This is a genomic window from Paraflavitalea sp. CAU 1676, from assembly GCF_029223285.1.
In the GTDB taxonomy this organism is placed as follows: Bacteria; Bacteroidota; Bacteroidia; order Chitinophagales; family Chitinophagaceae; genus Paraflavitalea.
The window spans coordinates 403,701-634,386 of record NZ_JARHUJ010000004.1; the positions used below are offsets into that span (position 1 = coordinate 403,701).

A 230,686-nucleotide genomic window follows, 5' to 3' on the forward strand; every position below is an offset into this window, starting at 1 on the left:
CGGCTGAAAGGCTATTTAAGAATGGATTGTGTCTACCCTCCGGCTCCAACCTTACACACGAAGACCTCAACCGGGTGGTATCCCGCATCTATGAAACCGTTGCCATGCGGCAAACCTTCGAGGATCATACCTCCAAACTCATTTTTGAATAGCTAAGCTACATAGCTTATCCAGCATCCTGAATAACCAACTTCCGCAGCTGATACATTCACTAAAAGTTACTAACGATTATGAAGAAGTTGTTTTTTATTGCAAAATCAGTACCCAGGTGGGTAGTGTTGCTGGTCGACCTTGCTATCAACGGCGCCTCTTTTTCGCTCTCTTATTTTATCGTAAAACAGTTTGAGTTTCACGAAATACTCAGGGGGCATTTTTTCATCTATACCGGGGTGTATGGGATTATCGCGTTGCTCATTTTTTACTGTATGCGTATTCACACCGGCATTATCCGTTATTCGAATATCCATGATATGTTACGGATATTTATGGCGGTGGCACTTGTTAGTTTGCTGTACCCGGTGGCGATCGAATTCCTGGTGGCGCGGCGCTACCATATCCGCTCTCTGAATATGGCGGGTGTACTGATCGTTAATTTCTTTATTGCGTCTTCGCTGCTTGTATTGATGCGCACTGTGGTAAGAGGATTTTATTATTATGTGAAGAGGACCACTACCGGTAGCAAAGAGAATGTGTTGATATATGGCGCCGATACCGAAGCCATCCTGATCAAACAAGCCATCGAGTCGAGCCCCACCAATCAGTTTGTGATTGCAGGTTTCATTGAAACCGACGCCAGTAAAGTGAATTCTTACATACAGCAGGTAAAGATTTTCCATATCCGGGCACTCGGGTTGTTGAAGATGAAGAAGAATATAGACAAGCTGATCCTGATGAATAACCAGCTCACCGGACCCGACAAGAAGACGGTGATCGAAAAATGCCTCCAGGTAGGTATCAAGGTATTAACAGTGCCTCCATCTGATCAATGGGTATACGGAAAGCTGAGCATCCGTCAGATCCAGGAATTGCGCATTGAAGATCTGTTGCAAAGGGAGCCCATTGTGATCAACGATCAGAACATCAGTAACGAGTTGTCGGGCAAAAAGGTACTGATCACAGGAGCTGCCGGTTCCATCGGTGCAGAGGTGGTTCGTCAGGTATTGTCGTACCATCCCGAAACCGTGATCCTCTGTGACCAGGCCGAGTCAGACCTGCATGAAATGCAGCTGGAAGTTGAAGAAAAATACCCCGACATAAACATCCACATTTTTATAGCAAGTATTCGGGATCGCAACCGTATGGAAATTCCTTTCCGGCAGTACAGACCCGATATCGTATTCCATGCCGCAGCGTATAAGCATGTACCCATGATGGAGAAGCATCCGGCAGAGGCCATACTTACCAACGTGATGGGCACCAAGATCGTGGCCGATCTCGCCGTATTCTTCAACGTACACAAGTTCGTCATGATCTCGACCGATAAGGCGGTAAACCCATCCAACGTCATGGGTACATCCAAGCGGATCGCAGAAATGTATGTGCAGTCGTTGAGCAACATCGTACAGAACAAGTCGGCCGAAGACATCGTGCACATCAATAATTCCTGGAGCCGGCAGTTCATCTTCAATGCGATGCATTCCAAAACGAAGTTCATCACTACCCGCTTTGGTAATGTTCTGGGTTCCAATGGATCGGTGATACCGAGGTTCAGGGCGCAGATAGAAGCGGGTGGACCGGTTACAGTAACTCATCCATTGATTACCCGGTTCTTTATGACCATTCCCGAAGCGGTGCAATTGGTGCTGGAAGCGGCTACGATGGGCAGAGGTTCCGAGATCTTTGTGTTCGACATGGGCCGGCCCGTCAAGATCACTGACCTGGCTACCAAGATGATCAGGTTGGCAGGCTTGATACCTGAGGAGGATATTAAGATTGTATACACTGGCCTGCGGCCGGGCGAAAAACTCTATGAAGAATTGTTGAACCGGGAAGAGAAAACCTTGCCTACGCACCACAGTAAGATCAAGATTGCGCGCGTGGTGCCTTGTTGCGACCAGTCGGTGATGGAGATCAACGAGCTGATCGGCATCAGCCGGCACGGCGACGATTATGAACTGGTGAAGAAAATGAAAGAACTGGTTCCTGAGTTCAAGAGCAATAATTCCGAATTTGAGGAACTGGATCATATAGAGATCAAGCCCGCATTGTTGCAACCGGAAGTGACCTATTAACAGCCTGCATTTCCTGCCCGCGCAAACTTCAACATTCGGCATATGTAAAGACAACCACGAATATCATATCATGAAAGCATGCCTGCTTTTAGGCGTCCTGATCGGGTGCTTTGCAGGAACCGCCCGGTCGCAGCAGGAGATCAACAATTGGTTTTTTGGGTATAATGGAGGAGTGAACTTCAGCGCTGGCGCGCCTGCGGTGATCCCGGGCAGCCTGCGCAGTTGGGAAGGATGTTCATCGATCAGTGACAGGAACGGTAACCTGCTCTTTTATTCTGATGGCATTACGGTCTGGGACCGTAATCACCAGGTGATGGCCAATGGCGTCAACCTGAATGGAGATACATTGTCTACCCAATCCGTATTGATCACAGCGCATCCGGGCGATCCCAACTTGTATTACGTGTTTACGGTAGCCAAAGAAGCTGAGCCAGAAGGCCTGCAGTATTCGATCGTAGATATGACATTGAATGGCGGTCTTGGTGATGTAGTGGCCGCACAAAAGAATATACCGTTGCTTACGCCGGTATGTGAAAAGATCACTGCCGTCAAGCACAGCAACGCAAACGATATATGGGTGATCACCCATAAATTCGGATCGGATGAGTTTTATGTGTATGCGATCAATTGTGCGGGTCTTAATACTACCCCCATTGTTACACCAACAGGACGTATTGCCGATAAGATCACCAACAGCATTGGCTACCTCAAAGCATCGCCCGATGGATCCACGCTTGCCATGGCCGGTTTTACATCGGTAGTAGAAGTATTCAATTTTGATGCAACATCGGGAGTGGTGAGCTATCCGCGCGAGATTACCGGTAATCCTAACATGATCACCGGACCTTATGGTGTGGAGTTTTCGCCCAATTCAAAATTGTTGTATGTTTCTGAATCGTACAACAACAACGGGTCCGGCGACTTCTTTGTTTACCAGTATAAAATTGAAACCCCCAATATTGTAGACTCCCGCGTGAAGATCGATTCGGGTTATGGTAATGCCGCAGGCGCCTTGCAGCTGGGGCCCGACGATCGCATATACATCGCTTATGATCACCAGCCTTTCCTCGGGGTTGTTTCCAATCCCGATGTAGAAGGCAAGGCATGTGGCCACGTGCGGCAATATGTGCCCTTGCCCGGCGTGGTGATCAGTGGAGTAGGGCTGCCTGCAGCAGTGGCAGGTTACAAAAGAACTTTATTGCCCGGTGATACTACGTTGTGTGAAGGAGAAAAGGTAGTTGCGCGGGTGAAGCTGCCCGGCACTACCTTTCTTTGGCAGGATGGTACCGTGCTCGACTCGATGGTGATGAATGCCCCAGGACTGTATTGGGTAGAGATCACTCACAATAATTGTAAATACAGAGACTCGATCACCGTGATCTGGAAACCCAGGCCAGTAGTATACCTGGGTAAGGACTCATCCCTTTGTTCCGATAAGTTTCCTTTGTTATTGCAAACGGCAATACCGGGTGCCACGTATGCCTGGCAGGATGGCTCAATCGCCAATAGCTATAGTGTAACTGGCCAGGGCCTGTATTGGCTGGAAGCTACACTGAATGGTTGTAACGCAAGAGATAGCTTACTCGTAACATCGCGGGCAGTCACCACCTTCAGTCTTGGTAGGGATACGGCAATCTGCGAGGGAGCGCAACTGGTGAGCCTGATCCAGACCAAATTCCCTACTTATAACTGGAATAACGGCAACCACACCAATACCATTACAATAAAAGATAGCGGTCTCTATTGGTGCGAGGCCATCAATCTCGAAGGCTGTGCCTGGCGCGACAGTATTCATGTCGCTGTGAACGCGCTGCCGGTATTCAGTTTAGGCAAAGACTCCATTCTTTGCGAAGGCAATACCTGGCTGCTCGATGTTGCGCAGGTTGGCGATCAGTTCCTCTGGCAGGACGGATCAAGCCAGCCACGATACCAGGTGCGGAAAACAGGGCAATATCATGTAGCGATAACCAGGCAGGGCTGCAAATGGGCTGATACCGTATCAGCAATCTATCGCATTAACCCACGCCTTGACCTGGGGCCAGATCAATATTTATGTTCCGGACGGCCATTGGTGCTGGATCCGGATATTTCCATGCCCTATAAATGGCAAAACGGGAGCACCCAGCCATCCTATACAGTTACCGAACCCGGAACCTACTCTATATCGATCACCACCGAATGCGGAACCTTTTCAGATGAAATCAAAGTGCTCAAGGGATCCTGCAAAGTAGCGATACCCAATGCGTTTACACCCGGAAAATCGCAGAACAGCAGTTTCCGGGTTTTAAATGCGGGCGGGCTAAAAGGGTTTAGTTTACGCATTTTCAATCGCTGGGGACAGCAGTTATATTACTCCTCCGACCCGCTGATGGGCTGGAACGGGTGCCTCGGAGGCGCTCAGCAGCCTGCTGGAACCTATGTGTATATGGTCGGTTATGTTGATGATGATTCAGGAAAGCCCGTATCCCAAAGAGGCGTGTTGACACTAATTCGATGAAAGTATAATCAACCCATTGTTATGCAAGTTAACAGGCGTCATTTTCTGCGCAATGCATTCGTTACGGCGGCATGTTTATTCCTGATCCCAGGGGTTGGGGCCCGGAAAAGGGACAGGCGCTTCGGAGCCGTTGGTTGTTCACCAGGACCCGAAGCGGATAATGACTCCCTGCGCGGAGTCACAGCTACAGTACACAGTGCACAGTCGGGCAGGTGGTCCGACGCAGCCACCTGGGGAGGCAAACAACCCGGCGCTACCGACACGCCACGCATAGAAGCCGGACATATTATTATATATGATGTCGCCAGCACTACCGTGGCCGGCCTCAACATATCGGAAGGCGGGACCCTCATCTTTGAGGCATCTAAATCGGTTTTGTTGCAGAGTACCGGCAATGTAGTGGTGGAGGGAATGTTGAACATGGAGCCGGCGTCGGCCAATATATATCACACTCTCCGGTTTACCGGCATCGATGAAACCCGCTTTGTGGGTGGTGGCATGAACGTGCAACCAAACGATGTCGGCATATGGGTGATGGGCACCGGTCAGGTGAACCTCGTGGGGACAGCAAAAACAGCCTGGACAAAGGCCACCGGTTCCATAGCGGCCGGCGCAACGGCCATCTCCCTGGAGAAAAATACAGCCTGGAAGCCGGGCGATCTGATCTGTATCACCCCCACCGAATCCCCGGCGGTGGGAACTCCTTTTACCACCGGTTTCGATGAAAGGACCATCAAAAGCGTCAACGGTAATACCATCACCCTTGAAACAGGCACAGCAAGGCCCCATCCGATGGTCAATAACCAATGGACGGCCGAGGTGATCAACCTCAGCCGCAATGTAGCGATAGGCGGAACTGAAAAGGGCAGGGCTCACTTATTCATCCGTTCAGCCAAACCCCAAACCATAAAATACATTACCCTGCAGCATGTTGGCCCTCGCAGAGACCGCAAAGGCACGCCGGCAGAGGAATTGGTGGCCGGACGCTATGGTATGCATTTCCATTTTTCAGGCGATGGTAGCCGCGGTTCCATGATCGAAGGCAATGTGATCATGGATGCCGGCAATCACAGCTACGTACCGCACGTATCTCACGGTATTACCTTCGTTGATAATATCGCTTACCGTATCCTGGAAACTGCTTTCTGGTGGGATCCCGGCGATCCTACACACGATTGCATCTACGACCACAACATCGTGGCGAATTGCCAGTTCGTGCAGGGGGCGCTCAACATGAACGGGGAAGATGCCCCTAGCTTCTCATCCAGTGGCTTTGCCCTCAATACCGGCGATAGTAATATCTGTCGCAATAATGTCGTAGTAGGCGGCGGCCAGGGCGATTTTGCCGATGGAGGCGCTTTTAATTGGGAGGCCAATCTGAATGAAGGGATCTGGGAGTTCCATGATAACCTCGCCCACAACAATGATAATGGCCTGCGGGTGTGGCAAAACTCTACCCGCAACCACATCATCCGCGATTTTACGGCTTATCACAATGGCGTCGGCATCTTCCATGGCGCTTATGCCAATAGCTATACCTATACAGGAGGCATCCTGTATGGAAGTCCTATGATCATTAAGGCTGCATCTTCCAACTCCAACCGCGTGCGTGTGGAGAATATCACCATCGATGGGGCCGGTATCATCAACAATGGAGTAGAAGTGATCCATAGCCCGCTCAAAGGAACCGTGCCGGTGTTCCTGCGCAACGTGACGATCCGGAACTGTAAGCAGGCCGCACTCCTCGACTCGGCAGCTCCCGAAGTACATTCAACCGATCTGGTGCAGTGCACCATCGACGGAGCGATCCTGTTGCATCCGGAAGCGGCTGATGGTGAAACCATCCGTGTTCAACCGGCATCGGGCCAGCCTTACCAGATCACTAAAGCCGGGAAAACTAACATAGCGGCCTTTTCGGCTACCACCTGGGGCACCGGCCAGGGATTGAAGGCCGAATACTTTAATCAGAACGATCTGTCGAAGCCGGCGCTTACACGCATCGACTCCAATGTGAGTTTCTCGGAATGGAGCGCAGGCGTGCATTTTAAGATTACAGGGAAAGCGTATTCGGTGCGCTGGACCGGTCAGATACAGGCCCAGTTCAGTGAAGAGCATGTATTCCATCTTGGCTCCGGCGGCGGTCATCGCCTTTGGGTCGATGACAGGCTGATACTCGACGGATGGCAGGAGCACTATCCAGATGTGTACAGGTCATCGTCCATCGCGCTGAAAGCCGGACAACGATACAATATCAGGTTGGAGTTTTTCAATACCGACGATAATACAGGCATGGGATTGTTTTGGAGTTGCCCGGGATTGCCCATTGAATATGTGCCCCAAACGCAATTGTATGCAGAGGCGGTAACGCCGCCCCCACAACCGCCAACAGTATCGGAGCCGGTAGTGGTAGCGCAGGTGATACGCAATTACATTGAAGTACATAGCCCTGATAATTCAAACTATCATTTATACGATGCAATGGGGCGACTGTTGAAGCATGGAAGCCTCACACCGGGCACCAATTTCATCTACGTCACCGCCATTAGCAGTGGTTCATTATTCCTTAAACTGAGCCGCATCAGCAAAGCTTATAAGCTGATCAAGATATAAACGTTCAACACTTCTTCCTATTGCTGCAACAATAACAAGAATGGCACGGGGCCCTGCGCTCCGTGCCATTCTTGTTTTAGCACCTGCCTCATAGCGGCCACGCACGTACATTTCAGCCCTCTCTATTGATTTAATTTTCTTTCAATTGTAACTGATTCTTAGTGTTTCAATTGAAGCAAACGCAGTGCTGTATTGACATTCGTCAAATCAGCCAGGCATTGCTTTGCATGTCAAACAAAGTCTTTTACAGATAGTGATTGTTGATTAATAAGGCATTTCAGGCATTATAGTTGTTTAAACATCGCGACTGATTTCTTAAGAGAAACCACAAAAATACCTTTATGAAAAACACCAGAAGACGCTTTCTGCAAAGCGTATCTTTGACTGCTACCGGTATGGCCCTGCTGCCCTCTCCGGTTGGTGCCAATAAAAAAATAGCCCGACGAACTTCAGACATCTCCTGCGCTCCGCAACAAGAATTTTCCCTTACAGGAACTGTGAGTAGTGTTAAGACAGGCAAATGGTCCGACCCCACAACATGGGGTGGTAAAGTGCCAGCTGCCGGCGACACTCCATTGATCGCTGCCGGTCACACAGTAACATTCGACGTTGCACAGGCAACAGTTGCGGGTTTGAATGTAAACAGTGGCGGCGTCCTCGCATTTGATGCCAATCAATCCACTACATTACTGACCACCGCCAACGTCGTTATCCAGGGGCGCCTTCAGATGCGCCCATCTTCGGTTAGTGTAATACAAGCTATACGCTTTACAGCTATTGATGAAACTAGATTTGTAGGTGGCGGCATGGATGTGCTCGCTACCGACATCGGCATCTGGGTAATGGGAGCGGGCGTCCTCGAATTGATCGGTACACCCAAAACATCCTGGACCAGGTCTACAGGGGCCATCGCTTCAGGTTCTACCACGGTTACCGTGGAAGGTGCCGGCGGCTGGCAGGTAGGCGATGAGATCAGCATCACGCCTACAGAAGCTCCTACAGTAGGGGCAGCCTTCTCTTCGGGCTTCGAAGAGCGTACCATCAAAGCTATATCGGGCAATACAATTACACTTAGCAGTGGCGCTACCCGTCCGCACCCCATGGTGAATGGTATGTGGGCAGCCGAGGTTGTCAACCTTACCCGCAACGTGATCATCGAAGGCACTGCCAACGGTAAAGGTCATATCTTCATCCGCTCTACCCAGCCCCAGACACTCAAACACATTACGATTCGTAATTTCGGAGCCCGTAGAGATCGTGGCGGTTCATCGGCCAAGGAACTCGTAGCCGGCCGGTATAGCCTGCACTTCCATCACTGTATGGACGGGGCCCGCGGCTCACTCGTGGAAGGTTGTGTAGTACGCGACGGCGGTAACCACAGCTATGTACCCCACGTATCCCATGGTATCAAATTCATCGACAACGTTGCATATAATGTACTGGAAACCGCCTTCTGGTGGGATCCGGGCGATCCAACCCACGATGTGATCTACGATCATAATATCGTAGCACTCGCCCGCTGGGTATCGGGTTCACTGAACATGAACGCCGAAGATGCACCAACCTTCTCATCATCGGGCTTTGGCCTCAATACCGGCGACGGCAACGTTTGTAAGAACAACGTAGTAGTGGCCGGCGGACAGGGCGACCATGCCGATGGCGGCGCTTACAACTGGGAAGCCGTGATCAATGAAGGAGTTTGGATATTCACCGGCAACATGGCTCACAACAGTGATTGCGGATTACGGGTTTGGCAAAACTCCACCCGTAACCACGTAGTAGAAGATTTTATCTGCTACCACAACCAATGGGGTATGTTCCATGGCGCCTACGCCAATAGCTATACGTATACCGGTGGATACTTCTACGGCAACGGTATCGAAGTAAAAGCAGCATCCGTAAACACTAACCGCGTACGACTCGAGAATATCACTATCGATGGTGCTGGTATAGTAGATTACGGTGTTCAGGTAATCCATAGCCCCCTGCCCGGCGATAAGCCCGTATTCATGCGCAACCTGACCATCCGCAACTGTAAGGTAGCGGCTGTGTTCGATTCTGCAGCCCCCGAAGTACACTCTACAGATCTGGTACAATGTACCATCAGTGGCGCCCTCACGGTCGCGTCTGGTGCAGCAGATGGTGAAACCATCCGCGTGCAGCCTAAATCGGGACAATCTTACCAGATCACGAAAAGCGGTACATCGAATATTGCTCCATTTGCACCGTCCGTATGGGGAACAGGAAAGGGCTTGAAAGGTGAATACTTCAACAGTAACAACTTCACCAATCCTGCCATGACGCGTATCGACTCCAACGTGAGCTTTACCGAATGGAGCGCAGGCGTACACTATGCCATTACCGGCAGCACTTACTCGGCTCGCTGGACAGGCAAGATCATGCCTCAATACTCAGAAGCATTCACCTTTTATCTCGGTTCGGGTGGCGGACATCGCCTCTGGATCGATAACAAAATAATCATCGACAGTTGGGTTGAACATTACCCTGATCAGTTTAAGTCAGTACCTGTTACATTGGTAGCAGGCCAGTTGTACGATCTCAAACTCGAGTACTTCAACAATGATGGCGGCACCGGCATGGGATTGCTGTGGAGTAGCCCAAGTCTGCCCATTGAATATGTACCGCAAAGCCAGTTATTTGCTGAGGCAATTATTGTACAGCCCAATAAGGGGCCGGTAGCCAATGCAGGAGCCGATATCGTGCTCAACCTGCCTACGAGCAGTACGAATCTGAATGGCTCGGCATCCTACGATCCTGATGGAACCATATCGGCTTATCAGTGGACCAAACTTTCAGGTCCCGCGCAGTTCACCATTGCCAGCCCCAAAACAGCTACTTCAGCGTTGACGGGCCTGGCCGCCGGCACCTACGTGTTCCGCCTGCAGGTAACTGACAATAAAGGAGCCACCAATGAAGACGATGTTACGGTAACAGTCAATGCAGCCGCCAATACGGCGCCTGTGGCGAATGCAGGAACAGATATCGTGCTCATGCTTCCTACCAACAGCACTACGTTGAATGGTACGGCATCGAAAGACACAGACGGCAGCATAGCTACTTATCTGTGGACAAAAGTGAGCGGTCCCACACAGTTTACCATCACCAACCCTTCATCGGCAACTACGGCATTGACCAGCCTGGCTGCGGGTTCATATGTGTTCCGCCTCAAGGTAACCGACGATAAAGGTGCCTCTCATGAGGATGATGTAACCGTAACGGTAAACGCAGCCGGCAACCAATCGCCGGTAGCCAACGCGGGAACCGATATCGTGATCACCCTGCCCACCAGCAGCACCACGCTGAATGGTTCGGCTTCCAAAGATCCTGATGGTAACCTGGTAGCTTACGCATGGACCAAAATATCGGGCCCCACACAGTTCACCATTGCTAGCCCTGCTGCTGTAACCACAGCCCTCAATAACCTGGTAGCCGGTGTGTATGTGTTCCGCCTCAAAGTAACCGACGACAAAGGAGGTATCCACGAGGATGATGTAACCGTAACGGTAAATGCTGCCGGCAACCAAACGCCGTTGGCCAACGCAGGCGCCGATATCGTGATCACCCTGCCCACCAGCAGCACCACGTTGAATGGTACGCTATCCAAAGATCCCGACGGTAGCCTGGTAACATACGCCTGGAGCAAAATATCGGGCCCCACACAGTTTACCATTGCCAGTCCTGCTGCGGTAACCACGGCACTCACCAACCTGGTAGCCGGTGTATATGTGTTCCGTCTTAAGGTAACCGACAATAAGGGTGCTACACACGAAGATGATGTAACTGTAACGGTAAATGCAGCCGGTAACCAATCGCCGGTGGCCAACGCAGGACCCGATGTAGTGATCATGCTGCCAGCCAACAGCACTACGCTCAATGGTTCGGCTTCTAAAGATCCCGATGGCTCCATCACGGCCTACGCCTGGACCAAAATATCAGGTCCTTCACAGTTTACCATTGCCAGCCCGTCTGCCGCAACAACAGCGCTCAATAACCTGGTAGCAGGTACCTATGTGTTCCGCCTTAAAGTAACCGACAACAAGGGCGCTACACACGAAGATGATGTGACTGTAACGGTAAACGCGGCCGGTAACCAGCCTCCTGTAGCCAATGCAGGATCTGATATTGTGATCAGCCTGCCCGTGAACGTAACGGTACTGAACGGATCGGCATCTAAAGATCCCGACGGCAGCATCGTATCCTATACCTGGACCAAGGTAAGCGGCCCATCAGCCTTCGCGATCAACAATCCGAACGCAGTATCACCAGTTATCTCCAGCCTGGCGGTAGGGGTCTATGTACTCCGCCTGCAGGTGAAAGACAACGCAGGAGCCACTGCCGAAGATGATGTAACGGTAACGGTGAAGGCGCAGCCTACCGAAGGAGGCACCAGCCTCGTGGTCAAGGTAGCACCCAATCCATCTACCACCACCTTTACTATACAGATCACTACCAATGTCAATTATCCGATCACCGTTGGCTTCTACAACGCTTCCGGCGTATTGGTCGACAAAGTGGTAAGGACTGGACTCAGCACTACCATCAGTATCGGTACCAGCTGGCCAAAGGGTACTTATTATGTAGTGGTTGAACAGGGAAGTGTGAGAAGGTTGGTAACACTGCTGAAAATGTAAGGCAGTCTAAATATTCGTTCGATCTTCCTGCTATAGTTTAAAGCTCCGCAAATGCGGAGCTTTTTTTGTGCGCACAATAACGGCAACAGGAACTACCATCGTCATTAAGTAGCTGCTCTCTTTTCCTACCCTTGCCATAGCACTTTTTAATTACCAATAAATCAACCTAACGATGCACAAGCCACTGCTAAAGAGAAGGCACAGCCTTATCCTGTTAAGATTCAGTATCATAGCGGCCGTACTGGCCGGTTGCAACAAACCGCAACTCAAAGAAGAGGAAGCGCCCGCAGCCTCCGATCAGGAAACGCAAACGCTCGCTACGATCGCCAACCCCCTGGCCGATCAATCTTTCTCAGCGCTGAATAACGCGTTCCTGTATACATCCGGTAACACACAGTATTATAAAGAAGCGCTTAATAACGCGCAGGACGATTATTTCTGGCGGCAGGCGCTCGAAATACAAATGGTGGAAGATGTATACCTACGCACCAAGAATCCTGCCCATAGAACGTTAATCACGAACCTGTTGAATACATTTTTGCAAAATGAACAAGGCTCCGGCGGCTTGTACGACTGGAACTGGAACGAGTACAACGACGACCTGCTCTGGGCAGGTATAGCCTTTGCCCGCGGGTATCACATAACAGGCAATACAACATTTTTAAACCAGGCAAAATATGCCTTCAATCGGGTGTATGACCGTGGTTGGGACAATGCCCTCGGCGGTGGCATCTGGTGGGATATTCGGAAGAACGAAAAGTCTGGCCTCAGTAATAACCCTGCGGTTGTGCTGGCGCTTTATATATATGAAGCGAGCGGCGAAACGGTATACATGACGAAAGCGACTGCGATATACGATTGGATATGGGCCACCCTCTACAATCAAAGCACGGGAGCTGTGTATGAACATATCAAGGCAAATGGCACCAAGGCCATGGATGCCAATGCTTATAATGTAGGAGCATTTGTCAGCGCCGCTACTGCCCTGCATCGCCTCACCGGCCGTTCATCGGTCTATGATGATGCAAAACGGTCGGTCGATTACATCGTGCTTACCCAAACCAACAACGGCATCATGACCAACGGACAACGCGATGGAACCTGGCAGTCGGAATTCGCAAGGGGTATCGGCGAATTTGTAAGAGATAACAATATGTGGGGCACCTACTGGGACTGGATGCGGAGGAATGCTAATGCAGCCTGGAGCAGGCGCCGTACCGACCTCAATATATCCTGGAACAATTGGACAAACAATATGCCGGTCGACAATGTAGCCCGCAGCCTCGAATGTATTGGCACTGTGGTGATGCTCAATGTAACGCCTGTAGCGCTGCCAGGTTTTTCCAGCGGTGCAACTTTCCGTATAACACCAAAGATCAATGAAGCCAGCGCCCTCGATGTGGTCGCTGCAGGAACAGCCAATCTTACCAAAACGGATATCTGGGGGTATTACAACGCTGCACACCAAAGATGGACGCTTACATCACAAGGCCGCGGTTATTACCGTATTACGCCAACACATGCCACAGGCATGGCGCTTGATGTAAATGGCGCCAGTACGGCCAACAACGCAGATGCCCAGATCTATACCTGGAACAATGGAGGCACCTCGCAATTGTGGAAGCTGGTGTATGATTACGATGGATACTATAAGCTGAAACCCAAGTGCGCGCCCTTGAATAGTCTCAATGTTGCGGGAAATAATCCTGCTAATGGCACCCGTTGCTTAATGTGGAAGGAAAGCAATGGCGACAATGAACGATGGTTGTTGCAATAATTAAAGCGTCATACACTGCCGGGCGATCTCCAGTTCTTCATTCGTGGGTATCACCAGGATCTTCACGGGCCTGCTGCCGCTATGAATGGCACGCAGGCCCGTGTTGGGCAGTGCATTCAGTACAGGATCGATCTCGATACCGAGGGCTGTGAGACCGCTGCAAACCAGCGACCGCATATTGTTGTCATGTTCTCCCACACCGGCCGTGAAGATCAGCGCATCCACTCCATTAAGAGCCGCCACATAGGCGCCAATGTATTTTTTAATGCGATAAGCATACAAGTTGCGTGCTAGTTGCGCATCCGCATGGCCGGATTCGGCAGCCTTTTCCACATCCCGCATATCGCTATGGCCCGATAGGCCCAGCAGTCCTGATTGTTTATTCAGCAGGTTGTCGACATACTCCACGCTGAAGCCATGGTGCATCATGAGGTGTAGGATCGTTGCCGGATCGATATCTCCGCTGCGTGTACCCATTACCAGTCCGCTCACCGGACTAAACCCCATGCTGGTATCTACGGGCCGGTTCCCGTCAACCGCTGCCGCACTGCAGCCATTGCCAAGGTGTAAGCTGATCAGTTTAGCCTCCGGTTGCTGCAAATGTTTTACGGCCTCTTCAGTTACATATTTGTGGCTGATACCATGAAACCCGTACACCCTTATTTTGTCCTGTTTAAAGTACGAGTGGGGAATGGCATAATGAGCGGCCTCAGGGGGCATCGTATGATAAAAGGCAGTATCAAATACAGCTACTTGCTTCGCGTCAGGAAAGAAAGCACTGGCCACTTCAATACAGCGGTAACTGGCCGGGTTGTGTAAGGGGGCAAAAGGAAACAACAGTTTGATCTGTTCTTTAACGGCGGGGGTGATGTGAACAGGTGCATCGAAGTGATCGCCGCCATGCACCACGCGGTGGCCTACCATTTCTATTTCGGCGGGATTGGCGATCATACCGTGAGCGGCATTGTTGACCAGCAAAATGATCTCGCGCATCGCGGAAGCATGGTCGCCCATAGCCACAGGGTGTTCGATCTTTTTTTCCTGCTCATCATTAAAGATGTTGCAGTGGACAAAAGAACCATCCTCGCCGATCCTTTCGGCATTGCCGGCACACAATAGTTGTTCTGCTGGCATAAGGTAAAGCCGGAATTTAAGCGAACTGCTGCCGGCATTGACGACCAAAACTTTCATGGCGTTGGTATTCCAGGTTAAAATTTCCAGGTCCAATCCCTGATCTCGGGCATGTCTATCCCGTTCTCATTGATATAGTTCCTGTGTTCGATCAGTTTGTCCTGCATGGCCTGTTTCAGGTGCGAAGCATGGCTTCCCAGCGAGGGCAGCCTGTCGATCACATCCTGCACCAGGTGAAAACGGTCGAGGTCGTTCAATACCGTCATGTCGAAGGGAGTCGTGATGGTGCCTTCTTCTTTATAGCCCCGAACATGGATATTGTCATGGTTGGTACGTTTGTAGGTGAGCCGGTGAATGAGCCAGGGGTAGCCATGGAAAGCAAAGATCACTGGTTTGTCTTTGGTAAAGAGCGTGTCGAAATCAGCATCAGTTAAACCATGCGGATGTTCCGAAACGGGTTGCAGCTTCATAAGATCAACAACGTTTACTACCCTGATTGTAAGTTGAGGTAGCGCGTCGCGTAAAATACTAACAGCAGCGAGCGTTTCAAGTGTTGGTACATCGCCGGCGCAAACCATCACCACATCGGGATCTATCCCTTCGTCATTGCTCGCCCAGGTCCAGATGCCGATCCCCTTCGTGCAGTGTACTACGGCTTCACACATCGTAAGCCATTGCGGCGAAGGATGTTTGCCGGCCACCACCACATTTACGTAGTGACGGCTTTGCAGACAATGATCCATAACCGACAACAGGCAATTAGCATCCGGAGGCAGGTATATACGTACAACGGAAGCTTTTTTATTCACCACATGATCGATGAACCCGGGATCCTGGTGAGTGAAACCATTATGATCCTGCCGCCACACATGCGAGGCCAGCAGAATGTTCAGAGAAGGTATCTTCCTTCGCCAGTTGAGATCGGCTGTCATTTTCAGCCATTTTGCGTGCTGGTTGAACATGGAGTCCACTATATGGATGAACGCTTCGTAACAGTTGAATAAGCCATGGCGGCCGGTAAGTAGATAGCCTTCCAGCCATCCTTCGCATTGGTGTTCGCTTAGCATTTCGATCACACGGCCATCTTTGCGAAGAAACTCATCGGTATCCATCACCGTTGCCGTCCATTGGCGATTGGACGCTTCAAAAACACTATTGAGCCGGTTAGAGAGCGTTTCATCGGGCCCGAATATCCTGAAGTTGCGATGGTGATGGTTAAGGTGGATGATATCCCGGAGGAAAGCACCTAATATGCGCGTATCGCCGGGCCCCGTTTCGCTGCGCTTCTTTACAGGCAAAGCATATTCCGTAAAGATCGGCATGCGGAGGTCCTGCAGTTTACCGCCATGGGCATACACGTTTGCCCCCATGCGCTTCTCTCCATGTGGTGCAAGCGCCGCGAGTTCGGGAAGAAGTTGACCAGTTTCATCGAACAATTCTTCGGGCCGGTAACTCTTCAGCCAGCTTTCGAGTTGCTGCAGGTGGGCGGGGTTTTTATGCGGTTCGTTAAGCGGCACTTGGTGCGCGCGAAACGTGTTTTCAACAGGTAGCCCGTCCACCATTTTGGGGCCTGTCCATCCCTTCGGGGTTTTAAGTATGATCATAGGCCAGCAGGGGCGGGGAGAATCCGGATCACCGGATGCTTTCTCTTTGATGGCCTTGATCTCAGCGATCACTGTATCGAGCACTTGTACCATTTTTTCATGCATGGTTAGTGGATCATCACCTTCAAGAAAATGGGGTTTCCACCCATAGCCTTTGAACAGGTTGAGTAATTCCTCCGGCGGTATGCGGGCAAAGATGGTAGGGTTGGCGATCTTGTACCCATTAAGATGAAGGATGGGCAATACGACACCGTCGGTAACCGCGTTGAGGAATTTATTGCTGTGCCAGGCGGTAGCGAGCGGTCCGGTCTCAGCTTCGCCGTCACCGACCACGCAGGCAACTACCAGTTCAGGATTGTCGAAAACAGCACCAAACGCATGGCTGAGTGAATAACCGAGTTCACCACCTTCATGCATGGAGCCCGGGCATTCGGGCGATACGTGGCTCGGGATGCCCCCGGGAAAGGAGAATTGTTTGAACAGTTTCTTCATGCCCGCTGCATCGCGGGTGATATCCGGGTATATCTCGGTGTAAGTGCCTTCGAGGTAGGTGTTGGCCACCATAGCCGGACCACCATGTCCGGGCCCGGATATATACAACATATCGAGATGATACTGATTGATCACGCGGTTGAGGTGAGCATAAATGAAGTTCTGTCCGGGGGTGGTGCCCCAATGCCCCAGCAGCATCTGTTTTATATGCTCAACCTTGAGCGGTTCCGTCAGAAGTGGGTTGTCCCGCAGGTAAATTTGCCCTGCCGACAGGTAATTCGCGGCACGCCAGTAGGCGTCGATCTTGTGTAATAGGTCATGCGAGATTCCGGAAGCCGTGCTGGCGGGTAGTGTTTGTTCCATCTTGATCTCATTTTTCGAATGCTGAATCGTGTTGGAAAGCCGGGCAGCTCAGGGCATAGTACTGTGGGGTATATAAATATACTTAACCCGGAGCAAAAAAACAGGCCCGCATTAGCCCAATGTTATAAAGCCATTTGCCTTGGGAGCGAAGAGAATACGTTTAACACGTAGATTTGATGGCCATGAATGCAAAGAACCGATCCTTGTTGAAATTATTCCTCGCACTGCTTACCTGGTCCAGCTCCTATGCCATCACCAGGTCGGTGGTAACGGAAATGCCGCCCGTTTTGTTTGCTTTCTTCCGATTCGGCCTCGCATGGGGCATATTGGTGATCATTTATTATAGCAAAAAGGAAAGACCCAAAGAATCGATCCGGCGCCAATGGAGCGCAGTGCTTACCCTTGCACTCACAGGCGTAACGCTTTATTATCTCTTCTTTAATTTTTCATTGCAGCGTACCTCCGCTGGGGCAGGGGCTTTGATACAGGGCTTTATTCCGGTATCTACGGCTATCCTGGCCGCGATCTTCCTCAAGGAACACTTGAAACCCCGTCAGGTATTGGCGATACTGGTCGCCGTGGGGGGCGTGGTATTGATTGGATTTTCGAATGCAGCCGGTGCATCCACTGAAAATAGTTTTATTGGTAATGCCCTCATGGTGGCAGCCGTATTGTGCTGGGCAGTCTATACGGTCGTATCGAAGAAATATGAAGCGGTCGATCCTTTATGGCTCATTACCTGGATGGCTGGAATCGGCACCCTGTTGCTGATACCTGCCGTGGTGTATGAACAGTGGCGGCAGCCATTCCCGGCAATAACATGGTCACAGTGGGCTGCCATTGGTTACATGGCTTTGTTTCCGTCTGCGCTGGGATACCTGTGGTACAACAGCGCACTGAAATATATTCCTGCCTCCCAGGCAGGCGTGTGGATCAATCTCGACCCTGTGTTGGGAGCGGTGATCGCAGTTGTATTCCTGGGCGAGCAGGTGCATCCCTGGCAGATCGTGGGAGCCTTGCTCACGCTGGCAGGCGTATGGCTGTATATGTACAAAAACCGCTAATATCGGTAAAGGGCAGGGAGGGTATAAGTGATAATTTTAAGGCGGAAAATTCTTTCTGCTATGCAAAAAAATGGAGCACTCCTGCTATTCTTACTTTTTATCGGTAACGCCCTTGTTGCACAAACGATTACCCGGTTTCAGCCGGGCCACGCCGAACTCGTGCAGCGTTATCTCCGGGCTGCGCGCATCGATAGCGCCACAAAAAATGCGGTGTTCAAAACAACAGTGTCTCTTAATTGGTTTGCTGGCGAAAAACTGGCCTGGTATTGTAATGTGCTGCAGGATAGCATACAGGAATACATATTGGTCGATGCCACCAAAGGAAAGAAGCAACCGCTGTTCAATAGAAGCAGATTAGCCGCGGGCTTACAACAAATAGGCATCGTCATTGATTCATTGCGCCCGGGTCTCTCACCTTACGAGATACAGCCAGCCAGGTCAATGCTAAAGTTTAAATGCCAGGGACAATACATCGAGTGCAATCTGAACAGCTACGTGTGTATCTCCACGCAGCAGTCTGCACCGTCTGCTAAAACAGCCGACACCCGTCGCTTCCAGGGTAGGGGAGCATTCCCGCAGGGCAGCACGTCGCCCGATAAAAAATGGGAGGCTTATCTCGAAAAGGGCAACCTGTTCGTAAAGCCTGCACCCGGGGGAGCCGGTATACAACTCACAACCGATGGAACGCCTGATAAACCCTACGGGTCAATATACTGGAGCCCCGACAGCAAATACCTCGCAGGTTACCATATCAACATGGTGCGCGACTCTTCAGTGTTCTATGTACTCACTTCGCTGCCCAATACGTTTCGGGGCACCTTGCGTTCTCAATCCTATAAGCAACCGGGTGACCCCTGGACAATATACACGCCCTTTGTGTTTTATCCCGCCGAACAAAAAGTAATGAAGGTAAAAGCCGATGCCATAGATTTCCTGAATGCACCCGAACCGCATTGGCGCGGTAACGATGCACGGTATTTTACCTATGAAAAGATGGATCGTGGCCACCAGCGCTTTCGCATTATGGAAGTGGATGCAGCCGACGCATCTGCCCGCACGGTCGTAGATGAACAAACCAATACCTTTATTTATAACAGTAGGAACTTCACTTACTACCTGCCCCGCGCTAACCAGCTCATCCGCACATCAGAAAAAGCAGGGTGGAATCATCTCTACCTCGTGGATATCATTTCCGGACAAGAACGGCCGATCACTACCGGCCAGTGGGTGGTACGGGGAGTCGACAGTATTGATGAGGCAAAGAAAGTAGTCTGGTTCCGTGCCAGTGGCATGACGGCCGGGGAAGATCCTTACAATATCCATTACTACCGCATCGGTTTCGATGGTAAGAACCTGCAAGCGCTTACACCCGCCGCAGGGAATCATACCCTGGTGCTTTCACCCGATAAGACCTGGTTCACCGATACCTGGTCGCTCGTGAATGTGGCTCCCCGTACCATCCTGGCCCGCACCACCGACGCAAAAGAGATCATGTTGCTGGAAGAAGCCGACCTCACAGTGTACCGCAAGGCAGGAGTGAGCCCTCCCGAGGTCTTTGTGGCCAAAGCCCGCGATGGCGTCACCGACATCTGGGGTATTGTGAGCAAACCATCCGATTACGATCCCTCCAAAAAATACCCGGTGCTCGAAAATATTTACGCCGGGCCGCACGATGCTTTTGTGCCCAAGAACTTTACACCCTACAGCGAAATGCAGAGCCTGGCAGAGTTGGGATTTATTGTAGTGATGATCGATGGCATGGGAACCGCCAACCGGTCGAAGGCATTCCATGACGTATGCTGGAAGAACCTGGCTGATGCCGGCCTGCCCGACCGGATAGGTTGGATCAAAGCCCTCGCCCAAAAATATGCCTGGGTCGACGCCGAAAGGGTAGGCATTTATGGTACTTCGGCCGGTGGACAGAGCTCTACCGGCGCCCTCCTTTTTCACCCCGAATTCTACAAAGCAGCCGTATCGGCCTGCGGCTGCCACGACAACCGGGTCGATAAACAATGGTGGAATGAGCAGTGGATGGGCTACCCGGTCGGTATGCACTATGAACAGCAGTCCAACGTAACCAATGCGTCCAAACTGCAGGGAAATTTGTTGCTCATCGTGGGAGAAGCCGATACCAATGTACCCCCCGAATCGACCTATCGGGTCGCGGATGCGCTGATCAAAGCCGGCAAAAATTTCGATCTGCTGTCCATCCCCGGCATGGGGCATAGTGACGGGGGCGTGTATGGACGGATGCGCAAGCGCGATTTTTTCGTGAAGCACCTCATGGGGGTAGAGCCGCCCGCCCGCAATGCAGGAGAAATACCGGCATTGGCCGAAGTTGGTCGGGAACGATGGAGTTTTCAATAAGCTGCCTGAAATGCTTCGCGTTGTTGAAACCCGGAAGCCCAAAAGTGTCATTAAGACGGTTATGCCCCGTAAACTTCCGCAGGTAGGGGTACGACGTAGAAATGATGTAGTAGGATCGCTGTTCAGGAGGGTATTAAGTACCTTTATGTAGTAGGAGTGATGTAGTCCATTTCTTTCTCGACAACCGGCGGCAGGGTATTTTTACCGCCAGGAACCGGTAAGCGTTCCTTGTTTGCTATACAAGAAAAGTGAGAAAGAAAACCCTACAAAAAAACTACGTACGATGAAAAGAGCGATGGGCATTTGGGCAGGCTGCAGCCTGGCCTTAACCACACTGGGGCAACCGGCACCACAAACGATTACTGCCGTAAAGACCGAATTACGCAAAACGACAGCAGGTTACCAATTGCTCCGCGGAGGGCAGCTGTATTTTGTAAAAGGGGCCGGCGGAAGCGCCTATCCGGCCCGTATCTCGGCATATGGCGGAAATTCCATCCGTACCTGGGGCACCCGCGGGGCGCAGCAGGTACTCGATACGGCAGCCAAATATGGCCTTACCGTATTGCTGGGGCTCGATGTAGCCCGTGAACGGCATGGGTTCAACTACGATGATACCGCTGCAGTTAAAAAGCAGCTCGACCGCCTGCGCGAAGAAGTACTTAAATACAAAGATCACCCCGCACTCCTGGCCTGGGGCATCGGCAATGAGCTCAATCTTCAATATAAGAATACAAAAGTGTGGGATGCCGTCAACGACATTTCGAAAATGATCCATTCCCTGGATCCTAATCACCCCACCACAACCGTGCTGGCGGGCGTCAACAAAGAAGTGGTAGACCTCCTCAAGGCAAAGACAACGGATATCGACCTGTTGTCGGTCAATACCTATGGCGGATTGGCCGGCCTGCCCCGAACCCTCCGTCAATCAGGGTGGGAGGGAGCCTACCTGGTAACAGAGTGGGGGCCAACAGGACATTGGGAAGGACTACAAACACCCTGGAAATCCTCCATCGAAGAAACGAGCAGTGAAAAAGCAGCAGTGTATAAAAGCCGATATGAATACTCGGTCGAGCAGGACCGCGACAAATGCCTTGGCTCTTATGTATTTCTCTGGGGCCAAAAGCAGGAACGTACCCCTACCTGGTATGGCTTATTTACCGATAAGGGCGAGGAGTCCGAAGTAGTGGACGTGATGCAATACCTGTGGTCGGGCAAGTGGCCCGATAACAAGGCCCCTCACTTGTATTCAATGCAGCTGGACGGCAAAAAGGCCTTAGATAACATTTACCTCAAGCCCGGTAATAGTTATGCCGCACTGGCTGTCTCGGCCGATCCGGATAAGGACAAGCTCAACTGGCGCTGGGAAGTGGTGCCCGAGCCTACACAGCTCAGCGAAGGAGGCGATTTTGAAGCGCGGCCCAAGCCGGTAGAAGGATTGATAAAAACAACCGGCGAAGGTAAAGTGATACTCAGCACGCCCGCGAAGGAAGGCGCCTATCGCTTATTCGTGTACATTACTGATGGCCATAACAATGTAGCCACGGCCAATATTCCGTTTTATGTGAAGCCATAAGTGCAGATTGCTTACTTTTAAGCAGGGCCGGTGGCCCTGCTTAAAGCATCCATATGAAGGCTTACTACTTCAATCGCGCAATCCCCCTGCTTGTATTATCATTGGGTTATATTACTTGCGTAGCGCAGGCTTCTTCATCGAACAATACCACCCTAAAATATAAGAAACATACCGTCAGCAGCGTCTTCGTATCGGAGGGCGCTGCTGTTGGCGATGTTAACCGCGATGGGAAGATCGATATACTCGCCGGTCATTTGTGGTACGAAGCACCACAGTGGAAAGCACACCCAATACATGCCGATACATTAAACCCTGTTAAAGGGTACAGCACCACTTTCCTCAACTTTTGCAGCGATATCAATGGCGACGGTTGGCCCGATCTCATCCGTTTCGATGTGCCGGGTGGTCAGTGTGTTTGGTATGAGAATCCCGGAAAGCACGCCTCGCTGTGGAGACGGCACCTGGTCCTGGAGTCTGCCGGTATCGAAACCCCGCTGTTTGTAGATGTAGACAACGATGGTCATAAGGATATCATCTGTAACGATGCAGAAAAGAAAGAGGTCATCTGGTTGCAATCTCCATCGCGTAAGGGCGACACCATTTGGCAAAGGCATGCGATCAGCACAGATCCGGCACTGGGCACGCACCGCTATACCCATGGAGTGGGTTGGGGCGATGTCAATGGCGACGGAAGAAAGGATGTGATCATCCGAAGCGGTTGGTGGGAGTCGCCAGGGATGTACGCCAGCACAACTGGACCTTTCATCCGGCCGAACTCGGGCCAGAGTGCGCTAATATGTTCGTGCTGGACGTTGATCAGGATGGAGATGCAGATATTATGAGTTCTTCGGCCCACGACTATGGCATCTGGTGGTATGAGCAACTGGGTGACCCTGCTAAATCAGGCGGGTGGCGAATGCATGAGATCAGTAAGCTGTTTTCCCAATCGCATGCCATGGCCATGGAAGACATCAATGGCGATGGTATACCCGACCTCGTTACCGGGAAAAGGTATTTCGCACACAATGAAAAGGATCCCGGCGCCTTTGAACCGGCCGTGTTGTATTGGTTCGAATGCAGGCCGGGCAAAATACCGCAATGGATACCCCACGAAATAGACAACAACTCCGGCATTGGCAATAGCTTTGTGGTGCAGGACATCAACAAAGACGGAAAGCCCGATATTATCACCTCCAATAAGAAGGGTGTATATTATTTTGAAAATGTACGGTGAGCTGCACCTGCAAAAGGATAATTTGATGCGTGAAACAGCACTTATGGGTGCTAAATCAAGATAAGTTTCATAGGTAATCTTATCAAATTCTAATCGTTTACAATTGTCCGTCTGTTCAATTTAAATTATCATGTGGACAATTCATTCCTCAGGTAGTGTGTTGATAACACATTATAGATTGATTAATGGGGTTTCTTGCTAAACCGTTACTGGACTACGTTTCACGCGATTTAATTTTACCCGGAAACCAGTAGTTTTAAAAAAATGTAACCTGCTAAGCATCCAATCCACTACATTTGCTGTCTCTTTTTTACGTGTATAATTATATTTCTTAACAAACAAAACTGTCATGAGAAAATTCTTGGTGATAGCCATGGCTATGCTATTGTTTACCGGGCAATTGCTGGCACAAAACAAAACTGTCTCCGGTAAGGTTACTGATCCCACCGGAAGCCCCATCCCCGGAGCTTCTGTAATTGTCAAAGGAAGTAAAGGTGGTACATCCACCGGCCCCGATGGTAGCTTCACCATCACAGTTCCCGAAAACGCAAAAATATTAAGTGTAAGTGCAGTAGGATTTGCTGCGCAGGAAATTGCCATTGGCAAAAATGGCCAGCTTGAAGTTCAATTGGCTAAAGAAGACCAGGGCCTGCAGGAAGTGGTAGTAGTGGCGTATGGTACACAAAACAAACGCTCACTTACAGGTGCTGCCACAACGATCAGCCCCGAAAAGCTGGCAAGAGCCCCTCGTGCAAGTATCCAGGAAAGCTTTCAGGGTAACGTAGCCGGTGTACAGGCAGTAAACGGATCAGGTCAACCTGGTAGCGTACCCAACATTCGTATCCGTGGCGTGGGTTCTATCAACGCATCCAGCGCACCTCTTTATGTGGTAGACGGAATTCCCGTGGTATCTGGCGATATCACTGGTTACAACACCAATACCATAGCCGGTTTGAGCAGCACGGATATTGAAAGCGTAACGGTATTGAAAGATGCCGCCGCTGCATCACTGTACGGTTCAAGAGCTGCGAACGGTGTGGTCTTGATCACCACCAAAAGCGGTAAGGGCGGTAAAACTAAATTCAACGCTTCAGCACAATACGGAACCAATAAAATAACACTGAGAGACAGCGATCTTCCTTTGAGCACAAAGGAAATGGTGGAATTGCTTCGTGAAGGTTGGGTGAACCGGGGTCTCAATGTGGCTGATTTTCCGGCAGAGGTAAAACTGCGTGGAGTTGATACCACTATTAATACCGATTGGGTAGATGAACTTACGCGCCAGGGTACATTCCAGCAGTATGATCTTTCTGCTTCTGGAGGAACTGAAAAAACTACCTTTTATCTCTCAGGTGGCATCTACAAATCTCAGGCAGCCGTGATCGGTACAGATTATTCCAGAACTACTGCAAAGTTGGCGATGACCAACAAAACGACCGACAAACTTTCTTTTAATGGGTCTATCTCTCTTGGTTTTCAAAAGTCAAATACATCAACCGATGCAGGTGCTTTTGCTAACCCTGTTCGTTCTTTCTATCGTCTGCAGCCTTGGCTGAGGGTTTATAATCCCGATGGAACATACGACAATTCTTACAACAATACATTCAATCCGGTTCAGCTGGCTGAAAAGAACAAGCGTGAAGCTAAATCATATTCTGCTTTGGGTACAATTGGTGCTCAATACAAGATATATAAGGGCTTGACTTTCGAAACCAAAGCGGGTTTGGATGTTAACTATGGTGTAACCAATTTGTTCTGGTCTCCTGGTTTCGGCGATGGTCGTAACTACGGTGGTTATGGATCTGCATCTGATATCCTTTATTTGAACTGGATCAGCACCAACTTGTTGAAATACAAAACGACATTCGGCGATGATCATGAGTTCGACGCCCTCGTAGGTTATGAGGCACAAAAAACTACAATTAGTGGTAGCGGCAATGCAGCTTCTAACTTCCTGCCCAACACGAATACGTTGGCGAATGCCTCCAAGCCAGAATCATCCACTTCTTCTCTTTCCGAGAACAGCATTGCTTCGGTACTTTCCAGCATTGGCTATAACTATAAGAGAAAATACTATCTGACAGCTGCTTTACGTCGTGATGGTTCATCCCGTTTTGGTGCCAACAAACGTTATGGAAACTTCTGGTCAGTAGGTGCATCATGGGATGTAACTGCAGAAGAATTCTTCTCAGGAATTGATTTCCTGTCTCAGTTGAAAGTACGTGCAAGTTATGGTGTGAACGGAAACCAGGAGATCGATAACTTTGCTTCACGTGGTCTGTACAGCGGTAATACCGTATATGATGGTTCTCCTGCTTATTCATTTACTCAGTATGAAAACAAGAACCTGACCTGGGAAACCAACAAGCCATTCAACATTGGCCTCGATTTCGGCATCCTGAAGGATCGCATTTCCGGTAGTGTTGAATACTATGAGCGCACAACCTCCAATCTGTTGCTCACAGTGCCGATTTCATCGGCCAATGGTCTTACCGGCTATAGCGATAACGTAGGTGCGATGAAGAATAAAGGTATTGAGGTTAGTATCTTCTCTCGCAACATCGTAAGCCGTGACCCCGAAGGATTCACCTGGACTACCGATTTCAACTTCACCACGCTGAAGAACAAGATCACACAACTGAACAGCCCAAGCCGCGGTACTTTCAACCGTGAAGTTGGATTGGATTTCTATCAGTATTACCTCGTATCTTATGCTGGTGTTAATCCCGCAAATGGAGAAGCACTCTGGTATACCGATAGCTCAAGGAAGAATACCTCCAATGCTTATAATAGCGGCCTTCGTCTCAATCAGGGGTCTGCACTGCCCGATTTCTTCGGCGGTCTTACCAACACCTTTAGCATGAAAGGATTTACCCTCAGCTTCCAGTTGTATTACAACTTCGGTAATAAGATCTATGATGGTTGGGGTTCGTTCATCAATTCTGATGGAGCTTCTGGATTCAGCGCTACCGGAAAGATCAATCGTTACACATACGAGAACCGTTGGAAAAAAGCGGGTGATGTTACCGACGTACCCAAGGTTACTTACCTCGGTACACAAACTGGTAGCTCAGCTCAAAACTCTTCCCGCTTCCTCTATGATGGCGATTATGTTCGCTTAAGAGATATCACTTTGTCTTACAACCTGCCCAAATCGGTAACCAACCGTCTGAAAATTGCCAACGCAAGGTTCTATGTTCGTGCGAACAACCTGTTCACATGGGTAAAAGACAAACGTCTGTCATATGATCCTGAAGTGCCGGTAACTGGCGATTTGGATCAACGTCCTCCTGTCTTCAAGACACTGGTTGGCGGAATTGATATTTCTTTATAACTAATTAAGTGATAATTATGAAACGCATAAAATATTCATTATATATTCTTGCGGCTGCAGTGCTTACAGGAACTGCCTGCAAAAAGAGCTTTCTGGAAGTAGATCCTCAGCAAAACACCGACACCAATCAAACGATGCTGGATGTGGCGGGCGTACGGGCTGCCGTTAATGGAGTGTACGCATTGCTGCAGAGCGCCAACTCTTATGGTCGCACTGCTTCCTTGATTCCTGACCTGATGTCGGATAACATGCAGATCAGTGTGGTGAATGCGAACCGTTACCAGCCACAGGATCAATACACCATGGCATCCACGGACGGCATGGTTGGCAATCTTTGGAATAACCTGTATGCTGTAGTGGCAAATACCAACTTGATCATCCAGAAAGCAGAGGCGCTTACAGTTCCTATAGCTGATACAGCCGAAAAGAGAAAATTGATCGGCCAGGCTTATGCATTGCGTTCACTGGGTTATTTCAACCTGGTGCGTTTCTTCGCCCAGCCTTACAATTTTACCGGCGATGCGTCTCATTTGGGCGTTCCCATTACTTTAACAACTGCCACAGAGAAGTCTGGTGTAGTTGCATTACCACGTAACACCGTAAAGGAGAACTACGATCAGATCATTAAAGACCTGGACAGTGCCCTGAGCAAATTGAGTTTTGATACCAGCGTCGCATCCAAAACACGCATCAATCTCTATGGCGCACAATCTTTGCTTTCACGCGTTTACCTGTACAAGCAGGACTATGCTAAAGTGATCGACCTGTCGACCAAAATCATTGATAAGAAGAAGTATTCTTTGCTGCCACGAGTCAGTCTGAATGCTGATTTCAGAAAGCAAAGCAATGCGGAGTCGATATTTGAGATAGCTTTTACGCCTACAGACAATAATAGTACCGATGCCCTTGGCTACTTCTTTGCACAGGGTGGCTATGGCGATGCAATCGCAACCGACACCATGTACAAGATTTATAAGGCTACTGATATACGCCGTGATTTTGTAACCAGAAGTCGTCGTACCGGCACAGGTGGTGAAAATCCAGCCAACATTATAAACAAGTACAACAACATCACTACGTACGATGAGAACCTGAAAGTGATCCGCCTGGCGGAGATCTACATGAACCGTGCTGAGGCTTATGCCAATACCAACCAGGAAGATCTGGCTCGTACCGACCTCAATGTCGTTATTGCCCGTGCAGATACGGATGCTGCTTCTCAGGTGGGTGCTGGGGTAACAGGCGACGATCTTAAAAAAGCGATCCTGAATGAAAGAAGAAGGGAGTTTGCTTTTGAAGGACACCGCTTGTTCGATCTTACTAGGTTGAAACAAACCTTTACCAAAACCAGGAGAGGTACCATTACCTTCATTGTAAACGCTCCGGAAAACAGGACCATCCTGCCGATTCCACAGCGTGAAATGGACGCCAACCCCAAGTTGGCAGGTCAGCAGAATCCTGGCTACCAATAGCAGATTTCAATTGATCGCATAAAACGGCTGTCTTCGAAGGAAGACAGCCGTTTTTCTTTTAATGTGGTATTGCTTTCCTCTCCACCCTCCAATACTCCCTTAAATCGGCCGAGCTCTTCTTAGTCAGGCCGGTCATTATCCTGCTAATGCCCCCCGCCTTTAAAAATTAATTAACAAGGTACAATTATTTATTGTTAGGAATCCTAACTATATTTGTGTGGTCAATTGATTCATCACACAAATCAGTCAACCATGAAAAAGGTACTTATGCTGTTGACACTGGCCATAGCGACCGGTCTGTCAACCTTCGCAGAAAACTATTGCGACTCCTGTCAGAAATCCAAAGCGGGAAAATCTACCATCAACGAAGCTGATTATAAGATAACCGCAGCTTCCGTAAAGCACAATAAGAAATGGGGCCAGCTCGAGTTTGAGATCCAGGTACAGGGCCTGGCAGGCCGCAGCACCTCTAAAGCGGCAGGCCAGTTGAACGGCGCTCCGGTAGATGGCTATGTATTTCCTACAACACTGAATGCAGAAGATGTGGGTTTCAGCAAAACAGCCGGCATCGTAGCGCTGGCACTCACAGCACACCCCGATTTCGATGACACGCCCCTCTGGGACGAAAATGGTGACGGTGATTATGCCAATGATAAGATCGTATGGCACCCGCACTGGGTAGTATTAGTAGAAGATAAGCGGGTGCCTGGCGGACTCGCCGTAAAAGAATTTGATCCGGCCGATAAATCGGTAGTGCTGCCCAAAACCAATCCCGGCATGCCAATGTATATGGACTCACCCGGCTTTCAGGTAGTAACAGAAGGTAATGCCATTAGAGTAGTAGTGCCCGACTACCGCGTTCGGTTCAAAACGAGTTTCAAATTTGATGCCGTTGGGGCTTACATGAAAGTAGTGACCGGCGAAGGAGGTGAACATGCTGCAGGTGGCAAACTGCCCATGCTGGGCGTATACAAAGTATACAGCGTATTGTCGAAGAACTTAACCCTCCCTTACGAAGTAAAATAAAACTCAAGCATATGAAAGTATCAGTTTTTGACACCTATGTCACAAAGAAGAACGGTAGCATCATGCATTTCGATATCCTGGTTCCTGCCCGGCTGAACGACGAAGAGAAAGTATATGAGTTTGGCCGCGCTTACCTGGGCACCAAAAACCAGGCAGGGCAACCGCTTTCAACAAAAGAATGCCAGTTTTGCCACATTGAGGAAGCCAGTCAGGAAGTGTTGAGTGATATCGCAAAGCAAGGCTATTCCATCATCGAGATGCAGGGATGTAACAATTGAACGGCTTAACTTTATAGAATGAACAACGATACGAGAGAAACATTACCGTCCCAGGGTAGCTTCTACGACCTGGTAATGACACTCTTTCAGCAAAAACAAAAGGCCGCCCTCTTATATGACGATAATGGCGTAACGCGCGGCAATGGCTTTATAACAGCGGTGTTTGAAAAGGATGACAGGCACTGGATCCGGCTCAATGACGAAGTTGAAATTGCGGTGGATAAGATACTTGCGATCAACGGCTTGTTTTCATCCGATTATTCTGAATGTTGAGCCGGCTTGGCTAAATTGCAACCATGAGCAGCGAGGAAATGATACCATTCGAACTCGAAAAGCAAAATTCATCTGCCGATGCATTGATCGTGGCCGCCCTCGAACGGATCGGCGAATCGATCCGGGTGATGTTGTGGGAGCAGGCAAAAGAGCATGGATTAAGCCCCATACAGGTACAGTCGCTCATATTCCTGTATACGCACGATGAAGGAAAGGCGAATGTTACTTACCTGTCAAAGGAGTTCAATGTAACGAAGGCGACGATGAGTGAAGTGATAAAGGTGTTGTCCGAAAAGAAGTTGCTCATGAAGAAAGATAATCCGGCAGATACCCGCGCTCAGTTGCTGAAGCTCACCGCGCAGGGAAAAAGGATAGCGGCCACCACCGGTGGATTTGCCAATGCACTGCTAAAGCATATAGGAGGCCTTACCGACAGGCAAAAGACGGGATTGAAGACCATTCTGCTCGATCTCATTTATAACCTGTACCAGGAAAAAGTGATCACCATGCAGCGTATGTGCTTCACCTGCACACATTATGATATGGTCAACAATAAGCCTTACTGTAATTTGCTGAACATCACACTAACGCCCGACCACCTCAGGCTCGATTGCCCCGAGCATGAACAGAAGTAAACGTTGCTGAAATTTAAGGACTACAGTATACTGATAGCTTACGGCTTCAGCAGGTATTGTATTGCTATAAAATTCAGCCATCACCTAAAAGCGTCAACCATGAATACTGAACCTTATGTCCAGGATATCCTGGCCAACCTGTCAATCATTCGCCATCGCATACAAGTGGCCAGCGCAAAGGCAGGCAGACCGGCAAACGACGTAGACCTGTTGCTGGCTACAAAAACGGTTCCGGCCGAAAAGATACAGGTAACCATAGATGCTGGTGTACACCTCATCGGCGAAAACAAAGTGCAGGAGTTGAAGGAGAAAGATTATTTGCTGGGAACCCTCCCGGTAGAACGCCATTTTATAGGCCACCTGCAAACCAATAAGATCAAAGACGTACTGAAGTATGTATCCTGCATTCAATCGGTCGACCGGATAGAGCTGGCAGAAAAACTGGATAGCCGCCTGCGCTTCGAAGGCAGAACGATCGATGTATTGGTGCAGGTCAATACCTCATTCGAAGAAAGCAAGTTCGGGGCACATCCAAACGAGGCCATCGCACTCATCGAAAAGGTAAAGAGATTTGACACCCTCCGGGTAAAAGGGTTGATGACGATCGGGTTGTTCGATGCTGATCCCGAAAAAGTAAGGCCCTCCTTCCGGCTCTTGCGGCAGATCAGGGACGAAGCCTTGGAAAAAGGATGGCTAACACCCGGCCAGGCCGCCCTCAGTATGGGAATGAGCGGCGATCTCGAAACGGCCATCGAAGAAGGCGCCACCATGGTTCGGGTAGGCACGGCCCTCTTCGGCAAAAGGCAATATCCCGACAGCTATTATTGGAACGAAAACAAACAAGTAACATGAGAATACACTATATACAACACGTACCCTTTGAAGGTTTGGGATACATTGAACAATGGTTGACGGAGCATAAACATACCGTCACAGGTACAAGGATGTGGATGCAGGAGAAGCTGCCGGAATTGGATGCCTTTGACGTGCTGATCGTTCTTGGCGGACCCATGGGCGTATACGACGACCACCTGCTGCCCTGGCTCAGCGATGAAAAGAACTTTATCTATGCCGCCATCCGGGAAGATAAGAAGGTGATCGGCATCTGTCTCGGCGCACAACTGATGGCCTGCGTACTGGGGGCGACGGTATTTACCAACAAATACAAAGAGATAGGATGGTATCCGGTTAAAATAGATTGCTCCCTGGGCGATTGGCTGGGCAGGCAAGTGCCGGAAGAACTGAAAGTATTTCATTGGCACGGAGATAAGTTCGACATACCCTATGGAGGAGTCATCCACGCCGGCTCAGCTGCCTGCAATCACCAGGTATTTACCTATGGCAATTCGATAATCGGATTGCAGTTTCACCTCGAAGCAACCCCACAAACTATACAGGCAATGTTGGAGCATGGTGCGCAAGAAATTACAGAGGCACCTTATATCCAGACAGCAAAAGAGATGGTGGCACAGCAGGCATTTGACGAGCCCAACCGGTTAATGGGCTGGATACTGGAGAAGATGTGTAACCAGTAAAGCCGGACCGTAACCTAACGCGGAAACCCGGATAGCCAGGGGAGGCTGTCCGGGCAACTGCGTGCTGGTTGGGGATGCTATTGATTAGCGCCGCCATTTACCAGCAAGTGTTGACCGTTCACGAAAGAAGAAAGGTCGCTCGCGAAGAATTCAGCGATGTTGGCTACATCTTCCACTTCGGCCAGGCGCCCCATGGGGCAACTGTCGATAAGGGATTTTCGTAAAGCGGGATAGCTGTCAGGTTCAGCAAAAATACCCGAGTGGTCTACGGCAAAAGGAATGATAGAGTTGACGGTCACACCGCGATGGCCGATCTCTTTCGAAAGAACGTCTACCAGGTAGCGGGGCGTGGATTTGCTGCCGCCATAAACGGCCATGCCGGCAACAGGGAAAGCGGTGGTGCTGGAGGCGACATAGAGAATGCGTCCTTTGTCTTCCACTTGCAGTGCCGCCTGTTGCATAGTGAAATAAGCTCCCTTGGTATTGATGGAGAAAAGTCTGTCGAATTGTTCTTCTGTAAACTGCGTAACCGGTGTTTCCACCATCTCGATGCCGGCATTGGCTACCACTATATCAATTTTCCCGAAGGCCTGCTTAGCTTCTTCAAATAACCTTTTGATATCGGCTACCTTACTTACATCGGCCTGAACGGCAATAACGTTAGCGCCCATGGCTTTGATATTGCTGACAACTATTTCTGCAGAAGCTTTATCGCGTGAGTAGTTGATGACAATGTTGGCGCCAAGCGCTGCATAACGTTCTGCGATGGCTTTGCCCAAGCCCCTGGCCGATCCGGTGATCAGGGCTACCTTGTTCTTTAAAGAGTTCATGATAGAAAGTTTATTGTATGAGTTGAATGAAAGAGGAGAGATTCAATTACGATCGGTTAAGCCATGGCGCCATTGACACCGATAGTTTGGCCGCTGATCCATTTGGCATCGTCACTGGCGAGAAACGCAACAACTTTAGCGGTATCGTCTGGTTCACCGATGCGGTTGAAAGCGGTGAGTGAAGCCAGGCGGTCGATCACTTCCTGCGGTTTCCCTTTTGTAAACAGTTCGGTATTGGTGGGGCCGGGCAAAACGGCGTTCACATTGATACCGCGGGCGCCGATCTCTTTGGCGAAAACGCGGGTTAATTGTTCAACGGCACCCTTGGTGGCAACATAGGTGCTGTAGGTGGGCATCATCACGCGGGTGGTGGTGGAAGAGAAGTTGATGATGCTGCCGCCATTGGCGAGTTTAGTGGCCGCTTCACGAAGGGTATTGAAGGTGCCGCGTACATTGATATCGAACTGGCGCGTAAAATCTTCGTCGGTGGTGTCTTTCAGGAGTTTGGTGATCATGATGCCGGCATTGTTGACGAGCACGTCGATGCGGCCGTAATGGGCGATGGCAGCATCGAAGAGAGCGGCTACCTGGTCGGCCTTGCTAACATCGGCCTGGAGGGCAATGGCATCGCCACCATTGGCTTTGATTGATTGAACGGTTTGGTCGGCTTCAACCTGCGAGCCGGCATAGTTGATGATCACTTTAGCGCCTTCGCTGGCAATTTTCCGGGCTACTGCAGCTCCGATACCCCTGGAAGCGCCGGTTATGAGTACTACTTTGTTGATTAACGTGTTCATGATACTTTGTTTTATCGTTTAATTGATAACACAAAGTTGGCCCTCAAAAGGCGCTCAACACGTATAAGGATTACACCAAGACATGCAAATTTCTAAGGTGAGCCCCGAAGTAGGTACCATAAAAACTCCATTTGCGCACCGCAACCTCTTGGTCCAGTTAACCTTATCAGCCGTGCAAATGCTATAATGGACATCCTGCCACCAGAGTCACGGCGTCCCTACGACAAAAATGTTATTCTCCGTCTCCATCCAACTTTTAAGAGGAAGTGATTGCTCATTACCTGCGATTTGCGCGCTCAAGGTGTCTGCTTTGGGTACTCGGCTGAGCTTTGCCAGCTAGGCTTTCTAGAATAGGAGCTGATGGAGTGCTGCTTAATGCGCCAGTTTCCGGTATTCGGCCGGACTTTGTGAACTATGCTTTTTAAAATAGTTGCTGAAATGCGGCGCTTCTAGAAAGCCCAGCTTACTGGCAATTTCTTTAATGGAGAGGTTATTGTCCTGCAGAAGAGCTTTCGCTTCAGCAATTGTTTTGTCCTGGATCCAGTGGCTGATCGACTTGCCCGTTTTACTGCTGATGACGCTGGAAAGGTAATTGACGTGCAGGTTTTGTTTGTCGGCATAATCCTGTACGCGCAGCGCGCTGCTGGTTTTGCCGGCAACAAGATCCCTGAAATGCTGTTCAAGTTGTTGCTTGAAGGTTTTTACGATCTGCGAACTGCGGTTGCCTTCATAAATAGGGTTGTAATCCTGGAAGAAATATTCTTTGATCTTCAGCAGTAGGGTAACGAGCAGGCTGCCAATGATCTTATCCTTATAGGGAGATAGGCTATGGTGTTCGCTGTAAATGATACGAAGCAACTGTTCAATGCCGTTGAACTGGTCTGCTTTGAGGGTGCGGGGTTCTACTGTTTCTGTAAGCAAAAATGAAAATTCCCGGTATATGTCCGCATGCACCTGTTCTTTCAGGTAGGCTTCGTCAAATACGATCAGGCAGGCATCGGCGATTGTATGCCACTCGAATTTCCGGAAGTTGCCGGGGTTGGTGAAATAAACGGTGCCGGGCGCTACGGTAAACTGGAGGTCGTCGATGGAGTACTTGCCGTAGGCGTCTTTGACGAAGAGAAAGCTGAAGAAATTGGGTCGGTAAGGAAGCGATTCAACGGGTAACACTTTGAACACGTCCTGCAGGTAAACAATGGTAAAACCGGACGAGGAATCGATCGGGCGGTCGGGCAGCCCCATCAGATCATACAATTCTTCGAGCGTTTTCACGACGAGTGTTTTGTTTCCCATAGTTGGCTAAGGTAAGTAATAATGAACGGTGGTGGCGCCGGGCGCCCGTTCGGCAGATCAGTTTTCGGAAAGAGAAAACCCTTCAATAATTTTACAGGCGAAAAACAGCAAAGTAAATGGACGGACAATACAGGAAAGACATCTATCCGGGTCAGGAAGTGGCCATTATCCTGAAGAAGGACCAGCGAAGCGGCAAACTAACCTACGGCATCGTGAAAGACCTGCTTACCTCGGCGGCTTATCACTCCCGCGGCATAAAAGTACGCCTCACAGACGGGCAGGTGGGCCGGGTAGCAGAAACCGATGTGGTAGACCCAGATGGGGAATAGGGGAGGAAGCAGGCGATCGATTCTTTAAGAATGTAGGGAGTAGAATTTCAACCCACATTCATTAAAGACATGTCGCTTGGACTTGATCGAAAGAACGCGATTTCGTATATTGTAGAGATGAAATTGTTGTCAGAACAAGAGTTGATTTGGTCGGATGTGGTGGCCAACAACCGCATGAACCGAAAGCGAAAAGCCAGTGGAGTTAATAGTTATGAGAAAGAGCTGGGTTTTAAGCCGGAAACTTTCCTGAATGCTTGTTTAGAGATTCAGGACAAGGTTAAATGGCTGGATCTGTGTTGCGGTGAAGGTGGAGCATTGTTGCAATACGCAGAAGTGGTGGCAACCCAAAACCGTCAGAGTCGTGCATTGCTTAAAGGAATTGATCTGGTTGATCAGTTCCTGCCAATACCTGGTAATATTACCTGTTTGGAGTACGAAGTCAGATCATTAGTGGGCTGGGCGGTAGATGATCAATATGATCTGGTTACCTGTGTTCATGGCTTGCACTATATCGGAGATAAGTTGAAAGTGCTGCAGAAGGCATGTAAAGCAATAGCTAATTCCGGATTGCTGATTGTTAACCTCGATTTGAAGAGTATTAAAGTGGAAGGCGATCCTGCGCATCGGTATTTAAGGGATCTGTTTAAGAGGGTCGGCATTCATTATGATTTCCGAAGAAAGATAGTGCGTTGTGAGGGGCGCCGGGAATTGGATATCGAATTAATCTATCAGGGCGCCAACGACATGGCCGGACCCAATTATACCGGACAGGATGCAGTCGACTCCTATTATGCTGTGAAAAGCTAACAGCATCAATTGCGCGACTACAGATATCTGTATATTTAGCGTAAAGCCTTACCAATGCAGCACTATTACGACGCGCTATTCAGCTATATCACTCAGATAATTGAGATTCCTGAGCATGACAGGGCGCAGTGCCGGCAAACCTTTAAGCCATTACGCGTGGCGAAGGATACCCTGCTCGATGAAGCAGGGAAAATCCCAACCTATCATAATTTCATTGTTTCGGGCTATATGCGGAAGTATTATGTGAATGATAAGGGTGAGGAAGTAACCGTTGACCTCAATAACGGACCCCGTTTTTTTACCTCCTATTATTCATTCGTGAAGCAGACCATTGCCGAAGAATACATACAGTGCATCACTGATTGCGAGATACTCAGGATTACCAAGGCCGATGCGGATAGCTCGGCCAAAACAAGCTACACGCAAAAAGATTTCACGATAAAGCTGTTTCAGCAGATACAGGAAGAAGATAGAGAGCGGATGAATGATCTGGCAACACTAACGGCCGAACAGCGGTATGTAAAACTCGTAAAGGAATGTCCCAATATCATCCAGAATGTTCCTCTTAAGTATATAGCCTCCTACCTTGGCATAAAGCCTGAGAGCCTGAGCCGTATCAGGCGGGAGATGATTTCTTAACAATTGTTAAGTGGGGTTGGCGGTTGCCGAAGTTATCTTTAAAGATCACTTCATTGCCATGAAACAAACCCCTTCAATGCTTTCTGTTCGCATCTTCAGAAATGTTACCCGTTTTTGGTTCATCACTACATGGTTGGGCCAGTTGGCATTTGTGTACTATATCCTGATGATGTATTACCGTTCCTTGCTGCAAAGCAATCCTGAAAGGTGGAATACGGTAAACTCCCACTTCTATATCAAAGGAGATATTACAGGCAACCTGGTCTTTGGGTTGCATGTGGTGCTGGCGGCAATAGTGACGATCCTTGGACCGCTGCAATTGGTAGGCTGGGTGCGCAAAAAAGTACCGCGGTTACACCGTGTTAGCGGCAGGATCTACCTAATAACGGCGGTGCTGATCAGTGCGGCCGGATTGTACCTCACCTGGGTGCGAGGTGCCGTCGGTGGACCGTTCAGTTCTGTGGCCATAACGATAAATGGATTGCTTATATTGGTCTGCGCCACTTTTACAATTAAGTACGCTGTTCAACGAAATATTAAGGTACACAATCAATGGGCGGTTCATCTGTTTGTGGCGATGAGTGGAGTTTGGTTTTTTCGGGTATTCTTTATGTTATGGATGGTCATTCACCGGGCGCCGGTAGGTTTCGAGCCGAAGACCTTTACCGGTCCGTTCCTCAATTTCCTCGGTGTGTTTGTTTATATATTCCCCCAGATCATCGTCGCCTGGTATTTCAAGTCCAGATTTTCAGATTCAGCAACGAATAAATGGTTGTTCTCCTTTGTTCTTTTATTGCTCACGCTCGGCACAGCCATCGGTACTTTCGGAGCGGTTATGGGTATGTGGTTGCCGAGGATATGATAAAGCGTTACATATTGACGGAGAAAATTGTACATTAGATTTATGACACAGCAGGAGTTTTTTGAAAACTATTAGATATGAATTACCAGGAAATGAACTTGAACATTAGGTTTGATGCGCCGGAAGAAATTTGGGAGAAGGTACCGTTGATTTATGAACAACTGGACGGTTGGTTAGGATTTAGTACCGGTACCGCGGGAAGCCAGGCGGGAATTCCTTATTGGTTTGCCTTTTGTGAGAATGAAAAACATGTATCAGCCTCCGCTGAACCCAGCGGACTTCAGTTTAGTGCACTTATGGAAGATAGCGAATGGTTAGTTTGGGTTATCAGAATTAAGGAAATTGCCTCAAGGATGTTGGGCTATAAAGTAGGAGAAATCGAATTGGGGGAAGTTGATTATTGATTGACAAACCTAGCGGTGCACTAATGTATGCGACAATAAAGCAATCATATCTGATAAGCCCACCTGGAGTATAAAAGTTTCTTACATTTTTTATGAATGAACTATCCCTCATTTCAGAAAGCCTGGCGAGTTTACAAATCTTGGCAAGGAAAGAGGTTATTTTTCTGGAAGATCTACCTAAGCAATTCAGGCGCGACATGCAAAGTTATATTGTTGGGGAAACATTATCCTTGCGGGATGGAAAGATGGCAATTGGCCGAAATCTTTATATGAGGTGGCTTCTGAAAATAAATACAAAAGGATTTGACTATGAAATAGACTGGAAGGAATGAAAGTTGTAGAAAATTTTTCAAAGGTCAACTCGCTTGGAAAAACCGTTTCGAAACAGAACCCATTCAAAATCTTTGCATCAGGTCAAATGCAGGCTGATCTTTTTGACATTCTTTGAATTAAGTTTTTGCCGAAAGCTGTTTTTAGCTATTTTTGCAGCCCGTTTGACGCACTTGGGTGATAAAACGGAACCTTGGGACACCAACTTCCAAGGATTTGTGACCCTGAGGTGATGGGTTCAATTCCCATCCTCTGTAAAAAAATGGCGAGGTAGCTCAGTTGGTTAGAGCGCAGGATTCATAACCCTGAGGTGATGGGTTCAATTCCCATCCTCGCTACAAAAAAAGCCTTCACGAGAGTGAGGGCTTTTTGCATGTATGGATCTCATTTTCCGGACGATCTGTCGCGTAGATGTAAACTCTTGGCGTGTCCCCAGCTTCAAAATGCCCAATTCTGGAACAGATCCATAAGATAACTGCCCTAAGGTTTTGGTGCACCAAATGGGCCGGGGGAAAGCTCCCAAATTCGCCTCATTCAGCCCCCAAACAGATACTAGCTACCTGCTCCCTGTTAGCTGTATAGATACTCCGAGGATGGTGTATGTCTGCCGTAAACCTAAAGTAAACCTAGAGTAAACCGCAAGTAAAGCGAGAGTAAACCGCAACAGGGAATTTTCCACCCTGAAGAGGTCCAAAACCCTGTTCCTGGCCCAAAATCACCGCCACGTGGCAGGCGATTCGCCAGGATTTCTGGAGAAAAGTAGTTTGATATAGATGATTGATAATCACTGCTTCTAAGTTACGACATCCTGCGGCCATTACCGCCAGCAAGCCCCACCCAAATCTTTGCAACAAGGTGGAGTATTGGATTGTGGAAAGCCATGTCCCCAATGCCCCCTGCCACCTTAGCGACATCCATGGGCAGTAGCCACCCCCAAGGCCCCATCCATGCTCAATCGCCCCGCACGCCCTTTAAATCACCCCCATAAGCCACCCCACACCTCCCCACAAAAAATCCCGGACGGCCTTTCAGCCATCCGGGACCAGTATTTACAGCCATTAACGACAATAATTGAGCTTATTTCTTCCTGCCAGGATATACTTTCAACGCTGCCTCCAGACAATCCATCGCTTTATTGAGGTCATCCACATTCAACACATAAGCCAGTCGCACTTCGTCGAGACCGAGTCCTTTGGTACCATAGAATCCGGTAGCAGGCGCCAGCATCACCGTTTGCTGCTCATGGTTGAACGACTCCAGCAACCACTGACAAAATACATCCGCATTATCGATCGGCAGCCTCGCAATGGCATAAAAAGCGCCACCGGGATTCGGACAAAATACACCCTCCATCGCATTCAGCCTCGCCACCATCGTATCCCGGCGTTTCTTGTACTCTGCTTTCGTGGCATCGAAATAATCTTCGGGCAGATCAACAGCCGCCTCACCCAGAATCTGAGCAAAAGAGGGAGGGCTCAATCTTGCCTGCGCAAATTTCATCGCCGTATCCAGTACCTGCTTATTGCGGGTGATCAACGCACCAATACGGCCGCCACAGGCGCTGTAACGCTTGGAGATCGTATCCATCAATACCACATTCTCTTCAGCACCCTGCAAATGCATGGCACTGATGTGCTCGCCCTCATAACAGAACTCACGGTATGCCTCATCGGCAAACAGGTATAAATTATGTTTGATGATGATCTGCTTCAGCGTTTCCATCTCTTCCTTGCTGTACAAATAACCGGTAGGGTTATTGGGATTGCACAACACGATGGCCTTGGTCTTCGGACCGATCGCCTTTTCAAATTCGCTGATAGGAGGGAGGGCAAAACCACTTTCGATGCTCGAAGTGATGGGTTTTACTACTACATCGGCTGCTACGGCAAATCCATTGTAGTTGGCATAGAATGGTTCGGGAATGATTACTTCATCACCGGAATCCAGGCAGGCCATAAAGCCAAACAGGATGGCCTCAGAACCACCGGTAGTAACGATGATCTGCGTATGATCGATCTCGATACCCCTTTTCTTATAATACTCCACCAGCTTACGGCGATAACTTTCGTTACCCGCACTGTGACTATACTCCAGTACTTTGAAATCGGCATGACGCACCGCATCCAGCGCCGCCTTCGGCGTTTCGATATCTGGCTGTCCGATATTTAAATGGTATACTTTGACACCTTTCTTTTTAGCTGCTTCGGCATAGGGAACCAGCTTACGGATGGGGGATGGCGGCATAGCCTGCCCACGATGACTTATTGTTAACATGGCGCAAAAGTAAGGAGGTTTCCCTATTCAACATTTCTGATACGGGTTAAGCGGCCGCTAATACCGCCCCAACGAGCATACTCCGCCCCTCACCCGGTCGCTCAAATAAACCCCTTGCAGTTCTTTGCACCGCACTGGCAGGGCAGCTTGCCGTCATGGTGGGTTTCGCCATAATTGCAGGTAAGCTCTTCGTTTACCTTAATAGGCCGAAGGGCATAAAACTCCACCCGCCGGTGAGTAAGGCGCATATACGTGTTGGGATCGCAGGAATGATTGATATAACGCAGTTCATTACTATTTACAGAAGCATTCAGCGCCTCGCCGTTGTCAAACTCGACCATGGCCACCCGCTTGGTTTGGGCGGTGATACGCCGGGCCTCCCGGATGGTAATGATCACGCCACCCAGGTCGCCGATCTTTTTACGGGCCGGGATCCGCTGCTGGGCATAGGCGCCCTGTCCGTCGATTTGACTCTTGGCTACTTTTATGGGATAAAATACCCGGTATTCGGGCGTCGAAAGCTCTTTTTTCTTCCTTCCGGAACTCATGGGCTGGTAATTAAGGTGTTAACCCAAAGCTACGATAATCAATTTGTTAGAAGGCCCTTGAATCCATCACCATCCTCCGCCATTGCCCAAAAAAAATCCCCATAGCTTAGCTATGGGGATCATTATCAATAACTTAGTGAAGGTTATTTGCTCTTCCGGGAACCTTTCTCTTTTTCGTATTTAGCGAAGTCTACCTCGTTCAATACTTCACCGGTGATCCTGATCTCCATAGGAGTATCGATACCAGCTACCTTGATGGTGATGCTTTTAGTGAAAACACCCAACACCTGGGCATTGAAACCGGCAGTGATCTTGTCTTGCTTGCCTTTGCCTACCGGAGCTTCAGGCTTTACGGGCGTCGTGCAACCGCAGGAAGCAATGGCCGACTCGATCACAACAGGTTTGCCACCTGCATTGCTGAAAACGAAGTCGTAGGTTACAGGAACATTTTGCTTGATCTTACCGAAATCGTGTGTTATTTCTTTGAATTTCAACACGTCGGCAGCTTTCTGACCAGATGTGGCAGGTGCCTGTGCAAACATGGTTACGGACAACAGAAGGGCGCTGGCTGCCAAAAGGAAACTTTTCATATTCAATTGTTTTTTTAATGTTTTAGTAATGTCAGAGACGCATTTTCCGGTGCAGAAGTTGTCGGTGCTTTATAAACTGTGCCGGAAATCACGATGGTTTTCGTTTGATTATTGTTATACACAATAGTCACTGTTTTGTTGAACTGGCCTTCCAAGGCCGCATTGTAACCCACCTTGATGGTGGTAGTGGCACCTGGTTGTATCGGCTCACGGCTCCACTCGGGAGTAGTACAGCCACAGGATGCCTGCACATTATCGAGCCGCATAACTTCTTTGCCTGTATTCTTCACTTCAAATACATGGGTCACCGGACGTGCCTGGGGGATTTTCCCGAAATCATAACTGGATTGCTTCAGGCTCAGCACATCGGCTGCGGGGGAGCTGTTATCTGGCGCCGTTTGTGCCTTTGCTGCAGTCGCTAATCCAGCGATCAGGATGAATGTTAACCATTTTTTCATACTAGTAGGATTTGGTTAGATACCCTTCAAAATTACATTTTTAACGTACTTAGAGGTAATTATTTTTACCCCTAATGACATTTTTTTAACATCTGCGCAAACCCCCGCTTTTTGGGGGCATTTAATCTATACTTTTACATCATGGAAAACACGATTCACAACCCATTGCTGACCAGCGAGAAGCTCTCTTTCGACAAATTCCGGGAAGAAGTGCTTCGCGATTACCGGTTGGCCTGTGAAAGCCGGGAAGTCAGTCTGTTAGGTCGCAAAGAAGTACTCACCGGGAAAGCCAAATTCGGCATATTCGGCGATGGTAAGGAAGTTGCGCAGATAGCCGTAGCCAAGTTCTTTAAACCGGGTGATTTTCTGTCTGGCTACTACCGCGACCAAACCCTCGCTTTTGCCACGGGTCAGGCAACCCTCGAAGAGTTTTTCTCGCAGTTGTATGCCGACCCCGATGCGGCCAACGATCCCCACAGCGCCGGCAGGCAAATGAACTCGCATTTTGCCACCCCCAATGTGGATAGCAACGGCAACTGGCTCGATCTTGTGAATCGTAAAAACATAGCAGCCGGCATGGCCCCCACAGCCGGTCAAATGCCCCGCTCCCTGGGTTTCGCCCTGGCATCAACCCTCTTCCGTCATTCCGAAGCGCTGCAGGATATGCATGAGCTGAGCGATAATGGCAACGAAGTTTGTTTCTGCACCATCGGCGATGCCTCGACCTCCGAAGGGCATTTCTGGGAAACCGTCAACGCCGCCGGCGTATTACAGGTGCCCCTCGCCGTATTCGTTTGGGATGATGGATACGGGATCTCCGTACCCCGTAAATACCAAACCACGAAAGGCTCCATCTCCGAAGCCCTCAAAGGCATGCAGAAGAAAGACCATACCAATGGATTCGATATCTATAAACTAAAGGCCTGGGATTATGCCGGCATGTGCGAAGTGCTGGAATCGGCCATACAAAAGATCCGCAATACGCATATCCCCGCCCTCTTCCATGTAGAAGAAGTAACCCAGCCGCAAGGCCACTCCACCTCCGGCAGCCACGAGCGCTACAAAAGCCCCGAGCAGCTGGAATGGGAGCGAGAGTGGGATGGCAACAAGAAGTTCCGTGAGTGGGTACTCGAAAACGAACTGGCCAGCGAAGACGAACTCCATGAGATCGAAATAGCGGCCAAAGAACTGGTGCGCGACAGCAGGAACCATGCTTGGGAAAGGTATATGACCCCCATCCGGCAGCGGGTAGCGCAATGCGTAGAACTCATAGACTCGCTGATCGCACAGGGTGCCGATGTACATGGTGAAATTGAAAAAGCCAGGGCCGAACTGGCCTCCAACCGCGAGCCGCATCGCAAAGACATTCTGCAAACACTGCACAAAGTGATCTCGGCCGCCGGTGATTCCCTGATGATTGCAGAGGTGAAGGCAATGTATGCCACGCTTAAAAAGGAAGGATACCAGTCTTACAATACCTATCTCTACGACGAGAGCCCGAAAAGCCCCTTGAACGTCAAGGCAGTAGAACCCGAATATGCACACGATGCACCGATAGCAAACGGGTACGAGATACTGAATAAATATTTTGACGGACTCTTCGGCAGCAACCCCAAAGTGCTGGCCTTCGGCGAAGACGTAGGTAAGATCGGCGACGTGAACCAGGGCTTTGCCGGCCTGCAGGCAAAATATGGCGAACACCGCATTTTCGATACCGCCATCCGTGAGCTCACCATCATGGGCCAGGGCATCGGCCTCGCCATGCGCGGCTTGCGCCCCATTGCCGAAATACAATACCTCGATTACCTATTATACGGATTGCAACCCTTGAGTGATGACGCCGCCAGCCTGCACTGGCGAACCAAAGGCCGCCAAAGCTGCCCCATCATCGTGCGCACCCGCGGCCATCGCCTCGAAGGGATCTGGCACAGCGGATCGCCCATGGGCATGATGCTGCATTCGCTCCGTGGTTTACATATCTGCGTACCGCGCAACATGGTACAGGCCACCGGCATGTACAATACCCTGCTGGAAGGAAATGACCCGGCCATCGTCGTTGAATCGCTGAATGGTTACCGGCTCAAAGAAAAAATGCCTTCCAACCTGCTCGAACACCGCGTGCCACTGGGCGTGCCCGAGATCGTGAAAGAAGGCACCGATATCACCGTGGTATCTTATGGTTCCACCCTGCGTATTGCGCAGGAAGCAGCGGTAGTATTGGAGAAGGAAGGCATCAGTTGCGAAGTGGTAGACGTGCAAACGCTGCTGCCATTCGATATACACCACATGATCCTCGACTCGCTGAAGAAAACAAACCGCATCTTGTTCGTCGACGAAGACGTACCGGGCGGTGCCTGCGGTTACATGTACAATGAAGTCATGGAAAAGCAGGGTGGTTATCGCTGGCTCGATGTAGCACCACGTACCATCACGGCACAGGCGCATCGCCCCAGCTATGGCACCGATGGCGACTATTTCAGCAAACCCAATCTCGAAGAGATCATCGACACGATACGCGAAATGATGGCCGAATAAGCCGTCCCCGGTTATTGGAACTTATGGTGCAGAGTCTGGTTGGTAGCTGATATAATGCCGTGTATACATGGAGTATAATTTCCTGAACATCATTGATATCCTCGGTACCATTGCATTTGCCGCATCTGGCGCCTTTTCGGCAATGGAGCGCAAGCTGGATCCGTTCGGAGTGGTAATACTGTCCTTTGTAACCGCCATAGGTGGCGGTACCCTGCGCGATATGCTGATCGGCAATACCCCCGTAGCCTGGTTGCGCAACGAGGTAACCGCTCTCGTCATCCTGGCCACCGCATTCATCACCTTGTTCTTCGGCCAGTATGTAAAACAGTTTCACAAAACCCTTTTCCTGTTCGACGCCATGGGCCTGGGAGTATTCACCCTCATTGGGGTAGAGAAAGGATTGCAGATGCACCTCAGTCCCGGCATCTGTATAGCACTGGGTACCATCACGGCCTGCTTTGGCGGGGTGATACGCGATGTATTGCTCAATAACGTGCCATTGATCTTTCAGCGCGAGATCTATGCATCGGCCTGCATCATCGGTGGCAGCCTTTACCTGTTGCTGCAACAAACGCCGCTGAACGACGATATCAATGCCATACTGGCCATCATCATGATCGTGGTAATCCGCATCGTTGCCATCCGTTACAAGCTGATGTTGCCGAGGGTCTATGAGAATAGAATGTAATTGAACCAATCAAACCTTACTGTATGAATCTTACACTGTACCAGGTGGATGCTTTTACCGACAAACTATTCGGCGGCAATCCCGCAGCCGTGATCCCCCTTCAACAATGGATCGCCGATGAAGAGATGCAGCAGCTGGCATTGGAAAACAACCTCAGCGAAACGGTATTTTTTGTACCTGCACCAGCCGGCACTACCGGTTACGACTACCATATCCGTTGGTTTACCCCCGCTACCGAGATCAACCTGTGCGGGCATGCAACCCTGGCATCGGCCTGGGTACTCTATAATCTCCTGGGGTTTGATAAACCGACGTTGTGTTTTCATTGTCTCAGCGGTCTCCTCACCATCACCCGCGAGGGAGATCTTATTACGATGGACTTCCCCGCCTGGGAACCTCAACTTTTAAAAGACTTTCCCGCCGATCTCGCCGTGGCCCTCAACTTTGTTCCCATCAAAGAAGTGCACAAACACCGCGACTTCCTGGTTGAGTTGGAGAATGAAGAAGCTGTACTTAAATGCCAGCCCGATTTTGTGCGCCTCAAACGCATGGGTGAAAAAGTGATCATCACAGCGCCCGGCAGCAATGGGGTGGATTTTGTATCCCGCTTCTTTGCCCCGGTCGTAGGCGTGGATGAAGATCCTGTAACCGGATCGGCGCATGCTCAATTGATCCCGTATTGGGCCGGAAAGCTGGGAAAGACTAACTTGCGGGCGAAACAGCTGTCCAAACGCGGAGGAGACCTCTGGTGTACCTTTGCAGGAGAGCGAGTTACCATTGCAGGTAAATGTGTATTCTTTATGAAAGGTGAGATCACGACTTAAAGATGCAACCTGTAAACCCTAAAGATCAAAATTAGTTTCCGTGTTATCAGCCAAAGAAAAGCGATTCATCAAATCATGGGAAGAGCAGCGTACAGGCGGCCGTGCTTCGTACTTCGCGCTGTATATCCCAGTACTTACCATAGTTAGCGCCATCATCACCGCCTTTCTCTTCTCGATGTTCGCCATCGTGAGTTCCAATCTACTTATATCGATCGCCGTCATTAGCCTGGTGGCTGGCATCTCATTGTCAATCCTTTCCTGGTTCAGGAATGAAAAGAAGTGGAAGACCATCATCCGCCGCGAGATAAAGCAAGGCCAGCAACAGGACCACGGTGCGGCCGATGCATCAAAAAACTGATATTTTCTACTACATCCCTGAAAAGAATATCCGGCTGAAATGAAAATGGCCGACCAGCACGGTCAGCCATTTCTTATAAGGTCTACAAGGAAAGCCTTGCAGCATGATTAAGCGAGGTTGTGGAATACCTTCTGAACGTCTTCGTCCTGCTCCAGTTTGTCAACCAGTTTCAGCAGGTCCTGCGCTTGCTCTTCGCCCAGCTCTACCGGAGTACCGGGAATCCATTCCAGTTCGGCGCTGATGGGCGTGATGCCTTTTTCTTCGAGCGCTTTCTGCATATTACCGAAATCGGTAAAGCCTACGCGGATCACCAGAACGGCTTCGCCATTTTCACCAGTACCTTCACCCAGCTCTTCCAGGCCGAAGTCGATGAGTTCGAGCTCAAGATCTTCCTGGTTCATGCCTTCTGGCTTCAGTTTAAACACACCCATCTTCTTGAACTGGAAGCTCACGCTGCCGCTGTTACCCAGGGTGCCATTGCCTTTGTTGAAGATAGACTTCACGTTGGCCACGGTACGCACGTGGTTGTCGGTAGCCGTTTCTACCAGGATGGCTACGCCATGAGGTCCGTAGCCTTCATACAGGATCTCCTCATAGTTTTCCATTTCCTTACCCTGGGCGCGCTTGATGGCGGCTTCAACCCTGTCCTTGGGCATGTTCACGCTCTTGGCGTTCTGCACACACCGGCGCAGGGCAGGGTTGGTGCTGGGATCGGGACCGCCGGCTTTAACGGCGATGGCGATTTCCTTGCCGATACGGCTGAATTGCTTGGCCATTTTGTCCCAGCGGGCAAACATGGTAGACTTACGTACTTCAAAAATCCTACCCATAAACTATTGATTACTGATTTCGTTGATATTATTGATGGTCCTGAGCCCCAAAGATAGCCGGGTGGGGCCGTTTCAGGGCTGCAAAAATAAAACAAGCTGCTGGCATAAAAAAACGTCCCGGAGATAGTTCCGGGACGTTTTTTTATGCTGGCCGGGCCAGGCTTATAAAGTGTTGAGTTTACTGTTCTTTTTGCTGTAGCTAAAGTAGATCACTAAACCAATGATCATCCAGCCGAGGGCGGTCAACTGGGTAACATGGTCGAGCGACACGATCATCGCCGTACAAACCAATACACCCATGCTCGATACGAAAGGAACGGCCGGTGTTTTGAACGGACGCACCACTTCGGGGTTCTTTTTGCGCATGATCCATACGCCTATGCTTACCAGCACGAAGGCGAACAGCGTACCGATACTGGTAAGGTCACCAGCCATACGGCCAGGAATGAAACCAGCGAAGGCGCCTACGAAAACAAACAGGATCCAGTTTGATTTATAAGGAGTTCTGAACTTTGGATGCAGGTCGGCAAACACTTTGGGCAGCAGGCCGTCGCTACTCATGGAGTAGAACACGCGGCTCTGGCCAAGCAGCATCACCAGGATCACAGAAGAGAAACCTGCGAGGATGGCGATGGTAACCAGTGTTTCGAGCCAGGCATGGTTGCTCATGTATGTTTTGATCGCATAAGCTACAGAAGCTTCACCACCCTTGTTCTGGAAGTCGGTGAAGGGAGCTACGCCGGTGAGTACCCAGGAGAACAATACATAAAGGATGGTACAAACGACGAGCGAACCGAGGATACCGATAGGCATATCTCTTTTGGGGTTCTTGGCTTCCTGTGCAGCAGTAGATACCGCATCGAAACCAATGAACGCAAAGAATACGATAGCCGCACCACGCAATACACCAAGGAAGCCGTGATTGAACTTATCGGCGTACGAGTAATGCGTTCCGTCGGGCAGAATAGCATCCGGATGGTCAGCAGGGATGAAGTAAGGAATATGATTCTCAGGCTTCATGTATTGCCAGCCTATCGCGATAAAGATCAGAACGATCGCAACTTTAACGAATACGATGATGGCGTTCACGATCGCTGATTCTTCTGTTCCTTTGATCAGGAGCAGCGACAACAGCAACAGGATCAACAGGGCGGGTGCATTGAAGATACCGGTATGCAATACACCACTGGCGTCTATAGCAGACTCCAATGGCGAGTGGCACCATTCATATGGAATTGCCCCCCCCAACAAGTTGTTTAAATATTCACTCCAGGCAATAGATACAGTAGCGGCGCCCAAGGCGTATTCCAGTACGAGGGCCCAGCCGATGATCCAGGCCACCAGCTCACCCATGGTAGTATAAGCATAGGTGTAGGCACTGCCCGCGATGGGGATCATGGATGCGAACTCTGCATAGCATAAACCTGCGAAAGCGCAACCAACAGCTGCAATGATGAATGAAATGGTAACAGCAGGGCCAGCATGTCCACCTGCTGCTGCTGCGGTCCGTACAAACAGACCGGCGCCAATAATGGCGCCAATACCAAGGGCAACGAGGTTGCCTGCGCCGAGGGTTCGTTTCAAGCCTTTTTCTGAATCGGCTGCCTGGGCTAAGAGGGCGGTTAAAGATTTTTTCCTAAATAAACTCATACAGTTGGTTATAGTTTATTATGTGACCAAAAATTGATAAATAAAGGCGGAAAGATAATGATTTAATCTATTTGGACTATTTTAAAATGAGCCATTGGAAAGGATTTGGGGCGAATGGTAACTACGTTCATCGGACACATTGTTATTTGCCTTTATGCCTTATATTGCAGGCCATTACCCAATAAGAATTGCCTTCATGAAGAAAAACAGGCTCACGATTTATATTCTGATCTCAATGGTGATTGGCGTGTTGGTAGGTTACCTTATCAACTTGTTCGGAACTGGCAGTTCAATTACCTATGCCCCAGCTAAAGACTTCACCGGTAAAGACACGGTTACACTTGTTGTTTCTGGTAAAGAAGTAAAACAATATATAACTGTCGTTAAGGATTCAGCCACTTATAAAAGGCTAAAAGATAGTACCGAAGCTGGTACCTGGCTGGTAGTTTCCAATTCCAAAGGTGAGTATACGCCCGCGGCTATGGAGTCAACAGGAGCGAACCTTCGGGAGATCAAGAAAAGTCCGGCTCATGGAGCAGCGTCCATCTCGGCTGTTCAATCGTTTTCCGACAAGATAAAGCTCCTCACGACCATCTTTCTGCGCCTGGTACAAATGATCATTTCCCCGTTGGTATTTTGTACCCTCGTTGTGGGTATTGCTAAACTTGGTGATCTGAAAACAGTCGGCAGGGTAGGAGGCAAAGCATTGCTTTGGTTTATTTCCGCGTCATTGATGAGCTTATTGCTCGGCCTGTTATTGGTGAACTTCTTTGAACCAGGAAAAGCCATCAGTGGTCAGACAGGAGTAGACATGGCTGGTGCGCAGGATTTGATCGGAAAGACGCAGGAGTTTTCGCTTGCCAAGTTTGTGGAACACGTGTTCCCTAAAAGTGTGATTGAGGCCATGGCAACCAACGAAGTGCTTCAACTGGTAGTATTTAGTATCTTTTTTGGGGTAGCTACAGCCAGCCTGGGCGAATATGCTAAGCCTGTGGTGAAAGCACTGGACGCCGCCGCTCATATCATATTAAAGATGGTGGGTTATGTAATGAACTTTGCGCCGCTGGGCGTGTTCGGGGCCTTATCGGCCGTTATCGCCACCAAGGGCCTGCAGATCTTCGTTTTTTATGGGTATTATTTATTATACTTCCTGATCGGTATTGCGTGTTTATGGGTTATTCTGCTGGGAGTGGGATATATGATCCTTAAACAGCGCCTGTTTCACCTTATTAAACGGATCGCATCACCCATGCTGATTGCGTTTAGTACCACCAGTAGTGAGGCTGTATTTCCCAAATTGACACAGGAACTGGAAAAGTTCGGATGTAAAGACAAGATCGTTTCTTTTATCCTGCCCCTGGGTTATAGCTTTAACCTGGACGGCAGTATGATGTATATGACCTTTGCCAGTATCGCCATCGCACAGGTGTACGGAATTCACCTGCCGCTCGCCACCCAACTTACTATGCTCCTTGTGCTCATGCTGACAAGTAAAGGCATTGCAGGAGTTCCAAGGGCGTCATTGGTGGTGGTTACCGCAACATGTGCTATGTTCGGCATACCACCCGAAGGCATTGCCCTCATCCTGCCAATTGACCATTTCTGCGATATGTTCCGTACAATGACCAACGTGGTGGGCAATGCATTGGCCACCAGCGTCGTTAGTAAGTGGGAAGGAGAACTGGGGCCCGAACAGGCCGGTGAGGTGGAGAACCTGGCCGCCTGACCGGTGCAATCCAATTGATCCGCCTATGCAAAAACCTAAACACCAAATACCTAATCTTTTAAGTACGTTGTATGAGTTTGCTGGACCTGATCTTATTGGATTTTCACTGGAAACAATTATTAAACCCACAATTCTATATTGAGAACGGCGGTTTATGGCTCCTGCTGTTCGTGGTATTTGCGGAGACCGGACTCTTCGCCGGTTTCTTTCTGCCCGGCGATTCCCTGCTGTTCGTAGCCGGCATTTATGCCCACGAAGGGGAAGGCGGCAAGCCCGGCATCACCCACGAATTACTCCAATTACTCGGAATGGGTCACGTTCGCAACGAATGGCTCGACCTCATCATCCTGTGGCTACTCATCTCCGTCATGGGTATATTAGGAAATATGGTAGGCTACTGGACCGGGCGAAAGATCGGACCGGCCATGTACACCTGGAAAGACAATATGCTCTTTAAAAAGCATTACCTGCATCAGGCACATGATTTCTACGAGCAACGCGGTGGCAGCGCCATCGTGATCGCCAGATTCCTCCCCATCATCCGCACATTCGCTCCCATCGTAGCGGGCATCGTGGAAATGGACAAAAAGAAATTCACCTACTATAATATTATCGGTTGCCTGGCCTGGGTGTTCAGCATGCTCTTCGCCGGTCACTTCCTCCAAAAATGGATACTCTCTTCTTTCGGTTTCGACCTTAAGCAACACCTGGAAATAATTGTAATAGGCATCGTACTGGTAACAACTGCACCAGTTCTTTATAAACTGTTCTTTGGAAAAAAGAAAGCCGGGGCAGATAAACTTCCGCCAACAAACCAAACGTCAGAATAAACTGCCATGCAACAGAAACCTGCTTCTGTTTTTAACATTGCTGTCATTGTAGCTGCCCTTGGATATTTCGTCGACATTTATGATTTACTGCTGTTCAGTATTATCCGGGTACCCTCATTGCGATCGCTGGGCCTTAACGATGCCCAGATAGCTTCCGATGGTCTCTTTATCATAAATATTCAAATGCTCGGACTCCTCTTCGGGGGCATCTTCTGGGGCATTTTAGGTGATAAGAAAGGGCGCTTGAAAGTACTCTTTGCTTCGATCATACTCTATTCACTGGGAAATATCGCCAATGGATTTGTACAAAACGTAAATCAATATGCACTGGTTCGTTTCATTACCGGCTTTGGTCTGGCGGGCGAACTCGGGGCAGGCATTACGTTGGTGAGCGAGCTGCTGCCTAAAGAAAAGCGTGGTATCGGTACTTCACTCGTAGCGGGCATCGGACTCACCGGTGCCGTAGTGGCCTTCTTCATCAAGGAGATGTTCGATTGGCGCGTATGTTACTTTATTGGTGGTGGACTTGGCTTTGCCTTATTGCTGCTGCGAGTAGGCGTGTTGGAATCCGGCATGTTCAAAAGCATCAAGGAATCCAAAGTGGCCAAGGGTGATATCCGCATCTTATTTAATAATGGTAAACGTTTCCGCAAATATCTTTACGCAATCCTCATCGGTTTACCAACCTGGTACGTAATCGGCATACTGGTCTCCTTCTCCAAAGAATTCAGTGAACACATGGGCATCGACGGTAAGATCGACCCCGGAAAGGCAATCATGTTTGCTTATGCTGCCATCTCGATAGGCGATATCGTGGTAGGGTTGATCAGTCAGTGGTTCCAGAGTCGTAAAAAGGCGTTGTTCCTGTTCTACGGGCTCACAGCCATCGGCATCATCTGGTATTTTAATCTTGAAGGCAGTACACCCAATTCCATGTACGCAGCCTGTGCACTCCTCGGTTTTGGTACAGGCTTCTGGGCCATCTTCGTAACCATGGCTGCCGAGCAGTTTGGAACCAATATCCGGGCAACAGTAGCCACCACAGTACCCAACGTAGTGCGGGGAGCCCTGAACCTCGTGTCGCTCCTGTTTGTAGGATTGCAGGCCTCGCTAGGCTATGTAAAGAGTGGCCTGGTAACCGGTATCGTAGTGATGGTGATAGCCATAGTGGCTGCGTTATTTACCGAAGAGACTTTTCATAAAGATCTCAATTACATAGAGGAATAAATATCTCCAACAATAGTATAAAGCGATGCCTCCCCCCGGGAGGCATCGCTGTTAATAGCCAGCTATACTGGTTGCCGTTTCGTGAACATCTGCCTGTGCAATCGATCCGACTGTTAATACTTGGTATCCTTCCGGTGCCTGACAACCTGCTTGCTGATCTTGCCGCAGTGTCGTTCATGCCGCTTTTTATCGGCCGCACTGGCCTGGAAATGGTGCTGCTCCCGCAACAGCTTCAGGTAACTGCGGTATACCAGCCCGGGTAGTGTGCCATTGCCCGCTGCGGCAATAACAGCACAGCCTGGCTCATGCTGGTGCGTGCAATCGCTGAAGCGGCACTGTGTTGCCAGTTCATCTATCAGCGGATGATAAGTTACACTGGCGCCTTCTTCATGCGTAAGACCAAACTCCCGCATGCCCGGTGTGTCGATGATCATGCTTCCATTGGGCAATGATACCAGGTTCCTGGAGGTAGTAGTATGCTTGCCCTTGTTGTTGGCAGTGCTGGTGGCGCCTTCTTCCTGCAATCGATAACCCAACAGGCTGTTCAATAGCGTGCTCTTACCAACGCCCGATGACCCCATCAACACATACGTGTGCTGAGGCAACAAATGTTCCCGGCTCCACAGCTCCTGCCACTCATTACTGAGGGCGCTGGTGAGCAGTACCGGACACTGATAACCTAATTGTTCCACGGCTTCACGAAATGCCTCCGCATTGTCCGTGAGGTCGGCCTTGTTCAACACCACGATGGGGGGGATGCCACATTGAACCACCTGCTGCAGGTAACGCTGCACCCGCATAAGGTTAAAGTCACGGTCGAGCCCCTGGATAATAAAGGCCCCATCGATATTGGCGGCCAACACCTGCCGGTCGCTTACAGACCCCGGCGCTTTACGGCTTAGCTCATTGATCCTGGGCAATACCTCTATAATGATACCTTCCTGGTCGTATCGTTTAAACACGACCCAGTCACCCACTTTGGGTAAAGCTTCCGGCTCGCGGCTGTTCAGGAGTGCGCCAGCCAGCAGCGCATCGAGCGGGCCGGTATCGCTGATCAATACATGCTTAAAACCCTGTATCGCAGCCAGCCTGGCAGCTTCGAAACCCTGGGATTGAAAAGATTGGAAATGCTGTTCGAAATGATGATTCCATCCGTACGACTGTAATGTCGACATGATAAATGAAATTGACGTCATGCTGGCCTATAGGAAAACACAGGCATAACCCATTAAATAAATAGGTGGGAAACGTAGACGCAGGTAATTAAAAGAGTGGGAAGCAAAACGCTTCAGGGCCTGCGTTAGGCTGCAATGATCGGCAGCAGATGATATGATAGATGGCGTGTCATCAGGTACGAAGTTACACTTTTTTGCTTAGACGGTATACGCGCTGAGTGTCACCAAATTCGGGTATTCGGACAATCCGAATCCGACAGGGCCTGGCCCTTTCCCGTTCAACTTTCCCGGCTTACCTTCGCACGAATTTGGCAGGTTGCAATCTTCCAATCTATTCGTTTAATTCGTGTTATGAAATTCCTGATCATCCGTTTCTCATCCATAGGTGATATTGTGCTGACTACGCCGGTAGTGCGCTGCCTCAAAAAGCAGGTACTCACCGCCGAAGTGCATTACCTCACCAAACCGGGCTTTCGCACGATACTCGGGTCCAACCCCTATGTCGATAAGATCCATTACCTGCAGGATGATTTCGACAGCATGATCGCCACCCTGAAAGAAGAAGACTTCGACTATGTGATCGACCTCCACCACAACCTGCGCACCCTGAAAGTAAAGAAGGCCCTGGGCAAAAAATCATTCTCCTTCAATAAACTCAACGTCGAGAAATGGCTGCTCACCAATTTCAAGGTCAATAAACTACCCGATGTACACATTGTAGATCGTTACCTCGATACCCTGCAGTCGTTCGGTGTGCACAACGATGGCGCCGGGCTCGACTATTTCATTCCCGAAGCCGACCAGATCAAGGAGAACGATATTCCCGCTGCTCACCATGCCGGCTATATTGGCGTAGTGATCGGTGCAGCCCTCAATACCAAGAAGTATCCACTCGAAAAGCTTAAAGCACTTTGTGCCTCCATCAATCATCCCATCATATTATTGGGAGGTAAAGAAGATGCCGCCAATGGCGATAGCATCGCGCAAACCGACCCGGTGAAGATCTACAACGCCTGCGGCAAGTTCAACCTCAATGAATCGGCCGACCTGGTGAGAAGAGCGCGGTTGATCATCAGCAACGATACCGGCCTCATGCATATTGCCTCGGCATTCAACAAGCCGATCATTTCCTTATGGGGTAATACCGTGCCGGAGTTTGGTATGTATCCTTATATGCCCGGCAGGCAGTCCTTGTACGATATTGTGGAAGTGAAAGGACTATCATGCCGCCCCTGTTCCAAGATCGGATACGATAAATGTCCGAAGAAGCATTTCAAATGCATGGAACAGATACAGCCCGAATCGGTCCTTGAAAAGGTCAATGCACGGCTGGGCAGGCAAACTGCAAAGGGATAACGCCAGCAACATATGCACCGTTGCTTACGCGTTACGCTCCGCCTGTCACCTTTAATAATAATATTGGCCATTTAGCCCATCGGTGTGCACACCTCGATCAGGAAGCCGTCGATATCTCTCGCGTAAGCCACCGTTTGTCCCCAGGGCTTTTGCGCAGGTGGCTGAATGATAGTAGCGCCGGCATTTTCCGCCACCTTGAGTGTTTGTTCAACATCATCGGTTACAAATCCGATCTCGATGGCAAAGGGCTTATTGGCAAGCTTGCTTTCAAGAAAGCCGTCTTTGAGATTCGAGCTGGCCAGCACAATCGACGCAAAGGAAAGGGTAGTAGTGCCGGTGTTCAATTCTCCATACTCATTGCCGGGAGCAATGAATTTTCTTTCAAAGCCAAAGGCCTTTTCGTAGAACTCGATAGACTTTGTTACATCCTGCACATAAAGGATCGTATAGCCAAACTGAACCATAGTAAAATGAGTTGAGGGTCAAAAATAACAATTTCACTGGCAGCCGGCACCAAACTTTTACAGAAAGAATATCCCGAAAAACCTTGAAACATCTTAGCTTGCGCCTATGGCAGAAACAATATTCAGTTACGCAAGGTTGGTCGAATTTACCAAAGCGATATTCATAAAGATCGGTTGCTCCGAAGCAGATGCCGATATCGCTACGAAAGTGTTGCTATCGGCCGACCTGCGTGGCGTAGACTCACATGGCGTGGCCCGCCTCACCGGTTATGTTCGCCTGTGGGAGGCAAAGCGTGCAAATACGCAGCCCAATATCCGCATCATTCACGAAACACCCTCTACTGCGGTAGTAGATGGCGATGGCGGCCTCGGACTGGTCGTAGCGCCTTTTGCCATGCAGGTAGCCATCGATAAAGCAAAACAGGTGGGCACCGGTTGGGTAAGCGTGCAAAACAGCAACCACTTCGGTATAGCAGGCTATCATGCTATGATGGCGCTGCAACAGGATATGATCGGCATCGCGATGACCAATGCAAGTCCCCTGGTAGCGCCAACCTTCTCGGTAGAGCGCCTGCTGGGCACCAATCCCATCTGCGTGGCAATACCCGCCGGAGAAGAGCCAGCCTTCGTAGCAGACCTGGCTACCACCACGGCCGCCAATGGCAAGTTGGAAATACTACAGCGCAAGAGTAAAGAAACACCATCGGGCTGGGTGCAGGACAAAAACGGACAGCCTTCTACCAATCCGCACGAACTGAAATCCGGCGGCGCCTTACTACCCCTCGGTGGAGACCGCGAGCACGGTAGCCACAAGGGATATGCGCTCGGCGCCGTAGTCGATATATTCTCGGCCGTGCTGAGCGGCGCCAACTATGGCCCCTGGGTACCTCCTTTCCCCGCATATGTACCAATGCCCACCGAAATGCCCGGCAATGGGATCGGTCACTTCTTTGGTGCCATGCGTGTAGACGCCTTCAGGCCCGCTGATGATTTCAAATTCCACATGGATAAATGGATACGTCGCTTCCGCAGCGCAACACCGGTGGCCGGCGAAGAAAAAGTATTGATACCGGGCGACCCTGAACGCGAAATGGAAACCAGCCGCCTGCAGGAAGGCATTCCGTTGCTGGACGTCGTAGCTGAAGACCTTACCTCGTTGGGCCAAAAGTTCGGTGTTACCCTGTAGGGCAGCACTTCACGCTATCGTAAAACGGATTACCCATCGGGCAGGAGAGGTCATAATACCCTGATTATCGACTTTATAGATAGACTAAAGAAGCGAGGTTCAAAAAGGCCCTGAGGATTCTTGCCGGATAAGTCCGGGATTTCCTAAATAAGGGGTCCGAAATGGCATTCTCCCTTATCTTTGCGCCTGCTTTGCAAAATTATTTTCCCACTAAAAAACTCCGCCAGTAGCGGAACAGGAGAGTAAACCATGAAAATTATGAAATTCGGCGGTACCTCGGTAGGTAAGCCGGAGCGTATGCATCAGGTGGCAGAACTGATCACCAAAGATGCAGAATCCAAGATCGTAGTGTTGAGCGCCCTTAGTGGAACAACCAATTCACTGGTTGCTATCGGCGACGCGATGGCTTCAGGCGATCGTGAAACAGCCAAACAACAGATTGATAAACTGGAAGCTCATTACCAGGCATTTATTCCCGAACTGGTGAAGACCGATGCTGCCCGCGCCAAGGCAAAGGCCATCATTGCAGAGCATTTCGAATTTCTGACCATCATACTCAAGATATCATTCAGCGAAGCGTTGAGCAAGGACATCCTGGCCCAGGGCGAGCTGCTTTCTACCAAACTCTTCAGTGTGTACCTCGGCGAAAAGGGTATCGACCATGCCCTGCTGCCTGCACTGGAATTCATGAGCATCGACATCCACGATGAGCCGCAGGTGTCTGCTATCAGAGCCAAACTGATGCCCATCCTGGAGCAAAACAAAGACAAGAAACTCTTCATCACACAAGGCTATATCTGTCGCAACGTACGCGGTGAGGTAGATAACCTGAAGCGTGGTGGCAGTGATTATACAGCATCCCTGGTGGCAGCTGCCGTGAATGCATCCGTATGCGAGATCTGGACAGATATCGACGGCATGCACAACAACGACCCCCGGGTTGTAAAGAAAACGGTTGCCATCGAGCAACTGAGCTTCGAAGAAGCAGCCGAGCTGGCTTACTTCGGCGCCAAGATCCTGCACCCCACCTGTATATGGCCCGCACAACAACAGAAAGTGCCGGTGAAACTGTTGAACACCATGCAGCCCGAAGCGGCCGGCACCGTGATCACCCAGGAAGCCGGTTCTGTAGGCGTAAAAGCGGTGGCCGCTAAGGATGGCATCATCGCCATCAATATCAAAAGCAGCCGCATGCTGCTGGCATATGGGTTCCTCCGCAAGATCTTCGAAGTGTTCGAGAAATACCGTACGCCCATCGATATGATCACCACCTCCGAAGTGGCTGTGTCTGTTACCATCGATAGTGGTACGCACCTCAAAGCGATCGTCAAAGAACTGGAACCCTTCGGCACCATCGAAGTGGAGCAGGATCATACCATCATCTCCGTAGTAGGTAACGAAATTGCGCAAACGCAAAACGTACTGAGCAGGCTGTTTGAAGCCCTCACACCCGTACCCGTGCGGATGGTTAGCTACGGCGGCAGCAAGCACAACGTATCCATCCTGCTGCCTTCTTCCTTCAAAACTCAGACCCTGCAATTGTTGAACAAGGGACTGTTTGGTTTGGAATAAGCCATAGATTGTAAAATTCTATCATAAAGCGTTGGGAGTGGCATTTGTCATCCCAACGCTTATTTTTTGTCCCTGCCAATCACTCCCTGATATATTATACATTTTACTACTGTAGTCCGTAGTTGTACGGGGTAAATGGGTAGGGTTACGATAATATTTGGTGTAAACTATCTCCAAACAATCTGTTTTATTATCTTAGCCCCATTGAACAAACCCGGCCTATTAAGGCGACCCCGCATCAACACCGGGGCGCAGCCTAACCGGTTATTACCTTACCTTACAGCATACCATTGAAAAACATTTTTTATAGTACACGGATTGCCTGCTTCCTGTTGTTGTTTGCCCTGAATTCCCCCGCACAGGAGCGTAACCGCATTTCAGGTACTGTAATTAATGCTACCACCCATCAACCCATCGCCAGCGCCAGCATCTTCATCAGCGGTACCACCAGCGGTACCATGAGCAATGCATCGGGCCATTTCGTGTTGAATAATGTACCAGCCAAAGGTTCTTTCGAATTGGTTATCTCCTCCATCGGTTTCAATACCTACGTCCATCCTTATAATGCAGATACATTACCATTAACCCTTCGCCTGAACATGACGCCGAAAGCAACAGAACTTGAATCTGTAGTGGTGGAGCCCTGGGAAAAGGATGGATGGGCCAAGTGGGGAAAGCTGTTTACGGAAAGTTTTGTGGGCACAATAGCCGCTTCCAAAAATTGCGAAATCAAAAACAAGAAGGCGCTGCGGTTCCGTTTTTCCCGTAAGACCAACGTATTGATAGCGGTTGCTGACGAACCCCTGATCATTGAGAATAAAGCGCTGGGATATCGTATTAAGTATACGCTTGAAGATTATATATGCAACATGAAAGAGCGTACCCTCTTGTATGTTGGGTACACCCTGTTTGAAGACATGGTGGAGGCAGGTGAAAAGGTGCCCCGCCGGTTGGCCTCCAACCGGAAACACGCTTACAACGGCTCCATTATGCACTTCATGCGATCATTGTATAATAATACGCTGGCGCAGGATGGATTTGAAGTGCAACGGCTGATCAAAGAGCCTAACCTGGAAAAAGAGCGGGTAAAGAAAGAATACCAGTCGTTGTGGCGAAGAAATATCGGCACCGGTAGCCGGATGATCATGCGTCCCGGCGATGGTATAAGAATTGTGAGCGATTCATCAGCCTATTATTCCAGCATTTTACGACAGGAAGATTTTATCAACGTCATTAACCCTGTATTATTAACTGCAGATAGCCTCATGTCGCAACGTGACTCGAGTATCGTGATGTATTTCCCCAATTACTTGTATGTGACTTACAAGAAGGGCGAAGAGGAGCAAGAGTTTTTGACAAGGACTGCAGATGTTCGCCAACCCGGGCACCAACGTTCGGAGCTTGTATTGTTACAGGGTAATCCGATTCTCGTTGAATCCAGCGGCACATACTATCCGCCCCAGGAATTATTTGCCCTGGGTTACTGGGCCTGGAGCGAAAAGATCGCCCACTTGCTGCCGGTAGAATATAATCCCGAACAAAACCGGTAGCTTGCCGCAAGCTCAATCAGTCAAATTGTATTAACGCTTCATATTTAATCCCCATGTTCCATATCCTAAGATCAATCGTTGCAATGTTAGTGGTGATGTCTTGCCTGCTGATGGGAGGATGCGCCAGTGAAAGAGACCTCCTGAGCAAAGTGTGGTTCTATACCTTCGATGATTCCAAAAGCAATGATGCTTCCGGCGATCCCACACTTACCCCCAACAACTTCATCAATCTTCAAACCGACGGTCATTATACAGCCGACCTGGAAGGCTTTCACTACGGTACTTGGGTCATGGCCGATGATGCCGTAATACTCACCGCGACCGATAAGAAGATACGGCGTATCGGGTTGGAGAAGATCATGCCCAATGAGATTACGGTCGATGTGGAGCCGGGTAATAACGACAAATCATCGTACCGGTTCGAGGGCAGTAAGAATAATTTCCCCGATGACGAGAACCCTTTCTCGCTGGTCAACAATAAGTGGCGGATAAAGGCAACGCACAAGGAAAGCGACAAAGAGATCGTTGAACGGTTGAAGAACCATTTCAGGTATTGGGAAAAGTATTTTGCCTGGGGCCTCAAGGTTGAAAAGACCACCCTCGACGTACGCAGCCTGCGCGGACCGTTAAAGATGTATGGCAATGGCTTTGAATTGGTGCCGCTGGAAGACTGGTCGACCGAATGGGCCGATACTTTTTACGATCAGCAGGATCGCGAACGTGCCTGGAAAGAGCTGGAATATTTCTTCATTCACGAGCGCATAGCCTGGGCAAAATCCGATAACCGGTTCAAGATGTTCGTTTCTGCCTTTCAGCAGTTGCAAAATAAAATGGATTGACGAAGCGCCAATCCATTTCAAATATCTTCCTGAATGGTATGTTTAATGCAGCCACTTGTTCTTCTTCATCCACTCCGCCAGCAGGTTCATCCAATCTACGTCGCTGGTTTTATTGATCATACCGAAACCGTGTCCGCCTTTTTCATATAAATAAATTGCTGAAGGCACTTTGTTCTTTTGAAGAGCGTCATAGAAAAGTTGGCTGTTTTGCACAACCACCGTTTTGTCGTCCTTGGCATGCACCAGGAAGGTGGGCGGCGTGTATTTCGTTACCTGCAATTCGTTGGAGTATAGGGTAACCTTTTCAGCCGATGGATGCTCGCCCAGCAGTTTAGTACGCGATCCTTTGTGTGCCAGGCTATCGGAAAAGCTGATCACCGGGTAAATGAGGATCATGAAGTCGGGCCGCAGGGGCATCTTCTTCGAAACCTTCTTATAAGGCTGATCATTCACGTAATCGTATTGAAAATGGGTACCGGTGGTAGACACCAGGTGTCCGCCTGCCGAGAAACCCATAATGCCCACCTTATGGGGATCGATATTCCATTCTTTGGCTTTTTGCCTTACGACCATCAGGGCCTTTTGGGCATCCTGGAGCGGACCGATCTCTTTATTGACCATCGTGGTATCGTTGGGCAGGCGGTACTTGAGTACGATGGCGGTTACCCCCATTTCATTGAATTTCTTCGCCACATCCGAGCCTTCATGGCTCGCCGCCAGTATAGAGTAGCCGCCGCCGGGGCAAACGATTACGGCCGTGCCGTTTGCTTTCTCTTTGGGGGCCTCGTAAACCGTGAGTGTAGGCCTCGTAACATAGCTGATGCGGAGTTTATTGTCATTGGGCCCTATCACCGCGCTTTCCTTATCGGTAGTAGGTTTTGAGTTGATGATGCTGTCTTCGTACAGAGGGATCGTTGTTTGTGCCATGGTAGTGTGTGCAATTGCAAAAAAGGATAAAAGCGCCAGGGAACGTTTCATATGGTTGTGTTGATGATCAAATATAAGGCAAAACCAGGCAGTTTTGAAGCGGGAGAAAAAGCTTTAAATGGCGGCGGGCCTTAAGTTTTCTTTTACAGAATATTAAGTTAAAGCAGGGGTGAGGGCCATTGACGCATGTAACTTATAGGTATACCTTCAGGTCATACAATAAACCAGCGTTTATGAAAAAGCTTTACTCCCTTTCAACATTGTTTGTGGTGCTGATCCTCTTCACCGGATGTAGCAAAGATATTCTGAAACCCTACGATGATCGTATTGAAGGTGTGTGGGAGCTCACCGATGTAGACAAAGTAGGCTTTGGCAGCACCAACCTCAACTTTACCGGTGGACGCTTTACTTTTTACGGCAATGGCAGAACAGAATACGAAGATGGATATGGGGGATTTTATGAAGGCCGCTGGGACATCCGCAAGCGGAACATTCCTGACTGTTATACCGATGAATATGGTAACTCGGCTTGCGATGGCCGGTATGTGAGAACGCTTTCGATCAACGTGACCGATTTTGCGACGCACGATGTCCGGGCTGAGTTTTTTGATGAGATCGTATTCACCGGTACCAACCGGTTCAAGGCATACCTCTACGACGGCGGCAGAACCTACGTGTTCCGCTTCAGGAGGTAGTTAAACAGATTCTCGGCTGCTCGTTCAAACAGGGCGGAGGAGGGATCCTTCGCCCTTTTTTTGCGTTAAAACACTGACCTGGATTTTGCTACAACTGAAAATGATTTGCACTTGCAGGTTAGGTATTTTACCCATATCTTTTGGAGCTCATTTAAACCACTAAATCAATAGTATGAGGTCCTTGTTAGCTTTCCTGCTTACAATCAATTTGATAATTTTATTCCTCGAAATAGTTGTGATGGCTATAAACCCAAGAGCTTTCGACCAAGTAGTATTTGCAGTTTCTATGATCGGCAGTATCTGGCTTGCAACTACGATATATAATAAAACAACCCCAAATAACAGTTAACCCCTCTTGTATGACAAACATAATGGCCAACTTATTGGTTGGCAACCTGGGTATTGCTGTTTTTTCTCTTGTAAAATTGTACTATAAACCGGAAGAATGGGTGTGGACCATTGTCTTTGCGATCAGCATGGTCTGTTCTGTTTGGATCGCCGTAAAGGATCCAAACAAGAAGTAGCACCCACCGAATTACGACAGCTTATGCTTAATTGTATTTCTTCAGCAATTGCTCATACAGCCCCTCGATCTGCCGCGTCATCGTGGCCGCACTATACGTGCTGCTGATAGTGGCGCGGGCTTGTCTACCGAGTCGCTCCCGCAAGGAGGCGTCGGTAAGTTGAATGATTGTTTGGGGCAGCGTATCGTCAAGGGATTCTACGGGTAACAACAACCCATTTACATCGTGGCGGATCACTTCCGAAGTTCCATCTACTTTGGTGCCGATGATCGCCTTACCCATGGCCATGGCTTCAAGCAGCCCGATGGGCAATCCTTCCCACAAAGAAGGCAAAACGAAGATGTCGGCCGCTGCCAGCACATCCGGTACATCCTGGCGGAAGGGTGCAAAGATCACCTGGTCGGCAATACCGAGTTGCTTTACCATTTCCAGCGCTTCGGGTTTTTGATCGCCATCGCCTACCATGAGCAGGCGCAGGGAGGGTAACTGCTTCACCGCTTTGGCAAAAGCACTGATTAGCTTCAGGGGCTGCTTTTGGTGGATAAAACGGGCTACAAATAACACGAGGGTTACGTCGTGGGGAATGCCCAGCTCGCTCCGTACATCTTTGAAAGAACGGGCCGGGTTGAATTTATGCTGGTCGATACCATTATTGACCACCACCGACTCAAACCCGCTGAAGTAGTTCTTGCCGGTTTGCTGGTTGGAGGCCGATACGGAAATATTAATGTCGGACTTGCGCGTCAGTAACTGCTCACCCATCACCCTCACCTTCTTGATAAGGGGATTTTGGTCGTCGTGGAACGACCAGCCATGGATGGTGTACACCAAAGGCAATTTGAGCCGCTTGGTAGCCCAGAATACGTTCGAATTGGCGCGGGTGCCATGAGCATGCACCAATTGGATATCGTTGGCCTCAATGAATGATTTTACGCGTTTCCATTTACCCACATCAAAGGGCTTCTCAGTAAAGATGACCTCCGTTTGAATACCCATCGCCTTCAGCCTGTCTACCATGGGGCCATCGGTAAAAGACAACACCACGGGTTCAAAACGGGTCTTGTCCAGGTTCTCTACCAGGCTTAATAAATGGCTTTCGCCGCCGCCGATCTGCCCCTGGCGGATCGTTTGGAGGATGCGTATTTTGGGAGGTTGGGTCATATCGGTTGCGAAAGTAATACAAGCGGGCAGGAAATAAAAGAGGGGAGCCGAAAAGCCCCAGTTAAATGACCAGCTGCCACGCGGGGTTTCCGCAGCCCCTGTTTAGTGCCTACCAGGCTCACCAGGTGCTCCGAATCGTTCAGCGAAGCACCGCTGAATCGGTCGACTCCCGCCTTACTCCACCAGCGAATCGCTTGAATGATCACACGTATCTACAGTCGTCAGAAAACGAAACGGGCGCCTCAGCAATGAGGCGCCCGTAGGTATGTTTACCGGTAAATGCCGGGGTCTTAGATCACGATCATCGCGTCGCCGTAGCTGAAGAAACGGTATTTGTCCTTGATAGCCTTTTTGTAGGCTTCCATGGCCAGGTCGTAACCTGCAAAAGCGCAGGTCATGATCAGCAGGCTGGTCTTGGGCAGGTGCAGGTTGGTTACCAGCGCATCAGCAATGTTGAACTGATAAGGAGGATGGATGAAAATATTGGTCCAGCCTTCAGATGGCTTCAACAACTTCTCTGCAGTATACGAAGACTCCAGAGCGCGCATGGTAGTGGTGCCGACGGAGCAGATACGGTGACCGCCTTCGATGGCCTTGTTCACGATCTTGCAGGCAGTATCTTCTATACGGTAGTATTCAGCATCCATTTTGTGTTTGCTGAGGTCTTCCACTTCGATGGGACGGAAAGTACCCAGACCGGTGTGGAGCGTAACTTCCGCAAAGCGGATTCCCTTAATTTCCAACCTTTTGATCAGCTCGATGCTGAAGTGCAGGCCTGCAGTTGGGGCGGCTACCGCACCTTCGTGCTTGGCATACACGGTTTGGAAACGTTCTTTATCTTCTGCTTCAGGCTTGCGCTTGATGTATTTGGGCAGAGGTGTTTCTCCCAGGAATTCCAGCATCTGGCGGAACTCTTCGTCAGTGCCATCCCACAAGAAACGGATCGTACGACCACGAGAGGTGGTATTGTCGATTACTTCTGCTACCAGCTCGTCATTCTCTCCGAAATAGAGCTTGTTACCCACACGGATCTTACGGGCGGGATCCACGATCACATCCCACAAGCGGTTGGGCTTATTCAGTTCACGTAAAAGGAATACTTCAATCTTGGCACCAGTTTTCTCCTTGCGGCCATACATCCGGGCGGGGAATACCTTGGTATTGTTGACAACAAAAACATCCTTGTCATCGAAGTAATCCATGATATCACGGAAGTGCTTATTCTCGATGTTGCCGGTTTTACGATGTACCACCATCAGGCGGGCATCTTCACGTTTCTTCGTAGGGTGTTGGGCGATTAAATTAAGCGGTAAATCAAACCTGAACTGTGACAGTTTCATGCTAATTATAACAATTTTATTACGGTAGGTAGCCACATGATACCAAGCGGTAGTAAGAGCGGGTACATCTGGGAGATTGCTCCGGACAAACCAGGTCTTACGGCACCAGGTTTGATAGCATGTCAGGCATAATTTTCAAGCGGGCGAAGGTAATTAAAATAAGCCATATGAAAAAATAAAGAAAAAAGTCGCGGCTTAAATGCCCGGTTTTGCCCAAAAAGTAACTTTAGTCAAAGAAAAAGGGCAAATATTTTATGATATTCCGGCGTTTTTAGCATCTTTCCAAGGGGCTCCCGGCTATGCTTAGGCTTTACAAGCGGCTGCGGACCCTCCGATAAACCCTCCCTTTATGACAAAGTTTGTGATCACCGGTTTGTTCCTGTGCCTGTTATGCTCTTTTGAAGTGGTGGCCCGGCAGGGCGGTAAATCCCCCCAAAAACAGCCCTCAACGTTGCGGCCAGCCGCAAAACCCGTAGTGGTGAAGCCAGCCAACCGGCCATTGCCGGCCCAAACTTTCTCCGACCGTAAGAAGTACCCGAGCCTGTTGTGGGAGATCACCGGCAAAGGCATGAGGAAACCTTCGTACCTCTTCGGCACCATGCACGTGAGCGACAAACTGGCCTTTCACCTGGGAGATATATTCTATAACGCGATCCGAAACGCCGATGTGGTAGCGCTCGAAACCAATCCCGAAACCTGGCAAGACGACTACAGCGCTTCCACCCTCTTTGGTAAAGCAGGGAGCGGCAATAACCGGCTACCGATGGGCGGTGATTTCGAAGAATCGGCTGATAAATTACACATCACCACATTTGCCATTGATGGTTATGAAGAGGCCGTCCGGGCCGCATTGTCGGTGGAACCTGCCATGATCAATAACCTGCTTTACCGCACGTACGGTGGTCGCAACAGCGACTTTGAGGAAGATACCTTCCTCGATATGTATATTTTTCAGGTAGGTAAAAAACTGGGTAAGCGGCTTTGCGGCGTGGAGAATTTCGAAGAAAGCGAAAAGCTGGTTATGGAAGCGTATAAAGATATGATGCGCGATAAGAATAAGAAACGCAGGAGCTACGATATGGAAGGGCAAATGATCAATCCTAAAAAGATCGAAGACGCGTATCGCCGGGGTGATCTAGACCTGCTCGATTCGCTCGAAGCATTGTCGGTGATGTCGGACGCCTTCCAGGAAAAATTTCTATACAAACGAAACGAGATACAAGCCAACTCCATAGACTCCATCATGCGCAGGAACTCCCTGTTTGTTGGAGTAGGGGCCGCCCACCTGCCCGGTAAAAGAGGGGTCATTGAAATGCTGCGGGAAATGGGCTACACCCTGCGCCCGGTAATGATGGATGACCGCAACAGCGCCCAGAAAGAAGCGATCGATCATCGGCGCATTGAAAGTAGTTTCGTGGCGCAAACGGCAGCAGATGGGTGGTACAAAGTAAGTATCCCGGGCAGCAAATTCTACCAGTTTACCGAAATGAGCGCCATGGATGTTACCCAGTATGCCGATATGATCAATGGCGCCTATTACATGGTTACCAGGGTTAAGACCAACAGCCTCGCACTTGGCCATAGTGCCGAAACCGTGAGTAAGAAGGTCGATAGCCTGCTCTACGAGAATATCCCGGGTAAGCTGATCCGTAAAACGCCCATCTCGCGCAATGGCTATAAAGGATTCGATATCGTGAACCGTACCCGCCGCGGCGATTACCAGCGCTACAATATCTATATCACGCCTTTTGAGCTCATCATTTTCAAAATGAGCGGCAATGGAGAATACGTCAACAAGGGTACCGAAGCAACCCGCTTTTTTCAATCGGTACAATTGAAAGAATACAACGGCACAGAATGGCAACACTGGCAGCCCGCTACCGGAGGGTTCAGCGTGCAGATGCCGCATGTTCCCGTACTGCTTACCGACAAAAATCCGGGATCCGGCAGGATGGAATACAGTGCCTTTGATAAGCAGGATGGTAATAGTTACCTGGTCATGAAGACCAATCTGTACAACTTCTCCTATATCGAAGAAGATAGTTTTGAACTGAACCTGCTCGATGAAAGCTATGCCTTCTCCTCCTTCATCGATAAAACGTTGAGCCGGCGTCTTACCACCGTAAATGGTTATCCGGCACTGGAGGCAAAATATAGCCACAAGGACGGCAGCTTCAGCACTGTCAGATACGTTATCCGTGGAGCAGTCTATCACGCAGCTATTGCCCGCTACCAAAAGGAAAATGCCAATGTGCGTCGTTTCCTCGAATCGTTTTCCATGCAGCCCTTCATTTATCCCGACGTAAAGGACAGGGTGGATACCTCTTTGCACTATACCGTCAAATCGCCGGTATTCCCCCAGGAGCAAAAGAAAACTCCCTTGTCGGGAATGGATGATCTGTACGATATGGTATACGAGGAAATGGGAGAAGATGGCTTGTCGGATGTAGGGGAGTACAAGCATACCTATATTGGCAATGATACTACAGGCGAAAAGATACTTGTTAATTATGTCCGGCTGTCGGACAATGCCTGGTTCAAGGATAGTACTATATTCTGGAAGAGCCGGTTCGAGGAGTACTGGGACGAGGACAGCACGTTCATCGGCCGCTACGATCGCAGGTATTCATTGCCCACCGGCATGATCGTGCGCGAAAAGCACTATGGAGATACCAACAGCAGCCGGCTTATTCAGTTTAAAACTTTCTTTAAGGATAATTATCTCTTTAGTTTATCTACACTCACAGATACCCTCAGTCGCCCCAGTGCATTTTTGCAGAGCTTCTTTTCCAGTTTCACCCCGGCAGATACCCTGAAGGGTTCGTCTATCTTTGAACGCCGGTCGGCACAAGTACTCACGAACCTGTTCAGCAGCGACAGTGCAGCGGCCCGTAAGGCAACCAGGGATATTCTGCGCGTTAGCCTGGACTCTGCGGATATGCCCCGCATCACCAAAGCGATCGATGCGTTGAACTGGGATCACACGGAGTATCTCCGCACAAAAAAATGTCTCATCGGCTGGCTGGGTACCAGTAAGGATACAGCTGTTACCAACTACCTGCACAAGCTCTACCGGAAGATCAAGGATACAACCGATTTTCAACACGTGATCCTTGGGGCATTGACCAATCAGCAAACAAAGTTTTCTTATAAAGCATTCAAGGACCTCATTTTGCAGGAGCCGCCCATTACCGAAGGAAGTGAAGTTGATATCGTTGGGGTAGTGCCGGGCTGGCATACCACGATAGAGCCTTATGCCGTCACCAGCCCCGCGATCTACGACGAAGCCGGCGCCGGCGGCTTATATGGACTGTTCGACTCCCTGGCACTCACTAAAACCATTATGCCCGATCTGTTGCAACTGATGCACATCGACGATTATGAATGGAAGATCATGACGCTGATGAATACGATGATCGACAGCGGATATCTCAAAGCGGCCGATTATGAAACTTACTTCAGTAAGATCTATCTCGATGGCAAGCAGCTGTTGAAGAAGCAAATGGCAGGTGAAGACAAGCTCAAGATCGAAAGGGCCGGCAAAAAAGACACCCGATCGCCGATCCTGACTTTTACCTATAGAAATGACGATGATGACCAGGAGGAAAAAGAAACCGGCAACTACCAGCTCGACCAATATGCCGCCCTCTTGTTGCCATTTAAAGACAAAAATCCGGGCGTACATGATTTCTTTGAGCTGATTTTAAAGACCAGCGACAGACGCCTGTTGTATAATACCTTCATATTGCTGTTGCGTAATAAGCAACCGGTGCCCGATTCCCTGTTTGAAAAGTATGCCAGGTTAGATGATTACCGCAGCGAACTCTACGGCGACCTTAAAAAAATGAAACTCACCGATAAATTTCCTGCTCAATACAAATCGCAACTTGAAATGACCCGGAGCCTGCTCACCAATGCCTGGGGCAGTTACGAAAAAAGGGATACGGTGGTCTTCCTCGACAAACTCCCTGTTACTTACAAGAACAAGAAAGGCTGGGTATATTTCTACAAGTACAAAAAGATGCGCGACGATGCCAACTGGCAACTGGCGGCTATCGGTATGCAGCCTGAAAATGCTGCGGAAACAGACGTTGAAAACGAAGAGTTCAATTCGGTCGACGAAAGGAAACTTGAAACAGATAAACCTGTCAACGAACAGCTCGCACAGATGCTGAGGGAGATGCTCGTTTCCAAACGCAGAAGTGCCTCGGAGTTTTATGAAGGCCGCAATTTCAGGCTGTACAAGGGGTACATGTCCGAAATAGTAAAGAGCAGGCGGTTCCGCGATTAGGGATTATGGATACCTGCCACATCTTTGCCTGATTAACCAGGAGGCATCGGTCATCGCGGTAGGCCTTTATCCCAAAAACCCTTTCGGGATAGAAGCGATCAGTTGCTGTGTATAGTCTTTGGCAGGATGAAAATAGACCTGCTCCGCATCGCCGATCTCTTCTATCTTGCCTTTATTCATCACCATGATACGATCGCTGATGTAGCGCACTACCGACAGGTCATGTGAAATGAAGATAACGGTAAAGCCAAATTCTTTTTTGAGGTCATTCAACAGGTTCAGTACCTGGGCCTGCACACTAACATCCAGCGCCGATACCGATTCGTCACATACCACAAACGAGGGGTTGAGGGCCAGCGTACGGGCAATCACGATGCGCTGACGCTGTCCGCCCGAAAATTCATGGGGGTAGCGGTCGAAATGTTCCGCTTTCAGGTTTACTTTTTCCAGCAGTTCAACCACCTTATCCCTGCGCTGCTTTTCGGTGGGCAGCAGGCGGTGTACCTGCAAGGGTTCCGCAATGGCCGACCCGATGGTGAGCCGCGGATTCAGGGATGAGTAAGGATCCTGGAATACGATCTGGATGTCTTTTCGCAGTGCTTTGAGCTCATCCCGCTTTTTAGCGGTGAGGTCTATGCCGTCGTAGGTGATCTTCCCTTTGGTAGGTTCTATCAACCGCAACACGGTACGGCCCAGGGTCGTTTTACCGCAGCCAGACTCGCCAACCAGGCCAAGGGTTTCGCCCTTATAAACTTCAAAACTCACATCGTCTACTGCTCGCGTATATTCCAAAGGCTTGCCCAGGAACGATTTTTTCGAGGGGAACCATACACTCAGGTTTTCAATGGTAAGGAGCCGTTGTGCCTGGCGGGTTTCGCTGGCAGAAGTTGGCACTACAGCCATCGATGGTGCAGTTTGCACCTCGCTACGGCGCCCCTCCAGGAAATCGCTTACTACCGGCAGCCGTTCGCCCTTGGGGTGCAGAATTGGCCGGCAGGCCAGCAGTCCTTTGGTATAGGGATGTTGAGGATTGGCAAACAATTGGTTCACCGAACCCTGCTCAACAATGCTTCCTTTGTACATCACGACTGCTTTGTCGGCAATCTCGGCTACTACGCTCAGGTCGTGGGTGATGAAGATGACACCCATCTGTTCAGTCTCCTGCAACGATTTGATGAGTTGCAGGATGGTCTTTTGCACCGTTACATCGAGCGCCGTGGTGGGCTCGTCGCAGATCAGCAGATCGGGCTCGCAACTCATCGCCATGGCAATCATTACGCGTTGCTTTTGCCCGCCGCTCAGCTGATGCGGATAACGGTGAAAGAGTTGCGCCGGGTTGGGCAGCTTTACCTTTTCAAACAGTTCGATCGTTTTCTGCGTAGCCGCTTCCTTCGATAGTTTGCGGTGCAGTCGTATGGCTTCCATCACCTGGTCGCCACAGGTAAATACAGGATTGAGAGAGGTCATCGGCTCCTGGAAGATCATGGCGATCTGGTTGCCGCGGATGCTGCGCATCTGTTGCGGCGTTTGGGTCAACAGGTTAGCCGCTTGCCGGCCGTCGGGCGAAAAAAGAATTTCTCCCTGCGTAAACCTTGCCGGTGGAGAAGGTAACAACTGGAGTATCGACAGGGAGGTGACGGACTTGCCGGATCCTGACTCGCCAACAATGGCGACGATCTCGCCGCGTTGTACTTCGAGAGAAATATTATTGACGGCAGTCGTGGTGCCCAGTTCCGTCACGAAATCGACCTGCAGGTTATTGACTTGTAAAAGCGGTAATGTCATCGGGGTACAGTGCTTGATCAGAATTTCAGGTGTCTTACAGTAAGGCCGTTGTTGATGAGCTGCTTCAGGGAATCGATGCCGATGCGGAGGTGCCGCTCAACAAATTTGGCAGTGACAGTTTTATCGCTCTCTTCAGTCTTTACCCCCTCGGGTATCATCGGCGAGTCACTCACCAGCAACAGCGCACCGGTTGGTATTTTGTTGTAGAAACCTACTGAGAAGATAGTAGCCGTTTCCATATCGATGGCATAACTGCGTATCCGTTGGAGGTATTCCTTGAATTGCTCATCATGTTCCCATACCCGGCGGTTGGTCGTGTATACAGTGCCGGTCCAATAGTCGACGCCATAATCACGGATGGTGGTGGATACCGCCTTTTGCAGGGCGAAGGCAGGCAGGGCCGGCACTTCGGGCGGAAAATAGTCGTTGGAAGTACCTTCACCACGGATGGCTGCGATGGGTAGAATAAGGTCGCCGATGTTGTTTCGTTTTTTCAGGCCGCCGCACTTGCCGAGGAACAATACCGCCTCCGGCTCAATGGCCGTCAGCAGGTCCATCACCGTGGCTGCCGTAGGGCTGCCCATACCAAAGTTGATGATGGTGATATTATCGGCGGTGGCGCACTGCATGGGGCGATCGAGCCCGATGATGGGCACTTTGTTCCACTCTGCAAACATCTTTACATAATTGCTGAAGTTGGTAAGGAGCACATACTTACCGAAATTCTCCAGGGCTTCACCGGTATACCGGGGCAGCCAGTTTTGTACGATATCTTCTTTGGTCTTCATATTAAGCCTTAAATTTCGGGCATTTTCACCAAATAAATGCCCTTCGACAGGCTTATTCAACTTTCAACCATCTTCCGGTGTCTTTTTAACAGGCTACGCCTTAGATTTGGTCTATGATCCGCATCGAGTATCCATCCTGGCCATACCGTATAAAAAAAGAAGAGGGTAAAGAGCTCATCTTTGATGAGTTGAGACGCCAATGGATACGGTTGACCCCGGAAGAATGGGTGCGGCAGAACTTTTTGCAATATCTCGTTCAAACCATGCGTTATCCTGCATCGCTGATCGCAGTAGAGCGGGAGCTGAAGCTGGGCGAACTGAAAAAGCGGTTTGATATACTCGTGTACAATCGTCAGCATCAACCCTGGCTGATGGTAGAATGCAAGGCAATGGAAGTACAACTCGATCAGTCGGTGCTGGAACAGGTATTACGGTATAATATAGCTGTACCGGTGCCTTACCTGGTCATTACCAACGGGCACTATTGTGCGGGATTCGAAAAACAGGAGCAGCAATTGCAGCAGATGGAGATGCTCCCGTCCTTCATAAATTAGATTTTTCTTAACGGTTATTGCACTTACTTTAAAGCAACCAATGCTGCCATTATGGCTACACTGCAGGATAAAATGGATGAACTGAGCCGTCGCATCAGCGAGCTCGCTGCGCAACAAACCCACCTCGGCAAACAGTTGCTGGCTTTGATGAATGAACTCGATGAGCTCAAACGGCTGTCTGCCTCCGCCACGACCACTCCATCTATCAAAGAACCAATTCCCGTTAAAGAATACCATGAGGTCATTACAGCCCCCTCGCGCAAGCCTGCTGCGGTGGTGCAAAGCCAGGCCCGCACACAGCCTCCGGTTTCAAGGCCAGCTGACGGCCGCGGGTTTTCGTTCGAAGAATTTGTAGGGAAGAACCTCGCCAGCAAGGTTGGCATCCTCATCACCATCATTGGTATCTTCATCGGTGCACGGTATGCCATCGAGCGGGAGTTGATCAGTCCGGGCATGCGTATCGTGATAGGCTACTTGTGCGGCGGTGCGTTGGTCGGCATAGCTTTGAAACTGCGGAAAAAATACGAACTCTATAGTGCTGTGTTGATGGGAGGGGGCCTTTGTGTGTTGTACATCATTACCTATGTGGCCTGGAGCTTTTACCACCTGTTGCCGCAGTCAGTGGCATTTGGAGCCATGTTGTTATTAACAGGCGGTATCGTCTATGCGGCCATTTCTTACAATCAGGTGATCATTGCCCACCTGGCACTGGTAGGAGCCTATGCGATCCCATTCCTGCTCAGCAATAATTCGGGGCGGTACGATTTTCTGTTCATGTATATGTTGATCGTTAATGCAGGCATCCTGCTCCTTTCCTTTTTCCGGTATTGGAAATCGTTGTTCTATGTAGCTTACCTGCTTACCTGGGCCATCTATTCCACCTGGTACGTTTTTGAATACGACGATCGGCGCCATTTTGCGCTCGCCTTTGTATTCCTGTGCGTGTGGTTCCTGCTGTTTTATGCCACCTTCCTGGCCTACAAACTCATTAAGAAAGAGCAATACAATTTCAGCGACGTCCTCCTGCTGTTGTCTAATACCTTTATTTTTTATGCATTGGGGTTCGCGCTGTTGAGCGGTTATACCGATGCTGTTTATTGGCCAGCGCTGTTCACGGCAGCCAATGGCCTCATTCACCTCGGGGTAAGTATTATTATCAGGCGATTCAAACTGGCAGACCGTGCGCTGTATTACATGGTGCTGGGATTGTTCGTCGTATTCATGACCATCGCTATCCCTGTGCAGTTGGATGGCAACTGGGTTACGCTATTGTGGGCCGGTGAGGCGTTGCTCTTGTTTATCATTGGCCGCACAAGGGCTGTGGAACTCTATGAGCGGTTATCGGCGGGCCTGGTGATCCTGGCGCTCGGCAGTATGTTCCAGGACAGGATAATGAACTTAAACCAATATTTATATGCCGATGCCTTCCGGAATATCGTCTTCTATACCTGCCTGGCTGTATTGGTGGTCATGGGCATCATCAGCTGGATAAACAGGAAAGAACAATATAGGCCGAAAGAAGAGAATCGCTCCGGGTGGACGGCTTTTTTCGATTATTTGGTACCCACCCTGCTCTTTATGTTTGGCTATATGCTGTTTTACCTCGAAACAAGAGACTTCGCCTGGCAAATGGTGGCCAATGGGTGGGGGAAAATAAATGGATTGGTACGCTCTGTATTGTTCATTTATACTAATGTGTATGGGTTGGCGGTATTGATGATCAACCAACGCTGGCTGCGCAACAAATGGCTGGCCAGTGCGTCGATAGCCGGGCTGCTTATATTCAGTATCTGTTATATAGTAGATGGATTCCGGGTGTTCAATGAATTGTCGATCGGCTATTTTATGCATACCTCGGCCGCTGGCCCGGGCGTTTTGCTACTGAAGTATGGAGGTATAGCTTTGCTGGTATATATATTATCGATCGGTAACAGGGTGGTAAGGCAGTACACATCCGATCAAACTGTGCTTCGATCATGGTTGATTTTATTGCAGGTGATGACGCTGGCCTTTATTAGTTATGAATATGTAAACTGGGCCACCATAGCCGGCGCACTCGAGCAGTATAAGGTTGGCCTCAGTATTATCTGGGGGCTTTACGCACTGCTACTGGTAGTGTATGGCATCTGGAAGAAGCAACGGTATTTGCGGCTGTCTGCCATTCTACTGTTTGCCGTTACTACCCTGAAGCTGTTCTTTTACGATCTGTCTGAAGCCGGCACCATTACTAAAACGTTGTCGTTTATTACGCTGGGAATCATCCTGCTGTTGGTTTCTTTCTTATACAATAAATATAAGGAGGTGCTCTTTGGTGACGAAAGAACAGGCGCTCAATAGCCAGCGCGAAATCAAATCATCACCTTCCGGTCTTCGATGGCGGTACGTACTTGCCGGAAACCAGCTTTCTTGTACACATTTAGTGCGTTGGGATGATCGAGTTCGCAAGTGTTGAGCTGGATATGCCGGGGTTGGTAACTCCAGGCCTGTTGTATCACCGTTTGTAAAAAGTAATGGCCATAGCCTTTGCCGACGAAATCGGGGAGGAGCCCAAAGTAGAGTATCTCCACATGACCTTCCTCTATCACAAATTCGGCAAAGCCGGCGGGCTGTTCATCGATATACAGCACATAAATGTCAACATTGGCCGCATTGATCTTTTCGTAAAGACTGGCATCTTCCATCATCATCCTGTCGAGCCAATACCATTGTTTGCCTACACCATAGTAGAATTTCCGGTAATGCTCTACCGGAATAGGTTTGGGTAATAAGTGAAACTGCATGTTGAAGGCAGCTGGTACCGCACTATAAGGCCGCTCATGCATTTCCAGGAAGGTTACCTGCACGGGGCGCAATGTTACCCGCGATGTTTCGATAGTCATAGTAGTTTCTTTTGACAGTGAAAACCTATGATCTTGTAGCCCTGGTTTAGCCAGAACCTGATTCCTTTATCGTTTACAACATAGCAGTTTAGTTCGGAAGCGATACAGCCTTGTGAGCGTCCATAGTCATATACCCAGGCCATCATGAGTTCTCCTACCCCCTTGTTGCGGTACTCGGGCAGTATCATCACATTATCCGGTTCAATATGCTTTCCAACATAATACTTGTTGAGGATCCACAAGCCGCATATGCCGATCAGGCGGTCGTGGTCATACACGCCCGCGCAGGCATAATTACGCTGTTTCATGTCTTCAAGTCGTTCCTGCAGGGTGGTTTCGTTGATGGCATCGTTGAGGATGCGCAGGAGTGGAATGATCGTGCTTAGCTCATCCTTGGGAATAAGGCGTATATCGTACATAGGTTGTCACTTATGCCTTACAAAATTAGCGAATTTTCCCGGCGCTCAGTCCAGGTCATTATAATTGACCTTTTCTTCCGGAGAAAGCCAGGTTTTTAGTGTATGCACCCTGGCATCATGGGCGAGATTGATGGAAGCGGTTTGAAGGGCAGATTGGGTTACGTTGCGCAGGGGTATCCAAACGGAATCGACAGCATCCCACACCCGGTCTTTGGTGGTTTCGATGCCTTCGAAATTCAGCAGCAATAACCTGAACTGGACCATACGCGCCTCTACCCGTTTGTCTTCTACCAGCGAAAGCCGGCCCCAATAGAGGCGTTCGAATTTTTTACGGGCCGTTTTATAGTCTTCGGTCTGTTCGTTTTCGTTGGCCAGTATAGCTACCGCCTCTACGGCTTCTGCATAGGTGGCCAGTTGTTGCTGGTAAAAGATCTTGGAGAAGTCCCGGTTTGCCTGCCGGGTCTCTTCGGCCAGTTTACCAATCTTCTCATCATTGTATTTCTTGAATTCATGGTAAGTGGCACCAATACCTACAATGATGGCCAGGCCCTGTAATATCTTGGTGATCGTTTCTACCAGGTTGATCTTTGCAGGAGACTTCAATTTCGAGGCTATTTCTGCCCGGTATTTTTCCTGTAGTTCAATATGTTGCTTTTCTGCTTCAGTAAGCATGACCAAAGTTTTTTAAACGGGAGAATGGTCATCTACAATTTATTCCATCCTCCCGGCATGGCCTATCCCTCATATGAGTGAGCGGGGAGTCGCTGTCATTTACCTAGAGTCCTTTGGCATTCAGGCGATCGCAAATAAATTTTAACTGTTCCAGCTGTTCCAGCTGCATATCGTACAAGGCTTTGATCTGTTGCTGTTGCAGCAGGTCGACCTTTTGTTGCAGGCTGCGTATTTCCAGTTCGGCTTTCATATTGACGAGGTAGTCGTTTTCGGCCCGTTTCCTGTCCTTTTCTTCCTGCCTGTTCTGGCTCATCATGATGATAGGCGCCTGTATGGCAGCGATGCAAGACAATACGAGGTTGAGTAAAATGAAAGGGAAGGGATCGAAATCGTCTTTCGATGGACTCAGCAGGTTGAAGACGATCCAGGCGATGATGATCACCAGGAAAGAAATGATGAACTTCCAGCTGCCGCCAAAGCGGGCAACTTTGTCGGATATCAGCTGTCCGCGGGTCAGCACTTCCGAAGGTGGATGCAGCAGGTTATTGATCACCAGTTCTTCTTCTTTGATGGTGGCGGCTACGATATCCTGCAGCTTTTTCAGTTGTTCTTCTTCTTCCGTGAGGCGGTTGGTGATTTCGGCGTTTGGCATAAAGATTCGATTTGTTGAAGGAAAAACTCCCTATGCTGAATGTACGCCGAAAATTCACTATATCACGGAATTCGGGTCTACGTTGACGTAGATAGAAGGGCTGGTGGAAGTGGATGACTGTTTTGACTGTGGATACAATTTGTCGAAGACATCGAACACCTTATCGATCTCCTGGCTGGTAGGGGCTACCACCGTAATGTCGGTGTAATTGTTGCGCGCATAACGGATCTTAAAAACCAGTTGTTTGTAGGTACGCTTAAGGAAAGAGTTGTCGTGTTCTTTGCGGTATTCGTTCAGGAACTCATCTTCCCGTTCAAAACGCCAGGATTCATCGCCCCGTGTGAGATAGTAGAAAGTAGTAGGCTCTTCGTTCTTAGGGGCCTGGATCACTTTGTGCAGTATATGCTCGACTTTGTCGGTGGGAAAATAAGCCTGTGGGTAAAGTTTTGATTTTTCCATATGAGAGCAGTGTTTTAAGGTTACTTAAATCTACCTTATTTTCTCCCGACCGGCAACTAAAAATACCCCCTGATCTAAGGGCAATGAGATCAATTGGTTATCCCTAAAAAGAACATCCCGTTCGTGTACACGAACGGGATGCATTATGTTTAAGCAACAACACTTATGGGAAGATGCCGAGTTCGGCATAGCTCGTAGCAACTTTATTGATGGCCACCAGGTAAGCGGCGGTACGCATATCGGGCACCTGGGGATTGGCTTTCCAGGCTTCCATGATCTCACGGGTTGCCGTGATCATGGTTTCTTCCAATCCACTGCGCACCAGGTCCACTTCATCAGGACCGTGCATGATGAATTCACGTTCTTTATTATCTACCTTCTTGCCCGTCAATCCTTCGATCTGGCCGAGGATATGGGTATTGAGGTTTTCGGTAAAGCGTTTTTCCATACGTCCGTAACGAACATGGCTCAGGTTCTTCAACCACTCGAAATAAGATACGGTAACACCGCCTGCGTTGAGGTACATATCGGGTACCACGAGAATACCGCGCTTGGCGAAGTTTTCGTCGGCCTCAGGGGTCAGCGGACCGTTGGCTGCTTCACCAATGATCTTTGCTTTTACATTGGGGGCATTGGTGCCATTGATCACATTCTCGAGCGCAGCGGGGATCAACACATCGCAATCCATCTCCAGCGCGTCTGTATTCTTGGCGAAATTATTGGCGCCTTTATAGTTGAGGATAGATCCTGTCTTTTTACGATGCTCGAATACTGCGTCCACATCCAGCCCGTCATTGTTCCAGATAGAGCCTTCGAACTCTGCCAGGCCAACGATCTTAGCGCCTGCTTCCTGGAAGAACTTGGCGCTGTGGTATCCCACATTACCGAGACCCTGTACCACGATGCGCTTGCCTTCTACCCCTGTGGTGAGTCCCAGTTTGTCCATCTGGTCTTTCATGCTCAATACTTCGCGCAGACCATAGAATACACCAAGGCCGGTAGCTTCGCGGCGTCCGCGCACACCACCCTGGGTAACGGGCTTGCCGGTAACACAACCCATGGCATCGATCTCGCCGGGGCGCATGCTCGCATAGGTGTCTACGATCCAGGCCATCTCACGTTCGCCGGTTCCGTAATCGGGGGCGGGTACGTCGATGCCAGGGCCGATAAAGTTCTTCTTGATCAGCTCAGACGTATAACGGCGGGTGATCTTCTCCAGTTCGTAAGGAGTATATTTTTTGGGATCGATGGTGATACCACCTTTGGCGCCTGCAAACGGAACGTTCACGATCGCGCATTTGTAGGTCATCAGTGCGGCAAGCGCCATTACCTCATCGAGGTTAACGCTCATCGCAAAACGGATACCGCCTTTACAAGGAAGCTTGTGGTGCGAGTGTTGTACCCGGTAAGCCTTGATCACTTCGATCTTATCGCCGATCTTAACCGGGAAGTGCATCCGGTAAACGGCATTACATTGTTTGATTTGTTCCAGGACACCGGGGTCCCATTTAGTGAACTGCGCGGCTTTATCAAAACTCTTTTCTACCGCGCCAAAAAAACTGTACTCTGACATGATTAAGCAATTTTTATGGTGAATCGTTAAACACTTCTTTGACTGCAACCCATTGAACACCGTGATTAAGATAATCATTGCTGAACGGTGCCGCTTATCGATTATTTGCCAATACCTAACAAAAATTTTATTGTGATGTTCATCCTTAAAAAAAGTAACCCCCTCAAAGCGGGGGCTCCAGTTAGGTATCAGCAAGAACTTTGGTCTATCGGCCAGCTAACGGGTTAATGACCTTTCTCCAGCTTCGTGATCTTACGGTCCAAGCGAATGATGTAAATGATCAGTCCGAGCAGGATGGTGACGGCTACGGCCAGTACCACCCAGATCTTACCATCGGCTCTCAATCCGGTTGGCTGATTGGCAGCGCCATCATTTTGTGCGCTTGCCCACAGGGCCGGCAGCAACACAAACAGGGTAATGAGTAATTTCTTCATGCGTATCATTAATGAGCGTGTTTTTTCTCTTCCAGCGCCTTCATGCGCAGGTAAAGTGTGGTGATCCAAACGCCCAGGAGGGTCCAGCCCAAAACCGCAGGCCAGAAGACCAAACGCATAGTGGGGTCGAGGTCGCCTCCATTGAGGCCGGGGTTACCTTCCACGCCTTTGCCACCGGGGTGCAGTGACTCTACCAGGCGAGGCAGGATGAGGATCATGGGGATATAGATAAAATAGGCAAATATGTTGTAAACAGCGGCTACACGGCCCCTTTTATCAAGATCGGTCATGGAATTACGTAAAACAAAGTAGGCCAGGTAGATCAATAAGGCAATGGCAACTCCCAATTGCTTGGGATCATTGTTCCAGGGCGTGCCCCAGGTGTAGTTGGCCCAGATCATACCGGTTACCAAACCAAGACAGCCGAGCACCGTACCGGTTTGCACAAATTGCAGGGCATACAGGTCGTACTTCGCCTGCGGATTGCGGAGGTACATGATCGAATACACCAATGAAATGGTGATCAGCACAAGCTGTGCAAACCACATTGGCACATGGAAGAAGAGATTGCGGATAGTCTGATACAGGTTGCCTATTTCAGGTACTTTCACTAAAAAACCTGCGGTGAACGTGTAGAGCAGCAAGACGATACAAAGTATTTTCCACCAGTACTGGCGCATAATTTCCGGGCTATTGATGATAGATATTGGCGTTTGCAGGATCGGGGTGAGACTTGCCAACTACCTGATACAGGGGGCAAAATTAGGGGAAGGGGTCTTAAAACAGAAATTTACTTAAGGAAGGTAGAGCAAGCGTCCAACAGCCCCTTTTACACCTGCTGCCAGGCGCATTTGATAAACAGGTTGCTCTGTACAGCAGTTTATGTTGACGACGTGCCGCTGTAACGATAGACCGGTTGGCCGTCTTAGTCTTTCCAGAGAAAGGGAAACAGGATCACTGCCAGGGCAACCACCATGATATCCAGGCCGATGAGCATCAGCACGATGCTGGTAAGGCCTGCCTGTATCACATCGGCAAAGGCTGCGTTGGAGATGCGCATCAGCAACAGGATCTGCGGTATGATCAGCGGGAAACCCATAATGGCCATGAGGGCGGCATTTTGCTGGGCACGGGCTGCGATAGCTGCCAGGAAGGTAAATACAAGACTCAAACTGCAACCACCCAGGCATACGATGCCGATAAACTTTAAGGGGTTGTGTACTGGATTGCCAAGGAATAGCTGAAAAAGCAACAGGCTTACCAGGCTCATGAGCATCATGAGCACCAGGTTGAAGATCAGTTTGGCCAGTACAAAATCGCGGGCGCCGGCAATGGTATAGAAGTAAAGCATGCGGCCACGGCTTTCCTGCAGAAAGCTTTTGGCAACTGCATTGATACAGATGAACAGTTGGATCATCCAGAACAGGCCGTTCCATACCTTCTCTTCGGGGCCTTCGCCCATCGCCATATACAACACAAAAATGGTGGAGGCTACATACAACAGGATCCCGTAAAAGGTATATTGCTGCCTCACTTCCAACAGGAAGTCTTTTTTCACCAGTGCCCAGATATGCTTTGATTGATTGCCAGCCATAAACGATTGCGCGAAAATAGATAGTTCAGGGGGTTATTCCATTACCTTTTTAAAACAGTCCCTTAAAGACACAGGCCGAATTACGCGGATAATTGCATAAAGATCGGTTATAGATGTGAGGTAATTATACTTCTAAAGGGCATGGCGTCATTGCCGGCAAAGCACAGCAATCAATCATGTCACCGCTCATTTGACCCGATCAGGGCTTTTCGTAATAGCATTTTCTGCAGCGGGGTTCGTAGTGGTCCTTTGCTCCCAGCAATACCTGAGTAGCATCGGCAGCTTTACGGTAAGAGTAATTGGCAATATTGCCGCACCGCACACATATGGCATGCAGCTTGGTAATAAAATCTGCTTTGGCCAGGAGGGCGGGCATGGGGCCGAAGGGTTTGCCGGTATAGTCCATGTCGAGGCCGGCAACGATGACCCGGATGCCTTTCGCAGCCAGTTGATCGCATACCTCCGGCAACTGATCGTCGAAGAACTGCGCCTCGTCGATGCCGACGACGTCCACATCGCCTGCCAGTAAAAGGATGATCTGGGAATTGTCGATGGGGGTTGATTGGATCGCGTTCTCGTCGTGCGAAACGATATCCATTTCGTGATAGCGTACATCTACCCGCGGCTTGAAGATCTCCACGCGCAGGTTGGCGATGCGCGCCCGCTTCAACCGCCGGATCAATTCTTCTGTTTTGCCAGAAAACATAGAGCCACAGATTACTTCTATAAAGCCGCGCCTTTCGCCTGATATATTTGGTTCTATGAACATGTTAACGGAAATAGGTATAATAATTGTTAACTTTATAGTCAATATCTAACCCATAAAGTACCCAGTCAATCTATTATGGAGCGATTAAAACAATTAATCGGCAAATTAAATGAACAATTCGAACAAAATGCCGATAATAAACAACTATTAGTGACCACTCAACTCATTGAGGCGGAGCTAATGCGGTTGTCCAATGCCTCCCGTGTGGCGCAGGGAACCTCCAAAGTAGCAGTAGTCATGCCTGCAGCGAGAACCGTGTACAGCACAGCGGTAGCAGAAGCGCCGGTCATAGTCGAAAAAGAACCTGAAATGGTAGCCTTACCGGCTGAAGTACAGGAGGAAAAACCTGTTAAGAACGGTAATGGCACACATGCCCCCGCAGCTGCTTCCCAAAATGGTTTCCAATACAACCCGCTTACAGAAATACCTACCCTGGCCCATCAATCCTCGGCCAAGGAGCTCAACGAAATGATGGCAACGGCCCAGGCTTCTCTTAATGATAAGTTAAAAGAAGAGCGCGTGGAAATTGGTCACCGGCTCACCGATACCCCCGTGCGCGACCTCAAAAAAGCGATAGGGATCAACGATCGTTTTGTATTCATCAGTGAGTTGTTCCGGGGCGATGAGGTAATGTACGAGCGCAGCATCAAAACGATCAACGGCTTCCGCATCTATCCCGAAGCGCAGTATTGGATAGAAAGAGAGCTGAAGATCAAACTCGGTTGGGACGACTCCAAAGACACTACCCGCCATTTTTACCAGTTGGTGAGAAGGCGCTTCTCCTGATCAAATCTTGAATTATACGCCACCCGTGCGGGCAGTTATCAATGGCTGCCCAATAATTGATTGTCCGCTATGTATTGTAGTACAGCTTTCGTAGCACCCGCTTTGGCGTGGACATAATCGCCTGCCTGCCGGCAGGCTTCTTCATAGACTGCCTTGTCGGTCAGCAACTGGTCGATCTCCTTCTCCAGTTCCAGGGCGGTTTTGATGGGAAATCCACCTCCCTGCTCTACCAGTTCCTTAGCCTCCACATATTTCTCATATACCGGTCCGAAGATGACCGGCTTGTGGTATACGGCTGCCTCCAGTACGTTGTGCACACCATCTCCGCCGAATCCACCGCCTACATAGGTAATGGTAGCGTATTTATACAGCCTCGATAGCATGCCGATATTATCGATGATCAGCGTATTGGTAACCTGCTGTTCGCGGCTCACCGTACCTGGCACCCGTTTCTGCAGCACCGAATACCGGATGGTATGTTTGAACAACTTTTCAATTTCCTTCAGGTGGCTTTCATTCACTTCATGCGGCGCAATGATGAAACGCATGTCCGGATGCGTATTGGCATAGTGATCGAGCTCCTCTTCATCTTCGGGCCAGGTACTGCCGGCCACGATGGTGATGTGATTGCCCACCCAGGCCTCCACTACAGGAATAGGTGTGAACTTATGCACGATATCTGCCACACGGTCAAAACGGGTATCGCCATTCACTGTAACCTTCGATTTGAAGCCAATGCCTTCCAGCAATTCTTTCGAGCCGGGTGTTTGTACGAACAGGTGGCTGAAGCACTCGAGCATGTATTGATGCAGCCTGCCATACCATTTGAAGAAAGGCTGGTCGGGCCTGAAGATACCGGATACCAGGAGCGTAGGAATATTGCGCTTTTTCAAGGTAGTGAGGTAATGGTACCAATATTCATACTTCACCCATATCACCAGGTCGGGTTGTACGATATCGATAAACTTCTTTGCATTCTTTTTTGAATCCATCGGGAGATAAAACACATAATCGGCGCCGCTGTAGTCTTTCCGTATTTCATAACCCGAGGGAGAGAAGAAAGTAAGGAGTATGCGGCAGTCAGGGTGTTTTTCCTTCAGGGCTTCGATAACCGGTCGGCCCTGTTCAAACTCACCCAGCGAGGCACAATGCATCCAGATCATTGGCGAACTTCCCACGGTACCGGTACCCGGTTTTGCGCCGGCCATGCGGGTTGCCTCTCCGGATCCTGCCAGGGCAGTATCCCCATTGGCCGGACCGTTTTTGCCTTCCCTATTGGTAACAGAGCGGCCAGCTCCGCCGGCTACTTCTACCTGCGCGGAGGCGCCCAGCCGGGTTGTGAGTTGCTCAAACAAGTCTTTCCGACCGGAGATCCAGGTGCGTGCCTTGGGGTTCCAAAGCGCAGCCAGGCGTATACCCAATAAGTACAGGCGACAAAATATAGTATAGAAAAAAAGGTGCACGGGTTAATAGATTATTGGCAAAAGTCGGAAAATCTGTGGCAAGTTTTAGCTTCTCCGCCCTGAAAGATTGATCATCAGCTTTTTAATTTCCTGAAAGGCAAACTGGAATCAGCTGGCCAACGGCCTCCAAGGGGGGATCCTGCAGCCGGAAGGGCAAAGAGTGCAGGACAATATAAAATGATAACATATCATTAAACCATTGATAAATAATAGATAACCCGTAGATAAGCCGTATTATATAAAGGCGGTTTATCTACGGCTCAACTACAGTTTATATACAGGTTATATACGGCTTATCCTATAAAATCGAGTCTGGTTGGCATCCTGTTCAGGCGAACAAAGGTGCCTGGCTGAGGCGTTGGAGAGCCACCAGGCAACCGTCATTGCACGGTTGTAGATATTTTAAGAAGAATTAATGTGATGGGTAAAGCGGCAGCGGGAGTTTGGAACAGGAGCGGGGAGGTCTATATTGCTGGGGAATGGGTAAAATCGATGCTTTTTGGGATAATACTATGCGTAAGGCTGCGTTTTTTGCCCGAAATATTACAGATTTCAATGTGATACTTACGTAACCCCCATTGCACAAACCAGTTTTTTGTGGTAGGTTTGTGGCCGTTTTAAAAGAAAACGTTGAGTATGCGGCCGATACAAATGGTGGATTTGAAGAAGCAATATGCAAAGATCAAGAATGATGTGGATGCAGGGATTCAGGAGGTGCTTGATAGTGCAGGATTTATTAATGGAAAAGCTGTAACCGATTTTACCACCGCCTTAACGAACTACCTCGGGGTGAAGCATGTGATACAATGTGCCAATGGTACCGATGCACTGCAGATAGCGATGATGGCGCTTAACCTGCAACCCGGAGATGAAGTAATAACCCCCTCGTTTACCTATATAGCGACAGTAGAGGTAGTTGCCCTGCTGAAGTTGACCCCGGTTTTTGTAGAGGTGGATCCCAAAACTTTCTGCATCGATCCAGCTGCCATAGAAAAGGCCATTACACCCAAAACAAAAGCGATTGTTCCTGTACACCTGTATGGCCAAAGTGCCGATATGGAGGCCATCATGGACATTGCGCGTCGTCATAACCTGTACGTGATCGAAGATACAGCGCAGGCCATCGGAGGCTCTGTAAAGTTCAGTGACGGCAGCGTTAAAAAGTCGGGTACGATCGGTACTATAGGCGCCACATCGTTCTTTCCATCCAAAAACCTTGGATGTTATGGCGATGGCGGGGCAATATTCACCAACGATGACGCGTTAGCCAGCCAGATGAAAATGATCGCTAACCACGGTCAAAGTAAAAGGTATTACCACGACGTGGTTGGTTGCAACAGTCGTCTTGATTCAATGCAGGCTGCTGTATTGAATGTAAAATTACCATACCTGGACAGCTATATCGCTGCACGTCAGGCCGCGGCTGATTATTATGATAAGGCGTTCGCCAATCATCCAAAGATCACCACTCCTGCCCGGGCATCTTATTGCGACCATGTGTTTCATCAGTACACACTTTTGCTTGAAGGCGTGAACAGGGATGGATTGCATCAATTCCTCGCAGAAAAGGGTATTCCTTCAATGATTTATTATCCAGTGCCAGCTCATCGTCAACAGATGTTTGAGGCTTTTGGCGGATCTTCCTTTGTCCTGGAAACAACCGATTGGTTGACTGAAAGAGTGATCTCGTTGCCCATGCATACGGAGCTTGACGAAGAACAACTCAATTTCATAACCAGCACTGTACTGGATTATATAACTAAACATTCATAAACCTTAGCCTTTAGAAAGGCTTTGTTGAACCCTAACTAAATAATTTCAATATGAAAATTGCTGTAGTTGGCACCGGTTACGTTGGACTGGTAACCGGAACCTGTTTTGCTGAAACAGGAAATGACGTCACATGTGTTGACATTGACAAATCGAAAGTAGACAAGCTTTCGAACGGCCAGATCACGATCTATGAGCCGGGTCTTGAAAAACTTTTCCTGCGCAATTTGAAAGAAGAACGTTTAAGGTTCACCACCAGCCTGGAAGATGGAATTAAGGATGCTGCGATCATCTTCCTGGCGCTGCCAACGCCTCCCGGCGAAGATGGCTCTGCCGATCTGAAGTATATCCTCGGTGTTGCCGATCACCTCGGCAAGATCCTCAAAGACTATAAAGTAATCGTTGATAAGAGCACCGTACCCGTAGGTACTGCCGAAAAGGTGCATGCTGCTGTAGCAAAGAACTTCAAGGGTGAATTCGATGTGGTTTCCAACCCCGAGTTCCTGCGTGAAGGTGTGGCTGTAGATGACTTCATGAAGCCCGACCGCGTGGTGATCGGCGCTTCTTCCGAAAGAGCCAGGAAAGTAATGGGCGAACTGTATGCACCATTCGTGCGTTCGGGCAACCCGGTTATCAATATGGATGTTCGCTCTGCCGAGCTTACAAAATATGCTGCCAACTCATTCCTCGCCACCAAGATCTCTTTCATGAATGAGATCGCTCAATTGTGCGAGCGCCTCGGTGCCGACGTTGACATGGTTCGCCGCGGTGTGGGCAGCGACGAGCGTATCGGCAAGCGCTTCCTGTTCCCCGGTATCGGTTATGGCGGCAGCTGCTTCCCCAAAGACGTACAAGCGCTGGTAAAATCATCTACCGAAGTGGACTACGACTTTCAGATCCTGAACGCTGTAATGGATGTAAACGAGAAGCAAAAGCTTCATTTGATGCCGAAGATCAGCAAATATTTCAAGGGCGACCTGAAAGGCAAGAAATTTGCATTGTGGGGGTTGGCCTTCAAGCCCAACACCGACGATATTCGCGAAGCGCCGGCCTTATATATGATCGATGAGCTGACTGCTGCGGGCGCTACGCTCATCGTATTCGATCCCGAAGCCATGGCCAATGTAAAAGGCGTAATCGGCGATAAGGTAGAGTATGCCGAGAATCAGTACGATGCACTGGAAGGTGCTGATGCGCTGATCATTGCCACCGAGTGGAATGAGTTCCGCACGCCCAACTTCCTGAAGATGGTGACTGCGCTGAAAAACAAAGTAATATTCGACGGCCGTAACCTGTTTGAAGGTGCTGCAGTGAAGGAATTAGGTTTCTATTATGAAAGTATCGGAAGGGCGACTGCCATTCCCGGACAAAAATAAATTCCAGCATCGCTCCATTCAATTAACATAACATGGCAAGAAAGAGAGTACTTATTACCGGGGCTGCCGGATTTCTGGGTTCACATTTAAGTGACCGTTTTATTAAAGAAGGTTTTCATGTAATTGGCATGGATAACCTCATTACCGGCGACTTGAAAAATATCGAACACCTGTTCAAACTCGAGCAGTTCGAATTCTATAATCACGACGTTTCTACTTTTATTCACGTACCGGGCAACCTGGATTACGTGCTGCACTTTGCATCACCGGCCAGTCCGATCGACTACCTGAAGATCCCGATCCAAACCCTGAAGGTGGGCTCTCTGGGTACCCACAATTGTTTGGGATTGGCAAGGGCAAAGGGTGCCAGGATATTGGTAGCCTCCACATCCGAGATCTATGGCGATCCGATGGTACACCCTCAAAATGAAGAATATTGGGGCAATGTGAACCCGGTTGGTCCACGTGGTGTGTACGACGAAGCCAAGCGCTTCCAGGAGGCCATGACCATGGCTTACCATACCTTCCACGGATTGGAAACCCGTATTGTTCGTATCTTCAATACATACGGACCAAGAATGCGTCTCAATGACGGCCGTGCCTTACCTGCCTTTATCGGACAGGCGCTGCGCGGAGAAGACCTCACCGTATTCGGCGATGGATCTCAAACAAGAAGTTTCTGCTATGTTGATGACCTGGTGGATGGTATTTACCGCTTGCTGATGAGCGACTACCACCTGCCTGTTAACGTAGGCAACCCGGATGAGATCACCCTGAAGGAGTTTGCTGAAGAGATCATCGCATTAACCGGCACTAAACAAGAGATTGTTTACAAACCACTGCCGGTAGACGACCCCAAACAACGTAAACCTGATATAACCCGGGCCAGGGAAATCCTTGGTTGGGAACCCAAAGTAAGCCGAAAGGAAGGTTTGAAAGTAACGTATGAATACTTCAAAGCCCTTAAGCCGGAAGAGTGGTTCAAACAGCCCAAGGAGTTTGTAAGCCATTAAAAGCAAAACAGGATCCGTAAGGGTCCCCCAAATACAATATCTTATTAAGACCTGCCAGGTGTAGCCACCTGTCAGGTTTTTATCTTCAATAATACCACATGTATCAGGAGCTAGTTGATCAGAAAGCCCGGATTGCCGTTATTGGTTTAGGTTATGTAGGTCTGCCCATCGCATTGGAATTTGCCCGGAAAGTACCCGTGATCGGTTTCGATATCAACGCAAAACGTGTCGAAATGATGCAGCAGGGCATCGATCCCAGTAAAGAGTTGACGACGGAGGCTTTTCAAGGAACGAATATCGTTTTCACCAATAGCCTGGATGTTTTAAAGCAGGCAAGCTTTTTCATCATTGCGGTACCTACTCCGGTCGACAAGTACAATGTTCCGGACCTGAAACCACTTTTGAGTGCATCGGAAACTGTGGGTAAAGTATTGAAGCAAGGAGACTATGTTGTATACGAATCGACTACCTATCCCGGTTGCACTGAAGAGGATTGCTTACCGGTTTTGGAAAAGGTCTCCGGATTGAAGATGGGCCCGGATTTCAAATTGGGCTATTCGCCCGAGCGCATTAATCCAGGCGATAAGAAACATACCCTGCGATCCGTGATCAAAGTGGTGTCGGGTAGCGATGCCGATGCACTTGAACAGGTTGCTAAAGTATACGAGCTGGTGGTGGATGCTGGTGTACACCGGGCTTCATCGATCAAAGTGGCCGAAGCTTCGAAGATTGTTGAAAATACACAGCGCGACCTGAACATTGCGCTCATGAATGAGCTCTCTCTGATCTTTGACCGCATGGGCGTTAATACTTTTGAGGTGATCGAAGCAGCCGGTACCAAATGGAACTTTCTCAAGTTTCAGCCGGGCCTGGTGGGCGGACATTGTATTGGCGTTGACCCTTATTACCTTACCTATAAGGCAGCATCATTGGGATATGAATCGAAGGTGATTGCAGCCAGCCGGTATATCAACGATGATATGGCCAAATATGTGGCACGCAAGATCATCACCCATGTACTGCGTAATTCGAATGACCCAAAGGTGTTGGTGAAAGGCGTAACGTTCAAAGAAAACGTAAGCGATATCCGCAATTCTAAGATCGTTGATACGGTAAAAGAATTGCTGGCTTTCAATATACACGTCGATGTGGAAGATCCATATGCTGAGAATGAAGAAGTGCACGAGGAATATGGGTTGCATCTCGTTAAACAACCGGCCACAGATTATGATGCCGTTATTGTTACGGTACCCCATCAACCTTACACGAAGCTGGTCGATGCCGATTTCGCGGCCATTACCCGCGAGCACGCATTGATCGCCGACCTTAAAGGAATTTTTAAGCAAACTATCACCAGCCGTAAATACTGGAGTTTATAATGCCCAACTACACTAAAACCATCATGATCACGGGAGGAGCCGGTTTTATCGGTTCTCATGTTGTACGTTTATTTGTCAACAAATATCCCGATTACCGTATCGTGAACCTCGACGCGCTTACCTATGCAGGCAACCTGGAGAACCTGGAAGATGTAAAGGATAAGCCTAATTATGTTTTTGAGATAGGTGATATTACCGATGAGGCGAGGATCACCGGTTTGTTTGAGCAATATCAGTTCGACGGTATTATCCATCTTGCTGCCGAAAGTCATGTGGACCGCTCTATTTCCAATCCGCTGGCCTTTGTGCGTACCAATGTTTTGGGTACCGTGACCCTGCTCAACATTGCCCGTCAGTTCTGGAAAGCCGACCTGGGCAGTAAACTTTTTTACCATGTATCGACCGACGAGGTATATGGTTCTTTGGGCGAAACAGGTTTCTTCACTGAAGAGACTGCTTACGATCCGCGTTCTCCCTATTCAGCTTCCAAAGCGGCTTCCGACCATTTTGTCATGGCTTACAGCCATACTTATGGTTTGCCGGTGATCATGAGCAATTGTTCAAATAATTATGGCTCGCATCACTTTCCCGAGAAGCTGATCCCGCTCATGATCAACAACATCAAGAACAACAAGCCACTGCCTGTATACGGAAAGGGTGATAACGTGCGCGATTGGTTGTATGTGGAAGATCATGCCCGGGCAATCGACACTATTTACCATAAAGGCAAAGCCGGTGAAAAATACAATATCGGCGGCTTCAATGAATGGAAGAATATCGACCTGGTACACCTGTTGTGCAATATCATGGATAAAAAGCTGGGGCGTGCAGCCGGTGAATCGGCGAAGCTGATCACTTATGTTACCGACAGGCCTGGCCATGATATGCGCTATGCCATCGATGCCACTAAATTGAATAAGGAACTGGGTTGGTCACCATCGCTTCAATTCGAAGAGGGGCTGGAGAAAACGGTCGACTGGTATCTGCAACATCAGGACTGGGTAAAGCACGTAACATCAGGCGACTATCAGCATTATTATAACGAGCAATACGCTAAACGATAACATTAATCCTCATGCCTTTTAACGAAACCGGATTTCCTGGCTTGTTTGTATTTGAGCCTATCGTCTTTGAAGATAGCCGGGGTTATTTCTATGAATCCTACAATGAGCAAACCTATCATAAACACGGTATCAATACCAGGTTTGTGCAGGATAATCAATCGTCTTCTTCCTTTGGCGTGATCAGGGGATTGCACTACCAGCTGCAGCCATATGCCCAGACGAAGTTGGTGCGGGTGTTGAGTGGCTCCATCCTCGACGTGGCAGTTGACATTCGCAAAGGTTCGCCCACTTATGGCGAGGTATATGCTGTTGAACTGTCGGCTGCCAATAAAAAGCAATTATACATTCCGGCAGGGTTCGCCCATGGGTTCTCTGTATTGAGCGAACGCGCGGAAGTGTTTTATAAATGCGATGCCTTTTACAATAAAGAAAGTGAAGGCGGCATCCTGTACAACGATCCTGCCTTGAACATCGACTGGAAAGTGCCGGTGGATAAGGCGATCGTATCCGAGAAGGATATCAAGCTGCCGGTGCTGGCCGATTGTAAGAACAATTTTGTATTTCAAGGTAACCATGCATATGGCAAAGCCTAAGATATTAGTTACGGGCGCAAATGGTCAGGTGGGCATGTCGCTCCGTGATCTGGCAGCTGCACATCCTGCTTACGACTTCGTATTCGTTTCAAAAGATGAATTACCGATCCATCGTTTTGAACTGGTAGCTCAGTATTTTGAAGTGGTAAAGCCTGCTTATTGCATCAATGCAGCAGCTTATACCGCTGTAGACAAAGCTGAAACCGACAAGGAAAATGCATTCCTCGTGAATGGTGATGCGGTAGGCGTACTCGCTTCCGCCTGTTACAAATATGGCACCCGGTTCATTCATATTTCAACCGACTATGTGTTCGACGGCAATTCGCCGGAACCTTATAAAGAAACCACACGCACCAATCCCGTGAATGCCTATGGCATATCAAAATTGCGTGGGGAAGCGCTCTGTCTTTTGCACAATCCCGATGCAGTGATCATCCGTACCGCCTGGGTATATTCCGAACACGGGAACAATTTTGTAAAGACGATGTTGCGCCTCATGAAAGATCGCCCAGCGATCAATGTGGTCAGTGACCAGGTGGGCGCACCCACCTATGCCGCCGACCTGGCGCAGGCAATGCTGGAGATCGTGGTTAAAGATGCGGGCGGCCAATGGGCGCCTGGTATTTATCACTACAGCAATACAGGCCGCATCAGCTGGTTCGATTTTGCGGTGGCCATCAAGGAGCTGTCCGGCAGCGCTTGTGCTGTGAACCCAATCCCGTCCAGTCAATATCCTACACCTGCCAAAAGGCCTTCGTTTTCTTTGTTGGATACGAATAAGATACAGTCGACCTATCAGTTATCGATTCCTGCCTGGAAGGATAGCCTGGTACAGTGTCTGCAGCGGCTCCCGTAGTATACCATACTACCTGCTGTTCGCCATTGTGCTGCGACTCACTAAACCTTTAAGGAACCTAATACATGAACAGACATTGCGACATTATCTGCTTTTCCCTGTCGAGATGGGATTCTGCAATCTCCTCACCCGCACTGGCGCTGGCTATCGAGTTTGCCAGGAACAACCGGGTATTTTTTGTGGAGCATCCCTTTTCGTGGAAAGACTATGCGGGTATGCGCAATGATGCGCAGGTAATAAAAAGAAAGAAAGCGCTCCTGCAGGGAAAAGATATTTACGCCAATCCACCATCGCTGCCTGCTAATTTAACGGTGGTTACGCCGAAGCTAACGATCCCTGTTAACTTTTTATCGCCGGGCGGTGCTTACAATGCACTATCGAAGATCAATGATAAGATCGTATTGAAGGCGATCCGCCAGGTGATCAGAGATTACCAGGTGAAAGATTTTATTTATCTCAACTTCTTTGATCCCTACTTCGTGCGCAGCCTGCCTGCCGATATCAAACCGTTGTACACGATCTACCAATCAATGGACGATATTACACAGGTGGCCTATTCCAATCGTCATGGCAGCAGGCTGGAGGCAGAGATCGTGCGCAATTTCGATTTTACGCTGTGTACGTCCAAGGAGCTCACCCGGCTTATGAGCGTCCATTCGCCCCGGTCATACTTCCATCCCAATGCAGCCGATATCGATATCTTCAAAAGAGCTGCCGTAGAAGTGTTGCCCAGGCCAGTTGAGTTGCAGGGAATTGACAAACCTATAATCGGGTATACCGGCAGCATCGAGTACCGCTCGGATTTCGAATTGCTCAAGAAGATTGCTGAATACCATAACGACAAAATACTCTTTTTGGTTGGCCCCATACAGGGCGATGAACATAAAGCAGTGGGGCTCGACAAAATGCCCAATGTGATCTTTGCCGGACCGCGGAAGATCACTGAACTGCCCAACTACCTGCAATTTTTCGATTGTGTGATCATCCCCTTTAAGAAGAACACGCTTACCAAAAGCATTTACCCGCTCAAGATCAATGAATACCTCGCGGCAGGCAAGCCGGTGATCGCCACGCATTTCTCAGAAGACATATATACATTCCGGGATGTAGCCTACGTGGTGGACAGTCATGAGGAATTTCTGCAAACCATCGATCGTTCCATTGCCGAGAACAACGAGGCCCGCAAGCAGGCGCGTATGCAGGTGGCATCGACCAATACCTGGACGGCCCGCGTAGAGCAGTTCTGGCAGATACTGGAACGTGGAAAAAATTAAGCGATCATGAAAAAGCACGTATGGGCGGTTTTCTTGCTGACTGCCTGGTCATGCGTTCGGGCCCAAGGGAAGGACAGTATTTTTTCCTGCAGGGTAGGGGCTGATGTTACGGTAACGATCGACCTGCCAGCTAACATGAATGCCCATACACCTGCTATTTTGGTATTCTTCGCATTGCCCAACGGAAATTCAACCGCCCAGACCATGGGCAAAAAAATAAACTCCGGCGACGACTGGCACTACGATATTCAGCATATCCGGGCGCAAACCAGGTTTCTTCGCAGCCGCCGGCCATTCCAAAATCTGATAGTAGCTTACCTGGAAAATGATTTCAAAAGCTGGCCACTGTGGAAATCGAAGCAACCAGGTTATCAACGGTTAGTTCAACACATTGCAGACACCGTTAGAGCCCTGGTGCCTGCCGTACAAAACGTATACTTCAATGGTCACAGCGGTGGTGGCAGGTTCATTTTTAGTTTTCTCGATGGTGTAGACAGCATACCTGCCTATGTGCAGCGCATCAGCTTTCTCGATAGTATTTATGGTTATGATTCAACCTATACCCGAAAGCTGGTAACCTGGTTAGAAGGAAATCCCAAGGCTAGCCTGAATGTTTTTGCTTATAATGACAGCGTTGCGCTGTACCAGGGTAAACCAGTGGTATCGGCTACAGGCGGCACCTGGTACCGAAGTCACCTGATGCTGCGCGACCTGTCGGCGGTCTTTAATTTCCGGGAAACGCGCCACGACAGTATGATCGTTTACAAAAGCAGCGACGGCCGGATACAATTCTGGCTTAAGACCAATCCCGACAGGAAGATCTTCCATACCCAGCAGGTGGAATTGAATGGCTTTATTCATTCAATATTGTGTGGCACCCGTTTCGACGAACGGCGTTACCGCTATTATGCAAAAAGAGCCTATTCGCATTTTGTCGAATAAGCTCTTATATAGAACTAAACTTTACAAGGCCTTTATTTGATCGCCGTGATGGCGGTGCCACCGTGTTTGCTTTCTGTTTTCACCACGCCAAAATTGGGGGCAAACCATTCGGTGCCTTCTATGTTGACCGGAATACCGATTCCCATTGTTTTTATAGCGATCCTGCTTTTATAGGTGATCTTAAAACAATCCCAACTTCCGGCAGTAGTGGAAACTTTTTCTTCGCCAACCACTTTACGTTCGCTAACCACCATACTTACCGATTGTTTCATTCCCTTGCTATCGATCTCCATGTTCATGTTGGCATCTTTCAGCTGATCACCGACTTTCATAGAGGAAGGATACTCGATATATACGTTGTCGACCTTAGCGTCGGCAGCATTGAATTGCTCCTGTTGTGCAGCAGGCAGGCTCATTTTCATATCAACCATCATAATGCCCCCATTGCATTGAATGACGCCCTTTCCCCTGGCAATGGATTTACCTTTCTTATCGAACATTTCGGAATTGAGGGTTGCTGTAACGGAACCGCCACCGTTCTTTACTTCCGATACAGTATACACCTGTTTACCGTTTTCGTCGCCCTTCTTGTTGTAGATCGACATCTCAATGGTCTTGTTGTTTTGCAGGTAGTAATAACTTTTACAATCCTGGGCAAAACCATCGATGGCTATTACACAGGCAAGCAGTGCGGGCAAGCATGTCTTTTTCATAAAAGCTGTTTTACAAGTGTTTATTCCTGCAAAGTAAAGCTCATGGCGACACGTACACAATACCCTGTTTGTGGTAAGTAGTATTTGACCTGCGGTTGGCAGCAGGTGGGGGGATGGATGGTAAAAATGGCGGGTTATTTCCTGGCTGCTGAATCTTTAGGCGTTCCTTGTTTGCCGGGATTGCGCCAGCCGCCTGTCATGCGGTTCACTATTTCTTTAATGACGGTATCGAACTTCAACACCTGGTCGGGTTTGCACAATGCCCGTACCTGTTGAAAATGTCTAAACGTTACGAGATCGAGTTCTTTTTGCAGCAGGCCGATCTGTTCGGCTTTATTGTAGATGAAAGAGTCCTGTGCCGACATAGGGCCTGTAGTTCCGTATTTCGGGATCAAGGAACCCGATGCGGTATCTTTCAGCAGATCGTAAAAGCGTTTTTTGCTGTTGCGTATAGAATCCCAAAGGGTTTTCTGCTTGCTCATCAGCGTGTCTCTCAATAACCAATAGGCAGTTTCCTGTTCTTTATCAAGCTTTAGCTCATTGACCATGAACTGTCCCATCCGCTTGTTGCGGTCGCCTTCGCCCTGGTTATTGCGGTTTTGGGTTGCCGGCTTCATCGACCAGTAAAAGGACAAAGTAATGATATTGGTTACCAACAAGATCCCTACTAATAACAGTAACCATTTCTGCCTTGGAAATTTCGTCATGGTGTTACGGGGGTTTCATCATATACCGGATACGTACCCAGTGCGTAATCCGATGCCAGCAATTGCTGCGCTTGCGTGTTCTCCAGGCTTACTTTCTTTTCATCCTGCCACATTTCCATAATCGTGGTCGTGTTCAGGATGAGTACGATGGCTGCGAGGCTGAGGGCCAATGCCGGCCTGGTAAGCAGGCGAACCAGCGGACCGCCGGTATTTTCCAATTCCCGTTCCATCCGGCCGCGGAGGCGGGTATAAAAGAACGCCGGCGCTTTGGCCCGTTGGATGCCCTCCAGGCTGTTGAGCACCTCGTCGATCTCCCTTGGATTGTTCGGTTTGGTTGACATGGTTTCGTAATTTATAAAAACTATATTATTTAGACGCTGTTAGATTAGAAAACCTGCGAATATCAGCCCCCCTGCTGTATTTGTTTTTCCAATATCTTCCGAAGGTTTTGCCTTGCCCGGAACAGCAAGGATTCCACGGCCGATACGGAAAGCCCCATAACATCCGCAATCTCTTGATAACTAAGTTCTTCTGATTTATGCAGGGTAAAAGCTGTCTTTTGGTTCTCAGGCAGTTGCGCAATTGCTTTGAACAGGAGGGCGGCCTGCTGTTTCCGGTCGAGCGAAACCCCGGGATGGTTAAAATCGACGGGATCGTGCAGCAACTCGTTATCAGATCCAAACAGGCTGGTGAGAAAGGCAAACCTTTTCTTCCGTTTCTTGCTCCGGATATGGTCCAAAGCCTTGGTGGTCGTGATACGATAGATCCAGGTAGACAAGCGGGCATCTCCTTTAAACTGGTCGATCGATTTATATACCTGGATAAATACCTCTTGTGCAACGTCTTCAGCATCCGATTCATGTTGTACCACACCGAGGGCGGTATTGTACACCATATCCTGGTAAGTCTCTACCAATGTTTTGAAAGCCAGCTCATCACCCTGCCGGAGAAGTTGTATTAATTCCTGTTCATTCAAGAAATTGCCCGATTAGAGTTTTGCGCTACAACTTACGAAATCCTTCTTAATTACAAAGAGTTTTAAAGCGTTACGATCACCTTGCCTTTTGTTTTACCCGATGCTACGGCCTCATGTGCGGCTTTCATATCGGAAAAAGGGAATACCTGCGATACGTGCGGCCGAATGACTCCCTGACCGAGCAATTGAGCAATGGCATCCATATCATCCTGGTTGGTAGAAACCATATAGAACAACCCATTTACACCCAGTGAGTGGGCCTTTTCTTTTACCAAATCGGCATAGGCCGATACGATCGAAAGCGCAATGCCTCCCTTTTTAGTAACGGAAAAACTGCGCTCAATGTTATCTCCTCCAAGCGGGTCAAGTACTATGTCGTAGTCACTTCCTTCGGCATCCAATGGCTGTGTGACGTAATCGATATGTTTTTCGGCGCCCAGCTGCAGCACAAAATCTTTGTTGGCAGCGGAGGAGGTTCCGGTTACCGATGCACCCAGGTGCTTCGCTATCTGCACGGCAAAATGCCCTACACCGCCGGCGGCAGCCTGTATCAATACTTTTTGCCCTGGCCTTACTTTTGCCTGGTGAACGAGACCCTGCCAGGCTGTAAGTGCAGCTAATGTGGCGGCGGCGGCTTCTTCAAAAGAGATATTGGCCGGTTTCAATGAAAGGTGTCCAGCTGGTGCTTCCACATATTCTGCATACGCATTGCCTGTCGCGGGAAAGTTCACCATACCGAATACAGCATCACCGGTTTTGAAACGCGTTACCTGGCTACCGGTTTGCTCAACGATGCCGGCAATATCCCATCCCAGTACAACTGGCAACTGATCCTTGTACCGGTTGGCCATGCCGCGGCCCGACCTTGTTTTGACATCTACCGGGTTGATACTTACTGCTTTTACTTTTACGAGCACTTCATCGCTCTTGAGGCTTGGTATAGGTCTTTCGCAGTAGATAAGATTGTCGACTCCGCCAAATTCTTGTAATTCAATGACTTTCATGACTATTTGTTTAATGACACAAAGTTGACTTATGTAGGCCAATGGTTTCTTGTACAATCATGGGAATCTGCTGTACTTTTATCGGCGTGGAAAGAAAAAACCTATACCAGCCATTCGAAGTAGAATACAAAGAGCTGAACGAGTGTCCCATGGGGCCGCACAAACATAATTTTTTTGAGATGGTGTTTATCCTTGACGGCACGGGTATACAATGCATCAATGACAATAAGTTTAACTACAAGCCCGATCACCTGTTTCTGCTGATGCCCCAGGAATGCCATTCGTTTGACGTTAAGACGACTACGAAATTCTTTTTCATACGCTTCAGCAATATCTACCTGCAATCGCAGCACAAGGAATGGGTGCAAAAGCTAGAGTTCATATTTGAGAACAATACTCACCTGCCAGGATGTTTATTGAAAAACACCAGCGATAAACCACTGGTAAGGTCGTTGGTGGAGGCCGTGATACGGGAACAGGTGAACCGCCAGCCCTATCATCTTGAAGTAGTGCAGCAGATCATCAATACACTGATCACCGTGGTGGCCCGCAACATCACTTTTATGGTGCCCTCCAGTCTGCAGCAAAAGGCCGTCAGCAATACGGCGCTCGATATGGTCCATTATATTCACCAGCACATCTATGATCCCGGGCAACTGCGGGCGGATGTTATTGCAGCCCGTTTCAGCATATCGCCGGGTTATATCAGCGAATATTTCAAAACGCATACGGGCGAAAGTTTACAACAATACATTGTGCATTACCGGTTGAAGCTGGTAGAAGTAAGATTGCAGTTCAGTGAACTGCGCATGAATGAGATTGCTTTTGAACTGGGCTTTACAGATGAAAGCCATCTGAACCGGATGTTCAGGAAGTATAAAGGAATGAGCCCGACCGACTACCGGAAGCAGGTAAAAATAATGGCGTCAAGGGAGCTGCAGGAGAGAGAAGCAGGCAGTAACATAGCTTCATAAAAAAATGACCGCCCCCATATCGGGAGCGGTCCTGTTATGAAGCCCCGCCCTAAAACTTGAATTCGTACAGGTGTCCGGCAGCTGTCCAGCCGAATGCGGTCTTAACACCATTGATAGTGAGTACTGCTACTTGTGTGATGACAGGTTGCTGGTCGTCGCCAAGCACCACGCGCCAGGAGCCACCGGCTACATCCGGTGTATACTCCCACACATTTTTATTGATCACGAAATATCCTTTATTTCCTACAGTAAAGGATGGCGTGGTGATGGAAGTAAGGTCCTGTGGCATATCGGCTATTGGCGTGAGCTGATCGGGTTCGGTAAATTTCAGCAACATATTACGTGGCTGGTTCAGATCAGGTAAGGCCCTGCCGAGTATCACGGAGTTGCCCACCACCATTGCATTGCCCGAGTTCAATTCCCTGAATGTACCTGTGGCTTTCAGGTGCCAGCTGCCCAGATTGCCATTGCCGGCAGGATCAAACAGGTATAGATTCTTGTTTTGACCGCCAAACCCTACATAGATCTTATCGTTCAATACAAAGGAAATGGTATTGGCCACTGCATGCGGATAATCAGTCATCGCAGTGCTGGTATTGGTGGCGGGATCATACTCCCACCACTTATTGCTGGCGGCATCGGCAAAACCCGTTCCCAGGAATACGCGTCCATTGTGTGAGACCGATGTGGCGCGTTGCAGCTTCTGCGGCGCCATATCTTGTGGGGGCGTTGTCATGTCGATCCATCCACGTGAGAGCTGGGCGGGATCCAAAACCACAAAAGAAGAGGCCGCTTCTGTTGTTATTAGCCTGGTAAAGCCCCAGTAAATTTTGTTGTTGTGCACAAATGACGTTCCGCCCATATACAGGTTTGCGTTACCGGTCGACAAGGTCACGGCTTTGTCTTCCCATCTTGCCGTGGGACCGTTTGAAATAACGGTGAATTCGGCCTGCGTTTGCAGGGTATGCGGCCCCGATATCACCTCGATCTTATGCTTCGTAAGCGAGGTATTAAGCGGAACAGTGAATGTCAGCGAAGTACTTTGGCGATTGGCAATGGTGCACTCGATACCATTGAACTTTACCCGGGTATTGATCGAGAAATTAATGCCGGTAAGGGTAACGGGCGTGCCTATAGGGCCACTGGCAGGTGAGAATGAAGTCACTGCGATCAATTCAGGATCGATGGTGAGATCAGTATCGCTGGTGTCGGCCAGGTTACCCACTTTTACGATGAGTTTACCGGAAGGCGCATCAGCAGGGACCCGAATTGTCAACCTGGTGGTGGTTGCCTCCAGGATAGTACCTACGTACGGCATCTCCTTAAAGATGACCGTGTTTTGAGTGATATTGTCTTTGAAATTCTTTCCCTGGATAACCACTTCGCCGCCCGGCATACCTACTGCAGGGGCAAAGGAAGTGATCACAGGGGCCGTGCTGCCGGATGGTTTGTCTGGATCTGGATTTGAATTGTGATCCTTGTCTTTTTTTCCGCAACTAATTACTAAACTGCCAATTGTTAATAATGCCAAACATGTCTTTTGAACATTCATAGAGTCCGTGTTTTATTGTCGATTTCTGTTAAGCTAGAACTTGAATTCATGTAGCCTTCCCGAGCCTGTCCATCCATAGATAACGGTACTGCCGTTAATCGTAAGTTTTGCTATATGCTGTATAGCCGGCGCAGTTACACCGGCGATCACAGCTCTCCAGCTACCTCCGTTGCTGGAGGGCGTATACTCCCATACATTACGGTTGATGACAAAATATCCCTTGTTGCCGACAGAGAAGGCGGATGTTTGAAATGAAGGCATTTCCTCGGCCATGTCAGCTACTCTTACGAGCTGATCGGGGGCCGTAAATTTATATACGGCATTGCGCACCTGGTTGATCACCGGGAGGGCTCTTCCCAGGTAAACTTCATTACCAATTATGAATGCATTGCCAGCGCTGAGGTCGTTGAAGGATGCTGTTGTAACCAGGTCAAACTTTCCGGTATTTCCATTGCCGGCGGGATCGAACTGGTACAGTTGCTTGTTATCGCTGCCAAAACCAACATAGATATTGTTATTCAGGACAAAGCTAACTGCACCCATTACCCGGTGCGGGAAGTTTGACAGTTGCGTAGCGGTATTGGTTTCGGGATGAAACTCCCACCAGGCATTACTTTCTCCGGCAGCGGAAACGCCGGTACCAAGGAAGATCCGGTCATTGTGTACTACAGCAGAAACCTGCTGCAGATCGGCCGAAACCATACCGGCCGGCGCCTGCGCCAGCTGCCACCCTTTGCCGGCATCGGCGGGGTCAAAGACAGCATATTCCGGAGTAGTGGTAGTGATCGCGAGCCTGTTAAAACCCCAATAGATCTTATTCTTATATACAAATGATAATCCGCCATTGAAGGCAGAGGCTCCGTTGGGGAAAAGTTCGATATTCCTGTTTTCCCAACGGGCGTAGGGACCGGTGGCCGTTACAGTAAACAGGTCATCGCTCTCCACGGTAGTTCCATCGGAGGTTACAACGAGTTTGTGTGCTGTCAGTGAAGTGTTGACCGGTATTTCAACCACAATCTGTGTGGGTGATTTTTGCTTTATCGGAGCGACAATGCCATTGATCTTCACGGCTACCTCGTTGCCGAATTTGGTGCCCTTGATGGTAACCTGTGTATTGAATGGGCCTTGTTTGGGGTTGATGTCTTTTACATAAAGGATTAGCGGGTCTACCACAAAATCATTCTGTGAGGTGACGGTTTGATCGCCAATTTTCACGGTGACCTTTCCGGTAGTGGCATCATCGGGCACGGTCACTTTCAGGGTTGTAGTGCTGGCGGAAGCTACTGTGGCTTCGAAAAGTGCGCTCTGGAACCTCACGTAATTTTGCAGGGGATTGTCTTTGAAGTGCTTTCCCGTAATGGTGATCTCTGTGCCCGGCATTCCATGTGTAGGGTCGATAGAAAGTATCTCAGGTTTCGCGTTGCCTGTTGGGTTGCCCGGATTGTCGGGATTACCGCCGGGGTTTTCGGATTGGTTACTATCTGGATCTTTGCCGCAGCCTTGAGCGATAGCCATCGCCAGCACGAGTGTGCCTACAATGCATTTTTTCAGGATAGGTTTGATAATTGCCTTGACCATTCTGCTTAGTGTGTTTTGTTAGTGATTAGTGTGCGTTAGCATGTAGATCGGTAGAAATAAAGAGATCTGGCAGTAGCAATGCGTCGGGATCCTGGAACACCACGATCTTCAATTGTATCAGTCCGTGATACTCCAATGAATATTTTTGAGGTTTTGCAGAGAGCTGTGTCGGGATGGCATGTGCCGAAGTGAACGCGCTTTCACCCAAAGACAGGCTGCTTTGAACTTGCCGGAGGTTACTGATGTAATCATTATTGAAAATGGTAATGCAGAAAACCAGTAATGCGAAAGGCCATCCGACGGCCTGTTTTTTAAAAACAGGCTGCTTGCCTGCTTTGTGATAGCCGCGCAGGAAGGGCATTGCAAAATAACCCGCAGTGAGGTGATACATAACTGGATGCTTACTCATGGTCAATACTTTAGCTGTGCTTCAGTTGTGCGAATACACAGTCTCGCGCACGAGGTGGCGATTACATTCAATGCTTCTGAAAAAGCTAATAATAGTTACAGGGAATCGTAAATGGAGGGTGAGATCATTTTTGATTCAGCAAGCTGACTTGGCAGCTTAAGACCGAAAGGATAGTTGAGGGTGGTTTGTAAACTGTAGCTTTCGGCAAACGGGTGACAAGCAATTAGACGCAATCGTTGCGTTGGAGGAATCAATTTTCCGGAACAAAATAATAATTAAGCGTGTTTTGGCCGAGTAGAGGTGCTCATAAGAGCCTCGTTGGGTAGGGCCGCCGCAGATAACCGCAGACTCATGGCTACCTGTTGCAAATATCGGGTTTCCCGCATCTATTCTAATTTTTTTCTACCTCATGGGCGCTTAACTTTAAAACATCCTACCACTTAAATCGTACTAATGATGAATAATAACGCTGTTGTTATAACAAATGGTTTACTGGCAGAACCCAGTGCTAAAACTGCGCATGGATTGATCCGTGGTTCCGATAGATTTCGTATCCTCGGTGTTATCGACCCAGTGCATGCGGGTAAGGATGCGGGAGAGGTTGTTGATGGGAGAGTGAGGCAAATCCCTATTTGGAGTAGCCTTGAAGAAGCTGTAGGCAAGAGTAAGGAGCCGATCCATTACAGTATTGTAGGTATTGCACCCAAAGGTGGAAAGCTACCTCCGGAATTAAGGCAAGTGGTAGAGAGCAGTTTAGTAAATAGGATATCGGTGATCAATGGCTTGCATGATTTCCTTACCGATATTCCGGAAATAGTTTCGCTGGCCGGCATTCATGGTGCATCCATAACTGATATCAGAAAGCCCAGATCAAGGAGCGAACTGCATTTCTGGACAGGCAGGATCTTTGAGGTAACCTGCCCAATAGTTGCTGTTCTTGGGTTGGAAACCAATCTTGGCAAACGCACTACTTCCCGGATGCTTACCGAAAGTTGCCGGGCCAACGGTATCAATGGGCAGATGGTGTTTACCGGACAAACCGGATGGATGCAGGATGGTAAATATGGCTTTGTGCTGGATACCACAGTAAATGATTTTGTGTCGGGCGAGTTGGAACACGCTATTTACACCTGCTTTAAGGAAACTGAACCTGATATCATTTTTCTAGAAGGGCAGTCGGGCCTGCGCAACCCAACTGGCCCCTGCGGCTCGGAGTATCTCGTTTCGGGCAATGCGAAAAAGACCATCCTGGTATTTTCGCCCAAAACGGAATACTTCAGTAATAACCCTGCCTGGGGCAAGGTACCCACGATTGAAGAGGAGATCGCATTGGTTAAGTTGTATGGCAGTGATGTGATAGCCCTGGCAATGAACACCAGGGGTTGCACAAACGAAGAAATCATCGGCTTCCGCGATCAATATGAACAACGGACGGGGTTGCCCGTGCTGCTACCTTTGCAGGAAGGGGTCGATAAAATAATTCCGGTAATACGTGGCATCCTGAACCAGCAATAGTGCATACCAAAAAAGCAAACATCAGTTCTCATGAAGATCAGGTCTATTGTTGCGGGTGGTGAAGACCTGCAGTTAACACGCCCCTATAGCATATCGTACAAGACAGTAACGCATGTGGAGAATGTGGTCGTGAAGGTGGAATTGGAGAATGGTATTACCGGCGTGGGTACTGCCAACCCAAGTAAATATGTGGTCGGGAGAGATATCAGTGATACACTGACAGCATTGAATGAAGCGGCACTTCAACCCTTCACCGGAAAGGACATCCGGACATTCTATTCCTTGTTGAAAATGGTTCACGATCGGTTTAGTGACCAGGCAGGAGCAGCCGCAGCGCTGGACATAGCCTTGCACGATGCTTTTACCCAATGGCTGGGCGTGCCGCTGGTAAGCTTTCTGGGCCAGTCTATCAACACGCTACCCACCTCCATTACCATTGGCATCAAGAATGTAGAAGACACCATTGCAGAAGCCAGGGAATACTTTGGCCGGGGATTTCGGGTGCTTAAGGTAAAATTGGGTGGCGGTGCCGGCACAGACGTGGAAAGGCTTGTAAAGCTGCGGGAAGTATTTGGCGATAAGGTTGTGATAAGGGTAGATGCCAACCAGGATTATTCACCGGAACAGTTCAGGCAGTTTTGCCAACAAACAGGATCGCTCGATCTTGAATTGATAGAGCAACCTATGCCAGCTCATGCGGTAGATGAAATGCGGCAATTGCCATCGGAGATCCGCAGGCTGGTAGCTGCCGACGAATCGTTGGTGGGTCCCCGGGATGCATTCAGACTGGCGTCGCCACCTGCTGCCTGTGGAATTTTCAATATCAAGCTGATGAAATGCGGAGGGGTTCAACCGGCGCTGCGTATTGCCGCCATTGCTGAACAGGCCGGTATTGAATTGATGTGGGGCTGCAACGACGAAAGTATAGTGAGCATCAGCGCTGCACTGCATGCTGCCTTTTCCAGTCCATCGACCCGTTATCTCGATCTGGACGGCAGTCTTGATCTGGCCAGAGATATCGTAGAAGGCGGGTTTGTGCTGAAGGACGGATATATGACTTTAACGGATAGGCCTGGACTGGGCGTACGCTTGTTGTAATTAAACTTTGATCTCAAACTTGCGGGGAGGTGCCATTTCCCAATCGATCTTTCTTTTAACTAACCATAACTCCTTTATGTCATTCACCGGGATGAGGAACTGCGGATAAAATTCTTCATTGTCGCTGATCGCTACAAAACTTCCGGCATCTTTCCTGAATAGCCTTTTTACAAGGATATCATTTTCCAGCACGATCACATAAATGTAGAAATTGGCGATCTGGTGCCATTGATCCTGTTCAATTCGTTCGCAAACAAGATGATACCCCTCTTTGTAGGTAGGTTCCATGCTATCGCCTTTCACGTCGAAAACCCGGTACTGTTCACCTTTATACGGAAAACCTGGCAAGCTGGTCTTTTCGAGGTTATGGATGTACAATGGATCGTGGTATCGATTGGAATAGCCTGCCAGGGCGGCTATCGGAACGTATACGATGCCCTCGCTGTCGGGGTCGGGAAATGTCTTTTTGTGGCGACGGGTGAGTAAATAGGGTGTTGTAGATTCCTCCAATTGTTGGGTGCCGATGGCTGGTGTATTGATTTCTCCATTTTCCTCCTCCAGGAAGGCTTTAATAGTGGCCTCGTCTTCCGATTTTGGACTGGTGCCTTCCTGCCTCCATTTGTAAATGCGGTCCTTCGGAATGCCCGTCATTCTTGAAAATTCGGGCACCTTGATATTTTGTTTGGCCAGTTTTTCGTACAATTTGACTACCAATGGATTGATCTGCTGTGCCGCCATATGTCCCAATTATTGTGGATAAATATGCTGATGAGTACCTTTTTAAATGGAGAAATCTCCATTATATTTGCATCCCCTTCGGGCAAAATAACGAAGAATATTGGAGAAAAATGATGGAGTTGGGTTAAAAAATGGAAATATCTACAATTAATACAAATACACAGTAAGCCATGAAAAAGGTTCTCTTATCCATGATGATGATTATTTCAGTAATGTTCACAGAAGCACAGTCGCTGGTGCAGGAGCGGGCGGCCATCGGCAGTCTGCTATCCGGTTCGGGGTGGCGGTTCATAGAGCCGGCCAAAACGATCAAGTCCAGGCGGGATTGGCTGTTGCAATACCACCATGTCATCGACAGCGTATGCCTTCAATTGGCAACCCTGGGAGGGACAGAGGAATTGGATGAATACACCATAAAAGTGAGCACGGTAAATGCTGGTCCTGTTACAGTGTGGAGTCTCCCTACGCAGCCCGGCCATAAATACCGGGTGGAAGTGGTTTGCAACGGTGTGCTGGATGAAGGAAATGCGTCGCTTGAGGGAAGGAAGAAAAGAGGGTTCCTGGTAGATGCTTCCTGGGATGTTAACGCTGGTCAGCTCACCGCCATCGAACCAACGGAATACCTCGGTGCGGGATTGACTGCTGCAGACTATATCATTACCCATCAAGGCAGTGATATCATTTTGCAGGCGGTTGGTGAAGCAAATGCCCTGATCAATTTTGAGTTCAAGGTAAAAGTGTATACGCTTTGGGCCAACCTGTAATGGGCGATTTGGTGCAGTGAACAATTACTGAAATAAAAAACGGCACTTCTTTAAGAAGGTGCCGTTTTTTATTGATGCCTGGCGTGGATTATTTTCAATGATCCACTCCGCATATGCATTACCCAAGAAAGTAGAAAATCCCGCCCGATGGTATCGGGCTGTTTTGTATTTCAGTCTGCTCGGTTGAGCAAGGTCACCTCGCTGCCTGAAATACAAAACCCGCAACTTTCGTTGCGGGTTTCTTGTTGCCCGACCTGGATTCGAACCAAGACAAACTGAACCAAAATCAGTTGTACTACCATTATACTATCGGGCAGCCTTGCCAATTCGTAATTGGGAGTGCAAAAATAGGAGTTCCATTGATTTGTGCCAAATGCTTTTTGAAAAAAAATGAAATACTTCACATTTTTTTTCCGGCCGTCATATTCTGCTGAAAACAACTGGATTAATTCTTTAATTTCCGGGTAAACCAACGTTACATGAGACCCTCTTCCCGACGTTCCTTTCTGAACAGGGCAGGCCTGTTTTCCGCTACCGGATTGTTAGCGACGCTAACTCAGCCTGCCTGGAGTCGAAACCTTGAGCAGGCTTTATTGCGGTCAGCCGATATTCCTCCGCACGAACTGGCCGGTGAAGAAGATTTCTGGTATTACATCCAACAGGCTTATACTACCTCACCAGCCATTATCAACCTCAATAACGGTGGAGTGGCTCCCTCACCCCGGGTGGTGCAGGAGACCATGAAACATTTGCACGACGTAAGTATGGAAGCGCCCAGTTTCTATATGTGGAGAATAATAGACCAGGGCAGGGAGCCGCTCCGGAAAAACCTGGCTAAGCTGGCAGGTTGCGCTGACGAAGAAATTGCCATTCAACGCAACGCTTCAGAAGCCCTGGAAACCGTCATATTTGGGTTACCCTTGCAGGCAGGCGATGAAGTAGTATTGAGCAAAGTAGACTATCCCAATATGATGAACGCCTGGAAGCAGCGTGAACTGCGTGACGGGATCAAGCTGGTTTGGGTATCTCCGGAGTTACCCAGTGAGGACAACGAATACCTGGTGCAGCTATATCAAAAAGCATTCACGTCCAAAACCAAAGTCGTTCATCTTACCCATGTCGTAAACTGGAACGGGCAGATCATGCCCATCAGGAAGATCGCTGACGCTGCACACCAGCGGAACATTGAAGTGATCGTTGACGGTGCGCATAGTTTTGCTCAATTCCCCTATACCATACCAGAATTGGGGGCCGATTACTTTGGAACCAGTTTGCACAAGTGGTTAAGTGCCTGTATAGGGAGCGGTATGCTTTATGTGAAGAAAGAAAAGATAAAGAATCTTTATCCGCTGTTTGCCGCACCCGAACCGAAAAGCGATGATATACGCAAGTTCGAAAACCTGGGTACCCGGCCCTTTTTTATCGAACAGGCAATCGGCAAAGCCATTGATTTTTATGATATGATCGGCGCGCAACGAAAAGAGCAACGGCTTTTTTACCTCAAAAACTATTGGATGAGCCGGGTGAAAGACATACCCAAAGTAAAGCTAGGTACGTCAATGAAACCCGGCTTTGGCTGCGCATTGGGACTGGTAGGGGTAGAGGGCAAAAAACCTGCGGAGATGGAAACCTTTCTGTTCTCTAAATTTAAAGTACACACCACCCCGGTCGAATGGGAAGGTATGAAAGGGGTGCGGGTTACGCCCAATGTTTACACAACTACTAAGAACCTCGACGTGCTCGTGGACGGTATCGAGAAATATGCAAAGGGAGGTTTTTGATAAGCACGGTTATTTACTGATGATCTTGATCTCAACCCGTCTGTTCTTAGCCTGTTCCGCAGGAGTTCTTTCTCCCGGAAACAACTTTTGACTGCTTCCAAAACCTTTGTATCGCATACGGCTGCCATCGATACCTGCAAGTACAAGATACTCGTAGATCGATTTGGCGCGCTGAACCGACAGGTCGGGATCGCCTGTATCGATATCCTGCCCATCGATGCCGCCGTACAGACAACAAATATGCCCCTGTATCTCAATCTGCAAAGAAGGGAAGTCTTTCATGACACGGTATAATTCGCGTAACACTCCATAAGAACCTGACATCAGAAAATGTCGCCCTGGTTCAAAATTGAGGTCGGGCAATACCAGGGTGCTGCCTACCTTGGTAGCGGTATCGGTGATCAGGGCCGATAGAGCAGTTTTTGCCGCCGGCAAGCGACGTGACACGACCTCTGGTTCGAGGGTTGCAGGAGCCGGCCCAGTTGCTGGCTTAACGGCTGGTGTCGATACTGTTTGCGAACTGGCAGGTTGAGCTGGTGAAGCCACCACGTCAATGGGAGATGTGTTGGGTGCCTGCCAGGTATAGATGACCGATACGCGGCGGTTCATGGCCCGCGCTTCGTCGGTGGTTGCGCCAATCAAGGGTTCACGTTTACCCTTTGCCGATTCTTCCCTGAACACGCTTGCCGAAATTCCTTTACGCAGAAGGTATGCCCGCACCATCTTCAAGCGCTCCTGCGACAGCGAATCATTGTACACATGCGAACCAATGAAATCGCAATGTCCGGTCAGGTGGATCTTCACAACACGCGCAGCAGGGACGACCTTCAACAAACTATCGAGCTGCCTGGCAGCTGTAGCATTCACCTCCGACCTGTTGTATTCGAAATGCACCAGCAGTGAATCGGAACCGGTTTGCGAACTGCCCTGAAAATGGGCGAGTGTCAATAGGGCCAGTAAAGAATATGATTTCATGCGGTTCTGCAATTTCGTGTAGGTTATTTATACTGACGATAAAAGGGTGGGTAAGGGTTGGGTACCATAAAAAAGGGCTGACCAAAGATTGTTTGGTCAGCCCCCTCTTTTCCGGTAATGGTTTTTTTATACGGCCTTTACCAGGAAAAAGTTCTGTTTACCCTTTTGAACCAACAGGTATTGGTTGTGCAGCAGCAGGCTGCTATCGATGGTAACCTGGATATTCTCTACTTTCTTGCGGTTAATGCTTACGCCGCCACCCTGCACCGTTTTACGGGCTTCTCCTTTACTGGGGAAGATGCCGGATTCGGCCAGGAAAGTAACTACGTCTATGCCGGTGTTTATCTTCTCTGCGGGATAGTCGAATTTTGCTACACCATTGATGCCTTCGAGATCTTCAATACTCAGCGATTCAGCGTCTGCATTCTTTTTGGCAAACATCTTCTCTGTGTCTTCGATGGCTTCTGCCAGTCCTTTCTCGCCATGAACAAAAAGGGTAACTTCCCGGGCAAGTGCCTTGTGCAGGTCGCGTGCTCCTGGGTTCTGCCGATGTTTTTCCATCAATTCGTCAATTGCATCCGGAATAAGGAAGGTAAATAGCTTGATCCATTTTTCAGCATCCGCATCATTGGCAGTGAGCCAGAATTGATAGAATAGGTAGGGAGATGTGCGGGCAGGATCGAGCCAGATATTTCCTTTTTCGGTTTTGCCAAACTTGGTGCCATCTGCCTTGGTCACCAGCGGACAGGTAAAGGCGAAGGCTTCACCGCCTGCCTTGCGACGAACCAGTTCAGTACCTGTGGTAATATTGCCCCACTGGTCGCTGCCACCCATCTGCAGTTTGCAGTTCTTATGCTTGTATAGCCAGTAGAAATCATAGCCCTGCATCAGCTGGTAAGCAAATTCCGTGTAACTGATGCCGGTATCGCCTTCGATGCGTTTTTTCACGCTGTCTTTGGCCATCATATAATTTACCGTAATATGTTTGCCTACATCGCGCAGGAAATCGATGAAGGAAATGTCTTTGAACCAGTCGTAATTGTTGGTCATTTCAGCGGCGTTGGGCCTGGACGGGTCAAAATCGAGGAATTGTGACAGCTGTTTGTGGATGCCTGCCACGTTTACCTGCAATTGCTCTTCACTCAACAGGTTACGCTCTTCGCTTTTCATGGAGGGGTCGCCGATCATGCCAGTGGCACCACCAACCAATGCAATGGGTTTATGGCCAGCCTTTTGCAGGTGAACCAACAGTAAAATGGGAACGAGGCTACCAATGTGGAGGCTGTCGGCCGTGGGGTCGAAGCCGATATAGGCCGTGGTCATTTCCTTGTTAAGTTGCTCTTCCGTACCCGGCTTAATATCCTGGAGCATTCCCCTCCAGCGTAATTCTTCTATCAGGTTCATAATATATATATCTTTGACATATAACGGCTAATGGGACAAACAGCCAAAATGTGTGTATTGCAAACTGTTTCCGCCTCAAAAGCGTATCTAATCAGGGTTTTTACCCTCATATCGAGGTAAATCAATGGATTGTGCAAATGTACGGATTACAACAGGTTTACCCGGTCGGAAGCAATATTTTCGTTATAAAAATCGTTATTGGAAGTTAGTTTTTGGTAGCCCGAATGGGCTCATTTTCAGTAGCGGCGGAACAGTTGGTGGGTACATGCAGCCGATATCTTAATGAAATAACCTTTGTAAATGAAATTGCTTATTCTGAAAATTGGATCAATGAAGAGAGCTTCATGTGTTGTCGTTACCCTTGTTGTGGCATGCCTGTCACAATTGAATGCAAAAGCACAGTTTCGAAAATATTCCAATGAATTTATGAACATAGGCGCTGGCGCGCGTGGCCTGTCGATGGGCAGTGCGCAGGTGGCAAGCGTTCATGATGGAACGGCGGGTTACTGGAACCCGGCAGGCCTGGTGCATGTAAAAGACCAGCCCCAGCTCAACCTGATGCACGCCGAGTATTTTGCGGGTATCGGCAAATACGATTATGGTAGCCTGGCCATTCCCTTAAAAGACAATAAACGTGTGCTGGCGCTGTCGCTGCTTCGCTTCGCGGTGGATGATATACCCAATACTATTTTCCTGGTTGAAGCGGATGGTACCATCAATTACAACAATATCACCAGTTTCTCATCGGCCGATTACGCCTTCCTGTTGTCGTATGCTCAGTCGATCAAACTGAACAATCCTGAAAAAAGCCTTAGTATAGGCGGTAATGCGAAAGTGATCCACCGCAAGGCGGGCGAATTTGCTACCGGATGGGGTTTCGGGTTTGATGTGGGTGTGCAATACAAAGCTAAACGCTTACAATTAGGGGCTACGGTACGGGATGTAACGACTACATTCAATGCCTGGACCTTTAACCTGAATGAAAGAGAGCGGGAAGTATTCTTCCTGACCAAGAATGAGATCCCGGTAAAATCTACAGAACTCACCGCCCCCAGGCTGATACTGGCGGGTGCTTACAATTTTAAGATAAGCCGCACTTTAAGTTTACTCACCGAAGCAAATGTTGACCTCACTTTCGATGGCAAGCGCAATACGGTATGGGGCTCAGATGTAGTGAGCATAGACCCCAAGCTTGGTCTGGAGTTGGCCTGGAAAGACATCTTCTTTGTACGCGGCGGGGTGAACAACTTTCAGAAAGGCCTCGACGATGATGACATCACCAACCAAAAAAAGATCTGGATCTATCAGCCCAGTGTAGGCGCAGGTTTCAGGATCTCCGATGTTCAGATCGATTATGCCTTCACGAACCTGGCCAATCAGTCGAACCCATTATATACGCACGTGTTTTCTTTGAAATTAGACCTGAAGAAGAAAACCAAAAAGAAATAAGTCCAATCCTTATTGAAAAACTTTGAAACATCAATCTATGAAGAGATTTTTTACGCTGTTGTTGATGATGGCGGCCTTGCAAGGGTTGGCACAGTCTTACAATAATGAGTGGATCAACTTCAACCAGACGTACTATAAATTCAAAGTGGCGAATGAGGGTTTGATGCAGATACCCAAAGCGACGCTCGATGCGGCGGGACTTGGGAGCACACCAGTCCAGAACTTCGAGTTATGGCGCAATGGCGTAAAAGTGCCGTTTTATTCACCCACCTCCAGCGGTACCCTTCCGGCCAATGGATACCTTGAGTTTTATGCTTTTCCCAATGATGGCAAGCCCGACTTTCCCATGTATTATGATCCTGCCTACCAGCATAATGATCATTATAATTTGATTACTGATACGGCGGTATATTTTCTTAGTGTGAACAGCGATCAATCAGGTTTCCGGTATCAGGATGTAGTGAACAATGTGAGTGGACCCTTACCGCCACTTGAACCATATTTTCAATACACCTACGGTAGCTATTACAAAAACAAGCAAAATCAGGGATTTGCTGCCGATTTGAAGGAATATCTCTATTCATCGTCTTATGATAAAGGAGAATATTGGTCTTCGCCCGATATCAGGCCGGCTACAGACCTGGTTACACCTGTTAGCGGACTTAAGGTTTATCCCGGTGGACCCGATGCTACCATCAGATTTGGCGTCAGCGGCAATGCGTTGAATCCCAGAAATGTTAGGCTTACCGTGAACGGTTCTGTAGTGAAAGATGTAGTAATGGACTATTTCAATGATCTGCATACATCGGCCACGCTTTCCAATAGTTCCATTCAGGCAGCTTCTTTCGATGTCAGATTTGCCAATGCATCCGCTGTAGCCACAGACCGTATGGTCGTGTCTTATTTCGAGATTACTTATCCAAGGGAATTCAAGTTTGGCAACGCAAAGAACTTCCGGTTCAAACTGCCGGCAAAAGCAGCAGGTTACTACCTGTCTATTAAGGAATTTGATTATGGAAGTACTCCACCGGTATTGTATGATATGGCCAACAAAGACAGATTTGTGGCTGATATCACTACCTCTCCCGGTAATATTCTGTTTGCTCTTCCGGGTACCGCTTCAGCGAGAGACCTCGTGCTGGTGAATGCGGAAGGCGGAAACCTGAGATATCCGACTGGACTTACTGCAAAGACTTTTACAGATTATTTGAAAGATCCTAACAAGGGTGACTTCCTTATCATAACGCATCCGTCTTTGTTTGTTGGATCAGCGGGTAATAATCCCGTCAATGATTATAAGGCTTACCGTGAATCCACCGAAGGAGGAAAATATAAGGTACTGATCGCGGACATCGATGAGCTCGTTGATCAGTTTGCTTTTGGGATCAAAAAACACCCGCTCTCTGTAAGGAATTTTATCAGGTACCAAAGAGATAAGTTTGCCAGGCCGCTGAAATATGCGTTTTTGATTGGTAGAGGCATGACTTATGTTGATTATCAAAGAAACCAGACCGACCCTGTTTCCGACAAGCTGAACATCGTTCCTACCTTCGGTTATCCGGCTTCCGACAATCTACTTAGCGCTGCAACGCCCGCCAGCACTGTGCCGGTAACACCCATTGGGCGCTTATCGGTGGTACATGGAAAGGAGATTGAAGATTACCTGGTAAAGGTCAAGGAGTATGAAAATACCCAGCAAAATGCACCAAACACGATCGCTGGCCGCGCATGGATGAAAAATGTGGTGCAGGTTACTGGTACCAACGAGGCTTACCTCGGAACGGTGCTTTGTAACTATATGAATATCTACAAGCAAATTGCAGAAGATACATCCTATGGAGGCAAAGTGTATACATTCTGTAAATCGTTAAGCAATACCACTGATCAGTTTGCCAGTGATCAGATCGCCAAGCTGTTTAATGAGGGCATCGGCTTTCTCAATTACTTTGGCCACTCTTCAGCTACAACACTTGAATTTAACCTGGATAAACCAGAGTCTTATAATAACCAGGGGAAATACCCGGTGTTCTTCGTGAATGGTTGTAATGCTGGTAACTTTTTTACCTATTACCCACAACGCCTTACCTCCAATGAAACACTATCCGAAAAGTTCGTGCTTGCCAAACAGCGGGGTAGTATCGCTTTCGTTGCCAGCACCCACTTTGGGATTGTGAATTACCTCAACCTCTTTTTGACCAAATTATACCAGAACATATCAGGCCAGGATTTTAACAAATCGCTTGGGGAAACGACAAGAGATGCGTTTCAGAAAATGCGTGATGCCAGTCCGACGGACTATTTTTCGCGACTCCATGCAGAGCAGATCACCATTAATGGCGACCCCTCCCTGCGGATCTCCGCTCAGGGTAAGCCCGATTATGTGGTAGAGGAGTCATTGATCAAGGTAAACCCAGCATTTATATCAATTGCTGAAACGCATTTCCAGGTAAAGGCCGGTTTTATGAACCTCGGTAGCTCAACCCATGATTCAATTGTAGTACAGGTTAAACAACAATATCCCAATGGTACTTCTGCCGTGGTGTACCGGGAAAAGATCAAGGGTATTCGCTATAGCGATTCCGTGACTATCAATATCCCGATCGTTGCTACCCGCGACAAGGGAAAACATACATTGATCGTATCAGTCGACGATGAATCTGCTGTTGATGAGATCGCGGAAAGTAACAATACCGCCACCAAAGAGATCAATATATTTGAAGATGAAGCGCGGCCGGCATTCCCGTACAATCTTTCAATCATCAAAGAGCCAACACAAAAGTTGTATGCCACTACTGCCAATCCGTTTAGCGTAATGAAGGATTATGTACTGGAAATAGATACCACCGAAGATTTTAACTCGATCGAGAAAAAAAGCAAGGTGATCTCTTCACCGGGTGGTGTTATTGAATACGATCCCCAGCTTACCTATAAGGATAGTACCGTATACTACTGGCGTATATCACCCGTTCCTTCAAACGGCGGAAATTATCAATGGTTCAACCAGTCATTTACCTACTTGAAGAATGTCGAGGGATATAATCAGTCTCACTACTTCCAGCATGAGAAATCAAGTTCGGAGCGTATGTACCTTGATAATGATAGCCACCAGTGGAAATATGGACTTCGTAAAAACAAGGTCCATGTTAAGAACTGCATTTTTGCGGGATCTTGTAATACTGAAAACGAGTTGATTATGTCGGTGAATGAAGTGGACTTGATTGCCAGCGCCTGCGTGGGTAACTCCTTGATATTCCATATATTCGATTCTGTTACATTTAAACCTTGGAAAAACGTGGATGCCAATGGTAATAACCTTTACCGGTTCGGAAGTGGCAGTGCGAATTGCGCCAAAAACAGGTGGTACAATTTCGAGTTCCCTTATATGACGGCTGCAAGTCGTAAGTTGATGATGGACTTCATGGACAGTATTCCCAATGGATCATTTGTAGTTGTAAAAAGCATGTTTCACAATAATCCCAATTCTTATGCTCAAACCTGGAAAAATGACACTTTGCTCTATGGATCTAATAAGTCACTTTACCACAAATTGTTAGAAGCAGGATTTATTGGCGTGGACTCTGTTTATAAATCAGTTCCCTGGGCTTTTGTGTACAAGAAAGGCGACGCCAGTTATGTTCCCAAATGGGACGTTGGAAAGGATTTTGAAAGCAGGGTATCATTAGGCGCAGATTTTTATACTCCAGATACGGTGGGTTATATCAGTTCTCCAACCTTTGGCCCGGCAGCCAACTGGCAGAAAGTGGAGTGGAAAGGAAAGTCATTGGAGCAGCCGTCTACCGATAATCCAACTGTCGACGTAATTGGTATCAGCAAAACGTTTGTTGAAACAAAGCTCTTCACATTGGGCAGCAATGATCAGCAATTTGATATCTCGTCCGTAAATGCGCGCGACTATCCTTATATGAGGCTCAGAATGCGGAATGCGGACTCTATCAGGCTTACGCCTTTCCAATTAGATTATTGGCGGGTATTCTATAAGCCCTTACCCGAAGGGGCCATGGCGGCCAATATGTTCCTGCAGGTGAAGGACTCTATGGAAATAGGGGATCAATTTAAATTTGGCATTGCGTTCAAGAACTTTAGCCGGTACGATTTTGACAGCGTTAACATCAAAGTGATCATTACCGACAATCAGAACGTTCCCCATACAATACACTATGCAAAGCAGAAAAAGCTGCTGTCGGGCGATACGCTGCAGATAATACTGGATATCCCAACCAAGGATTATATAGGTAACAATACACTGTATGTTGAGGTGAATCCGGACACCGACCAATTGGAGCAGTACCATTTCAATAACTTCCTGTACCGTAATTTTTATGTAAAGCCCGATAATACCAATCCGTTCCTGGATGTAACGTTCGATGGGGTGCATATCCTCAATCGGGATATCGTCTCGGCCAAACCGCATATACAGATCAGGCTGAAAGATGAGGCGAAGCATTTGTTGCTGAACGATACCAGCTTACTGTCTTTGGAGGTAAAATACCCCAATGGCACGCCCAGAACTTATACCATCGATAATGATACACTGAAGTTTACGCCCGCCACCAGCGGCAATGATAATTCGGCGGTTCTGGACTTTACGCCGGCATTTACCAATCAATCTAATCCCGATGGCGATGAATACGAACTGGTCGTGAAAGGAAAAGACAAGAGTGGTAACAAGGCTGGTAGCGAATACCGCGTAATGTTTAAAGTGATCAACAAACCGATGATCTCGAACCTGCTGAACTACCCGAATCCATTCAGTACATCTACAGCGTTCGTGTTTACGATCACGGGATCTGAATTGCCGCAAAATCTGAAGATCCAGATATTGACAGTTACTGGTAAAATAGTCCGGGAGATCACCATTGGCGAACTCGGGCCGCTCAGGATCGGTAGAAATATCACTGATTTCAAGTGGGATGGTACCGATCAGTTTGGCCAAAAACTGGCAAATGGAGTTTATCTGTACAGGGTTGTAACCAGCCTGAATGGCAAATCGTTGGAAAAATACAAGACCACCAGCGACAACACCGATAAGTTCTTTACCAACGGATACGGTAAGATGTATCTGATGCGGTAGATCGTTTTGAAACGTATATAGGAAAAGCTGCCTGGAAATACAGGCAGCTTTTTTTCATGGTATGGAAAAACAACATAATTTAGTTACCTGGCATAATAATTAACGTTTAACTGTAAGCAGCACCTCGGTCAATATGACAATACTAGGAATTTCGGCTTTTTATCACGACTCCGCCGCTGCATTGATCCAGGACGGAGAAATACTGGCTGCAGTACAGGAAGAGCGTTTCAGTCGTAAAAAACATGATGCCTCATTTCCAACCGCATCGGTCAGGTATTGTCTGGAATTCGCCGGTTGTTCGCTGAATGACCTGGATGCCATTGTCTTTTATGAGAAGCCATTGCTGAAATTTGAACGACTGCTCGAAACTTATTATGCCTTTGCCCCCCGGGGTCTCAGGTCGTTCATGGCAGCCATGCCCGTATGGCTGAAAGAGAAGCTGTTTCTTAAAAAGATCATATGGGAGGAACTTGGTAAGATCGGTGCTGTCGACAAAAAGAAGGTAAAGCTCCTGTTTCCGGAACACCATCTTTCACATGCTGCGAGCGCCTTTTATCCCTCTCCTTACAACAAGGCAGCCATACTAACCATGGATGGGGTAGGAGAGTGGGCTACCGGCTCTATCTCACTCGGAGAAGGGAATAGAATTACCGTGCTGAAGGAAATCGGCTTTCCCCATTCACTCGGCCTTTTTTATTCTGCGTTTACCTATTATTGTGGATTCAAGGTCAATTCGGGCGAGTATAAGTTGATGGGGCTGGCTCCCTATGGCGACGAAAAGAGTGAAAGAGTTGCACAATACCGGCAGCTTATAAAAAGTAAGCTCATAGACCTGAAGGAAGATGGTTCTCTTTACCTGGATCAGGAGTATTTCGATTATGCCGTAGGCTTGCGTATGGCGCAAGATCACAAGTGGCACCAGTTGTTTGGCATAGCGCGGCGCAAGGAAACTGATCCTCTGGAGCAAAGTCATTGCGACCTGGCATTGGCTGCTCAGCAGGTGCTTGAAGAAGCAGTGATAAACCTGGCAAAGGAAGCCAAAAGGATTACCGGGGCCGATTATCTCTGCCTTGCAGGTGGAGTAGCCTTGAATTGCGTGGCCAACGGGAAACTGGAGTCGCTCGGCCTCTTCAGGAAATTGTTCATTCAACCGGCCGCTGGTGATGCCGGCGGCGCGCTTGGGGCTGCATTGGCCGGATATTATACCTATTATGAAAAAGAACGTATAGCAGACGAATCCGAAGCCGATCGTTTAAAGGGCTCCTACCTTGGAACGGATTTTACTGATGTTCAAATACACTCAGCACTCCTAAAATACAAAGCGACCTACCAGAAAATAGACCGCGAAGAAGACCTTATGCAGAAGGTGGCCCGATTGATAGCCGCAGGGCAGGTAGTTGGCTGGCATCAGGGGCGCATGGAGTTTGGGCCAAGAGCTTTGGGTAACAGAAGTATCCTCGCCGATGCCCGGAATCCGGACATGCAGAAGAAGCTGAATCTGAAGATTAAGTACCGCGAGGGGTTCAGGCCATTTGCACCGGTGGTACTGGCCGAAGATGCCGGAGCTTACTTCGATCTTAAAAGTTCCTCTCCCTATATGTTGCTCGTTAAGCCCATCAGGCCGGAGCGGCAGATACCGTATCCCGAAGGATTTCATGCCCAAAACCTGTCGGATAAGTTATATTTTTTGCGAAGCGACCTGCCGGCGGTAACCCATGTCGATTATTCGGCAAGGATACAAACTGTTCATAAAGAATCAAATCATCGGTTATGGGCGCTGTTGCAAAGCTTCAGGCTGCAAACCGGTTGTTCCGTAATGATCAATACCAGCTTTAATGTTCGGGGCGAGCCGATCGTCAATTCGCCGGAAGACGCATTTAAGTGTTTCATGCGTACCGAAATGGATTGCCTGGTGATAGGAAATTATATCTTGCACAAGGATCAGCAATTGCCCTGGAAGGAGGCGGCTGATTGGAAACATCTAATAGAGGCCGATTGATCCCGCGATGATCGGACCCTGAAAAATAAGATTGCTATGGATTTCCTGAAAGACATATGGGCCTTTCTAAAGGTGAGAAAGAAATGGTGGCTGGCCCCGGTCATAATCATACTATTGTTATTGGGCATACTGCTGGTATTTGGAGGCGGATCGGCCATTGCCCCCTTTATCTATACCTTATTTTAGCCCATGCGAAAAAAGAGTCTTGAAACCATCCTGGTCCTCGTATTGGCATGTATAGTATGCCATCTCATTTTTAAGCAGCGCTACTGGCTGATCGTCGGCCTGTGCCTTGGTTTGGTTGGAGTGCTTGCGCCTTGGGCGGCAGAGATGATCCACTGGGCATGGAATAAACTGGCATTGGCGCTCGGATTTGTTTCGGGCAGGCTAATACTGATAATGGTGTTTTATGTTTTCCTGTTTCCTATTTCGCTCTTATCGCGTCTCTTCCGGAAGAATGAGGCCGTTCGTCTGAAAAAAAATGCCGGCACCTACTATACCGAAAGGAATATTGTGTATACGAAAGAAAGTATGGAACATCCCTGGTAAAAATTGGCATACTAAATAGTTAATATGAAATGGGTTGGTGGATTTTTGTATTTGATCGTATTTGTACTTATCATAGAGGTCATAAAGTCATTTGTGATCAAACAACAATTCATTAGCAGCTATTTTACTGGAACTGTTTTGATTTGCATTCAGCTTTTGTCTATAATGGGATATTTTCTGTTGCTTATCGTTTCCACTGTGATAAGACTTTTTAAAGGTAAGGTCAGTTGGATTGGCAAATTGGCTGTTGTTATGACGTTTTTTGTCGTATTAGAACTGGGTTGCGTTTTTGGGCTCAAACATCCAGCCCGAATCCCTGCCTTATTCAAATGGTCATTCACCTATTATTATGATTATTACAGTAGTGCTCTGCCTCAGTTTGAAAAAAAAGCCGCTACTTATAACAAGAATCTCTTCTACACTTTAAAGCCCAACGCGCGATTCCGGTATTACAATGCAGAATTTGATAATGCCTATTCTATCAATGGCAAAGGGTTGAGAGATGATGAACAGTCTTTGATAGCCCCTGAAATTGTTTGTCTGGGCGACTCCTATGCTATGGGGTGGGGAGTTGAGCAGGATGAGACTTTTGCACAACAGTTGGAACACTTGTGCGGAAGAAAAACCCTTAACGGCGGAATCTCGTCATATGGCACCGCGAGGGAAATGCTTTTGCTGAAACAATTGGATACGAGCGCCATGAAATGCCTGGTGATTCAATATTGCTACAACGATCTGGGTGAGAACAATAGCTATTTAAATAATAATTACTTGCTCCCCATATCAGGCGAGTTGTATTATGATACCATCGTGGCCAAACAAGAACTGTTGAAAACCTATTTTCCGGGTAAATATGGGCTACTTACCAGTCAGGCATTCATTAAGAAAACCATCAACCGGATCAAACCGGTTTTTGCGCTACCCTTTGAGCGTGAGGTGCCATTTGGAGAAGCGCAGCAGCATGCCTCTGCCCTCCTTAGAATTTTACAGAATTCGCCACAAATCGACTTTTCAAAAGTAACTGTGGTAATTACCTTGTTAGATAGTTATGACCATATGCAAAGTGGATTCATCGATGCTCTGGAAAAAATGATAAAGCAGTCGCCTTATAAAGAGCGTTTTGCCGGCAATCTGAAGGTCTTAAATATGGCCAGCCATCTTTCCAAAAGTGACTTTTATGAATTGGACCTGCATATCAGGCCTTCCGGCCACAAGAAGGTGGCCGAACAGCTCCGGCAGATGTTATACTTTAATCATGAATAAGATTATGTGACCTATGGTTTTACTCAAATTAAAATGGTGGTGGCAGTTGCTGATTCTTATTTTCCTGTCATTGGTGCTTTATGCCCCTATCATCAGTAATTCCTTTTTAAGTGACGATTTTTTGGTGATCAGGAAGGTTTGTATGGACGGAACGTTGAACATAAATGGGTTCTTCCGGCCTCTATCGGATATAACTTTGTTTTTAAATTATCAAATCACCGGTTTAAATCCAGTAAGTTATTATATCACCAATATCCTGTTACATGCATTGGATACATTGCTTTTGTTCCATTTTTGCAGACAGTGGAAATGGACCGTTGATAAAAAAAAACAAATACAATTCGCGGCACTGGCAGCATTGGTTTTCCTCACCTATCCCTTTCACATCGAGCCTGTAGTTTGGGTATTAGGAAGAGCCTCATTGTTGGCAAGTACTTTCGGAATGATGGCACTCGTAATCATGGTGGGTAAATGGAAAGAATCCTGGAAATTAATAGGTGTTGCCGTTTGTTTTTTTGTGGCCATGACTGGTTATGAATCAGTTATGGTGCTCCCGGCCTTGGTTTTTATTTGGCTATGGTTCGAAAAATCGGGTTTGCGCCGGTATTTTATGTGGATGACGGTCATGGGAGGCGTGCTCGTAGCGCATTTTCTGATAAGGGTATTGGCTTCGGGTAGCGTAACTGGTGATTACGGGGCTGGTATGTTGAATTTTAGCCTTCCTGGCCTGGGGGCAAAAATTTTCAAAGTCCTGGGAAGATATATTTGGCCTCCCCTGCAAAACGTTCAACTTATTACCGGCTTGTTCATCTTTAGTTTGCTGGGATTCATAGTTTTGTTCTTCCTGGTATGGAAACGTTTAAAGTTCGAGAAAACTTCAGTCAGTTATTTTTTGAGTTTGATAGCTTTCTTTCTGGTAGCCTCGCTTATTCCGTTCCTTTTTGGAGTAAGCACGCACACCTCGGAAAGTGACAGATTCCTGCATTTCCCATCCTTCTTTTTATGTGCCCTGATTGCTTTCGTGCTTATCGTTTTTTTCTATCAAAAGCCATGGCTGCGATGGGTAACAGTAGTGATCATACTATACCAACTCTTTTATCTGCAGCTGAGCTTGGTTCATTGGAAGAAAGCATCCGGGGCAGTTAACGAACTATTATCCTTGACAAAACAATACAGTTCGGAAGGGAAGGTGTATGTTATCAATTTACCGGAAGAAATTGAGGGTGCATATGTATTTAGGGCTGGTTTCCAGGATGCCTTGTTATTGAATCGCCAGGACACGGCCTCCATAGTTATTGTGAATCAGGCGAAAAGGGATGAGTTGCGGAGTTGGCCTGGTAGAATAAAGCCGGAGTCAACCCCAGGCGGCCTTTTTATACCTCCTTCCGTTTATTTTAAAAAGGAGCCTGGTAGCCCTCTGTATAATAACAGGAACAATTTGAGGGTAAGACCTTTCCTATCAGCAAAAGAAACCATTCTCTTCTGGGATAGAGAAAAATGGAGCGTTCTACAATTAAATAGCAGTAAATGAATTATTAATTAAATTTGATTGATCTTGGCTTATCTTCTCTTGTCAATCATGAAAGCACAATTCTGAAAGTAGAGTATGTATAAATTCTCAAACTATTTTTCGAGAGGTAGAACATTTCTGAATAATCAGGTATTTCCTGGTAATAAGAAATTGTCGACTTTAATGATATATGCCACTGACCTCTGTGATTCTGCTTGTAAGCATTGCTTGATCTGGGCCAAACGTCCCGTAAATTATCTGTCGTTTGAAAAGATAAAGGAGATCATGGCAAGCAAGTGTATTACAAAGCATACAGCAGTAGGATTGGAAGGAGGAGAATTTATGTTGCATCCGGATGCGGAAAAGATCATGGAATGGTTTTACCATAATCATCCCCAATATGACCTGCTCTCCAATTGTTTAAAACCGGCCCGGTTGATTGAGGCCGTAAAGAAATATCCGCCAAAACGATTGTTGATTTCGCTCGATGGTACCGAAGCCACCTATCTGTATATGCGCGGGAAGCCTGGATATAATAGTGTGCTTGAAGTCATCGAGGCTTTGTACAAAGTTTTGCCAATGTCGGTAATGTTTACGCTATCTCCATATAATGATTTCGACGACATGCAACATGTTGCCGAGATATGTAAAAAATATGGAATCGACATGCGCGTGGGGATATACAACGACATCGCTTTCTTCGACACCATTGACAAAGCGCATGAAACTGAAATTGGCAGCCGGAAAGGGGAGGAGTCACTACGCTTTGCGGAGGTTAATGAATGGAAGCAATCAGCTGAGTTTGAAAAAGCAAAGTCCCATAAGAAAGATGAAATTACGGGCGACCTGGGAGTTGCCAAACACAACTACATGGGCGATGGCGATTTTACCGATAAGATACCCGAAATCATCAAAGAATTCAGTGAAAATTATGACTTTCTGGTGCTGTACAATGAATGGCGTAAGGGAAACCTGAAAATGCGATGTTATAGCATCCTTGACAGCCTCGTCATATTACCCGATGGCAGCGTTCCAATCTGTCAGAATCTTGATCTTAAACTGGGCAATGTGTTCGAAAAAAGCCTCGATGAGATTTTCAACGGAACAGAAACACAGGAATTGCATAAGGAGTATGTACATAATTGTAACCAGTGCTGGCTCAACTTTCACAGGAAATACGATGTGATCCTATACCGCACTTTCGAGAAATATTTTGGTCGGTTCCTGACTTCGAAGATGTTTGGTTACTACCAATGGGAATCTGACGCGCGCAGCACTTATGAATCTTATTTCCGGAATAACGGTCAGTAATGGTATTTTTTACGAAGACACCTTTAATTTCATTTTCTCTAACATCTCATACGTCGGTAGCAGGCTATTGAGATTGTGTAGCTCATCCCGCCTGTCCTCTTCTATCATCCTCACAAAATGCTCTATTTCGCCTCCAAAGCCTTGCAGATAGAGATTGTTGTTGGCGGCAGTTAACGAGAAAGCATTATTATCCAGGTAAATTTTTTGTTGAACGGGAGTCTTAAGGATCTTTTCAATGGGGAGGTTTAAAAAGCGAATAGGCTTTTGAATGCCTGTGAGCCTGAAAGGATAGCTGGCATGGAGAATATCCGATCCTGTATTGACTTCCAATTCATCAACCGAATGCTGCCAGGAAAAATCAGTCGATACCTGTAGCATTCCTTGGATATTATTCTTATGTGTCAGGTGTATAAAGTAGGTAGGATTGTCTTTTCCTGAGAAATGAATGCTTGATTCGGTAATTGGCCCAAAAAATTGGATAAGATTATCTACAGGGTGTATGAATAATTCAAAAAGTGCATCTCCTTCCGGATAGGGGCCTGTAAGATAACGGTAACTATAGGATTTAGCCTTTGGCAGGTGTGGCTTTAGTAATCTATTGATTGTAGAAAACCGCTTTTGTAGTCCCGTTTGGCAGTTGTGTGAGCCTTGATATTCAATCAGCGCTTGCAGCGATGAAAGGGAGTAACAGGGGGGCTTTTCCACAAAAACATGTTTGCCAGCCCTTAGCAACTGAGTTACAAGCTCAAAATGATGTTGCGGAGCGGCACAAACAAAGACGCCTTTAATTAACTTGTCATCCAGAATGTCCTGGATATTATCTGTTCCGGTACAATGGGCAAATTGGGAGGCCATCTTTTGAGCATGCTCCCGGTGCCTTGAGCAGATCTTGCTAAGCGGTAATCCCAGATAATGAATAACCGGATATAGATTGCTTATACTATGTTGGCCGACCCCAATAAATGCATACTGATACCTATACTGGGTGTGTTTGTCGAGCCATTTTTTCTTTCTTGATAGTTTATATCTTTCAATTAGTTGCTGCGTGTACATTAGGTCGATGAGATTATTGGTCGGTTCGTACCTTGAATATCCTTTCAACATACTTGCCGACCATATCAAATTCAATATTAACCTTGTTGCCCGGTAAAATATGCTGAATATTGGTATGTTCAAAAGTATAGGGGATGATAGCGACAGAAAACTCGTTTCTGCCTACATTAAAGATAGTTAGGCTAATGCCATTGAGGCTGATGGAGCCTTTTTCGATCACCAGGCCGGCAAATTTATCCGGAAACTGGAAACGATACTCATAACTGCCGTTACGGTCTTGTTTATCAATACATTCGGCGGTTGCGTCGACATGCCCTTGCACAATATGCCCATCTAATCGGCCATTGAAGGTGAGGCATCTTTCAAGGTTTACCAGGTCGCCCTGCTGCCAGCTGCCCACGTTGGTCTTATGTAAGGTTTCCTCGATGGCGGTAACCCGGTAACGGTTGTCCTTGATTTCCTCAACGGTGAGGCAAACGCCACTGTGTGAAACGCTTTGGTCTACCTTTAATTCCTGGGAGATGGGGGAGGAAAGCCAGAATACACGGTTAGTGCCTGCTTCGGAAACTGATTCTATCCGGCCTAAAACTTCAATAATTCCAGTAAACATGTAACAAAAGTCGGTTTTTAATGGGAAATCTTGTTCTGTTTCGGATTTTCTGTTATCTTTGCTGCCCCAAAGCATTAAAGGAGGTATAATAACTATGCTGATTATCGATTCAAAAGATTGCGAAAATATTGACAAGGCGCTCAAGAAGTACAAGAAAAAATTTGAGAAGGCTAAGATCCTGTTGCAATTGAGAGAGCGTCAATCCTACACGAAGCCTTCTGTAAGACGTCGTGGCCAGGTTTTGAAAGCAGTCTACAAACAGAAGATAGCAAGCGGACAGATCGAAGCATAATTCGTTCATTCTGAATAGCATATTATTATAGCTGCAAAGTTTTTGACTTTGTGGCTATTTTTTTTTGTGTATAGGGAGTGAAGGGTGGGGAGTATGGACGTACACTTAAACACCTGATCTGATGAAAAGACTAACCTGGATCGTTGGCTTGTTGCTCTTCACTTTTCTGATCCTGATTGCCTGGCTTTGCTTCTTCCAGTTTCCCTCCATGGATGATTATGCCGGCACTTACCTCAAAAAGGTGTACGGCCTCGGCGGCGCCATTAAATGGTACCTGAAAGAGTCGAATGGTCGTTTTACCAGCATACCTGTTTTCCTTACAATCAGCTCTTCCAAGACGCTGCTTGGCGCCTATGGATGGTTGCTGTTGGGTACATTAATAATCGCTTTTTCTTGTGTATTCTTCTTCGTGCGGATGATTGGCCGGCATTTGTTTGAGCCGGTATTGTCGGGATGGATGGCTGCTTTGATTGCGGCCATGATCCTGTTGGTTTTCCTGGAGGTAGTGCCCGAAATATCCTCTTTCATCTATTGGATGGCTACCGGTGTTACTTATCTGCTCCCTTTTGCCTTTTTCTTATTACTGACCTGTGCTTATTCCTGCCTGCTAAAAGCTGCCGGAAAGCGTAGGTGGATGTGGACGCTGGTCGTTGGTGTGGCAACCTGCCTGTTGGCCGGTTGTAACGAGGTCATGTTGTATTACGTTTGCGCATTGCCATTTTTGATCGGCATTTCGATCCTGGCCATGGGAAAGCCCTTACCGGTTCAAATAGGGGCATTGGCGGGTCTTTCCATACTGGTAGTGCTGGCTGTACTGCAATTGCCTGGTAATATGGCACGCGCAGGTCATTATGTACAGAAGCAGTCATTGTTGGAATCTGCCGCAGGAGCGGCTTATCGCACCTGGCAAACGCTATTGAATATATTCACCAGCCCTTTGTTCTATGTAAGCTGTCTCGGTATAGTGATTGCATCCGCTTATCTTAAAGCAAATGTGTTGGCGTATTGGACCACCAAAAGAAACTTTTGGATGGTGCAGGTTGCATGTTTGGCCGCTATGATCTTTTGTTTTGATGTAGTGATCAGGCAGGTGGGCAACGAAGTGATACCACCAAGGGCCATCAATATCATGGTGTGTCTTACTGTAGTGGGATGCTGGTGGATCATCTTGTTGAATGCTGCCAGGATCCGGCAGCTTATGGACACATTACTCCTTAACCGGGTGTTGATGATGCGGGCATTTTTGTTCATCTTTTGCATAGCGTTGACAGGATCGGGGTTTGCTTGGCAACTGATGAAAAACCTGGTAGAGGCTCCACTCCATGCTGCCATATTAAAGCAACGGGAAGCTGATATACTACGCGAAAAAGCTGCCGGCAACAAGGTAGTTGTCATTAAGACCTACCAAAAAGAAGCGGAGAGGATCGCCCGGGAAAAGTATGGCAATAAACACAGATTTATATTGGAAGAGTTTGCGATGCCACCATCTTTTTCTTATTTCAAAGACGAACCCAACAAAAAGGAATTGGCTTATTTTTATGCAGAGTATCACGGGGTGGATACGCTAATAGGGGCGGAAGGTAAATTTGCGCGATGGGGATTGATAGATGACCGACTAAAATAAAAACAAAGGAGAAATACTTTCCCAAACGATGATCAGTATTGTGTTGCCTGTTTATAATGAAATTACAAGGCTTGATGATGGTCTGGCAGCCCTCACCGGTTTCTTCAATGACCTGAAAACTGATCACGAGTTGATTGTGGTGGATGATGGCTCTGCACTGGGCCCGCAGATAAAATTGATTGCCGCTCACCATAACTGCCTGTATATTCGCAATGAACAGAATGCCGGTAAGGGGGTGGCGGTTAAAAGAGGCGTATTGGCGGCTAAAGGCGATCATATCCTATTCATGGATGGCGACTTCCCATTTCATCTTTCAATTGTTCAGGCGATCATTGACGAGCTGCAAAGAGAAGTGGTGGCCATTGGCGACCGTACTTTGCCGGGATCACGGTTTCCCGACACACTCAGCAGATCACGAAAATGGGGCAGCCGCATCCTTTCCTGGATCATTAGCAATTTCTACGTGAAGGGTATCAGGGATAGCCAATGTGGCATCAAAGGCTTCAGAGCCCATACAGCTAAGTCGGTGTTTGATAAGGTGACGTTTAGCCGCTTTGCATTTGATGTGGAAGTATTGTTTATTGCGCGGAAAAACAATTATCACATTGCAAGGCTCCCTGTTCACGTGTATCCGCAGGCAACTACCTCTGTAAAAGTGTTGAAAGACGGGTTCTCCATGCTATGGGGCCTGGCCAGGATCACGATCAATGACCTAACTGGAAAATACCGCATAGATGAATAGGAAATGGACAAACCGGATCCGTTTTGTAATGGATGAGTGCATCCCTCCGGTGGTGAGGGATAGCAGGTGGTTCATGTATCCATTTTACTACCTGGCCTATCGGGGAAAGCATATATCCACCCTGATGGATTTTAAACGGAAGTATTTTGAGTGGAATCCGCAGCAATTGCAGCAATTCTATGCAAAGATCCATTCCATTTCATCCGACAGGAAAACGGATGTATCGGAATCTGGTATCCGTGCCATCATAAGCCATTGCGGAGGCTCAGTAGGCTCAGTCCTGGATGTGGGTTGTGGTAAAGGACATCTGCTAAGTTTGGTGCACCAGGCTTATCCGGAATTGTCGCTGCAGGGAGCCGATTTCGTAAAAAGAGACTTACCGCAAAGCATAGCCTTCACAGAAGCCGAAGCAACGGACCTGCCCTTTCCGGATAAATCGTTCGACGTGGTGCTTTGTACCCATACGATTGAGCATATCTACAATGCCGGCGATCTGGTAAAAGAGCTTAAGCGCGTGGCCCGGCAAAAGATCATCATTATCACGCCCAAACAACGATATTTTTACTATACATTAGATGAGCATATCCTTTTCTTTCCCCAATCAGAAATGCTGAGCAGTCTTGTCGGTCTGGAACAATACGAGTGTTCAAATGTTGAAGGTGATTGGGTGTACATTGGCTATATACCCGAAAAAAGCTAAGCTATGGTAGTAAGCGATAAAGATGCACTGGCCGTTTTTATTGATTATCTCTCCAAAGAAAAGAGGTATCCCGAAAACACCATCATTGCCTACAGGTTTGATTTAGAGGAATTTGCGAGATTCCTGGCTCTTGAATATGAAATGACGGCGCCTCACCTGCAGGACATCACCACCTCCATGGTCAGGAGTTACCTGGCCAATCTAAAGGACGAAAAGAAAAAGCGTTCAGCACGAACAATCAACCGGAAGATCTCCTCCCTCAAGTCATTTTTTAAGTATCACCTGCGTATTGGCAACATAACTAAAACGCCCATGAGCGGCGTCATAGCGCCGAAAGCCAGAAAGAGACTGCCACAGTTCGTAGAACAGCAGGATATGGGGCAGCTGTTAGAGCATACAGTTTTCCCCGACAACTGGAAAGGGTATACCGACAAAATGATCCTTACTATATTCTATCATACAGGGATGCGTCTTTCAGAGCTGGTGAACCTGAAAGAAAGCCAGGTAAACCAGGAAGGCAATAACCTTAAGATACTTGGAAAGGGTAATAAGGAACGGATAGTGCCGGTGAGCACGGAGCTGATGACCTCTCTTACAGGCTATATGCGGCAGAAAAGAAAAGACCTTGAAGGTCCGGATACTACTGTACTGCTGGTCAATGAAAAGGGAAAGAAATTATCGGCCAGGTCGGTATACCTGTCTGTAAATGCCTGGTTAAGTACGGTTACAACGATCGATAAGAAAAGCCCACACGTGTTGCGTCATTCGTTTGCCACACACCTCATGAATAATGGGGCCGATCTGAATGCGGTGAAGGAATTACTGGGGCATGCAAGCCTTGCCGCTACCCAGGTGTATACACACAATACCATAGAGAAGCTGAAAGATATCTATAAGAAAGCCCATCCCCGGGCCTGAGCGGTATCCATACTATTGGAGCTCCAAAGCCTTTATAAATGTTAAGATTACAATCGTGCCGAACACTGCGAACGAACCCTTGTTTGGCCATATAAAGGCGGAAATATAATCCCTCGCCAGGATACCAAATTAATGGTGGAACTCGTTATGTTTTGGTACCCCTTAAAGGTTAAATTTAATTTGGAAAGAAATAGATGCTGTATTAACTTCATAGGAGTCAAAAAGCACTCGCCTATGTAGCAGTATTACTCCTCAAGATCTTTATTTATTGTTCACAGTTAAAATGCGATTGTATGAACGTCAACATTCAGACCGTGCGTTTTACTCCCGATGTAAAACTGGTAGATTATGTTAACAAAAAACTGCAAAAACTCAACACATTCCATGACCGCATTATTAAGGTAGACGTGTTCCTGAAGCTGGATAATGTGGTTCATAATATTAAGGATAAGATCGCTGAGATACGAGTACAGATTCCCCGATACCAGTTCTTTGTAAAAGCTTCCTCCAAATCGTTCGAAGAATCTTTTGACAATGCACTGGAATCCCTGGTAAACCAGGTAAAAAGGAAAAAAGAAAAACAAGCAGCCTAGCAAAAAACTTGAAGCTGCCCCACTTAGGGGCAGCTTTTTTTATTGGCTATAATGGAGCGATCTTCATCCTGCTATTTTTTGCAGAATAAATCTCTTCAGCGCCATTACCCCCTCTTTCATTGATATCTATTTACACCAGCTATTGAGATAAGTGCTTGCATACAGGAAGCAGGCAGTAGCCAGCGTGGCTATTGTGCTGCGTGCCACCAACAGGGCGTTTCCTGCTGCCCTGAAATCGACAGGAGGCAATTGGCTTACCTGGAGAAAGATCATTGGTTGTTATAAATGGGTACTCCCTTTCGACACTTGAAAAGGAAAATTCTACAGGTTTTCAGAGACTTTACAGAGACATTTCAGAGACCTTATAGAGACATTGCAGAGACGCCCGCCTATGCCGGCGCCTGGTCAGGCCCGGTCTGAGGCTACTTACCCCCGCCTGGTAATGGCCTGGCTGCCACGTGGCCCAGGCAACCGCCAGGCTGGAAATAGCCCGTCCACTCATCAATACTCCCATCGCCGGCTCGCGAAATTTGTGATGAAGTGCGCCAGTCGGATCCAGCCTGAAAACACTCCGGATGAAGCCGGGCGCGAGGGTAGGTGTCACCAATGAAAACGGCAGGGGTAAAACGCCGGACTTCATCCGCCGGTCGCATCATATTTTCTGCCTTTTCTTTTGAATTATTCGTTCAACGAAAAGATAAAAACAATATCTTGCGCCCGAAATCAACGGGTAACCGACAGTTTCAACAGCTTCTTTTTAAATTCTGGTAGTCGAAAGCGCAAAGGATTGAAAACAAGCAAAAAAAAAAGGGTTCAAAGTTTTTGTATTTAACAATTTCGATTACCTTTGCCTTCCCAAAAAATTAGCAGGGTATCAGTGAGATGGCGGGAAGTTCTTTATGATGTTGACTGTCAGATTATTTTCCACCAATCAACACTGGTTTACAGGCCACTTTAGCTCAGCTGGTAGAGCAACTGATTTGTAATCAGTAGGTCGTTGGTTCGATTCCGACAAGTGGCTCAAACTGAAACTCGGGTTCAATAAATAAAGCTCAATTTTGAAAAAAGCAGGGCGCTGAGTTTAGAGGTTTATACAAGGGCAGATTCCAGAGCGGCCAAATGGGGCGGACTGTAAATCCGCTGTCTTTCGACTTCAGAGGTTCGAATCCTCTTCTGCCCACAACCGCTGCCCGCCAATGCTTACAGCCTCGGCGGGTAATTTGGTTAGAGAGATCTTTAAATAACCGTTCTTAGACAAACGGACAATGCGGGAGTAGCTCATTTGGTAGAGCGATAGCCTTCCAAGCTATAGGTGGCGAGTTCGAGCCTCGTCTCCCGCTCAGACAGCATAAAGTTCTACACTTTGCGCTGGTAGGTAAGTCAAGCATGAATATTCGGCGGATAATCCGGTTGAATAAGAGGAATGCACTGACTTCAATGACTGAGAAGCCGTTGTAGCTCAGTGGTAGAGCACTTCCTTGGTAGGGAAGAGGTCGTGAGTTCGATTCTCACTAACGGCTCAGTTCTTTAAAAAATTGTAAAACAAGCAGGGTTACTGTTATACAGTGCCCAGTTCGTTTGAGGAGTATGATCCCGCAATTGCGGGAAGGAACTTGAAATGTGCGATGTATCAAACGCTTTGCGGATCTGGTACAGACTACATGATAAAAAACATAAATTGTAAAACCACACAACTAAAAACAGATAACGATGTCAAAAGAGACTTTTAAGAGGGATAAGCCTCACGTTAACGTTGGTACCATCGGTCACATTGACCACGGTAAAACTACACTCACTGCCGCTATCACTACTATCTTGTCTTCAAGAGGTATGGCGCAGGCGAAGAAATATGATGAAATTGATGCTGCTCCCGAAGAAAAAGAGCGCGGTATCACCATCAACACCGCCCACGTGGAGTACCAAACGGCTAATCGTCACTATGCACACGTTGACTGTCCTGGTCACGCTGACTATGTGAAGAATATGATTACCGGTGCTGCTCAGATGGACGGCGCTATCCTGGTTGTGGCGGCTACAGATGGTCCTATGCCCCAAACAAAAGAGCACATCCTGCTGGCTCGTCAGGTAGGTGTTCCCCGTATGGTGGTTTTCATGAATAAAGTTGACCTGGTTGACGATCCGGAATTACTGGAGCTCGTTGAAATGGAAATCCGTGAGTTGCTCACTTTCTACGGTTTCGACGGCGACAATACTCCGATCATCAAGGGTTCTGCAACCGGCGCTCTCGCTGGCGAAGAAAAATGGGTTAAGCAAATCGACGAGCTGATGGATGCTGTTGATACTTACATCCCGCTGCCTCCCCGTCCTGTTGATCAGCCGTTCCTGATGAGTGTGGAAGACGTGTTCTCTATCACTGGTCGTGGTACAGTTGCTACTGGTCGTATCGAGCGTGGTCGTATCAAGGTTGGTGAAGCCATCGAGATCGTAGGTCTGATGGATGCTCCCCTGTCTTCTACTGTAACAGGTGTGGAAATGTTCCGCAAACTGTTGGATCAGGGTGAAGCTGGTGACAACGCCGGTCTGCTGCTCCGTGGTATTGAAAAAACACAAGTACGTCGTGGTATGGTACTGGTTAAGCCCGGTTCTATCACTCCTCACACTGAATTCAAGGGTGAAGTTTACGTACTGAGCAAAGAAGAAGGTGGCCGTCACACTCCATTCTTCAACAAATACCGTCCTCAATTCTATTTCCGTACAACTGACGTAACAGGTGAGTGCGAACTGCCTGCTGGTACTGAAATGGTAATGCCTGGCGATAACACATCACTCACTGTAAAACTGATCCAACCCATCGCGATGGAGAAAGGTCTGAAATTCGCCATCCGCGAAGGTGGTCGTACAGTAGGTGCTGGTCAGGTTACTGATATCATAAAATAAGCCACGCTTTTCCCTTGCAAAAGGGTTGAGTATGAAAGCTTAGACGTATATTTGCAAAGTACCTGAACCGATTGGTTCAGGTACTTTGTTCTAAAAGTGAAGCTCTTTGCATAGCCCGTATAGTATATCTAATCAATCGATTAGAAATAGGCGGGTCAATAATTTACACACGGGCATGGTGCAACGGTAGCATACGGGTCTCCAAAACCTTTGATCTGGGTTCGAATCCTAGTGCCCGTGCTAATAATTTTTAAGGGAGTCAGGAGAAAGGTAATTGCCAATGGCGGCAGCCTCACAAATAACTCTCTGATTTTCAGGTTTCAATTGTTTCTATGAACAAAGTAACAACCTACTTCCAGGAGTCTTATAAAGAGTTACTGGAGAAAGTCACCTGGCCAACCTGGGCACAGCTGCAGCAATCTACCATGATCGTATTGGTAGCTACGCTCCTGATTACAGCCATTGTTTGGGTGATGGACCTCGCTGCTCAGTCAGGACTTAAATTTATCTATTCGTTATTTAAGGGATAATGGAAAATCAAACTATTCAACAACAGGAAACTAAGTGGTACGTGCTCCGGGTGGTGAGTGGAAAAGAGCGCAAGGTAAAGGAGTACCTGGACAAAGAGATTTCCCGTGGCGGATGGGGTGAGGTAGTTAAGCAAGTCTTCCTTCCGGTAGAGAAAGTCTACAAAGTGCAGAACGGAAAGAAGGTAATGCGCGAAAGAAACTATTATCCTGGTTACGTAATGATCGAAGTGATCGAAGGAAAACTCTCCGACGATCTCCGCGAAGCAATCAAGAATACAACCAACGTTATCCATTTCCTTGGAAAGGAAAACCCCATCGCTCTCCGTAAGGCAGAGGTAAACAAGATGCTGGGTAAAATGGATGAAATGGCAGAAGCTGGTGGCGTTTCCATGATCGAGCCTTTCATCGTTGGAGAAACCATCAAGATCATCGAAGGTCCTTTCAACGACTTCAACGGTATCATCGAAGAGGTGAACGACGAGAAGAAGAAACTGAAAGTAACCGTTAAGATCTTCGGTCGTTCAACACCTGTAGAATTGAACTACATGCAGGTGGAGAAATTAGCCTAGTACATCATTAGCATATTCGAAAGGGCCGCAATACTGTTGTGGCCCTTTTTGCATGTAAGGCCAGTTCCGCATGCCACCCATCACCGCGAACCGAAGGCAAAGCCCCCAACTCCAACATACAGGCACAAAAAAGCCTTCCATTACAACAATGAAAGGCTTAATATCTATTAGCAGGATATCCTCCAATTATTGGTTATCATCATCGCCTGGCTCGTCAGCTGTTTCTTCAGTCTCGATTTCAACATCGATATCGTCGTCTGTGTCGATATCATTGTCTGGCTGAGCATAAGTAGGTTCTGCCACAATCACCACTTCTTCCGCAACGATCACTTCTTCAACTGGGGGAGCTACTTTCTTAGCCGCAGGTTTCTTAGCTGCTTTTTTCTTGGGGGCTGCTGCTTTTTTTGCAGGAGCTTTCTTGGCAGGCGCTTTTTTAGCAGGCGCTTTTTTTGCGGCCTTTTTGGCGGCTTTCTTCGCTGCTTTCTTGGCTGCTTTTTTGGGGGCTACTTTTTTAGCGGCTTTCTTCGCGGCCTTTTTTGCTGCCTTTTTAGGAGCTGCTTTCTTCGCTGCTTTTTTTGCTGCTTTCTTAGGAGCTGCTTTTTTCTTGGTAACTTTTTTTAAAGCTTTTTTGGCTGCCTTCTTGGCCGCCTTTTTAGGAGCTGCCTTTTTCTTGGGGGCAGCTGCTTTTTTAGCTGTTTTTTTCTTTGCTTTGGCCATAGTGTGATTTATTTTTTTGAGTTGTTCGTGTAATTCATTGCAGCAAGTTGCAATTCAATGCAAAAGCTACGTAGAAAAATTCAAAAAATAAAAATTCATAAGAAGTTTGCCCCTTTATAACAAGCTAGTTACCACTTGTTGGCATACCTAACGGTAAAATAACCGCGCCCCGCAGTCGCCCGAAGCCTTACCTTTGGCTCTGCTCACAGGCTGGAAAAATGATTTTAAATTCACGTATTTTCCCTAACTTTGCGTCCCCAATTATAAGTTCTTTTATGGTCCCGTGCCGTTACGGGATAGAGGAATTTGGGAGACTAAGTACTGGTAATCAGCCAGGAACGGTCGTTCGAACCAATAAATCAATTAAAAATGGCTAAAGAAATTACCGGCTTCGTAAAGCTACAGGCAAAAGGTGGTCAGGCCAATCCTGCACCTCCCATCGGTCCTGCTCTCGGTTCCAAAGGTATCAATATCATGGAATTCTGTAAGCAGTTCAACGCCCGTACGCAAGACAAAATTGGAAAAGTGCTTCCGGTTTTGATCACTGTTTACTCCGACAAGTCTTTCGAATTCGTTATCAAGACTCCCCCCGCTGCTGTTCAGTTATTGGAAGCTGCCAAGCTGCAAAGTGGTTCTAAAGAACCCAACCGCAGCAAGGTAGGTAAAGTGAACTGGAGCCAGGTTGAGGCAATTGCTAAAGACAAGATGCCCGACCTGAATTGCTTCACCCTGGAAAGTGCTATGAAAATGGTGGCTGGTACGGCCCGTAGCATGGGACTTACAGTTGATGGTCAAGCTCCCTGGGAAAATTAATTCATTACTGTCTTCGCAACTATGCGGGGGCTTCCTAAAAACTGAATGAAAATGGGTATCGTAAAAAAAAGAAAAGCGGTAGACGCTAAGATCGATAAAAATAAAGTGTATTCACTGAAAGAAGCATCTACAATCGTAAAGGATGTGAATACCACTAAGTTTGATGCTTCTGTTGACCTTCACATCCGTTTGGGTGTTGACCCCAAGAAAGCAGACCAGGCCATCCGCGGTACAGTTATCCTGCCCCATGGCACCGGTAAAACAAAACGCGTACTGGTTCTCTGCAATCCCGACAAAGAAGCCGATGCGAAAGCAGCAGGCGCTGACTTCGTAGGTCTGGACGAATTCATCCAAAAGATCGAAGGTGGTTGGGTAGATGTAGATGTGATCGTTGCTACTCCTTCCGTAATGCCTAAGATTGGTAAACTGGGTAAGATCCTCGGTCCCCGTAACCTGATGCCTAACCCCAAAACAGGTACTGTTACTAACGACGTAGCAGCTGCTGTAAATGAGGTTAAAGGTGGTAAGATCGCTTTCAAGGTTGACAAAGCTGGTATCATCCACGCTTCGATCGGCCGCGTTAGCTTTAGCCCCGACAAGATCGCTGAGAACAGCAACGAGCTGATCAACGCTATCATCAAGGCAAAGCCATCTTCTGCAAAAGGTACTTACCTGAAGAGCGTATTCATGGCAAGCACTATGAGTCCGTCTATTCCAGTAGACACCAAATCTTTAATCAACTAAATTGAGTAACGCGTTCGTGGGCTAAGAACCTTTCCAAGGAAGAAGAGCTGACAGCGAAAACATCTAAAAATTTGCGTTATGACAAAGCAAGAAAAAAATGAAGTAATTGACGTATTGAAAGAGAAGTTCTCTCAGTACAACAATTTCTATATCACAAATACTGAATCTCTCACTGTTGCACAGGTAGGTAAACTCCGCCGCGTTTGTTTCAACAAGAATGTTGAAATGAAAGTTGCTAAGAATACCTTGATCAGAAAGGCCCTCGAAAGCCTGGATGAAAAGCGCTTTGCCGGCGTTTTTGATTCTCTGAATGGTGTTACAGCTATCATGTTCAGCGAAAATGCTAAAGAACCCGCTCTGATCATCTCCGATTTCCGCGCTGCCGGTAAAGTTGGTAAGAAAGAAGAAACAAGGCCAGTTCTGAAAGCTGCTTTTATTGATGGTGACGTGTATGCTGGCGACGATCAACTGGCTACGCTGACTGCACTGAAAAGCAAGAACGACCTCATCGGCGAGATCATCGGATTGCTCCAGTCTCCTGCCAAGAATGTTATCAGCGGCCTGAACGCTGGCAACAAACTGGCCGGCCTCGTAAAAGCCCTGGAAGACAGAGCCCAATAATTGGCTATTCAAAGTCGCAGGCTGCGATGTATGTCCAGGCCTGCCACTTTTAAATAACTACCCAAGTCTTCGGGTATAAGTGAAGACAAATTAAATTACCTCCGCCGGAGTGATGGCTTAAAATATTTATAGCCGGAACCATGAAGGCGGTTTCTAAAACGAAGTAAAATGGCAGATTTAAAAGCATTTGCAGAACAGCTGGTTAGCCTGACTGTAAAAGAAGTTAACGAATTAGCTAAGATCCTGAAAGAAGAGTACGGTATTGAGCCTGCTGCTGCTGCTGTAGCTGTAGCTGCTGGTGGTGGTGCTGCTGCTCCTGCAGTAGAAGAAAAGACTGCTTTCAACGTTATCCTGAAAAACGGTGGCGCTAACAAACTGAACGTAGTTAAGATCGTTAAGGATCTGACTGGTCTCGGTCTGAAAGAAGCTAAGGATCTGGTAGACGGCGCTCCCAAGCCCGTTAAGGAAGGCGTAAGCAAAGCTGATGCTGAAGCTCTGGCTGCAAAGCTGAAAGAAGCTGGTGCTGATGTTGAAATCGCTTAATTAGATTTCCTTCTTACATAATTACCCCGGTCACAAACCGGGGTTTTTTTATTGCTATACCCTGCGAGGCTGATCCTGCCGTTTAATATTGTCCCTGTCGCTACACAGTCCTGAGTTACTTATAAAATAGAAACATCTTAACAGGCAACACCGCCTGGTCATTAATTCCCGTAATTTTACATTGGCGTATAATTCTTATCAAATTGAAAAACTCCCCTGAAGCCTGCCATCCGCGCCCTACTGACTTTCAGTGAATTTAATTGTACGTAGGAATGTGTTCTGTATCGAATTGAATCATCCCACTGAACCTGCTATCCAGGCCTTGTCCCAGGCAACTGCATCTTTGAGCAACCTGAATGTTACAACACCCGAATCCTGCCCCAAAGCTGTCGAGTAATTCCTCCCTTCCCGGATTTCAACCGTAGATTCAGCAAGTTGGAACGGTTTCGTAAACTTATTTTGCAAAATCGGTTTAGTTACTTAATATTGGATACTCTCCTGAATCTTTACTACCGTGTGAAACCAAGCCGCTGGTATTCAGCGCCATGATCGATCATAGCTATTCCCCCCCTGTAACTCAACAGTAGATAGTTGACTGGTTAACAGTACTGGCTTAGCCCGGCTATTGAGTGATAATGGCATTTCTAACGATTGAATTAGATAGCCTCTCTGGATCTGTTGACGGCCTCTACTGTGCAAAAGGCTTGTTCACCAAATTAATACTGCATATGAAAAAGGTTTATTCCAACTTCAGGCAGGCAGGGATTCTATTTCTCTTCCTCTTGTTCACTTCCGCCTACGCTTTTTCACAAACAAGAATGATTACCGGTAAGGTTACCGATTCCAAAGACAACACTGGTTTGCCTGGCGTATCCGTGCAGGCCAAGGGCGCACCGGCCGTCACGCAAACCAATGGCGATGGATTCTTCAGACTTGAAGTGCCGCAGGGCGTCACCGTGTTGACATTTTCGTTTGTGGGATACGATAGGGTTGAAGTGCCTATTGGCGCATCCGACGTTGTGAACACAACCATGGCGGCTAGTAGTCAGGCCATGCAGGATGTAGTTGTAATTGGATACGGAACGCAGCGTAAAACCGATCTCACGGGAGCCGTCGGGTCAGTGAAAGCCTCTCAACTGGCCGAGCGGCCGGCGCCTTCACTGAACCAGGCGCTGGCAGGCAGAATTCCAGGTGTACAGGTTAATACCAACTCCGGAAGGCCCGGAGGGCAAACCAATGTACGCATCCGGGGCTTCAGTTCCATCAACACCTCCAATAACCCTTTGTATGTGATCGATGGCGTAATTCTTCCCGTTGGTACCCAAACACAGAACAGTAACGCTATTGACTATATCAATTCAAGTGATATAGCATCGGTAGAAGTGTTGAAAGATGCATCGGCAACGGCCATATATGGCGCGCGTGGTGCAAACGGCGTAATCCTCGTAAGCACCAAGCGGGGCAGCAATTCCGGTGGCCGTATCACCTACGATCTGGAACTGAGTGTGCCCACGATCGGGCCACACCGGGTTGAAATGCTGGATGCAAAGGAATATGTAGCGCTGGAAGATCTTGCATATGATAATATCAAGGTCTACGATCCGCAGGGATGGGCTTCGGGCAACTATGCATCCACTCCCGATCCGCGGGTGAAACGCAAGAGTCTCCCATTGTTGTTCGATGCCAACGGAAATCCATTGTACAACACCGATTGGCTGAAGGAATCTACACAAAGCAAAATTTCCCAAAACCACCAGGTGTCATTTTCAAACGGCAACGCCGATAACAATTATGGAGTATTCCTGGGTTATCGGAATGACAATGGACTTTTACTCAACTCTTACCTGAAGCGATACTCTGGCAGGTTTGTGTTCGACAGCAAGATCAAACCCTGGTTAAAGGTCGGGGGAGCATTAAGTTATAATAACCAGCAGGAGAATATTGTGGATCAGGGAACTGGTGGATTGAACTCTGTACGCATGATCACAGAGAGCTTTCCGTTCTTGCCGGTCAAATATCCGAATGGCAAATGGGCAGATAACGCTGATTATCCCGATGCAGAAGGCGGTTCCAATCCCGTTCACATCATGACCGAGCGCAAATATGGAATGGTAACGCAAACCACCTTGGGCAACGTTTATGCAACAGCCACTATCGCCAACGGGCTGGAACTAAAAACCGTCCTGGGCGCCTATGTGCTCACCAGAAACATCACAGAATATAATGGCCGTACTTTGTCTAACATTTCGCTCGATCAGCGTGGCACAGCGAATATTGTCAATAACCGCGAATCATATTGGTCGTCCGAGACCTACCTCACTTACAATAAAAAAGTAAGGCAGAATGATGAGTTCACCGGCTTGTTAGGTATATCCTGGCAGGAAACCAATATCTTCAATACCGGGGTTGGATCAGAAAACTTCTCCACTGATTATTTTGAAGCAAATAACCTGGGAGCGGCCAGCAAACCCAATCCCGGAAGTTCGGGTAGGGCGAAGTTTGCCTTTAACTCATACTTCGGACGGTTCAATTATGTGCTTAATGACAAATACCTGTTTACATTAACCGGCCGGATCGATGGATCATCGAGATTTGGGGCCAATCACAAATATGCATTTTTCCCTTCTGCGGCAGTAGCCTGGAGAGCATCTTCCGAAGACTTCCTGAAGAACAGCAATTTGATCTCTAATTTGAAGTTCAGGGCCAGTGTTGGTGAAACCGGTAACTCGGAAATCCCTTCTTATTCATCCCTCTCATTGCTTGGATCCGACTATGCGGCCATTATCAACAACACAAGAACAGCAGGTGTGGGATTGGGCCGCCTGGAGAATCCTGACTTGAAATGGGAAAAGACAACACAAACCGATTTCGGCGTAGAGCTAGGCTTGTGGAATAACAGGATCGTTATAGAGGCTGATATCTATTATCGTAAAACGACCGACATGCTGTTGAATGCACCTGTGCCTCGTTCAAGCGGCTACGCATCCATTTACAGGAATATTGGCAGCATGGAAAACAAAGGTCTTGAGCTCTCCCTGGGTACTGTGAACATTACCACGCCAAATTTCAGTTGGACCAGTGCTATCAATTTATCCATAAACAAGAATAAAGTCCTGGCACTTGCAACACCTGCCGATATATTTGGCGTCGGCAACCCGAACTTTACCAATCAAACCGGTATCATTAGGGTAGGGGAACCCGTAGGTTCATTCTGGGGACTTACCCGCCTGGGCACCTGGGCCACTAAAGATGCGGCCGAAGCGGCAAAATTCACCAGCTACCGGGGTGGTAAACCCATATTGCCGGGTGATATCAGGTACCTGGACGTAAACGGTGACTATGCTATCAACGATGCCGATAGAAGTATCATCGGTAATGGCAACCCGGATGGTTGGGGAAGTTTCTTCAATACATTTAAGTACAAGAATTTCGAACTGCTCCTCGAATTGCAATACGTATATGGAAACGATGTGTTGAATATGACCAAACACTCGGGTGAAGACCGTCAGGCGCTGGCCAATAGCTTCAGCACAGTATTGGATGCCTGGACTTCCAGCAATGAGAATACACCCGTTGCAGCCATCAGGAACAGTAAGGCGGGCTATGTGACCAACGTAGACACCCGTTGGATGGAGGATGGGTCATTTCTCAGGGGTAGAAATCTGTTATTGGGCTATACGTTCGATCCTTCCCGCATCAAGCGGTATTACCTGCAAAAGTTGAGGTTATATGCTTCGGTGCAGAATTTCTTCCTGGCCACCAAGTTCAGCGGCAATGATCCGGAAGTTACCACTTATGGCAATCCATTTGCCCAGGGTCAGACTTTCTTCGATTATCCCAAGCCAACGACTTTTACAATAGGCCTTAACGTTACCCTTTAATAAATTCCTTCACCCAAATGTTAGCAATATGAAATACCTACTCAAAAAATACAGCGTCATAGTATTTTATAGTTTCATCCTATTAGGCAGTCAGGGATGTAATAAGTTTCTCGATGAAGGAAACGACCCATCCAACCTGAGCCCGGATATATATTATACGCTGCCCGAACACGCGGATGCGGCAATTGCAGCAGCCTATGCGCGTACCCGGTTTATCGGCGAAGGTGCGGGCATCTTCGTTCAGAACTTTTCCATGCTGGAAGCGGTGACGGGAACTGCGCGTACCGAAACAGCCCAGAACTCCGATCTTAACAACCTGTTTGGATTGGTGCACAACGGCGATAACCTGTTGGTCAATAACTGGTGGAACGGGTTGTACAACGTAATTGCACAAACCAACCTGGTAATGGACAAAGTGCCCGGCATTGATATGGAAGAGGCACGGAAGAACAAAGTACTCGGCGAAGCCAAATTCCTGCGGGCCTGGGCCTATTTCTACCTGGTGCGCCTGTGGGGTGATGTACCATTACTCACAAAACCGATCTATTCATCGGGCGATAGCAGCTTTACACCAAAACGTACGGGATCACAGGCTGTTTACGACAAGATAGTTGCGGATCTTACAGAGGCAGAAGCTTCGGGTATCCCCTGGACTGATGCATCCGGCAGAGCGACATTGGGGGCCACTAAAGCCCTGCTGGCAGAAGTTTATCTTACCATGGCAGGCCAGCCACTCAACAAGGGAGCAGCTTATTACACATTGGCTGCCAATAAAGCAAAAGAGGTGATCAGTAACGGATCATTCAGTTTGTTTACAACCTACAACGATCTGCACTCACTGGCCCAGGAAAATAAGGGGGAGCATATGTTCGAGATCCAGTATCTGGCATCGGTGGCCGGTAACCCCATTCAGCCAATACTGTTGCCGAACTTTAAAGGTGTATCTAAATATGGAACCGAAGTGGGCAGTACCGTACCTACACCAGCTTTTTTCGCTTCTTACGAAGCGGGGGATGCACGGACTGTAGATCGGCAGGGATTCTTCTACACCTCCTATTATAATGAGGGATTTGGTCCGTTAAAGAACCTGGGCGCCCCCTATATATTTAAGCATTTTGATGTGGTGGCACATGGAACCTTTAATGTGGAAGGTACGGCCCAAAGCGACCTGAACTGGCCGCAGATCCGCTATGCTCAGGTGCTATTGACCTATGCGGAAGCACAGAACGAATCGGGGGCAGCACCCAATACCGATGCCTGGAATGCCTTGAAAGCAATCCGCGACCGGGCCAAATTGGCCACACCGGCGCTGGGTACCTTTAATACAGCCAGCTTCAGGCAGGCTGTTTGGCGGGAGCGTTGGCACGAGCTGTGTTATGAAGGCATTACCTGGATGGACATGGTACGCACGAGAAAGGCTTACAAGGAAAGCAACAACACATTCGAAGACTTTGTGGGACACGTATTTGCCGATAACGGCGCGAAACTGGAGCAAAAACACCTCCTGTTCCCCTTACCGACCACTGAGATCAGGAACAATCCCAATTTGAGACCGCAGAATCCGGGATACCCCGAATAGTAGTGTGCTGAATACACGACAGAAAGAATATGAATCGGCCAGGGATACAAGTGTGTTCCTGGCCGGTTTTAAATTGACCGGAAAGGATTAGATTAGCAGTTTTATTACTATTTCTCATTGCTTATGAAACGAGTATCACTGAAAGACATAGCCAAATTGGTAGGAGCTTCGCCTTCAACGGTGTCATTTATCCTGAATGGAAAAGCCAGCCAGATGCGGATCAGTGACGAGTTGAAGAATAAAGTATTGGCTACAGCAAAGAAAATGGGCTATCAGCCTAATCAGGTCGCAGTAAGCCTCCGTACGGGGCAAACAAAGATACTGGGACTGTTGGTAGAAGATATATCAAATAATTTCTTTGCATCACTTGCTAAAACCATTGAGGAGGAGGCCGAGGAGTTTGGGTATAAGGTGGTTTACTCGAGTACGGAGAATAACAGTAAGAAAGGGGTAGAGTTGCTGCGCATGTTGACGCAGCGCCAGGTAGATGGATACCTGATCACACCTACGGTGGGCATGGAAGAGGATATCGAGATGCTGGCAAGGCACAAGAAACCGTTGGTATTGATGGACCGCTACTTCCCAGGTATCGAAGCACCATATGTACAGGTAGACAATAAAGGGGCGGTGGAAAAGGGGATGGAGCACCTGGTAGAGAAGGGCTACAAAAAAATTGCCTTTATAACGATTGAATCGCCGATGATCCAGATGCGCCAGCGTGAGGAGGCATATCTAGACGCAATCGCAAAATCTTCAGCACAAAAGAAGAAGCTCATATTGAAAGTAAATTATAGCGGGGGAAGAGAAACCGCTATAGAGCAGATAACCGACTTTCTCAAAAAGCAACAACCCGATGCTGTATTTTTTGCCACCAACTACCTGGGTATATTAGGATTGGAAAGCATTCGGGCTATTAGCCTTTCAATACCCAAAGACCTTGCAGTCGTTTGTTTTGATGACAATGACATATTTCGTTTACATCTCCCTGGAATTACAGTACTTCAGCAGCCGGTAGAAGCGATCGCCCGGACTGCTATTCATATCTTGATGCAACAACTCGGCAACAGTAAAGTACCGGTTAAAAAAAATCAGGTACAGCTTGCAGCGAACTTGATCGTTAGACAGTCTACTTAAAACTGTAGTATTAACAGTTCATTGTAATTCTTTTTGCAAAATCGGTTTAGTTGCGTAATATTGACCCTTACATTACGTTAAGAAGTCAATATCCGGCTTCCGTTTTCATACCATTATACCTTATTACAGTGCAGTAAATATTTTTTTTATCCTATGGCTAAAACGTTTTAGGTCAGTGTGATAGGTGGAGCGTAGGCTCTCCTCTCATACAAGCCAGATGAATTAGGTATCCCCTGATTTTATTTTTGGGTCATCGCTAAAACGTTTTAGGTCTTACGTTTGCCTGATCATAACATGCTTCTTGATTATCCGGGTTTCATAATCGGGAAGAAAACTAATCGATAGCTAAGAGTTTTTTTAATTCAAACAAAAACCCAAACAAACACTTGCGTATGGAAAAGCGACGTTCCAACCTCGTGCGGGGCGGATTGCTTTGCCTGATGGCATTGCTATTCTTCTCCGTCACCTCTTTCTCTCAATCGAGAACCGTTACCGGTAAGGTTACTGGTAAAGACGATGCCCCAATTCCGTCAGTTACAGTGACAGTTAGGGGTACAACCACTTCCACTTCTACAGGCAGTGATGGTTCCTTCAACATTAATGTCCCCAATAACACATCCGTACTCGTCTTCTCTGCTATCGGATTTGCTGAACAGCAAATTTCAGTGGGGAGCTCTGCTACCATTGATGTGGTACTTTTAACCGGCACTAAGTCTTTGGATGAAGTGGTGGTGATTGGGTATGGAACTCAAAAAAGAAAGGAAACAACTTCTGCCGTTGCCTCTGTAAAGTCCGAAGACTTTAACCAGGGCGGAGCAAGAAATGCCCTTGACCTCGTTCAGGGTAAAATTGCCGGCTTAAACATTACAAGAACCGGAAGCAGCAACCCCAACTCTGGAGTTGCAATTCAATTACGCGGTGTAGTATCACTAGCAGGTAGTCAATCTCCGCTGGTGGTTATTGATGGTATTCCTGGTGGTAATCTTGATCTTTTGCAACAAGATGATATTGAATCAATCGACGTGTTAAAGGACGGATCAGCGGCAGCTATCTACGGTACACGTGCAAACGGCGGTGTAATTTTGGTTACAACCAAAAAAGGAAAATCTGGTCCTGCCCGCTATGATTACTCTACCTATTGGAGAAAGGAATTCATTACTAGAAGGCCTGACTTTATGAATGCGGCCGATTATCGCGCTAAAATTGCGGAAGGGGTAATTCCTGCTCAGTATGGTACTGGTGCATATAATTACAACACCGATTTTTTCGATGCTATTGTGAACCACGACAACCTGACTCAATACCACAACCTGGCACTTTCAGGTGGTACCAATACGACCAGCTATCGTGCAAGCATCTATTATAACGACTTTCAGGGCATTTCCTTGAAAAATAATCGTTCTCAATATGGTGCCCGTTTAAATATTAATCAGCGTGGTATGAACGGTCGTTTAACCACTCAGGTTAACATAGTTACAAATTTCAACCGTGCCAATTTATTGGGCGGCGGTGGTTGGGAAGACCAGTTGTCTAAAATCCCAACACTGTCAATCTATAAGCCAGATGGTACCTATTATTTTGAACCGACAAGTACAAATCAGGTCGCTCGTTTATACCAGGAAAAGAACCTGCGTGATCAACAATCCACTGCTGCGGATGGAAAAATTTCATTGGAGATCCTTAAAGGGTTAAAAGCCTCATTCTTCGGGTCTGTTCAAAGAAATAGCTACGTTGATAACTACTATGCAAACCTGAACTCAGAAGTTTCAGTAGAAAACCCTGTGATCCCCGCAGGCGGTGGTACAGGTGCAGCAGGTGGCCGTGCTTCAAAAGGTACTTTCCTGGGTGTAGATTACGCCATGGAGCCAACTATCGAGTACGGAACGAAGATTAAAAATGACCACTCCATTTTTGCTCTTGCCGGCTATAGCTATCAGTATGGTTTTTCTGAAAACTTTAGCGCTTCGAATTCTGGTTTTGTAAATGACCTTTTTCACGAGGATAATCTTGGAACCGGTAACCAATTGATCGCTGGCAAGGCTGGCATTAGCAGCGGCAAATCAGACAACACGCTGATCGCTTTCTTTGGAAGGTTAAACTATTCTTACCAGGAGAAGTACATGGCCACTTTTATATTGCGTCGTGAAGGATCTTCTCGCTTTGGTGCGAACAACAAGTGGGGTAATTTCCCAGCTGTCTCCGCTGGTTGGAATATCGATCGCGAAGATTTCATGAAGAATATCGAGTTTGTTAACAACTTGAAGCTTAGAGTTGGTTATGGTGTAACTGGTAACTCCGGTATTCCAAACTATAGTTCATTGGTAACATTGGGAACGGGTGGTTTCTACCTGAATCCTGATGGTGCCTGGAGACAAACTTATGGCCCAAGCAGAAACCCCAACCCAGATCTCCGTTGGGAAAAGAAAAAAGAACTCAACATTGGTGTAGACTTCAGCATATTGAATAGCAGACTTAGCGGTTCAATTGAAGCGTATCAGCGTAGAACTGAAGACCTTCTGGAAAACTACAATACCCAGTTACCTCCGTTCATTCAGCCTACCATCTTTACTAACGTAGGTACAATAGAAAGTAAAGGTATTGAGCTTACACTTAATGCTGTGGCTATTAAGAAGAAGGATTTTACATGGGATATGGACTTCACGGCAAGCACGAATAAGAATCGCCTGGTGTCATTCTCTAATGATGTATTCAAAATTACCTTTAAGGAATACGGTGGTATTGGTGGTTTTGGTGCGCTGGGTAACGCCATCCGTACTTATGAAGGTGGTGATGTGGGCAACTTTTATGGAAAGAGATTTGCCGGCTTTGATGATAACGGAAAATGGCTGTTCTATAAAGCCGACGGAAAAACCAAGGTTCGTTTCGGCGATATTAAGGAAGAAGACCTTACTGTTATTGGAAATGGCATTCCCAAGTACTATATGTCATGGACAAATAATTTCTCTTATAAGAACTTCGACCTGCGCGTATTCTTCCGCGGAAGATTTGGTTATGATATCCTGAATACTATGGAGCTTTCCTATGGTAATAAGGTAGCATTGCCAAACAACTTGTTGAGAAGCGCATTTACAACCCATGCAAAATTGAATGACACTTACCAGTATTCTGACTATTATCTGCAACCAGGCGGGTTCTTGAAACTGGATAACGTAACATTGGCTTACAGATTTAAACTGAAGAATGATTACGTGCGTAGCCTGCGTGTTTACCTGAGCGGTCAAAATCTGGTGACCTTTACCAAGTATGATGGTAACGACCCAGATTTTGTTAACGACACCGGTTTGGGTGCCGGGGTAGATGCCCGCGGCCCTTATCCTTCGACAAGGCAGTATACTGTAGGTCTTAATCTTGGTTTCTAAAAAAACGAAAATCATGCAACAAATTCATAAGAAATTAAAGTATGCATTCATAGGTGCTTCCATGCTTGCCATCGGCAGTTGCACAAAATTGGATGAGAACGTTTATAGTGAGTTCATTACTGAAAACTATTACAATAACAAAAACGAAGTTATATCGGCAGTACTAAGGCCCTACACCCATACTAATGCCTGGATCATGTCATCCGGTCAGGTCGGCTATTGGAAGGTGAGCGAGCTTGCCGCCGATCAGCTTGCATGGCCTGTAAAAGGTCGGCACGGACAGGACAATGGAAACTGGATCCGCCTTCACAATCATACCTGGATTCCCGATGATCCAAGTATTGTTTGGGATCCCTGGAGATTGATGTACACAGGTGTTGGTTTTTGTAATGATCCTATCAAGAACCTTGGCGACCGGACGATTGCTAGTATGGGAATCACCCAGGAGGAAAAAGATGGTTACATTGCTGAGCTTAAGATGCTCAGGGCTTTTTACTACCTGAAGTTGATGGATTTGTATGGCAACATTCCTGTGGTAACTCAGGTTGGTGAACCATTGAACCCTGCTACTACAAAGAGGGCGGACGTTTTCACCTTCATCGAAAAAGAAATCAAGGATAATATTGATAAAATTCCTAACCTTTCACCGCAATTAGTTGGTCGCTTTTCCAAAGCTGGCGCCTACGCAATGTTGGTGGAACTCTATCTGAACGCTGAAAAGTGGACTGGTACACAACGTTGGGATGACTGTATTCAGGCCGCCGATAAATTGATTCAGGGACAAGCTGGTTGTCAGGTGGCAAATGGAACAATGCAACTTGATGCCAATATCACCGACACTTATAAGGCTACAAACCATCTGACTTCTAAGGAAATTGTTTGGTCCATAGCATATGATAACCTGGCGGGTTTTAGAGCAAACTTCAACTCAGACTTCTATCATTTTGACCAGCGCTTTATCTACGATGGTACATTTAATGGAAACGACGGAGTTGTTGTCATTCCCGGGGTATATAGTAAGTTCAAGGACGCTGACTTGCGTAAGAAAGAATGGTTTCTCATCGGACCACAGTTCTACCTGGCAGATCCCACAAAGCCTGTAATTTGCAGTGGAGGTAATGAATATAATGGTGAACAACTTGTATTTGTTGATAATATCAGAAAGAACAAGTCATTGCAACCAGGTCAGGATCCCAATACGCTGGTATCTGATATGACGCAGGGAGAGGAAAATAGCGGTGTACGGTTTAATAAGTACAAACCAGGTCGTCAAACAGAAGCAACTTACTTTAACAATGATTGGGCAGTTTATCGCCTCACTTGGATCTATTTTGCAAAAGCAGAAGCACTCATGCGTAAGAATGGCGGTACAGCCAATGCAGATGCAGTTGCGTTGATCAACGCATGCAAACAGCGGTCATTTGCTGCTGCTGATTGGGCTACAGAAGCTTATACCACTACGACATTGACTATGGATGAATTGTTGGCTGAAAGAGGTCGCGAATTCATCTTTGAAGGATGGCGTCGTCAGGATCTGATCAGATTTAACAAGTTTGTTACAACCGATTGGTGGGATCACAAAGCAAGCAACGATAAGAATAAGGAACTGTTTCCTATTCCACATCGTCAAAGGGTTGCCAACACCAAACTTGAGCAAAATTTGGGATATAACTAGTCAAAAATATCGACCTAATCCGTCCCATTGGTTAAGGCTACGTACCAGTATTTAAACATACCCGGGTCCCTAAAAAGGCCCGGGTATTGTATTTTAATGCCGCCCAGCCTATAATTATTTTGCAAAATCGGTTTAGCCGCCTAATTTAGGAGGTCATTTTGAACGTATCGGTCCTTAAACTGTATTTTCTTATATCTTCAATCATGAAAAAAATCATTCAATTGGTCGTTGCACTGGCTTGCATCAACACCCTGCAGGCACAGCTCGTAACCTCCGTTTCTGATCCCGTAGAATGGATTAACCCTTTGATGGGTACCGATTCTAAAGGAAGCTTATCAAACGGTAATACCTATCCTGCAATAGCAGTTCCCTGGGGTATGAACTTCTGGATGCCCCAAACCGGCAATATGGGCAACGGCTGGGCCTATACCTATAGCTCCGACAAGATCCGTGGTTTTAAACAAACCCACCAGCCTTCTCCCTGGATGAACGATTACGGTCAGTTCGCCATCATGCCCGTTACAGGTAAAGTAAAATTCAAGCAAGACGATCGCGCCAGCTGGTTCTCGCACAAAGCAGAAGTAGCCAAACCTTATTACTACAGTGTATACCTCGCCGATTGGGACGTAACTACTGAAATTACCCCCACCGAAAGAGCAGCTCAGTTCCGTTTCACCTTCCCGCAAAGCGATAGCTCATTTGTAGCGATCGACGCCCTCGACAGAGGCTCTTATGTAAAGGTCCTGCCCAACGAAAGGAAGATCATTGGTTACACAACCCGCAACAGCGGTGGTGTACCAGCAGGGTTTAAGAACTACTTCGTCATCTATATCGACAAACCTTTCACTGTTACTTATGCCTGGAAAGACAGTACCCTGATCCAGGGCGCTACTGAATCAGAGGCCAGACATGCAGGAGCCGTGATCGGGTTTAAAACCACAAGAGGGGAGAAGGTGAGCCTGCGTGTGGCATCTTCTTTCATTAGCTACGAGCAGGCCGATATTTCGCTGAAGCGTGAGATCGGTACCGATGCATTCGAGGTAACAAAGATTAAAGCAAAAGCAGCCTGGAACCAACAACTCAACCGCATCCTGGTGGAAGGTGGCTCCATCGATCAAACACGGACTTTCTATTCCTGCTTGTATCGCATGCTCCAGTTCCCACAAAAACACTATGAACTGGATGCGAGCAACAAGATCGTTCACTACAGCCCTTACAATGGTCAGGTACTGCCCGGTTACATGTTTGCCGGAACCGGTTTCTGGGACACATTCCGCGCTCTTTATCCTTTCCTGAACTTCATGTTCCCGGCTATCAACAAAGAAATGCAGGAAGGATTGCTCAACGATTACAAAGAAGGTGGTTTCCTGCCCGAATGGAGCAGCCCCGGCTTCCGCAGTGTGATGGTGGGTAACAACTCTGCATCTGTAGTAGCCGACGCATATATCAAGGGCGTTCGAGGTCCCGATATCAATAAGCTCTACGAAGCCCTGCTGCATGGCGCCAACAACGAAGGTCCGATGACCGCCGTTGGCCGTGCCGGCGTTAAATACTATAACGAACTGGGTTATGTTCCTTACGACGTTAAGATCAATGAGAACGCAGCCCGTACGCTCGAATATGCTTACGACGACTTTACCATTTACCAACTGGGTAAGGCCCTCGGCCGTCCCAAAGAAGAGCTCGACCTGTATGCAAAACGCAGCCAGAACTTCCGTAACCTCTTCGATCCCGAAACGAAATTGATGCGTGGCAAAAACAAGGATGGTAAATTCCAGTCACCCTTCAACCCTTTCAAATGGGGTGATGCCTTCACCGAAGGAAACAGCTGGCACTATAGCTGGAGCGTATTCCACGATATCGAAAGCCTCAAGAACCTGATGGGTGGCAATAAGATGTTTGTAGCTATGCTCGATTCAGTATTCTCAATGCCTCCCGTATTCGACGAAAGCTATTATGGTGGGGTGATCCATGAGATCCGTGAAATGCAGATCATGAATATGGGCCAATATGCTCACGGTAACCAGCCCATTCAGCATATGATCTACCTCTACAACTATGGTGGCGAACCCTGGAAAACCCAATACTGGGTACGTCGCGTAATGGAGCAGCTGTATAAAGCTACTCCCGATGGTTATTGCGGTGATGAAGACAACGGCCAAACCTCTGCCTGGTACGTATTTTCGGCAATGGGCTTCTATCCCGTTTGTCCCGGTACCACGCAGTATGTACTAGGCACGCCGTTGTTCAAAAAGATGACCCTCACGCTCGACAATGGTAAAAAGCTCGTCATCAATGCCCCCGCCAACAGCGATGCCAATAAGTACGTACAACAGGTTAAGCGCAATGGTGTGGTATACACTAAGAACTGGGTAGATCACTTTGATCTCTTCAAAGGCGGTACCATCGACTTTAACATGGGCAGCACGCCCAATAAGTCGAGAGGATCTAGCCCCGATGCGTTCCCTTATTCTTATTCAACCGATACTAAGAAATAGTACCCATGAACTCCCGGTCAGATAGCTAACAGGTCAACCGGCCGGGAGTTAGTAACCAATCCATCAAAAGACAAAATCATCATAATGAAAGCACCCCTGTTCCTCGCTTTGTGTTTCTCGGCCGTATCTTCCTTCGCACAACGCGACTGGAATAATATTGGTACGGAAGGCATCGTTTCTAAAGACTCATTAACCAAGAAAGGGTATACTATCCTTTTCATCAATAAAGATTCTGGTTTCAGTGCCGTTACGAAACAGCGCATGATTGATGCCTATTTCAAAGTGTATCCTAAAGAAGCAAAACGTTTCAATAAGGGCACCCGTAAAATGGTGACTTTCATTATCGATCCCGAATATAAAGGCGTGGCGGCTGCTTCTAATGGCATCATCCGTGTTAGTCCCAAATGGATGGCCGACCATCCTGAAGATATCGATGTGGTTACGCACGAAGCCATGCACATCGTTCAAGCCTATCCCGGTGGCGCCGGCCCCGGATGGCTAACTGAAGGAATTGCCGATTATGTTCGTCACGTATATGGAGTGAACAACGAAGCAGGCAAATGGTCCTTGCCTAAATTTGATACTAAGCATCACTATACGAATGCATACAGGGTAACTGCCCGTTTCCTGGTATGGGCCGAAAAAAATACCACGAAAAAATTGGTGAACAAGCTCGATAACGCGATGCGCACCAAGACCTACAAACCGGAATTATGGAAAGAGATCACGGGCAAAACGCTCGACGAATTGTGGGATGAATATGTAAAAAATCCGACCATCTGATAACACTGTTGCGATCCGGCTACCGGATCGCAATTTTTCATTCTGGCGGGTGGAGACTTCTGCCGGAGTATTAATGAGTAAGTATTAAAATTGAAAGAAAGAATGAGAAATCTACTATTGACCGGTTTACTGAGCGCGCCGGTTTGGTGTGCGGCACAAACGACACCGGAGAATCTAGTACCTTATGTAAAACCGATCATTGGCACCCAGCGCATGGGGCACACTTATCCGGGCGCAACCGTTCCATTCGGTATGGTGCAATTGAGCCCCGATACGGATACCATTCCTTATGAAATGAATGGCAAGTACAATGGCGACGTATACAAATACTGTGCTGGATACCAATACGAGGATAAAACGATTGTAGGCTTTAGTCATACGCATTTCAGCGGTACTGGTCACTCCGACCTGGGCGACTTCCTGATCATGCCAACCGTAGGAGACCTGAAGCTGAACCCAGGTACTGCCAATGAACCACGCAGCGGTTTCCGCTCTGTCTTCTCGCACGCTAACGAAGTAGCGGAGGCAGGTTACTATAAAGTAAAACTGGACGACTATAATATCCTGGCAGAATTAACTGCTACCAACCGGGTAGGTTTTCACCAGTATACATTCCCGCAGTCGGATCAATCGCATATCATTCTTGATCTCATGTCGGGTATCTACAATTATGAAGACAAGAACGTGTGGACCTTTGTTCGCGTGGAGAACGACACACTGATCACAGGTTATCGCCAAACCAATGGCTGGGGTAGAACAAGAACCGTATATTTCGCCATGGCTTTCTCTAAGCCTTTCTATCAGTACGGTAATAAGAGCTTTGCCAAACGTCAGGTGTACCAGGGGTTCTGGCGCAAGTTCGACCAAACGAAGAACTTTCCTGAAATGGCCGGTAAGCAATTGCGGGCTTATTTCGATTTCAAGACCACAGCAGGGGAGAAGATCAAGATCAAATTCGCCCTTTCTTCTGTTAGCACCGAAGGCGCTCTGCTGAACCTGCGTACTGAAGTACCGGGTTGGGATTTCAACCAGGTGAAACAACAGGCTCAGGATAGCTGGAACAAAGAACTGTCGAAAGTTACCATCCAGTCTAAGAACAGGGATGATAAGGAGAATTTTTATACCTCCATGTATCATGCCTGCTTAAGCCCGATTACCTATATGGATGTGGATGGCGCTTATCGCGGCCTCGATCAAAACATCCATAAGGCGAAGAATTTTACCAACTACACCATATTTTCTCTGTGGGATACCTATCGTGCGCTGCATCCATTCTTCAACCTGGTACAGCCTTCCCGTAATGCCGACATGATCAAGTCAATGCTGGCCCACTACGACCAGAGTGCGCAGCACATGTTGCCTGTTTGGAGTCATTACGCCAACGAGAACTGGTGCATGATCGGTTATCACAGTGTTTCCCTGATCGCCGACGCGGTAATCAAAGGAAATGCTCCATTCGATGCCAACAAAGCACTGGACGCCTGCGTAGCTACCGCACGCCATGGTTCTTATGATGGGTTGAGCTATTACATGAGCATGGGCTACGTTCCCGAGGATAAGAATGGTTCGTCTGTGTCAAAGACGCTCGAATATGCCTACGATGACTGGAGCATTGCACAGATGGCAAAAAAGCTGGGCCGTACCGAAATATATGACGAGTTTATCAAACGTTCTCAGTATTTCAAGAACGTTTATGACGTGTCTATCGGCTATATGCGTCCTAAATTGAGCGATGGCACTTTCAGAAAAGAATTTGATGTGCTCAGTACGCACAACCAGGGCTTTATTGAAGGCAACGCCTGGAACTACAGCTTGTATGTTCCGCACGAACCCGAACAATTGATCGATATGATGGGGGGCAAGAAGAAGTTTGTTGCGCATCTTGATTCATTGTTCACCATGCACCTGCCCGATAAATACTTTGCCGAAACCGAAGACATTACCCGGGATGGTATCATAGGTAACTATGTACATGGCAATGAACCTTCGCACCACGTGCCTTATCTGTACAACTGGACCGATCAGCCCTGGAAAACCCAGGAGCGGGTGCGTATGATCCTGAAAAAGCAGTTTAAACCCACCCCTGATGGATTGGGTGGAAACGACGACTGTGGCCAGATGAGCGCCTGGTACATTTTTACGGCATTGGGCTTTTACCCAGTGGCGCCCGGCAGCGATCAATATGCCATTGGTAGTCCGGCAGTGGATGGTGCAACCATTCAGCTGGAAAATGGGAAGACCTTTGTGATCGAGGCGCAGAATCAGGGCGATAAGAATGTATATGTGCAGAAGATGATCCTGAACGGTCAGCCGCTCAATCGTCTATTCCTGACACATAGCGATATCACGAATGGTGGTAAATTGGTGTTTGTGATGGGGGAGAAGCCTAAAAAGAAATAACCGATTCGAAATAACCGGTAAATGCCACGCAGAAGTTGGAACTACTGCGTGGCATTTTCGTGTGGGGAGGTGACGGGGCAAGACAGTGCGGTGATGCAGTGTCGGGTCAAAGCTAATTTAGGGCGAGTCAAAGCCTACGGTTGGCTGCACTAAACTCTAGTGATATTGCCTGCAAACCGCACTGATACTTACTGAGAACGGCACTGGAATGCACTAAACAGTGCAATACCCTATAATAGCCTATGCAAACCGGGTAGTATATCTGCTACAGTATCAGTAAGTTAGCAGTGAATGCGGCTTGAAGGTAAAAAAAGCCAGTGCGGGTCTCACTAGATTTTCCTTTATAAGAATCGGATAATCTGTCAATTATACGGTTATCAAAAGCTGGCTTTGGGCAACTGCCCAATCCGGCGATGGTTGTCATCGTTACAATTATTGAAACCAATAGCAAACCGGTTTTGACACGTAATTGTGCGCTTCGCCTTGAAATTCACAGTGATTATGCGCGATTTCCTAAAAAATTTCACGACCTTGAAGGGGATGCCTTAAATTTGAGAGGCTACGGATTCTTGCCATTTCATCGCACTTAATTGCCTAAAAATGTAGCTGCATTGGCACATTTCGGGATCGTGCCGCAAAAACTACCGCCAACATTATGAAACGAGTATCGCTCAAAGATATCGCGAAAATGACGGGTGCCTCTCCGTCTACCGTATCCTTTGTCCTTAATGGTAAGGCAAGGGAAATGCGGATCAGCGATGATCTGGCCAAGAAGATCGCTACCATCGCCAAACGGGAAGGGTATCACCCCAACCAGGTGGCTGTGCGGCTGCGAACCGGCAAATCACAAATGCTGGGCCTGGTGGTGGAGAGTATTTCCGGGAACTTTTTTGCCGCGCTGGCGAAAGTGATCGAGGAGGAGGCCGAGCAATACGGCTATAAAGTGGTGTATTGCGCTACCGAAAATGACGGCAAAAAAGGGCAGGAGCTGATCCGGATGTTGTCGCAGCAACAGGTTGATGGCTACATCATTACCCCTGCTATTGGGATGGAACAGGACGTAGAGGAGTTGATCGAGCATAAAAAGCCGGTGGTCTTATTAGACAGTTATTTTCCTGAAATGGACGTGCCACACGTGCTGGTAGATAATTACGGGGGAGTGGCAAAAGGCATGAAACACCTCATCAGCCGGGGTTACAAAAAGATTGGCTTTATTACTGTCGACCTCCAGTTGATCCAGATCAAGGACAGATTGCAAGCCTATACCGACAGTCTTAAAGCAGCCAATATACCCGCTAATAAAAAGCACGTCCTTTCGCTGGGATATAAGATATCGCGGGCGGAGGCGATTAAACAGATCTCCGCTTTTATTGAAAACAACCCCAACCTGGATGCGTTGTTCTTTGCCACCAACTACCTGGGGTTGCTCGGAATTGAAAGCCTGCAGAAGTTAGGCAAAACCATTCCCTCCGATGTGGCCATGATGAGTTTTGACGATCATGATGTGTTCCGCCTGTTTCCACCGGGTATCACCATTATCGAGCAGCCGGTGGAGGAAATTGCCAAAACGGCCATTAACCTGCTCATGTCGCAGTTAGGAAAGAACAAACCGACCAGGAAGAATAAGGTCCAGCTTCCGGCAAAGCTGGTGGTGCGGGGTACCACGTAAAGATGTCCAGCCCTGAAGAATGCTTCAACCGAGCGCAAACCGGATGCGTGGCACGACCGGAGCTTGGGCCGCCGGAAAACAGCGCTTCAAGTGAGGCTGGGATCGAGGGCGTCACCCAAATGTGGCCAGCCCGGAAAATCGCTACAGCCTACGGCAAACCCGACACGGGGAACCACTTGAACGTGGGGAAAAGTTCTGTTTCGACGTATCTGTTTGTGTTTGAATTTTTTGTATTTTTAAACTCCCTGTTACTGAACCGGAAGAAGGATAAAGTGTTTATTAGTTGTTCAAGTTTATCTGAGCGGCGAGGTAACCGGAGCCGGAATTGTTACCCCCAATTGATCCGGCGCTGCGTTTTGGAACAAATTTTGTGAAATGTCGGGTTTTTCGTTACCTTTGCCGTCCATTTTTCACAATGCTAATTAGCTGGGGTACGTTATTACATGGCCAAATTTACATAACTACTTCAAATTCAGTTCACAGAGAACTTAACTGTTCTCCTGTGATTTTTTTGTGTATAGACGATTTTGGTGATTTTTGAACGTTCGAACAACTAAAAAAACCGGTTTTAATCAATATGTCTTCAACAAAATTGCAAAGCAGGATTAACTTTGGTAAGATCAAAAATTTAGCCGAAGCTCCTGATCTACTCGAAGTACAGATTCAATCTTTCAAAGAATTTTTCCAGTTAGAGACTACTCCGGACAAGCGTAACATCGAAGGGCTGTTCAAGGTGTTTAAGGAGAATTTCCCGATCACCGACACCCGGAACATTTTCGTGCTGGAGTTCCTGGATTATTTTATTGATCCGCCCCGCTACACCATCGAAGAGTGTATGGAGCGTGGATTGACCTACGCTGTACCGCTGAAAGCGAAACTGCGTTTGAGCTGTAATGACGAGGAACACGTTGATTTCCAAACCATCGTACAGGATGTATTCTTAGGAAACATTCCTTACATGACTCCCCGTGGTACTTTCGTGATCAACGGCGCCGAGCGTGTGGTGGTATCGCAGCTGCACCGTTCACCCGGTGTATTCTTCGGTCAGTCCATTCACCCCAACGGCACCAAGATCTACTCTGCCCGTGTGATCCCCTTCAAGGGAGCCTGGATGGAGTTCGCCACCGACATCAACAACGTGATGTATGCTTACATCGACCGTAAAAAGAAATTCCCGGTAACAACCCTGTTGCGTTCTATCGGTTATGAAACCGATAAGGACATCCTGGAACTCTTTGGAATGGCCGATGAAGTGAACGGTGACCTTAAGTCCCTGAAAGCCTACCTCGGCAAACGCCTGGCTGCCCGTGTATTGAGAACCTGGGTAGAAGACTTCGTGGATGAAGATACCGGCGAGGTTGTGTCTATCGAGCGTAATGAAGTGGTACTCGAGCGCGATACCGTGCTGGACGAAGAGGCCATCGACATGATCGCCGATATGGACGTTAAGAGCGTATTCGTACAAAAAGAAGATGTGGGTGGTGATTTCGCGATCATCTACAACACATTGAACAAAGATACTTCCAACAGTGAGCTGGAAGCGGTGCAACACATCTACCGTCAGTTGCGCGGCGCCGATGCTCCCGATGATGAAACCGCCCGCGGTATCATCGACAAACTGTTCTTCAGCGACAAGCGTTACGACCTCGGTGAGGTTGGTCGTTACAAGATCAACCGCAAGCTGAACCTGAACCAGCCGCTGGAGCAAAAAACATTGACCAAAGAAGATATCATCGAGATCATCAAATATCTCGTTCGCCTTACCAACGGTAAAGCGGAAATCGATGATATCGATCACTTGAGCAACCGTCGTGTACGTACCGTAGGTGAGCAGCTGTATGCTCAGTTCGGTGTTGGTTTGGCCCGTATGGCCCGTACCATCCGCGAACGTATGAACGTACGTGACAATGAGGTGTTCACGCCTGTTGACCTTATCAACGCGAGAACACTGTCTTCAGTGATCAACTCATTCTTCGGTACCTCTCAGTTGTCTCAGTTCCTCGACCAAACCAACCCGCTGAGTGAGATCACGCACAAGCGTCGTATCTCCGCACTCGGGCCAGGCGGTTTGAGCCGTGAGCGTGCAGGCTTTGAGGTTCGTGACGTACACTATAGCCACTACGGCCGTCTGTGTACCATCGAAACTCCTGAAGGTCCGAACATCGGTCTGATCTCTACACTTTGCGTACACGCAAAGATCAATGAGATGGGCTTTATCGAAACTCCTTACCACAAGGTTGACAACGGTAAAGTAGACCTGAAAAAACTGACCTTCCTCAGTGCTGAAGAAGAAGATATCGCGAAGATCGCCCAGGCAAGTTCTCCGCTCGATGAGAAGGGAACTTTTGTTGAAAGCAAGATCTCTTCGCGTCAAACTGGTGACTTCCCCATCCTGGAGCCCAGTGAAGTAGAGTTCATGGACGTAGCACCCAACCAGATTGTGGGTCTGAGTGCTTCGCTGATTCCGTTCCTCGAGCACGATGACGCCAACCGTGCCCTGATGGGATCAAACATGCAACGTCAGGCAGTTCCCCTGATCCGTCCTGAAAACCCGATCGTGGGTACAGGTCTGGAAGGTAAGGCAGCCCGCGATGCAAGGGTACAGATCCTGTCTGAAGGCGAGGGTATCGTTGAGTACGTAGACGGCAGCGAGATCCATGTTCGTTACGATCGTACAGAAGGTGACCGTCTGGTGAGCTTCGAAGACGATCTCAGAATTTACAGACTGACCAAGTTCATAAAGACGAACCAGGAAACCTGTATCAACCATAAGCCTGCCGTTAAGAAAGGCCAAAGGTTGAAGAAAGGCGATTTCCTTACCGAAGGATACGCTGTACAGGCTGGTGAACTGGCCCTGGGTCGTAACCTCCGCGTGGCATTCATGCCCTGGAAAGGTTACAACTTCGAGGATGCCATCGTAATCAATGAGAAAGTAGCCCGCGAAGACTTGTTCACTTCTATCCATATTTCCGAATATGAGCTGGAAGTACGCGACACTAAGCTGGGTGAAGAAGAACTGACACCAGATATCCCCAACGTTTCTGAAGAGGCTACCAAAGACCTCGACGAAAATGGTATCATCCGCCTGGGTGCTGCTATCAAGGAAGGCGATATTCTGATCGGTAAGATCACTCCTAAAGGCGAAAGCGATCCTACTCCTGAAGAGAAGCTGTTAAGGGCCATCTTCGGTGATAAGGCCGGTGATGCCAAGGATGCCTCACTGAAAGCACCGAACGGTGTAGAAGGTGTGGTGATCGGTAAAAAACTGTTCCAACGCGCCAAGAAAGATAAGAACGCGAAGATCCGTGAGAAGGCCGCACTCGAAAAACTCGAGAAGGTTCACGAGAAGAACGTAGAAGAGCTGAAGGAACTGTTGCTGAACAAGCTGCAAACCCTGTTGAAGGATAAACCTTCTGCCGGTGTTAACAACAACTTCGGTGAAGTACAGATCGGTAAGGGTGCTAAGTTCAACCCCAAGAACCTGTCTTCAATCGACTACCAGAACGTTAACCCGCTGGGTTGGACTGGTGATGCTGCCATCGATGACAACATCAACATCCTGCTGCACAACTATAACATCAAGTTCAACGAAGAACTGGGTCGTTACAAGAGAGAGAAATTCAACATCTCGATCGGTGACGAATTACCTGCCGGTGTATTGAAACTGGCTAAAGTATACCTCGCTGTTAAGCGTAAGCTGAAAGTGGGTGATAAGATGGCCGGTCGTCACGGTAACAAGGGTATCGTTGCGAAGATCGTTCGCGCAGAAGATATGCCGTTCCTGCATGACGGTGAGCCGGTAGATATCGTACTGAACCCGCTCGGTGTACCTTCCCGTATGAACCTCGGACAGATCTATGAAACTGTACTGGGTTGGGCTGGTCAGAAACTGGGTGTTAAGTTCGCTACGCCGATCTTCGATGGTGCTACCGTAGAAGAGATCGCCAACCATATCGATAAGGCAAACCTGCCTAGCTTCGGTCACAGTTATCTGTTCGATGGCGAAACAGGTGAGCGCTTCCACCAAAAGGCTACGGTGGGTGTGATCTACATGATCAAACTGCACCACATGGTGGATGATAAGATGCACGCACGTTCGATCGGACCATACAGCTTGATCACACAACAACCGCTGGGTGGTAAAGCTCAGTTTGGTGGTCAGCGTTTCGGTGAGATGGAGGTGTGGGCGCTCGAAGCTTACGGTGCTTCCAACATCCTGCAGGAATTGCTCACCCTTAAATCGGATGATATCATCGGTCGTGCGAAGACTTATGAGGCCATTGTTAAAGGTGACAATATTCCAAGAGCCGGCATCCCAGAATCATTCAACGTATTGGTGCATGAGCTGAGAGGTTTGGGTCTTGACCTGAAGTTTGAATAAGCAAAGCCGTGAGCTGCCGGCGAAAGCCACGCAGCCTGATTGACAGGAACTGAACAAAATATCAAAAACTTAGCAAGGGACCTTTGGTTGACCGCCGGAGGTCCCGGCTAAAAAGCTAATAAATAATATGGCTATTAAAAAAGATAATCGTCCCAGGGCCACCTTTTCGAAGATCACGATCGGTTTGGCTTCACCGGATTCTATTTTAGAGCGTAGCTATGGTGAGGTATTAAAGCCTGAGACTATTAACTATCGTACGTACAAGCCTGAACGTGATGGTTTGTTCTGCGAACGTATTTTCGGACCAGTGAAGGATTATGAGTGCGCCTGCGGTAAGTACAAACGTATCCGTTATAAGGGTATCGTGTGCGACCGTTGCGGTGTAGAAGTTACTGAAAAGAAAGTACGTCGTGAACGTATGGGCCACATCAAACTGGTGGTGCCTGTAGTTCACATCTGGTACTTCAAGAGCTTACCCAACAAGATCGGTTACCTGCTCGGCGTAAGTTCGAAGAAACTGGAAACCATCGTTTACTATGAAAGGTTTGTAGTGATCCAGGCTGGTATCCGTGAAGATCGCGGATTAAAGATGGGTGATCTGCTGACTGAAGAAGAATACCTGGAAATTCTGGAGAACCTTCCAAAGGAGAATCAATACCTGCCTGACGAAGATCCTCAGAAGTTCATTGCTAAAATGGGTGCTGAAGCGGTACATGACATGCTGCAGCGCATCGAGCTCGACAGCCTGTCGTTCTCGCTGCGTAACGCTGCTGCTACCGAAACCTCTCAACAACGTAAGGCTGATGCCCTGAAGCGTTTGAGCGTGGTAGAAGCATTCCGTGAAGCCAACAGCCGCATCACCAACCGCCCCGAGTGGATGGTAATGCAGTACATCCCTGTTATTCCTCCGGAGCTGCGCCCGCTCGTTCCTCTGGACGGTGGCCGTTTTGCTTCTTCTGACCTGAATGACCTTTACCGTCGTGTGATCATCCGTAACAACCGTCTTAAGAGGCTGTTGGAGATCAAGGCCCCTGAGGTGATCCTGCGTAACGAAAAACGTATGTTGCAGGAAGCGGTTGACTCGCTGTTCGATAACAGCCGTAAGTCAAATGCCGTTAAAGCTGAAGGCGGACGTGCACTGAAATCACTCAGTGACGTACTGAAAGGTAAGCAAGGTCGTTTCCGTCAAAACCTGTTGGGTAAACGTGTTGACTACTCCGGTCGTTCTGTAATCGTAGTAGGTCCTGAGCTGAAGCTGCACGAGTGCGGTTTGCCAAAGGACATGGCTGCTGAGCTGTTCAAGCCGTTTATCATCCGCAAATTGATTGAAAGGGGTATCGTAAAAACAGTTAAATCTGCCCGTAAGCTGGTAGACCGTAAGGAAGCTGTGGTCTGGGATATCCTCGAAAATATTCTGAAAGGACACCCTGTGATGCTTAACCGTGCCCCTACGCTGCACAGGTTATCGATCCAGGCCTTCCAGCCTAAATTGATTGAAGGTAAAGCGATCCAACTTCACCCGCTCGTGTGTTCTGCGTTCAACGCCGACTTCGATGGTGACCAGATGGCGGTTCACGTTCCGTTGAGCAATGCCGCTGTACTGGAAGCCCAGTTGCTGATGCTTTCTTCACACAACATCCTTAACCCGCAGAATGGTGCGCCGATGACCCTTCCTTCTCAGGACATGGTACTCGGTCTATACTATATCACCAAGGGTAAGAAAACAATGGGCGATGTAGTGATGCGTGGTGAAGGTAAAGCCTTCTACAGTGCTGAAGAGGTGATCATCGCTTACAACGAACAACGTGTTGACCTGCACGCGCACATCAAGGTAAAAGTTGATGTACGTGAAAATGACGGCACCATTCACAGAAAGCTGATCGAAACTACCGTAGGCCGCGTATTGTTCAACCAGTTTGTTCCTAAAGAAGTAGGTTATATCAATGCCCTGCTGACAAAGAAGAGCTTGCGGGAGATTATTGGTGACATCATTAAGATCACCAACGTTCCCAAGACCGCTAAGTTCCTCGATGATATCAAGCAGCTTGGTTTCCGTACAGCCTTCCAGGGTGGTTTGTCGTTCAACATCAATGACCTGATCATCCCATCTATCAAGGAAGAAGTACTGGACAATGCGAAAGGTGAAGTAGATGAGGTTTGGGACAACTACAACATGGGTCTTATCACCAACAACGAGCGTTACAACCAGATCGTAGACATCTGGTCACGTGTTGATACCCGTATCACTGAAACGCTCATTCGTGAGCTGAGCAGCGATAAGCAAGGCTTCAACTCCGTGTACATGATGCTTGACTCCGGTGCCCGTGGTTCCAAACAGCAGATCAAACAGCTTTGCGGTATCAGAGGGCTGATGGCTAAGCCCAGAAAGTCTGGTTCCAGCGGAAGTGAGATCATCGAAAACCCGATCCTTTCCAACTTCAAAGGCGGCCTGAACGTATTGGATTACTTCATTTCCACGCACGGTGCGCGTAAAGGTCTTGCGGATACGGCCCTTAAAACGGCTGATGCCGGTTACCTGACCCGTCGTTTGGTGGACGTAGCACAGGACGTTGTTATTACAGAAGAAGATTGTGGAACACTGCGTGGTATTGCCATCAGTGCGCTGAAAGATAACGAAGAGGTAGTAGAGCCACTGTACGATCGTATCATTGGCCGTACATCACTCCACAACGTATACAATCCTGAGACTGATAAGCTGATTGTTGAAGCCGGTGCACAGATCACGGAAGATATCGGTAAAGAAATCGAGGAAAACGGCATTGAAGCTGTTGAGATCCGTTCTGTACTTACCTGCGAAAGCAAACGCGGTGTGTGCGTGAAGTGTTATGGTAAGAACCTGGCTACCGGTAATATTACGCAGAAGGGTGATGCAGTAGGTATCATCGCTGCGCAGTCGATCGGTGAGCCTGGTACACAGCTTACACTGCGTACCTTCCACGTGGGTGGTGTGGCCGGTTCTGCTTCGGTAGAATCTTCATTGATCGCCAAATTCGAGGGTACTGTACAATTCGACGGTCTGCGTTCTGTAGCCGCTGAAGATAACGAAGGCAACAAGATCCAGGTGGTTATCGGCCGTACGGGTGAGTTGCGGATCATGGACCTGAAGAATGACCGTTTGCTTATTACCAACAACGTACCTTATGGTGCAACCCTGTTGGTGAAGGATGGTCAGAATGTGAAGAAGGGCGATGTGATCTGTACATGGGATCCGTTCAACAACGTTGTGGTGGCTGAAATTGCCGGTCAGATCAAGTTTGAGAACGTTATTGAAGGTATCACTTACCGTGAAGAGGCCGACGAACAAACAGGTCACCGCGAGAAAGTGGTTATCGAAACAAAAGATAAGAACAAGATCCCGACCCTGATCGTTGAGGGCAAGGATGTGAAGCAATACAACCTGCCAGTTGGTTCACACATCATCGTTGATCAAAGCGAAGATGTACGTGCCGGCCAGGTATTGGTGAAGATTCCTCGTACACTGCGTATGCAGCGAGATATCACGGGTGGTCTGCCACGTGTAACTGAGTTGTTTGAAGCACGTAATCCAGGTAACCCTGCGATCGTGTGTGAGATCGACGGTGTGGTAGCATTCGGTGCTATCAAACGTGGTAACCGCGAGATTGTGGTAGAAGCGAAGGATGGTGTTGTTAAGAAATACCTGGTGCCGTTGACGCGTCAGATCCTGGTACAGGATGGTGACTTCATCAAAGCTGGTGCATCATTGTCCGACGGACAGGTTGCTCCTGGCGATATCCTCTCTATCAAAGGACCGTTTGCAGTACAGGAGTACGTTGTGAATGAGATCCAGGAAGTATATCGTTTGCAAGGTGTAAAGATCAACGATAAGCACATCGAGGTGATCGTTCGCCAGATGATGAAAAAAGTTGAGATCGTGGATCCGGGTGATACCCGCTTCCTCGAAGAAGACCTGGAAGATCGTTTTGACTTTAATGAAGAGAATGACTGGATCTTCGATAAGAAGGTGGTTTCCGATTCAGGCGAGAGCACTAAACTGCGCGCCGGTCAGATCGCCAGCCTGCGTGAGATCCGTGAAGAGAATTCATTACTGCGTCGTTCCGACAAGAAACCGGTAGAGTTCCGCGATGCAAATCCTGCAACTTCTCACCCTGTATTGTTGGGTATCACGAAAGCGTCTCTGGGTACACAAAGCTGGATCTCGGCTGCTTCGTTCCAGGAAACAACGAAAGTACTTTCGTCTGCGGCTATCCAGGGTAAGAGCGATGATATGCTCGGTCTGAAAGAGAACGTAATCACAGGTCATCCGATCCCGGCTGGTACTGGTTTGCGTGACTTCGAGAACATGGTAGTTGGTAGCAAGGAAGAATATGAACTGCTGCAAACAACCCGTGAGGCCATGAGCTTCGATGACGAAGAGTAATTGAAAGTTCGCTTATAAGCTACGCCTTCAGCGTGTAGTAAAGAGAATAGATCAAGGCAGGAAGTAAAAGCTTCCTGCCTTTTTATTTGTAGCTGTTCTATTACCGGAATACGTGTCGTAATATTCCTTGCATACGATCAATTAAGTATAGCTATAGTGTGGCTCAAATGAAATTTATGTATATCTTGTTGGCCTAACGAACTAATTCAGAACTGTTAAAAGTTTTAACAATTTTCTTTTAACCCAAGAATCTATCTTGCAAAAAAGGCGGGAATGAGAAACATCTCTACTATTTTAAGCATTATTGCCCTGGCACTTATCGGCGTACTTTTCTATCTGCATTTATCCGGTAAAGGCAAACCGAAAGATGAATCTGTGAGTGCAGGTAAAAAGAATCACACAGAGTTCAAGATCGCTTATTTCGACATCGATTCATTGCAATCGAGTTACACGTATTACAAGGATGCGCTGGAGGAAATGAAAGGCAAGGAGAGCGCAGCCAATGCCGAATTGCAAGACCTCAAAGTAAGGTTTCAAAAAAGATATCAGCAACTGCAGAACGAGGTGAATTCACAAGCTGGTCAGGAAGCCGCCCAAAAAGAGTTGGCAACACTTGAGCAGAGTTACCGCAAACGGGAAGCTCAGTTGCAGGAGAACCTGCAAACGCAGCAAATGGATATGACCAAGAAGATGCGTAAGCAGATCGAGGATTACCTGGCTACTTACAATAAGGATAAAGGGTTTGCCTATATTCTCTCGTATGAGCCTGGATTCATTATGTATTATAAGGACTCCCTGTACGATGTAACGGGTGATCTGGTAAAGGGATTGAACGATCAATACAAGGCCACCAAGCCTGCCAAATAACCGGCAGGTATCGTTTACTGCGCCGGGTTAACCTGCCAGTGATGATGAAAGATGGAGGATAAAGTATGAAAAGAGTGAAGATGAAGAACCTCCAGTAAATACTGATTATTCTTAGTTAAAATAGGTAAACGCAGCTATCCCATAGCTGCGTTTTTTTGTGTCTTGCATCAATTTGATTTCCTTATCTTCAGGAATCTTTATTCTAAAACATTTTGACCCTTATTAAACTGCTATGGCTGAAACAAAACCTGCTTTTAAGCCCTCATTGGGCCTCATCGACGCTACGATGGTGGTGGCCGGCTCGATGATCGGTTCCGGTATCTTCATTGTTAGTACTGATATTACCCGTTATACGGGCAGCGCCGGATGGCTAATCATGGTGTGGCTCATCACCGGTTTTATGACCATTACTGCTGCTGTTAGTTATGGCGAGCTAAGCGGTATGTTTCCCAAAGCAGGTGGTCAGTATGTTTACCTCAAAGAAGCATTCAATCCACTTGCCGGCTTTTTATATGGCTGGAGTTTTTTTGCAGTCATTCAAACAGCTACCATCGCTGCCGTAGCAGTAGCCTTCAGCAGGTTTACTGCTTATCTTATCCCGGAGTTGGGCGAGAAGAACATTCTCTTCACACTGGGTAAACTGAAGGTCTCTGCCGCTCAGTTGCTGGGCATAGCATTGATTGCCTTTCTCACTTATACGAATACCAAAGGCATCAAAGGTGGTAAGATCATCCAGACCACCTTCACTACCGTAAAATTGTTCTCGTTGTTTGGTTTGATTATCCTTGGTTTCCTATTAGCGAAACACAGTTTCTGGGATGAGAACTGGCAAACCGGCCTCAATGCCGTTCAACTGGAAAAGGATGCAGATGGAGGCTTTGTTACCAACGGCAACTGGTTGCCTATTGGTGGTACTGCGCTGATCGGAGCGATTGCTGCTGCGATGGTAGGTTCGATATTCAGCAGCGATTCCTGGAACAACGTGACCTTCATTGCCGGTGAGATCAAGAATCCCAAACGTAATATCGGACTTAGTCTTTTCCTGGGCACACTCATCGTAACAGTTATTTATGTAACTACTAACCTGATGTACCTGCACGTGTTGCCCCTGAACGAGATAGCGTTTCCTGAAGGAGATCGCGTAGCAGTAGCAGCTTCCACTTCGATCTTTGGAGATATCGGTGCCAGGGTCATTGCTGTGATGATCATGATCTCCACGTTCGGTTGTAATAATGGTTTGATCCTGGCAGGTGCCCGGGTATATTATACCATGGCCAAGGATGGATTGTTCTTTAAGAAGACGGGCACGCTGAACAAAAACTCTGTTCCCGAATATGCTTTGTGGCTGCAGTGCATTGTTGCCTCGCTTCTCTGCCTGAGTGGTGGTTATGGCGACCTGCTCGATATGATCTCTTTTGTGGTGGTGATGTTCTACGCACTGACGATCATTGGCATTGCCGTACTGCGGAAAAAACGTCCGGATATCGAGCGCCCTTATAAGGCATTTGGTTACCCCGTTTTACCAGCTATCTATGTACTGCTGGCTTTGACATTCTGCGTATTCCTGATCATCATGAAACCTGCGTATGCGGGTGCTGGTCTGGCTATCGTACTGGTGGGCATTCCCTTGTATTACATAGCGTTATCGAATAAAAAGAAAGAGGTGGCCGAACAGCAGGTGGCATAGTCTGCCGGCTGGTTAATGGTCCAATTTTCCAGAAAATACAATACCTTGCAAGCTTTGCAAGGTATTTTTTATTTAATGTTAGCACTATATGAGTGGGGTTAATTTTGATAAGCTTTTTGCTCAGTTCGAAGGGATCAAGGTGGGTGTTATCGGCGATGTGATGCTGGATACATATTGGTGGGGACACGTGGATCGTATATCGCCCGAAGCACCGGTGCCTGTGGTGGCGTTGGATAAGAGAGAGTACAGAATAGGAGGCGCAGGCAATGTGGCGCTGAACCTGGTTTCATTGGGGGCCCAGGTAGCAGCCTTGTCGGTAACAGGTGCAGATGATGATGGGCAATTGTTGAACGGATTGTTTGAGGAAGCCGGTATCAAGACCAGTTATTTGTTGCAGTCAGCTTCCCGCATCACGACCAATAAAGTGCGTATCATCAGCCGCAACCAGCAAATGATGCGGCTTGATTCGGAAACAACCAAGGACCTGGCTGGTGCTGACGAACAAGCTTTATTGAAACAAGTGGAACGATACATTCTCGAGGAAAAGCCGCAGGCCATTGTTCTTGAGGATTATAATAAAGGGGTATTGACCGAACAGGTGATCAAATCGGTAATCGCGCTCTGCAAACAGCACGACGTGATTACAACGGTCGACCCCAAGCGAAAGAACTTCTTTGCCTATGAAGGGGTAGATATCTTCAAGCCCAATATGAAAGAGGTTAAAGATGGCCTGAACCTGCTGGTAGAGGATGTGAACTTAAACACCCTTACCGATATTCACAGGAAGCTGCAGGAAAAGCTGGGCCACCAGATATCCTTTATCACCTTATCAGAAAAAGGAGTTTTCTATCACAACCACGAAAATGCGCGCATCATTCCATCGCATTTACGCAATATAGCCGATGTATCAGGTGCTGGTGATACCGTGATCGCAGTGGCCTCACTCATTTATACGGCAACCAAAAGCATTGAGTTGATGGCGCAGGTGGCCAACATTGCGGGTGGGCTGGTCTGCGAAGAAGTAGGCACGGTAGCCATCAATAAAGAGAAGCTGCTGAACGAATGCAAGGTGTTGTTGGGATAAGCTTACGTGCCGTAGCCCAGTTTTGGGGCTTGTCTGTAAGAGCGCTATGACTTTGTATATGTTCACCATTCATAAGCATGGTACCTGTTCCCGTTTATCAATATATTCTTGAACTGCTACGATCGGTAGCAGGAAATGTTATCACCTCTCTCCGTCTGATTCCGGTAGGCGGAGGTTCTATCAACGAAACATATCAGGCGCTGGCCAATAACGGCCAGCGTTTTTTTGTGAAGGTCAACCGGGCGGCTGAACTGCCCGGACTGTTCCGTAGCGAAAAAGAGGGGCTGGAGCTGTTGGCGGCTGCGGGCGCCATTCGCACTCCGTTAATGCTAGGTTGTGCCGAAACAGAAGATCATCAGGTGCTGGTGCTGGAGTGGATTGAGCAGGGTCTTAAATCGGCCACCTTTTGGGAGCGATTCGGAGAACAGCTGGCAGTCCTTCATGGACAGACTCAAACAGTCGCCCCGTCCAATCAGGATCTTGCTGTTTTTGGCTTACCCTTCAACAACTATATGGGCGCTTTGCCACAGCAGAATGGGCCGCTGGCCGATTGGGACCAATTTTTCATCGTAAGGCGATTGGAGCCTCAAGTAAAGCTGGCGTTTGACAGGCACTTAATTTCAGCAGAGCAAGCCAAGGGTTTTGAAGGGGTGTACAAAGCGCTGCCCGTTATCTTCGGTAAAACAGCGCCTGTGTTGGTGCACGGCGATCTTTGGAGCGGTAATTTTCTTTGTGATACCGATAGCCGGCCAGTTTTGATTGACCCAGCCGTCTATTATGGCCACCCGGCAGTGGATCTGGGGATGACTACCTTATTTGGCGGGTTTGAGGCCCTTTTTTATGAAAGTTACCACCAGCATGCACCGCCTCCTGCGAATTACCGGGAACAATGGGAGGTTGCGAACCTGTATCCGCTGCTGATCCACCTCAATTTATTTGGAAAAGGCTACCTGCCCGATATTTTAAGTACAATTGATCGTTATTGATTTGCGTTATTATATGGTAATCAGTTAATTTAGCCGTGATAAGCAGCAGAAGGCCCTGTGTGTGCGTCTTACAGCAGTCAAAAACCTACATTTCCGCATGCTCGCAGTCACTATCCTGGGAAATAATTCAGCGTTGCCAGCTTATGACCGGCATCCCACGTCGCAATTGGTGACGCTGGATGATCAGCTTTTCCTGGTAGACTGCGGGGAGGGAACTCAGGTTCAACTGTCAAAGTACCGGATCCGCTGGGGTCGTATCAACCATATTTTTATCTCTCACCTGCATGGCGACCATTATTTCGGCCTGCCAGGTTTCATCAACAGTATGGGACTGCTGCACCGGGAAAACGACCTGCACTTATTTGCCCCCGCCCCACTTAAAGAGATACTCGACCTGCAGTTAAAGGCGGCAGCTACCGTGTTACCGTACCCGCTGCATTTTCATCCTCTGGAGGAAGAAGGTGTGCTGGTAAAGACGGATCGTTTCAAGGTAACCTGCTTTCCGACCAAGCACCGGATTCCATGCTGGGGATTTCGTTTCGATCAGGTGAAGGCGCCACGCCGTGTAAATCCGGATAAGGCAATTCTGCGTGGAGTACCGGCAGCATTCTACGACCGGCTGAAAGTGGGAGAAGACTATGAGACCAAGACAGGCGAAGTGATCCGTAACGAGTGGGTGACAGAGCCTGCTCCCAAACCTCAGTCATATGCCTATAGCGCCGATACGCTTTATGATGAAGAGTTGATCGATAGGGTGAAGGGGGTAGATATTTTGTATCATGAAACCACCTATCTCAAGGATCTCAATGATCGTGCGGCGAGCCGTTTCCATTCCACGACCACACAAGCGGCCTGTATTGCAAAAAAGGCGGGAGTTGGCCGTTTACTGATCGGGCATTTCAGTTCGAAGTACGATAAGCTGGATATATTCAAAGAGGAGGCTTGCGAAGTGTTTCCCAATACCGATCTGGCGTTGGAAGGAGTAACCTACAAAGTGTAACAAGTTACTGAAGATATTATTAAGCGATCGGCCCGGTGGAACACCGGGCCGATCGCTTTTATACTTACGAATTCAGGTATTCGCGTACTTTATCGTGAAGCTGGCTGCTCAACGGTGTCATGGGCAAACGCAGGATGTTCTCCAGCAGATTCAGTTCTGTTAAGAATGCCTTTACACCGGCAGGATTGTTCTCTGCAAACATCAGGTCATAGGCTTCGATCAATGGATCGTTGAGCTTTTTAGCCATGGCGAGATCCTGTTTGAGCGCGAAGCGTACCATATCGGAGAATTGCTTGGGGAAGGCGTTACCGGCCACGCTGATCACACCATCCATGCCCGTTGCTACCTGTGCAAACGTGAGCGCATCGTCGCCGCTGACTACCAGGAAGTTTTCGGGCCGGTCGCGAAGAATTAGGCTGCATTGTGCCATATCGCCGCTGGCTTCTTTGATACCTGCGATGTTGGCCACTTCATTGGCCAGGCGCAGCGTTGTGGCAGCAGTCATATTCCTACCTGTTCTTCCGGGTACGTTGTATAACAAAATGGGCTTGGGAGAAGCTTCAGCCAGCAATTTGTAGTGCTGGAAGATCCCCTCCTGTGATGGCTTATTATAATAGGGACTTGCACTCAGTACCGCTGTTGCTTTATCCAGCGGGAAGTACTGCAGATCCTGCAACAGCTCTTGTGTATTGTTGCCCCCGATACCTACCACTACAGGCACACGTGCCGCTACCTTCTCATAAGTGAACTGGATGATATCCTTCTTTTCTTCCTTGGAGAGAGTAGGGGTTTCACCGGTGGTTCCCAGCGTAACTACGTATTCAACGCCTCCCTTGATCACGAAATCGATCAGCTTTCCTAAGGAATCGTAATCGACTGCCGTGGTGGAGGTGAATGGAGTAACCAGCGCTACTCCCGTGCCTTGTAATGTTTGTCTAAGCGACATTGCTGTAGTTGGGTTTTAATATGAGTGATCGAATGTTTGTTATGGATTCACCAGCAAAACAAAAGCCTTCCGTTGCAGGAAGGCTTTATGATTATTTAGACATACAATTCTGTCCTCAACCTTCCCGCTTACCGGAACGCTTCTTGGATTGCTTTGTATGTTTCTTTATCAATTGCATGATGAGTACCAAAAATAATCAGCAATTATATTCCGCCCAAATTTTTTCTGAAGGAATCTGCTGTTGTTGTTGCTATCAACTAGTTAATAACCCACACCGGATGCAAAAAAACGGAATGTAATAGTCGTCCTGTAAGGTGGACTTCATCCTTTGCTATCACTGTGTTATGGAAAACTGTAGCGTACCGGCAGCAACAGGCCGAGTTTATTGCGCAACCTCATCATAGAAGCCCATTTTATTGAACTTCTCGATACGCTTTTCGATGCGTTGCTCAGGCGTCAACTGTCCCAGCTCGTTGAGCGTATTCAACAGATAGGGTTTCAGCAGGTTGGCTGCTTCCTGGTAGTCCCAGTGGGCGCCACCTACAGGCTCAGGAATGATCTCATCGATCAAACCGAACTGGTGCATATAATCAGGAGTGAGTTTCAGTTGTTCTGCGGCTTTCTCTTTTTGGTCCCAGCTGCGCCACAGGATAGAACTGCAGCTTTCGGGTGAGATCACCGTATACCAGGTATTTTCAAGCATGAATACGCGGTCGCCAACTCCAATGCCGAGGGCGCCACCGGAAGCTCCTTCCCCGATCACCACACAGATCACAGGTACTTTGAGGCGCATCATTTCATAGATGTTGCGGGCGATGGCTTCGCCTTGTCCGCGCTCTTCTGCTTCGAGACCTGGATATGCTCCGGGCGTATCTATGAGGGTAATTACAGGCTTGTTGAACTTCTCCGCAAGTTTCATTAAACGGAGGGCTTTGCGGTATCCTTCGGGATTGGCCATACCAAAGTTGCGCAATTGGCGAGCCTTAGTATTGATACCTTTTTGCTGACCAATGATCATGACGGTGCGTCCGTCAAGCGAGGCAAAACCGCCTACCATGGCCTTGTCGTCGCGCACATTGCGATCGCCGAAAAGTTCCACGAAATCAGTGGTCAGTTTATCAATATATTTCAGTGTATAGGGACGATCGGGGTGGCGGCTCAACTGTACCTTTTGCCAGGGGGTAAGGTTTTGAGTGATGGCCTTGCGGGTTTCTATAACCCGCTCTTCGAGCTTTCTGATGGGGTCGCTCAGGTCGATCTTACTCTTTTCAGCTTTCTGCTTCAGCCCTTCAATATCATCGAACAGTTCTTTAATGGGTTTCTCAAATTCAAGAAATTGGCGGTTTTTGTCTTGCGGCATAAACAGGGAATATAAAGCTGTAAAATTAAGGGTTGAGACCTTTTCTGACTAATGTTTTCTTAATGTGGTGATTATAAGCAAAAAGCCCACCTTCACGGAAAGGGCGGGCTTGTTCTATCGATTATGCTTTACAAACGTGTAATGAGCTGATAATGAATAATATCATTTAGTTGACGGGACGTTTTTCGCTGCTCTGGTCTGTAATATGATCAACATTTCGGGGTTTTTGCCAAATACATTCTTGTAATGTTCCTGTGTGTAAAGGTCTACCTGTACGTAGTGCTTACCATAGTTTACAGCATTTTTGGCGAGCTTGCTGGAGCTGAAGTAGGCGAAGTCTCCTGGCTCGTGCCGGGCCAATACTTCATTATTAACCCGTTTGCCATCGATCCATAGACCGTAGGTTTTAGCATCCGTCCAGCTTTGCAGCTGGCTGGCAGTGGGCGTTTTGGGGCCGGGTGGTTTCGTGAAGATCAGGGGCGGATAAGAAGCGCGTTGATCCTGGTTCATGGCGCTATAGATCGATTTGATAGTGGCTACTTCTTCCTGGCTCAACTTGCTGCTTTTGCGCTGGGTGCCATCGATGGCATCTTTGCCGAATAGCTTTTCAAATTGCTCCAGTTGTTCCACCGAAGCGCCGGGACCCGGAGGCGGTACATTATTACTCCATACATATTTGACGATCCTGGGCGCTGTGTCACCTTTGGCATCGTATGTTTTTGTCCAGGCTACAGTTTGTTCCTGCGGTGATGCCTTTTGGGGTGCCTGCGCATAGGTCCGGTCGCTAAACAGGGTGATGGAGACAAGCAGTACGGGCAGCGATGCTAACTGCAGTAAAATGATCCGTTTCATGTTGGGGGTGGTGGTCATCATGGTCAATCGTTTTTTGGTGATCAGATAATTGAAGCTGCTGGCGAGCGGTACACGGCCTTGCATTTCTAATTTTTCCAATAACAGGTGTTGGTAGCTGCGCACGTTGCCGAGCTTGGTAATGACAGAATTGTCTGCCAGTAACTCATGATTGAATTGCATGGCTTTTTTATAGAAAGGCAGTAGTGGGTTGAACCAGTATACTACCCTTAGGATCTCAATCAGTAAAATGTCCCAGGAATGTTTTTGGCGTACGTGCAATAGCTCATGGGTAAGCAGTGCATCACGTGCGCCTGGATCATCGTAGTCGCCTTTACTCATGAATATGCTGCCCAGAAATGAGTAAGCTGGTGTATCGGAGTCGAGCAATATAAGCCGCGCTCCCTGGTAAAAACTTTGTTGATTGCGGCTGGCAATTCGTTGAAGGAGGAAAAGATTGCGCAGGAAGCGGATAAATAATATCAGTGCAACGAGTGTATAGAGTGCAATGAAGAGGTTCGTCCAGGTGAACAGTGTGCTTTGTGACAAGGGCGCGGTCGTTGCCGCTTGCGGGGGCGTTGACGTGGCAGGTGGTTCAAAGATATTGGAAGGCAGGTACAGGCTTTCTACCGGTGCCGGTGTATCGGCCGTAATGCTGAAAGTGAATAAGGGAATGATCAGCGAAGTCAATAGACTGGCTAACAGATAAACCCTGTTGAAGACATACATTTTTTCACGCTGCAGCAGGATCCTGTAGACCAGCAAGAACAGGAGGGCACAGGTTGTGGAGCGAATGATGTAGGTGATCATTTTTTCTTTTTTTCAATTTCCTGGTCGATAAGGTTTCTCAGTTCCTCCAACTCTTTAGTGGTGAGCTTGGTCGATTTGGTGAAGAAGCTGGCAAACTGCAGGGCAGAATCATTGAAGTAGTTCCTGATCATCCCGTTTACGTGTTTGGCGAAATAGTCGGTCTTCTTCACTTTGGGAAAATACTGGCGGGAATTGCCGTAAACCTTGTGGTCTGCAAACCCTTTCTCCTGCATGCGCTTAAGCAGAGTAACGACTGTAGTCGTGGCAGGTTTAGGTTCAGGAAAACAATCCAGCAGGTCTTTGAGGAAGGCTTTGTCCAACTGCCACAGGTACTCCATGATCTGCTCTTCGGCTTTGGTAAGTTGCATGCTCTACGTTTTTAGATATTGTTCTACAAATGTAGAATAAAGGGTGATCCGGCCAAATATTTTTTTCCGGCAGGGGTGGAGGAGAGCGCAGGGCTGTGGTACGGAAGTAGTTATATTTACAAACTGTACTTATTATCTTATCAAATGATTTTTTTTAACGTTATGTACAACAAGATTGCTTTTACCTGTTTGTTGTTATTGATGGTGCTGGGCGTATTTGCCGGCACGGTAGATACGGTTACCACCCATAGTGCCTCGATGAAAAAGGATATCCGGGCGGTGGTGATCAGGCCAACCTCTTATGATAAAAGCAAAACCTACCCGGTGGTATATCTACTGCATGGGCATAGCGGCAATTATGCCGACTGGATCTCAAAGGTGAAGCGCCTACCAACCCTGTGCGACCAGCTCGATATCATGATCGTATGTCCGGACGGAAATTTCTCCAGTTGGTATTTTGATAGCCCGCTCGATAAGAGCTGGCAATATGAAACCTATGTTTCAAAAGAGCTGGTGAACTGGATTGATGAGCATTACAGTACGGTGAAGGGGCCCAAAGGGCGCGCTATAACAGGATTGAGTATGGGCGGACATGGAGCTTTGTACCTGGCCTTCCGCCACCAGGAGGTGTATGGAGCGGCAGGCAGTATGAGTGGCGGCGTAGACCTGCGTCCGTTTCCCATGAACTGGGATATTTCAAAGCGCATCGGGACTTACAAAGACAATCCGGAACAATGGGAGAAGAACAGCGTGATCAACCTAACCCATTTGCTGGTGAACAATGCACTGGCGCTGATCATCGATTGCGGTACAGGCGATTTCTTTTACAAGGTGAATGTGAACCTGCACGAAAAGCTGCGGGAAAGGAATATCAATCACGATTTTATCAGCAGACCAGGTGCCCATAACTGGGAGTATTGGGAGAATGCAGTAGAATATCAACTGCTGTTCATGAACCGGTATTTCAGAAAGTAGTGTGGTACTAAAAGCAGCGGGGCGTGCCGGTAACCGGCACGCCCCGCTTTATTGTTGACCCAATCAGGATTAGAAACCCTGCAAAGGCCAGTTGTTGTTTTTGTTGTTGACATCGGGCAGGGTGTTGTCGGGATCGACAGTCACCTTGGTCACTTTAGAGGTTGACTTATAAGCAAACTTCCATTCGCTGCCATGCTGCCATATTTCTACAGGCAGTTTTACCCTGTCTTTCTTTCCATTCTCTTCAATAACTTCTACTACGATCGGCATGGGCAGTTTTTCGAAGTTACCCACAGTGATAATGCTGCCCTTGGTGGCATCGTCCTGTACATAGGCAACATCCACAACGCCTTGATCTATTTTCCAGTTGTTGAGGTACCAGCCTCTCCAGAACCAGTCAAGCGTTTCACCGGCATGGTTCTCGATGCAATGGAAGAAATCGTAGGGAGTGGGATGTTTGAAAGCCCATTTGGTTACATAGTAACGGAAGGCGCTGTCGAAGCGTGCTTCGCCAAGTACATTCTCACGCAACAGCTGTAAACCAAATCCTGGCTTGCGGTAGGCGATGGTGCCCAGGTTGGCGGGATTGGTAACATCCGGCACTGTAGAAATGCTTTCGGAGTTGGGACCGAAGAAGGGAGTCACGAAATTGCGTGCGTTCATAGCACGGTTTCCATAGTACTCTCCGTTGTTGAATTTCTTTTCGGCGAGGGTATTGATGAAGGTGTTGAAGCCTTCGTCCATCCAGGGATACTTTCTTTCGTTGCTGCCCACGATCATGGGGAACCAGTTGTGGCCAAACTCGTGGGAAGTAACGCCCCATAAACCACCTCTTTTCGCACGTGCACTGCAAAATACGATACCGGGGTATTCCATACCGCCTACGATACCAGCCACGTTAACGGCCACCGGGTAGGTGTAGGGATATAAATAGTCGGAATAGAACTCGATGGCGCCTTTTACATATTCAGTGGAACGGCCCCAGGCAGAATCGGTAGCTGCTTCAGCAGGGTAGGCACTCATAGCGAGCGATTTCTTGCCGCCAGGCAGGTTGATGCGGGCTGCATCCCATACAAATGAAGTAGAGCTGGCCCAGGCAACGTCGCGTGTATTGATACACTTGAATTTCCAGGTAAGCGACTTGCTGCCGGAAGGGCGGGTAGCGGGATTGGTGACCTCGTCGGCGCTACGCAGTATAACTGTTTTGTCGCTGTTCTTGGCAGCGTTCCAACGTTTGAGCTGATCGGCGGTGAGTACTTCCTGCGGGTTGAGCAATTCGCCGGAACCTACTACGATATGGTTGGAAGGTGCAGTGATGTTGTAAGTAACATCGCCATATTCGAGATAGAATTCGCCTTGTCCGAGGTAGGGCAGGGTATTCCATCCTTGTACATTGTCATATACGCACAGGCGGGGAAACCATTGGGCGATCTCATAGATCCACCCGTTCTTGGTGTTCAGGCGTCCGGTGCGGTCGGTGCCGTATTCAGGCACGATGAACTCGTAGGTAATCTTTACCTGTGTGCTACCACCGTTGCCTTTAACGGCCTGGGGCAGGTTGATCTTCATGCGGGTGTCAACCACTTCATATGGTACGTTGCTGGACTTACCATTTTCGATGAGGGTAACCGATTTGATAGTATAACCACCATCGAATGCGTTGCGGTTGGCCCAGCGACCACCCGATACCGCTGTTGCCGCTACGCCTCTAGATTGCAGGCTATAGATATTTTGATCCAATTGCAGCCAGAGGAAGGACAGCGCCTGTGGGCTGTTGTTGGTATAAGTGATCTGCACGGAACCGGCTACCTGGTGTTGTGCGTCGTTGATAGAAGCATCGATCTTATAGTCGGCCCTGTTTTGCCAGTATTTAGGACCGGGTGTGCCATCGGCAGTTCTCACTTCATCTCCATAAGATGGATAAAAGAAGGGAGCAAATGCTTCGTGCTGATCGTACACGGAAGTGGTTTGGGCGGCAGCCTGCAGTCCCGCAACCAGGAGGCAACCAGTAAGAAACCTTTTAGAGTGCAACATCATGATGAAATGTAGATTTTAGTTGAAAATGAAGGTCTAAATATAGGAAAATGGACAGGTTAGGACTTGCCATTAATCAAATAATGCTCATTTTTTAATAGAACGGTGTCATTTGCAGGGTGATGCGTGGCCGATTGAATGCTACTTGTGGCGGCCCGGTGGAGATTGATGGGAATAGTTGTTAATTTGCAGCGCTTATGTCGTTATATATCACCTCCCTCAATTCCGGCAGCAATGGCAATTGCTACTACATCGGCAACGATGAGGAGGCGATATTTATAGATGCGGGCATCTCATGCCGGGAAACGGAGCGGCGCATGCAAAGGCTCGGCTTGACGATGGAGAAGGTGAAAGCCATCTTTGTGTCGCACGAGCATTCGGATCATATTGCCGGTATTCCGGTGCTGGCGCGTAAATATAAAATACCCGTATACATTACCGATCGCACATTAAAGCACGGTGGGATGGAACTGGCACAAGATCAGGTGAAGGCGTTCCAGGCTTATGAAGCGGTAAAGATCGGCGGCCTGTCGATCACCGGATTTCCAAAATTTCATGATGCTTACGACCCGCACAGTTTTGTAGTGGCCTCCGATTCTGTCAGGGTTGGAATATTTACTGATATCGGTAAACCCTGCGCGCATTTGATCAATCATTTCAGGCAATGTCATGCTGCGTTTCTGGAAACCAACTACGACGAGGAGATGTTGATGAAAGGTCGGTATCCAGCCTCCTTGAAGAATCGTATTCGCGGAGGCAATGGCCATTTGTCGAATGCGCAGGCGCTGGATCTGTTCAAAACACACCGACCGGCATTCATGAGCCACCTGTTGCTGGCGCATCTTTCTAAAGACAACAACAACCCCCAATTGGTACAGGATCTTTTCGATGCACATCGCGAAGATACTTCCATCGTGGTGGCGTCCCGTTTTGCAGAAACTGCAGTGTATCATATTCAATCCACTGGCGAATTACTGAACGATATAAAAAGGCCGGTGGAACCCCGGCCAGTATCTGCATTTCCTGCGCAACCGCCTGTACAGCAGCTGCGATTGTTTTGATTAGATTCCAGTTAATGGTTTTGAAGTTGCCGGAGCCGTACGTTGTATGGCGGAATAGCGTCGTTGTTACACCCCGGCACACTAAAATGATGACTAAGTGGTCAAATTGGAGGATTGATAGGTTGTTTTTCGCCGGGATGCATACATCCGGAAAGTGCTGTTGTCATTAGAGTAATAAATACTGGATGGATGAAAGCGATCATCATAACATTTTTTTGCCTGGCCTCCTTATGTTCAATTGGTCAGCAGGATACTGCCCAACTCAAGCTCAAAACATTTGCCCAAGGCATCGTGGGAGAAGAGAGTTCTCCTTTTGAAAAAGCCAGGATCCTGCTTCATTGGCTAAGTGCCAACTTCGAATGGACTGCGACCGACTACCAATCGCGTACCGCCAAGGAGATCATTGTGCTTAAGGGCGGTAACTGCTTTGAACTGGCCAAAGTGTACATGGCATTGGCTGGCGAGTTGTCCTTACCGCTACGGCCTGTTGCAGAGATCAATTTGCATGTGCCGAAGTCTTCGAGAGAAGAAACAGCTACCCGGAAGATCGCAGAACGTGGAAACCGGATGTCGGTATTCGGTTATCAACACAACGACCATCGATGGATAGAAGTATATGACGAAAAAATGGGGGAGTGGATCCCTGTCGACCCAACCATGAATTTGTTCGGCTACGAGCAGTGGTTGAAAGGGAGGGCCTGGTTTGGCGACCGTCATACGCAGAATAAGGAGATCAGTCAGGATATGATTGCACCGTTTGCCATTTTTGTGGTTGATAAACAGAACAACAGCTTGATGGTGGAGAGTAGGGCGGAAGTATACATGGTTAAGAAACTGGATTCGTTATATGGGGGTAGGTTGTCGGGATTGCCGTCGTGGCAAACTTGGGTAGAGCAGTTACAGCAGATCACACCGCACGCGCAGGCGGCTTTTGGAGGAAAGGAGAATCTGCATGCGTATGCCGGGCAGATCGACGCCTTGCGGAAGACCTACGACAAACTGAAAAAAGAATATGCATTGAAATTCGAGGAGTCGAAGTAGGGTGAATTTTGTTTCGAGGAGGTCGAACGGGGAGCAAAAAATGGCCGGGCTGGCAGATGTCGCCAGGCACTTTGTATCGATGGATTTTTGGCCGTCAAGATTTTTTTTAAAATTCTTGAAATTTTGTTGGGCCGAATCAAAAAACTCCTATCTTTGCCATCCCAAAAACGACGGAACGGTAGCGAGAAAAGGTTGAAAGAGAAAGAGTTGCGGGTTTGGGAAGCTGAAAAGGGGTAAGACCTGGAACAGCACAAAAAAAGAAGTTCTTTAGCGATAAAATCGCACAAAATATTGGATCGGTAGTTCAGTCGGTTAGAATGCCGCCCTGTCACGGCGGAGGTCGCGGGTTCGAGTCCCGTCCGGTCCGCATCGAAGGTTCATCAGCAATGATGAACCTTTTTTGTTTTTATCCATCCTTACTTTCAGTAGGTTGATTTTCAGTTTTTAGCAACAAGATCGGCATCACATTCTTCCTACCTTTATTTCAGCTTGACAATTTAAAAACTCGACCTGAACTCGACCAAAACTCGACCAAGGTTTCGAATCTTAAAATGTCAGGATTATGAAGCTACCGATCAAGCTCATTTGCCGTAAAAACAAGCTGAACGGCGACGGTACTACGACAGTATTTATTCAATACTGTTACGATGCAGACCATAAGACTTTACTGCATACGGGTATCAAAATCCCTCCTCTCTATTGGAACAAAGCTCAAGGTTCCATTTCAAACAAACTCCCTGTAGAATTTGGAAATGCTGACTCTTTGAACAAAGAACTTTGGCGACAACTGCGCGTTGTTGAGAGCCTTGCGACCCATGCTATCCAAACAAAAATGGATAACAAGGGCGAGTTTGTAAAAAAGACCTTTCACCCCGACATGCATGCCGTCACAGTAGAAGAACGTATTAGCGAAGCTGCAAAAAGAGAAGTCGAGGCAAAGCGCTCGAAACTGGATATCTATTTCCAGTTTGATGAATACATAAAAAGCAAGCAACGGAAAGTCGGAAAGGCTACGCTTACCGTATATGGAAATGTGAAGTCGCACCTATTGGCATTCCAGGAATACAGGCAAAAGAAGATCACGTTCGGTTGTCTTGATTTTAGCTTCTACGAAGATTTTGTCGACTATCTGACTTTCGAGCACGTGCACATGCGCCGGCAAACTGAAATAACCGGCCTCAAGCTAAATACTATTGGTAAGACTATTAAGCACCTTAGAGGTTTTATAAAGGACCGGGTGAAAAGAAAGATTAGTGCTCCTATCGATCTGACTGATTTCAAAATCCCCGAAGAGGATAGCGACGCTATTTACCTTACCCACGAAGAAATTGGGACAATCTATCAAACAGATTTGTCTGACCAACCACACCTGGTAGAATATCGTGACCTATTTGTATTAGCATGCTTGACTGGTCTGCGCTTCTCTGACTTCTCCACCCTGAAGCCGGAAGATCTGCAGCGTGATATGTTGTATAAAAAGCAGGAGAAGTCTGACCACTGGGTGATTATTCCGCTTCGTGAAGAAGCCAAGCAAATCTTCACGCGGCAATTCCGGGATCGGATACCTGCACTCACGAATCCAGAATTCAACCGTCATATAAAAACTATTGGAAGGTTGGCTGGTATTACCCGGCTGGTTAAGTTCTCTTACAAAAGGGGAAATCAAAATGTAGTTGTGACCAGGGCTAAGTATGATTGGATCACTTCACACACTGCCAGACGATCCTTTTGTACAAATGAATTTCTTGCGGGTACTCCTGTAGAATTGATCATGAAGATCAGCGGCCACAAGCGAACTAAGGATTTCTATAAGTATATCCGGATTACACCGGAAGAAGCCGCCAACAGGATCAAGGAATTATGGCTGGCCAGGGATGATATGAAGTTAATTAAGGAAAAGGTGGAGAAGGGTCGAAATGGTGACTTGAGGGCCGCAATCTTAAGACAGTAGTATTGGATATCGTCGCATTAAAAAAACTTTTAAGATCACAATTTGTGATCTTAAAATAAAGCCGCCTGTTACCTTTATGCTTAAAAATGTAACACATTTTGTTACATTTTTGGATAAATTTGTAACATGGATTCTGTTCATGAAAATATAAGACGTTATTTATCAGCATTTTACCCAGGCCAAATATTAGTGCCAGCAGATTTTAGGGGGCGAGGTTCGCAAGATGCGATCAAGATGTCATTGTCAAGGCTAGTAAAAAGCGGGGAGCTAAAGAGAATAGCACATGGTATATACTACAAGCCTATGTTTCATACACAATTGGGCGAAATGTTGCCGTCACCTGAAGCAATTGCTGAGCAGCTTGCGGAAAAGGAGAAGGTGCGGATTCGTCCCACTGGATCTTTTGCTCTTAATAAGCTTGGCCTTAGCACACAAGTACCGACAAAGCTTACTTATTTAACGGACGGACATCCACGCAAAATTAGAGTGGGAAAGATGTCTATAGAATTTAAGGCCTCTACTCCAAAAAAAATGGCTTTATCAGGAACTATCAGCGGCTCTTTGATACTTGCCCTTGAAGAGCTCGACCTAGACAATCTCGAACCAGACCAGGAAAAAAGGATTAGGTATCTAATTCAAATTAGCAGAGATCAATTTTATAACGACCTTAAACTGGCACCTGCAAAAGTATATAACTATATTTCAAAAATTATAACCGAACTCGATGACACAATATTTAACATTATCTCAGAGGCTTAGGCGCAATCTACTTGCTCAAGCTGCTCTGATTAGTGGCATCAGAGAAAAAGCAATCGAAAAGGACTGGTGGGTAACACTATCTCTAAAAGCACTATTCACTACGCCGTACGCACAGTACTGCATATTTAAGGGAGGCACATCGCTTAGCAAGGGATGGAAGTTAATTGAGCGTTTTTCGGAAGATGTAGATATAGCACTTGAGCCGCAGGCATTCGGCATGACTTATAAGACTACACCAAGCCACAGTTATGTAAAGAAACTGAAAAGAGAAGGGTGTAAATTCACAAGCACGGAATTAAAGCAGGCCCTTGAAAATGCGTTTATAGAACTTGGCGTGCCCAAATCGGAAATTAGTATAGTTGCAGAGGCCATAGAAGCAGACAGGCCGGACAAAGATCCTCAAACTCTATTTATTCGTTATCAAACTGTGCTAGGGAGTGATCCATACCTTGCGGATGAGGTGAGGATCGAATTCGGTGTTCGGTCGCTTAAGGATCCATTTAGCGTCATTCAGATAAAATCAATCCTTGGTGATGTTTACCCCAACCCAGCTTACCAGGAGGAACCGTTTGAAGTTTCGGTAGTAGATCCCATGAAAACGCTGTTAGAGAAAATGTTTCTCTTGCATGAAAAATTCACTCAGGGATATCCCCAAGCAGCGCGTGGAGATCGGCAGTCGAGGCACCTGTATGATATAGTTTCATTGATTGGAACAGCAGCTGGAAAGGCAGTATTGGAGGATACTCCCCTTTTTCAACAGTTATTACAACATCGTAAACATTATGTAAGGATAAATGGCATTGACTATGATCAGCTGATGAACAGAACTCTCCGATTTGTGCCGACGCCAGAATTGCTACAAGACTTTGAAAGCGATTATAAGGAGATGCAGCGTTCTATGATTTATGGAAATTCTCCAAACTTTAAAGATTTAGTTTTTTCCCTAAAATATTTTAATGCTCGCTTTTTGTTGGCAGGGTTTGGCCTCAACATTGAACAAATAGAGGAAAAATTCGTTGACGAATATCAAATCGAAAAGGCAAGTGAATCTGAAAATGTGATCATACGTAGGATCGTTTCAGTGGAAACAGTTAATGCTGATATTCATCGATTTAACGTTGCAATGTATAACCACGGCGATAATTGGATGCTTCATGAATTGGGATATGTTCAACAATCCTAGCACGTAAAACTATTAATGCTTCCCATTAAACACATTACTAGCAATCTACTCACATCTTATTTAGTTTTGCAATTCCGCTATCAACGCAAGCAGTTCTGTTTATTCGCCGCTGGCGATCATGATGTGCCATGAAGGTGAACACTTCGGGAAGAAAATCTGTTGCGAATCTGTGAAGCTCATTGACATTGTGCGCAGACATCTTGTATCCGGTAACCATTACATTCAATGTCGCCATGCAGTATTCTATACATTGAAGTAATGAAGAGGCCGCTATCGGGTGCTCGACTTTAAGGTGCTCGGCTCATAATTAGAATGTTGCCTTGCATGATCATAATGGCCACTTTATACTCAGGAAATCAGTTTGCATAAGCCCATTGTCGGCGAAAGAGAAGCACGCCTCTTTCGAGAAAATCAGGTGATCCACCACTTCAATTCCGATCAGCCGACCGGAAAGGACTAAAGACCTGGTAGCATTAAAATCTTCACGGGAAGGCTTTACATTGCCGCTTGTGTTATTATTACCTAAAATGATCTTTCCCGCACCCGACAGCAAGGCAGCCGAAAAAATAAACTTTGGGTCGAAAAGCGCCTTGTCCATACACCCGGTAGCAACTTCCGAAATCCCTAAGACCTTATTGGCGTTGGTTAATAGCAGGATCTTGAGCTGCTTCACGAGCTCGATCTTATTCCAGTCCCATTGCACCATGAAGATTTCGAAGGCATCCACGGAGTTGCTGATAGTAGCCCGCTTTGAGCGGTCGGCATCCGCTTTGTATATTAGCTCTAACAAGGGCACTTGAAGTCCTTGTACCTTTTCAAGTTTTACCTTCTTTGCCTTAGCAGGCAGTGAAACGGACGGCAAAATGTTTGCCGGCGCTTTAATGAGTTGATTTTTTCCTTTTACTGACATGGCTGTTCTTTTTATTGATTTTAGATTTTCGTTTGGATTGATCTTTCTGCACCGATTTTCGGTAAAGTAGATAGGAGGCTTCGGCCAGCTTTTCGAGGTTCTCATACAGGAAAATCAGATTACTGCGATGCAAGCCTTCCTGGAACCAGCTTTCGTCATGGCATAGACCAGAGCATAGCCATTCCCACAATACTTCCCGCAAATCATTCAGGTGATAGTTAATGAAAAACTCGCTTAGCACGGCCTGTGGATCTTTTTGCTCCTCCTTTGAAAGTCGCCAAGGCTGGTTAGATATATCAAGGATTTCCGGTTTCATGGTAATTGTTTTTACGTTTTTCAATGGCGTGGGAAATGTGTTCCTCACCAATTACTTCTAATACTTTCTGTACACGGTCATGGTGACCGCGCTCTTTTAAATAGCGGATCGTAACCTGCATAGTTGTTCGGAATAACCAGCCACTATTGTATTGAAGGAAATCGTCCCGGCTACCCCAGAGTTGGAGAAATACCGATTCCGTAAGGAGGCAAAGAATGTCTAGGTCTTGTAAGCCAGAAAAGCGGGCTATGATAGAAAAGGTGGGGTTGTAGAAGTAGTCGCAATAGCTAGCATAGGCCCTGCGGTCACCGTTCGCGATAGCGGGAAAATCAAATTGAGGTAGTGCGGGCTTGTGGTCTTTGTCGCCGGTTGAGTCGATAAGGTTGCACATACGTCGCAATTTTTGTGGATGGATAAAATTGCACGTAAGGGCCAACAAAGAAAATTGCGTGGGTTGGTCCTTACCGTCTCGAGGGCTGCGACACCCTATCCCGAATAAGAACGCCCACGCAATAGCGTGAGCGATTTACCTTACTTCTCGGGATCTTGAATGTCGCAGTTCGAGACGAGAATAAAGCAAACACGCTTCAATATCTTATGTGTTCGCAAAAATAGTGTATCAATTTTCAACTATCATCATAACATGAAGGCATGACTGTAAATTTCTATTTGAAGATACGAAAGAATATCAATATATCGCGATATGCTATATTAATATTCTGTCACGCTATACAATTGCATGATTTTCAATTTCTTGAAGTTTTTTCCGTTCTTTAATTCGGAATAAACTGTATGGCTAAGCAAAAAAGGACAAATAAACAAGTTAGCATCAATCGAATTAAAGCAGTTTTGGCAGATTGCAACAAAACCAGCGAGGATTTACGTGCGCATTTTGGTGTGGCCCAATCTACGGTCTCTAACTGGGTTACTAATAAAATTCAACCCGACGTCTATACTTTCCTGGAAATTGCACGTTTTTTAGATGTTGATATTCGCGACCTCTTTGTTTCGACAAAATAATTGTCAACAAAAGGGCGAAAACGTTATTCGTCGAGTTTTGGGTGGTGCGAAACAGATTTAGTAGAAAGACGCTAAATTTAAGTCTGAAAGTGTTAATATGTATATCTCAGAAACCGACTTCGCTGTATTTCTAGCAGATGCGCCTCTTTATTCGAAGGTTGAATTGTTTGAAGATCCAAATTTAGACCTCAAGTGGGAATTATTTACTTTCCTTTCGGAAAAGGCATTTAAAACGTATTGCCCCAATGATAAGGAGTATCACACTTTTAAATTGCAGAAAAACTATGGGCAACAATTTTTGTTTGCCAATGCAAACTATGACAATAACTATTTTCGCAAAGATGGCACATTTTCTTTCCCTTTCCGAATTCGAAGCTATTGCCAGTTCTGCAATTTTCCGATCGATTTTATGCTCGATGCCTTTACCTTAAAACCTCGCGGAGTGAGCGGTGAATGGCCAAAGGTTTATATCAGAAAAGCAGGTCAACTTCCCGCCATTCAGAGAAGACCCGACAATGATGTGTATAATTATTTGACAGAAACAGATAAAGATCTTTATGGGAAGGCGTTGTCCAGCCTTTCACATGGCTATGGAATCGGGGCGTTTGCCTATCTACGCCGAATTGTTGAAAATGAAATAAAACATATAGTCGCGGATATTTCAGAGCTTGACTACGAAAATGCGCTCAAAGTAAAGGATGCAAATGAAAAGTTCAACAGAGACCATAACATGACAAATTTAATAGATTGCATTTATCCACTATTGCCAATATCTCTGAGAGACATGGGACAAAATCCACTCAAGATTCTTTATCAACAAACATCCGAAGGGATCCACCAATTGTCGGAAGAAGAATGTATTTCCAAGGCGCAACATATTGACAAGTTGTTACAATTTGTAATTCGACGAACCAAAAGCTTGAAATTCGAATATCAGCAAGTTCGTGAAGCTCTTAAAGAATTAGGCAAATAACTTACCGCTTCAACACAAGAATGAACCTGGGTCGCTCTGACCGGTAAAGTTTATGGAGCTTCGGGCGGTATAGCTCTCTATCTATCGGTAGAATTAGAAGTTTCTGGTAAAATGCCGCCGGGTTTTTTGATTGCACTTAGCAGGATAGAATCCATTTTTTGCCGAAGGTTTTTGCCAGAACTGTTGTACAGGTTATGCCAGCCCTTAATGATGGGACCTTTTTCGAGCCTGAGTATTTCCAAAGTGGTTTGACTGTTTTGCCAATGAACAACATACTGATACAGGTACATGACCCCGACGACAATCGCTAACCACATCAGCCACCGCCCGAAAACAATCTTATAGAACAGTTTCGCATCCTGGGGAGGGAATAACAGGATTTCGAATTTTCGGACGACGGCTTGTGGTTTCTGGATGATTGCATGTATCACCTTATAAATACCACGGTTGACCTCTGCTTTTACGGGCGCCAGATCGACGGGCGGCATCTCCACCTTGATTCCTTCCACACGATTTTTAAAGGTAGCAATCTCTTGATGTAGCTGTCCTACTTTGTCTGCCACATTGGCCAAGGCACCTGAAATCATTTCCTGCTGTTCGATGACCTGAGAAAGTAATAATTCCAGGTTATCAATCTTGGTTTGTTCTTGATCTTTTGTACTCATAATTTTTCGTATAAATGATTTATGAAGGACGTTGTGACTGTTTCTTCTTCTTTTTCTGTTTGAAGTGAAATTCCGGATCGATAGACTGAGAGGCGTACACCGGCTCAACCAAACCTTGCAGCAGGTTACCTACCGTCTTGGTTAGCGCGTCTATCTGCTGGCTTACCATATAAGCTGGTGAGGATTTGTGCCGGTGCTCCTGCCTTGCTCGTGCGAGTAGCTGCTCGGTAGCGGTCACGGGTCTTGGCATTTCTGGTTCGGCAGAAGCCTGCTTCTGCAGCCGTTCTAGTTCGGCCAACTTTTCGAATCGCTGGGAATTAAGACAAAGTACTTTCTCGATGGTCGCGAGGGAGAACCCAACCTCACTGCCTTTTGTCATGACTTTCTTATCATCGATGAAGGAGATTCCTCGACCTTTCAATACTTGGTAGCCTAGGTCTTTCATCCCCTGTTCAAATCCCTGGTAGGTAGAATGGCGCGAGAGGGTTTGGGCGATGTCTACCCGCAATCTTTCTTTCCGCGAATCATGTCGCTGCTGCTGTCGTTGTTCCTGGGTCTGGAACTGTCGGGGGCTTTGCACTTCGGTCAACCGGTATTCCTTTTCTATTCGCCGGCAGAATTCGGCTGTTCTCCTGTAATTGTTCCTGTCGCTGGCCACCTTGCCGTAAAAGCCGACCCGGTTAGCGACAATATGAATATGCTGTTCCGGGGTGTCTTTATGCAGGATCACCATGTACTGGTTATCCTGAAAGTTGAATTCGCGGGCCAGCTTCTGGGCAATATCAACCCACTGTTCTTTGGAAAGACTATCGCCGGGAGCCAGGCGCAATGAAAAGTGGAAGACAGGATTTACTACCCGGTCGTTTTGCTTAACGACCCGATTGCATTCTTTTGAAAGTTGCGCGGCGTTGCCGTAACACCTATTATAATACAGCACCTCGGCCCGGTCCTTATGCTGCAGACCATCATCCTGGGCTATCCGTAGCTTATCCTCATCAGATAACTCCCGTTTATCATTCAGGTTGTAGCTGATGCAACCGTAGAACCCTTTGCCGACTTTGGAGCGACCGATCATTGCAGGTAATCTTGAAGTTGTTTAATGATCTTCCAAAGACTTTCGATGAGGTCATGGACCCGTTTACGGTCTTCGGAAGTGAACACGTGCGCCCTGGTATGCCAGTACCTTACAAGTTGGTTCAGGTTATTTCCGATAGGACCAAGGTGGCCGTTTAATTCCAAGAGCATACTTTGCGGTACCCTCAATTGCCTAGTTGCCGGACTGTCAACCTGTCTATTCATGGCAATTGTTACCAGGAACTTGGACACCGAACAGCTCGATGCCTTCGCCTTTCCCTGTATCAACTGCTTTTCATAGGTCGAGCATTTGAAGGTGATGATCTTCGTTTTTCGCTTCCGGCTGTCTTTCAGAGGGCGTCCGCCCTTGCCTTTACCGGCCTGTTTTTGTGGTTCCATGTCTTTGATTTTTTGAATGCGATAGCATGAGAAAAATCACCCCGAATGCGCTAGCATGAGGGGCCAGCAGTTTTGGTATTACCAAAACATAGCTGGCTACTCCAACTTCGAAAAACGCTCCTACCCACCAGCAGGTAGCCTGTAATGGCTTCATAGCCTTTACACCCCCTACAAGGCGCTTATGTTGCCGCTTACCCTATGGGCAAAGCGGTACCACACCGGCGATCAGTATCGCGGCATCCGTGGAGCGCTCTGGCTACCACGTTGCATGCTGTTTCAGGTGTGTGGAAAGGGCCTACCTTGCGGGATGCGGGTTAATACTTTAGGCTGCACCTTCTAAAAAGCCGAGCGGACTTTCTGGCAGATTGGCAATTTAACCGGAGGTGAACTTTCGGTTATCCGTTAGTATCGCTGTTAAACAATTTGTGTGTTAAGCCATTTCTGCGGAGGCTATCTTTGAACTCTACCCAAATCCTAATTTGAAAATCTGCAACTTCAAATAGCTCTTCCTCCGTCAAGTTGTACGGATTGAAGATGGTGATCCGTGATTTCCTTGAAGGTTCCTTCTTTTGGGGTTCGCTCCCTTCTGCAGCAGGTTCTTTTGGCTTCTCCGGTTTTGTTTTTTCGGAGGGCAGTTCGGTGAAGGAAAGAATATTGGGTGTGCCACCCTCTCCAATTTGAAAACTTTTGTTGATGGCAATACTGTTGCCGAAAAGTTTTAGCTCTTTGCCATTCAGTAGGATCAGGGAACGCCTTTTGATGTCGGCCATAATTGTAGGTTTTTAAAAGTTATTAAATGGTAACTGATAAATTAATTTAAATGGAAGTGCTACAGTTTTAACTTAGGAGGTTTGCCGTCCTGATTACGGATATGGTTAATTTCACTGGCGATTTTTCGGGCATGCTCCAGGGACTGGTATTCTTTATGTAAATGAACCAGCCAGCCGTTCAGGTCCTTATGTACCTGATATATGGAACTACAATCTTTGTAAAGGGAATTACTTACCGTAAGTTCCTTGGTTCGGTTCCTGCCTGCGTCGTCCTGATCGAGATAAAGGTTGACCTGCGTGTGTCGCTCCATTAGTGGCTTACTGGATTCGACAAAGGAGAGTGAGTTCAGCACCAGGTAATTACTCTCGGGATTCTGCCATACCTGATTAAGGGTCTGGTAGGAGAGAAAGCTAAAAAATCCTTCAAAAACGGCTACTTCATCTGCCTTACGGTCTAGAAAGGTCGATCCTTTAGGTGAGCTACTTCCCTTGAAATACGGGTTTCGTAATTCGTAGCCGCCCGCGTTGTTGGGAAAACCAATGGCATAATACCGGTGACCGCCCAATTCATAGATCACTTCCTTGCAATACTGTCCTGCCATATCTAGGGGAATGCTGCGCTGGCCCAAATAACGGAGAAGCGCTGGTGCCGACAGGGGACGGGCCGAAACCACTATGATCTTCCTCTTTTCACCGGCGAGGGCGTTAGGCTGAAGGAAGGGCAGCTGAGTGGAGGATTGAATACATGTTTGGGAAAAAGCTTGGGTAGGCCGGTGAAAAGAAACAAAATGGGTAAGCTTGGCCAGCGCTTCGGAGAGACTACAAGCATGGATAGCCATAACAAGGTCGATCACACTCCCTCCTTTACCGATTCCGTGATCGTACCATAGGTTTAACTGAAGATCAACTTTAAAAGACGGGGTCTTCTCGTTGCGGAGCGGCGACAGGTAAAAAAGACTTCTGTTATTGCTCATTTTGGGGTCAGGAAGAATACCCATAGAGGCCAGAAATCGATCTATGTGCGCTGCCTTTTTCACTTCCGCTGTTGTTAGTATCTGAGTCATCGCGAGCTTTTTAGGGTTTTAAAAAGGTGTCTAGTGGAGATTGTTTGGCATTTGGGTATCTAGTTGGCCGGGTTTGAGCAAGGCCTGAATATCTTGCCAGAGGAAATAAACCCTTGACCTGATCTTGTAAGGTTTTAGTTTTCCGTGTTTTATCCAGTCATAGACAGTTGGCTTGGTGACCTGGAACATACTGCATACCTCCGCGATCTTGTACAAGGGTTTGTAGGACATACCCGGCGTTTGGTAAGTCGGAGTAGAAATGGCCGGAAGGGATTTTTCCAATTGCATCACTTCTTCCCGGACAATTAGCCTTACCCGTTGCCAGAATTGATCGGGTTCAAAAGGGAATAACATGGGAGTAGTTGACTGGCTGCTTTCTGTTTTTACTATTTCTTTCATGTCTTTGTGATTTAGAAAGGCAATCTACCATTTGGAGCAGGCGAAAAAAAGCTAACTATAGATAATGTATGTCGGAATGAGTGGGTGGGAGAAATCGCTTCAGATTGTTGAATGAGATGGCAAGAAAAGTGAGCTGGGTCGGGTAGGGGCAAAAAGAACGCCATTGCATAAGTGCAATGGCGACATTAGTTTATAGAGTGAGCGTTATGGCTTGAATACTTTCATTTCCAGGGCTTTCAAAATTTGGGTACCCTCTGCATAGTTCTGATTTTCGAAGAATTGGAAGGCTTCCTCGAATCGGCTGCGGGTTTCTGTTGCCTTTCGGCCGCTCAGTTTCTTACCTTTCCCGCCTGCACCGGTGATTAATTCCAGATTTTGCCGGATACTAACGGGGCTAATCCCGTACAGTTGCATAAGCAATTGGGAGGTTTGGTTATCAGCCTTGAGGTCTGGTAAACCCGCTTTTTGGGCGAATATATAATATATAAGGACAACGGCTAAATTCGAAAGCTGAGCTTCCCGACATTTTTTCGCCTCTTCTACCGACTTGGATACGGCCAGTTTCAATCGTTCAATTTCCTTTTTTTGTTGGCCAATATTGAGTTGTAGCTGGGCAATCTCCTGTTGGGCCAACTCCCGTTGGTAAGTACTTGTGACGGTTTCCAGTTTGGGTAAAAAGTCGTGCATAAACCGCGGCAGGTATTGGGAAAACAACAATACTCCAAAACTGAGGACTGCTGCGATCAGTATAGCCGGGAAATGACCCAATTCAACTGTATTGCTTGTAAATAGTACAATCAACAGGGCCAGGATTAATAATAACCCGAAATGTCCCAGAACCTGGGTAAACCAGTAATGGGATATAAGCCTTACTCGAGTGGAACCCACTGCCCAATGCGGCACTTTGTTCTGTTGCTGGTGGTGAGTAGTGGCGAATAAACCGCTGATATAGCCGATTTCCAGCTGAGATTCGAAGGTCATAAAGGACTGAGCTTTCTTCACAATTTCCTTCATTTCTTTATGTTTCCTTAAATATACAGCTAAGGGAGTTAAGAAAATCACAGTCTTATACCAGTTTGGGGATTTAGGAAGCGGAAACCCAATCAAGAATTTTGCTGCTTAGTTGTGACTTTTCTCCATATTTCAATTGCAGTGTTCGGCACGTATTGGGGTATGGCAGCATCCTTAAGATACAGAGGCGATACTCCCCCCATCATGCTTATGAATGTGATCAGGGAAAGCCGTGAACTTATCCAACCCGACCTGGAACAGGTAAGCTGAGTTCGACAAGCTAAGCCAAAGGAGGGGGCATCACCGTCCTTTGCAATCGCAGCAAAGGATTGAAACGGATAGCTGCTTAGTCTTGACTTTATAATACCCTTTCGAATTGATAAATGTCAAAAAACAATTGAGTTTTAAAAAATTACTCAAATCGATTAGTACAAACATATGGGTTTGTTGTTTCTATAGAAAAGAATGAGGCTCAATGGCTAACGAATTTTATTTGTATTAGCCCTGCATCTGCATGCGGGGCTTCCCGTTTTGGGGGCTGAAGAGCTGAAAATCAATAATTGCCGCATGCTCGTTAGTGAGAGTCTGAAGTATTTGGATTGCCGAAAGCGAGGATAAACTATAAAAGATAGGGAGTTGAGTGAGAAATCAAGAAAAACCATTTTATTATTTGGGCATTAGTTAGTAAAATAGAGATATACATAGAATGAGCGCATTCGTATATAAGCAAGGGCTCGGTCTTGTAATGTGGCTGAGGTGGCGAAGCTTTGTTCTTTTTTGCGATAGCCTACCTTCAGGCTAGCCCACAATACCGATTATTGGAAGGGTGTGCCGGTAATATTAGCAGACTATTGTTTCTAGGGATGGTGGCATGTCAACATATTTTTAGAAAGAAAGAATACTATGATGACCTTCAAAGAAATTGACGAAAGGATTAACCATTATGAAGATGAATTAAAGGGCTGTTATCAAGTAATTATTAGATTAGATAAAGCCACATTAATAGAAATAGACAATTCTAAAAAAGAAAGTATTAGAATTCGGAAAATGAAAATCGAATTCTTTTGCTTCGTAACGACAAGCTACATTGATTTACTTTGTACCTATCGAAACATAAAGCGAGCGAAATCTGATTGGGAGAGGAATTTTAGTATTAAAATCGCTTATTTGATTGCATATGAAACTATCAATACTTACCATAAGTATAAAGGCGAAATTTACAAAGCTGTATTAAAAGAGGAAAAGGACTTCTACAAGAACTTTTTCGATATGCTCAATAGAGAACTTGCGGAATTTAAATACGATTTTGATTACGACAATCTAATGCCAAAAATTAGAAACAAATCTACAGCACATTACGACAAAAATTTTTCCGAATATTATTTAAGTTATGGGCTAATTGAAAAATATGGTGATAAAGATATTGTTAGGAGCTTTTTATATTTCATCAACCCATTGCACTATTTTACCAATGCATTAATGAATGACGAAATTGATGAGTTTTTGTTTCTCAATAGCTGGCTATCCTAACGCAAATATACCAATGTTAAAAACTTCAGCTGGCGGCATGTATCTAACCTTTGTAAATGTATACAGAGAAAGCTGTTTAAGTGTATAAGTATTTGTATGTTAAAGCTATTGACAATGTCTGCTTGTCTATAGAAAAAATATAAAAATAACCGTCAATTTATGGCCGAGACTAATCTGCTAAAAATGAAATTCAAATTGCATCAATTAGAATTTGAATTGGAAGGTGACCAAAAGGTTGTAATTGAGCAATTTGACAATTTTAAGTCATTCATAGCTAATGACCTATTGCCAAAAATAAGTGTGCCGCCACTATCGCCTGTTAATGTGACACCGGAGATTGGAGCAAAACAACTAACAGAAAACGCCGGTATTGCAACTGCCGAGATTAATGATTTCCCAGCATTAAAAGAAGTTGTTCTTAGAGATCTTCCAAATTCCGAGACGGATTGGATACTCATTTACGCTTGTTACAAAACTAGCTTTGGTAAAGAGTCATTTTCGGAACAAGATATCAAAGACCAGTATGAAAAAACTGGGAGGTCAAACAAAAGCCGACTTGCTAATCTTTCAAATAATATTAAATCATTGTTGAACAAAAAGTTTATCAAAGTTCACAATGACACTCAGTATTTAATAAAGTCAGATGGACTAGACTATGCCTACAAGATATTAGAGGGAAAGTCGACAACCAAGAGTTCTACAAAAAAATCGAAGAAGGATTCCAAAGAGGAGACGGAGTCTAAGATGCAAAGTGCAAGAAGAGACAATAGAAGTATTGTTAAGGTAAATAAGTTTTCTTTGGACAAGCAACTGAACCTTAGACCTGATCATGTGGAAAGTTTAAAAGAGTTTGCTGCTAAATATCATATGGATTCCAGCGCTAAGCAAATTGTTGTCATTGTTTACTACCTTAAGGAAATATTGAAGCTTCCAAGAGCAAATGCAAATCATATCTACACTGCTCTAGATGAGCTCGATATTAGGATACCAAAAAGCCTCAACCAAATTATTGTCAATACAAAAGCGCGTGAAGGATGGCTAGACTACAAGGTGACAGATGATATTAATCTATCGATGCAAGGCAGAAATGCGATCAAATTCGACCTTCAACGCAAATCTAAGTAATGGTACGGTTAGAAGTATTTGTTGGAAAAATTGAAAAATTCGACGAGATTTCGCCAAGTAATAGAATTGATATGTTTGCCTACTTTCTCTTAGTCGAAAACAAAATCGACGGAATTGTCGCTAAAAATATTGCAAAATGCTTTGATGAATTGCACTTAGTCCCATACTCAAACATCTCGGCTTACCTGGCTGCAAAAGCAAAAGGTAAGGATAAAAAATTCATTAGAAAGAATGGTGGCAAATACTATCTTGAGCGTTCGTTTAAAGATGTGCTTGAGAATAAATTAGGAGTACCAGCATTGCCTGCTAAGGTTCAGTCGGATTTTTTCCCTATTGAATTGTTTGACAACACTAGAGGATATCTAATTGCTTTGGCAAATCAAACTCTGGCAAGCTTCAATAATGGAATATATGACGGATGTTCTGTGTTAAGCCGAAAAATAGTCGAAATACTGATTATAGAATGTTTTGAAAAACATAAGTGCGAGAATTTAATTAAAAAGCCAGATGGAGCTTTTTTTTATTTAAGCGACCTTATAGGTGAATTCCTTAAGGAGCCAAAGTGGAATGTCGGACGAAATGCTAAAAATGGGTTGCCAAAAATCAAAAAGATCGGTGATCAGTCCGCACATAATAGAAGGTACATCGCTCGGAAAAATGATTTAGAGCACATTAAAGAAGAATTGAGGGTAGTAATAGAAGAGTTAGTTCACTTAATTGACTACCCAACGTGGAAGTCGTAGAATGTTTGGAGGTTACAGGAATATCGACCGGAGTTGGTCTTACGCTCAGTCTGAACACCTTACACTACAGCTATTGAAGAAAGCAAGGAGAAGAATTTAATAATTTTTGGCCTTTTTAAATAGCTTAATTGGTTGAGGTGGACTATTTAATACGAAAAATATATATTTTTATGTCTATTAAAAATAGTACATTTATTTTTCTATAAATAGCAGTATGGCAGACAATAAGACAAATGTTGAAGCTCTTACAACAATTCTATCTGTATTAAAGGATTTGGATGTTGAGGCACAGAGAAGGACAATCCAGGCGGTAATTACATTTTTAGATATTCCCTCTTTACCAAAAGCGCTGACAACAATTGATAATCAGGCTACGGAAATTTCAAAGAATGAGGTTTCTTTTTCCGAAAATAGATCGATCTCTCCCAAAAACTTCATTCGGGATAAGGCTCCAAAAACAGATATTGAAAGGATTGCATGCTTGGCGTATTATCTTACGCACTACCGGGACACTCCCCAATTCAAAACAATTGATTTGAGTAGTTTGAACACCGAAGCAGCTCAGCCTAAACTATCAAATGCGGCTTATGCTGTAGACAACGCTACTAAGGCAGGGCTACTAGCACAAGCGCTCAAAGGAGCAAAGCAATTGAGTGCTGCTGGAGAGTATTTTGTTCAAGCGCTTCCAGATCGAGATGCCGCAAAGGCAACTCTTACAAATATGCGACCAAAGCGTCGGTCAAAGAAATCTATTACAAAAAAAAATGGTGAGTAGTGCCTAATTCTAATCTAAAGAGACATACATCAAAAAGAATTACATTATACAATCATAAGGGGGGGGTTGGTAAAACAACTTTGCTAGTAAATATCGCAGCTGCTTTGGCTGATTTAGGTAAGCGAGTTCTATTGGTGGATGCTGACCCTCAATGTAATTTAACTTCTTACCTTGTTGAAGCGGAAGTTGTGGACGGATGGTTGGACAACTCCGATGCTGAAAATGGAGCTACTATTTGGTCGGCTTTAAAACCCTTTATTGAAGGAACTGGCGACATTCAAAAGATACCAGTTCAAGAAAGGCGAGAAGGCGTTTTCTTGATACCCGGGGATATAAGGCTTTCTGAATTTGAGCAAGAATTGAATCAAATTTGGGTTGAATGTTTGCAGAGGAAAATCCGGGGATTTAAAGGGGCGTCGGCCATAAGCCACATTGTTAACGAAATAGCCAAGCAAAAGAAGGTTGATTATGTCTTTTATGATATAGGCCCTAATATTGGTCCCTTGAATAGGGTTGTCCTTTTAGATTGCGATTATTTTATAATCCCTGCTGCTTGTGATTTGTTTTCTGTTCGAGCATTAAAAACTCTTGGGAAGACTTTGTTTTCTTGGATACAGGAATGGGATATAGTTTATCAATTAGCTCCAGACAATACTCTTCTTCTACCAGGGAAGCCAAACTATATTGGCTATATTTTACAAAGATTTAGGATGTATGGGGACGCTATTGCAAGTCAATTTGCTAGCTATGCGAGTAAACTAGAAAAGAGCACTTATAGCGATGTAACCGAGGTGCTTCGAAGGATAGATAAAAATCTTGCAAAGGGTTCGTTGAGTCAAAACCGACTAGGTCAAGTAAAAGACTTTGCAAGTCTAGTCCCATATTCACAAACTCAAGGGGTGTCATTTTTTGATGTTGAAGGCGGCAGTGTTCAACAAAAATATGAGGCCAAGAGAGAGTTTACCTCAATTGCAAATAAAATAATAACTCTTACTGCTTAGATCGTTCTGCCGATGGAAAGGAAAATTGGGACAAAAAGGCTCCAACTTATTGATGACCTTGTAAATCATTTTGTAATCCATAAAGGACAATTTTCGATTTTGCTTGAGAGCATCAACAGCAATATTGAACACTCGATTGCACTCAAGAAATTGATTCATTCGACGAAAGCAAGAATTAAGGATCCTGATCATCTTAGGGATAAATTGATACGTAAGGCGAAAGAAGCCGAGGCGAGTAAAACCCCATTTCATTATACTAAAGAAAACTTGTTCGCCACAATTAATGATCTGGCTGGATTTAGGATTATTCACCTTCATACAAAGCAATTTCAAAAGATTGACGAAGAACTTAAGAAAATATTTACGGAACAGAGATGGAAAATAGTTGAAGGTCCCAATGCCAGAACCTGGGATGATGAATCGAGAAGCTATTTCACGAGTATTGGTGTTCAAATTTCTACAAATTCGAATATGTACACCAGCGTGCATTACATCATTTCCCCAAACACAAGTTCGGCTATAACTTTTGAGATTCAAGTCCGAACGTTAATGGAGGAAGTTTGGGGGGAAGTTGATCATACAATAAATTACCCACACAAATCAGAGAGCTTATCATGCCGGGAACAGATCAAAACGCTTGCGCGAGTTACGTCAAGTTGTAGCCGGCTTGTGGATTCAATATTTGCGACTGATGAATATGAGAGAAATAGAAATGTGAATATAGTCGAGCGCATACCAAGTAAAAAAACGGCAAAATCTGCTCCAAAACAAAAAAGGAAATAACTGGGGTCCTACTTTCTTGAATTGCTGCTTAAGCCGTGATTAATAGATAACGAGGATGTGGGGGAAATTTAGAGTCGAGTTGTAATCTTAGTCACGGCGAAGGCAATCGATATATTGAAGTTTCTATAAAAGTTTAAGCTGGTCAAGGCCTAGGTATTTTTGATAACAAAAAGTGAACAACCATTTAGATTAGTTACTTTTACATTGTCCACGTCAAGCTGCATAAAAGCAGGTAAAAGGGACCGGTTTTGGGCGTAAAACTCGACCAAAAACTCGACCTAAAAAGAGAAGAAGCTGATTTACAAAGATATACGACCGAAACGGTTATCCCGTCCGGTCCGCTCAAAAGGGTTATCAGCAATGGTAACCCTTTTTTGTTTTTACTCCACTTTACTTTTAGCATATTGATTTTCAGTTTTTAGCAACATTCTGAGACGCTAGTCGCAGCGTAACTTTATTCTGCTTGGATTTTACGTTACGTCCGAAAAAACGGGACGAATAACGGGACGAAAACGGGACGGATTTTAAGAACAAAAAACCAAGCATATGTCTCAATTAATTTATCCAACCTGCGACAAAAAGCGCATCAGAAAAATCGATGGAACTAGCAAAGTGTATCTTCAGTATAACTTCAATTCTGATATCAGACCATTGCTAGATACAAATATTTCCATTCCTCCGCAATATTGGGATAGGGTCACCAGGCGGGTTAATCATAAACTACCAAACGATTGTGGGAGCTATAAGGAGTTAAATAAGGAAATCAAACGACAAGAAGATCTAGCCCGCGACTTAGTTAGGCTTGGGATTCGGATGAAGGTTGTGGACATGGTAGCGTTTGTAAAGCAATTCTACAACCCTGAGCTTGACGTAACGGACCTTACTTTAAAGAAGGAATTATTTGAAAGACTATCAAAAAGTCCAGAAGAAAGAAACAATGATGACCTATTTTTCCAACTAGAAGAATATATAAAAGCCAAAAAGGGGCGTGTGTCCGACAAGACGATAAATATTTTTGAGCAGGTCGGTCAACATCTCAGAGCGTTTGAAAAACATTCAGGTTCTAAAGTTTGCTTTGAAGCTCTGGATTTTAATTTTTACGATGCTTATACCAGGTTTCTAACCTTCGAATATGTGCAAGAGCGGAGAAAAACACCTGTTATTGGTTTAAAGCAAAATTCAATAGCAAAGACCATTAAGCAGCTCCGAATATTTGTGAAGGATAGAATCAAGCGAAAAATTATCGCTCCCATCGATTTGTCGGACTTCAAATCCCAAGAAGAAAATACAGACGCTATCTATCTAAATTTTGACGAAATCCGAAAGTTATACAACCTTGATTTGAATAATTCTCCTGTCCTGGCTCAATATCGGAGGATTTTCATTGTCGCTTGCTTAACGGGGTTACGCTTCTCAGATTTCTCCACGATCACCCCCGAAAATATTGTCGGCGAAAAATTCATTTTAAAGCGCCAGGAAAAATCGGACAGCCCTGTGATGGTTCCGCTACGAGAGGAAGCTAAACAATTGCTGCTGGAGTATTTTGAGAACAAGGGCGTAGTCCATATCACAAACCCTGATCTAAATGCCAATGTAAAAGTGATAGGAAGGATGGCAGGGATAACAGATTCGGTTACGTTCAGCTACAAAAAGGGCGCGCAAACCATAAAGGACACCAGAGCAAAGTGCGATTGGATTTCGACACACACTGCCCGGCGATCATTCTGTACCAATGAATTTCTGGCAGGAACGCCGATTAAGCTAATAATGAAGATTAGCGGTCATAAAAAGGAGAAAGATTTCTATAGATATATACGTATTACGGAAAAGGAAGCTGCCTTGTTGATCGAGCGTATATGGCTGGCAAGAGATGGAATGCAACCGCTAACCATGGTGACAAGTGAGCCTGGGGAAGCTAAAGATACCGTTTGAGATTAAGTGCCGATAAAATTTGCAACTTACAAAGGCGTTTACTTTCATTTTGTTTTCGGTGCAAGTTGAATGGCCAATTGAAGTCAAAGAGCAGACTGGTATCCAAATATTTTAAAGGGGTATTACATATGTTAATCGTTGAGATGTTAGAAGTCGATTGTGTTTACAAATAGATTGCGTTTAGAATGCCTTCGCACAATCAGGGTCCTGCTCTGCTGGATAAAGAATTATACTCATTGATATATCACTATCAACTGCAGTTCATGCTAAAGAATCACGGGCACCAGCACAACGGAGAAGCCGTGGTCGATTGCCGCTTTTTTATCTAACTGAGGCGGGGGGCCTATCTTTGAGAGGTAACTTGCAAGTAAATGGAGTTTTGTATGGCTCGGTCGGAAGCCATGCGGCTGGACTGATCTCGGAAAGGGTTGTGTTCGATAGCAAGCTACTTCAACAGCTTTTTGATCAGTCCAAAAATATTCCCGTTGATATTATGTCAGTGGTTTATGATCACCTCGATAAGCGGCTAAGCTTATCGACACTAAAGTTGAAAACAATTGCACTGGCTCTCGCATTTGTTTGCCAGAGTGTATACAACTAACCATTATTTCTTACAAGCATTGCACCGATCGGGACAATAAGCACATGCAGGACATATAGACTTATATGTTAGCTAGCTGTCTATTACGGCGATGATGGGCCAGTATCACCGATTTTCCTTTGCTATTTTATCGACTATGTCCACAAGTTTTTCAACAGTATTTTTGTCTAAGTCAGATGACTGATAGCCATGAACAACTTGATTACGTATTTCAAATAGATTTTCTAGTGTCCTTAACTCTGGAAGTGAAATATATCCAAAAGAGAATAATGTCTTTATAAGTGTTAAAGGGTTTCTATTCTTTAGATTCTTCTTATCGTTCAGAAGTAATTGTCTTGATAGGCTTTCTAAATAACTCCAGGTAAGTACAAAAGCTGCATTATAATGTTTTAACTTACTAAGCTCTTTTATTTCCTTTAAAAGTTTGTCAAGATTATTTATTTGCAAGCCTTCTAGTAGTGGTCTGCCTTTGGATTCTGTTTCTTGCTTTGATGAGGTTATAATTAATTCAAATCTCCAACCACTTTTTTCATTGATAACATCAGCAACATTCTTAAGTCGCTCAATAGCTGAAATGTCTGCTCTTGACTTGACTTCAATAACTACCGTTTCTGATTTATTCGAAGCGATAATATCAGGTTGATAGTTTTTGATAAATTCTGGTATGTCTTTCCCTTTAGGTTCAATAATTACATTGTAACCTTTCTTCTCGTAGTCACGAGCCACTTGCTTAATTCTGCTTATTTCAGTTGTTTTTGTTTCCATTTTAAATCTCTTCAAAGTTACCAGATAATACTACTTTCACATGAACGAAGTCTGCATTCATCATAAATCCGTCGGCCATTGCTCTTGAAAGCCCTTTAACTTTAAATGAACCGGTGATATTTCTTTTTTTGGTAATGGAGTCTGTTAATTGGTCATCGTCATTATATACCAAACCAATAAGTGCATCTTGAATAGGCTTGACAATGTTGTCTACATCAGGGGCTGCATTTTCATAAAAGTTTGTCACGATAATTGTCAGTTGTTCTCCTGATGGCGGGTCACCTGCTGGCCAATATGCTTGGGCAGCTTGCCTCACCCTTTGCTTCCATGCTTGCAACCTTTGTCTATTTTTAGTTTGTTGCGAAACAGGAGGGCCTTGTACTATAAAATCAAATGGTATCATGAAATTATGAGGTTCGTTGTCGGATACACCTAACGATCGGGATTTACGATTTAGGGTTTATTCCAGGAGTTTGTTGAGTACGGGTTTAATTCCATCAGCAATTGGTTCAGACATGATTGAACTCACTACGCCACCCGCCGTCATGTCTGCGATTTTCGCAGCGAGAAGACGTCTCCAATCTTTCTTCTTCAAACCATAAAGGTCTTTCAATTCGCTAAACTCCTGCATCATGTCATCATAAGTAAATTCCTGGCTTAGCGTTACTTTCTTCATCATTTCCATCAGAAGATCAAGCTTTTCATTTAATGACTCTCGTTCACTTTTAGAGAAATAGTCATGACCGTTCCCATTGACTGCTTCAGTCTTTTTTTGCAGGTAATATTGAATTCCTTCAAAATGAAGATAGGTATAGAAGATACTCTCACTGCCTCCGACGTCTATTGATAGCAGGATAGTAGAGTTCTCCTTATAGCTTGATTCATTAAAAAGGTTGATATAATATCTTGCCAACTCTAAGCAAAGGCTTATATCTAATTTAGGTAAACCGGTTGCAAGAGCAATTTCGTCAATGGGAATATTGCGCACTTCGCCATTGTTCAAAATCATTTTCCGTATGGCATTGATCACGATATTGATTTGATCAATAATGCGGTTATTGCCTTCGAGGGCAACGACTCCAAGAATCCTAATGGTCGCACCATCGCTGGACATTAATCGATCATCTACAGCAGCAGTTTTAAAGGTGGTAGGAATTTGGGAGTTAAGTTTTGCCCACAATTGGCGATAGGTGAATCTTTCTCCCTTTACAGTGAATTTATAGAGTTCGGAAAGCCATAGGCGTTCAGACTCCTTCAAAACAGGAATATCTAAATCGCCGGTTGTTGAATTTGAATGGGGCGCACTATTAGTTTGCTGTGTTGGACTGAGGTTGGGGTTACGACGCTTATAAAAGGCCTTACCTGTATCATTGATAATATACCATTGATATTGGTCATCGATATAGGGCTTTAACCGGTATAATGATTGCAAGAGATTGCCATCGTTTATAGCCTTGCCATGTTGTGGCGCCATCGTCTTGAGTATTTCGGGAAAGTCTTCAAGTCGTACAAAATCGTTACGGTTGTATAAAAATCCAATGAGGGCTAAGTCATAGTCATCAAAAACTAGGTTATGAATAAATTCTAGTTCTCTTTGTTCAAGGTCTTCGATATAGTTTTTCCCGGAATCTGAAATTTGCAGCCGGTTGCCTTCGATGGATACATAGCCTTCGGACTTTAATCGTTCTATTACTTCTGTGCCAGAGACATCTTTATACCCCAACATTTGGGATTTTATGTCGCCAGTTGAGATATCATATTTCCTTGTTGCCATGTATTTTAGAAAGTGGATAATAAAAGCATTAAGGGTCATATTATTGATTTCGGTTTGTTCGACAAAAATTATAGGCCTCTTCGAGATTGGATGCGCCTGTTAAATGCAGTATTTGCTGTTCGTAATCGTTGGAGAGAGCCGTTTTAATGCCGTTTCTACGTGCTGTCATTAAATAGTTGATGCCATCCATCCTGTTAGCTCCGGCAGGACTACTTGCGCTTTGGATCGCGAACTCTGCGAGGGTATGAGGTGTCAGGTTGGGTATGTTTGAGCCAATGCGGGTGAAGAGAACAGTTTGTACGTCTTCGAATTCAGATAAGCTATCAATAAGCACTGTATTTATTGTAATAGCTTCATCAGCCGGCCTCCGGTAATTGCGCCTGGTTTGCCGGGTTTCTCTTTGATATAAAATATCAGCAGCCTGCTCAAAAGTAGTATCGGGCTGTAGTACCAGTATCTGTGCTCTGCTACCTTTGCCATGGGCAACGGGTATTAAGGTCGGTGCGTTATCCCTGGTGCTGCTTGTCCTTGCAAACTCAATGGGGAATGGAGTTGTGGTAGTGATCCGGCGAATAGACAAATTCAGGATTTTTTGACCGGGATCTTCGATCAAAGAGCCGTACGCTAAAATTCCAATGGTATTCATAAGAAATTGCTATCTCAATCAAGGTAATTTGATTTAAAAATTTCCACAAGAACTTTCATGGCATTTTTTGAGGCAGCCAATCTCCATTCATTTTTCTTTTCCATATCCGCCTTATCGGAAATCCCCCTGATGATCATTATTCCCCGGGCTCTTCTGGAATAACTAAGGCCGTCTTCATAAAACTGTTGGGCTGCGCCACCTGCCTCAGTTTCAACCGCGAGGGTCTTGTCGTTGACTGCTAAGAGCCATATCCTTTCTTCTGCCTCTTTAAATTTGATCACAGCTTCACCAGTTCCAATGGGGCCACAGAAACTTGTAAATGTATTTGAGGGGCTATTTTCTGATGCAGCAAATGATGGTTCTTCACTCTTGTTCTCATGGTGATACCTCCTTATAAATTCTTTCGTCCAGGCATTCATTTTGAAAGAGTCCATTCTGTGATTTGTTCCGTTTTCGGTTTCAGCTCTCTTGTCGTAGTAATATGTGCTGTCACCGATTGCAACGTCGCCAATCTGCAAATCTTTGTGTATTGAACCTGCGATGCCTAATAGAACAATGACAGTCGGGTTAAACTCCTCAGATAAAGCATTGTACGCTGAGATAACGGAACGGTTTCCTTGCTCAACTGCCTGTACCGTTGCGACTTCAAGACTCTTGCCATTTTTATCTTTTATCTCGCCAAAATAATAAGTCCGTGCTGATTGAGTCCCTCGTTTTTCAGCAAAGGTGTTGTTCTCTTTAAAATAATCTGTAACCGCTGCCAGTTCCTCGGCAACAATCGTGATGATTCCAATGTCCATAAGATTTTTTATTGGTTCGACTTTCGATTTTGTAAAATGATTTGATCTAAAAGTGATATTATAAGGTGTGGCGATGGTCATGTTCTTTTTACCTGCAGGGTTATGCTCAACGAAGCCCGATAGTTCACTTTTAATTTCATCTTCTATTGACGCTTTATTCGATTCTGAGCTTGTGAAATATATTAATTCATGTCCCACCAAGGGTTTGAATTTACTTTTTAACAGCTCCTTGGCGACATCCCAGAACAAAGGGGCATAACATTGATTCGATGAAACTTTCTTAATAATCCGAAAAGCATCCAGGTGAAAGAAAAAAGTAAATTTCAACGTAGCATTATTATCCAGAGCTTCGGCCATTCTGGCACTTAATCGAAGAAGCCACCTTCTCGAATTCTTTCCCTGTGAGCATATCCAAATGCCTGTCTTAATCGCTGAAAATTGTATAGGTATTTCAAATAAATAGGTTTGATCCTGTTTTTTAGCCTCTATCCCTAATTGATGAATTACCTTTTTAAATTTGGCCGCTATCTGCTTTTTAGGGATATTGAAGTTCTTGAAATCGACTACAAGGGCATGATCATAATAGGAGATCCTTTCAATTTTTCCGAAGCTACTTGCTATCGCATCCACTTCCGATAAAACTTGCCTGCCAGTCTGAAAGTTTTCTTTTATTTTTTCAGTGGAGAAAATATATAGGTCTTCTTTTTTTAATTCACTTGTTCTATACCTTTCAATCGCCCTGTCATAAACGTGTTTCAGGTTTATATGTAAATTAGGCAGGAACTCTTTTGTTTTCTTTAAAATGTCCTGTGATTCAGTATTGGCCTCAGTTTCCCTGAACTGGTTTAGGCTTTTGGAAAATGATAGTTCTATCAAATTAATATAGAACCTGGTGGAGAATAGAAGATTTGCCAATCTGTTAATTAACTCAATTACTTGCGGATTTGCAGATCCAAGGCTTGTTTCTTTGCCGGTAGTGGGCCAAAAACTTTTCCAAACTTCGCTATACAATTCATTAGGAAATGACTTTGCTGCTTTTTCAATTGCTTTCCAGGGAATACCCGCCATAAAACTCTCGAACTTCCAGGTCCCGCTGTTGATAGCGGTGAAAGCTCTTTGTTTTCTTAGTTTAGAGAACTGGTCACCATTATTATCCGGATATGGGTTGAAATATTTTTGTTCCTGGAATAGATAAAATCCCTGGAATATATTTATTTCAGCAGCTAATGCACCCATTAAATCAATTACATAAGGGCATGTTGATAAAAGAACTAATTCATCAAGGCTTAACCTGGATTTGCGAGGATTCATTAGATTGCCTACTACCAGGCCCAGCTGATTGGCATGATTAAGCCCGCTGGTATCTACGCCGGATTTGGGGCTTTCAGTTAAGGTATAGAAATCTTCAAACTTATCTCTATGCAAATAACCCGCTTCTTCCAATAGATGTGTCAATGAACGATCAAAGTTTACCTTATAAAGACTTTTATCAAAGGAGCCTACGACCGCACCATGCAAATAATATCTTATTCCAACTGTACTGAATTCACTTAGGGGATTGGTGGAAATAGTCAAAAAGTCCTTTTCAATGCCTACCCGAATTAATAGTACCAATAATTTTTCAACTATTGTGTGCGGCAAATTATTATTCCCATACTCCTTAGTGAATTTTTCAAGCATTGAAACACATAAGCGAATCTCATTTTCAGAAAACTCCACATCCTCGCCATGACGAAAAGCCCGGTATATAAGGCCCTTATTTACATATGTTATTGGAACGACAGCTCCTTTGTCAATATAAAGGTCCAGAAAGTAGGAAACGAGCTTGCCGGGATTAATTTGGGTCGAGATTCCCGATAAGAAGGATTTTAAGTCGCCAATAGAATAGCCCTGGTTAAGTCTGTTGATCGTGCTTTTATATTCCTCGTCCTCAAAAGCCTTAATGCCGAGTTCCTTGACAAGCCTTCTTGCTTTCAATTCTTTGTCACGGTACAAATCAAGAAATGGTTTTGATAATTTATGTAGCGCCACTCCTTCCTCAAACGTATTTTCTTCTGATTGTACTATCAGCGGCTCAGTTTGATGAGCAAATTGTATATTCAAATCTACAAAACTAATTTTTCTATTGTCGGATGCGATTCTGATAGCATCAGTGATAGGGGGTGGAAAAAGAAAATTTATGTTTTTGAAATCTTGTTCCAGTATGATATTGCTGTCAATTTTGCTGACTATGTCACGATACCAATGTTGACTTAACCTGCTACCCAAATAATACTGAACTAAACGGAGTTTACTTTTTAATGAATCTTCTTTTGAGTCATTCTCAAACCAATTCTTGATGTTATTGTCCTCAAATGAACTGCAAATTCTAAGAAACATTTTCTCCAACTCCTCCTCCGCCAGGGGAGGTAGAATTACAATGGGCAATGCCTGACACCAATAGACGTCCTGTATATTCAAAGCGTACAATCTCAATTTGAATAACGAGTTGTTGGCTATTGAGAGCCCCAAATCGTCCAGGAGAGACAATAGAGCGGGTTCGCTTGGTACGATAGTCAGGTTTAAAATATTGTGTTTTTCCTGATGAGACGAGGTAGATTCATATACAATCCAATCAGCAGAATTGCTTATTTCCTGGAAGTCTTTTTCCTTTATTCTTATATTCTTAAATAATGGATAATCTATGGTGTAAGGCCTTGGTACCACAGAAATGGCATTTACAATGTTTGAACATATCAGTGATGTTTGTTCAGAATTCAGTGTAAAATAGGGAGGCTTGGGATCTACAAGTTCTTTTACCCACCAATGTCCATCGACGCTCAGAACATAAACATCAACTTTATCAATTCCAAATGTATTTAGCTTGCCTAAGGCCTCATTTATCGTCGTTCCACTGATTAGCGCATCGTCAACAATCGCAACCTTTTTTGATTTCAGCCAGTTAAGATCCATATCCAGAATCCGGCTTGAGGTGACGACACAATGAAAGCTTGATAATTCCAATTCGTCGAGGCAATCCGCCAAGCAAGCTGCTTTGCGAGCAAGAAAAATTAAAACATCATACTTCTGTGATAAAGCAGTCAGTCTTTTTGAGAATTCGATTATATGCGTCCTGAAACTTGAATCAAACTGTTCAAGAAAATAGGTGCGTCTTAAACTCATTCAGCAGTTATTTAGAGGTTCGGGTTTGTGGCAGGGCAGGAAATAAGCAATTGTTTAAATATACATTAATTAATTGTATATAATGCAAAAATGAAGCTGATTTTGAGTGCTTTATCAGTTCTTAAATCTTGATTACCGAAGGCTATAATTTCATGATTTTCAGGCTGCACAGCTCTGAACTGAGAGAAGCCAGGCCTGGGCTTGCTGAGGCCCGGCGAAAACGAAGGAAGAGTATGCAGCCGTAGTGTTGGAAGCCCTGCTGCAGGTTGATTCGGCGGGGGGATGCGGGAGACGAAATCACCTTTGGCGGTGCAGTGGTCCCGCCTGAGTGGGACGGCTGCACAGGCCTAGCGCGGGGCATTTAGTGATTTACGGGTAGACTTCCTGGTATAAATTATATAGATCGGCAGTTTGGGGTGTTAGAAAGGACAGGTTGGTGGGCCGGAACAGGATTATCTGAACGGAAGGGTCAGCGTTGTTTACCGCCAGTCCGAAAGGGAAGCCAAGGGGATGGTTGTTGCCGGAGGGCGTATTTAGGTAACTGAGGTGTCGTCTGAATCCCAGCAGTTCCCGCAGCTGGGATTTATGATAAGCCCCGAATTTGCACTCGTAGGCTGCGTTGAGGTGTTGGGGAGCTGGAAGACCGCCAAACTGGTTTAAGATTTCAGAAACATGGCTTTCCTCGATCACCACGACATCGGCTTCAAAGATATCTCCCGCCGGACCTTTTGTCCCCATTGCAGCAAGGCCGTAGCATTCTACGTCAGTTGCGAAATAAAAGGTTGTTGTCGGGAACTGCACTTTAAATGCCTTAGCTGGGTCAAACCTTCCTGGTTTCTGGTTGAGGAACTGGACCGGAGGGGTGACAGCCAGCGGCTGGCCATACACCTTTGCGTATTCATTGATTGCTTTAGCGCAGATCACCGCTTCAAATGCCATTTCTGCCATCTTCGTGAATTGAGCGGTGGGTTGTCCCTTTACATTCTGCAATAAGCGATCAAACTCTTTTTTGAGGTCATTGACGTTGCTAATCATCTATAAATTGTTATTCAGGTTGTTGAAAAAATCCTGGTCGTCGGTTGAGATAAATTCCGCCGTCATACTTAATAGTTGCTCCAATTGCTGCAGTGACGGGTTATTCAGTACCGTTGCGAGGTTGACCGGTAAGTTGGCATTTTCAGTGTATAGGTTTAACTGTGGGCGGGGACCTATAGAGCGGTCGCTGAAACCCTGGACTTCCTGTTCAAATTGAGCCGGAAGATCTGCGGCTGATCTCAGATAGTTCCGGGTGGCATCGATCAACTGGCGAAGCGCCGTAAGAGCATAATCGGGGTCTTGTGCACGGCGGTATAACTGATCGAGGGCAGTGCTGGAATCTTCGTAAAAGCCACCGTTTAAACGGTCGCTGAGTAAATAGGTGCCGACTTCATCAAAGTTATTTTCCCTGATCGCATTAAACAGAGCGTTGAAGATCTCTTGTGCCATTGATGGACTCATGATAAATGGTTTGAATGTACTGGCTGAAAATGTCCGTTCCAGAAGATTGTCTGGTTAAGTCATCACATAAATTTATAAAAGTCCAGGGGATGAGGGATAGAAAATGGGAAATCAATTTGCGTATATGGCACGCATTGTATTGCGAATTTAATGGTAGGGGGATTTTTGAATAGTATCGGACCTTATTTTTCTTAAACAAGCCGGGATAAATACCATTTCATTCGTTCGTATGGAGGATACACCTGTATGTAATAGTTTTTCATGCAGGCAATTGGCTTCAACGTACGAAAACATGGAAAATGACAACCCGGCCAACATCACTGAAATAACCGAGCAGTAGATCATCAAGATATATCTGCAAGATTCTGAAGCGTTGAAAAGGTTGGCTGTACGCATCATTCACAATGAAATTGAAGCGGACGATCTCATAGGGCAATCTTTCGCCATACTTGCCAGGGAACTCGGGAACAATCCCAATAAGTTTTCTTTCCCTGCAAACGCAAAAGCTTCTCTTATAACAGTCATTAGAAACAAATGCTACTCCTTGCTCCGCAAAAAGCGCCTGGTTACAGTTGGTGAACCGCCCGAAATGATCATTGATGAGCATTTCCTGGTACCCGACCTTGAAAAGCGGGATCTGTCGAAGCATCTCATTTCCTTGATTGATCAACTCCCTCCGAAATTGCAGCAGTTCGCAATTCTCTTTTTTAAAGAAGGTCTAAACAACGAAGAAGTAGCCAATCGCCTGCAACTCAGTAGGCAATCCCTGCTTGTATATAAAAGTACAGACAAGACACCTCGATGCTCGTTAGTGTGTTTAACCTTTGACACAGTTTATATACAGTCTCGCAAAAGACCACCGCGGAATTAGTTCGCCAACTAATATTCATTAAACCTAAAAGCGGAGGGTTTTAAGGATACTTTGATGCCACAGACTTCTGCATCGATGGAAATTGATCCGGGGGTACAGATACTACCGGAAAATTTAAGTTCACATTTTTTCAACGGGTAATTAATATCCGCTTTATTCTTTTTTGAATCGACTTCTATAGCAACGCTACTTTCAATGCTTATGCCGGGAACGAGGTCAACTTCTTTTTGAATACTTGTTGTGACGAGAATTTCGCTGGATGAACTGTTTTCAATCTCGAATGGAACAATATTTCTATACTTTCCGGATATGGTGAATGATAGCAAAGATGAATCGGCGGGGTCAAAGTTTAAGCACACTTGCAGATCATCATAGTCTTCAACCCCGAGCCTTTTTAAGTTATAAAGCATGAGCGATTCGGTAGAATAGAAATCACTGACGAGTTTTAAATTATTTCCCTTGTCGTACAACTTTATCATCCCCGGGCCTCCAAATGTCAGTTCCAACCCCTTTTTATTTTTGAATGTTTGTTCCGCTATCTCCCGGATGGTGCTCATTGCATCCTGCTTACCGGATTCGTGAATGGCCCGCCACCAATTTTGCTGGTATCCCAAATAATAAGTGATATGTTCATTCTTATCATACATTGTCAAACCGGGCATCATCTGCGTATATTCTTCCCTTGTGAGAGGCGGTAACTCGCTAGTCATCCCGACTAGAAACCCTTCAGATTGAAGCCGTACTAATTTTACACCGGTAGAAGTGGGGTGAATGGAGATGCTACGGGCTTCGGCCATCAGCTTTACGAGGTGGTATATAAACATGGCAGCATCGAGACTTATATCTTTCGTTTTTCCATTCACTATAAGTTTAATTTTTGTTTCCTTCGCGCCCCAGTAAATTTTCTTTATGATGCTACCTGTTTCGGGCCAAATCCTGGATATGTCTGAACAATAGGCCGGTAGTTCAATGACCCCGTTTTTTGCCATAATGGGTTTTTCAATACGTGGAACTAGTAAACGTTGCGGCGCGTCGGCCCTGGCTTCAATACAGCAGAATAAGAAGATGAGGATGGTTAGTTTGGCGGACATGGTAATAGTTTTTAGTTACAAGGAGGAGGTTAAGGTAAGTTGTTTTTTAAGATGGTAGTACCCGTGTTTTCACGTGATGGTGAGGAGTGTTTTGACGGGGCAAGAGGCTTGCTCCAGTTTCAAGAAAGAGCTTGGTTCATGTTGGAGCGAATCCTCTGCATTATTGAGCTTTGAGATTAGCGTGGTTACTAATTGTTCCACATCACTGAATTTAGAAGGAAGTTCAGTTGAAATTCGCTAATTGATAATTATAACAAACAAATTCCGTAATTGGTAGGGAAGATTTCCGGCGTCTTGCGCCTGCTCGCCAAAACCGAAATCTGTAGCTGCCTTTGTGAAATAACTCATCGGATCTCCAGTCGGGTAAGCCTGTTCCATGAAGCGCATAAAGGAAAACTGGGCAGTAAGATAGGTCCAGGGGTTAGCTTTTTTGATAGCTTCTTTTAATTCCTTCTTTTTACGATCATGATACTCAGTAACCCTGTCACGTAGGAAAAAGCGTTCGGTTTTTAACTGCGGGTAATATTTAATAAAAAAATGTAGATGAATCAGCGTAAGCGGATGAGTTTTTATGAAAGAAGATCGCTCATCTGAAATGATGGCATCAAATTGTTCATCAAGAAAAGTATTGACACCTGAAATGTCAAGGGATGGTTCCGTGTAAACGATTATTGGAAAAAGCCTGAATTTGCTACCAAGCGATTTGAGATGCCGGATTTGATTTCTTAGCTGATAAATCCCCTTATTTTTTTCTCCTGCGAATTTCTTTTCAGTGGCGAACTGGTCATATAAGAATTGCTGGAGACCTTGCGTATCGGCCCTGTCTACTACCGTTCCATGTATTCTTGTAGATTTCACTTCAATGACAAATACATCTTTGTTATTCTGCATAATCAGGATGTCGGGATATTGCGGGTCATCTTTGTCGGTCTTGATGGTATCGTACCGGTGCGTAAATATTTGCCTGACTAACTGCAGCGTGATATACTCCTCAAAAAAATATTTTCCAATTATGCCCAGGTACTCGTTGTAATTGTTTATACCATGATTTTTCTTCAGCGAGGTGACTTTATAAAAATGATAAATGAGACTTATATCAGTTAAATTCGAGAAGAAATCAAAATCGAGCACAGCTACGCCTTCCGAAAAACGGTAAAAGGGTTGGTTGATCAGTGCAAAGGACTCGCCTGAAAAAGAGCTACCGGATGCAGCAGCAGGATCATAGATAAAGGGTTCGAGCACGCGTTCCAGTGTCGCATCTACTATGCAATACCGGGGCTGCCTGTCCTGTTCATAACCAGTATAAGAAGAGATTATAGTTTGCAGGAACACGAAATAGAAATTATAGGGAGACACTACACTGAACGCGGCGGCAAATTCCTTTAAAGGGGCTTCGCCGTATCGCTCTCCCACAAAACGAAAGAATAAAAAAGCCTTCAATGCATTGACACCATACATGTCGGCTTTCTTCCTTGCGAACTCCTGCTGAAATAGTTCCAGCTTCCAAAGGAAATCTATCGACAACAAGTTTTTAGTATCGGCCCGATTGTAATACGCCTCGTTAATGGCTAGAAGTGTATCGAACAAATCCTTCTGCAAGAGCGCCTCACTTTCTTCATTGATGCTGTCCTGATCATCTATCGGCCTGTAACGGGCGATGAGTTTCGCCATGAGGTTCACAATGACCTGCGAACTAAAGACCGCAGCATACTTGCCTTCCGGAGTTGAGCGTATTTTAATCAACCTCTCATAGATCGATCTGTGCAGTTTGTTAAATACGAGACTGAATGTATCGTTATCAATTTGATTGGGATCGCCGCCGCACTCAAAGATGATCGCATTTATTTTTGAGAGCATAATGATCAACACGTCGGTAGGATATTTTAAAAGCTGCCCAATCGGATCTACGGCCGCGGCCTTGCCGTAAAACTGACGATAAGCCAGTACTCCAAATATGGAGAAGGTGGGATTTTTTGATCCAGAAGATGAGTTAGTATTTTTCATATAATATTTCTGTAATGTGAAGATCCGACACCCAAAAGATATAGCGTAGTTTGTCATCCTGGTAAAAGAAGCCGAAAAAAGTGGAATTCAATTCTAATGACAGAATATAGGCCCGCCCCCTTTTTTAGCAACCCTTAGTCCAAGTGTGGGTTGACGAATATCAAAACATGAGGAAGTTTTAAAGATAGTTGCATTTCGCTTAGTACGCCGGGGTGGTTTTGTTGTTTCTATAATAAAGGATAAGGTTTAATGGTTAACGAGTTTGATTAGTGTACGCCCTGCGTTTTCACGCAGGGTTTTTGGGGCACGCAGGGATTGTTTTTTACCACCACCTGAAAGAGAATTATTTGGGGAGCCTAAAGAATTGGTTATAAAAATTACACAAAAGCGTTAGCTTAGTAGAATGGCCGCAGTAAGAATAATCGGTATCGTTATTATGTTTTAGGTCTGGCGCTTAAAATAGCAGATTTACCAGGCTATACTCCCGCCTTCATTACAGGAGCTATTCTGATAATTTTTGCCCGCCTTTATTATTGGCGTAGCTCTGAGAGGACCCTTAGATAATACCCCGAATCGATAAGGTTTTTTTTACACCTATCTTGACTCCAACGGCTAGGTTGATCAAAAAAGCTTTTTTTCAAACTGAGACACTACCTTTTGTAAAATACTTGATTAAAGTGTCTGCAAACAGTTTCTTTGGAAAGTCATGTCAAGTGCTGTAAAGGCATGTAAGTTTTTTGAAAAATCACGGATTGATCGAGAAAAATCGTGATAAAAGAAATAAATACTTCTTTTTCAATAAGTTATAAGGAGGTCTGGATTTCCGTCCGGTCCGCAAAAAGCCTCACAGTAATGTGAGGCTTTTTTGTTTTACGACGCACCGGTTCATCATATTTCCGTGAACATATAGCCTCTACATTCCGCAGCAACCGATCGTCAGCGCCCTCCAAAATTCATCCTCTCAGCTGTCTTGAAACCACTACCGGCATAGCCGCCGCTACCGCTTAAATAATCATGCAATCGATTACGCACTTCCCCGGCGGCTACCATTTAGTGTTTAATTTTACCGGAATCGATATTAAAGCAATCTTCTGCGATCATGAAACACTCATTCCGGATTTCAATCACCTGTCTGCTGCTCCTATTACTTCAGGTAACTGTTAACAACAACATATCGGCACAGGCCCCCATCAGCAAGCTCAGTAAAGCACCAATAAATACAGCGAAGATCGTCAGTGCTAAAAAGGTCAATAGCACTACGGTAGAGATCACCTATTCCAATCGGAGTCATATGTTATTGGATTTCTACGGCGACAACATCTTCCGGTTATTGTACGATAGCATCGGCAAGGAGTTCCGCGATCCTGCTGCAACCCCCGCGGCCAATATTCTGGTAGAGAATCCACGTAAACAGGTGACCGCATTGAACATCAGCGATAAGGGAACAAAAATGATTATCACCAGCGCGAAGATCACTGTTCAGCTGGACAAGAAATCGCTGAGCCTTAGCATCCTCAACGGCGAAAACAAAAGCGTCGTTGAAGTAACCAATCTTTTTGAGCTTACGAAGAAACAAGCTACGCTGAGGTTAAAGGAACAACCCCAGGAATACTTCTATGGCGGCGGTGTTCAAAATGGTAGGTTCTCACATAAAGGGAAATCCATCGCCATCGAAAATCAAAACAGCTGGACCGATGGTGGCGTCGCTTCTCCAACTCCTTATTACTGGTCTACCAATGGGTACGGTTTTATGTGGTACACCTTTAAGAAAGGCAAGTACGATTTCGGCGCCCATGAAAAAGGGGTAGTCACCCTTTCGCACGAAACCGACTACCTCGATGTCTTTTTTATGGTAAATGCAAAGCCGGTATCCCTGCTCAATGACTTTTACCAACTTACCGGCAACCCGGTCCTCATACCCAAATTTGGTTTCTACGAAGGCCACCTCAATGCCTATAACCGTGATTATTGGAAGCAGGATTCGTCCGGCATCGCATTCGAAGATGGAAAACGCTATAAAGAAAACCAGAAAGACAATGGCGGCACCAAAGAGTCTTTGAACGGAGAAAAGAACAACTACCAATTCTCAGCCCGTGCCGTGATCGATCGTTATAAAGCACACGATATGCCATTTGGGTGGATCCTGCCCAACGATGGCTACGGAGCTGGCTATGGCCAAACGGGTACTTTGGACAGCAATATCCTAAACCTGAAATCCTTCGGTGATTATGCCAGGCAGCAAGGCGTACAAATAGGCCTTTGGACACAGTCGGACCTGCACCCCAAAGACGGCATCAGTGCATTGTTGCAACGGGATATCGAGAAAGAAGTTGGCGTTGCCGGTGTACGGGTGCTTAAAACGGATGTGGCCTGGGTAGGCAGAGGATATTCCTTCGGCCTCAATGGCGTTGCCGACGCAGCCCATATTATGCCGAAGTTTGGCAATGAGGCGCGTCCCTTCATCATTTCCCTCGACGGCTGGGCCGGCACCCAACGTTACGCAACGATATGGTCCGGCGATCAAACCGGCGGCGTGTGGGAGTACATACGCTTTCACATCCCTACCTACCTGGGCACTGGCTTATCTGGCCAGCCCAACATCACATCGGATATGGATGGCATATTTGGCGGTAAGAGTACTCCGGTGAATGTTCGGGATTTTCAATGGAAGACATTTACGCCCATGCAATTGAACATGGATGGTTGGGGTGCCAACGAGAAATACCCGCACGCGCTCGGTGAACCAGCTACTTCCATCAACCGCACGTATTTAAAACTGAAATCCTCCCTGCTCCCTTATGCCTACAGTATCGCTAAAGAAGCGGTGCACGGGCTGCCCATGATCCGGGCCATGTTCCTGGAATATCCAAATCAGTATACGCTGGGGAAAGCAACACAATATCAATACTTGTATGGTCCGGGCTTCCTGGTGGCACCCATTTACAAAGAAACCAGGGCAGATGCTGCAGGCAATGATATCCGCAACGGCATTTACCTGCCCAAGGGCGAATGGATCGATTATTTCTCCGGCAATAGGTATGAAGGCAACCGCATCATCAACAATTATGAAGTACCCCTTTGGAAATTGCCTGTATTTGTAAAAGCCGGCGCCATCATCCCGATGGTACAGCCCAATAACCAGGTTGTTGCGATCAACAAGGCCTTGCGCATCTATGAAGTTTATCCCGCTGGAAAAAATTCCTTTACTGAATACGACGATGACGGACTTACAGAGTCATATAAGAATGGCAAAGGAGTCACCACCTTCATCGAGTCTGCCGTAGCGGGCAATACAGCCATGATCACGGTTCACCCCGCAAAAGGTAACTTCGATGGCTTTGAAAAGAATAAGGCGACTGAATTTCACATCAACGTTACTCAGGCGCCAACCGGCATTAAGGCAATAGTAGGCGGCAAACCAGTTGCGCTCAAAAAGGTCACTTCTTATGATCAGTTTTCAACCGGAACAAACGTATACTTCTATGAGGCCGCTCCCAATATGAACCAGTTTGCGACTAAGGACAGTGAATTTGAAAAGGTGGTGATCACGAAAAATCCGGTCGTCTACGTAAAGGTGGCGGCAACCGATATTATCCGGAATGCCGTAGCGCTTACCCTTACCGGTTTCCGTTTCGCCCCCAATGATCATTTACGCAAGTCCTCCGGACCGTTGACCATTCCGGTCCAGGCACAGGTGCTGAATTCAAACGCGCAGGCTTACACGTTACAACCAACCTGGGGCAAAGTGGCCAATGCCGACTACTATGAAATAGAATTTCAAGACCAGCTCTACAGCACGATCAAAGACAATGCGTTTTTATTTGAAGATTTAGTTCCTGAAACTGTTTACGATTTTAAGCTGCGGGCAGTTAATAAAACGGGAATGTCCGCCTGGAAGCAGTTCAGCGGTAAAACAAAGGTTAATCCGCTTGAGTTTGCTATCAAAAACATAACGGCAGAAGCATCGGCCCCTGCACAGGAAGGAGCAGAAATAGCCAGCTTATTTGATTTTGATGAAAGCAGTATGTGGCACACGCAATGGGGATCGAAGGCCGTGCCCTTTACGTTTACCATCGACCTTAATTCAACCAACCAGCTTGAAAAATTACAATACCTGCCCCGCAACAGAGGTAATGGTATTTTGTTGAAAGGAACGATCGCTTACAGCGAAGACAAAGTAACCTGGTCGGCACCCAGCCCCTTTGAATGGGCCAGGAATGGCGACACAAAAGAGGTCCAGTTCCCCAACCATCCAATGGCAAAATATATCAGGATAACAGTAGCAGACGCCGTAGGTGGATTTGGTTCAGGCCGCGAGTTGTATGTGTTTAAAGTACCCGGTTCTGCCAGTTTCATTCCCGGCGATATCAACAACGACAACAAGATCGATCAAAACGACCTTACATCTTATATCAATTATACAGGATTACGAAAGGGGGATGCAGACTTTGAAGGCTATGTGAGCAAAGGCGATGTTAATAAGAATAACCTGATCGATGCCTTCGATATATCTCAGGTGGCTACCCGTCTTGCGGAGGAAGAGAGTGCCCCTCAAAATGATAGTATAGCCGGCACCATTGAGATCAGTACTGCCAAAAGATCCTGCAATAAAGGCGAGGTGATTGAAATTAGTGTAAAAGGAGTCAACCTGAAGTCGGTGAATGCGCTCAGCTTCGCTTTGCCCTATAGCCAGCAGGACTTTGAATTCGTGGGTATCGTACCGCGTGCAACTAAGAATATGCAAAACATGACGAATGACCGCCTGCACAGCAACGGGAAAAAGTCATTTTATCCCACGTTTGTAAATGTTGGCAACCAGCAAACATTGCAAGGAACAGGCGAATTGTTTGTGATTAAACTGATGGCGAAACGAAAGCTGGATGTAGATATCAAGCCAACCGATGGGTTGATGGTCGACAGGCAGTTGAATGTTATCAGGTTCTAAAATACAAGCCGGCAGCGATCCTGCCAGGTCAGCAAAAAGCCTCTCAGCAATGGGAGGCTTTTTGCGTATTGGGATCATATAGTTAACGTACTCATCCTTTCAGGTTCTCCGTTTCCGTGACGGTTGCCGTATTCTTTAGACAGATCCCTTTTCGGCGTAAACCGGATAGTCATCGTGGTTCCTTCGCTGCTCGTGATCTCAACAGTTCCGTTGAGGTCCTCAGCGAGTCCGTAAACGAGCTCCAGGCCCAGGCCCTGTTGTTTCCGGACTGCTGGCATGCCAACACCATTGTCAGCTACCTGAAGAACTGCCTGTACCTTATCCGTCATTGATAGGGTGATGATGATCGCAGGGTGCAGGATCTCTCTCGGGAAAGCGTGCTTGATAGCATTGGTAACGGTCTCATTGACGATGATGCCAATGGGTACAGCCTGCGAGATATCGAGGTCAATCGAATCTACCACCGTTTCAAAGCGGATCTTTTGGCGCGTTTCAAATGCATCCTGGAGGTAGTTGATCAGTTCCGGCAGGTAAACCCGCATGTCAACGGATGACTTGTTATCATCCTGGTACAATTTCTGGTGCAACAAAGAGGTCGCATAGATCCTGTTCTGACTGGCCTGGATAGCAGAAAGTGGGTCGTTTTGGCCATAGTTCGACTGCAACTCGAGCAGGCTCACAATGGTTTGCAGGTTGTTCTTTACCCGGTGGTGCACTTCCTTCAGTAACCATTGCTTTTCATCAACCAGTTGCTGAAGCGCTTTGTTCTTTTGCCCGATTGCCCGCGCACTTCTCTGTTTCACCCGGAATTGATTGTACAGCAGACCGGCCATCAGCGCAAGCAAAGCAAGACTTCCTATTACAATATTTCTGGTTAGCCGCGCCTGCTGCAGGTCCGACTCTTTGAGTAAACCTTCCTGTGTCAGGAACTTGATATCCTGGTCTTTTTTGGTTGTTTCATACTGAACGTTCAATTCCTGCATTTGAAAGCGTTGACGCAGGTTGAACATGGAATCGCTGTAGAACTTGAATTGCTGCTGATGTTCATAAGCCGCCTTGTAATTGCCATCTATGGCGTCCAGTTTGCTAAGCAGCTGGTAGGTTTTCTGGTAAAAGTGGATAAAGTCATTACCCTTACTGAGGGCCAAACCCTTTTCCAATAATTGTCTGCCTTTGATATATTGTTGTTGATTGACATAGAAGCGCCCTATTACAAGATAAAACATCAGGATGGAGCCATTGACATGCTCGGGCGGAAATCCGGAAATGGCATCCAGTACCTTTGTGTAATATCGCTCAGCGTCCTTCATTTGCCCCATTTTTTCATAGCAGTATCCGGTCCCGTAGTCTATCGATATCTTATCCATACCACCCTGTGGCGGGTAGCGGGCTACGATGGTTCTCATCCACGACAAGGCTTTGCCACCAGAACTATCGAAGGCCAGCGAGGTAGTCATTTGTGTAAAATTCTTGTACCAGAATTCCTGCGGTTCCAGGTTCATCCGGGCAATACCTTTCCTAAACCATTCATAGGCCTTTGCGTCTTCAGCAAAGAATTCATACACAGATCCTCTCCGGGCGCAGACCATACTGTACAAGAGCGAATCACCGGTCTCGGTCATAACTGCCATGCAGCTATCAACATCGTTCAATGCCGGGATATAATCAGAGCCTACAGTATGAATATAAGAACGTACAAAGTAATTGTCCATGGTATGGCGGTAACCGGTTGCTTGTTCCAGCGCGATCACTTCTGCCAGTTTGGGAATAGCCAACCGGTAATCGATGATGAAATTATAGGTCACAATGTCCGATAGCACCTCAATAGCCTGTTCTTTTAAACCCAATTGCTGATAATCATGGAAAGCTTTTTCGAGATACTGCAGCCGGAGGGTATCACTAAATGGCAGATGCAGCGCCCATTGATGAAAGGCCATCGCTTTACGCTGGCTGATCTCTTTGGGCGCAAAGCGATTGGCCACGGCAGCAAAAAGCTTTTCACCTTCATCCATCATCCCTTGCTGGTAAAGTAATTCTCCCTGCAAGGCATCGCATTCTGTTTTCCAGCGTTCCGTGGTACCAGCTGTACGTGCAGCTGTCAGATACTTTTTAGCATTATCAAGGTCTGCTGAATCTTTGCCTGTTTGGTGCAGATAGTAGATGACCAACTCCAAAAGTAGGCGAGTTTTTCGTTCGCCGCTTGCCTGCGCCGCCACAGCGGCAACGCGCTCAGGAGCTCGCTGCTGCAGCCATTCCACCTCTTGCTGCAAGCCGGGGTCATAGATCATTTCGTCGTAGGGAAACTGGCGATTGATGCCGTATACGTGACAGGCATATTGCACGGAACTGTCGAGGTCCCACTGACCTTGAAAGACCATATAAATGAACCGTCCCATATTTTTTGTCAGCAGCCTCTTCTGCGGTTCATTATAGTGTTTGAGTGTTTGATACAACCTGGTTGGCTGAGCAGCTGCCAGGTAACAGCAGCAAAGAGCCATCAAACAGATAAGCAAGGTCTTTTGCATACGGGTATTATTTAGATTGGCACGGGAGAGCAGGGCTGGCTGGCATTATCGAAATCAGTGATGCGGATTGTGCGGGAGGCGGATTGAATCGCAAGATTGAACTGGGCGTTGAATATTTGCGCCAACAAATGTACGGCTTCCCGATTTTCCAACATGCGTCATTTTCACCCCGCCACCTGTCCACTTCACGGTCCGATCTGTCCGATTGCCCTCAAAATCAATTCCTTCCGCAGAACCTTCGGATTACATTTGTGTTGTCGGCGGGCATTAGAATGCGCCGCGACCTAAAAACCACTTAAAATAGTTCATCATATGAAAGCGATCATCAAACTCAACCGCTCCTTGAGCACAACTATCTTTGTTCTTGCCAGTTTCATACTGGCCCCAGCAGCTTTAATGGCATCAGACGCACACGATACTTCAAAGGTCCAGGCTGCTTCTATCGCATCAGCAACTGCTTTCGACAACATCAAACAGATCAGGGCCGGATTGCTCGATGTAGGTTATGCAGAAATTGGTCCCCACAATGGTCAGCCGGTCATCCTCCTGCATGGCTGGCCCTACGATATACACAGCTACGAAGCAACTGCAGCGTTGCTGGCAGATAAAGGATTTAGAGTGATCGTTCCCCACCTGAGGGGGCATGGTACCACACACTTCCTGTCCGATAAAACATTCCGGAACGGGCAACAAGCTGCGGTGGCGGGTGATATCATTGCATTGATGGATGCGCTCCAAATCAAAACGGCCATTTTGGGAGGCTTCGATTGGGGAGCCAGAACTGCCGATATTATCGCGGCCCTGTGGCCCGAACGGGTAAAGGCGTTGGTTTCAGTGAACGGTTACCTTATCAATAACCTCGAGAAAAACAAACAACCCCTTGCTCCAAAAGTTGAACTGGGCTGGTGGTATCAATTCTATTTCGCGACCGAAAGGGGCAAACAAGGGTACACGCAAAACTATTCCGACTTCAACAAACTGATCTGGAAAACAGTTTCGCCCAAATGGGATTTTGATTCTGCAACATTCAATCGCTCGGCCGCTTCGTTCAACAACCCCGATTATGTGCCCATTGTATTGCACAATTATCGCTGGAGACTGAGCCAGGAGCCAGGCGAAAAACAGTATGATGCCATAGAAGCCAAACTGGCCGCCCGCCCCGCCATTTCGGTACCGGCTGTTACCCTCGATGGAGATGCTGACGGCGTAGTGCCTGCCAGTGACGGATCGGCTTTTGCAAAATTGTTTACGGCAAAACATGTGCACCATATCGTTAAGGGTGCAGGGCATAATCTTCCCCAGGAAGCGCCCCAGGCATTTGCCGATGCCATTATAGAAGCGGGCAATTTATGACCGGTAGATATTTCAAAAATTTTACCTTCACCAATTAATAAAGAAGTTTTTGATGAAAAGAACTGCATTGAAGATTTCACCCGCCTTGATCTGGGGCAGTTCCCTGCTGCTGGGCCTATTATCTTCAGTGCCACAACTTGCTTCCCGGCATTTCAATCCCGCGGAAGCCATCGTGAACGCGGCCATAACGGCCGCTTTCGCGTTGTTGATGTGGTACTTCAATATCTATGTCATCTCCCGCAGAAGTAATCAGCCGCGAAAACAAAGTATTTCCTATTCCCGGTTGATGAGCAGTCTGCTGTTCGGCCTCGTAGTAATGCTGGTGCTCGCCTATATACAACAGTTGATATTGTCGCATATCGATTTCGGTCCTGCTATGTTGATGGTAGAAGTACGCGGTATACTGATCAACCTGATCTTTTACATGTTCCTTCATCTCTTGCAACAGAACCATGAGAACCAGCAGGTCAACATGGAGCTGGAAACCATCCGCAACGAACATTTGAGTGCACAGTATGAGCTGCTGAAGCAGCAGGTCAATCCGCATTTCCTGTTCAATAGCCTCAATACCTTAAAGGCAATGGTCGAAAGCGGGGAAAAGGAAGCTGTTCCGTTTATTATTAAACTGTCTAATTTTTATAGGTATACCCTGGAGAGCCGTAAACTCGATCTCATTCATGTACAGGAAGAGATGGAGATTCTCAACGCTTACCTCTTTTTGCAGAAGGCTCGTTTCGAAGAGGGGTTTATCTTTAAGAACTCCCTCAGTTCGGGCACGCTTGCCACGTTGATCCCGCCGTTTACCTTGCAACTGCTGGTAGAAAACTGCCTTAAGCACAATATCGTATCGCTCGAAAAACCATTACATATTCACCTGTATGAAGAGAACGGCATGATCGTTCTGGAGAATCCTGTGCAATTGAAGAGCGGCGAAAACAGTTCCCTGGGTGTAGGATTGAAGAATATTGAATTACGCTACAGCCATTTTATCGATAAGAAGGTTGAGATAGCCAACGATCAACAAGTATTCAAAATAAAACTTCCTTTAATATATGAACATCATCATCATTGAAGATGAATTAAAGACCGCCCGATCGTTGGAGAACATGATTCTGGAGTTGAGGCCCAATGCAAAGATCATCGGCCGGTACCAGAGTGTGGAAAGCTCGGTGAAGGCACTTTCGGAGGGACCGGCGCCCGATCTCATCTTTATGGATATACAGCTGGCCGATGGGGTCAGTTTCGAGATCTTTAAATCGGTGAAGATCACTTGCCCGGTAGTCTTTTGTACGGCCTACGATGAGTATTCGCTGGAGGCTTTCAAAAGTAATGGAGTCGATTATGTTCTTAAGCCATTCTCAAAAGAGGATATCCAGAATGCCTTTAAGAAAGTCGATGAATTGAAGAACTTCTTTCAGCAAAAGGCAACACCCGACCTCACAGACCTGCTGTCGAAATTGACGGCGCCCGCGGGTAAAACCACCTTTCTCGTATTCCAAAGTCAAAAATACCGCACTGTAAGTGTAGAAGACATAGCCTTGTTTTATATCCGGCACGATAGTACCTGGATACTCTGTTTCGATAAGCAGCAGTATACGATCAGTCAGTCGCTCGACCAGATCACCCAATCGGTATCTGCCAAACAGTTTTTCCGGTTGAACCGGCAATACCTGGTAAACTTTAAAGCTATCAAAGAGGTAGAACCCTATTTCCTGCGCAAGCTATTTGTAAAACTGGTCATCGAAACGCCAGAGAAATTACTGGTCAATAAGGAGAAATCACAAGCGTTCCTTTCCTGGATGGAAGATCGTTAAAAGAGATCGCCCGACTTACTAAGTCGGGCGATTTGTTTTTGGGTGTATAATGTATTCCGTCTGCAGCCGTTACCGGCGGATCAATCATTGATGTGACAGCCTCCCTAAATGCCGGCCAACTTTTGTTGAAGGGTCATGCCATTATCGGGTCCCGAATAGTTGGCGGTATACAGTTTCCGGAACATCAGGTAGGTTACAGATACCATCACGAAGGCGACAATCGCATCGATGGTGGCTGCAAAACCAAGTACCAGCAGCTTGGAGGCAAAAGCGAAGATGATATCGAAGAAGATACCGGCAAATACCCATTCTTTAAGGCGCAATAGCTTACCGGGGATCAGCAACACGGCAATGCCTGAAAGTTTGAAAATACCGAGTGTGTAAATGAAGTGGGGAGGGTAACCGAGTTGGCGGGTTATTTCCCAAACGATAGGATTACTGGTCAATTCAAATAAACCGCTGGAGCCAAACCACAAGGAAGTTAAAGAGGCGCCTGTCCAGTAAATTGCTTTGGTAGTTTTCTGTGTCATACTATTTTGTTTTAATTGTTATCGATGACACAAAATTGCAGCAGGCAAGGGCAGTTGACCAGCTTATTCACGGCGAAGCGGACAATTGAGGGGCCCAGTTAGACAAAGGCCGCGCGAGTCGGAGAACTAGTCTCCCGCAAAGGTTCAAACGTGCTTATTTTTTCGTTACTACAATACGGTGCGACTTACCCCACTTGATCATTTCGGTAATAATACCGCCAAACGACCGGCAATGTTCTGTTGGCTCATATTCCACCAGTACGGGCGAATCGTCATAAACGGTTCGTTTCACAAGTTTATTCATTTCCATTTCCTTCAGTTCTTTCGACAACATCCTGGTAGTAATGCCCGGAATGCTTCGCTCTATTTCCCTGAAACGGCGGTTTCCATTACAAATGGAATTGATGATGGGCAGCCGCCATTTGCCGCCGATAAAATAAAGTGTATCCTGTAAAGCGCGTAATTCTTCCGATTGATTTCTAAGCATATGCTATTGTAAATTGGTATACTCTGTGATACTGGTTACAAATGTATACCAAAATGAGAATAGTTTTGCACTAAACAAATAATCATGCAACAGTTCAAAAATAAAGTGGCCATCGTTACGGGAGGTAATAGTGGCATAGGGTACGCAACTGCGGAATACCTGGTAAAAAGCGGCGCAACAGTTATCATTACAGGAAGGAGAAAAGAGGCGATTGAAAAAGCGGCAGCTGAAATAGGCGCGATCCCTTTTGTAGCTGATCAGGCCAGTCTGAAGGATACGGAAACATTTTACGAGGTCGTACAGCAGCAGTTTGGCCGGGTGGATATACTATTCATCAATGCCGGTATTACAGGCTACAACTCAACGATCGGACAGGCCACTGAAGAGAATTTCGACAATGTGATGAACATAAACTTCAAAGGAGCTTATTTCACATTGAGCAGGTTTGTACCCCTGTTGAGCGAAGGAGCTTCGGTGGTAATCCTATCCTCCATTGTCGCCTCGACCCATATGCCCGGCAGTTCCATCTACCAGGCAAGCAAGGCAGCATTGAATTCGATCGCCAAAACCGCTGCTGCAGAACTGGCACCCAAAAAGATTAGGGTCAATATTGTAAGCCCCGGCCCCACACGCACAGAAGTATTAAGCAAAGCGGGTATGGACAGCGGCACAGCTGATGAAGTATTCAAGATGCTCGCATCGGAGAAAATTCCTCTGAAGAAGATTGGAACCCCTACAGATGTAGCAAAAATGGTAGCCTACCTATGTGATGATGCCGCAAGCTATATAACGGGATCGGAGTTCGTGATCGACGGAGGTATTACATTGTAGAATTGCCCGGATAGAAGCCGTAATGCTGTAGACTGCACTACGCATCTTCGATAAACTTGGCGGTCGCAATTGTCCACCCCGCCTGTCGATTTGTCGGCTTAATGGCGTTTCTCCTTTCCTTCGCACCAGGCCGCCCCTACTTTTGTTAAAAATCAATGATAAATAATACACACGATATGAAAGCGATTAAAAGACTCGGGTTTGGGGCGGCCATGTTATTGTTGTTGTTTGTTACAGCCTCATTCCTGTTAAAACGGTCTGTAGAAAAAAACGATACCATGAATAACACAGGAAAGGGATTTGCAGTGATAGAGCTGTTTACTTCAGAGGGATGCTCCAGTTGTCCGCCGGCCGATCGGCTGATAGAGCAGTTAGGGGCACAGGACCAGCAAGGCCAACTTTATATCCTGGCCTATCATGTCGATTATTGGGATCACCAGGGATGGAAGGATCGCTTCAGCGATAAGTCCTACACCGCCCGTCAGCAGGAGTATGCCCGCTTACTGCATGTCGATCCCATTTATACACCGCAATTGGTGGTGAATGGTGCCGGTGAATTCGTTGGCTCCGATCAGCGCTCCATATCGGCTGCAATTGGTGAACAGCTGCAACAGGATCTGCCCCGTAAGTTGAAGCTAAATGGAGTGATCGATGGTAAAAATCTGATCATTTCCCACAATGGCGAGCAAAACACAAAGTCGGAGCTGGTGGTGGCCCTTGTTCAAAAAAAGGCAGAAAGCAGGGTAAAAGCCGGAGAGAATATGGGCCGGGATCTGTCGCATGTGCAGATTGTTCGGGACCTGAAGCAGGTGTCCCTGCAAAACGGCTCAACGGCAGAGATTCGATTGCCGAAGGATTTCGATAAGAGCAGCTGGGAGGTGATCGGGTTTGTTCAGGATAAAGAGTCCGGCAAAATAACGGATGCTACAAGGTTCGGTTGGTAATATATCGTTGAGTTGGTAGTGTAGTGTTGTATGGACAAAGGCCAGGTAATCCCTGGCCTTTTTGATTGAGTAAGAGGCCATAAAGACCGGGCATCATTTTTTATACTATTCCATAAAAAGCTATATGAACAGCATCAATAAGAACCAGCCGGAAGATAATCATGAATCATTATCCGGCGCTGCAGCTATTAAAAAGATCAGGGAGCTGGCTACAAAGGCCGATACCTGTTTTTTCTGTACACATATCACGCAGGGCGCGGAAATAAAAACCAGACCGATGTCGGTACAGGAAGTCGATAACGATGGCAATTTGTGGTTTCTTAGTGCCAGTGATAGTCACACAAACCAGGAGATCAATGAAGACGGATCAGTGCAGTTATTCTTTCAAGGGTCAGCACATGCCGATTTCCTGACGCTGTATGGAAAGGCCGTCATCAGCAATGATAAGAAGAAGATCGATGAGTTATGGAAGCCGTTGTTCAAAACCTGGTTTACGGAAGGAAAGGACGATCCGAGGATCACCATACTCCGTGTAACGCCCGAAAGTGGTTATTACTGGGATAATAAACACGGCAATGCCATTGCCTTTGTAAAAATGGTCGCTGGCGCTATGATGGGAAAAACATTGGATGATTCAATAGAAGGCTCGCTTAAACTCTGACAGCTAAGCCACAGCTAAAACCGGGTAAGCAATCCACGAATTGCTTACCCGGTTTTTTAATTCCCGTAAAAGGAACTTTTATTGCTTATTGTGCTTTTTCAGGTTGTCTTCGTTGAACTCGTTCACTTTCTCTTTCTTGTTGGGTTGCCCTTTGCCGGTTAACACCAGGTCGCGAAGGCTTTCTGTAATAAAATGAGTCCAGGCATCTTTGCAGATATCATAGCATTCATATTCCGGCACCAGCCCTTGCTGTGTGAACTGTAATTGCGTTTTGCCATCTTTTGAACTGAGTTCAAAAACCACCTTATTTCCTTTCCATTCGGATTGGTCTTTCGTGAATTTGAAATGATTGTCCAGCACCTGCCAAACAACCTTTTTGTTGGGCACCACCTCAATGAGCTTCATCCTGGCAGTGTGCACATCCATGTAGTGATATTTAAACTCGTCGTTCAGGTTGGTAGTGCCCCCTTCTATTTCTTCCGACCACCAGCCCCGCACGTTGACCATTGCCTTATATACATCTTCAGGCGATTTGTCGATCAGCAGGGTAGTGGTGAAACTTTGATCGTTCATATTTGTATGTTTTGATTTGTTATTGATTCCGGAGGCATTTGTTGCGGGTAGAGTCGATTGGCCCATTGATGTGCCGACTGCGGTAACGATGATTAATAGAGTAGTAATGAGGTAAATAGCCGCACCAAGGCCGCCATGGCGGTATGCCACGGCATTTTTGCTCTTCAAACTGTTCATGACCAAACTTATTTTAAGTGATTTGATATTTATCAGCCCCCAAAGCTATTGTCCTGATCGGAAAGAGAAGGGGTGGTAATTAGACTTTCAGGTGGGTTGATTTGGACACGCTTCTTGCTTAAGTTTGGAGAAATAAAAAAGCCATGAAACGCGTAACCATATTGGTACCCGACGGACAAACCAACCTTAGTAGCATAGCCTGTATAGTTGGGTCTTACGAAATGTTTTCTGTTGCCAATGCCTTCTGGAAGCAAAGCGGCAGGCAGGAGTTGTATAAAATAGAAACAGCCGGCGTATCGAATAAGATCGATTTTCAGAAGGGTATGTTGAGCGTTCATGCAGATACCCTGATCAACGATATTGATAAAACGAACCTGATCATAGTTCCGTCGCTGGAGGGCACTTACCAGCAGGCAATGAATGGAAATAAACCGTTGGTAGATTGGCTTGCCCGTCAGTACAAGCAGGGTGCAGAGATAGCCAGCATGTGTTCCGGCACGTTTATGCTCGCCGATGCAGGTATACTGGATGGAAAGAACTGCTCCACCCATTGGTGTTATGAAGAAAATTTCAAAGCCTTATTTCCCCGGGTCAATTTACAGATCGAAAAACTCATCACCGACGAGCATGGCATCTATACCAATGGTGGGGCGTATTCCTTCCTTAATTTACTGATCTACCTGATAGAAAAATTCTACGACAGAACGACCGCTATTTTTTGCTCCAAGATGTTTCAGGTAGAATTGGATCGCCAGAGTCAAAGTGCCTTTGCCATCTTCACCGGTCAGAAGTTACATGGCGATGAGATGGTGCAAAAAGCACAGGCTTACATAGAGAGCAGGATCGATGAAAAGTTGTCGGTGGAGGACTTATCGTCCAGGTTTGCCGTGGGCAGACGAAACTTT

General features: G+C 47.0%; 188 protein-coding genes, 8 tRNA genes and 1 pseudogene (2 of these 197 only partly in view). 124 read left to right on the top strand and 73 right to left on the bottom strand.

Translation table 11 applies throughout. The annotated features are described in order from the left end of the window. The 6 genes from P2H89_RS14595 to P2H89_RS14620 form a co-directional block, all read left to right on the top strand. Positions 1-152, top strand: the 3' portion of a protein-coding gene (locus tag P2H89_RS14595) for a DegT/DnrJ/EryC1/StrS family aminotransferase (RefSeq protein ID WP_275828013.1). Its footprint begins 1,021 nt before the window's first position; the window shows 152 of its 1,173 coding nt (coding positions 1,022-1,173); its start codon lies beyond the left edge, outside the window; the stop codon is at positions 150-152. Between the two features lie 78 nt (positions 153-230). Beyond that, positions 231-2,231: a nucleoside-diphosphate sugar epimerase/dehydratase gene (locus tag P2H89_RS14600; protein WP_275828015.1), complete on the top strand. Its 2,001-nt coding sequence runs from the start codon at positions 231-233 to the stop codon at positions 2,229-2,231. Between the two features lie 70 nt (positions 2,232-2,301). After that, positions 2,302-4,728 (top strand): gliding motility-associated C-terminal domain-containing protein, encoded by a 2,427-nt coding sequence (locus P2H89_RS14605; RefSeq protein ID WP_275828017.1) that lies wholly within the window; start codon positions 2,302-2,304, stop codon positions 4,726-4,728. 21 nt (positions 4,729-4,749) lie between these two features. Next, the gene (locus P2H89_RS14610) at positions 4,750-7,338 is read left to right on the top strand and encodes a PA14 domain-containing protein (RefSeq protein ID WP_275828019.1); all 2,589 of its coding nucleotides are present in this window, start codon (positions 4,750-4,752) and stop codon (positions 7,336-7,338) included. 341 nt (positions 7,339-7,679) lie between these two features. Then, positions 7,680-11,990: a PA14 domain-containing protein gene (locus P2H89_RS14615; protein WP_275828021.1), complete on the top strand. Its 4,311-nt coding sequence runs from the start codon at positions 7,680-7,682 to the stop codon at positions 11,988-11,990. Between the two features lie 172 nt (positions 11,991-12,162). Continuing rightward, complete coding sequence (locus P2H89_RS14620; protein ID WP_275828023.1) at positions 12,163-13,767, top strand: glycoside hydrolase family 76 protein; 1,605 nt, start codon at positions 12,163-12,165, stop codon at positions 13,765-13,767. Here P2H89_RS14620 and P2H89_RS14625 read toward each other — a convergent pair whose 3' ends face one another. Further along, positions 13,768-14,958 (bottom strand): acetate kinase, encoded by a 1,191-nt coding sequence (locus P2H89_RS14625; protein ID WP_275828025.1) that lies wholly within the window; start codon positions 14,956-14,958, stop codon positions 13,768-13,770. Between the two features lie 17 nt (positions 14,959-14,975). Next, positions 14,976-17,357 carry a phosphoketolase family protein gene (locus P2H89_RS14630; RefSeq protein WP_275828027.1) on the bottom strand — a complete coding sequence of 794 codons (2,382 nt, stop codon included), beginning with the start codon at positions 17,355-17,357 and terminating at the stop codon, positions 14,976-14,978. Positions 17,358-17,539: 182 nt separating this feature from the next. Here P2H89_RS14630 and P2H89_RS14635 point away from each other — a divergent pair, with 182 nt between their 5' ends. From P2H89_RS14635 to P2H89_RS14695, 13 genes are all read left to right on the top strand, one after another. After that, positions 17,540-18,421 carry a DMT family transporter gene (locus tag P2H89_RS14635; protein WP_275828029.1) on the top strand — a complete coding sequence of 294 codons (882 nt, stop codon included), beginning with the start codon at positions 17,540-17,542 and terminating at the stop codon, positions 18,419-18,421. A 60-nt stretch (positions 18,422-18,481) separates the two neighbouring features. After that, positions 18,482-20,788 (top strand): prolyl oligopeptidase family serine peptidase, encoded by a 2,307-nt coding sequence (locus tag P2H89_RS14640; protein WP_275828031.1) that lies wholly within the window; start codon positions 18,482-18,484, stop codon positions 20,786-20,788. A gap of 283 nt (positions 20,789-21,071) precedes the next feature. Then, the gene (locus P2H89_RS14645; protein WP_275828033.1) at positions 21,072-22,361 is read left to right on the top strand and encodes a glycoside hydrolase family 2 TIM barrel-domain containing protein; all 1,290 of its coding nucleotides are present in this window, start codon (positions 21,072-21,074) and stop codon (positions 22,359-22,361) included. Positions 22,362-22,414: 53 nt separating this feature from the next. After that, the gene (locus P2H89_RS14650) at positions 22,415-23,203 is read left to right on the top strand and encodes a VCBS repeat-containing protein (RefSeq protein WP_275828036.1); all 789 of its coding nucleotides are present in this window, start codon (positions 22,415-22,417) and stop codon (positions 23,201-23,203) included. Beyond that, positions 23,200-23,595 (top strand): VCBS repeat-containing protein, encoded by a 396-nt coding sequence (locus P2H89_RS14655; protein ID WP_275828038.1) that lies wholly within the window; start codon positions 23,200-23,202, stop codon positions 23,593-23,595. Before P2H89_RS14650 ends, P2H89_RS14655 begins: the two co-directional genes overlap by 4 nt. A 349-nt stretch (positions 23,596-23,944) precedes the next feature. Then, positions 23,945-26,929, top strand: a complete 2,985-nt coding sequence (locus tag P2H89_RS14660) for a TonB-dependent receptor (RefSeq protein ID WP_275828040.1) — start codon at positions 23,945-23,947, stop codon at positions 26,927-26,929. 17 nt (positions 26,930-26,946) lie between these two features. Further along, entirely contained in the window at positions 26,947-28,401 is a 1,455-nt protein-coding gene (locus P2H89_RS14665) for a RagB/SusD family nutrient uptake outer membrane protein (RefSeq protein WP_275828042.1), read from the top strand. Between the two features lie 252 nt (positions 28,402-28,653). Next, positions 28,654-29,427: a hypothetical protein gene (locus P2H89_RS14670; protein WP_275828044.1), complete on the top strand. Its 774-nt coding sequence runs from the start codon at positions 28,654-28,656 to the stop codon at positions 29,425-29,427. Positions 29,428-29,438: 11 nt separating this feature from the next. Beyond that, positions 29,439-29,705 (top strand): DUF2024 family protein, encoded by a 267-nt coding sequence (locus tag P2H89_RS14675; protein WP_275828046.1) that lies wholly within the window; start codon positions 29,439-29,441, stop codon positions 29,703-29,705. Positions 29,706-29,723: 18 nt separating this feature from the next. Then, positions 29,724-29,978, top strand: coding sequence for a hypothetical protein (locus tag P2H89_RS14680; RefSeq protein ID WP_275828048.1), 255 nt, complete (start codon positions 29,724-29,726; stop codon positions 29,976-29,978). A 23-nt stretch (positions 29,979-30,001) separates the two neighbouring features. Beyond that, positions 30,002-30,613, top strand: a complete 612-nt coding sequence (locus tag P2H89_RS14685) for a MarR family winged helix-turn-helix transcriptional regulator (protein WP_275828050.1) — start codon at positions 30,002-30,004, stop codon at positions 30,611-30,613. A gap of 99 nt (positions 30,614-30,712) precedes the next feature. Next, positions 30,713-31,465, top strand: a complete 753-nt coding sequence (locus tag P2H89_RS14690; protein WP_275828052.1) for a YggS family pyridoxal phosphate-dependent enzyme — start codon at positions 30,713-30,715, stop codon at positions 31,463-31,465. After that, entirely contained in the window at positions 31,462-32,148 is a 687-nt protein-coding gene (locus P2H89_RS14695) for an amidotransferase (RefSeq protein ID WP_275828054.1), read from the top strand. The genes P2H89_RS14690 and P2H89_RS14695 overlap by 4 nt, the downstream gene beginning before the upstream one ends. A 77-nt stretch (positions 32,149-32,225) precedes the next feature. On the opposite strand, the gene P2H89_RS14700 is transcribed toward P2H89_RS14695, so the two are convergent. The 3 genes from P2H89_RS14700 to P2H89_RS14710 all read right to left on the bottom strand — a co-directional run bounded on the left by P2H89_RS14700 (position 32,226) and on the right by P2H89_RS14710 (position 35,068). After that, on the bottom strand, positions 32,226-32,978 hold the full coding sequence (locus P2H89_RS14700) for an SDR family oxidoreductase (RefSeq protein ID WP_275828056.1): 753 nt from the start codon (positions 32,976-32,978) through the stop codon (positions 32,226-32,228). 56 nt (positions 32,979-33,034) lie between these two features. After that, on the bottom strand, positions 33,035-33,775 hold the full coding sequence (locus P2H89_RS14705) for an SDR family oxidoreductase (RefSeq protein WP_275828058.1): 741 nt from the start codon (positions 33,773-33,775) through the stop codon (positions 33,035-33,037). A gap of 372 nt (positions 33,776-34,147) precedes the next feature. Next, a complete protein-coding gene (locus tag P2H89_RS14710; protein ID WP_275828059.1) occupies positions 34,148-35,068 on the bottom strand; it encodes an AraC family transcriptional regulator in 921 nt (306 codons plus the stop codon). Between the two features lie 116 nt (positions 35,069-35,184). On the opposite strand from P2H89_RS14710, the gene P2H89_RS14715 reads away from it, so the two are divergent. The 7 genes from P2H89_RS14715 to P2H89_RS14745 all read left to right on the top strand — a co-directional run bounded on the left by P2H89_RS14715 (position 35,185) and on the right by P2H89_RS14745 (position 38,777). Continuing rightward, a complete protein-coding gene (locus P2H89_RS14715) occupies positions 35,185-35,397 on the top strand; it encodes a YwbE family protein (protein ID WP_275828061.1) in 213 nt (70 codons plus the stop codon). Positions 35,398-35,466: 69 nt separating this feature from the next. Then, positions 35,467-36,204: a methyltransferase domain-containing protein gene (locus P2H89_RS14720; protein WP_275828063.1), complete on the top strand. Its 738-nt coding sequence runs from the start codon at positions 35,467-35,469 to the stop codon at positions 36,202-36,204. Between the two features lie 54 nt (positions 36,205-36,258). Then, positions 36,259-36,843 (top strand): Crp/Fnr family transcriptional regulator, encoded by a 585-nt coding sequence (locus P2H89_RS14725; RefSeq protein WP_275828065.1) that lies wholly within the window; start codon positions 36,259-36,261, stop codon positions 36,841-36,843. Positions 36,844-36,901: 58 nt separating this feature from the next. After that, positions 36,902-37,705: a DUF2306 domain-containing protein gene (locus P2H89_RS14730; protein ID WP_275828067.1), complete on the top strand. Its 804-nt coding sequence runs from the start codon at positions 36,902-36,904 to the stop codon at positions 37,703-37,705. 77 nt (positions 37,706-37,782) lie between these two features. Continuing rightward, positions 37,783-38,109 (top strand): hypothetical protein, encoded by a 327-nt coding sequence (locus P2H89_RS14735; RefSeq protein ID WP_275828069.1) that lies wholly within the window; start codon positions 37,783-37,785, stop codon positions 38,107-38,109. 92 nt (positions 38,110-38,201) lie between these two features. Next, entirely contained in the window at positions 38,202-38,441 is a 240-nt protein-coding gene (locus tag P2H89_RS14740) for a hypothetical protein (RefSeq protein ID WP_275828071.1), read from the top strand. A gap of 262 nt (positions 38,442-38,703) precedes the next feature. Next, positions 38,704-38,777, top strand: a tRNA-Met gene (locus P2H89_RS14745). Between the two features lie 739 nt (positions 38,778-39,516). Here P2H89_RS14745 and P2H89_RS14750 read toward each other — a convergent pair. The 4 genes from P2H89_RS14750 to P2H89_RS14765 form a co-directional block, all read right to left on the bottom strand. Further along, positions 39,517-40,713, bottom strand: a complete 1,197-nt coding sequence (locus P2H89_RS14750; protein ID WP_275828073.1) for a pyridoxal phosphate-dependent aminotransferase — start codon at positions 40,711-40,713, stop codon at positions 39,517-39,519. Positions 40,714-40,814: 101 nt separating this feature from the next. After that, positions 40,815-41,261 (bottom strand): SET domain-containing protein-lysine N-methyltransferase, encoded by a 447-nt coding sequence (locus P2H89_RS14755; protein WP_275828075.1) that lies wholly within the window; start codon positions 41,259-41,261, stop codon positions 40,815-40,817. 143 nt (positions 41,262-41,404) lie between these two features. Further along, entirely contained in the window at positions 41,405-41,851 is a 447-nt protein-coding gene (locus P2H89_RS14760; RefSeq protein ID WP_275828077.1) for a DUF1573 domain-containing protein, read from the bottom strand. A gap of 14 nt (positions 41,852-41,865) precedes the next feature. After that, positions 41,866-42,309, bottom strand: coding sequence for a DUF1573 domain-containing protein (locus P2H89_RS14765; RefSeq protein ID WP_275828079.1), 444 nt, complete (start codon positions 42,307-42,309; stop codon positions 41,866-41,868). Positions 42,310-42,450: 141 nt separating this feature from the next. Between P2H89_RS14765 and P2H89_RS14770 the strand changes: the two genes are divergently transcribed. From P2H89_RS14770 to P2H89_RS14785, 4 genes are all read left to right on the top strand, one after another. Continuing rightward, positions 42,451-44,844, top strand: coding sequence for an alpha-ketoacid dehydrogenase subunit alpha/beta (locus P2H89_RS14770; protein WP_275828081.1), 2,394 nt, complete (start codon positions 42,451-42,453; stop codon positions 44,842-44,844). Between the two features lie 67 nt (positions 44,845-44,911). After that, positions 44,912-45,532, top strand: a complete 621-nt coding sequence (locus P2H89_RS14775) for a trimeric intracellular cation channel family protein (protein WP_275828083.1) — start codon at positions 44,912-44,914, stop codon at positions 45,530-45,532. A gap of 23 nt (positions 45,533-45,555) precedes the next feature. Then, the gene (locus P2H89_RS14780) at positions 45,556-46,356 is read left to right on the top strand and encodes a PhzF family phenazine biosynthesis protein (protein ID WP_275828085.1); all 801 of its coding nucleotides are present in this window, start codon (positions 45,556-45,558) and stop codon (positions 46,354-46,356) included. A gap of 40 nt (positions 46,357-46,396) precedes the next feature. Beyond that, positions 46,397-46,714 carry a hypothetical protein gene (locus tag P2H89_RS14785; RefSeq protein WP_275828087.1) on the top strand — a complete coding sequence of 106 codons (318 nt, stop codon included), beginning with the start codon at positions 46,397-46,399 and terminating at the stop codon, positions 46,712-46,714. Positions 46,715-46,821: 107 nt separating this feature from the next. Here the strand turns inward: P2H89_RS14785 and P2H89_RS14790 are convergent, their stop codons facing one another. Further along, positions 46,822-47,544, bottom strand: a complete 723-nt coding sequence (locus tag P2H89_RS14790) for a YebC/PmpR family DNA-binding transcriptional regulator (protein WP_275828089.1) — start codon at positions 47,542-47,544, stop codon at positions 46,822-46,824. 162 nt (positions 47,545-47,706) lie between these two features. Continuing rightward, positions 47,707-49,128, bottom strand: a complete 1,422-nt coding sequence (locus P2H89_RS14795) for an amino acid permease (protein ID WP_275828091.1) — start codon at positions 49,126-49,128, stop codon at positions 47,707-47,709. A 262-nt stretch (positions 49,129-49,390) separates the two neighbouring features. Here P2H89_RS14795 and P2H89_RS14800 point away from each other — a divergent pair, with 262 nt between their 5' ends. The 3 genes from P2H89_RS14800 to P2H89_RS14810 all read left to right on the top strand — a co-directional run bounded on the left by P2H89_RS14800 (position 49,391) and on the right by P2H89_RS14810 (position 52,977). Beyond that, positions 49,391-50,920 carry a dicarboxylate/amino acid:cation symporter gene (locus P2H89_RS14800; RefSeq protein WP_275828093.1) on the top strand — a complete coding sequence of 510 codons (1,530 nt, stop codon included), beginning with the start codon at positions 49,391-49,393 and terminating at the stop codon, positions 50,918-50,920. 71 nt (positions 50,921-50,991) lie between these two features. Further along, the gene (locus P2H89_RS14805) at positions 50,992-51,750 is read left to right on the top strand and encodes a VTT domain-containing protein (RefSeq protein ID WP_275828095.1); all 759 of its coding nucleotides are present in this window, start codon (positions 50,992-50,994) and stop codon (positions 51,748-51,750) included. Between the two features lie 6 nt (positions 51,751-51,756). Then, positions 51,757-52,977 (top strand): MFS transporter, encoded by a 1,221-nt coding sequence (locus tag P2H89_RS14810; RefSeq protein ID WP_275828097.1) that lies wholly within the window; start codon positions 51,757-51,759, stop codon positions 52,975-52,977. Positions 52,978-53,090: 113 nt separating this feature from the next. On the opposite strand, the gene rsgA is transcribed toward P2H89_RS14810, so the two are convergent. Next, complete coding sequence (gene rsgA, locus P2H89_RS14815) at positions 53,091-54,152, bottom strand: ribosome small subunit-dependent GTPase A (protein ID WP_275828099.1); 1,062 nt, start codon at positions 54,150-54,152, stop codon at positions 53,091-53,093. A gap of 351 nt (positions 54,153-54,503) precedes the next feature. On the opposite strand from rsgA, the gene P2H89_RS14820 reads away from it, so the two are divergent. Next, positions 54,504-55,508, top strand: coding sequence for a glycosyltransferase family 9 protein (locus tag P2H89_RS14820; protein WP_275828101.1), 1,005 nt, complete (start codon positions 54,504-54,506; stop codon positions 55,506-55,508). A 71-nt stretch (positions 55,509-55,579) separates the two neighbouring features. Here the strand turns inward: P2H89_RS14820 and P2H89_RS14825 are convergent, their stop codons facing one another. After that, complete coding sequence (locus P2H89_RS14825; protein WP_275828102.1) at positions 55,580-55,972, bottom strand: VOC family protein; 393 nt, start codon at positions 55,970-55,972, stop codon at positions 55,580-55,582. Between the two features lie 106 nt (positions 55,973-56,078). Here P2H89_RS14825 and P2H89_RS14830 point away from each other — a divergent pair, with 106 nt between their 5' ends. From P2H89_RS14830 to P2H89_RS14845, 4 genes are all read left to right on the top strand, one after another. Continuing rightward, on the top strand, positions 56,079-57,158 hold the full coding sequence (locus P2H89_RS14830; RefSeq protein ID WP_275828104.1) for an Ldh family oxidoreductase: 1,080 nt from the start codon (positions 56,079-56,081) through the stop codon (positions 57,156-57,158). Between the two features lie 258 nt (positions 57,159-57,416). After that, entirely contained in the window at positions 57,417-58,730 is a 1,314-nt protein-coding gene (locus P2H89_RS14835) for an aspartate kinase (protein WP_275828106.1), read from the top strand. A 290-nt stretch (positions 58,731-59,020) separates the two neighbouring features. Continuing rightward, on the top strand, positions 59,021-60,280 hold the full coding sequence (locus P2H89_RS14840) for a carboxypeptidase-like regulatory domain-containing protein (RefSeq protein WP_275828108.1): 1,260 nt from the start codon (positions 59,021-59,023) through the stop codon (positions 60,278-60,280). Positions 60,281-60,375: 95 nt separating this feature from the next. Beyond that, positions 60,376-61,119: a hypothetical protein gene (locus P2H89_RS14845; RefSeq protein ID WP_275828110.1), complete on the top strand. Its 744-nt coding sequence runs from the start codon at positions 60,376-60,378 to the stop codon at positions 61,117-61,119. Positions 61,120-61,161: 42 nt separating this feature from the next. Here the strand turns inward: P2H89_RS14845 and P2H89_RS14850 are convergent, their stop codons facing one another. After that, a complete protein-coding gene (locus P2H89_RS14850) occupies positions 61,162-62,097 on the bottom strand; it encodes an alpha/beta hydrolase (RefSeq protein ID WP_275828112.1) in 936 nt (311 codons plus the stop codon). Between the two features lie 182 nt (positions 62,098-62,279). Between P2H89_RS14850 and P2H89_RS14855 the strand changes: the two genes are divergently transcribed. After that, entirely contained in the window at positions 62,280-62,741 is a 462-nt protein-coding gene (locus tag P2H89_RS14855; protein ID WP_275828114.1) for a hypothetical protein, read from the top strand. Between the two features lie 359 nt (positions 62,742-63,100). Continuing rightward, positions 63,101-63,265, top strand: a complete 165-nt coding sequence (locus P2H89_RS14860) for a hypothetical protein (RefSeq protein WP_275828116.1) — start codon at positions 63,101-63,103, stop codon at positions 63,263-63,265. 27 nt (positions 63,266-63,292) lie between these two features. Here P2H89_RS14860 and P2H89_RS14865 read toward each other — a convergent pair whose 3' ends face one another. Next, positions 63,293-64,426 carry a glycosyltransferase family 4 protein gene (locus P2H89_RS14865; RefSeq protein ID WP_275828118.1) on the bottom strand — a complete coding sequence of 378 codons (1,134 nt, stop codon included), beginning with the start codon at positions 64,424-64,426 and terminating at the stop codon, positions 63,293-63,295. 290 nt (positions 64,427-64,716) lie between these two features. Next, complete coding sequence (gene queA, locus P2H89_RS14870) at positions 64,717-65,766, bottom strand: tRNA preQ1(34) S-adenosylmethionine ribosyltransferase-isomerase QueA (protein WP_275828120.1); 1,050 nt, start codon at positions 65,764-65,766, stop codon at positions 64,717-64,719. Between the two features lie 349 nt (positions 65,767-66,115). On the opposite strand from queA, the gene P2H89_RS14875 reads away from it, so the two are divergent. After that, positions 66,116-70,057, top strand: coding sequence for a TraB/GumN family protein (locus P2H89_RS14875; RefSeq protein ID WP_275828121.1), 3,942 nt, complete (start codon positions 66,116-66,118; stop codon positions 70,055-70,057). 66 nt (positions 70,058-70,123) lie between these two features. Here the strand turns inward: P2H89_RS14875 and P2H89_RS14880 are convergent, their stop codons facing one another. Continuing rightward, positions 70,124-71,842 carry an ABC transporter ATP-binding protein gene (locus P2H89_RS14880; RefSeq protein WP_275828124.1) on the bottom strand — a complete coding sequence of 573 codons (1,719 nt, stop codon included), beginning with the start codon at positions 71,840-71,842 and terminating at the stop codon, positions 70,124-70,126. Between the two features lie 17 nt (positions 71,843-71,859). After that, complete coding sequence (locus P2H89_RS14885) at positions 71,860-72,630, bottom strand: AMP nucleosidase (protein ID WP_275828126.1); 771 nt, start codon at positions 72,628-72,630, stop codon at positions 71,860-71,862. A 113-nt stretch (positions 72,631-72,743) separates the two neighbouring features. Between P2H89_RS14885 and P2H89_RS14890 the strand changes: the two genes are divergently transcribed. After that, positions 72,744-73,184 (top strand): type I restriction enzyme HsdR N-terminal domain-containing protein, encoded by a 441-nt coding sequence (locus P2H89_RS14890; protein WP_275828128.1) that lies wholly within the window; start codon positions 72,744-72,746, stop codon positions 73,182-73,184. A gap of 51 nt (positions 73,185-73,235) precedes the next feature. After that, positions 73,236-75,521, top strand: a complete 2,286-nt coding sequence (locus tag P2H89_RS14895; RefSeq protein WP_275828130.1) for a DUF2339 domain-containing protein — start codon at positions 73,236-73,238, stop codon at positions 75,519-75,521. A gap of 11 nt (positions 75,522-75,532) precedes the next feature. Here P2H89_RS14895 and P2H89_RS14900 read toward each other — a convergent pair whose 3' ends face one another. The 10 genes from P2H89_RS14900 to P2H89_RS14945 form a co-directional block, all read right to left on the bottom strand. Then, complete coding sequence (locus P2H89_RS14900) at positions 75,533-76,063, bottom strand: GNAT family N-acetyltransferase (RefSeq protein ID WP_275828132.1); 531 nt, start codon at positions 76,061-76,063, stop codon at positions 75,533-75,535. After that, a complete protein-coding gene (locus tag P2H89_RS14905; RefSeq protein ID WP_275828134.1) occupies positions 76,060-76,482 on the bottom strand; it encodes a GNAT family N-acetyltransferase in 423 nt (140 codons plus the stop codon). Before P2H89_RS14905 ends, P2H89_RS14900 begins: the two co-directional genes overlap by 4 nt. Positions 76,483-76,527: 45 nt before the next feature. Continuing rightward, complete coding sequence (locus P2H89_RS14910) at positions 76,528-77,154, bottom strand: hypothetical protein (RefSeq protein WP_275828136.1); 627 nt, start codon at positions 77,152-77,154, stop codon at positions 76,528-76,530. Between the two features lie 103 nt (positions 77,155-77,257). Further along, positions 77,258-77,806, bottom strand: a complete 549-nt coding sequence (locus tag P2H89_RS14915; RefSeq protein ID WP_275828137.1) for a DUF1003 domain-containing protein — start codon at positions 77,804-77,806, stop codon at positions 77,258-77,260. A 57-nt stretch (positions 77,807-77,863) separates the two neighbouring features. Beyond that, entirely contained in the window at positions 77,864-78,265 is a 402-nt protein-coding gene (locus P2H89_RS14920; RefSeq protein WP_275828139.1) for a hypothetical protein, read from the bottom strand. A gap of 163 nt (positions 78,266-78,428) precedes the next feature. Then, entirely contained in the window at positions 78,429-79,838 is a 1,410-nt protein-coding gene (locus P2H89_RS14925; protein WP_275828141.1) for a Glu/Leu/Phe/Val dehydrogenase, read from the bottom strand. A gap of 224 nt (positions 79,839-80,062) precedes the next feature. Continuing rightward, positions 80,063-80,272, bottom strand: coding sequence for a CcmD family protein (locus P2H89_RS14930; RefSeq protein ID WP_275828143.1), 210 nt, complete (start codon positions 80,270-80,272; stop codon positions 80,063-80,065). Positions 80,273-80,280: 8 nt separating this feature from the next. Then, positions 80,281-80,952, bottom strand: a complete 672-nt coding sequence (ccsA, locus tag P2H89_RS14935; RefSeq protein WP_275828145.1) for a cytochrome c biogenesis protein CcsA — start codon at positions 80,950-80,952, stop codon at positions 80,281-80,283. Between the two features lie 245 nt (positions 80,953-81,197). After that, complete coding sequence (locus P2H89_RS14940; RefSeq protein WP_275828147.1) at positions 81,198-81,866, bottom strand: heme exporter protein CcmB; 669 nt, start codon at positions 81,864-81,866, stop codon at positions 81,198-81,200. Between the two features lie 199 nt (positions 81,867-82,065). Further along, on the bottom strand, positions 82,066-82,635 hold the full coding sequence (locus tag P2H89_RS14945; RefSeq protein WP_275828149.1) for a thymidine kinase: 570 nt from the start codon (positions 82,633-82,635) through the stop codon (positions 82,066-82,068). 75 nt (positions 82,636-82,710) lie between these two features. On the opposite strand from P2H89_RS14945, the gene P2H89_RS14950 reads away from it, so the two are divergent. Further along, positions 82,711-83,421, top strand: a complete 711-nt coding sequence (locus P2H89_RS14950) for a hypothetical protein (protein ID WP_275828151.1) — start codon at positions 82,711-82,713, stop codon at positions 83,419-83,421. Between the two features lie 38 nt (positions 83,422-83,459). Here the strand turns inward: P2H89_RS14950 and P2H89_RS14955 are convergent, their stop codons facing one another. Continuing rightward, a complete protein-coding gene (locus tag P2H89_RS14955; protein ID WP_275828153.1) occupies positions 83,460-84,884 on the bottom strand; it encodes a glycosyltransferase N-terminal domain-containing protein in 1,425 nt (474 codons plus the stop codon). Between the two features lie 636 nt (positions 84,885-85,520). On the opposite strand from P2H89_RS14955, the gene P2H89_RS14960 reads away from it, so the two are divergent. The 9 genes from P2H89_RS14960 (at position 85,521) to P2H89_RS15000 (ending at position 95,151) form a co-directional block, all read left to right on the top strand. Further along, positions 85,521-86,657, top strand: coding sequence for a DegT/DnrJ/EryC1/StrS family aminotransferase (locus tag P2H89_RS14960; protein ID WP_275828155.1), 1,137 nt, complete (start codon positions 85,521-85,523; stop codon positions 86,655-86,657). 50 nt (positions 86,658-86,707) lie between these two features. Next, entirely contained in the window at positions 86,708-88,030 is a 1,323-nt protein-coding gene (locus P2H89_RS14965) for a UDP-glucose/GDP-mannose dehydrogenase family protein (protein WP_275828157.1), read from the top strand. Positions 88,031-88,062: 32 nt separating this feature from the next. Continuing rightward, the gene (locus tag P2H89_RS14970; protein WP_275828159.1) at positions 88,063-89,043 is read left to right on the top strand and encodes a UDP-glucuronic acid decarboxylase family protein; all 981 of its coding nucleotides are present in this window, start codon (positions 88,063-88,065) and stop codon (positions 89,041-89,043) included. A 98-nt stretch (positions 89,044-89,141) separates the two neighbouring features. After that, complete coding sequence (locus P2H89_RS14975) at positions 89,142-90,422, top strand: nucleotide sugar dehydrogenase (protein ID WP_275828161.1); 1,281 nt, start codon at positions 89,142-89,144, stop codon at positions 90,420-90,422. Further along, the gene (gene rfbB / locus P2H89_RS14980) at positions 90,422-91,486 is read left to right on the top strand and encodes a dTDP-glucose 4,6-dehydratase (RefSeq protein WP_275828163.1); all 1,065 of its coding nucleotides are present in this window, start codon (positions 90,422-90,424) and stop codon (positions 91,484-91,486) included. Before P2H89_RS14975 ends, rfbB begins: the two co-directional genes overlap by 1 nt. Positions 91,487-91,497: 11 nt before the next feature. Then, positions 91,498-92,079: a dTDP-4-dehydrorhamnose 3,5-epimerase gene (rfbC, locus tag P2H89_RS14985; RefSeq protein ID WP_275828165.1), complete on the top strand. Its 582-nt coding sequence runs from the start codon at positions 91,498-91,500 to the stop codon at positions 92,077-92,079. After that, entirely contained in the window at positions 92,066-92,935 is an 870-nt protein-coding gene (rfbD, locus tag P2H89_RS14990) for a dTDP-4-dehydrorhamnose reductase (RefSeq protein ID WP_275828167.1), read from the top strand. The genes rfbC and rfbD overlap by 14 nt, the downstream gene beginning before the upstream one ends. 65 nt (positions 92,936-93,000) lie before the next feature. Then, positions 93,001-94,209, top strand: a complete 1,209-nt coding sequence (locus tag P2H89_RS14995; RefSeq protein WP_275828169.1) for a glycosyltransferase — start codon at positions 93,001-93,003, stop codon at positions 94,207-94,209. Positions 94,210-94,215: 6 nt separating this feature from the next. After that, positions 94,216-95,151, top strand: a complete 936-nt coding sequence (locus tag P2H89_RS15000) for a hypothetical protein (protein ID WP_275828171.1) — start codon at positions 94,216-94,218, stop codon at positions 95,149-95,151. Positions 95,152-95,183: 32 nt separating this feature from the next. Here the strand turns inward: P2H89_RS15000 and P2H89_RS15005 are convergent, their stop codons facing one another. The 5 genes from P2H89_RS15005 to P2H89_RS15025 all read right to left on the bottom strand — a co-directional run bounded on the left by P2H89_RS15005 (position 95,184) and on the right by P2H89_RS15025 (position 98,551). Beyond that, on the bottom strand, positions 95,184-95,864 hold the full coding sequence (locus tag P2H89_RS15005) for a hypothetical protein (RefSeq protein ID WP_275828173.1): 681 nt from the start codon (positions 95,862-95,864) through the stop codon (positions 95,184-95,186). 134 nt (positions 95,865-95,998) lie between these two features. Then, on the bottom strand, positions 95,999-96,571 hold the full coding sequence (locus tag P2H89_RS15010; RefSeq protein WP_275828175.1) for a hypothetical protein: 573 nt from the start codon (positions 96,569-96,571) through the stop codon (positions 95,999-96,001). Beyond that, positions 96,568-96,912, bottom strand: a complete 345-nt coding sequence (locus tag P2H89_RS15015; protein WP_275828177.1) for a hypothetical protein — start codon at positions 96,910-96,912, stop codon at positions 96,568-96,570. Before P2H89_RS15015 ends, P2H89_RS15010 begins: the two co-directional genes overlap by 4 nt. Before the next feature lie 62 nt (positions 96,913-96,974). Beyond that, a complete protein-coding gene (locus P2H89_RS15020; protein ID WP_275828179.1) occupies positions 96,975-97,547 on the bottom strand; it encodes a sigma-70 family RNA polymerase sigma factor in 573 nt (190 codons plus the stop codon). 62 nt (positions 97,548-97,609) lie between these two features. Continuing rightward, the gene (locus tag P2H89_RS15025) at positions 97,610-98,551 is read right to left on the bottom strand and encodes an NADP-dependent oxidoreductase (RefSeq protein WP_275828181.1); all 942 of its coding nucleotides are present in this window, start codon (positions 98,549-98,551) and stop codon (positions 97,610-97,612) included. Positions 98,552-98,637: 86 nt separating this feature from the next. Between P2H89_RS15025 and P2H89_RS15030 the strand changes: the two genes are divergently transcribed. Further along, positions 98,638-99,525, top strand: coding sequence for an AraC family transcriptional regulator (locus tag P2H89_RS15030; protein ID WP_275828182.1), 888 nt, complete (start codon positions 98,638-98,640; stop codon positions 99,523-99,525). 49 nt (positions 99,526-99,574) lie between these two features. On the opposite strand, the gene P2H89_RS15035 is transcribed toward P2H89_RS15030, so the two are convergent. Genes P2H89_RS15035 through P2H89_RS15045 form a run of 3 tightly spaced genes read right to left on the bottom strand, consistent with a single transcriptional unit; the run spans position 99,575 to position 103,064 of the window. Further along, on the bottom strand, positions 99,575-101,056 hold the full coding sequence (locus P2H89_RS15035) for an IPT/TIG domain-containing protein (protein ID WP_275828184.1): 1,482 nt from the start codon (positions 101,054-101,056) through the stop codon (positions 99,575-99,577). Positions 101,057-101,110: 54 nt separating this feature from the next. Next, positions 101,111-102,655 carry an IPT/TIG domain-containing protein gene (locus P2H89_RS15040; RefSeq protein WP_275828186.1) on the bottom strand — a complete coding sequence of 515 codons (1,545 nt, stop codon included), beginning with the start codon at positions 102,653-102,655 and terminating at the stop codon, positions 101,111-101,113. A gap of 25 nt (positions 102,656-102,680) precedes the next feature. After that, the gene (locus P2H89_RS15045) at positions 102,681-103,064 is read right to left on the bottom strand and encodes a hypothetical protein (RefSeq protein WP_275828188.1); all 384 of its coding nucleotides are present in this window, start codon (positions 103,062-103,064) and stop codon (positions 102,681-102,683) included. Positions 103,065-103,517: 453 nt separating this feature from the next. Between P2H89_RS15045 and P2H89_RS15050 the strand changes: the two genes are divergently transcribed. Both P2H89_RS15050 and P2H89_RS15055 read left to right on the top strand, forming a co-directional pair. After that, a complete protein-coding gene (locus tag P2H89_RS15050; RefSeq protein ID WP_275828190.1) occupies positions 103,518-104,579 on the top strand; it encodes a DUF1611 domain-containing protein in 1,062 nt (353 codons plus the stop codon). A 30-nt stretch (positions 104,580-104,609) separates the two neighbouring features. Continuing rightward, positions 104,610-105,677: a dipeptide epimerase gene (locus P2H89_RS15055; protein WP_275828193.1), complete on the top strand. Its 1,068-nt coding sequence runs from the start codon at positions 104,610-104,612 to the stop codon at positions 105,675-105,677. On the opposite strand, the gene P2H89_RS15060 is transcribed toward P2H89_RS15055, so the two are convergent. Then, the gene (locus P2H89_RS15060) at positions 105,678-106,415 is read right to left on the bottom strand and encodes a LexA family transcriptional regulator (RefSeq protein ID WP_275828195.1); all 738 of its coding nucleotides are present in this window, start codon (positions 106,413-106,415) and stop codon (positions 105,678-105,680) included. A 170-nt stretch (positions 106,416-106,585) separates the two neighbouring features. On the opposite strand from P2H89_RS15060, the gene P2H89_RS15065 reads away from it, so the two are divergent. Next, the gene (locus P2H89_RS15065) at positions 106,586-107,179 is read left to right on the top strand and encodes a hypothetical protein (RefSeq protein WP_275828197.1); all 594 of its coding nucleotides are present in this window, start codon (positions 106,586-106,588) and stop codon (positions 107,177-107,179) included. Positions 107,180-107,424: 245 nt separating this feature from the next. On the opposite strand, the gene P2H89_RS15070 is transcribed toward P2H89_RS15065, so the two are convergent. Then, positions 107,425-107,495 (bottom strand) — tRNA-Gln (locus P2H89_RS15070). Positions 107,496-107,658: 163 nt separating this feature from the next. Between P2H89_RS15070 and P2H89_RS15075 the strand changes: the two genes are divergently transcribed. After that, a complete protein-coding gene (locus P2H89_RS15075) occupies positions 107,659-108,960 on the top strand; it encodes an aminotransferase class V-fold PLP-dependent enzyme (protein WP_275828199.1) in 1,302 nt (433 codons plus the stop codon). 9 nt (positions 108,961-108,969) lie between these two features. Here P2H89_RS15075 and P2H89_RS15080 read toward each other — a convergent pair whose 3' ends face one another. Beyond that, a complete protein-coding gene (locus P2H89_RS15080; protein ID WP_275828201.1) occupies positions 108,970-109,935 on the bottom strand; it encodes an OmpA family protein in 966 nt (321 codons plus the stop codon). A 126-nt stretch (positions 109,936-110,061) separates the two neighbouring features. Continuing rightward, on the bottom strand, positions 110,062-111,339 hold the full coding sequence (tyrS, locus tag P2H89_RS15085) for a tyrosine--tRNA ligase (RefSeq protein WP_275828203.1): 1,278 nt from the start codon (positions 111,337-111,339) through the stop codon (positions 110,062-110,064). 330 nt (positions 111,340-111,669) lie between these two features. Between tyrS and P2H89_RS15090 the strand changes: the two genes are divergently transcribed. The 8 genes from P2H89_RS15090 (at position 111,670) to P2H89_RS15125 (ending at position 124,512) form a co-directional block, all read left to right on the top strand. Further along, positions 111,670-112,788 carry a PorV/PorQ family protein gene (locus P2H89_RS15090; protein ID WP_275828205.1) on the top strand — a complete coding sequence of 373 codons (1,119 nt, stop codon included), beginning with the start codon at positions 111,670-111,672 and terminating at the stop codon, positions 112,786-112,788. A 37-nt stretch (positions 112,789-112,825) separates the two neighbouring features. Next, a complete protein-coding gene (locus tag P2H89_RS15095; RefSeq protein WP_275828207.1) occupies positions 112,826-117,880 on the top strand; it encodes a C25 family cysteine peptidase in 5,055 nt (1,684 codons plus the stop codon). Between the two features lie 133 nt (positions 117,881-118,013). Continuing rightward, positions 118,014-119,879 (top strand): carbamoyltransferase, encoded by a 1,866-nt coding sequence (locus P2H89_RS15100; RefSeq protein WP_275828209.1) that lies wholly within the window; start codon positions 118,014-118,016, stop codon positions 119,877-119,879. Positions 119,880-119,915: 36 nt separating this feature from the next. Further along, positions 119,916-120,065 carry a DUF5989 family protein gene (locus P2H89_RS15105; RefSeq protein ID WP_275828211.1) on the top strand — a complete coding sequence of 50 codons (150 nt, stop codon included), beginning with the start codon at positions 119,916-119,918 and terminating at the stop codon, positions 120,063-120,065. 3 nt (positions 120,066-120,068) lie between these two features. Further along, positions 120,069-120,428, top strand: coding sequence for a hypothetical protein (locus P2H89_RS15110; protein WP_275828213.1), 360 nt, complete (start codon positions 120,069-120,071; stop codon positions 120,426-120,428). A gap of 24 nt (positions 120,429-120,452) precedes the next feature. Further along, complete coding sequence (locus P2H89_RS15115; RefSeq protein ID WP_275828215.1) at positions 120,453-121,691, top strand: hypothetical protein; 1,239 nt, start codon at positions 120,453-120,455, stop codon at positions 121,689-121,691. 13 nt (positions 121,692-121,704) lie between these two features. Continuing rightward, on the top strand, positions 121,705-123,222 hold the full coding sequence (locus P2H89_RS15120; RefSeq protein WP_275828217.1) for a hypothetical protein: 1,518 nt from the start codon (positions 121,705-121,707) through the stop codon (positions 123,220-123,222). Positions 123,223-123,297: 75 nt separating this feature from the next. After that, positions 123,298-124,512 (top strand): radical SAM protein, encoded by a 1,215-nt coding sequence (locus tag P2H89_RS15125; protein WP_275828219.1) that lies wholly within the window; start codon positions 123,298-123,300, stop codon positions 124,510-124,512. 9 nt (positions 124,513-124,521) lie between these two features. On the opposite strand, the gene P2H89_RS15130 is transcribed toward P2H89_RS15125, so the two are convergent. Both P2H89_RS15130 and P2H89_RS15135 read right to left on the bottom strand, forming a co-directional pair. Further along, the gene (locus P2H89_RS15130) at positions 124,522-125,565 is read right to left on the bottom strand and encodes a Gfo/Idh/MocA family oxidoreductase (protein ID WP_275828221.1); all 1,044 of its coding nucleotides are present in this window, start codon (positions 125,563-125,565) and stop codon (positions 124,522-124,524) included. Positions 125,566-125,578: 13 nt separating this feature from the next. Next, a complete protein-coding gene (locus tag P2H89_RS15135) occupies positions 125,579-126,175 on the bottom strand; it encodes a riboflavin synthase (RefSeq protein WP_275828223.1) in 597 nt (198 codons plus the stop codon). 94 nt (positions 126,176-126,269) lie between these two features. Here P2H89_RS15135 and rpsU point away from each other — a divergent pair, with 94 nt between their 5' ends. From rpsU to P2H89_RS15165, 6 genes are all read left to right on the top strand, one after another. Next, positions 126,270-126,467, top strand: a complete 198-nt coding sequence (gene rpsU, locus P2H89_RS15140) for a 30S ribosomal protein S21 (RefSeq protein ID WP_275828225.1) — start codon at positions 126,270-126,272, stop codon at positions 126,465-126,467. A gap of 121 nt (positions 126,468-126,588) precedes the next feature. Next, positions 126,589-128,091 (top strand): DUF6056 family protein, encoded by a 1,503-nt coding sequence (locus tag P2H89_RS15145; RefSeq protein WP_275828226.1) that lies wholly within the window; start codon positions 126,589-126,591, stop codon positions 128,089-128,091. 28 nt (positions 128,092-128,119) lie between these two features. Beyond that, a complete protein-coding gene (locus P2H89_RS15150; protein WP_275828228.1) occupies positions 128,120-128,833 on the top strand; it encodes a glycosyltransferase in 714 nt (237 codons plus the stop codon). Then, entirely contained in the window at positions 128,826-129,533 is a 708-nt protein-coding gene (locus P2H89_RS15155; RefSeq protein ID WP_275828230.1) for a class I SAM-dependent methyltransferase, read from the top strand. Before P2H89_RS15150 ends, P2H89_RS15155 begins: the two co-directional genes overlap by 8 nt. Before the next feature lie 3 nt (positions 129,534-129,536). Then, a complete protein-coding gene (locus tag P2H89_RS15160; RefSeq protein WP_275828232.1) occupies positions 129,537-130,451 on the top strand; it encodes a tyrosine-type recombinase/integrase in 915 nt (304 codons plus the stop codon). 293 nt (positions 130,452-130,744) lie between these two features. Continuing rightward, complete coding sequence (locus P2H89_RS15165; protein WP_275828234.1) at positions 130,745-131,044, top strand: HPF/RaiA family ribosome-associated protein; 300 nt, start codon at positions 130,745-130,747, stop codon at positions 131,042-131,044. A gap of 126 nt (positions 131,045-131,170) precedes the next feature. Here the strand turns inward: P2H89_RS15165 and P2H89_RS15170 are convergent, their stop codons facing one another. Further along, positions 131,171-131,317, bottom strand: coding sequence for a hypothetical protein (locus P2H89_RS15170; RefSeq protein WP_275828236.1), 147 nt, complete (start codon positions 131,315-131,317; stop codon positions 131,171-131,173). A 675-nt stretch (positions 131,318-131,992) separates the two neighbouring features. Between P2H89_RS15170 and P2H89_RS15175 the strand changes: the two genes are divergently transcribed. The 8 genes from P2H89_RS15175 (at position 131,993) to nusG (ending at position 135,041) form a co-directional block, all read left to right on the top strand. Next, positions 131,993-132,065, top strand: a tRNA-Thr gene (locus P2H89_RS15175). A 76-nt stretch (positions 132,066-132,141) separates the two neighbouring features. Next, a tRNA-Tyr gene (locus P2H89_RS15180) sits at positions 132,142-132,224 on the top strand. Positions 132,225-132,311: 87 nt separating this feature from the next. Beyond that, positions 132,312-132,384 (top strand) — tRNA-Gly (locus tag P2H89_RS15185). Positions 132,385-132,492: 108 nt separating this feature from the next. Further along, positions 132,493-132,564: transfer RNA gene (locus P2H89_RS15190), tRNA-Thr, on the top strand. A 190-nt stretch (positions 132,565-132,754) separates the two neighbouring features. Beyond that, on the top strand, positions 132,755-133,942 hold the full coding sequence (tuf, locus tag P2H89_RS15195) for an elongation factor Tu (protein ID WP_275828238.1): 1,188 nt from the start codon (positions 132,755-132,757) through the stop codon (positions 133,940-133,942). A 169-nt stretch (positions 133,943-134,111) separates the two neighbouring features. After that, positions 134,112-134,182 (top strand) — tRNA-Trp (locus tag P2H89_RS15200). Positions 134,183-134,274: 92 nt separating this feature from the next. Beyond that, positions 134,275-134,472, top strand: a complete 198-nt coding sequence (gene secE / locus P2H89_RS15205) for a preprotein translocase subunit SecE (RefSeq protein WP_275828240.1) — start codon at positions 134,275-134,277, stop codon at positions 134,470-134,472. After that, positions 134,472-135,041, top strand: coding sequence for a transcription termination/antitermination protein NusG (nusG, locus tag P2H89_RS15210; protein ID WP_275828242.1), 570 nt, complete (start codon positions 134,472-134,474; stop codon positions 135,039-135,041). Before secE ends, nusG begins: the two co-directional genes overlap by 1 nt. 186 nt (positions 135,042-135,227) lie before the next feature. On the opposite strand, the gene P2H89_RS15215 is transcribed toward nusG, so the two are convergent. After that, positions 135,228-135,758 (bottom strand): hypothetical protein, encoded by a 531-nt coding sequence (locus P2H89_RS15215; RefSeq protein WP_275828244.1) that lies wholly within the window; start codon positions 135,756-135,758, stop codon positions 135,228-135,230. 369 nt (positions 135,759-136,127) lie between these two features. On the opposite strand from P2H89_RS15215, the gene rplK reads away from it, so the two are divergent. The 20 genes from rplK to P2H89_RS15315 all read left to right on the top strand — a co-directional run bounded on the left by rplK (position 136,128) and on the right by P2H89_RS15315 (position 171,903). Then, complete coding sequence (gene rplK, locus P2H89_RS15220) at positions 136,128-136,571, top strand: 50S ribosomal protein L11 (RefSeq protein WP_275828246.1); 444 nt, start codon at positions 136,128-136,130, stop codon at positions 136,569-136,571. A 45-nt stretch (positions 136,572-136,616) separates the two neighbouring features. Next, positions 136,617-137,315: a 50S ribosomal protein L1 gene (gene rplA / locus P2H89_RS15225; protein WP_345799368.1), complete on the top strand. Its 699-nt coding sequence runs from the start codon at positions 136,617-136,619 to the stop codon at positions 137,313-137,315. 78 nt (positions 137,316-137,393) lie between these two features. Further along, positions 137,394-137,936 carry a 50S ribosomal protein L10 gene (gene rplJ, locus P2H89_RS15230; protein ID WP_275828249.1) on the top strand — a complete coding sequence of 181 codons (543 nt, stop codon included), beginning with the start codon at positions 137,394-137,396 and terminating at the stop codon, positions 137,934-137,936. Between the two features lie 168 nt (positions 137,937-138,104). Continuing rightward, the gene (gene rplL, locus P2H89_RS15235; protein WP_275828251.1) at positions 138,105-138,479 is read left to right on the top strand and encodes a 50S ribosomal protein L7/L12; all 375 of its coding nucleotides are present in this window, start codon (positions 138,105-138,107) and stop codon (positions 138,477-138,479) included. A 728-nt stretch (positions 138,480-139,207) separates the two neighbouring features. Next, the gene (locus P2H89_RS15240) at positions 139,208-142,360 is read left to right on the top strand and encodes a TonB-dependent receptor (protein WP_275828253.1); all 3,153 of its coding nucleotides are present in this window, start codon (positions 139,208-139,210) and stop codon (positions 142,358-142,360) included. 28 nt (positions 142,361-142,388) lie between these two features. Further along, positions 142,389-143,939 carry a RagB/SusD family nutrient uptake outer membrane protein gene (locus P2H89_RS15245; protein WP_275828255.1) on the top strand — a complete coding sequence of 517 codons (1,551 nt, stop codon included), beginning with the start codon at positions 142,389-142,391 and terminating at the stop codon, positions 143,937-143,939. A gap of 123 nt (positions 143,940-144,062) precedes the next feature. After that, positions 144,063-145,073, top strand: coding sequence for a LacI family DNA-binding transcriptional regulator (locus P2H89_RS15250; RefSeq protein ID WP_275828256.1), 1,011 nt, complete (start codon positions 144,063-144,065; stop codon positions 145,071-145,073). 392 nt (positions 145,074-145,465) lie between these two features. Further along, positions 145,466-148,453 (top strand): SusC/RagA family TonB-linked outer membrane protein, encoded by a 2,988-nt coding sequence (locus P2H89_RS15255; RefSeq protein WP_275828258.1) that lies wholly within the window; start codon positions 145,466-145,468, stop codon positions 148,451-148,453. A gap of 13 nt (positions 148,454-148,466) precedes the next feature. Then, positions 148,467-150,128, top strand: coding sequence for a RagB/SusD family nutrient uptake outer membrane protein (locus P2H89_RS15260; protein ID WP_275828260.1), 1,662 nt, complete (start codon positions 148,467-148,469; stop codon positions 150,126-150,128). A gap of 203 nt (positions 150,129-150,331) precedes the next feature. Then, positions 150,332-152,626, top strand: coding sequence for a GH92 family glycosyl hydrolase (locus P2H89_RS15265; protein ID WP_275828262.1), 2,295 nt, complete (start codon positions 150,332-150,334; stop codon positions 152,624-152,626). Between the two features lie 84 nt (positions 152,627-152,710). Further along, positions 152,711-153,409, top strand: coding sequence for a basic secretory protein-like protein (locus P2H89_RS15270; RefSeq protein ID WP_275828264.1), 699 nt, complete (start codon positions 152,711-152,713; stop codon positions 153,407-153,409). 102 nt (positions 153,410-153,511) lie between these two features. Then, positions 153,512-155,809, top strand: coding sequence for a GH92 family glycosyl hydrolase (locus tag P2H89_RS15275; protein ID WP_275828267.1), 2,298 nt, complete (start codon positions 153,512-153,514; stop codon positions 155,807-155,809). A gap of 655 nt (positions 155,810-156,464) precedes the next feature. After that, complete coding sequence (locus P2H89_RS15280) at positions 156,465-157,478, top strand: substrate-binding domain-containing protein (RefSeq protein ID WP_275828269.1); 1,014 nt, start codon at positions 156,465-156,467, stop codon at positions 157,476-157,478. A gap of 577 nt (positions 157,479-158,055) precedes the next feature. After that, positions 158,056-161,859, top strand: a complete 3,804-nt coding sequence (gene rpoB / locus P2H89_RS15285) for a DNA-directed RNA polymerase subunit beta (protein WP_275828271.1) — start codon at positions 158,056-158,058, stop codon at positions 161,857-161,859. Between the two features lie 127 nt (positions 161,860-161,986). Beyond that, entirely contained in the window at positions 161,987-166,279 is a 4,293-nt protein-coding gene (gene rpoC / locus P2H89_RS15290; RefSeq protein WP_275828273.1) for a DNA-directed RNA polymerase subunit beta', read from the top strand. A 273-nt stretch (positions 166,280-166,552) separates the two neighbouring features. Beyond that, the gene (locus P2H89_RS15295; RefSeq protein ID WP_275828276.1) at positions 166,553-167,146 is read left to right on the top strand and encodes an OmpH family outer membrane protein; all 594 of its coding nucleotides are present in this window, start codon (positions 166,553-166,555) and stop codon (positions 167,144-167,146) included. Between the two features lie 232 nt (positions 167,147-167,378). Continuing rightward, positions 167,379-168,833 carry an amino acid permease gene (locus tag P2H89_RS15300; RefSeq protein ID WP_275828278.1) on the top strand — a complete coding sequence of 485 codons (1,455 nt, stop codon included), beginning with the start codon at positions 167,379-167,381 and terminating at the stop codon, positions 168,831-168,833. Between the two features lie 88 nt (positions 168,834-168,921). Next, complete coding sequence (locus P2H89_RS15305; protein ID WP_275828279.1) at positions 168,922-169,917, top strand: PfkB family carbohydrate kinase; 996 nt, start codon at positions 168,922-168,924, stop codon at positions 169,915-169,917. A 77-nt stretch (positions 169,918-169,994) separates the two neighbouring features. Continuing rightward, positions 169,995-170,903: a fructosamine kinase family protein gene (locus P2H89_RS15310; protein ID WP_275828281.1), complete on the top strand. Its 909-nt coding sequence runs from the start codon at positions 169,995-169,997 to the stop codon at positions 170,901-170,903. Between the two features lie 97 nt (positions 170,904-171,000). After that, positions 171,001-171,903, top strand: a complete 903-nt coding sequence (locus P2H89_RS15315) for a ribonuclease Z (RefSeq protein ID WP_275828283.1) — start codon at positions 171,001-171,003, stop codon at positions 171,901-171,903. A gap of 64 nt (positions 171,904-171,967) precedes the next feature. On the opposite strand, the gene dapA is transcribed toward P2H89_RS15315, so the two are convergent. The 4 genes from dapA to P2H89_RS15335 form a co-directional block, all read right to left on the bottom strand. Then, positions 171,968-172,849, bottom strand: coding sequence for a 4-hydroxy-tetrahydrodipicolinate synthase (dapA, locus tag P2H89_RS15320; protein ID WP_275828285.1), 882 nt, complete (start codon positions 172,847-172,849; stop codon positions 171,968-171,970). Between the two features lie 382 nt (positions 172,850-173,231). Then, positions 173,232-174,209: an acetyl-CoA carboxylase carboxyltransferase subunit alpha gene (locus tag P2H89_RS15325; RefSeq protein WP_275828287.1), complete on the bottom strand. Its 978-nt coding sequence runs from the start codon at positions 174,207-174,209 to the stop codon at positions 173,232-173,234. A 162-nt stretch (positions 174,210-174,371) separates the two neighbouring features. Further along, positions 174,372-175,868, bottom strand: coding sequence for a M56 family metallopeptidase (locus P2H89_RS15330; protein ID WP_275828289.1), 1,497 nt, complete (start codon positions 175,866-175,868; stop codon positions 174,372-174,374). Beyond that, entirely contained in the window at positions 175,865-176,236 is a 372-nt protein-coding gene (locus P2H89_RS15335) for a BlaI/MecI/CopY family transcriptional regulator (protein ID WP_275828291.1), read from the bottom strand. The genes P2H89_RS15330 and P2H89_RS15335 overlap by 4 nt, the downstream gene beginning before the upstream one ends. A 162-nt stretch (positions 176,237-176,398) precedes the next feature. On the opposite strand from P2H89_RS15335, the gene P2H89_RS15340 reads away from it, so the two are divergent. Then, the gene (locus tag P2H89_RS15340; RefSeq protein WP_275828293.1) at positions 176,399-177,211 is read left to right on the top strand and encodes an alpha/beta hydrolase family protein; all 813 of its coding nucleotides are present in this window, start codon (positions 176,399-176,401) and stop codon (positions 177,209-177,211) included. A 69-nt stretch (positions 177,212-177,280) separates the two neighbouring features. On the opposite strand, the gene P2H89_RS15345 is transcribed toward P2H89_RS15340, so the two are convergent. Beyond that, positions 177,281-179,248 (bottom strand): M1 family metallopeptidase, encoded by a 1,968-nt coding sequence (locus P2H89_RS15345; protein ID WP_275828295.1) that lies wholly within the window; start codon positions 179,246-179,248, stop codon positions 177,281-177,283. 194 nt (positions 179,249-179,442) lie between these two features. Here P2H89_RS15345 and P2H89_RS15350 point away from each other — a divergent pair, with 194 nt between their 5' ends. The 6 genes from P2H89_RS15350 (at position 179,443) to P2H89_RS15375 (ending at position 185,240) form a co-directional block, all read left to right on the top strand. Beyond that, positions 179,443-180,306 (top strand): MBL fold metallo-hydrolase, encoded by an 864-nt coding sequence (locus P2H89_RS15350; protein WP_275828297.1) that lies wholly within the window; start codon positions 179,443-179,445, stop codon positions 180,304-180,306. Between the two features lie 189 nt (positions 180,307-180,495). Next, entirely contained in the window at positions 180,496-181,347 is an 852-nt protein-coding gene (locus P2H89_RS15355) for a transglutaminase-like domain-containing protein (protein WP_275828299.1), read from the top strand. Between the two features lie 293 nt (positions 181,348-181,640). Then, positions 181,641-181,714 (top strand) — tRNA-Asp (locus P2H89_RS15360). A gap of 195 nt (positions 181,715-181,909) precedes the next feature. Next, complete coding sequence (locus P2H89_RS15365) at positions 181,910-183,298, top strand: site-specific integrase (protein ID WP_275828301.1); 1,389 nt, start codon at positions 181,910-181,912, stop codon at positions 183,296-183,298. 126 nt (positions 183,299-183,424) lie between these two features. Further along, entirely contained in the window at positions 183,425-184,057 is a 633-nt protein-coding gene (locus P2H89_RS15370; protein WP_275828303.1) for a DUF6088 family protein, read from the top strand. Beyond that, a complete protein-coding gene (locus P2H89_RS15375) occupies positions 184,023-185,240 on the top strand; it encodes a nucleotidyl transferase AbiEii/AbiGii toxin family protein (protein ID WP_275828305.1) in 1,218 nt (405 codons plus the stop codon). Before P2H89_RS15370 ends, P2H89_RS15375 begins: the two co-directional genes overlap by 35 nt. Before the next feature lie 328 nt (positions 185,241-185,568). Here P2H89_RS15375 and P2H89_RS15380 read toward each other — a convergent pair whose 3' ends face one another. The 3 genes from P2H89_RS15380 to P2H89_RS15390 are packed head-to-tail and all read right to left on the bottom strand — an operon-like array spanning position 185,569 to position 186,857. Then, positions 185,569-186,150 (bottom strand): JAB domain-containing protein, encoded by a 582-nt coding sequence (locus P2H89_RS15380; RefSeq protein ID WP_275828312.1) that lies wholly within the window; start codon positions 186,148-186,150, stop codon positions 185,569-185,571. Next, positions 186,119-186,466 (bottom strand): hypothetical protein, encoded by a 348-nt coding sequence (locus P2H89_RS15385; RefSeq protein WP_275828314.1) that lies wholly within the window; start codon positions 186,464-186,466, stop codon positions 186,119-186,121. Before P2H89_RS15385 ends, P2H89_RS15380 begins: the two co-directional genes overlap by 32 nt. Then, positions 186,447-186,857 carry a hypothetical protein gene (locus P2H89_RS15390; protein ID WP_275828316.1) on the bottom strand — a complete coding sequence of 137 codons (411 nt, stop codon included), beginning with the start codon at positions 186,855-186,857 and terminating at the stop codon, positions 186,447-186,449. The genes P2H89_RS15385 and P2H89_RS15390 overlap by 20 nt, the downstream gene beginning before the upstream one ends. Before the next feature lie 401 nt (positions 186,858-187,258). Here P2H89_RS15390 and P2H89_RS15395 point away from each other — a divergent pair, with 401 nt between their 5' ends. After that, entirely contained in the window at positions 187,259-187,486 is a 228-nt protein-coding gene (locus P2H89_RS15395; protein ID WP_275828318.1) for a helix-turn-helix transcriptional regulator, read from the top strand. A 97-nt stretch (positions 187,487-187,583) separates the two neighbouring features. After that, on the top strand, positions 187,584-188,459 hold the full coding sequence (locus P2H89_RS15400) for a hypothetical protein (RefSeq protein ID WP_275828320.1): 876 nt from the start codon (positions 187,584-187,586) through the stop codon (positions 188,457-188,459). A 77-nt stretch (positions 188,460-188,536) separates the two neighbouring features. On the opposite strand, the gene P2H89_RS15405 is transcribed toward P2H89_RS15400, so the two are convergent. The 7 genes from P2H89_RS15405 to P2H89_RS15435 all read right to left on the bottom strand — a co-directional run bounded on the left by P2H89_RS15405 (position 188,537) and on the right by P2H89_RS15435 (position 193,892). Continuing rightward, positions 188,537-189,124 (bottom strand): hypothetical protein, encoded by a 588-nt coding sequence (locus P2H89_RS15405; RefSeq protein ID WP_275828322.1) that lies wholly within the window; start codon positions 189,122-189,124, stop codon positions 188,537-188,539. Between the two features lie 19 nt (positions 189,125-189,143). Then, a complete protein-coding gene (locus P2H89_RS15410) occupies positions 189,144-190,199 on the bottom strand; it encodes a relaxase/mobilization nuclease domain-containing protein (protein ID WP_275828324.1) in 1,056 nt (351 codons plus the stop codon). Then, positions 190,196-190,597 (bottom strand): plasmid mobilization relaxosome protein MobC, encoded by a 402-nt coding sequence (mobC, locus tag P2H89_RS15415; protein ID WP_275828326.1) that lies wholly within the window; start codon positions 190,595-190,597, stop codon positions 190,196-190,198. Before mobC ends, P2H89_RS15410 begins: the two co-directional genes overlap by 4 nt. 395 nt (positions 190,598-190,992) lie before the next feature. Next, complete coding sequence (locus tag P2H89_RS15420; RefSeq protein ID WP_275828328.1) at positions 190,993-191,367, bottom strand: hypothetical protein; 375 nt, start codon at positions 191,365-191,367, stop codon at positions 190,993-190,995. A gap of 59 nt (positions 191,368-191,426) precedes the next feature. Continuing rightward, positions 191,427-192,431, bottom strand: a complete 1,005-nt coding sequence (locus P2H89_RS15425) for a CHC2 zinc finger domain-containing protein (RefSeq protein WP_275828330.1) — start codon at positions 192,429-192,431, stop codon at positions 191,427-191,429. A 30-nt stretch (positions 192,432-192,461) separates the two neighbouring features. Further along, positions 192,462-192,830: a helix-turn-helix domain-containing protein gene (locus P2H89_RS15430; RefSeq protein ID WP_275828332.1), complete on the bottom strand. Its 369-nt coding sequence runs from the start codon at positions 192,828-192,830 to the stop codon at positions 192,462-192,464. A gap of 204 nt (positions 192,831-193,034) precedes the next feature. Beyond that, complete coding sequence (locus P2H89_RS15435; RefSeq protein WP_275828333.1) at positions 193,035-193,892, bottom strand: hypothetical protein; 858 nt, start codon at positions 193,890-193,892, stop codon at positions 193,035-193,037. An 852-nt stretch (positions 193,893-194,744) separates the two neighbouring features. Here P2H89_RS15435 and P2H89_RS15440 point away from each other — a divergent pair. From P2H89_RS15440 to P2H89_RS15470, 7 genes and pseudogenes are all read left to right on the top strand, one after another. Then, positions 194,745-195,371, top strand: coding sequence for a hypothetical protein (locus P2H89_RS15440; protein ID WP_275828335.1), 627 nt, complete (start codon positions 194,745-194,747; stop codon positions 195,369-195,371). Positions 195,372-195,554: 183 nt separating this feature from the next. Then, positions 195,555-196,496: a hypothetical protein gene (locus P2H89_RS15445; protein WP_275828337.1), complete on the top strand. Its 942-nt coding sequence runs from the start codon at positions 195,555-195,557 to the stop codon at positions 196,494-196,496. After that, on the top strand, positions 196,496-197,239 hold the full coding sequence (locus tag P2H89_RS15450; protein ID WP_275828339.1) for a hypothetical protein: 744 nt from the start codon (positions 196,496-196,498) through the stop codon (positions 197,237-197,239). Before P2H89_RS15445 ends, P2H89_RS15450 begins: the two co-directional genes overlap by 1 nt. A 214-nt stretch (positions 197,240-197,453) precedes the next feature. Continuing rightward, entirely contained in the window at positions 197,454-198,014 is a 561-nt protein-coding gene (locus P2H89_RS15455) for a hypothetical protein (RefSeq protein ID WP_275828341.1), read from the top strand. A 38-nt stretch (positions 198,015-198,052) separates the two neighbouring features. Beyond that, a pseudogene (locus tag P2H89_RS35425) lies at positions 198,053-198,607 on the top strand (AAA family ATPase); the annotation flags it as partial. A 420-nt stretch (positions 198,608-199,027) separates the two neighbouring features. Further along, complete coding sequence (locus P2H89_RS15465; protein ID WP_275828345.1) at positions 199,028-199,798, top strand: RelA/SpoT domain-containing protein; 771 nt, start codon at positions 199,028-199,030, stop codon at positions 199,796-199,798. Between the two features lie 546 nt (positions 199,799-200,344). Then, the gene (locus P2H89_RS15470) at positions 200,345-201,730 is read left to right on the top strand and encodes a site-specific integrase (RefSeq protein WP_275828347.1); all 1,386 of its coding nucleotides are present in this window, start codon (positions 200,345-200,347) and stop codon (positions 201,728-201,730) included. Between the two features lie 706 nt (positions 201,731-202,436). Here the strand turns inward: P2H89_RS15470 and P2H89_RS15475 are convergent. The 9 genes from P2H89_RS15475 to P2H89_RS15515 form a co-directional block, all read right to left on the bottom strand. After that, positions 202,437-203,096: a hypothetical protein gene (locus P2H89_RS15475; RefSeq protein WP_275828349.1), complete on the bottom strand. Its 660-nt coding sequence runs from the start codon at positions 203,094-203,096 to the stop codon at positions 202,437-202,439. 1 nt (position 203,097) lies between these two features. Next, positions 203,098-203,499 (bottom strand): RusA family crossover junction endodeoxyribonuclease, encoded by a 402-nt coding sequence (locus P2H89_RS15480; protein ID WP_275828351.1) that lies wholly within the window; start codon positions 203,497-203,499, stop codon positions 203,098-203,100. Positions 203,500-203,556: 57 nt separating this feature from the next. Further along, entirely contained in the window at positions 203,557-204,870 is a 1,314-nt protein-coding gene (locus tag P2H89_RS15485) for a hypothetical protein (RefSeq protein ID WP_275828353.1), read from the bottom strand. A 40-nt stretch (positions 204,871-204,910) separates the two neighbouring features. Next, the gene (locus P2H89_RS15490) at positions 204,911-205,516 is read right to left on the bottom strand and encodes a hypothetical protein (RefSeq protein ID WP_275828355.1); all 606 of its coding nucleotides are present in this window, start codon (positions 205,514-205,516) and stop codon (positions 204,911-204,913) included. Positions 205,517-205,530: 14 nt separating this feature from the next. After that, the gene (locus tag P2H89_RS15495) at positions 205,531-209,340 is read right to left on the bottom strand and encodes a hypothetical protein (protein WP_275828357.1); all 3,810 of its coding nucleotides are present in this window, start codon (positions 209,338-209,340) and stop codon (positions 205,531-205,533) included. Between the two features lie 507 nt (positions 209,341-209,847). Beyond that, positions 209,848-210,426, bottom strand: a complete 579-nt coding sequence (locus P2H89_RS15500; protein ID WP_275828359.1) for a hypothetical protein — start codon at positions 210,424-210,426, stop codon at positions 209,848-209,850. Positions 210,427-210,513: 87 nt separating this feature from the next. Next, on the bottom strand, positions 210,514-210,975 hold the full coding sequence (locus P2H89_RS15505) for a hypothetical protein (RefSeq protein WP_275828361.1): 462 nt from the start codon (positions 210,973-210,975) through the stop codon (positions 210,514-210,516). Positions 210,976-211,854: 879 nt separating this feature from the next. Further along, a complete protein-coding gene (locus tag P2H89_RS15510) occupies positions 211,855-212,937 on the bottom strand; it encodes a hypothetical protein (RefSeq protein ID WP_275828363.1) in 1,083 nt (360 codons plus the stop codon). Between the two features lie 237 nt (positions 212,938-213,174). Beyond that, entirely contained in the window at positions 213,175-214,941 is a 1,767-nt protein-coding gene (locus P2H89_RS15515) for a hypothetical protein (RefSeq protein ID WP_275828364.1), read from the bottom strand. 1,099 nt (positions 214,942-216,040) lie between these two features. Here P2H89_RS15515 and P2H89_RS15520 point away from each other — a divergent pair. Then, positions 216,041-219,886, top strand: a complete 3,846-nt coding sequence (locus tag P2H89_RS15520) for a TIM-barrel domain-containing protein (RefSeq protein ID WP_275828366.1) — start codon at positions 216,041-216,043, stop codon at positions 219,884-219,886. A gap of 74 nt (positions 219,887-219,960) precedes the next feature. Here P2H89_RS15520 and P2H89_RS15525 read toward each other — a convergent pair whose 3' ends face one another. Beyond that, the gene (locus P2H89_RS15525) at positions 219,961-222,411 is read right to left on the bottom strand and encodes a sensor histidine kinase (protein WP_275828368.1); all 2,451 of its coding nucleotides are present in this window, start codon (positions 222,409-222,411) and stop codon (positions 219,961-219,963) included. A 312-nt stretch (positions 222,412-222,723) separates the two neighbouring features. Between P2H89_RS15525 and P2H89_RS15530 the strand changes: the two genes are divergently transcribed. The 3 genes from P2H89_RS15530 to P2H89_RS15540 are packed head-to-tail and all read left to right on the top strand — an operon-like array spanning position 222,724 to position 225,578. Next, complete coding sequence (locus P2H89_RS15530; RefSeq protein ID WP_275828370.1) at positions 222,724-223,764, top strand: alpha/beta hydrolase; 1,041 nt, start codon at positions 222,724-222,726, stop codon at positions 223,762-223,764. Between the two features lie 52 nt (positions 223,765-223,816). Continuing rightward, positions 223,817-224,836, top strand: coding sequence for a histidine kinase (locus P2H89_RS15535; RefSeq protein ID WP_275828372.1), 1,020 nt, complete (start codon positions 223,817-223,819; stop codon positions 224,834-224,836). Further along, positions 224,817-225,578 (top strand): LytTR family DNA-binding domain-containing protein, encoded by a 762-nt coding sequence (locus P2H89_RS15540; RefSeq protein WP_275828374.1) that lies wholly within the window; start codon positions 224,817-224,819, stop codon positions 225,576-225,578. The genes P2H89_RS15535 and P2H89_RS15540 overlap by 20 nt, the downstream gene beginning before the upstream one ends. Positions 225,579-225,682: 104 nt before the next feature. Here the strand turns inward: P2H89_RS15540 and P2H89_RS15545 are convergent, their stop codons facing one another. Together P2H89_RS15545 and P2H89_RS15550 are read right to left on the bottom strand one after the other, a co-directional pair. Then, the gene (locus P2H89_RS15545) at positions 225,683-226,108 is read right to left on the bottom strand and encodes a DoxX family protein (RefSeq protein WP_275828375.1); all 426 of its coding nucleotides are present in this window, start codon (positions 226,106-226,108) and stop codon (positions 225,683-225,685) included. 154 nt (positions 226,109-226,262) lie between these two features. Beyond that, a complete protein-coding gene (locus tag P2H89_RS15550; RefSeq protein WP_275828377.1) occupies positions 226,263-226,595 on the bottom strand; it encodes a helix-turn-helix domain-containing protein in 333 nt (110 codons plus the stop codon). An 84-nt stretch (positions 226,596-226,679) separates the two neighbouring features. Here P2H89_RS15550 and P2H89_RS15555 point away from each other — a divergent pair, with 84 nt between their 5' ends. The 3 genes from P2H89_RS15555 (at position 226,680) to P2H89_RS15565 (ending at position 229,031) form a co-directional block, all read left to right on the top strand. Further along, positions 226,680-227,426 carry a glucose 1-dehydrogenase gene (locus P2H89_RS15555; protein WP_275828379.1) on the top strand — a complete coding sequence of 249 codons (747 nt, stop codon included), beginning with the start codon at positions 226,680-226,682 and terminating at the stop codon, positions 227,424-227,426. 278 nt (positions 227,427-227,704) lie between these two features. Next, positions 227,705-228,370 carry a DUF1223 domain-containing protein gene (locus P2H89_RS15560; protein ID WP_275828381.1) on the top strand — a complete coding sequence of 222 codons (666 nt, stop codon included), beginning with the start codon at positions 227,705-227,707 and terminating at the stop codon, positions 228,368-228,370. A gap of 124 nt (positions 228,371-228,494) precedes the next feature. Continuing rightward, complete coding sequence (locus tag P2H89_RS15565) at positions 228,495-229,031, top strand: pyridoxamine 5'-phosphate oxidase family protein (protein WP_275828383.1); 537 nt, start codon at positions 228,495-228,497, stop codon at positions 229,029-229,031. A gap of 78 nt (positions 229,032-229,109) precedes the next feature. On the opposite strand, the gene P2H89_RS15570 is transcribed toward P2H89_RS15565, so the two are convergent. Next, positions 229,110-229,604 (bottom strand): SRPBCC domain-containing protein, encoded by a 495-nt coding sequence (locus P2H89_RS15570; protein WP_275828384.1) that lies wholly within the window; start codon positions 229,602-229,604, stop codon positions 229,110-229,112. Positions 229,605-229,924: 320 nt separating this feature from the next. Between P2H89_RS15570 and P2H89_RS15575 the strand changes: the two genes are divergently transcribed. Further along, positions 229,925-230,686 carry the 5' portion of a helix-turn-helix domain-containing protein gene (locus P2H89_RS15575; protein WP_275828386.1) on the top strand. Its footprint extends 228 nt past the window's final position, so 762 of the gene's 990 nt are visible here — the first part of the coding sequence; the start codon lies at positions 229,925-229,927; its stop codon lies off the right edge, out of view.

What these genes read in the sequence shown, in the direction of transcription:
- P2H89_RS14600 (WP_275828015.1), top strand. Translation starts at nt 231, where the DNA reads ATGAAGAAGTTGTTTTTTATTGCAAAATCAGTACCCAGGTGGGTAGTG.
- P2H89_RS14605 (WP_275828017.1), top strand. Translation starts at nt 2,302, where the DNA reads ATGAAAGCATGCCTGCTTTTAGGCGTCCTGATCGGGTGCTTTGCAGGA.
- P2H89_RS14610 (WP_275828019.1), top strand. Translation starts at nt 4,750, where the DNA reads ATGCAAGTTAACAGGCGTCATTTTCTGCGCAATGCATTCGTTACGGCG.
- P2H89_RS14615 (WP_275828021.1), top strand. Translation starts at nt 7,680, where the DNA reads ATGAAAAACACCAGAAGACGCTTTCTGCAAAGCGTATCTTTGACTGCT.
- P2H89_RS14620 (WP_275828023.1), top strand. Translation starts at nt 12,163, where the DNA reads ATGCACAAGCCACTGCTAAAGAGAAGGCACAGCCTTATCCTGTTAAGA.
- P2H89_RS14625 (WP_275828025.1), bottom strand. Translation starts at nt 14,958, where the DNA reads ATGAAAGTTTTGGTCGTCAATGCCGGCAGCAGTTCGCTTAAATTCCGG.
- P2H89_RS14630 (WP_275828027.1), bottom strand. Translation starts at nt 17,357, where the DNA reads ATGGAACAAACACTACCCGCCAGCACGGCTTCCGGAATCTCGCATGAC.
- P2H89_RS14635 (WP_275828029.1), top strand. Translation starts at nt 17,540, where the DNA reads ATGAATGCAAAGAACCGATCCTTGTTGAAATTATTCCTCGCACTGCTT.
- P2H89_RS14640 (WP_275828031.1), top strand. Translation starts at nt 18,482, where the DNA reads ATGCAAAAAAATGGAGCACTCCTGCTATTCTTACTTTTTATCGGTAAC.
- P2H89_RS14645 (WP_275828033.1), top strand. Translation starts at nt 21,072, where the DNA reads ATGAAAAGAGCGATGGGCATTTGGGCAGGCTGCAGCCTGGCCTTAACC.
- P2H89_RS14650 (WP_275828036.1), top strand. Translation starts at nt 22,415, where the DNA reads ATGAAGGCTTACTACTTCAATCGCGCAATCCCCCTGCTTGTATTATCA.
- P2H89_RS14655 (WP_275828038.1), top strand. Translation starts at nt 23,200, where the DNA reads ATGAGTTCTTCGGCCCACGACTATGGCATCTGGTGGTATGAGCAACTG.
- P2H89_RS14660 (WP_275828040.1), top strand. Translation starts at nt 23,945, where the DNA reads ATGAGAAAATTCTTGGTGATAGCCATGGCTATGCTATTGTTTACCGGG.
- P2H89_RS14665 (WP_275828042.1), top strand. Translation starts at nt 26,947, where the DNA reads ATGAAACGCATAAAATATTCATTATATATTCTTGCGGCTGCAGTGCTT.
- P2H89_RS14670 (WP_275828044.1), top strand. Translation starts at nt 28,654, where the DNA reads ATGAAAAAGGTACTTATGCTGTTGACACTGGCCATAGCGACCGGTCTG.
- P2H89_RS14675 (WP_275828046.1), top strand. Translation starts at nt 29,439, where the DNA reads ATGAAAGTATCAGTTTTTGACACCTATGTCACAAAGAAGAACGGTAGC.
- P2H89_RS14680 (WP_275828048.1), top strand. Translation starts at nt 29,724, where the DNA reads ATGAACAACGATACGAGAGAAACATTACCGTCCCAGGGTAGCTTCTAC.
- P2H89_RS14685 (WP_275828050.1), top strand. Translation starts at nt 30,002, where the DNA reads ATGAGCAGCGAGGAAATGATACCATTCGAACTCGAAAAGCAAAATTCA.
- P2H89_RS14690 (WP_275828052.1), top strand. Translation starts at nt 30,713, where the DNA reads ATGAATACTGAACCTTATGTCCAGGATATCCTGGCCAACCTGTCAATC.
- P2H89_RS14695 (WP_275828054.1), top strand. Translation starts at nt 31,462, where the DNA reads ATGAGAATACACTATATACAACACGTACCCTTTGAAGGTTTGGGATAC.
- P2H89_RS14700 (WP_275828056.1), bottom strand. Translation starts at nt 32,978, where the DNA reads ATGAACTCTTTAAAGAACAAGGTAGCCCTGATCACCGGATCGGCCAGG.
- P2H89_RS14705 (WP_275828058.1), bottom strand. Translation starts at nt 33,775, where the DNA reads ATGAACACGTTAATCAACAAAGTAGTACTCATAACCGGCGCTTCCAGG.
- P2H89_RS14710 (WP_275828059.1), bottom strand. Translation starts at nt 35,068, where the DNA reads ATGGGAAACAAAACACTCGTCGTGAAAACGCTCGAAGAATTGTATGAT.
- P2H89_RS14715 (WP_275828061.1), top strand. Translation starts at nt 35,185, where the DNA reads ATGGACGGACAATACAGGAAAGACATCTATCCGGGTCAGGAAGTGGCC.
- P2H89_RS14720 (WP_275828063.1), top strand. Translation starts at nt 35,467, where the DNA reads ATGTCGCTTGGACTTGATCGAAAGAACGCGATTTCGTATATTGTAGAG.
- P2H89_RS14725 (WP_275828065.1), top strand. Translation starts at nt 36,259, where the DNA reads ATGCAGCACTATTACGACGCGCTATTCAGCTATATCACTCAGATAATT.
- P2H89_RS14730 (WP_275828067.1), top strand. Translation starts at nt 36,902, where the DNA reads ATGAAACAAACCCCTTCAATGCTTTCTGTTCGCATCTTCAGAAATGTT.
- P2H89_RS14735 (WP_275828069.1), top strand. Translation starts at nt 37,783, where the DNA reads ATGAATTACCAGGAAATGAACTTGAACATTAGGTTTGATGCGCCGGAA.
- P2H89_RS14740 (WP_275828071.1), top strand. Translation starts at nt 38,202, where the DNA reads ATGAATGAACTATCCCTCATTTCAGAAAGCCTGGCGAGTTTACAAATC.
- P2H89_RS14750 (WP_275828073.1), bottom strand. Translation starts at nt 40,713, where the DNA reads ATGTTAACAATAAGTCATCGTGGGCAGGCTATGCCGCCATCCCCCATC.
- P2H89_RS14755 (WP_275828075.1), bottom strand. Translation starts at nt 41,261, where the DNA reads ATGAGTTCCGGAAGGAAGAAAAAAGAGCTTTCGACGCCCGAATACCGG.
- P2H89_RS14760 (WP_275828077.1), bottom strand. Translation starts at nt 41,851, where the DNA reads ATGAAAAGTTTCCTTTTGGCAGCCAGCGCCCTTCTGTTGTCCGTAACC.
- P2H89_RS14765 (WP_275828079.1), bottom strand. Translation starts at nt 42,309, where the DNA reads ATGAAAAAATGGTTAACATTCATCCTGATCGCTGGATTAGCGACTGCA.
- P2H89_RS14770 (WP_275828081.1), top strand. Translation starts at nt 42,451, where the DNA reads ATGGAAAACACGATTCACAACCCATTGCTGACCAGCGAGAAGCTCTCT.
- P2H89_RS14775 (WP_275828083.1), top strand. Translation starts at nt 44,912, where the DNA reads ATGGAGTATAATTTCCTGAACATCATTGATATCCTCGGTACCATTGCA.
- P2H89_RS14780 (WP_275828085.1), top strand. Translation starts at nt 45,556, where the DNA reads ATGAATCTTACACTGTACCAGGTGGATGCTTTTACCGACAAACTATTC.
- P2H89_RS14790 (WP_275828089.1), bottom strand. Translation starts at nt 47,544, where the DNA reads ATGGGTAGGATTTTTGAAGTACGTAAGTCTACCATGTTTGCCCGCTGG.
- P2H89_RS14800 (WP_275828093.1), top strand. Translation starts at nt 49,391, where the DNA reads ATGAAGAAAAACAGGCTCACGATTTATATTCTGATCTCAATGGTGATT.
- P2H89_RS14805 (WP_275828095.1), top strand. Translation starts at nt 50,992, where the DNA reads ATGAGTTTGCTGGACCTGATCTTATTGGATTTTCACTGGAAACAATTA.
- P2H89_RS14810 (WP_275828097.1), top strand. Translation starts at nt 51,757, where the DNA reads ATGCAACAGAAACCTGCTTCTGTTTTTAACATTGCTGTCATTGTAGCT.
- rsgA (WP_275828099.1), bottom strand. Translation starts at nt 54,152, where the DNA reads ATGTCGACATTACAGTCGTACGGATGGAATCATCATTTCGAACAGCAT.
- P2H89_RS14820 (WP_275828101.1), top strand. Translation starts at nt 54,504, where the DNA reads ATGAAATTCCTGATCATCCGTTTCTCATCCATAGGTGATATTGTGCTG.
- P2H89_RS14825 (WP_275828102.1), bottom strand. Translation starts at nt 55,972, where the DNA reads ATGGTTCAGTTTGGCTATACGATCCTTTATGTGCAGGATGTAACAAAG.
- P2H89_RS14830 (WP_275828104.1), top strand. Translation starts at nt 56,079, where the DNA reads ATGGCAGAAACAATATTCAGTTACGCAAGGTTGGTCGAATTTACCAAA.
- P2H89_RS14835 (WP_275828106.1), top strand. Translation starts at nt 57,417, where the DNA reads ATGAAATTCGGCGGTACCTCGGTAGGTAAGCCGGAGCGTATGCATCAG.
- P2H89_RS14845 (WP_275828110.1), top strand. Translation starts at nt 60,376, where the DNA reads ATGTCTTGCCTGCTGATGGGAGGATGCGCCAGTGAAAGAGACCTCCTG.
- P2H89_RS14850 (WP_275828112.1), bottom strand. Translation starts at nt 62,097, where the DNA reads ATGAAACGTTCCCTGGCGCTTTTATCCTTTTTTGCAATTGCACACACT.
- P2H89_RS14855 (WP_275828114.1), top strand. Translation starts at nt 62,280, where the DNA reads ATGAAAAAGCTTTACTCCCTTTCAACATTGTTTGTGGTGCTGATCCTC.
- P2H89_RS14860 (WP_275828116.1), top strand. Translation starts at nt 63,101, where the DNA reads ATGACAAACATAATGGCCAACTTATTGGTTGGCAACCTGGGTATTGCT.
- P2H89_RS14865 (WP_275828118.1), bottom strand. Translation starts at nt 64,426, where the DNA reads ATGACCCAACCTCCCAAAATACGCATCCTCCAAACGATCCGCCAGGGG.
- queA (WP_275828120.1), bottom strand. Translation starts at nt 65,766, where the DNA reads ATGAAACTGTCACAGTTCAGGTTTGATTTACCGCTTAATTTAATCGCC.
- P2H89_RS14875 (WP_275828121.1), top strand. Translation starts at nt 66,116, where the DNA reads ATGACAAAGTTTGTGATCACCGGTTTGTTCCTGTGCCTGTTATGCTCT.
- P2H89_RS14880 (WP_275828124.1), bottom strand. Translation starts at nt 71,842, where the DNA reads ATGACATTACCGCTTTTACAAGTCAATAACCTGCAGGTCGATTTCGTG.
- P2H89_RS14885 (WP_275828126.1), bottom strand. Translation starts at nt 72,630, where the DNA reads ATGAAGACCAAAGAAGATATCGTACAAAACTGGCTGCCCCGGTATACC.
- P2H89_RS14890 (WP_275828128.1), top strand. Translation starts at nt 72,744, where the DNA reads ATGATCCGCATCGAGTATCCATCCTGGCCATACCGTATAAAAAAAGAA.
- P2H89_RS14895 (WP_275828130.1), top strand. Translation starts at nt 73,236, where the DNA reads ATGGCTACACTGCAGGATAAAATGGATGAACTGAGCCGTCGCATCAGC.
- P2H89_RS14900 (WP_275828132.1), bottom strand. Translation starts at nt 76,063, where the DNA reads ATGACTATCGAAACATCGCGGGTAACATTGCGCCCCGTGCAGGTAACC.
- P2H89_RS14905 (WP_275828134.1), bottom strand. Translation starts at nt 76,482, where the DNA reads ATGTACGATATACGCCTTATTCCCAAGGATGAGCTAAGCACGATCATT.
- P2H89_RS14910 (WP_275828136.1), bottom strand. Translation starts at nt 77,154, where the DNA reads ATGCTTACTGAAGCAGAAAAGCAACATATTGAACTACAGGAAAAATAC.
- P2H89_RS14915 (WP_275828137.1), bottom strand. Translation starts at nt 77,806, where the DNA reads ATGCCAAACGCCGAAATCACCAACCGCCTCACGGAAGAAGAAGAACAA.
- P2H89_RS14920 (WP_275828139.1), bottom strand. Translation starts at nt 78,265, where the DNA reads ATGGAAAAATCAAAACTTTACCCACAGGCTTATTTTCCCACCGACAAA.
- P2H89_RS14925 (WP_275828141.1), bottom strand. Translation starts at nt 79,838, where the DNA reads ATGTCAGAGTACAGTTTTTTTGGCGCGGTAGAAAAGAGTTTTGATAAA.
- P2H89_RS14930 (WP_275828143.1), bottom strand. Translation starts at nt 80,272, where the DNA reads ATGAAGAAATTACTCATTACCCTGTTTGTGTTGCTGCCGGCCCTGTGG.
- ccsA (WP_275828145.1), bottom strand. Translation starts at nt 80,952, where the DNA reads ATGCGCCAGTACTGGTGGAAAATACTTTGTATCGTCTTGCTGCTCTAC.
- P2H89_RS14940 (WP_275828147.1), bottom strand. Translation starts at nt 81,866, where the DNA reads ATGGCTGGCAATCAATCAAAGCATATCTGGGCACTGGTGAAAAAAGAC.
- P2H89_RS14945 (WP_275828149.1), bottom strand. Translation starts at nt 82,635, where the DNA reads ATGTTCATAGAACCAAATATATCAGGCGAAAGGCGCGGCTTTATAGAA.
- P2H89_RS14950 (WP_275828151.1), top strand. Translation starts at nt 82,711, where the DNA reads ATGGAGCGATTAAAACAATTAATCGGCAAATTAAATGAACAATTCGAA.
- P2H89_RS14960 (WP_275828155.1), top strand. Translation starts at nt 85,521, where the DNA reads ATGCGGCCGATACAAATGGTGGATTTGAAGAAGCAATATGCAAAGATC.
- P2H89_RS14965 (WP_275828157.1), top strand. Translation starts at nt 86,708, where the DNA reads ATGAAAATTGCTGTAGTTGGCACCGGTTACGTTGGACTGGTAACCGGA.
- P2H89_RS14970 (WP_275828159.1), top strand. Translation starts at nt 88,063, where the DNA reads ATGGCAAGAAAGAGAGTACTTATTACCGGGGCTGCCGGATTTCTGGGT.
- P2H89_RS14975 (WP_275828161.1), top strand. Translation starts at nt 89,142, where the DNA reads ATGTATCAGGAGCTAGTTGATCAGAAAGCCCGGATTGCCGTTATTGGT.
- rfbB (WP_275828163.1), top strand. Translation starts at nt 90,422, where the DNA reads ATGCCCAACTACACTAAAACCATCATGATCACGGGAGGAGCCGGTTTT.
- rfbC (WP_275828165.1), top strand. Translation starts at nt 91,498, where the DNA reads ATGCCTTTTAACGAAACCGGATTTCCTGGCTTGTTTGTATTTGAGCCT.
- rfbD (WP_275828167.1), top strand. Translation starts at nt 92,066, where the DNA reads ATGGCAAAGCCTAAGATATTAGTTACGGGCGCAAATGGTCAGGTGGGC.
- P2H89_RS14995 (WP_275828169.1), top strand. Translation starts at nt 93,001, where the DNA reads ATGAACAGACATTGCGACATTATCTGCTTTTCCCTGTCGAGATGGGAT.
- P2H89_RS15000 (WP_275828171.1), top strand. Translation starts at nt 94,216, where the DNA reads ATGAAAAAGCACGTATGGGCGGTTTTCTTGCTGACTGCCTGGTCATGC.
- P2H89_RS15005 (WP_275828173.1), bottom strand. Translation starts at nt 95,864, where the DNA reads ATGAAAAAGACATGCTTGCCCGCACTGCTTGCCTGTGTAATAGCCATC.
- P2H89_RS15010 (WP_275828175.1), bottom strand. Translation starts at nt 96,571, where the DNA reads ATGACGAAATTTCCAAGGCAGAAATGGTTACTGTTATTAGTAGGGATC.
- P2H89_RS15015 (WP_275828177.1), bottom strand. Translation starts at nt 96,912, where the DNA reads ATGTCAACCAAACCGAACAATCCAAGGGAGATCGACGAGGTGCTCAAC.
- P2H89_RS15025 (WP_275828181.1), bottom strand. Translation starts at nt 98,551, where the DNA reads ATGAAAGTCATTGAATTACAAGAATTTGGCGGAGTCGACAATCTTATC.
- P2H89_RS15040 (WP_275828186.1), bottom strand. Translation starts at nt 102,655, where the DNA reads ATGGTCAAGGCAATTATCAAACCTATCCTGAAAAAATGCATTGTAGGC.
- P2H89_RS15045 (WP_275828188.1), bottom strand. Translation starts at nt 103,064, where the DNA reads ATGAGTAAGCATCCAGTTATGTATCACCTCACTGCGGGTTATTTTGCA.
- P2H89_RS15050 (WP_275828190.1), top strand. Translation starts at nt 103,518, where the DNA reads ATGATGAATAATAACGCTGTTGTTATAACAAATGGTTTACTGGCAGAA.
- P2H89_RS15055 (WP_275828193.1), top strand. Translation starts at nt 104,610, where the DNA reads ATGAAGATCAGGTCTATTGTTGCGGGTGGTGAAGACCTGCAGTTAACA.
- P2H89_RS15060 (WP_275828195.1), bottom strand. Translation starts at nt 106,415, where the DNA reads ATGGCGGCACAGCAGATCAATCCATTGGTAGTCAAATTGTACGAAAAA.
- P2H89_RS15065 (WP_275828197.1), top strand. Translation starts at nt 106,586, where the DNA reads ATGAAAAAGGTTCTCTTATCCATGATGATGATTATTTCAGTAATGTTC.
- P2H89_RS15075 (WP_275828199.1), top strand. Translation starts at nt 107,659, where the DNA reads ATGAGACCCTCTTCCCGACGTTCCTTTCTGAACAGGGCAGGCCTGTTT.
- P2H89_RS15080 (WP_275828201.1), bottom strand. Translation starts at nt 109,935, where the DNA reads ATGAAATCATATTCTTTACTGGCCCTATTGACACTCGCCCATTTTCAG.
- tyrS (WP_275828203.1), bottom strand. Translation starts at nt 111,339, where the DNA reads ATGAACCTGATAGAAGAATTACGCTGGAGGGGAATGCTCCAGGATATT.
- P2H89_RS15090 (WP_275828205.1), top strand. Translation starts at nt 111,670, where the DNA reads ATGAAGAGAGCTTCATGTGTTGTCGTTACCCTTGTTGTGGCATGCCTG.
- P2H89_RS15095 (WP_275828207.1), top strand. Translation starts at nt 112,826, where the DNA reads ATGAAGAGATTTTTTACGCTGTTGTTGATGATGGCGGCCTTGCAAGGG.
- P2H89_RS15100 (WP_275828209.1), top strand. Translation starts at nt 118,014, where the DNA reads ATGACAATACTAGGAATTTCGGCTTTTTATCACGACTCCGCCGCTGCA.
- P2H89_RS15105 (WP_275828211.1), top strand. Translation starts at nt 119,916, where the DNA reads ATGGATTTCCTGAAAGACATATGGGCCTTTCTAAAGGTGAGAAAGAAA.
- P2H89_RS15110 (WP_275828213.1), top strand. Translation starts at nt 120,069, where the DNA reads ATGCGAAAAAAGAGTCTTGAAACCATCCTGGTCCTCGTATTGGCATGT.
- P2H89_RS15115 (WP_275828215.1), top strand. Translation starts at nt 120,453, where the DNA reads ATGAAATGGGTTGGTGGATTTTTGTATTTGATCGTATTTGTACTTATC.
- P2H89_RS15120 (WP_275828217.1), top strand. Translation starts at nt 121,705, where the DNA reads ATGGTTTTACTCAAATTAAAATGGTGGTGGCAGTTGCTGATTCTTATT.
- P2H89_RS15125 (WP_275828219.1), top strand. Translation starts at nt 123,298, where the DNA reads ATGTATAAATTCTCAAACTATTTTTCGAGAGGTAGAACATTTCTGAAT.
- P2H89_RS15130 (WP_275828221.1), bottom strand. Translation starts at nt 125,565, where the DNA reads ATGTACACGCAGCAACTAATTGAAAGATATAAACTATCAAGAAAGAAA.
- P2H89_RS15135 (WP_275828223.1), bottom strand. Translation starts at nt 126,175, where the DNA reads ATGTTTACTGGAATTATTGAAGTTTTAGGCCGGATAGAATCAGTTTCC.
- rpsU (WP_275828225.1), top strand. Translation starts at nt 126,270, where the DNA reads ATGCTGATTATCGATTCAAAAGATTGCGAAAATATTGACAAGGCGCTC.
- P2H89_RS15145 (WP_275828226.1), top strand. Translation starts at nt 126,589, where the DNA reads ATGAAAAGACTAACCTGGATCGTTGGCTTGTTGCTCTTCACTTTTCTG.
- P2H89_RS15150 (WP_275828228.1), top strand. Translation starts at nt 128,120, where the DNA reads ATGATCAGTATTGTGTTGCCTGTTTATAATGAAATTACAAGGCTTGAT.
- P2H89_RS15155 (WP_275828230.1), top strand. Translation starts at nt 128,826, where the DNA reads ATGAATAGGAAATGGACAAACCGGATCCGTTTTGTAATGGATGAGTGC.
- P2H89_RS15160 (WP_275828232.1), top strand. Translation starts at nt 129,537, where the DNA reads ATGGTAGTAAGCGATAAAGATGCACTGGCCGTTTTTATTGATTATCTC.
- P2H89_RS15165 (WP_275828234.1), top strand. Translation starts at nt 130,745, where the DNA reads ATGAACGTCAACATTCAGACCGTGCGTTTTACTCCCGATGTAAAACTG.
- P2H89_RS15170 (WP_275828236.1), bottom strand. Translation starts at nt 131,317, where the DNA reads ATGATCTTTCTCCAGGTAAGCCAATTGCCTCCTGTCGATTTCAGGGCA.
- tuf (WP_275828238.1), top strand. Translation starts at nt 132,755, where the DNA reads ATGTCAAAAGAGACTTTTAAGAGGGATAAGCCTCACGTTAACGTTGGT.
- secE (WP_275828240.1), top strand. Translation starts at nt 134,275, where the DNA reads ATGAACAAAGTAACAACCTACTTCCAGGAGTCTTATAAAGAGTTACTG.
- nusG (WP_275828242.1), top strand. Translation starts at nt 134,472, where the DNA reads ATGGAAAATCAAACTATTCAACAACAGGAAACTAAGTGGTACGTGCTC.
- P2H89_RS15215 (WP_275828244.1), bottom strand. Translation starts at nt 135,758, where the DNA reads ATGGCCAAAGCAAAGAAAAAAACAGCTAAAAAAGCAGCTGCCCCCAAG.
- rplK (WP_275828246.1), top strand. Translation starts at nt 136,128, where the DNA reads ATGGCTAAAGAAATTACCGGCTTCGTAAAGCTACAGGCAAAAGGTGGT.
- rplA (WP_345799368.1), top strand. Translation starts at nt 136,617, where the DNA reads ATGAAAATGGGTATCGTAAAAAAAAGAAAAGCGGTAGACGCTAAGATC.
- rplJ (WP_275828249.1), top strand. Translation starts at nt 137,394, where the DNA reads ATGACAAAGCAAGAAAAAAATGAAGTAATTGACGTATTGAAAGAGAAG.
- rplL (WP_275828251.1), top strand. Translation starts at nt 138,105, where the DNA reads ATGGCAGATTTAAAAGCATTTGCAGAACAGCTGGTTAGCCTGACTGTA.
- P2H89_RS15240 (WP_275828253.1), top strand. Translation starts at nt 139,208, where the DNA reads ATGAAAAAGGTTTATTCCAACTTCAGGCAGGCAGGGATTCTATTTCTC.
- P2H89_RS15245 (WP_275828255.1), top strand. Translation starts at nt 142,389, where the DNA reads ATGAAATACCTACTCAAAAAATACAGCGTCATAGTATTTTATAGTTTC.
- P2H89_RS15250 (WP_275828256.1), top strand. Translation starts at nt 144,063, where the DNA reads ATGAAACGAGTATCACTGAAAGACATAGCCAAATTGGTAGGAGCTTCG.
- P2H89_RS15255 (WP_275828258.1), top strand. Translation starts at nt 145,466, where the DNA reads ATGGAAAAGCGACGTTCCAACCTCGTGCGGGGCGGATTGCTTTGCCTG.
- P2H89_RS15260 (WP_275828260.1), top strand. Translation starts at nt 148,467, where the DNA reads ATGCAACAAATTCATAAGAAATTAAAGTATGCATTCATAGGTGCTTCC.
- P2H89_RS15265 (WP_275828262.1), top strand. Translation starts at nt 150,332, where the DNA reads ATGAAAAAAATCATTCAATTGGTCGTTGCACTGGCTTGCATCAACACC.
- P2H89_RS15270 (WP_275828264.1), top strand. Translation starts at nt 152,711, where the DNA reads ATGAAAGCACCCCTGTTCCTCGCTTTGTGTTTCTCGGCCGTATCTTCC.
- P2H89_RS15275 (WP_275828267.1), top strand. Translation starts at nt 153,512, where the DNA reads ATGAGAAATCTACTATTGACCGGTTTACTGAGCGCGCCGGTTTGGTGT.
- P2H89_RS15280 (WP_275828269.1), top strand. Translation starts at nt 156,465, where the DNA reads ATGAAACGAGTATCGCTCAAAGATATCGCGAAAATGACGGGTGCCTCT.
- rpoB (WP_275828271.1), top strand. Translation starts at nt 158,056, where the DNA reads ATGTCTTCAACAAAATTGCAAAGCAGGATTAACTTTGGTAAGATCAAA.
- rpoC (WP_275828273.1), top strand. Translation starts at nt 161,987, where the DNA reads ATGGCTATTAAAAAAGATAATCGTCCCAGGGCCACCTTTTCGAAGATC.
- P2H89_RS15295 (WP_275828276.1), top strand. Translation starts at nt 166,553, where the DNA reads ATGAGAAACATCTCTACTATTTTAAGCATTATTGCCCTGGCACTTATC.
- P2H89_RS15300 (WP_275828278.1), top strand. Translation starts at nt 167,379, where the DNA reads ATGGCTGAAACAAAACCTGCTTTTAAGCCCTCATTGGGCCTCATCGAC.
- P2H89_RS15305 (WP_275828279.1), top strand. Translation starts at nt 168,922, where the DNA reads ATGAGTGGGGTTAATTTTGATAAGCTTTTTGCTCAGTTCGAAGGGATC.
- P2H89_RS15310 (WP_275828281.1), top strand. Translation starts at nt 169,995, where the DNA reads ATGGTACCTGTTCCCGTTTATCAATATATTCTTGAACTGCTACGATCG.
- P2H89_RS15315 (WP_275828283.1), top strand. Translation starts at nt 171,001, where the DNA reads ATGCTCGCAGTCACTATCCTGGGAAATAATTCAGCGTTGCCAGCTTAT.
- dapA (WP_275828285.1), bottom strand. Translation starts at nt 172,849, where the DNA reads ATGTCGCTTAGACAAACATTACAAGGCACGGGAGTAGCGCTGGTTACT.
- P2H89_RS15325 (WP_275828287.1), bottom strand. Translation starts at nt 174,209, where the DNA reads ATGCCGCAAGACAAAAACCGCCAATTTCTTGAATTTGAGAAACCCATT.
- P2H89_RS15330 (WP_275828289.1), bottom strand. Translation starts at nt 175,868, where the DNA reads ATGATCACCTACATCATTCGCTCCACAACCTGTGCCCTCCTGTTCTTG.
- P2H89_RS15335 (WP_275828291.1), bottom strand. Translation starts at nt 176,236, where the DNA reads ATGCAACTTACCAAAGCCGAAGAGCAGATCATGGAGTACCTGTGGCAG.
- P2H89_RS15340 (WP_275828293.1), top strand. Translation starts at nt 176,399, where the DNA reads ATGTACAACAAGATTGCTTTTACCTGTTTGTTGTTATTGATGGTGCTG.
- P2H89_RS15345 (WP_275828295.1), bottom strand. Translation starts at nt 179,248, where the DNA reads ATGATGTTGCACTCTAAAAGGTTTCTTACTGGTTGCCTCCTGGTTGCG.
- P2H89_RS15350 (WP_275828297.1), top strand. Translation starts at nt 179,443, where the DNA reads ATGTCGTTATATATCACCTCCCTCAATTCCGGCAGCAATGGCAATTGC.
- P2H89_RS15355 (WP_275828299.1), top strand. Translation starts at nt 180,496, where the DNA reads ATGAAAGCGATCATCATAACATTTTTTTGCCTGGCCTCCTTATGTTCA.
- P2H89_RS15365 (WP_275828301.1), top strand. Translation starts at nt 181,910, where the DNA reads ATGAAGCTACCGATCAAGCTCATTTGCCGTAAAAACAAGCTGAACGGC.
- P2H89_RS15370 (WP_275828303.1), top strand. Translation starts at nt 183,425, where the DNA reads ATGGATTCTGTTCATGAAAATATAAGACGTTATTTATCAGCATTTTAC.
- P2H89_RS15375 (WP_275828305.1), top strand. Translation starts at nt 184,023, where the DNA reads ATGACACAATATTTAACATTATCTCAGAGGCTTAGGCGCAATCTACTT.
- P2H89_RS15380 (WP_275828312.1), bottom strand. Translation starts at nt 186,150, where the DNA reads ATGTCAGTAAAAGGAAAAAATCAACTCATTAAAGCGCCGGCAAACATT.
- P2H89_RS15385 (WP_275828314.1), bottom strand. Translation starts at nt 186,466, where the DNA reads ATGAAACCGGAAATCCTTGATATATCTAACCAGCCTTGGCGACTTTCA.
- P2H89_RS15390 (WP_275828316.1), bottom strand. Translation starts at nt 186,857, where the DNA reads ATGTGCAACCTTATCGACTCAACCGGCGACAAAGACCACAAGCCCGCA.
- P2H89_RS15395 (WP_275828318.1), top strand. Translation starts at nt 187,259, where the DNA reads ATGGCTAAGCAAAAAAGGACAAATAAACAAGTTAGCATCAATCGAATT.
- P2H89_RS15400 (WP_275828320.1), top strand. Translation starts at nt 187,584, where the DNA reads ATGTATATCTCAGAAACCGACTTCGCTGTATTTCTAGCAGATGCGCCT.
- P2H89_RS15405 (WP_275828322.1), bottom strand. Translation starts at nt 189,124, where the DNA reads ATGAGTACAAAAGATCAAGAACAAACCAAGATTGATAACCTGGAATTA.
- P2H89_RS15410 (WP_275828324.1), bottom strand. Translation starts at nt 190,199, where the DNA reads ATGATCGGTCGCTCCAAAGTCGGCAAAGGGTTCTACGGTTGCATCAGC.
- mobC (WP_275828326.1), bottom strand. Translation starts at nt 190,597, where the DNA reads ATGGAACCACAAAAACAGGCCGGTAAAGGCAAGGGCGGACGCCCTCTG.
- P2H89_RS15420 (WP_275828328.1), bottom strand. Translation starts at nt 191,367, where the DNA reads ATGGCCGACATCAAAAGGCGTTCCCTGATCCTACTGAATGGCAAAGAG.
- P2H89_RS15425 (WP_275828330.1), bottom strand. Translation starts at nt 192,431, where the DNA reads ATGACTCAGATACTAACAACAGCGGAAGTGAAAAAGGCAGCGCACATA.
- P2H89_RS15430 (WP_275828332.1), bottom strand. Translation starts at nt 192,830, where the DNA reads ATGAAAGAAATAGTAAAAACAGAAAGCAGCCAGTCAACTACTCCCATG.
- P2H89_RS15440 (WP_275828335.1), top strand. Translation starts at nt 194,745, where the DNA reads ATGATGACCTTCAAAGAAATTGACGAAAGGATTAACCATTATGAAGAT.
- P2H89_RS15445 (WP_275828337.1), top strand. Translation starts at nt 195,555, where the DNA reads ATGAAATTCAAATTGCATCAATTAGAATTTGAATTGGAAGGTGACCAA.
- P2H89_RS15450 (WP_275828339.1), top strand. Translation starts at nt 196,496, where the DNA reads ATGGTACGGTTAGAAGTATTTGTTGGAAAAATTGAAAAATTCGACGAG.
- P2H89_RS15455 (WP_275828341.1), top strand. Translation starts at nt 197,454, where the DNA reads ATGGCAGACAATAAGACAAATGTTGAAGCTCTTACAACAATTCTATCT.
- P2H89_RS15465 (WP_275828345.1), top strand. Translation starts at nt 199,028, where the DNA reads ATGGAAAGGAAAATTGGGACAAAAAGGCTCCAACTTATTGATGACCTT.
- P2H89_RS15470 (WP_275828347.1), top strand. Translation starts at nt 200,345, where the DNA reads ATGTCTCAATTAATTTATCCAACCTGCGACAAAAAGCGCATCAGAAAA.
- P2H89_RS15475 (WP_275828349.1), bottom strand. Translation starts at nt 203,096, where the DNA reads ATGGAAACAAAAACAACTGAAATAAGCAGAATTAAGCAAGTGGCTCGT.
- P2H89_RS15480 (WP_275828351.1), bottom strand. Translation starts at nt 203,499, where the DNA reads ATGATACCATTTGATTTTATAGTACAAGGCCCTCCTGTTTCGCAACAA.
- P2H89_RS15485 (WP_275828353.1), bottom strand. Translation starts at nt 204,870, where the DNA reads ATGGCAACAAGGAAATATGATATCTCAACTGGCGACATAAAATCCCAA.
- P2H89_RS15490 (WP_275828355.1), bottom strand. Translation starts at nt 205,516, where the DNA reads ATGAATACCATTGGAATTTTAGCGTACGGCTCTTTGATCGAAGATCCC.
- P2H89_RS15500 (WP_275828359.1), bottom strand. Translation starts at nt 210,426, where the DNA reads ATGGCAGAAATGGCATTTGAAGCGGTGATCTGCGCTAAAGCAATCAAT.
- P2H89_RS15505 (WP_275828361.1), bottom strand. Translation starts at nt 210,975, where the DNA reads ATGAGTCCATCAATGGCACAAGAGATCTTCAACGCTCTGTTTAATGCG.
- P2H89_RS15510 (WP_275828363.1), bottom strand. Translation starts at nt 212,937, where the DNA reads ATGTCCGCCAAACTAACCATCCTCATCTTCTTATTCTGCTGTATTGAA.
- P2H89_RS15515 (WP_275828364.1), bottom strand. Translation starts at nt 214,941, where the DNA reads ATGAAAAATACTAACTCATCTTCTGGATCAAAAAATCCCACCTTCTCC.
- P2H89_RS15520 (WP_275828366.1), top strand. Translation starts at nt 216,041, where the DNA reads ATGAAACACTCATTCCGGATTTCAATCACCTGTCTGCTGCTCCTATTA.
- P2H89_RS15525 (WP_275828368.1), bottom strand. Translation starts at nt 222,411, where the DNA reads ATGCAAAAGACCTTGCTTATCTGTTTGATGGCTCTTTGCTGCTGTTAC.
- P2H89_RS15530 (WP_275828370.1), top strand. Translation starts at nt 222,724, where the DNA reads ATGAAAGCGATCATCAAACTCAACCGCTCCTTGAGCACAACTATCTTT.
- P2H89_RS15535 (WP_275828372.1), top strand. Translation starts at nt 223,817, where the DNA reads ATGAAAAGAACTGCATTGAAGATTTCACCCGCCTTGATCTGGGGCAGT.
- P2H89_RS15540 (WP_275828374.1), top strand. Translation starts at nt 224,817, where the DNA reads ATGAACATCATCATCATTGAAGATGAATTAAAGACCGCCCGATCGTTG.
- P2H89_RS15545 (WP_275828375.1), bottom strand. Translation starts at nt 226,108, where the DNA reads ATGACACAGAAAACTACCAAAGCAATTTACTGGACAGGCGCCTCTTTA.
- P2H89_RS15550 (WP_275828377.1), bottom strand. Translation starts at nt 226,595, where the DNA reads ATGCTTAGAAATCAATCGGAAGAATTACGCGCTTTACAGGATACACTT.
- P2H89_RS15555 (WP_275828379.1), top strand. Translation starts at nt 226,680, where the DNA reads ATGCAACAGTTCAAAAATAAAGTGGCCATCGTTACGGGAGGTAATAGT.
- P2H89_RS15560 (WP_275828381.1), top strand. Translation starts at nt 227,705, where the DNA reads ATGAATAACACAGGAAAGGGATTTGCAGTGATAGAGCTGTTTACTTCA.
- P2H89_RS15565 (WP_275828383.1), top strand. Translation starts at nt 228,495, where the DNA reads ATGAACAGCATCAATAAGAACCAGCCGGAAGATAATCATGAATCATTA.
- P2H89_RS15570 (WP_275828384.1), bottom strand. Translation starts at nt 229,604, where the DNA reads ATGAACGATCAAAGTTTCACCACTACCCTGCTGATCGACAAATCGCCT.